Origin of the sequence: Paenibacillus arenilitoris, from assembly GCF_014705655.1 — a bacterium.
Lineage (GTDB): Bacteria > Bacillota > Bacilli > Paenibacillales > Paenibacillaceae > Pristimantibacillus > Pristimantibacillus arenilitoris.
In genome coordinates this window covers 1-227990 of sequence record NZ_JACXIY010000015.1, presented here as the reverse complement: position 1 = coordinate 227990, position 227990 = coordinate 1, and the positions used below count along the sequence as shown (strand labels likewise).

Sequence of the window (227990 nt, the reverse complement as noted above, 5' to 3'; positions counted from 1 at the left end):
TCGAGAGCTTTCACGAGCAGCTCGGCGGTGGCCACGTTCGTCGCTACCGGAATGCCCTGCACGTCGCATAGCCGGAGCAGCGCAATAATATCCGGCTCGTGCGGCTGCGCCATAAGCGGATCGCGCAGGAAAATAATAAGATCCATCTCGTTCTCCGCGACCATGGCGCCGATCTGCTGGTCGCCGCCGAGCGGCCCCGACATGAACCGATGAATGGTTAAATTCGTTTGCTCCATGATGCGCGTGCCGGTCGTGCCGGTGGAGTACAGCTTATGCGGAACGAATACGTTCTCGTAAGCGATGACGAAATTGACGATTTCCTCTTTTTTGCGATCATGCGCGATAAATGCAATGTTTAACATGGCGTTCCCCTCTCCCGCTGCCGGATGAAACTAATCCATAATATGTTCGAAGCCGTAAATTAAACCGCTGTACGTCATAACCTTCTTGACCGCGACGTTGACGCCCGGCATGTAACCGGCCCGGTCGTACGAATCGTGGCGGATCTTCAGCGTTTGCCCGTGACCGCCGAATACGACTTCCTGCTGGGCGAATACGCCCGGAAGCCTGACGCTATGTATGCGGAAGCCGTTATAGTAACCGCCGCGGGCTCCTTCGATGACTTCTTCCTCGTTCGGATTGCCTTGGCGCAGCTCGCGGCGAACCTCCGCAATCAGCTCGGCCGTCTTGATCGACGTGCCCGACGGCGCATCCAGCTTCTGGTCGCCGTGGTACTCGATAATTTCCACGTGCGGCAAATATTTCGAGGCTTCCGCCGCGAACTTCATCATGAGAATGGCGCCGATCGAGAAGTTGGGCGCGATCAATCCGCCGATTTCCTTCCGTTTGCACAGCTCGTCCAGCTCCGCGATTTGTTCGGGCGTGAAGCCGGTCGTCCCCATGATCGGCCGAACCCCGTATTCGATCGCCGTTCTCGCGTTGCCGTAAGCCGCCTGGGGAACCGTAAAATCAACCAGCACGTCCGCTCCCGAGCCGTTCAGCGCCTCTTCCAGCGTCGCGCTCGCGATGACGCCGGTAGCCGGCTTGCCCGCGAATACGCCCGCGTCGACGGGACCGGCCGAAGGAGCGGCGGCTGCGACTAATTGAAGCGCGTCGTCCTCCAGCACCATTTTTACGACTTCGCGGCCCATTCGTCCGCTTGCGCCTGCTACGGCTACTTTTATCTGTTGAGTCGTCATGCTCATCACCTGTTCCTTTTCCTATTTCGCGCGTTGATCCGTACGCGAAGCAATCGCCGCTTGCGATTGACGTCGGCAAGCAGTCTGCGCGCGGCGGAATGCGCAGGGTCCAACCGCATTGCTTCCTTGGCGCTGGCCGCCGCTTCGTCCAATCGATTAAGCTCGGAGTAGACGACTCCCAGCTTGTAGAAGGCTTCGAAGCTTAGCGGATCCAGCGCCGCCGCCCGCTTCAGCAACTCGGCCGCCTCGGACAGTTTGGGCGGATCCGAGGCAAGCAGCAGGTCGGCATCGTTCCGAAACATGCCTGCCTCCACCGTCTGCAGATGATAGTGGTACTCGGGATGCTCCGGATCGAGCTTGACGGCCGCGTCCGCATGGAGCTTCGCTTTCGCCCATTTGCCGCTTCGCGCGCAGGATACTGCGCATTTATGATAATAAGACGCGTTATTCGGATCAGCTGCGATTGCTTGTTCAAACCAATAAATGGCTTGCTCGAAATCGCTGTTGAATATGAATTCGTATGCTTTCTTGATGCAGCTCTCTCCATCCATCCGCCCATCCTCCTTGTACACAGGTTGATGGTACAGCATATGTAGCGAGCTTGTTTACTGTTCGGTCTATTTCTTCGTCCACCGGTTGGCGTCCCGGGTAGCGAACTTATGCATCACTTTATTGTGCGCCTCCGTCAGGTCGATGTTCAAGGAATTGGCGAAGCAGGATAAAAGGAATAAAATGTCGCCAAGCTCCATCTCGACGGAATTTTCGGCTTCGTCCGCTTTTTTCGGCTTTTCGCCGTAGAAGTGGTTCACTTCCCTTGCCAGTTCTCCGACTTCTTCCGACATTCTGGCCATCAAGGCCAGCGGACTGAAATAACCTTCCTTGAATTGAGAGATGTAATCGTCCACTTCTCTTTGAATATCTGCTAACGATTTGTCCGGCATTCTCTACGTTCCTTTCCCGTCAATGGCTATCCATTCCCTATGTTAACGAAACGCATTGTTAAAATCAATGTTTTTCGAATCGCCGCCTTGTGCCATACTACAAAGGAATCCATCATCCAAAGGAGTCGTAACCCATGTCGAAAATCATAGAACAATCGCGCATCGTCTTCCCGATATTGATCGGAACGGCCATCTACGCGTTCGGACTTCATTATTTCGTCATCCCTAACCAGCTGATGGAAGGCGGCGCCACCGGCATAGCCGTTCTTCTTAATTACGCGGCCGGCTGGCCTCTTTCCATAACGACGCTGCTGCTTAACGTGCCATTGTTTCTGATTGGCTGGAAGGCGCTCGGGAGGGGCCAAATGATGTACACGCTGCTCGGCATCGTCTCGCTGTCCGCGTTTTTGGCGCTTATGGAGCGGTTGATCGAAACCGGACTGCTCGTTCCTTTTCGCAGCACGCAAGATTACATGCTTGCCGCGCTTTACGCCGGCGTGTCGCTCGGCACGGGCCTCGGCATCGTATTCCGTTTCGGAGGAACGACCGGAGGCGTCGATATCGTGGCCCGGATCGTCGCCCGTTCTAGGGGCATCAGCATGGGCCAGATCATTTTGACGCTGGATGCCGTCATTATCGGCGCTTCCTTGTTCTACATACCGATGTCGAAAGTGCTCTATACCCTCGTAACGGTATTCATCGCCTCGAAGCTGATCGATTTTATTCAGGACGGGGCCTATGCCGCAAAAGCGTTCTCCATCATTACCGACCATGGGGAGGAGATCTCGAAGCAAATCACGATCGATCTGGAACGCGGAGTTACCCTGATTCCGGCAAGAGGGGTATACTCGGGACAGCAAAAAGAGGTCGTATACTGCGTCGTCCAAAGGCAGGAAATCCGCCGTTTGAAAACGATCGTCCGCAGCATAGACCCCAGGGCGTTCATAATTATCAATGAAGTGCATGACGTTCTCGGCGAAGGCTTTAAGGAAGAATAGCCGACTAGGTGATCGGCTTGCTTCCATAAGGATTCGTCCTGTATTTCCGCCAGCCTGAATAAGTGAGCACCGCGGAGATGATTGCGCCGAGAAGCATCGCCCAGCCGATCGGATTCGCCGAAGCGGGCGGAGCGACCGCCGGCACGGCGATCGCAGCGCCGCTGTTCTCGTATAGCCTGACGATCGCATCCTTCAAAGCGTTCAGGGAATGATCGACCGGGCCGTCCTTGTCCGCCGGCGCGGCAGCCGACTTCAGCAGCCGATCCGTATATCGCAGCCTCTCCTTCAACTCAAGCATCCGATCGGATCCGTATAACATGGCGACAGCGGGCTCGACCCGCTCGGCATGCGACCGCAAGCTATCGAGCGCCGCCCGGGCGGCCTGTGCGGCATCCCCGGTCTGACGCTTCCACGCCTTCTCGGTTCGGGACAGATCGTCCAGCATGACGGTTTCGTATTGCAGCCACAGCGCATGCTCCGGATGAACGAGGGCATCGGCGGATAACCGGAGGCGGGAAGCCTCGGACAGCCAGCCCGCCCCGCTCCCTTTAATAAGCAGCTTCAGCTTGATCGCGTCCGCATCCTTGGCCATTGCGGTCCAACCGTCCCGATGCCCGGGCAATACGTCAGCCGCCACATCTAGAACGCGCTCCAGCTGCTGCACATATTGAAAACCGGCCTGACGATTACCCGTATAGGCCGCGTTATAAATCGAGTTGGCCAATTCATCCAGCTTGGACAGCTGTCCTTGCGGCTGCGGCAGGAAAACCGATGCGAACGGGTTCATGGAAGACGAGCCTCCCCAGACAGCGCTCGCCGATCCGATCGACATGACGATACAGATAACGAAAGGAACAATGATACGTACCTTCATGGACATCCCCCCCTTAGACCAATCTATGAAAGGATGTCCACCCTTATGCCTGCTTTCGGAAGCGCCATACGAGCCAAGCGGCGGCGAAGCTGAATATACTCAAGCCGTACGTAAACGAGCGAACGGCCGGCAAATCGTCGTCAAGCTCGTCCGCGAGGTAAGGGAAAATCCCGAAGGTGTAGTCGACCGTATCGTTTAAGAGCAGCCAGCCCGTTCCGACCAGCAATGCGGCGATTCCGGCCCGCATGAAGCGGTAGTACAGCAGCGCCTCGAACGCCATGCCGAGATGCGATGCCATCAGCATGTAATGCTGCCAGTGCAGCTCCGCCCCCTGCCACGCTCCCGCGACGATCATCGCGACGGCCCATATGCCGTATTTAACCGAGCAGACGACGCCGAGCGCTTCGATGACGCTGCGGCCGGCGGCCGCGACGCGGTTCGGATCTCTCGGCGGAAACAGCCAATATAGCAAGGTTAAAGTGAAGAATAAGCTTGCCGTCGGCGAGTCGGGCACGAATACGATCCGCCATAGCGGATGATGCTGCAGCGTATCGGCCAATTGTCCTTCGTACCAAATATAGCCGTATATCGTCCCCAATAAATTCACGATAAACAATAACCATAGAAATGACCGATTAAGCAAAAAATCGCGGCTCCAAAAGGCGGAGAGCATGGATCGGCACGTCCTCTCGGGTAGGGATTCAAAAAAAACCTGACCGCATGATACGATCAGGTTTTTTTATAGGTCGGCGGACTATTCGGCCGCCACTTTTTGTTTGGAAAGCCAAGTCGCGAGCTGGTCGATCTCTTCCGCGGAAAGCTGATCCTTGAATTGAGGCATTCCTCCGCGTCCATTTGTAATCACATCTACGAGTTGGTCCTTATCCAGACGGTCGCCTATGCCGGTCAATGCCGGTACCGAGCCTTGACCTTTCAGGTCGGCGGCATGGCAGCTTACGCAATTGGCTTGCTTCGCAATCTCCATGGCAGGGTCGTCAGCATCGACTAGCGAAGCCACTGGAGCCGGCTTCGTATAGTTCGGACGTTCCTCTCCGGCTTCGGCCGCTTCGCGAGCCTTCTCTTCACGTTCGTGATGCTCCGGAATTTGACCGTTGGCTTCCAGCGTATGCTGGTAGTGATCCCAAGAAACGATGGTCAAATAGATGCAGGCGATAAGCGAGAGAAACATAAGCGACGATGCGATCGGCCTGCGGTAAAAACGGCGTTCCTTGCCCGTATCCAGGAAAGGAGCGAGCATTAATGCGCCGAACATAACGCCGGGAACGCCCAGCGTTCCGAGCAGGATATAGTCTTGAGATACATACGGATATTTCAAAAATTGATACAGGAACAGGAAGTACCAGTCCGGCATCGGGATGAACGCGGCATTCGTCGGATCGGCGGGATACCCAAGCGGTGCGGGCTCCGCGATCGTCCAGACGAGGAAGCCGACCAATACGACACATCCGACCATCCATTCCTTAAGCAGGAAGTTCGGAATGAACGCTTCCGACTTGCCCGGGAACGAAGTGTAGTCAGGAGGGATGTTCGGATGGTTGCTTCTCTTCACGCGCGAATCGCCGACGTAGACAACCTTCTCGTTCGATTTATGACCGTGCGCCATAAGTAAGCCCTCCTTCGCTTAGAGTGGTCCGGAAATACCTTGTCTCCGAATCATGATAAAGTGCGCGGCGAGCATCGCGATCAATGCGCCAGGCAAGAAGAATACGTGGATCGCAAAGAAGCGGGTGAGCGTCTGCGCGCCTACGATATCGCCGCCGTACAGGAAGTCGGCGATGTATGGGCCAAGTACCGGAACGGATGCGGCAATTTCGACACCGACCTTCGTCGCGTAGTAGGCTTTGTTATCCCAAGGGAGCAGGTAGCCCGTGAAGCCGAGACCTAACATGATGAAGAAAATGAGCATTCCGACTACCCAGTTCATTTCGCGCGGCGCTTTGTAGGAACCGGTAAAGAACACTCGGAGGGTATGTAGGAACATCATAACGATAACAAGGCTCGCCCCGAAATGGTGCATGCCGCGGACGATTTGCCCGAATGCGACTTGGTGCTGCAAGTAGTCAACGCTCGCATAGGCGTTGATAATGTCCGGTACGTAGTACATCGTAAGGAACATGCCGGACAGAATTTGAATCACGGTAATGAAGAACGTCAAGCCGCCGAAGCAATAGACGAAGGCGGAGAAGTGGTGCGCCGGGTTGACGTGCTCGGGCACCTCGTGATCGGCGACGTCTCTCCAAAGCGGCGTAATGTCAAGACGTTCGTCAATCCAGTTGTATACACTTTTAAACATCTGCAATACGCCCTCCTTAACCTAATCGTGTATTCGGTCTTACCGGACCCACGTATACGAATCCGTCTTCAACCTTAACTTCGTATTCATCGAGCGGCTTCGGCGCAACGGCAAGGTTCTTCCCGTCTTTCGTGTAGCGGGCGTCGTGACAAGGACAGTCATACTCGTTCTTGCCCTTGGCGTTCCAGGCAATCGTGCAGCCAAGATGCTTACACACCGGCGAAAGCGCAAAAATATTGTTGTTCGCGTCCTTGGAAATCCACGCGGACAGCTCGGGATCGCTTTCGTACCAGCCGTCGACCTGATGAATCTTGAATTTGAATTCTTGCGGCTCGTCCGTAATTTTGCTTTCTTCCACAACTTTTACGAAATTGCTTCCGGTCTTCTTCACCAGCAGCGGATCCACTGCAAAACGAACCATTGGCAATACCGCGCCGCCCATCATAAATGCAGTCGTGCCGCCAAGCGTATATGACAAAAATTGACGCCGGGACATCTCTTTGCGCTGAACCGGTTTATGCGCGGAATCATGTTGTTCATGGTTACTCATCTTCTGTTCTAACCCCCTTTGCCAACCATATCTCGCGTCTTGCCGCACGGCAAAAACACATGACGAACTAGGACATAACTATAATAGCCTAGGTGCTTGGGAGCGTCAAGAATATGGCCATACATTTGAGTCGTTAACAAATTGTCGTTCAAAAATTTGTTATCATTTTGTCACATTTGACCTGCTCTGGCATTTGTTTTCCCCAAAATCGGCCCTTCTTATTCGGAGCCCGCCTCCGATTCGGCAGCTTGTCCGCTCCACAGCGCACGAACGGTTTCCGACACTTCGGTCGCCTTCGGAAGCTTCCCGTCTTCATCAGGCAGAAAACAGAGATCCGCGGAATGCTCTCGCAGCTCCAGCGCCTGGTTGGCCGAAGCGACGATGACGTACCGGAAGCCGGATTTCTTGGCCGCCTCGCACCAGCCGTTCAGCGCTTCCTGCCAATTTGCGCCGTTCGCATAATGCCAAGCCGGATACGTCACGATCCTTCCCTTGAACGGAATCTCGATCAAATCGAGCAAATCCCTTAAACGCTCCAGCCGCTGCGTCGCCTCATGGGGCTTCTCGCCGCCGGACAACCCCGTTACGGGCAGCAGGCAAGTATCCAAATAAGGAGCGAGTTCCTCCCATTGTTCGCTTGCAATTTCGCTAAACTTCATTTTCTCTTCTCACTCCCAAAGTATAGTCGCTTCGAAACCTCGCATCGGCTGCTCCGCTTTTTCTTGGCCGCCTATCGCGCTTATCCTATGGTAACGCCAATCCGCCATCTTGCCAATCTGCCCGAGCTCCCAAAAAAAAAGCTCCCTCCCCCTTCCGGACGCGCGGTCCGGCAAGGGCAAGGAAGCTTCCGCTTCTTATGCCGCGCGACTCTAGCAAAAGAAGCTATCTCTTTAATGCATTCAACTGTTTCGCAAGGCGGTAAAACGTATCCTCGTCTCCCGCGGCCAGCGCCTTGTCGATGTCGTCGTAAATTTGGTTCGTCCGGAACTTCAGCACCGCTTCGTCAAGCACGAATTCCGCGGCCAGACCGAGCATCGCTTCGTACGTTACTTTCATTTTATCCATAGGATACACCTCCAAACCGGCGTTAAGAGATCCTATATTCTATTCCTTTCGTCACGTAGCTCTCCATCGTTCTTTTCATGCGCTGTAGATCGTCTTCTGTCAGTTCTCTTACGACTTTGGCGGGTGAACCGATTGAAAGAGTATAGGGTGGTATTTTTTTATTCTCCGTAACAATCGAACCGGCTCCTATTAAAGCATATTCACCGATGTCTGCGCCGTTTAGTACGATTGCCCCCATTCCGATTAATGTGCCTCTGCCTATCTTGCAGCCGTGGACGATGGCGCCGTGTCCGACGGACACCTCGTCTTCCACGAGCAAAGGCTGATTCGTATTGACATGGCCGATCGTTCCGTCTTGGATATTGCAGCTTCGGCCGATCCGGATCGGGGCCAGATCGCCGCGCAGCACGGCGTTGAACCAAATTGTGCTCTGTTCCGCGACGGTCACGTCCCCTATGATTTTGACGCCTTCCGCTATGTATACGTCCTCGTTGATGGTAGGCACAATGCCTTTGTATGGCAGCAGCATTCGGACCAAGCACCTCTTTCTTCAAAATATAAAGCCGGCTAAGCGTCCTTCCTGCTTATACTCTACCTTATATTTTGCCGCCTACCAAGCGGATGCCGCAAGCTATGGCCGCAGAAGCGGCTTGAGCTCGTCAAGTCCAACCCCCGTAACGATCGCCTTGCCCGCCTTCGTCATCTTGACGACGGCGCCGTGCGACGGATGCTCGCCTACCCGAAGCATGCCGAGATGAACCATCATCGCCATAATCCTTTGCTCCAGTATCGTATTCGCGTCGTCGTAATAAAAAGGTTTGATGAACGGCACCAGCACTTGGCGCATCGATTCGACGGTTACCCACTCTTCCGCCAGCGCGTTAACCCAGTGAACGAGGGCCAGCAGATTGGCGACCGGACCTTTGTATGCCTTGAGCCAGAATCGGTACAGCAGCTCCGGTTCGTTCGGCGGCTTTGAAACGAGCCGCTCCTCGCCCGCCGGCGTTAAACGCAGCGCCGGCTGAATCTCGCTAATGTATTGGCTCGCGAAGCAATAATCGTAGATGAACGAGAACCGGTTCGGGTAGTGGTTGAAATGCCGGCCGTAGCCGAACCGCCATTCCCCCTTCGACGGAAACTCTTCCCTCACGCCGAATCTGTCCAATATTTGCTGGGAGAACCTTTTGTACATCGAGCCGTCGCCCGTAAGCTGTATTTCGTTATGGTACGCGTAATGGAGAAATTGGGTAATGTCGTCATGGATAAGCAGCTGTTCGTCCCGATAGACCGGCGGTTCGTCGGTCACTTTCAAATCGGCCGCAAACCTTCTGGCCAGCGTGTCCCTAAATCGCTTCTTTAAATCGTTAGGCACCTGAAACAAATAGCGGTTCGGCCCGCTGAACCCGTTGAACAGCCAGCCGTGATGCTTGAACTTGGCGATCATCTCTCTCGGGCTGAGCGGCTTTTCGGCTTCTGCGGCGGCTTTTTTGCTCCGCTTCGCCTTTTTGGGAGGTTCCGCAACGGGCGCCGGCTTGACGGCGACGTCGCCGAACCGGCTTTGCTGCACGCGGGCGATCAAATCTTCCAGGCTGAAGGCGTTCCTTGATTCGAATAGCAAAGAATTCAAAAAACGGAGGTCTTCGAGCTTCATGCTGCTAATTTGCGCTTCGAACACTTCTTTTCGACTTACGGTAGAGAGAATAGACTGAATCAAATCGTTTTTGGAGTTTCCATTGCACTCGCATCGGTAAACATCTGCTATTCTGCTAAGCTGCTGTATGTCCGCGTATCCTAGCATATCCGATAAATTCATAGCTCTCTCCTTTCATAAGCTTTCGTTAGTACCATTATGGGAAGATGAACTATGATTTATAACCGGATCGGGAACGGCCGTAAAAAAAAAGACCCTCTCCTTATAATAGGAGAGAGCCTTCGCGCCTTCCGGCTAAGCCGTCCAAATGCTTGACGCAATTGTACACTCTTGCGCGCCATTCTTGCCCGTGGCGTTCCAAGACGGAATAGGAAAGATTATGAAGATGTTCGTCGGTCAGCCCCGGACATAGCTCCGCGAGCAACCCGACCAAGAAGCTGCCGTGCGTCACGACGAGAAGATTGCGTTCCGGATACCCGTTGACCCATTCCGCGAGCGCGTCTAGCCCGCGGGCTTTCATCTCGGCGGACGACTCGACGCCGGGCGCCGCGCTGCGCCAATCCGCGCCCCATCGCTCATGCCTCTCGTTTTCTTTCGTGCCTTCGGCATCGCCGAAATAGCGTTCTCTCAGCCGCGCGTCGCCATCCAGCAGCGGAATGCCGAGGCCTTCCGCAATAATCCCGGCCGTCCGGTAAGCCCGCGACAGATCGCTGGATGCGACCGCATCCCATATCCGTTCCTCGCCTTTAAGCCGCTCGGCAAGCGCATGCGCTTGCCGGATGCCTTCCTCGTTAAGCGGAATGTCCGTTTGACCTTGAATCTTGCCTTCCGCGTTCCAATCCGTCCTGCCGTGTCTAACGAATCCGATGATCACCTTGCGATCCACTCCTTCTCTTTATATGGCAAAAAGCTCCCGAAGGAGCTTCCCGAACCAATTCGTCAGCTTCGAGTGCGCGACAGCCAGTTTAAAATAAGCAGCGTCATGACGAGCCCAAGCAGCGATAATGCGACGTAATATTGAGGAAAAGCGGGAACGACCTTCAGAACGAAGGGGTCGCTGATGCTCGCGACCGGAACTTCGGAGAATACGCCCGCCGTGACGACCAGTCCGTCTCCGTCTACGTTCGCCGTATCCATGAGTCCCGACAGTTCGGCGATTTCGGCCGTGGAAGCACCGCCGGGATGATCGAAGACGAACATGAAGAACGCGCATGCGAACATTGCCATGCACGCGGCAAGAACGATCGAGAAGTTGCGCCGAAACGACTTGGAGAACTGATAGCTCTTATGCGGAACCGGCATAAGCCAGGACTGCTCGGCATAAATCCGCTCCATCACTTTCCGGTTGACGTGCTCCGTCGGTCCGATCGAATCCTCTTCGACGGATAACACGCGAATCATCTCCTCGCTCTCTTCCCAAATCCGGAACTGCTCGGCGCATTCCCTGCATCCGAGCAGATGGAGTTCGATCGCGATCCGATCCGCGTCATGCTCCGCCAAATCCCAATATTCGCCGAATTTTTGTTGCGCATCGTTGCAGTTCATCTTGTATTCATCCCCTCGAATTCTTCCAATAGCGGCGTATGTCCGAAATAGGGCTCCAGCTGCGACTTCACGCTTGCCCTGGCCCGGAATAGCAGCGATTTTACGGAACTGACCGTCTGTCCCAATATATTCGCGATTTCTTGGTAGTCCAGCTGGTCGTATTCCCGAAGAATAAGCGCCGAGCGTTGCTTCTCGGGCAAGTTATTGATAGCCTCGCGGACCATCGCCATTCTTTCGCTTCGAAGCACGTGCTGCTCGGGAACGGCGTCTAAAGCCGCGACCGGCTCGAAGCCCGACTCGTCGAGCGACACATGCGCGGATTTCTGCTTTCTCAGTTCACTTAGCACCGTGTTGCGGGCAATCGTATACAGCCACGTCGAAAAAGAAGCATCCAGCTCGCGAAACGAATGAAGGCTGCGGTATGCTTTATAAAACGTTTCCGAGCACAAATCTTCGGCCAGCAGCTCCAGCTTCGCGCTCTTCAGCATATGAAAGATGAAAGCCAATATTTTTCGTTGATAGCGCCGCATAAGCTCGGAGTACAGCTCGACATTGCCATCCTTTATCTCGCGTATTAGTTGGGAATCAGTCATGACAGGCGAACCTCCTCCACCTGCTAATTATTCCCGGGCCCCATGTAGCATTGTACCGGTCCGGAAACGAAAAGTTGCGGTCATTATCATAAAAAATTCAAAAAATACGGGTATACATATAATTCGTGTCCCAAAGTCAAAATCCTTCTTCATTCGACAATGGCTGGAATACAATTTTTTTACAGATCAGGAAGCACCCATCCTTCGATGTATATGAATAAAAGCGCAAAAAAAAACCACTCCGAAGAGTGGCAGCCCTCATGATGAGCGCTATAGGATTTGGATAGGAGTGGAGAGAAACCATACTGTACCTTTATTATATGTATACGCTTCCAAGTTGTCAATAAGCGTTTTCATTTTTATCTCGATAAATTTGAAAACGCATTGTTGCTTTTTTTGTGAAAGTGCCTCCGGTTACATGTGCACGTCGTACCCGCTATTGCCGAGCAGCAGCATCGCTTGATCCAAAGCTTCCTGCGAACGGAACGACAGCCGCAAAATGCCGGGCACGTCCTCCCTGCTCTCGATGATCTGCAGGTTGCTCAGATTGATTCGGTTATTGCCAAGCTCGCTCGTTATTTTGCCGACAATGCCGGGATGGTCCGGTATGTCCACGTAGCAATCGTATGCGGACAGAATCATCCCTTTGCGCCGCTCCGGCATGCGGCTGCGGAATGCGCCCGCCGACTCGAACGCTTCCTTAATGGCGTTGCCGTCCGCCCGCTCGAGCATATCGGCGAACTTGGCCGTCTCCGCGCTCCAATCGCGAAGAAGGCCGAGGAGCACCGTCCGGTTATTGATCAGAATGTCGCGCCATATGGTCGGATCGCCCGACGCGATGCGGGTAATGTCGCGGAACCCCCCAGCTGCCAGCGATTCGTATAGGCCATTCTTTTCATTGTAGCCGCGCACCTGATTGACGAGCGACACCGCGATCATATGCGGCAAATGGCTGATCGCCCCTACAATCTCGTCGTGGGATTCGGCGTCGACCATGACGATATTCGCTCTCGTCCAAGCGAGCAGCGCCTTCAGCCGGTCGACGGCTTCGGTCGGCGTCGATTCGTCCGGCGTCAGCACGTAATAGGCGTTCTCCAGCAGATGGTACGATGCCGCCTCCACGCCGGAGCGCTCCGAGCCGGCCATCGGATGGCCGCCGATAAAGATGGCTTCCCCCAGGTCCAGCGTGCGGGCGCATGCCGTGATGGTCGCCTTCGTGCTGCCGACGTCCGTAATGATGCAGCCCGGCTTCAGCTTGTATTCGCTTAGCTCGCGCAGATTTTCCTCCAAATTGCCGACCGGCACGCACAAAAAAATGAAGTCCGCCTGCTCGGCGGCTTCCCGTTTGGACGTCGTCGCGTAATCGACGACGCCTCTCTGCATATATTTTTCCACGGAAGAGGACCGGTTCGAATGTCCGACCACCGTCATATCCGGTTTTCCTTTTAAGCTTAGGGCGATGGAGCCGCCGATCAGCCCTACCCCGAAAATCGCTACAGTAGTCATAAAATTATCCTTGCACCGTCTCTTCCTGCAATACTTGCTCCAATGCCGAGATAAACTTCTCGTTCTGCTCGCGGGTGCCGACCGAAATTCGGATATGATTCGGATAATACGTCCACCGGGCGCGCGAAATAATGCCTCTGCGAAGCAGGGCGTCGAATACTTCCGGCGACGGGCGCTGCACGTCGACCATGACGAAATTCCCGTATGCAGGGAAATAGGACAGACCCATCCGGTCGAACTGCTCGCACAGATATACGATTCCTTGTTTATTTTGCTCGCGGCAGTAGGCAATGAACGCGTCGTCGCCGATGGACGCCTTGGCCGCCGCTTGCGCGGCTCTCGTCGTATTGAACGGCTCGCGCACCTGGTTCGTGAAGCGGATGACGTCGGGATGGCCGATGCCGTAGCCGATACGAAGCGACGCGAGGCCGTAAATTTTCGAGAACGTCCGAAGGACGATCAGATTGCGGTGATCTTGCAGCAGCTGCACGCCGTCCGGATATTCGGAATCGTCGATGTACTCGCCGTACGCTTCGTCAAGAACGACGAGCACGTTGCCCGGCACCTGCTTAAGAAATTCGCCAAGCTCCCGGCGCGAGACGATCGTCCCGGTCGGATTGTTCGGATTGCAGATCCAAATGATCTTCGTGCGGCCGTTCACCTTGGCCAGCATGGCCGGCAGATCGTGCTTGCCGTCCCGCAATGGAACTTCGATAACGCGCGCGTTCTCGACTTCCGCGTTATGCTTGTACTGGGCGAACGTTTCGTCCGCCATGATCGTCTCGTCGCCGGGCACGAGAAACGCCCTGGCAATCATCAAAATAATTTCGCTGGAGCCGGTTCCGAAAATAACCTGGTCCGTGCCGACGCCAAGTTTGTCGGCCAGCGCTGCGGTCAACTCGACGCTCGCGCCGTCGGGATAAATATTTAAATTGCCAAGCTCCTCCATGATCGCCGTTTTCGCTTGTTCGGAGTATCCGAACGGGTTCTCATTCGATGCCAGCTTAATGACTTCGGTCAGTCCCAGCTCCCGCTTAACATCTTCAACCGGCTTTCCGGGCTGATAGACGGGAAGGTGGACGATATTGCTTTTGGGCTGCATGAGCCGTTCACCTCTTTTTTATTATCTGGTCATATTGCCTGTCAACCATTGTCTCATATCTGGTATCGGTTTTAAAGTATTTTTGAACAGAAAGAAGCCGCGCGCATAAATGCGGCGGCTCCCCTTGTTCGATTGTCAGCCTCTCAGCTTCGCGACGAAATCGCCGATCAGCTTCAGCCCTTCCTCGCGCTTGCCCGCGTCCTTCAGGAGCGGAATCGCTTCTTCGATGGTGCGCACGATCGCGCTTCCAACGACGACGCCGTCGCACTGCTTGGAGAATCGCTCGACCTGCTCTCGGCTCGAGATGCCGAATCCGACGGCGATCGGCAGATCGGTCGCTCCCCGCACCGTCGCCAGAAACTCGTCGATGCCCGTGTGGAAATCGGCCCGCACGCCGGTTACGCCAAGCGAGGATACGCAGTACACGAAGCCTCTGGCCTTGCCCGAAATCCGGACGACGCGGTCCTTCGACGTAGGCGCGACGAGCGGAATTAGATGAACGCCGGATGCTTCGGCCAATTGGCGGACGTCCTCGTCCTCTTCGATCGGCAAGTCCGGAATAATGAGGCCGCTAATGCCTTTGCTCCTTACCAGCTCGAAGAAGGCGTCAAGGCCGTATTGGTAAACCGGGTTATAATACGTAAACAAAATAAACGGGATTTTGACGCCTTCCCCGCGCGCCTGCTCCGCGACTTGAATGCAATCCCCGATCGTGATGCTGTTCGTCAAGGCTCGCTCGGAGGCGCGCTGGATGACGGGTCCGTCCGCGAGCGGATCGGAATAAGGAACGCCAAGCTCGATCATGTCGGCTCCCGCCTGCTCCAGCCTTTTGATGATTTCAACCGACGTTTTCAAATCCGGATCGCCCATCGTCAGGAAAGGAATAAGCGCGGTTCGGCCTTCCTCCTTCAGTCGCGCGAATGCCGTATCAATGAGATTCATGCTTGTCGCCTCCCAAATAATTCATAATCGCTTCCACGTCCTTGTCCCCGCGGCCGGACAGGCTGACGACGACGACCTGGTCTTTGCCGAGCGTAGGCGCGAGCTTCATCGTTTGGGCGATCGCATGGGCGGACTCGAGCGCGGGAATGATGCCTTCGGTGCGCGAGAGCAGCTGAAGCGCCTCGAGCGCCTCCGCGTCGGTAATCGGCACGTATTCCGCGCGGCCGGAATCCTTCAAATAAGCATGCTCCGGCCCGATGCCCGGATAATCGAGCCCTGCCGAAATCGAATGCGCCGGCTGAACCTGTCCGTGATCGTCCTGCAGGACGTAGCTCATGGAGCCCTGGAAGACGCCGTGGCGCCCCTTCGTCATCGTCGCCGCGTGCAGAGTCGTATCGACGCCGCGGCCCGCCGCTTCGACGCCGAGCAGCTTGACCCCTTCATCGGCAACGAAAGGATGGAAAATGCCCATCGCGTTGCTGCCGCCGCCTACCGCCGCGACGACGTAATCGGGCAGCTTGCCTTCTTCTTCCAAAATTTGCTTGCGCGCCTCGTCCCCGATGATCCGCTGGAAATCGCGCACCATCATCGGATAAGGATGCGGTCCGGTAACCGAACCCAAAATATAATACGTATCGTCCACGTGGCTTACCCAGTAACGAAGCGTCTCGTTGCAGGCATCCTTCAGCGTGCGGGTGCCCGACACGACCGGAACGACTTCGGAGCCTAGCAGCTGCATGCGGAACACGTTAAGCTGCTGCCGCTTCATAACCTCCTCGCCCATGAACACCTTGCATTCGAGACCGAGCAGCGCGGCGATCGTCGCCGAGGCGACGCCGTGCTGGCCCGCGCCCGTTTCCGCGATGATCTTCGTTTTGCCCATCCGCTTCGCCAGCACGCCTTGACCGATCGTGTTGTTGATTTTGTGGGCCCCGGTATGGTTCAAATCCTCGCGCTTTAAGTACACTTTCGCTCCGCCGAGATGCTTGCTTAGCCTTTCGGCGTAATAGAGGGACGTTGGCCGTCCTGAATATTTATGCAACAGATAGCGAACCTCGTCTTGGAACGCCGGATCCTTCGAATAGTGGAGGTACGCTTCCTCCAGCTCCAGCAGCGCGTTCATCAGCGTCTCCGGCACGTAGCGTCCGCCGAACTTGCCGAAGCGGCCGTTCTGATCAGGTATTTGCGTCATGCTTCCATCACCCTTCTTACGAATAATCGGATTTTATCGATATCTTTCCGTCCGTCCGTCTCCACGCCGCTCGAGACGTCGATGCCGCCCGGCGAATGGGAGCGAAGCAGCTCCTTCACGTTTCCTTCATGCAGCCCTCCGGCCACGTATAACGGGATGCCGAACTCTCCGGCCGCCTCTTTGTAAGCCTCGATCGCCGCCCAGTTGAACGTATGGCCCGTGCCGCCGCCCGGAGCGTCGATAAGAACGGCGTCGACCGCTCCTTCGTACGGGGCAAGACGCCGCTTGGCATCGGCTCCCGTCGGCGAATCGTCGGCATTTTTTATTGAAAATACTTTCCAAACGTCGACCCGAAGCCGCTCGCGCGCTTCGCGGCACAGCGCGGGGCTCTCGTCGCCATGAAGCTGGACGACGTCGAGCGGCGCCTCCGCAAGGACAGCCTTCAAGCCGTCGAAGCTTTCGTTCACGAACACCCCGACCGTTCGGGGACGGATACCGCCCGCCGCCTTCAGGCGGTGCGCGGCTTCGATGAGGCCGGCAGCCGTCGGCTTATCGACCTGCCGCTTGCTTGGCGCGAAGACGAAGCCGATTTCATGGACGGGCAGCCCGTCCATCGCCGCGATCGTTTCGGCATCCCTAAGGCCGCAAATTTTGATGCGCGGGCTTGACGTCATCGCGCCGTCACCGCGCCCATCAAATCGTTGACCGCCGCACCGACGTCTTCACGGCGCATGAAATGCTCCCCGACCAGCACGCCATGCGCCCCGGCCGACTGCAGGTAATCCATATCCGCCCTGCCGGCAATGCCGCTCTCGCTGATGACCGTCACGTCCTTCGGCATGAGGCCGATGAGCGCTTCCGTCGTTTTGAGATCGGTCACGAACGTTTTTAAATCGCGGTTATTGATGCCGATGAGCTTCGCTTTATCCAGCGCGAGCACATCCTCCAGCTCTTCCCGGTTGTGCACTTCGACGAGCGCGTCCATGCCGAGCGCCTTCGCCAGATCATGGAATTCGCCCAGCTGCGCCGGCGTAAGGATCGCCGCGATCAGCAGAATCGCGTCGGCCCCGATCAAGCGCGCCTCGTAAATTTGGCGGGCATCGATCGTGAAGTCCTTCCTGAGCAGCGGCACGCCTACCGTATCGCGCACGTCGCCGAGAAAGGCGTTGTCTCCTTGAAAATAATCGCGGTCCGTCAAGACGGAGATGCAATCCGCGCCTGCCGCTTCATATGCCGCCGCGAGCCGCGCCGGGTCGAAATCGGCCCGGATCAGCCCTTTGGACGGGGAAGCCTTCTTCACCTCGGCGATGAGCCCCATGCTCCTTTTCCGGCCTTGCGCCGACAAAGCCCGCTCAAAGCCCCGGCACGGGCCTAACTGCGCGATACGCTTCTCCGCGTCCGCGATTTGTAACTGTCCGGTGAGCGCTTCAACCTCCGCTCGTTTCGTTGCAACGATTTTATCCAGAAACATGGGCCAACTCTCCTGTCATTTGAATAAGGCTTGCCAGCTTGCGCTCGGCCTTGCCCGAATCGATCACTTCCGCGGCGATCGCCACGCCCTCGCGCAGCGAGGAAGCCGCTCCGCCTACGTAAATGCATGCGCCGGCGTTCGCGAGCACGATATCCCGATACGCACCGCGCTGCTCGCCTGCGAATATGGCTCGGATCAGCGCCGCGTTGACGGCCGGCTCCCCGCCCATCACTTCGGAGATCGGGTATTTGGCAAGCCCGAGCTCCTCCGGGGTAAGGTCGTACGTCGTTACTTCGCCGTCCAGAAGCTCGGAAATTTGCGTCGGCGCCGATATGCTGATTTCGTCCAGGCCGTCATGGCTGCTGACGACCATCGCCCGTTTCAGCCCCAGCTCGCCGAGAACCTCGGCCACGGTCGCCGTTCGCGAGCGATCGTACAAGCCAAGAAGCTGCCGGTCCGCTCCCGCCGGGTTCGTGAGCGGGCCGAGCATGTTGAAGATCGTTCTTACGCCAAGCTCCCGTCTCGGCACCGCCGCATGCCGAAGCGACGGATGGTACAGCTGGGCGAACATGAAGCATATGCCGATCGCGTCCAGGCATTGCGCCGCCTGCTCGGGCGTAATCGCGATCTGAACGCCGAGCGCCTCAAGCACGTCGGCGCTGCCCGCCTTGCCGGACATGGCCCGGTTGCCGTGCTTGGCTACCCGGATGCCCGCTGCGGCGGCAATGATCGAAGAAGCCGTCGAAATATTGAATTTATGAATGCCGGAGCCGCCCGTTCCGCACGTGTCGAGCAGCCCTTCCTGCTCCGTGTTGACGCGGCTCGAGTGGGCGCGCATCGCTTCGGCGAAGCCCGTGATCTCGTCCTTCGTCTCGCCCTTCATTCGGAGCGCGGTAGCGACGCCCGCGATCTGCGAAGGAGTCGCCTCTCCGCTCATGATGACGTTCATGACCGCCTTCGCCTGCTCCCTCGTCAAATCGGAACCGCCGACCAATCGTCCGAGCGCCTGCTGCATCGTTATGTTGTTGCTGATTGTCTGCATTATCGACCGAGCCCCTCTCCCGCATTGACATAATAGTCCATATTGATCGTATTGCCTCGATCCGTCGGTTCCTTCGTCCCCGCGAAGATCGCTTCCGCCGCCCGGATCGCTTTCAGCATGCCTTTCGCTTTGTTGACCGTCTCCATATATTCGTTCTCCGGCACCGAATCCCACACGATACCCGCTCCGGACTGCACGTAGGCTTTGCCGTGCTTGAAAATAATCGTCCGAATCGTAATGCACGTGTCCATGGTACCGCCGAAGCCAAGATAGCCGATCGCGCCCGCGTACGCGCCCCGAGCCTCGTTCTCGAGCTCCGCGATAATTTCCATCGCCCTCAGCTTCGGCGCGCCCGATACCGTTCCCGCCGGCAAGCAGGAGATGAAGGCATCGAAGAAATCTTTGTCCTTATGCAATTTGCCCGAGACGTTCGAGACGATGTGCATGACATGCGAATAGCGCTCGATGTCCATGAACGAATCGCATTTCACCGTGCCGAACTCCGATACCCGGCCGATGTCGTTGCGGCCAAGATCGACGAGCATCAAGTGCTCCGCCCGTTCCTTCTCGTCCGCCAGCAGCTCGAGCTCGAGCGCCTTGTCTTCCTCCGGCGTGCGGCCCCGGGGCCGCGTGCCCGCGATCGGCCGCGTCTCCACGCGGTCGCCGTTTACTTTGACGAGCGCCTCGGGCGACGTGCCGACGATGACCTCCTCGCCCATCTTCAAATAGTACATGTAAGGCGACGGATTCATCGTTCGCAGGACGCGGTACACGTGAAGCGGATCGATGTCGGTATCGATGCTGAACCGCTGCGACAGAACCACCTGAAAAATGTCCCCGGCGCGGATATACTGCTTAGCCTGCTCGATGTTCGCGATGAACTGCTCCTTCGTCACGTTCGACTGGATATCGCCGAGGTCGTGGTCGGCGTCGTCGGCTTTCCCGGACGTGACCGGGATCGTTACGGGCTGCTGCAGCCGTTCGATCGTCGCTTCGATCTTGGCCTCCGCCGCTTCGTAAGCCCGAGCGATTTCGCTGTCCGTCGCTCCCTGCCCGATATGGACGTTGCCGACGACCTGCAGCCGCTGCTTAAAGTGATCGAAAACGATGATCTGGTCGCAGAACATAAACTGAATGTCGTTCATGCCGAGGTCGTCCACGCGGTGCGCCGGAAGCTTCTCGTAATACTGCAGCAGATCGTAGCCGAAAAATCCGATCGCCCCGCCCGTGAACGGAGGAAGATCGGGCAGCGACGGGCTGCGGAACGAGCGCAGACGCGCCTTCAGAAGCTCGATCGGTTTGTCGCTCAGCAGCGTTTTTTGGCCGTCCTGCTCCAGTACGATCTCGCCGTTCTTGCCGTAAATCATCATGAACGGATCCGTGCCGATGAACGAATAGCGCGCCCACTTCGCTCCGCCTTCGACGCTTTCCAGCAGGAAGGCGTGCTTCTCCTTCGCGAAGTGCTGAAATAATCGAATCGGCGTTTCCGTATCGGCCATCATATTGCGCACGATTGGAATTAAATTGTACTGGCTGGCAAGTCGCGTTACATGCTGCAGCTCGTTTGACATCCCGATCAACCTCCAAGTGAATGAAATCCTCCTAGCCATTGGCACAAAAAAAGCTCCTGCCTGAGCAGGAGCGTTGGTTTTAGATGATTACGGAAATGGGTAAGCGGAAATAAACGCAGCGGCGCGTACGGCTTTATGGCGCTTTTGCCCCTTTGTTCCAACGAACAACGGAGCTCAGCCTTAGGCACTGCTACGGCAGCTACTTTCCCTTCTAGCAACCTCATCTCAACTCGACTCATCTAAACTAAACTGTTCTCTGCTACTCTCGCTTACGCTTTTCAATATACTACACCGGCCGGCCATGCGTCAACTAGCAAGCATGCTTCTCTCGAACCGTGCCCGCGATCCGTCAAACCCTGCGTCTATGCTTTCGACGACAAATCGGGACGCAGCGCCTGAGCTCCGCTCAAATAGACATGGCGGATTTCGGCTTGGGTCTTGTCCGTATTTATAAGCACCATTAAGCGGATGCACCTCTCCAGGCTGCCTTTGACCGGCACCTCCAGAGCGCACATCAGCGGAACGAGCTCCCAGCCGTTCATTTGGCGGATCGCCCGAGCCGGAAACGTCTCGTCCAGATCGTTCGTCACCGTGACGAACACGCTGCAAATATCGTCCGGCACGATCTCGTTGTCCGCCACGATGGCGTGAAGCAGCTCGATCGTCGCGTTTAGAATGGGCTGCTCCTCGTTAACGTCGACGGTAATCGCGCCGCGGATCCCTCTCACACTCACTGCTGATCGCCCTCCCGTTTCAATTCGTCCACAATTTCCCTCACCCATTGCACGGGAACGTCCGGTTTGATTTCGACCTTCCCGATCGCGGTCGGCACGATGAATACCATGGTGCCTTCCATGAATTTTTTGTCGTGCATCATCGCTTCCATGACGACATCCGTATCGAAGTGCTCCGGCAATCGGACCGGCAGTCCGCATTTCGCCAGCACCCTCTTCGTCACCTCATACACTTCATCGGACGCGCCGTAGCGAAGTCCAAGCTTCGCCGAGCCGATCATGCCGATCGAGATCGCCTCGCCGTGCAGCAGTTCGTTGTAGCCGGCTACCGCCTCCAGCGCGTGGCCGATCGTATGCCCCAAATTCAAAGTGGCCCGAAGGCCGTTCTCCCGCTCGTCCCTCGAAACGACCTCCGCCTTCACGCTGCAGCCCTTGAACAGCGCGTAGCCGAGCGAGTCCGGATCGAGCGCGAGCAGCTTGTCCGCGTGCTCCTCGCACCAATCGACGAAGCGTTCGTCCCAGATCAGGCCGTGCTTGACAACTTCCGACAAGCCCGCCTTCACTTCTCTCGGCGGAAGCGTCTGCAGCGTCTGCAAGTCGTAGAGCACGAGCTCCGGCTGATGGAACGCTCCGATGATGTTCTTGGCGTTCGGATGGTTAACCGCCACCTTGCCGCCTACGCTGCTGTCATGAGCCAGAATCGTCGTAGGCACTTGGACGAATTTGATGCCTCTCATGTACGACGCGGCGACGAAGCCCGCCAAGTCGCCCACGACGCCGCCGCCCAAGGCGACGATCGCCGATTTGCGGTCAAGTCCCGCTTCAAGCGCTTTCGTGACGAGCGACTCCAGCATCGAAAGCGATTTCGAGCTTTCGCCGTTCGGCACGACGGCGCTCGCCGTCCGGAAGCCGGCCGCCTGAAGTTCGGCTTCGAACGGCTGCAGGTGAATGCTCGCCACCTGGGCGTCCGTAATGATCAGCAATGGAGATTTCTTGCTGATGCCATGTTTAAGCAAGTAGGAGGAAGCCCCCTTCAGGAGGCCCTCTCCGATATAAATGGGATAAGAACGGTCGCCTAGATCAACGATAAGTTCGCGCATCGATTAGTACCGTCCGATTTGCTCTAAGTAATGGTTCAAGTTGGCGCGGATCTCTTCGATCGAGTCGCCGCCGAACTTCTCGAGGAACGCCTTGGCCACTTCCCAAGCCACGACATGCTCCATGACGACGCTCGCCGCGGGTACCGCGCAGCTATCGGAACGCTCGACCTGGGCCGTGAACGGCTCCTTCGTATCGATGTCGACGCTGCGAAGCGGCTTGTACAGCGTCGGGATCGGCTTCATTACGCCGCGGACGACGATCTGCTCGCCGTTGGTCATGCCGCCTTCAAATCCGCCGAGACGGTTCGTTGCGCGGTGGTAGCCTCTCTCTTCGTTATACATGATCTCGTCGTGAACCTGCGAGCCGCGCAGCTTCGCCGCTTCGAACCCGATGCCGATCTCGCAGCCCTTGAAGGCGTTGATCGATACGACCGCTTGCGCAATACGCCCGTCGAGCTTGCGATCCCACTGGACATGGCTGCCGAGACCGATCGGCACGCCTTCGATCACGCATTCCACGATGCCGCCGATGGAATCGCCTTCCGCCTTGATCTGATCGATGTAGTCCGTCATTTTCCGTTCCGTTTCCTTGTCGACGACGCGTACGGACGATTCCTCCGTCAGGCGGACGAGCTCGTCCACCGGCAAATCGTTGGCCGGCGCCTCGATCTCGCCGATGCGGATCACTTGCCCGGCCACCTTAATGCCGAATTCGGCGAGCAGCTGGCGGGCAACGGCGCCGACCGCCACGCGGGCAGCCGTCTCGCGCGCGCTCGAGCGCTCCAGCACGTTGCGCAGGTCCTTCAAATCATATTTCAAACCGCCGTTCAGATCGGCATGGCCCGGTCGCGGGCGATGCACGCGCCGCTTCTCTTCGTCGCTGCCCTCGATCGGCTCGATGTTCATAACGGATGTCCAATGCTTCCAGTCGTTGTTGGCGACGACGATCGCGACCGGCGCGCCGGTCGTTCTGCCGTGGCGCACGCCGCCGACGATATTCGCGGTATCCTTCTCAATCTGCATCCTCCGGCCGCGGCCGTGACCTTTCTGGCGGCGATGAAGCTGAAAGTTCAATTCCTCGAAATCGATCGTTAAATTACTCGGCAGTCCTTCGATGATCGCCGTCAATTGGGGACCGTGGGTTTCCCCCGCTGTCAAATACCGTAAACTCAACCAAAGCTCCTCCTTCAAGGCAAACGTGCAAAAGCCTGCCTGGTTCTACTGCCCGAAACATCTTTGCTCATTATAGTACAGCCCTCCCGGTTTGACAAGAATTTGAACGGCCTCCTCCCGCGCAGTCCGGCCATGAAAAAAGGCCCGCTTGCCTGCCTTCGTGAAGAAGGCAAACAAGCAGGCCCCGCTCATTCATTCTCGCGAACTGGTTATCGATCGTTTCCTGCGCACCGCCGAACCGTCGCTTACGAGCAGCGGATCGTTCACGAGTCTGGTCATTTGCCCGCTGTCGACGCCCAGTATTTGCGCGCATTCCTGAAGAGAAATGAATCCGCGTCTGTAGGCGGCAATAACTTTACGTTTATCCATGTGCTGCTTCATCCTCCAAAGTCGTCGGTTAAGACTAGTATAGGAGAACATGGAAATCGATATACATCATGCCGGCACGCGACGGTAAAAGAACGTATCCGCCGTCTCGAAGCCGTACTGGGACGGCGAGAAAATCTGCTCCGTGCTTCCGACGAACAGCAGCCCGCCCGGCTTGAGCGCCTTGGCGAATTTGTGGTAAAGCAAATGCTTCGCTTCCTCCGTGAAGTAGATCATCACATTGCGGCACACGATGACGTCGAAGCCGCTGTCAAAGGCGTCGTGCAGCAGGTTTTGCTGCTTGAAATGAACATGCTGCTTGAGCTGGTCCGCAATCCTGTACGCTCCGTCGGCCTGCTTGAAATACTTTTGTCTGCATACGGGCGGCACGTCGCGAAGCGATCGCTCCAAATAACTGCCCTCCATCGCTTTCTGCAGCACGTTCGCGTCCAGATCCGTCGCGAGCAGCGTCGCTCGCTGCAGCGCGCCAAGCTCGGACAGGATCATGGCAAGCGTGTATGGCTCTTCCCCGGTGGAGCACGCCGCGCTCCAAATTTTCAGGCGGTTCTCCGTTTGCATCATTTCCGGCAGGAACCGCTTCTGCAGCACGTCGAACCGCGACGGGTTCCGGTAAAATTCCGAGACGTTGATCGTCATCCGGTCCAAAAACTCGTTCATCAGGCTCCGGTTCTTCTCGATGGCTTTCCAGTATTCGTCGAAGGAGGAATAGCCGTGCTTCATGCGCAATGTCGTGAGCCTTCGCTTCATTTGGGCTTCTTTGTACTGCGACAGATCGATGTCGGTCTTCTGCTTAATCCGCGTTATAAATTGTGCAAAATCTTGATCCTGCTGCATCGTGCCCTCCACCCGGGTGAAAGTATTAAGACTAGATCCACTTTTGAATGGCGTGCTCGTAATCGACTAGCTCCGAAGGCGCGAAGAATATGCCGATCTCCCTCTCGGCGTTCGCCGGCGAATCCGATCCGTGGATGAGGTTAAAATTGGTATGTACGGCAAAATCGGAACGGATCGTGCCCGGCAGCGCGTCGATCGCGTCGGTCTTCCCGATAAGCGCGCGCGTCAAGGCAATGACGTTGTCTCCTTGCCACACCATCGCGAATACGGGACCGGACGTAATGAATTCCAGCAGCGGCTCGTAAAAGCCTTTTCCTTTGTGCTCCTCGTAATGCTTCTCCGCAAGCTCACGGGTAACAAGCATGAATTTGGCCGCCGACAGCTGCAGGCCTTTGCGCTCGAACCTCGCCACGATTTCGCCGATTAACCCGCGCTGCACGCCGTCCGGTTTGATCATCAGAAACGTTCTCTCCATCTTCAACCACATTCCTCTCTTTTCCGGATGATTAATAATTTCGCTTACCAATAAAATGGGCGATATCGATCAAGTTCTTCTTCGCCGCGATGCCTGGCAATCCCTCTATCGCCCGCAGCGCTTTATTTATGTATCGGTTCGCCAGCTGGTCGGCAAGCTCGCCGCCCTCGCTTCTGCGGATCATTTCGATGGCGCGCCCCGCGTCCGCTTGCCCGCCCCTTTCGCGGATCGCCGCGATTTCGACGAGCAGCGATTCCCGCATGCGGGCGTCCCGCAATGCCAGAATGACCGGCAGCGTAATGTTACCTTGGCGCATATCCGAGCCCGGCGGCTTGCCGATTTGCTTCTCCGTTCCGTACAGGTCCAGCAGGTCGTCGCGGATCTGAAACGCCATGCCGACGTTGTAGCCGTACCGGTATAACCGGTTGGCGGTCTGTCGATCGGCCCCGGCCGCCACGGCGCCAAGCTGGCAGCTGATGGCGATAAGCAGCGCCGTCTTGCGCCGGATGCGAAGCAAGTAATGCCGGATGGTCTGCTCGGTGTTGAAGAAATCGCGGATTTGCTCCATCTCCCCGATGCACATCTGCACGAGCGCATGGGAGAGAATTTGATGGATTTGCGGATTCGGCAGCTGCGCGGCGATGGACAACGCTTTTCCGTGAATGTAATCGCCCGTATACATGGCGATCCGGTTATCCCACTTCGACTTGACCGTCAGCTGGCCGCGACGGGTTTCGGCGTCGTCGATGACGTCGTCGTGCACGAGCGAAGCCATATGGATCAGCTCGAGCGGCACGGCCACCCGCTTCATGACGTCAAGGCGATAGTCGCCGAACTTGCCCGCAAGCAGCACGAACACGGGACGGATCCGCTTTCCCCCGGCTTTGAGCAAATGAAGGGAAGCGTCGCTGAGAAGCGCATGGTCGTCGGAGACGCTGCGCTCCAGCTCGAGCTCGATTTGATTGAGGTCGCCTTTCATCTTTGCATACAAATCAAGTAGTTTCATTCTTTCACCTATTGGGCAGATTGGTCTCTTCGAAAAAAGTAAGCTCCACGTCGCTACCTAGCAGCCCGAGCTGCTTCGAATAGCGGAAATACAGCTTCAGGCCTTCTTGCAGTTCGCTGCCGAAATCGTACTGCAGCGACCGGAAATACATATCCCAATACGCTGCCTCTCCTCCCAGTAGCGAACAAGCATAGTTGATCAACGGCTCCAAATGGGCCTTATTATACTGTTTGCTCGCCAGGAGCGCGTTATATACGGCTTGAATCGACTCCGGCGCCGCCGCGGCGATGTCTTTTCTGGCTGCAACGACCGCGTAGGTCATGCCATGGCCCGTCCATTCATGCCATAGCCTGCCCAAATCGATGACGTGCAGGCCGTGTTTTTTCCAAGAGGCATGGATCGCTGAATCGCCGATGATAAGGGCTGCGTCCGCTTCCTCGAGCATGCTTTCCAGCTCGGGCGCCGCTGGCGAATATTCCGGTTCGCACTCGTAATACATCGTCATGATGATTTTCAATAAATTAACCGAAGTGGCGGATGTCGTCGTAACGGAAATTTTGCGAGGCCGCCTGCGCTCGATCGGCTCCTTCAAAAATAACAGGATCGAGTTCACGTTTCCGATCGAGCCGACGCTCAGCTTCGGCAGCAGCACGTAGTCGCTCGCGTTTTGTCCATAAGAGAAGGACGAGATCGCCGAGACGTCGAGCTCGGCCGACTGCAGCATTCGATTCAATTCAGAAGGTACGCGCGAAATCACTTCATAGCTACTCAGGGTAGAACGTTTCTCGAATTCGTGAAATAGCGGCCAAGCATTCGCGTAGTCAATTCTTCCGATGGTGATCGGGCGATTCATGCCCATTCTGTTCATCTCCCCATCTTCTGTACAAATCATGTTCGATATCCATGTTGTCAAGCACTTTTCCGACTAAGAAATCGACCATCTCGTCCATCGATTGCGGCTTGTAATAAAAAGCCGGCATCGCCGGAATCATACGTACGCCGAGCCTCGACAGCTTCAGCATGTTCTCCAGATGCACTGCATGAAGCGGCGTTTCCCGCGGCACGAGCAGCAGCTTGCGGTTCTCCTTCATCATCACGTCCGCCGCCCTCGTCATCAAGTCGTCGGATATGCCGTGCGCGATCGACGCGAGCGTCCCCATCGAGCACGGCGCGATCACCATCCCCTGCACGCGGAAGGAGCCGCTCGCGATGCTCGCTCCGATGTCGGCGTTCGGATGAAAGATCAGCATGCCGCCCGCGACCGCTTCGCCGAAGCGGCTCTCGATCGCAGCCGATCGCCTTGCCGTCTCCCAGCCCAGCTCTTCTTTCAGTACCCGCCAGCCGGCCTCCGTCACGACCAGGTGAACCTGATGCCCCATGTCCAGCAGAACCTCGATCAACCGGATTCCGTAGACCGAGCCGCTCGCGCCGGTAATGCCGACGACCCAACGGCTCGGCCGGGCCGCGCGTTCCAAGCTCATCTCCGCGCCTACCATTGGCGGATTACCAGCAAATCGACGATCGTGAACAGAAACAGCACGACGCTAAGCGTGCCGTTCATGCCGAAGAATGCCGTTTGCACGCGGGACAAATCATTCGGGCGTACAAGCCGGTGCTGGTAGAACAGCAGCGTAATCGATACGATCGTGCCGAGCAGATACATCCAGCTTAGTTCCGTCATCCAGAACAAGGCGATAAACCCGATTGCCGTCACGGCATGAAGCGACCGTGCAAACCAGAGCGCGCCGGCGATGCCGAAGCGGGCCGGGATGGAATGCAGTCCTTCGCGGCGGTCGTATTCGAAATCCTGCGTGGCGTAAATAATGTCAAAGCCGGCAATCCATAACGCGACCGTGCCGTACAGGAGCCATGCCGCGAGATCGAAGCCGCCGGTTACGGAAACCCATCCGCCAAGCGGCGACAAACCGATCGTCAGCCCGAGGAAAATATGGCAAAGCCACGTAAACCGCTTCGTGTACGAATAAAGCACCAGCATGACGACGGCGGCCGGCATAAGCTTAAGCGCGATCGGCTCCAGATTGGCGCTAGCGAAGATGAGCAGCGCGAAAGATACGATAATAAAAGCCAATACTTCGGCCGACTTCAGCAAGCCGGCCGGCAATGCGCGCTTCTCGGTGCGCGGGTTGCGCAGATCGATCGATTGGTCGATCAACCGGTTAAGGCTCATTGCCGCGCTTCGAGCGCCGAACATGGCCAGCGTGATCCAGCCGATCTCCGCCCAAGAAGGAAGACGCTGCTCCATGACGACAGCGCCCAATATCGCTCCCATAAACGCAAACGGCAGCGCGAATACCGTATGCTCGAATTTGATCATTTCCAAAATAATGCCGATTTTGCGAATCATAGCTGTTTCTTCTCCTTCGTTCCCATATGAAGCGCCGCCACTCCGCCGGTCAGCGGATACGCGCTCACCCCGGCTAGGCCCGCTTCTTCGAACATCGCGGCAAGCTCCGCGCGGCCCGGGAACAACTTCAACGATTCGGGCAGCCATTTGTATTCCTCGAACCGCTTGGCGACGAACTTGCCCATCACGGGCAGGATCCTCTCGAAATAGAGGCTGTACATCGCTTTGAACGGCTGCCAGGTCGGCCTCGACACCTCCAGGCAGACAACCCGGCCGCCCGGCTTCACGACCCGCCGCATCTCGCGAAGCACTTGCATATAATCCGGCACGTTGCGGAGGCCGAAGCCGATCGTCACGAAATCGAAGGAATCGTCCTCGAAGGGCAGGCTCATCGCGTTGCCCTGAACGAGCGTAATGCGGTCCGCCAAGCCCAGCTTCCCGATTTTTTGGGCGCCGACGTCCAGCATGTTTTGGCTGAAATCGAGTCCGACCACCTTGCCCGTTCCGCTCGCCTCCGCCAGCGCGATCGTCCAGTCGCAGGTGCCGCAGCACAAGTCAAGCGCCGATTGGCCGGGCCGGACGTCCATCTTCTTCATCGTGAACTTCCGCCACGACTTATGCCTGCGGAAGCTAATCAAATCGTTCATAAAATCGTATTGCGGGGCAATCCTCTCGAATACGCCATGCACGTGGCTCTTGGAGTTCGTATCCATGCTTTAAGTCACCTCGTCTTGTTGAGTGCGGGCGCATAACCGGAATTGCCGTTGCCGTTCAACAGGCCGTCTACGATCTGGTTCAATTCGCCGAGCAGCTTGTCCGATTCCAGCCTTCCCGCAGCCGCTTTGAACGCTTCGACGGATTGCTTGAGCTTGGCGGCAAGCAGTCGGCGCACTTCGTATTTGTCCACCAGACCCGCGATAAAAGCCGTTTCGCCGGAACGTTCGGCGAGCGTTTGGCGCTCTTCCTCCGTCCCCTCTTGCAGGACATGCCAATAAGCCCAGCTCTTATCGAATCGAACGGGGCTTTCGCTTCGTTCTATTTCGTCAAGCACGACCTCGCAGCGGCTTATGCCGCCCACGACTTCGGACCACAATCTCGCCGGATTCCCTTCCAGGACGCCCGTGAACAGCTGGAATAGGGTGCTGCGAAGCTGAACGGATTGCGTCAAGTAATCCTCTGCCGATATTTTCAGCTGCCTCATCCGCATGTACAGGTTCACCTTCAGCCGGTTGACTTCGCATACGGCGCCGCTAATCTTCGAAACCATATCGATTTGTCCCGCTTGGGAGAGCAGATGGTAAAATCGTGCGCTGAAATAGTCGCCGGCCAAGACGTTCAGCTGCCTTGCCCGCATTTCGGGCTCCGGCCGCTTCGTCTCGTCCGTATCGATGAGATCGTGCGTGTCCATTCCGAGCTGGACGAGCGAGATGACCAGCGTGTACAGCTCGCTGTGCTTTGCGACCGATTGCTGCTGATTAAGAAAGGCATAGAGCGCGCGCAGTCTCGGACTCGACATGGCCGGCAGCTCCGTGTGCGATTGAATCATGTCGTATTCGACATACTTTTGGGCTATTTCTGATATACGGTATGGTTTCATGGGGTAAGCCTCCGAACAGAGAAGCGCAGATCGCCGCTCAATAATCTAAACTATTATAGCACATCTTCGTCCAAAGAGCATTCCAATCGCGCTCGATGTTCATCAAATTGCAACATCCTACCGCCTAAGGACGGGCACCTGCAGCCGGGTGGACGGAGAAGCCCGCAGGCGGTCCGAATAACGCCTCCCAAGCGGAGGTGAAGCTGACTCTGAGACGGCTTCGCCACAGCTCGTCGTGCACGGGGTCCGCATGCGCCAGCTCATCCATCTCCCGGATGAGCCAGCCGTCGGTCTTCCTCACGTCGACGGCGGCTAGCAGTACGGAGCCTTCCTCCCGCTCCTCCACGATGCGAATCAGGACGCGCCTAACGTTCTCGAGCTGCGCGAAGGAGACGCGAATCAGCTTCGCCGCATCGCCGAACCACGCGGATGGCCGCCCTTCCTTCGCGTTCACCTTCATATCGACGGAGAGCACCCCGCTCCTCCACTCCGCCTTTTCCAGACGTTCGTTCAGCTGGGCCCCGATCAGAACGTCGACTAAGTTATTGTTCGTAAGCTTTACGGCCGGGGTCGACCGAAATACGGCCACCTCGCTCTGCCTGGCCGGGTGCTCCCAATCCGAAAGCGGCAGCATCCCCCAAATCAACATAACCGCAATCGCGGTCAAGCAAGCGGCCAACAACGGTTTTGCAACCTTCATTCCGCACCTCCATATTGCAGTCGTCGATTCCCTTATACAAAGCTTTCGCAATGCGGGAATGACTCATACAACATTGTACGAGAGGGTCGGGACGAATATTCGGACAACCGCGGGCATAAAAAAAGCAGGCTGAGCCTGCCTCCCTGCGCCGCTTCGCTATTGGTCGGTTTCCATCGTTCCGTACTTCGTCATGACGACCGCCTTGCCGCGAATCTTGATCGCCGACGTATGGTCCGTAAATTGGCAAATCAATATTTCGTTCTTGTCCAGCTTCTCGGTATGATGAAATTTCGTATCTTGTCCGCGCGTCAACCCGATGACCTGCACGCCTTGGTCTTTCGCTTTTACGACGATGTACTCGCCATTCGTTGGTTCCATCGTTATCCCTCCGCATCCGCATTGCCGTGCTATCCAAGTGAATTATAGTGGAAGTCGGGCGATTGTGCAATCTCCGCGGGACCGCATCTCATAGAAAACGCCCGAACGGCAATTTCGTTCGAGCGTCATTTCGTATGCGTATGCTTAATTGGATACGAGGTCCTTAAGAGATTTACCCGGTTTGAAGGCAGGCGTCTTGCTTGCCGCGATTTCGATCTCTTCTCCGGTTTGCGGGTTGCGGCCTTTGCGGGCTTGGCGCTCGCGAACCTCGAAGTTGCCGAATCCAACCAGTTGTACTTTGTCTCCGCCTTGCAGAGCGTCGGAAATCGCGTCAAATACGGCGTCAACCGCTTTCGTCGCATCCTTCTTCGAAAGGTCGGTCAATTCAGCCACTTTGGCAATCAGATCTGTTTTGTTCATTGTTTCACCTCCTTAAAAGTTTTGCGAAGCAAAACTTGCTTCGATAGCATCTGCTTCGTCCAGTGAAGCAAAACGCGCTTCGTAAGCGTGCTTCGTTAGCGAAACGAATCTCGAAAGGATAGGCGTCTTGCCGTTGAAGACTCATCTTATCCCTCTTATTAACGGAAATCTTCAAAAATATACCTTTTGACCGAACAAAACTATAGTAATACAGCTAATTCGCAATTTCAAGTGGTAACCTGCATTTCCGCAAAAACAAATAAAGCCGCTTCGCTGATCCGAAGCGGCTTTATTCGAGGCGCGGCCACGACCGGTTATAAGATGATCGCGATCAGGCCGCCGGAACCTTCGTTGATGATTCGCCCAAGCGTCTCCTGCAGCTTGTAGCGCGCGTTGTCCGGCATCATCGCGATTTTGCCCTGGATGCCCTCCCGCACGATCGAATGCAGGGAGCGACCGAAAATATCGGATTCCCAAATTTTGATAGGGTCGTTCTCGAAATCTTGCATTAAGTATCTGACGAGCTCCTCGCTCTGCTTCTCCGTGCCAATGATCGGAGCGAATTCCGACTCCACGTCGACGCGGATCATATGGATCGACGGCGCGGTAGCCTTCAGCCTGACGCCGAAGCGCGAGCCTTGGCGGATGAGCTCCGGCTCGTCGAGCGCCATTTCCGCAAGCGTGGGCGCCGCGATGCCGTAGCCGGTCGTTTTGACCATTTCGAGCGCCTCGGCGAACCGGTCGTACTCGCGCTTCGCGTGCGAGAAATCCTGCATCAGCTGCAGCAGATGATCCTTTCCGCGAATCTCGACGCCGACGACCTCCATCAGGATGCGGTCGTACAGCTCGTCGGGCGCGTACAGATCGATCTCGGCGACGCCTTGCCCCATGTTCATGCCGCTAAGCCCGGCCCGCGCGATAAAGTCGTATTCCATGAACTGCGTAACGACGCGATCTACGTCGCGCAGCCTGCGGATATCCTTCACCGTATCCCTTACGGAGCTCTCGTAATTGCTTCTCAGCCAGTGATTATCGTTAAGTACCATGACCCAGCTTGGCAGGTTCACGTTTACTTCGTGAACCGGGAATTCGTAGAGCACCTCGCGAAGAACGGAGATGACCTCCTCCTCGCCCATCGTTGCCGCGCTAAGCGTCATGACCGGAATATCGTACTTGGCCTGCAGTTCGCTTCGAAGCTGCTGCGCCTCGTCGCTCTTTGGCTTCGTCGAGTTGATGACAAGCACGAACGGCTTGCCGACCTCCTTCAGCTCGCCGATGACGCGTTCCTCCGCGACGACGTAGGAGCTGCGCGGAATTTCGGCGATCGTGCCGTCCGTCGTCACGACGACGCCCAGCGTCGAATGCTCCTGGATCACTTTCCTCGTTCCGATCTCCGCCGCTTCCTGGAACGGAATCGGCTCGTCGAACCAAGGCGTCGTAATCATCCGCGGACCGTTCTCGTCTTCGTAGCCTTTGGCGCCTTCCACCGCGTATCCGACGCAATCGACCAGTCTGACGTTTACCTCAAGTCCATCGGTAACCTTAAGCTGAACCGCTTGATTAGGAACGAATTTAGGCTCGGTTGTCATAATCGTCTTGCCTGCGGCGCTTTGAGGGAGTTCGTCCACGGCTCTTACGCGGTCGGATTCGTTCGCGATGTTCGGAAGGACGACCGTCTCCATAAACCGTTTAATAAACGTTGATTTGCCCGTTCGGACCGCCCCGACGACCCCGAGGTAAATATCCCCGCCGGTACGTTCGGCTATGTCCTTGAAAATGTCCACTTTCTCCACTGAATATCCCCTCCCAATTGAATTTCCGGTTCGCCGCCTTCCACCGGTCAATAGGGCAGGCCAGCGACGCAACTCGTACATGCTTTTGGACTAGTATCATCTTATGTGCAGGGTTCGCGATTATGACGATTCTTTCTCGAAATCTTTTTTTCGCCGCCGGCTGACTTCCCTTCCAAGATTGAGTTATATGTTTAAATGACGAAGACTATGACGGAGCGAACAAAAAAACGCCCTGCGGCCGCGATGGCCGCAAAGCGTCTTCGGATTGGAAACGTGTTCCGATTCAATTCTAGATCAGGGTTGAACCGCTTGCGGCTCGCTGCCCGTCCACCGGTATGCCGGCGCTTTGACGGGAACGAATTCCGAGCCGTCGACAAGGAGCGTGCGCAGGTCGAGCCCGGCGCCGAAGTCGGTTTGGCCGCTCCTTTGCACGGCCTGCATAATGTCGATGCCGTAATCCGCGTAGACGACGCCGCCTCCGTCCACCAGCGCCTGAATGGACTGGCCGGAGAACACGCTTCGGATCGCGGGCTCCGCTTTGTTCATGCTTCCGTAATCGATCAAATGGAAGCCGGGATACATCTCGTCGCCCTTCGGCAGCTCGCCTCCGCCCTGAACATGGGCGTTCACCCAGCTTTGAATATCGTTTATTTTTTGAAAGGTTACGATGTCTAGCAGCTTGATTCTAGGCGAGGTCTCTTCGTCAATGACGAGGAAATAATAGTTTCCGCCGTTTTCGAACGCCGCTGCCGGAATGTCGCTCAAGTACCCCGTTCTCGTCAGCTTGGCGAAATCGACTTTGAATTTTTCGTAAACCGGCGTATCGGCCGTGCTGTTCTGAATCGGCAGCATGCCCGTTTCGCTCTTGTATTGCTCGATCGCCGCCTGCACGTTCCGCACTGCTTCCTTAGGCGCGACCCGGTTCTGCTTCAGCTTGTCCTCCGGGTACAAGCACCCCGTGAGCGCGACGCTCAGCAGCGCGATCGCAGCGGCGAGCAGCGCCGCTGAACGCGCCGTCCGCCGCAGCGCCGCGGGGAATAATAATTTCATTCTCGCTCCAACCTCCTGCCCACCTGAAACAATTCTGTTCGTCGTACTTCGTCCGATCACCATAATGAGTCGTCCTCCGCCTGCCTGGCCAGCTGGCGTTCGATCGCGGCTCGAAGCGGATCCTTCGGAACGTCGACCGCTACTTTGCCCGCCGCCCTCGCTTGACAGGCGAGCCGAATGCCTTCCGATTCCAATCCGCACAGCTTCCTTCGTTCGATGTCCTTCATCGGCTGCAGCTCGCTTCCGGGGCGCACGGCGACCTTGCACATGAAGCAGGCTGCCTTTCCGCCGCAGCGCGTGCTGACCGGCACGCCAGCCCTTCTGGCGGCGTCCAGCAGCGTCGTACCCGGCTTCACGTCTACCGTCTTGCCGGATGGCCAGAACGTCACCTTGCATCTCATCGCGCGTCACCGGCCTCTCGCAGACCGATCAGCCGGCGTACGCCGGACTTCGCGGCAGCCGTGAACGAATTGCCCGCCTCGATCGCCTCCAGCGCCTCTTCGTGCCGGCCGGGCGCCGCAGCGAACGCGTTCGCGATAAGCGCGACCCGGTCTTCCCTGCCCCGGAGGCGGTTGAACCATAGCTCGTGCGCGAGCGGCACGACGGCAGCCTCCCGGGAGCCGTCCCCGAAGGAAACGACGTCGCCATAAGGAATAAGTAAATTCTTCACGTCCGTTACGTAACGGCAGCCGTCGGCGGTTACTTGAAAGCCGCCGACCAGCTCGACCTGAATGCCTTTAATATGAAAGTGGCACAATCTCGAGCGATACATGCCGGTAACGCTAAGCTCCGGTTCATCTACCGCGTATTGGCGCAGCGCCTCGTAGATCAAAGCGACGTCCTCGTCGTCGCAATAAATGTCCAAATCGCGCGGCTCGGCTGCGAGCGGCAAGCCGCGCAGCATTAATCCGGCGCTCCCGCCGACGACCCAGCTTGCGCCCGGGGATGCCGTGGCGTGTACTATGGCGGCCAACGCTTCATGGATGGGTTCGTTATCTGTCATCGCCGGCACTTCCTTCGTTTTAAAAATACGGCTTGTTCGCGGCGGATATCCGCGCGTCTCCCGATTTGACGACGGCCTGGCAGCCCAGCCGATAGCCTTCCTCGAACTCCTCCGGCTCGAGACGGTCCCATTCCTCGTCCGTAATGCCTTCGAGCTGGTCCCCGCCCTCCGTCACGAGGCAGCGGCAGCGGGCGCATGTGCCGCGGGCGCAGGAGAAGCTCCAATCGACGTCGTGCTTCAATGCCAGATCCAGAAGCGACATGCCGGCTTCCGCTTCCACCACGGCTGTTTTGGTTCTACCCTTTAATTCGATCATCAGCGCCAAACTCTCCCTTACGTTCTGTTCGTTTGTCTGTCTAACCTGTATGTATATCTGCTAAATAATGGATATTAATCCGCATATAAATCCGATTCCGAGAGCCAGGAACGCGATCAGCGACAGGACAAACTTCACGATTCCTTTCGTCTTCCGCCTGGCAAACGTAATTAGCAAAGCGGCGACCGCCATCATTCCGATCCCGAACAGCGAGACCCACATTTTCGTCATTGCGTCCATTCCGATACCATTCTCCTAATCTAAAGCATAATAAGTTCTAGCCCATTATAACACCGAGCAAAAAAAAGGACAAAAGCCGACAGAGCCCGGCGCCGAATGAAGCTTCGGACCGTTTTCCCGCTTTTGCCGCGCCTATGTTATTTCTTCATCATCATTTTCATGATCGATTCCATGCTGGACGTGTTCATGCCCGTCGCTTTTACGGCTTTCACGATATCGTTGATCGTCGATTCGGCGACTTTGACGTTCGCCATTTCCGATACTTGCTTGATCAGCTTGCGCAGCTCCGCTTCGTCCTGCATCGTCGAAGCCGTTACGCCGCTCGCGATTTTTTTGACCGAATTTTCGGTAATGTTTTTGCCGGTTTTTTTGTTTATCGCATGAAGCACGTCCTTGGATAAGTCTTTCGACATACTCTACACCTCCGGGATGCTCTAAGTTAAGACTCCTTGCATCATATGAGGTGGGTATTCGATTGGTGTAGGCACTTGTACTTATACAAGCTCCTCGATTTCGTGCGTGCGCAGCCGGCCCATCAAATGCTCGACGGCCGTCCTGGGCGCCTTGCCCGCGAACAGCACCTCGTACAGCTGCGCCGTAATCGGCATTTCGACCTCGTAGCGCTTCGCCAGCTCGTGAGCGGCCCTCGTCGTTTTGACGCCTTCGACGACCATGCCCATTCGGCTCAGCACCTCGTCCAGCGGCGTTCCGTCGGCCAGCATCGAACCCGCGCGCCAATTTCGGCTATGCTTGCTCGTGCTCGTGACGACGAGGTCGCCGACGCCCGCAAGCCCGGCGAACGTCAGCGGATTCGCGCCCATCGCGGCCCCGAGCCTGCCGATCTCCGCCAGGCCGCGCGTCAAGAGCGCCGCCTTCGCGTTATCCCCGAATTGCAGACCGTCCGACAAGCCCGCTCCGAGGGCGATAATGTTCTTGATGGCGCCGGCCACCTCGACACCGACGACGTCGGGATTCGTATATACGCGGAAATCCGTGTTCATCAGCGCATCCTGCGCCTGTTCCGCGGCCCGGATATTCGCCGAAGCGACGACGACGGTCGTCGGCAGCTTTCGGATCACTTCCTCGGCGTGGCTCGGTCCGGACAGCACGACGAGCTCGTCGGCGCTTCGCCCGAGCTCCTCCGACAATACCGTCGTCATCCGCTTGAGCGTATCCGTCTCGAACCCTTTCGTTGCATGCACGACGAGCGTATCGGGCGACAGGTATGGAGCCGCTTGTCTCGCGACTTCTCTCATGGCGCCAGACGGCGCGACGAAGAGGGCGAGCTCCGCGCCGCCAAGCGCTTCTTTCAAGTCGGTAACGGCATGAATATTCTCAGGAAGCTTTACGCCCGGCAGAAAACGTCCGTTCTCCCCCGTCTCTCGGATGCCCTTAGCCTGATCCTCGCTCCGCGTCCACAGCATAACCTTGTAGCCGTTGGCCGCAAGAACCGACGCGAGGGCGGTGCCCCAGCTCCCGGCTACGAGTACGGCCGCGCGCTTATCCGTCGATTGATGTTGGTTTGACATGCTCTCGTTCACGTTCCCTTCTTCGCGCCCAGCTTGTTTTCGGTTCCTTGCAGCAGCTTGACGATGTTCGTCCGGTGACGCACGAACGCGAATACGCAGATGAGCAAACTTACGCACAGCAAAGGCAAGGAATAATAAAAGATGGATATGAATACCGGCGTGAGGGCGGCGAACAATAACGAACCCAAAGATACGTATCGGGTAACGGCAATGACGGCAATCGCGACAACCCCCGCGATAAGGGCGGGGACGAAAGCGAGCGTCGCGATGACGCCGACGGTGGTCGCAATGCCTTTGCCGCCTTTGAAACGAAACCAAACCGGCCAGTTATGGCCCGCGATCGCGGCAACCCCGCACAGGACGGGAATCCACTCGTTCCCGCCGAGGCCGTGCCCGATCCATACCGCCCCGACGCCTTTGGCGATATCGAGCAAAAACACGAGTATGCCCGGCCCTTTGCCGAGCACCCTCAGCGTATTGGTCGCTCCCGCGTTCCCGCTCCCGTGCTGGCGAATATCGATGCCCTTCACCCATTTGGCAATGACGATGCTAAAGGAAATCGAACCTAACAAATAGCTGACGATTATCGCTATTACATCATTCAACAAGCTGACTCTCCCCTAATCTTCCTCGGACTTACGACGTGAAAATATTCGTATCGGCGTTCCTTCGAAATCGAATGCGGCGCGTATTTTGTTCTCCAAATACCGCTCGTAAGAAAAATGCATAATCTCCGGATCATTGACAAACACGACGATCGTAGGCGGCTTGGTCGACACCTGCGTCACGTAATTGATGCGCAGCCGCTTCCCTTTGTCCGAAGGCGGAGGGTTGATCGCGACGGCGTCGGATACGACGTCGTTAAGCAGATGCGTCTGAATCCGCATCGCATGCTGCTCCGATACGTGATTGACGACGGGCAGCAGCTTTTGTAAGCGCTGTTTCGTCAAAGCGGACAAGTAAACGATCGGCGCATACGACATGAACAAGAAATGATCGCGGATGTTTTGCGTAAAATGCTGCATCGTTTTATCGTTTTTCTCGACCACATCCCATTTGTTCACGACGAAGATCGAAGCTTTGCCCGCTTCATGGGCGTAGCCCGCGATATGCTTGTCCTGCTCGATGATGCCCTCTTCGCCGTTAATAAGCACAAGCACCACGTCGGCGCGCTCGATCGCCTTCATCGCCCGCATGACGCTGTACTTCTCGGTCGACTCGTACACCTTGCCGCGCTTGCGCATGCCGGCGGTGTCGATCAGAACGTAGCGCTGTCCGTCCCGCTCGAACGGCGTATCGATCGCGTCCCGCGTCGTACCCGCGACGTTGCTGACGATAACGCGGTCTTCGCCGAGAAGCGCGTTGACGAGCGACGATTTGCCGACGTTCGGTCGGCCGATCAGCGCGACGCGGATCACGTCCTCGTCATAGCCGTCGTCCGTCAATTCCGGCAGCTTCTCGACGGCGGCGTCAAGCAAATCCCCGATTCCGATGCCGTGCGAGCCGGAAATCGCGATCGGCTCCCCGAAGCCGAGCCCGTAAAATTCGTACACTTCGTCCATTCGGCTTTCATTGTCGACCTTGTTGACCGCCACGACGACGGGTTTGCGCGAACGGAACAGCATCTGCGCGACCTCGTCGTCCGCGTGCGTCAAGCCGCTCTTGGCATCGACCATAAAAATGATAACGTCCGCTTCTTCGATGGCAAGCTCGGCCTGCATGCGGACGGATTTCATGATTTCATCTTCGCCGTCGATTTCGATTCCGCCGGTATCGATGATGCTGAACGGCTTGCCGTTCCACTCTCCAGTGCCATACAGCCGATCCCGCGTGACACCCGGTTTATCCTCAACAATTGCAAGGCGGTCTCCGATGACTCGGTTAAATATGGTCGATTTCCCCACGTTCGGACGCCCTACGATAGCGATAACGGGTCTTGCCATAGTTTGTTTTCCACTCCTTCAAAAATACTCACGATTATCATCATAGCAAAAAAGTGCGTTCTTGGCTAACTTTTCATATTACCGTCTATCGACTAGTATAATCGTCCCGTTCTTGAGGTTATGCGCGCTTGCATCCAAAATCTTCTCCAAAAGGAACGAAGTTTCCTCCAATTTTTGCTCGTCCGGCACAATAAATATTGGCGCTCCTCCGCCTACGGCATCCGCGCGCAACGATACGACCGCGACGATTTCAGCCATTTTCGCCAGCCCCCTTCCGGTTTACCGACGCTTCCGTCGGCATGCGAACTGCAGATTCCAGAATCGGCACGCGCATGATCACTTGCCTGCCCTTGTTCTCGTCCGCTTCTTGCGGCAGCGAAAACACCGCCAGACGACCGTCCTTCATGTCCAGCTTGGACAACGGGATGAGCATCGGCTCCCCGGAATCGCGGTAGACGCCGAGAATGGTCGCGAGATCGTAGAGAATCGCTTGCCGCTGGCCGAGATTGCTCAAGGTGACTTTGCCGTTCGCGTTATGCGGCGTCAAGACGAAGCCCATGCCCCGCTCGGCGATGATTTCCTGGTTCGCCTTCAAACCGACATTCATGATATAAATATCGTCCACGTATAGATCCGGACCGTCGACGCGGACCGCCGCCTTCTCCACGCGCGCAATATGAGATACGGACTTGCCCGACTTTAGTTTCTCGACCAGCAGCAGCGCCAGGCACCCCGCCGCGATACCCGCCCATACGTTAATCAGAACGGCGAATAGGCTCGTCAGCAGCGCCGTCATGATGACCAAATAGTTGCGTCCTTCGAATACCATCGCAATCCCTTCAATATATGTAGAGCCGCGGGAGACAAGCTCCAGATCGTCGATCTTGGTCAGCGTCTCCCGCTCCATCTTCCGGACATCGCGAAATTGCTGTGCCGCCAGCGTCAAAAACGTAATAGCCGTATAGTCCTTGTTGAAGAGCGCGGGCACGGCTACGGCCCCAAGCGCGGCAGCGATTACGCCTAGCGAAATATGGATGATCCTGCCGTGCGGATAGGTCGGATACTGTCGATAATCCGTTCTTAGCATGAGCAAACGCGAAATAATGCCTAGCGCGATGCCGAGCAGCACGCCGACCAAATGCTTATTTTGAATGAAAAAGTGGTCCATTACGAGGATCGTCCCCCTTTCATGTGCCAGAACAGAATGCCGAGCTTGGACAAGGCGGCTCGAAGCAGCTTAAGCGCGAACGCGAACAAACGCGCCGTCGCGACGGCGATCCAGAAGCCGTCCCACCATGACAAGGTGCCGATCCATGCCGTATAGCCGCGGGCTTGAAGCAGAGTGTTTAGCCATTCGCCCAGCACGGCGCCCCATATGAGCATGCCGAATTGATGCTTTGCGGACGAGGAGAATGCGCCGCAGAGCACGCCGGCTAGCAAAGGGGCGTCCCACACCGGACCAAGCCAATAGAAGACGGGATCGTAGCTGTAAATTTTGCGGACGAAGCCCCAGATGACGGCGATCATAATGGCGCATAACGCCAAATAGCTTTTGTAGCTCCACTGCTCTTCTCCCCAGAAAGCAAGCAGGCCGGCCAGCAGCAAAAAACATACGCTGACGTGGATGCCGACGTGCATCGATTCGCGCATGGGGGACCACCAGGCGGACACGGGAAGAAGGGCGAGCATAACGATACCGAACAAGGTCATCGCCGGCCTGCTTAAGTCGGGTGCGAGATATGGCTTCCAGCCGGTCGCGAGCAAGATGATCATAATGAGCATGATCCATAAGGACATAAAACCCGGGTTCATCCGAATATCACCTCTTGTCACCCTATTATGCGCCAAAAAAAAGGAGCTATTCCTGCGGTTTCCCGCAGCAATAGCTCCTTATCCGTATGCCGGCCTATTTCAGGTTTTTCAATTTGTCGCCGAAGCGTTCAGCGAGCGAATAGCTCATGCTTTCGTTGCTTAGGCTTACGTTAGGGTTATCGATCTTCTCGATCTTCGGAGCGCGCGGCGCTCTTTCGGATCTGGCGCTCGGAGCTGGCTGCTCGGGCGCTTCTTCCGTTTCTTTGATGCTCAGGCTAACGCGCTTCTCGGCAGGATTGAAGTCAAGGATCTTCGCTTGAACTTCTTGGCCTTCCTTCAGCACTTCGTTAGGCGTGCCGATGTGGCGGTGAGCGATTTGAGAAATATGAACGAGTCCTTCAACGCCCGGAGCGATTTCGACGAACGCGCCGAACGGCACGAGACGGCGAACGGTACCCGTAACGATGTCGCCTGTTGCGAATTGGCCTGCCGCCGTATCCCAAGGACCTGGCTGAGCGGCTTTGACGCTGAGGCTGATTTTGCCTGCGGCAGGATCGACTTTAAGCACTTTCACGCGCACCGACTGTCCTTCGGATACGACATCCTTCGGATGGGCAACATGCTGCCAGGATAGCTCGGATACGTGCACCAAGCCGTCGATGCCGCCGATATCGACGAACGCGCCGAACGGCGTAAGACGCTGAACGGTGCCTTCAAGCTCTTGCCCCGCTTGCAGGGAAGCCATGATTTGCTGTTTGTTTTGCTCGTATTCCGCGTCGAGCACTTCCTTCTGCGAAAGGATGACCTTGTTGTTCTCGCGGTCGATTTCCTTCACTTTAACGCGAAGCGTGCGGCCCTTGTAGTCGGAGAAGTCTTCGACGAAGTGGCGCTCGACCATCGAAGCCGGAATAAATCCGCGTACGCCCACGTCCGCGACTAATCCGCCTTTTACGACGTCGGCGACGGCAACTTCGAATACTTCGCCGCTGTCGAAGCGTTCCTGCAGCTGGTCCCAAGCTTTCTCGCTGTCGACGAGACGCTTCGAGAGCACAAGGCTTTCCTTGTCGTCGTTGATGCTGACGACCTTCAGCTCGACTTCTTGACCGATTTGAACGGCGTCCGTCGCGTTCTCCAGCGCGACGGCGGAGAGCTCGCGGATCGGAATAACGCCGTCATATTTATATCCAAGGCTCACGTAAGCTTGGTTATCTTCGATTTTGACGATCGTTCCTTTGACGGAATCGCCTTTCTTCAAAGACACGAAATTATCCATAGCGTCTTGGCTTACTTCCTCCGCTGCGGATTCTTGCACATTGATTTCTTCTGACATTGAAATAACCTCCTCAGTTCATACCCCAACTTTATTTAAATCCGTCCGTGCGATAAGACGCGAACGGCATTTAAAACGTAAATTAACGATGCCTCTCGGCTAGCGCGCGAATGCGTGCCATAATCGCGTCCGTTACTTGGTCAAGCATATCCGGCGATGATTGTTCAATAATGGCGGTTAGATCGATTGGCTCGCCGTAACAGACTTTGATTTTGCTAAATGGTTTGTAGCGGCCGACAATGGCTACGGGAACGACGGCGGCCCCGCTTCGAACCGCGATCATCGCGGCGCCCTTCTTGGCCGCGCCGGACTGGTTGTTGCGCGATCCTTCCGGAAATATGCCCATCATGCGGCCTTCCTTGAGCAGCGCGATCGCCGATTTGATCGCGTCCTTGCTTACGCCGCCCCGTTTGACCGGGAATGCGCCGAAGGCGCGGATCAAAGAGCCGAATACCGGAATGTTGAACAATTCCTCTTTGGCCATGAAATGGACTTTGCGCTCCACCTTTACCCCGACCGTCGGCGGATCGAAGTTGCTTAAGTGATTGGAAGCCAGGATGACCGGGCCGTTCGCCGGAATGTTCTCGGTGCCGATCGCTTCGAGCCGGAACAGTAGCGTGTAAATGCAGCGAAGAAGAAAACGGAAAAGGACGTATAACATAGTTTACTTCGCCTCCGCCAATTTGGTTCGGCTTAGCTGAACAATTGCCCGGATTACTTCTTCGATCGTCATGCCCGTGCTGTCCAGGACAACGGCGTCGGAAGCGCATATGAGAGGCGATATTTCGCGTTGCTCGTCCAGATTGTCGCGCTCGGCGATCTCCTTCTCGAGCTGCTCGAGCGTTACGTTCTGGCTACCTTCGATTTCGCGGTAGCGCCTGAGCGCCCGTTCCTTGACGGTGGCCGTCAGGTAAATTTTGAGTTCGGCTTCCGGCAGCACGTTCGAGCCGATGTCGCGACCGTCCATGACAACGCCCTTGCGTGCCGCAAGATTGCGCTGCATCTGCCCCAGAACTTCCCTGACCGTCTCGTTGGCCGCGATATGCGATACTTGAAGCGTTACTTCGCGAGAGCGGATCTGCAATGTGACGTCCTCTCCGTTCACGAATACGGACTGACCTTCCTTGCCGGGAGCCAGCTCGATCTTCATCGATCGGACCAACTCCGCCAGCATGGTCGGCTGGTCTGGCGTAATGCTTGCGCGCTGCGCGCCTAAAGTAACGGCCCGATACATCGCGCCCGTATCGATATACACATAGCCAAGCTGCTCGGCGACCTTTCTCGCAACCGTGCTCTTGCCCGCGCCTGCCGGCCCGTCAATCGCGATATTCATGCGAAAATCGTCGCCTTCGTGATGCATCACGTAAGGTCAACCCCCTTTTTATGTAGAGACGGCTGGCTGAATGCATGACGGATGCGACGCAAACCTCTCAAGAAAAAAGCAGGCATTGCCTGCGAACGTGAAAATTATACCACACTATAACCCCAGATGCAAAAGCCGGGCGTCAGTTTAAGCGGGTTCCTTCCCACCGATCCACGCCCGTAATCACGCGGCGAACGCTATCAATTTGCAGCGCCGCCTGCGAGCAAATCAGCAGAATTAGCAGCGAAATAATAATTTTCCGTAGAACGGCGCTTACTTCGTCCGTCAATCGGATAAGCTGCTTCCGGTTTTTCTTTTTTAGCGATAATTTGCGCATCCTTCAAACATCCGCCTCCCTTATTGGGTAGTTTTCCATTAAGCGGCGAATTTATTCATTTACCGGTTGCGCGTTTCAAGCTGCTTCTCGAAGCAGTACCGGATAATTTTCTGCCTCTCCGAGTCGTTAATGCTGACGAACTTGATCATGGCCTGCTTCCTGCCGATATCCAGCTCCGCGACGCGTACGATTTCTCCCTTGAACGGCGCGTGCTCGATACTGCCGTTGCGGTAGGAGAGCAGCAGCCAGCATTCCAGCGTTTGCCCCTGTTCAAGCGGCCATTTTCCGTCGCAAACGAAAGAAATGCCGCCGCCGCCGACATCGTCGGTTTTGCAGACGAAGCGGACGTGGCTCGACAGCTTGACCGCAAGATCCAGCTCGGCCCCGACTCGCAGAAAGCTGCGGCGCTGAACCTTCGCGATCCGGTCCGGATCGGGCTTGCGGATTTTGACGAGGCGGATGCCGTCCTCCTTGAAGCCCGTCACATGAGAATCGAAATAATTTTTGATTCCGTCCTCGGAGACGAAATACATCGAGAGCTCGTCGCCGAGAAACAGCCGCTTGTAGCGGCCCGTCTTCTCGCTGATCGGCATCTCGATCAGGAACCCGTCCTCAAGCTCGTCGGCTATTCGGGATTTATAGGCGATCGCGGCTTCCTCGGCATCGGAAGAAGCGATCTGATAGTGCAGCATTTGGTTTAACTTCGGCAACAAAGTGGCTCCCCTCCCATTTACATGCCATTATAACACGTAAGCGCCGGTTTGAGGGGAGCCTGATCGTCAACTTGTCATTCGGTTATTGGTTCGCCGCGGCCTTTGAATCGAAGGGCGACATTTCTTCGATCATTTCCTCGAGGCCGGTTTCCGAATTGATATAGACGCGGTACAGCGATCCGTTAATGCGGCCGGTATACTCGTAGCAAAGCACTTCTTCGCCCAATTCGTTGTCGATCAGCGCCAGCTGCTCGCTTTGCACCTTCATCTCCGGATTTAGCGCTTTGCGGGCATCGGGTTTCTTGATGATCGGGCTTGGCAGCTTCCGTTTATGGTGCTCATAGACGTAATCGTTCGCCTGAAGGCCGACCGGCTCGCCGTTGTCGAGCGCGACTTTGACCGTCAGCTTCTCCGGGTAGATGAGAACGCCGCTTTGCACGCCGACATAGGTAAACGCGCCGGTATTGTTGAACAAATCGTAGCTGATCGCCTTCATCCCGTCAAAGCCGTGCTCGTTAAGAAACGCGTCCGCGGAGCTTTTCGCTTTGTCGAGATCGATTTTTTTGTCTCCGATGTCGCGCGAATTCATGAACCAGATCAACTGTCCGCCTTTTTGCGTAAAGTCCATTTGCAGCTTGCCGTCATTGCCTTTCTCGACGGTGGCCGAATAGGACGCGTATTCCGTTCCTTTTCCGTTTTCGACGACACGTACCTCCGATTCATTCGAATTGCTGAACTCCGCGGCACGCTTCTTAATTTCCTCGGCCGTAACCAGCGTGCCGCTCAGCATGCTGATCGTCCGCTTCTGATACATGCTCGTCACCGAAGGTCCCCAATTGATTTCCGGGTATTCGCTTACCTTTTTGTCCACCGTCTTGAAGCCGTCGATGATCGCGTTGTCGTTGTTCGATTGCTCGGATGCAAGCGCGATTTCGACGTCCATCCAGCGCAAATTGTTGGCCAGCACCGATTGCTGCATGCCGAGCAAATCCTTCGAAATTTCCTCGGATTTCGCGTACAGCGTCTTCATCGTTTTGAATTCATCCTGCGTAAGCGGCTGCTTGGTCAAATCCCGGACCGCCGTCTTGTAAGCGAAGTTGGAAATATGCGACAGGAAATCCTGCGCTTCGTTGAAAGGTAGCAGCGTTAACGGCAATTGGTTGATTTCGTTCTGCGCCTGGCTCGTTAACCGCCACACATTGACAAGTCCTTTGCGGTGGTAGCCCTGAGAGGTCGAGTTGACGGCAAGCGTATTGCCCAATTGCTGGTGCAGCTGCTCGACGTGATAGGTCAGGTCGTGGAACGCGCGCTGGTACTGGTTCTCGGCCTTGATCAAGATCGAGTTTTTCTCCTGATGCTCCTGGTAGCCCCAATAGATCGCGCCCAAAAACAAGAGGGACATAATGGGGAACATAATCGAACTGAGTCGATAGTACATAACACAAAAGCTCCTTTCTTGTGCAAAACCTGGTTTTAGTTTGGTTTGCCCAAGGGAGCTTTATGCATCCTTCTATTCGATTGCGTACCCGGCGAACGAACAAGCGAAACGGCTAAAGCCATTTCAGTAGACGCTATGTTCCTCGATTTCCAAATCGTTCGCGTTATTGCAGATGCACTGCTTAAAGCCGGTATCGATCGTACCTTTGTCCCTCCGGCCGCGCAGGACGAACTTCTCCCCGCATACGTTGCACCTGATCGTCACCTTGATTCTTGCCGCTTCCATACCTACCTCCAGCCGAAAGAATGGAGCGCCGCCGCTGCGGACGCCCCTCTAATTGGACAGTATAGACGGAAACGCTACAGTTTAATCTCGTCCTCCCGCGCGACGAACCGGAATGGCGATCGCGAGTTGGCGTGATTCATCTTGCGCAGCCCCCAAATCCACAGAACGATCATGAACGGGATGATGAACCACATCCAGTTCGAACGGCTCGTCAGCATGATCCAATCGTACGAACCGTGAAGCAGCAGCGGCAGCGCGAACGAGATTGCGAGAAACATGCGACATTGCCGCTTGGAGGCGAATTTCGCTTTGCCCAAATAGTAGCCCATCATAATGCCGAACAGCGCGTGGCCGGATACCGGCAGCAGCGCCCGGACGAGCAAAGTGCCGAACGTAGCCGGCGAATAGATGGCGTACAGGACGTTCTCCAGCGTGGCGAAGCCGAGCGATATCGAAGCCGCGTACACGATGCCGTCGTACGGCTCGTCGAATTCCGTATGGTTGTATATGACGTGATACAGGACGAACCACTTGACGAATTCCTCGACGCCCGCCGACTGAATAAAAGCGAATACGACGTTATGGTCGCCGAGCCATAGTTCAAGTCCCCTCTGGATGACCATGATCGGGACGACCACCAGTATACCGAGCACGAACATCTTGACAACCATATGGATCGGTTCGGCATCGTAGCGGTCTCTCAAATATAAGTAAGTAAGCAGCGAAACGCCTGGCGCCACCGCCGCCGTCATTACGGAAAACAACACCAATATCTCCCCTGCTTTCTACACCCAGCCGCGAAAGCGGACGGCTTCGGCCATCTTGCGTACGCCGGCCATGTAAGCGGCAAGCCGCATGTCGACCTTCCGGGTGCGGTGTATTTCATACACGTGCTCGAAGCCGCGAATCATCATCACTTTCAGCTTGTCGTCGACTTCCTGTTCATCCCAGTAATAGCCTTGATTGTTCTGCACCCATTCGAAATAGGAGACGATGACGCCGCCGGAGCTGGCAAGGACATCCGGAATAAGCAATATCCCTCTGTCCGTTAGGATCTTCGTCGCTTCCAGCGTCGTCGGCCCGTTAGCGGCCTCGACCACGATCGCCGCGCGCACGTTCGGCGCGTTATGCTCCGTAATCTGGTTCTCGATCGCCGCCGGAACGAGTACGTCGCACTCCAGCTCTAACAGCTCCGCATTCGAGATCGACTTCGGAAATAAATTCGTCACATTGCCGAAGGAATCCCTGCGGTCGAGCAAATATTCGATATCGAGACCCTCTTCATTATACAACGCGCCGTGCACGTCGGAAATAGCGATTACGCGCGCGCCGGCCTCATGCATGAATTTGGCAAGGTAACTGCCGGCATTTCCAAAGCCCTGAATGACGATTCTCGCGTTCTTCATCGCGATTCCCTTCAGCCGCAGCGCCTCGTGAATCATGATGACGACGCCTCTCGCCGTCGCGGTCTCTCTCCCCTTGGAACCGCCGAGCACGAGCGGCTTGCCCGTAATGAACCCCGGGGAATCGAATTCGCGGATCCGGCTGTATTCGTCCATCATCCACGCCATGATCTGCGAATTGGTCATGACGTCCGGGGCCGGAATGTCTTTGTTCGGTCCGACGATCTGGCTGATCGCCCGGACATAGCCGCGGCTAAGCCGCTCCAGTTCCCGGAACGACATCGTCCTCGGGTCGCAAATGACCCCGCCTTTGCCGCCGCCGTAAGGAAGATCGGCAATTCCGCATTTTAGGCTCATCCAAATCGAGAGCGCTTTGACCTCGTTCTCCGTTACGTCCGGATGGAAGCGGACGCCTCCTTTGGTCGGCCCGACGGCATCGTTGTGCTGGGACCGGTAACCGGTGAATACTTTCGTCGTCCCGTCGTCCATCCTTACCGGAATTCGCACGCACAGAAGCCGCATCGGCTCCTTGAGGAAATCGATAATCGTCTGATCGTAGCCTAGCCTAAGGAGCGCTTGTTCGATAACGATCTGAGTGGAATGCAACACATCGCTTGCTCCATGGTTGCTCATACATTCACCGCCTTTGTCTACATCTAATATGAGCGCCTTTCCCCCGTCGTATTCGAGCCGATTCCGAATGGATATATGCAAGAAGAGCATCGTGCGGAATCAGCAATTCCGCAGATGCTCCTGTAGAGGCAAGCCAGACTTAATATTTAAAATGATTACAAATTTCCCGAATAGCCGCTTCGGGCATAATCACTTTACCGTATTCCTCCAGCATGGCGTACGTAACCGAGGTCGCCTCGCCGTATTCGGCTAGCAGAGCGATGACGGCGTTATGCCTCGAAGAATCGATGAGCGCAGGCTCTAATGCAAGTATATACTTACCGTTGTAGAAATATAACCTTCCGTCATCCGTCAACGCGGACGCCTGCAATTGCTTGCATACCGATATGACGTCCTCGAATTCCCGAAAGGCATACATCACAACGTCGCTTTGCTCGAGCGTAACTTCCATCTCGTATATTTCGTCTTCCGTGTCGTCATCTTCGGTTGAACGTTCACCATCATGAGCGTTCATTTTGCCACGAGTGACAATCACCACCATGCCTTGCGCGGGGAGGGCGAACACTTCGACCGCTAACGGTCCGCTTGCGTCGAATCCAAGTTCACTATATGCTTGATCCATCATTTCACTGAACAATTCGTGAACCTTCGGAATTTCGCGCCACATGTCTTCCTTCTGGATCCCCCGTTCCAGCAGGTCGTCGAACGTCAAGAAAATCCGTATCTTGTCCTGACTTAGCCGTTCGATTTTCATGACAGGATCCTCCTCTGCAGCATCTGTTGTAACAGCGTATGAAATTTTGTAGTCAGATGTGATCAATGATGATCAAATCGTGCTATGTAATTACTTTATCACGTCTGTTCGTTGATTGCACTAATAATGGCTTATAATGAGCAAAAAAAAGAATCGTATGTCCGCTGCGCCTTTCCGCGCCGCGAACCGACGATTCCGTCCCCGCCGAATTGCCTTTTAATGCGAGATGGAAGACGATTCCGCTTTAATCTTCTCCGCCTCCCGCTTAACGGCGGGATCGCTCTCTACGATTGCCTCAATTTGTTCCCAGGCGGCTTCTGATTTTGCGGCGGTATCGTCTGAATGCTTTGGGGCCATGGTCACGGCCTCTTCTTTCCAGTTGTTGTTCATGATTTTGGACATCGACTTGCGCGCGATTCTCGAGCTGACGTCCGACAGCGCATGGCCCGCCCAGGCAACGGCCCCGGGCCTCCTTTTGGAAAGGTACACCGTCGCAGCCGCCCCGAGTAATCCTCCAACTAACAATCCGCTTAACCTCATGATGGCGGACACCTCTTTCCTTTATCGTTTACAATCATTATTTTGGCCGCGGTCCGTTGCCGCCATTCCATATAAAATAAGGAAATCATTCTAGTCCCCGCGCCGGGCAAATATGATACAATGATGTCGTTTACGCGCGAATGTCGCATCTCTCGATAAACGGAGGCCACAATGATAAAAAGCTGCTCGCTAGTACTTGCGCTCCTGCTGACCGGCATTTCGCTGGCCGCTTGCGGCGGCGAAGCCGCTGACGGGGAAAGGGGAGCGCCGATTGCGGTTCCGGCCGACGCCACGCCGGCCGCTACGACTCCCGCACCTGCCGGGACGGAAAGCCCGACCGGCGCAGATGCTTCGATCGAGCCCGATCAAGCCGCCGAAGTCGCGCCGCGGACGAATCGATACCGGATGACGGACGCATTCCGCTTCGTTCCGACGGAGGAAGGGATTGCCGAGAAAGCGGTTCTTCTGACGTTCGACGACGGCCCGAAGGACGAGGCCGTGCTGCGGAGCATGCTGGACACGCTCGACAAGCATAAGGCCAAGGCGATCTTTTTCGTGAACGGTTACCGCGTCAAGCAAAACCCGGAGCTGCTGAAGCTGATCCACGAGAGGGAGCATGCGATCGGCAACCATTCATGGGACCACATCGATTTGAAAAAGGAATCCGAAGAAACCGTGGAGCGGCAAATCGGCGACTTGCAAGCCGAGGTCGAATCGCTTATCGGCGAGAAGCCGCTGTTCTTCCGCCCCCCGTACGGTTCGGGCGGGGATGTCGTGCGCCGGATCGCAAAAAACCACGGCATGCTGTACATGACGTGGTCGAACGGCTCCCTCGACTGGGATCGGTCGGCGAGGGACAAACCGGAGGAAGTGATCCGCAACGTGCTGGAGCAGCTTCATCCCGGCGCTAATATATTAATGCACGAGCTGCCATGGACCGCGGACGCGCTGGATGAGCTGTTAACCCGGCTGACGGGCAAAGGCTACGCGTTCATCGATCCCGGCGAGATCGAAGTCGACGTTACTCGCTGAATTTGAGGCCGTACCAGAACAAACCGCTGACCAGGCAAACAAATAGCAGAAATAACAAATTATAATACCACTTCGTTACTTTTTGCGCGCTTGACGGAAACTTCAGGCGTCGCGGCGGCAGCGACTCTCCTGCTTGGGACTCCGTTCCTTGATCGTGCGGCGCTGCCGCCTTTTCATGCCGCTTGGACGCCGAGGAACGGCCAAACCTTTCTTTCCTGCTCATGACTCCCTCCTGAATTTGATGATTAACCCCATGACGAAATCGATGATGAAGTGCGCGATGATCGGCGCCCAGATCGAGCCGGTCTCCAAATAAATGTAGCCCAGCCCGTAACTGATGGAGAAGACGAGCCCGGTCGGGATCCAGTGCCTCAAGTAGCGGACGTGGATCGCGGCAAACGCGATGCTCGTCCAATAAGGACCGATCGCATGCTGCACGGCCCCTCTGAACAGCAGCTCCTCGCATACCGATACGACGAATGAAATGACGGCAATGTGCCAGACGGGCCGGTTGCGGAATATCCGCTCGTTGACGCCCCCGTCGTCGCTCGCTTCCTCCGGGACGAACCGCGCAATAAGCAAATCGACGAGAATAACGGCGCCCGCAAGTCCCGCTCCCCACCATAGAAAGGCGGCTTCCTTAGGAAAGGCAAATAAATGGATCACATTCTGGCGCTGAAATAAAACCCATATCAATCCGATAATAAAAGTAAGCGCCTGCGTGCCGTACAAATTGAGGAGCAGCATCCTATCGTCCAGATCGTCGACCGATACTTTGCGGATGCGGATGTTGCGCAGATCGAATTTCTTCATAGCTTCCCGCCTGTCCGGTACGTTCTTATTTTCTTTTTCGACCGTTTCCCCTATACTGAGAGGACAAATCGACAAAACTACCTATTTTTTTACATAGAAGGAGATAGAGATAGAGATGGAAAAAAAATTAACGGCCAGTGCGATGTTATTCAGCGTCGGTTTCGTATTCATGCTTGTTTGCGCAGTCGGCGCGTTCTTCTACGGCATCCAGATCGGTACGGAAAGGACCGAAGCCAAATACGCCAAGGAAGAGGAGGCCGCAAGCGGCACCGCCGCATCCGTCAGTCCCTATCAGCAGCAGGACTTGGTTTCTTTTTATCATACCGTATTTTTGCCTTACCGTGAATTTCAGACCGAATGGTTCGCCGCGATGAATAAATTATCGCAAGGATCGTCGGCTGCGGCAACCTCGATGTTCAAAGAGTTGTCGAATCTTGCCGAAACCAAGGCCGGCGAAGCGAGCTCCGTCGACATGCAAAAGTCGCCTCTGCTCGCCGAGGCGCAGGTGAGCTATATCCGAAGCCTCAAGCTATTCAAGGAGGCCGCCGCGAAAGCCGCGGTCAACTCCAAAACGTCGGCCGGCAACAAGTTGAGGCAGCTCATCGAGAAGGAGCAGGCGTATCTGTCGGCTTCGCAGAACGCGTTAACGGCTCAGCAAGCCTATTATTCGGCCATGCTGAAGTGGTCGTCGTCCGTCGATCTGGATATCCCGTCCGACTACAAGTCGCCGGCGATGCTGGAGCTGGCCGCTTGGTCGAAGCTGCCGGTCACGATCAAAAATAAGCTGACGGCCGATCAGCTCATGTCGCGCAAGAAATTGACGGCTTATTATCCGCAGGATCTGACCAGCCGCGTCGACGACTTCGTATCGTCCGGCCAAGCGGCCAAGATGAAGCTCCGCACCTACACGGCCGTCGTGGATCTGCTCATCAACACGGACGCCGTCCGTCCCGGCGACTTTACGCAAAACAAATCGCGCCTTTATTCGGAAGAGCTGTTCCCGCAGCTGCCGTTCTTCTATCCGGAGACGAATTAATCGTACGCAAATCCTTTGAGAGAGGCTACGGCCGCTATCCCGCCTTCGACGTTGCGGATGCCGCCGTAGCCTCGTTCATCCAAAAAGTCGCATACGGCGACGCTTCTTACGCCGTGAGCGCAAATGACGTAGATCGTCTTCGAATCGTCGAGTTCGCCTAATCGCGACGGAATCGTATTCATCGGTATGGGGATGCTTCCTTCGAGATGATAATAATCCCATTCGAACGGCTCCCTGACATCTATTATTTGAATCGGCTCGATCCGGCCGTTTCCCAACCCTTCGAGCAGCGCTTCCGGTGTCACATTTTGCCAATTGGCCACGAACGATCGCCTCCCCTGTCGCTTAATGATGCTTACAATGGTTGAATCATAACGAAATTTTCACATTTCGGCAAGTTTGAGCATTGCATTTGTCCGCCGCCTTGCTATAAAATAGAAAAGTCGATTACGACAGCTTTGGACTTACCTATTCATTCCTACGATCGAAGATCAAACTCTCGTCCCGCTGCTGCACAACGGTGCCGGGTAGAGGGTTTTTCTGTACATATTAGGCGAAAGCATTGCTTCGCCCATTCTAGGAGGCATACTTCAAATGTTTAAAGTGTTAGTTTCGGACCCCATCAGCGACATGGGCATTCAGCAGCTCGTCGAAGCCCCGGATATCGCGGTCGACAAAAAACCGGGTCTAAGCGAAGATGAGCTAGTCGCCATCATTGGCGAATACGACGCCCTGCTCGTCCGCAGCCAGACGCGCGTAACGGCTAAGATCATGGAAGCCGGCAAGCAGCTGAAGGTCGTCGGGCGCGCCGGCGTAGGAGTGGACAACATCGATCTGGACGCCGCCACGCAGCGCGGCATAATCGTCATTAACGCTCCCGACGGAAACACGATCACGACCTGCGAGCACACGTTCGCGATGATGATGGCGGTTGCCCGCCACATTCCGCAGGCTTATATGAAAACCGTAAGCGGAACTTGGGACCGCAAGTCGTTCCTCGGAGTAGAGCTTCGCAACAAGACGCTCGGCGTTCTTGGCATGGGCCGCATCGGCAGCGAAGTGGCCAAACGCGCCAAAGCGTTCGGCATGGACATTATGGGATACGATCCGTTCATGACAGAGGAAAGAGCGGAGAAGATCGGCGTGAAGCTGGCTTCCGTAGACGAAATCGTGCGCAGCGCCGACTTCATGACGGTGCATACGCCGCTCACGCCGGAAACCCGCCACATGATCGGCAAAGCGCAATTTGAAGTGATGAAGCCAGGCATGCGCATCGTCAACTGCGCGCGCGGCGGCATCATCGACGAGCTCGCTCTCGTCGATGCGATCGACAAAGGCATCGTGGCCGGCGCGGCGTTCGACGTATTCGAAGTAGAGCCGCCGGCCGAGGATCATCCGTTCCTGACGCATCCGAAAATCATCGTTACGCCTCACTTAGGCGCCTCGACGGTGGAAGCGCAGGAGAACGTCGCGATCGACGTTTCCGAGCAAGTCATCCATATTTTGCGCAACGAGCCGTTCATGAACGCCGTGAACATGCCGCCGATTCCGGCAAACCTGCAAAACATTTTGCAGCCTTACTTCACGCTCGGCGAGAAGCTCGGCAGCTTCATCGCGCAGGCGACGGAAGGCGCGGTTACCGAAATCGTCGTCGGCTACGCCGGCGAGCTTGCCGAAGTGGACACGCAGCCGCTTACGCGATATATCGTGCGCGGAGTGCTTGCGCATCACCTGGGCACCGAGCAGGTCAACGTCGTGAATTCGCTACACCTTGCCAAGGTGCGGGACGTCAATATCGTCGTTCAAAAATCACATGCATCCAAGGACTTCACGAACCTGGTCACCGTAGCGCTCCGCACGAAGAAGGAAGAGCGGATCGTGGCGGGAACGCTGCTTACCGGCTACGGGCCGCGCATCGTGCAAATCGACAAGTTCCCGGTAGACGTGACGCCGGAAGGCAATTTGATTCTGATCTCGCATAACGATAAGCCGGGCATCATCGGCCGCGTCGGAACGCTGCTCGGCAACAACGACGTCAACATCGCGACGATGCAGGTCGGACGCCAGCTTGTCGGCGGCTCCGCCATCATGGTGCTTCGCGTCGACAAAGCGACGCCGAAGGAAGTGCTCGAGCAATTGACGAAATTGCCGGAATTGAACACGGCCAAGGAGATCACTCTTTATTAATAAAGGAAGGAGCCATCCGGACTACCCGGATGGCTCCTTTTGTTTCACGAACAACAAGAATTATCTGCCCCGTTCTACAAAAATAGCGTTCCCGGAGGAACGCTATGACAAGGATTGATGGGCTTCGACAGGCAGGAGCAGCGTAAAGGACGTGCCCGTGCCGGCCGAGCTCTCGACGACGATCCGTCCGTGATGAAGATCGATCAAATTTTTGACGATGGCCAGGCCGAGGCCGGTTCCGCCGCTTGACGCCCCGCGTTTGCGCGCTTTATCCGCCTTGTAGAACCGTTCGAATATATAAGGAACGTCTTCAGCCGGAATCCCTTGCCCTTCGTCGCTGATCCGAAGCTGAACGTACGATTTGCCGCTCACGCTCGCTATTTTGCCGGCGAGCGTGATCGATTTCCCTGACGGCGTATGCCGAAGCGCGTTGTCGAGCAGATTTGTCAGCACTTGCTCGAGCCGATCCTCGTCCGCTTCTTTCACGATGAGCGGGCTTTCCGGCAGATCGGCATGGAGCTTCACTTCCCGCTCCTTCGCGTAGACAAGGAACTTGCGGTGCACTCTTCTTACGATATGGCTAAGGTCCACTTCTTGGAAATTCATGTCCGCGTGGCCGGCTTCCATCCGAGCGACATCGAGAAAGTCGTTCACGAGCCTGCCCATTCGGAGCGATTCGTCGTAAATGACTTGAACGAGCTCCTTCCGCTCCTCGGGAGAAGCGACGATATCGTCGAGCAGCGCTTCGCTGTACCCTTGCAGCATGGAGAGAGGCGTTCTGATTTCATGCGAGATGTTCGCCACGAAGTCCCGGCGCAGCTTCTCGAGCTTATGCTCCTCGGTGACGTTGCGGATGACCGCCACCGCTCCGCGTATGACGCCTCCCGACTGCAGCGGGGCCATAACGACCGACCATACGCTGCTCAGCACATGGATTTTGTCCGTTGCGTCCTTGCCTTCCTCCATTACGCTCTGGAACAGCTCGCGGAGCGGAATCGGCACCTCAGACACCGTCCCCTCTTCCGCGCCTTCCCGCACGTCCCATGCCTGCTCGATGTTCGACCACTGGCCGATGAGCAGATGCGCGCTTGGGTTAGTCAAGATCACTTTCCCTTCGGCGCTGAAGGTGATGACGGAATCGCCCATGCTGCGAAGGATGCTCGCGAGATGATTCTTCTCGTGATTCAAATCGTGGATCAGCTTGTCGAGCTGCTCCGTCATATGATTGAACGCGTTCGCAAGCTCGCCGATCTCGTCTGAAGATCGGGTATGCACCCGGGCGCTATAGTTGCCCATCGATATTTTGACGGCCGCGTCCTTCAGCTGCAGAAGCGGCTGTTGAATTTTTTTCGATAAGAAGAACGCAAAAAAAGTGGACAGCGAAAATCCGATGATCGCCGTGATGACGAAAAGCACCTTTACTTTGTGGGCGTCCTGGAACGTTAGAATGTCGACGTATTGGAGCAAAAAACCGCCGACGATCAACAGGACGACGGCAACGAGCAGCATGATCGTCGCCCATAGCTTGCCGACCACGCTTCGCAGCAGGAAGCCGATAAGACGCTGAAGCAGCTTCATCTACTTCGGCACCTCGAGCTTATAGCCGACGCCCCACACGGTCGTGATCATCGCGGCCGCGTCCGGCGATACTTTATTCAGCTTCTCGCGCAGCCGCTTCACATGCGTGTCGACCGTGCGCAGATCGCCGAAAAATTCGTAATTCCATACGTCCTTGAGCAGCTCCTCGCGCGAGAACACCTTGTCCGGCGATACGGCCAAATAATGCAGCAGCTCGTATTCCTTCGGCGTCAAGCTCACTTCCTGTCCCCCGGCCGTTACGCGATGCGCGTCATGCTCGATGACCAGGTGAGGGAATACGATGTTGTTGCTCGAGTTCATTTCCTTCGTGAGAAATGCGGTCACCGAGGAGCGTCTCAGAATCGCCTTCACCCGGTAGATGACTTCCCGCGGGCTGAACGGCTTCACGACGTAATCGTCCGCGCCGACCTCGAAGCCCTGCACGCGGTTCATCTCTTCGCCCTTGGCCGTCAGCATGATGACGGGCGTCGCCTTCACCTGGCGAAGCCGCGAGCACACCTCGACGCCGTCGATTCCGGGAAGCATGACGTCGAGCAGGATCAGCGCGTAATCGGTTCCCGAAGCGAGTCTGAGCGCCGTCTCCCCGTCTTCCGCCTCGTCAATCGTATAGCCTTCCTTCTCCAAGTACATCTTGAGCAGACGGCGAATTCTTTCCTCGTCGTCGACAACCAGAATCCGGCTCGAATAATCAGACATGCAGCATGACTCCTCTCAGCTTATTGGCTATACGCCAGAATAAGAATGCAGACCCGCAATGATGAGGTTGACGCCGATTAGCGTGAACAGCACGATGACGAATCCGATAACGGCCAGCCAAGCAGATCTTAGCCCTTGCCAGCCGCGGGATAAGCGGAAGTGCAGGTACGCGCTGTAGAACAGCCAAGTAATGAGCGCCCAAACTTCCTTCGGATCCCAGCCCCAGAAGCGGCCCCATGCGATATTCGCCCAAATCATCGCGAAGATGAGCGCGCCGAGCGTGAAGATCGGGAAGCCGATGGCAATCGACCGGTAGCTGATTTCGTCCAGGTCTTCCGGATCGATGCCTTCCATGACCGGATGAATAACGGCGCCGAGCGGCTTGCGGAAGACGAGCCTGAGCAGGCCGTACAGCAGCGTACCGGCGATAACGGACCAGACGACCGTGTTCAGCTTTCTGCCCGAATTGACCCCGTTCATCCAATACGGCGCCTCGAAGAGCGGCTCTTCCATGCCGAGGAAGCTTTCGATGCTGACCGCCTGACTGTTATACGGCTTCACGATCGGCGGAAGCGTATAATCGACCGTTTCGGTCGTCGTCGACTCGATCCCCTTCGTGTCGATTTTCGATTGCTCCTGCACGAATTGCGCTTCGTAGCCCGCCCCGCGGAAAGCGAAAACGGCGAAGATGAACCCGACGATGACGATGATCGTGTACAATGAAAATTCGACCCAAAATTGCGATCTGCGCGCTTCCTTCGTTTTTCCTTTGAAGTCGACGACCCGCAGCAAATACATGAGGCCGGCCGCGAACCCGACCGCGAAGAACGCTTCCCCGAGCGCCGCCGTCGTCACGTGCACCTTAAGCCATACATTTTGCAGAGCCGGGATGAGCGGCTGCACTTCTTGCGGAAAGACGGACGCATAGGCGACGATAATGACCGTCAGCGGCAGTGCGAACATGCCGAGCAGCGCCTTGCGGTATATGAAATAGACGATCGTGAACGCGATCATGATCGACATGCCGAGGAAGGTCATGAACTCGTACATATTGCTCGTCGGGATTTGCCCGCTTCCCGCCCAGCGCGTGAAGAAGAACGCGAGATGGGCCGCAAGCCCGAGGCTTGACGTTCCGAACGCGATGCGGCCCCATCGTCTCTCGTGCTGCTCGGGGTCGCGGTTGCTCCATTTTTTGCCCGCGATGGCGATGACGTAGAACATGAAGGCGAAGCAGTATAGAAAAAATGCGACGATAAAGGCGTCGCTGCTGAAATCGACTAAACTCACGCGTTGTTCCCTCCGTTATCAAGCGACTTCGGATCTACCGCAATCCCTGTTTTGCCAAGGGCCTTGGCGACGTCCGAGCGCATGCCGTACCAGTTTTTGTTCGTATGCGCGCCAAGCGCCAGCTCGCCCTGGTCAATGCGCAGCCATATGCGCCGATGCTGCCAATAAGAGCCCATCAACAGCCCGAGCATGGAGAACGCGGCCCCGATCCATACGTATGGAAGCGCCCGGTCCATCCTGACGTTCAAGTAGGTCGACGCTTCGGAGAAATCGACGTTCTCCATGCCGTCGACCCTTATTTCAATCTTATCCGCGATTGCGGCGTTTATAGCATCCTGCGAAAATTTTACTTTGTCCTTCTGCATCGGGAAGTACAAGTACGGCTCACCCGCCGGGTCGAGCCCCGGACCCTTCACGGTGAATATAAACGCGGGCGCCACGGGATCGCGCGACAACGTAACCGGTTCGCCGTTCTCGTCGATCGAAAATTCCATGTAATTCGCGTACAAATCGAGCGTAAACGGTCCAAGCTTATGCTGCGGGGCCGAATCCTTCATCGGAAGATCGAACGGCCCGTACGTATCGCCCGTTTGCTTGTCCACCAGCACCGGCCTTACCTCATTCAGCCGAGGCGTCGTATCGAAATCGAATTGGTACAGCTTCAGCCCTTTATATTTCAAAGGTTCGTTCACGACGATGTCATGCCGCTTCACTTCCTTCAGCTCCGGCTCCTTAAGCGGATCGCCGCAGCTGCTTACGCATTCGTACAGCACCGCCTTCGTCTCGAACAGCTTCGCCCGCGCCGTGCCCTTCAGTTTATCCGGCAGCTCCTCGTCCTTGTAATACTCGACCGTGAACTTCTCGTTCTTCACGTAGTAGTTCGTATCCGCGATTTGCACGGTATCGCCGTCGGGCACGGTAATGTAAGTATCCAGCTGCCAGCTCGGAATGCTGCGCGCAAGGACGGCGAGGAGGAACAATATGAGGCCGATATGGTTAATGTAAGGTCCCCATCGGCTGAATCGGTTCTTCTCGGCGAGCAGCGCGGTTCCGTCCCGGTGGATGCGGTAGCCCTGCCGCTTCAGCTGCGCCGCGAAACCGTCGGCCCACTTCGTCTCTTCGCCTTCGATCCGCCGTTTGAATACCGTCTTCTGGCGAAGAATGAATTGGTGGTGCTTGCGGATTTGCTGCTTGTTCAGCGCGCGGTAAAGCGGCAGCACCCGGTCCAGACTGCAGATGACGAGCGACGTGCCGATCATGACGAGCAGTCCGATAAACCACCAGGATTCATAAGTATGCGTCAAGCCGAGCAAATAATAAATTTTGCCGGGCAGCCCGTACGTTTCCTCGTAATAAACCGACGGATCGAAGTTATTGACGAACGTATTCTCCTGCGGGTAGATCGTGCCGAGCATCGCCGTCAAAAACGTAAGGACGATTAAATAAATCGCGATTTTGACCGACGAGAAAAAATTCCAAACCCGATCGATGACGTTCGGGTTGGTCTTCTGCGATCTTCGGGCTACGCCGTCGTAACGCATTTCGAGCGGCATGTCCGATTGATCGTTTTTATCGAGCGGCTTGCCGCAGCTCTCGCATAACACGGTGCCGACGGCGTTCTGATGGCCGCATTCGCACTTTGTGTTTTCAACCAATGACACTTCAATATACCTCCTACGTCTTCAGCAGCCGTTCCACCCGTTCATCAATTTCGGCTTCCGTCATGCCGCCCACCTTAATCTCCGCGATCTTGCCGTCGCGGCCAATGAAGAACGTGGTCGGGTACGATTTGAGCCCGTAGCTCCGTTCCGTCTTGCGGTTCACGTCCCGGAGAATCGGATATTGAAGCTCGAAACGGCGTACGAAATTGTTGACCGTAAGCGTATCCTCGCTTAAATTGATGGCCAAGATGACGAGACCTTGATCCTTCCACTTCTCGTATTGCCTCTCGAATTCGGGCATTTCCTTGACGCATGGCGGGCAAAAGGTCCCCCAGAAATTAACGACGACAGGTTTTCCTTCATAGTCGGACAGTTCCCTCAAATTGCCGTCAAGGTCGGCCAGCTTGAATGGCGGCGGTTCGCTGCCGGCCCCCAGAGGACCCTTGTCGTTATCCGCGAACAACGCGGTTCCGATCGCATAACCGCCGATCAGCAATACCGCGAGCAAGATGACGATTTGCACCGTTTTACGCGACTTTCCCATCCTACGATCACCACCTGCTTCTATCTGCACAGTCACGAATATTTCCATTATAACGAAAAGTCGACGGCAATAACTGCCGCCGTCGATTACTTTTTATGAACTTTATGTGTCTTGCGCGCTATTGACAGCAGCTCCTGCACTTCGCCAGGCGTCAGATGCCTGTACTTCCCCCTGCCGAGCGATTCGAGGCCGATCTCGCCGAATTTGATCCGTTTCAGCCTTGTCACTTTGTGGCCGATCGCTTCGAACATGCGCCGGACTTGTCGATTCCGTCCTTCGTATATCGTAATCGTAATCGTCGCTTCGTTCTTCTCGGGATCGACGTCGTGATATTCCACCTCCGCGGGAGCGGTCATGCCGTCCTCCAGCTTGATTCCTTTCTGAAGCTGCTCGAGCGCCGTTCCGTGAGGAATGCCTTTGACGGTCGCGCGGTACGTCTTCGGCACGTGGTGGCTCGGATGGGTCAGCAAGTTGGCGAATTCGCCGTCATTCGTCAGTATTAGCAAGCCTTCCGTATCGTAATCCAAACGCCCGACCGGATAGACCCGTTCTTTAATGCCTGGTAGAAAGTCCGACACGACTTTCCTGCCCTGCGGGTCCTTGGCGCTCGTAATGACGCCTTTGGTCTTGTTGAGCATCAGGTAAAGCTTCTTCTCGCTCTTGATCGGCTTGCCGTTCACGGTAATGGCGTCGGCCGCCGGGTCCGCCTTCACGCCGAGCGTCGTCACCTTTTTGCCGTTCACTTCCACCGCTCCGGCCAAAATCATTTCCTCGCATTTGCGGCGCGACGCGACGCCTGCCGCCGCTAAAATTTTTTGTAAACGCTCCAATGTGTTTCACCTCAATCTCCATCATAACGATAAGGGGAACAAAGCACAAGCGCCGTTATCCGAATATGTACAAACAAATGAAAATGGCGGCAAAAAAACCGACGATGTCGGAGAACAACCCGACCTTCAGCGCATAGCGGGTACGTCGGATGCCGATCGCCCCAAAGTAAACGGTTAGTACGTAAAGCGTCGTATCGGTGCTTCCTTGAATCGTCGATGCGATTCGGCCGATCATCGAGTCGGGCCCGAACGTTTGAATAAGATCGGTCGTGAAGGCGAGCGAGCCGGCGCCGGTGAGCGGTCTCAGGATGCCGAGCGGCAGCACTTCGCTCGGAATTCCGATCCAATCGAATAGCGGACGAACGGCGGAAAGCATAAGCTCCATCGCGCCGGAGGCGCGGAACATGCCGATGGCCACCATCATGCCGACCAGATGGGGAATGATGTTAATTGCGGTTCCGAAGCCGTCCTTGGCGCCTTCGACGAACGTTTCGTATACGGGCACCTTGCGGCGCAGCGCGGCGTACAGCGGAATAAAAACGATAATGGCCGGAATCATCCAAGCGGATACGTTCGTGAATAAGTTATACAACCGCCTCGCCTCCTTGGTCCGGAGACGGCGTCGTTATGCCGGCACGCCTTTTGGACTTGACCTGCGGCGGCGGCGATTTGCGCCGGTACCAACGGTCGGCCAATATGGCCGCCGAAGTCGCGACGAACGTCGCGGCGAGCGTCGTGCCGATAATTTCGGCCGGATTGGCCGAACCGTAATTCATGCGAATCGCGATTAGCGTCGTCGGTATGATCGTGATGCTGGACGTGTTCAAAGCAAGCAGCGTGCACATGGCGGGGGTTGCGGTCGCGGGGTCGGGATTCAGCTTCTGCAGCTCCTGCATCGCCTTGATCCCCATCGGCGTCGCCGCGTTCCCAAGCCCGAACAGATTGGCGCTCAGGTTGCTCATAATATAGCCGATCGCCGGATGGTTCCGAGGCACGTCCGGGAACAGCATCCGGACGATCGGGCCGAGCATGGCCGCAAGCTTGCGAAGCAGGCCCGCGTCTTCGGCTATACGCATCATGCCGAGCCAAAATACCATGATGCTGATCAGTCCGAAGCTGACGGTGACGCCCGATTTCGCCCCCTCGAAGGCAGCCTGCGTCACCGCGTCCATCTTTCCGTTGACCGCGGCGACCACGACGCTCGCCACGATAAAAAACAACCAAATCCAATTTACCATTTCGGCAGCCTCCCCCTTACTGCAAATGCGCGTCCAAAGCGTCTCCCTCGCTTTGCCGCGCCTAAGTCCCAAACAATGCGCCGAGCGCTTTGCCGATCGAATCGGCCAGATCGGCCTCTTGCTTCGACGCTTTCTCGAATTCCGCCCACGACGAGAGCGACTTCGGCGTCGTTTCCGGCAAGCTAAGCCTGCTGCTGCCTGTATCGTATACCGGCACGGCTCCTATTCGATGCCCGTTCATGTACCACTCGAGCAAGCCGCGTTCGCCGAACGCGTAGCGCATCGTCGCCGCGTCGTACAACACCAATTTGGACTGAACGGCGCCTTCTTCCTGCGATTCGAGAGGATAGTTGAATTCCCGTCCGACGACGTAAGGATATCCGGCAATGGCTTGTCCTTTGGCGGCGACTTGCTTTAACGGATAATGGGCGAAGCCCCAATCGAGCATTTTGCGATGGTCGGCCCAATCGTCGCGGTCGTTAATCGTAACGGCGGCGAGCTGCTGACCGTTACGCGTCGCGGAGCTGACCAAGCAGCGAAGCGCCTTTTTCGTATAGCCGGTTTTCACGCCGTCCGCCCCTTCGTACATCGCCAGCATTTTATTTTTGTTCGTATAGCTGTAATCCCATTTCTCATGCGGATTGGGCACCTTCTTCACCCGCGTTTTGACGATTTCGGCAAAAACTTCGTTTTTGAGCGAGTAAGCCGTCAACCTCGCAAGATCGTTCGCCGAGGAATAATGACCTTCATCGTCAAGGCCGTGCGGATTCTTGAATTGCGTGTGCGCAAGTCCGAGAAAGGACGCTTTCTCGTTCATTAAATGAACGAAGCCTTCTTCGGAGCCCCCCACGTGTTCGGCGATCGCCGTTGCCGCATCGTTGCCCGAGCGAAGCATAAGCCCGTAGAGCATATTCAATAAGCTCATCTCTTCGCCGAGCCTAAGGTAAATGGACGAGCCTTCCTTTCCGACGGCACGCTTGCCCGTTTTCACCATATCGGTCAAATGGCCGTGCTCGATGGCGACGATGGCGGTCATAATTTTCGTTAGGCTGGCGATTCGCATGGAGACGTCACCGTTGCTGCTGTACAATATTCTGCCCGACTTGACGTCGATTAGCGCCGAAGCCCTCGCGTTCGTGTACAATGGATCCGGAGCCGCTTCCGCGCGGCTTGCCAGGCTTGTCCCTGTCAGCAAAGCGACGAGCAGCACAAGCGCCGCATTCCGCTGTAGCTTGTTCCAAAACATCTGTCCTCTTGCCCCTCTCGCTGCGTTCTAGCTTCCGCTTTCGTAATCAGTATATGCCCGTAGGCGCCGTTCTAGACGAAAAAAAGCATGCGGCCTTAGCGAATAAATATGGAACGTAAAATGAAAAACTGCCCTCTCGGGCAGTTCGGTCATAAGAGGTGATCGTTCGCGTCGACGCTTTCCGCTATGACCGTATGCGTCGGATCCGTGTAAGAGACCGAGGACGAAGGCTTCTTCATCATCGACTGGATTTTGTCGAACACGTGAGGAGCGGAATCGATCATGCGTTCGAACAGATGCGTCTGATTGTCAAGCGGCACGATTCTTACGCCGTGCGTGCCCACCACGAGAAATGCGATCGGCGTAATCGATACGCCTCCCCCGCTTCCTCCGCCGAACGGCATGGATACCGATGCATGATGCGCGTCGGATTGCGACACCGTCTTGTGCTCGGCATCATCCAGCCTGATGTCGCTGCCGCCCGCAACGAACCCGAAGCCGACTTTCGAAATCGGCATAATAACGCTGCCGTCCGGCGTTTGGACCGGATCGCCAACGATCGTGTTGACGTCGACCATTTCCTTAATATTTTCCATTGCGGTTTGCATTAAGCCTTGAATAGGATGTTCTGCCATGCTTTGACGCCTCCTTTCGCTTTCTTCATGCGAACTAATAGCTGCAGTCCGGCAAGGATAGCATAACCGAAGCGGATTTGAGCTATGCATGACCATTCCGTAGTAAAAGCAGGGTGCTGATATATCGGCTGCACATGCATCACTGGCTCTGCTTTCAGCTTCACCATCTGTGATAGTATGCCCAAAAGCGACGTTTTTACCGACCAGACGAATCCCGTCGCCATCGCCGTCCACATCGCGTCTCCGGTGCCGACCGAGGTGTTCCACTTCCATTCGACGAGCCTGACCTTCGTCATCGTTTGCCGGACCCATCCGGTCAAGTTTTTGGTCAGCTGCAAGATGAGCTTCATTTTGTCGATCGCGCTAACTACTCTATCCGCGTCGATCTCGTCCGTGTATTGCTTCCACGTATTAATGCCTGCGTTCGTCGCCGATAGTTGTTCCTTCAACTGCACCGTCGAGCCTGTAAATTGGATAATGGGCACCTTGTACCGGAAGCGTACGATGCCGTATAACGCTTTGATCTTTAATTCCGCGTCATCGTTGCTGCCTTCCCGCCGCAAATGCCCGTTAATGACAACCGGCGAGGCGAGGATCAGCGTCAAAACAAGCAAAAAAAAGAGACCGGCCGCCGTTATCCAACCGTAAGGGTAACCGAGCGTCATGCCGCTTCCTCCGTTTCCCGCATATGGTTGAATATAGTATGACCCGGCGGTCAAATCTCATTCTTTGATTTCCTCGATTGTCATCTGCCGACCGTCAAGCCGCTCGAACAGCAGCTGTGTCTGTTCCTCGAGCTCGTCGTCGAAATCGACGTTGCCCGGTTCCGGAAGCTCCTTGATCGACGGCAGGCCGAAATAGTCCAAAAACGATTTGGTCGTTCCGTATAGGATCGGCCGCCCTATCGCCTCGGCTCTCCCGACCTCTTCGATCAAATCCTTCGCGACAAGCGACTGAATCGCGCGGTCGCTCTTCACGCCGCGGATTTCCTCGATGGCGACTCTCGTGATCGGCTGGCGGTAAGCGACGATCGACAACGTCTCCAGCGCAGCCTGCGACAGCTGCGAGCGGGTCGGCGTATAAGCCATTCTCTCGAAGTAGGGCGCGTGCTCGGGATGCGTCGTAAGCCTGTAGGTCGACGCTACCTCGGCAATCTGCACCCCGCGCCGCTCCCGCTCCAAATCGCGCTGCAGATCGTATACGAGGTCGGCCGCGAGATCCGCGTCCAGCTCCAAAATATCGGCCAACTGCTTCTTCGTGAGGCCTTCGTCGCCTGCCATGAAGAGCAAGCCTTCAATAACTGTCTTCAATTTCGGATAATCCACTGTCCGAAGATTCTCCTCTCCAATGAATGACGATGTCGTCGAATAAGCGATGCTGGAAGCAGCTGATATGCTTCATTTTCATCAGCTCCAAAATCGCCAGAAACGTCACGACGATTTCGTGCCTGTCCATATTTTCGCGAACGAGTTTCGAGAACCGGACCGTCTCGTATTGCTTGAGAACGTCCATAATGTCGCGGATCCGGTCCTTCACCGAAATTTCGTCCCGCTGGACGGTCGCCACCACGTTGCGTCTCGAAGCCCGCCGCAGCGCCTTCTGGAACGCCGCGATCAGATCGGAGACATGAAGCCCTTCGACCGGATTGACCTTCTCCTCCTTCATGAAAGGAGTCAAATCCTCCGGCTCCCGCGAATAGACGAGACTGCGCTCGAATTCCTTCTCGCGCAGCTGCTCCGCGATCTGCTTGAACTTTCGGTACTCGATGAGCTTCTGGATCAGCTCGTCGCGCGGATCGAGCCCGTCGTCCGGCCATTCCTCGTAATCGACATCCTCGAACACGGGAGGCTTCGGCAGAAGCTGCTTGCTTTTGATCGCCAAGAGGGTGGCCGCCATCACGAGAAACTCGCTCGTCACCTCGAGCTCGAGCTCCTTCATCGCATCCAGGTATTCCATATATTGAATGGTGATCTCGCTGATCGACACCTCGTGAATGTCGATCTCGGCTTTGTCGATCAAGTGAAGCAACAAATCAAGCGGTCCCTCGAAGGAATCCAGCTTATAAAGCACCGACACACCTTATTCCCCCCGCCTAAAGCATCGTACGAGCCGCTTGTTAGTCCTTCAGCTGTCTTGTCAGGTTCGCCATTTCGATCGCGCTGGCCGCGGCTTCATAGCCTTTGTTGCCCGCTTTCGTGCCGGCCCTCTCGATCGCCTGCTCGATCGAGTCGACAGTGAGCACGCCAAAAATCGTCGGAACGCCGGTTTTCAGCGCGATCGCCGCTACGCCTTTGGCCGTTTCGTTGCACACGTAGTCAAAGTGCGGCGTTGATCCTCGAATGACGGCGCCGAGCGTAATGACCGCGTCGTATTTGCCGCTCTCGGCCATTTTCTGCGCGATCAGCGGAATTTCGAATGCGCCGGGTACCCACGCGATATCGACTTCTTCTTCCTTCGCCCCGTGTCTCTTGAAGGCGTCCAGCGCGCCGCCCAGCAGCTTGCTCGAAATAAATTCGTTGAACCGGCCGACGACGACGCCGTATTTTAAACCTTCCGATACTAAATGCCCTTCAAAAATTCGTGCCATCTTCCATCATCCTCCTGAAGTTTTTTTATATGCTATAGTCCTGATCCTCGAAGCGGAGCAAATGACCGAGCTTCGTTTTTTTCGTGCGCAGATAGCCTTTGTTATCCTCGTTCGCGTCCATTTGAATCGGCACGCGCTCGACGACCTCGAGGCCGTATCCTTCAAGCCCCTTGATTTTGCGAGGATTATTCGTGAGCAGGCGCATCTTGGTAATGCCGAGGTCCTTCAATATTTGCGCGCCTATTCCATAATCTCTTAAATCGGCCGGAAAGCCAAGCTTTAAATTGGCGTCGACCGTATCGAGCCCCTGCTCCTGCAGCTCGTATGCCTTTAATTTGTTAATGAGACCGATGCCTCTGCCCTCTTGACGCATATAGAGAAGCACGCCGCTTCCCGCTTCGTCTATCTGCTTCAAGGCGGCTTCGAGCTGCGGTCCGCAATCGCAACGATGCGAATGGAACACATCGCCCGTCAAGCATTCCGAATGGACGCGGACGAGCACCGCGCTATGCGGATCAAGCTCGCCCTTTACAAGCGCGACATGCTCCTTATTATCGACCATGTTCGTATATGCGATCGCCCGGAAAGTGCCGAAATCGGTCGGAAGCTTGACGTCGACCGCCCGTTCGACCAGCTTCTCCTTCTCGTTGCGGTAATGAATCAGCTCTTGGATCGTGATGAGCTTCAGGTTATGCTTCCGCTTGAACGCCGTCAGGTCGGGCAATCTGGCCATCGTGCCGTCTTCTTTGATGATTTCGCAAATGACGGCGGCGGGATCCGAACCGCACATGACGGCGAGATCGATGGCCGCTTCGGTATGGCCCGCTCTGCGGAGCACGCCGCCCGGTCTTGCGATCAGCGGGAAAATATGTCCCGGCCTGCGGAAATCCGCCGCCTTGGTCGTCGGATCGATTAGCGCCTTCACCGTCTGCGACCGTTCATACGCCGAAATTCCCGTCGTCGTGCTGACGAAATCGACGGAAACGGTAAACGCCGTTCCGTGATAGTCGGTATTGTGCTTGACCATCGGCGGCAAGTCGAGCTCCTCCGCGCGCTCCTGCGTGATTGGGACGCATACGAGTCCCCGCGCCTCGGTGATCATGAAGTTGATGACCTCGGGCGTCGTTTTGTCCGCCAGCGCGATCAAGTCGCCTTCGTTCTCCCGGTCCTCGTCGTCCACCACGATGATCGGCCGTCCTTGCTTCAAGTCTTCCAATGCTTCCTCGATCCGGTCGAATACCGTTATATCTGTATGTTCCATATGAATTTCCCTCCTTTGTGTGAACCCCATGCCCTGTGAGGGCTTTTTACCCGTACCCTTCAAAGGGTTAATCCAAACCTTCAAAGACTTCAACCAAACCTTCAAAGACTTCAACCAAACCTTCAAAGGCTTCGAACCCTCCCAAACCCTCCCTTCCAAGGGAGGGCCCCGAGGCGCTGCGCCCTCTGGACACCCGCAATTGGACTAACGTTGGCGCTGCAGTGATAGGTGTGGGCTACGTTTGTGCTTGGAACGCTTTCGTCCCTGAGGGACACGCTTCACGGCTAACCAACCCTTAAAGGCTTCGATCCCTCCCAAACCCTCCCTTCCAAGGGAGGGCCCCGAGGCGCTGCGCCCTCTGGACACCCGCAATTGGACTAACGTTGGCGCTGCAGTGATAGGTGTGGGGCTACGTTTGTGCTTGGAACGCTTTCGTCCCTGCGGGACACGCTTGCTTTGGGAGCGAAAGTTTGTTTGTTTCAAATTTTTAAATTCGAGAGCGGTTTGGGCAGTTTGGTGCATGGTTAGTTTCAAAATTTGATTCTGAAGACGTCAATTCCGGCTTGGTTTGACTTGTTTTCTGTATTTAGTTTCAATAGTTGAATTTATTGACTCGATCAGACGCTTACGCTTGGATTTAGTTTCAAATTTTGAAACTAAATCGGCGTACTTACCGCGGCTGCGACGATAATCTGCGAGATCATTACAAAAATCCGTTTTCCAGAAGAAACGCCGTCGAAAGCTTGGACGCCGGCTTGGCCGATTCCGGCTGCCGGAAATGTAGCAGATGGTCGACGTATTTGCCGATGACATCGCACTCGATATTGACGGTATCGCCCGCATGCTTGTGCTGAAGGGCGGTTTCGCCGAGCGTATGCGGGATGATCGATACCGTGAACGTATGCGAGGTTGTGTCGACGACCGTCAAGCTTATTCCGTCAATGGCGATCGAGCCCTTCGGGATGACGTATCGCAGCATGCCGTCGTCATGGATCCGAATTTCAAAGACGACGGCATTGGCATCCGTTTCCCGCGAGACGATCTGTCCGGTTCCGTCGATATGTCCTTGCACCATATGACCGCCGAAGCGGGCTCCCGCCTGCATCGCGCGCTCCAGATTGACGCCTTCGCCCGGCCTGAGCCGGTGAAGCGACGATTTCCGGTAAGTCTCGGGCATGACGTCCGCCGCGAACGACGAGCGGTCGAACGACGTAACGGTTAAGCATACGCCGTTTACCGAAATGCTGTCGCCGATCATGACGCCATCGAGCACCCGTGACGCGCCTATGCGCAGTTGCATCGCCTCCCCTTGCTTCGCGATCCCCTTCAACTGTCCGACTTCTTCCACTAAACCGGTAAACATGGCAGGCCTCCTCTTAGATTATTCCTTATAAGCGGGGTAGCCTGTTACACTAATGTCTTCGCCCGCCATTTCGATTTGAACCCGTTCCAGCGCGATCGCGTCGGCCATTTTATCGACGCCCGGGAACGTGAACGTGCCCGGAGCCTCCGCTCCGCCGACGATTTTGGCGGCGTAGTACAGCACGATTTTATCGATCAGCCTCGCTTCCAGCATGGCACCGTTTAATCGGCCGCCGCCTTCGAGCAGGATCGAGCCGATCTCGAGCTCCCCCAGCTTCTTCATCCCCTCGGCCAGATCGACCTTCTCGCCCGATCCGCATACGACGACCTCCACCCCGGCGGCGGTCAGCGCGGCTATTTTGTCCGATGATGCACTGCAGGATGCGAGCACGATCGTACGTATCGTGCGATCGGTGACGACGCGCGCTTCAAGCGGGAGCCGAAGCGAGGTGTCGACGATAATCCGGACCGGATCGACGGCGGGCACGGAAGCCCGCGTGTTCAGCAGCGGATCGTCCGCCAGCACCGTGCCGATTCCGACCATAATCGCATCGTGCTGGTGGCGCAGCGTATGCACCTGCTCGCGCGCGATCGCGCCCGTCACCCAGCGGCTGTCTCCCGAACGGGAAGCGATTTTGCCGTCAAGCGTGCTTGCCGTCTTTAACGTAACGAACGGCAGCTTGGTCGTAATGTATTTATTGAACTTTTCGTTCATCAGCCGGGATTGCTGCTCCAGTACGCCGATGGTAACGTCGATTCCCTCTTCGCGCAGCCTCGCGATGCCCCTGCCCGACACTTGCGGGTTCGGGTCTCCGCTCGCGACGACCACTCTCGCCGCCTTCGCGGCAATGATCCGCTCGCAGCAGGGAGGCGTCTTGCCGAAGTGGCTGCACGGCTCGAGCGTAACGTATACGGTTGCCCCTTCCGCCTCGTCTCCGGCCATTTGCAAGGCATGCACTTCCGCATGACCCGTTCCTCGCTTCAAATGCGTGCCGACGCCGACGATTCGGCCTTCCTTGACGACCACGCAGCCGACCACGGGATTAATGCCGGTCTGACCGGCCGCTTTTGCCGCTAATTCGAGCGCCAGTCGCATGTAATACTCGTCGTTCAAAATTTCCACAAACAAAAAACACCCCAATCGGCAAGCAGTCCGACAGGGGCGATGTAGCAAAGCAAGAGTACATACGACAGAATCGAACGAAAATTCGCGTTAGTAGACGCTCCTAAATAAACCGTACTTTCTACGGCGCCGATTCGTATAAAACGCTGCTCAAACAAGCCCGCTCCGTTTGTGAAATAATGCACAAACAAGTAAGCAAACCGCTCGCAGCTGTCGATGCCTCTCCTTCTCCCATCCAGACTATACTGTCGGTCCCGGATTTGCACCAGGTCCACCGTTCCCATTCGTTCGACCAGGCATGAAGCCTGACGAACCGCAATCGGACCGGGTCACGGACTGACGGATGACGCACGGCAAGTCCGGTTATCCGATCCTCGCCATGCAACTCCGATCACCGCCGGTTAGGAATTTCACCTCACCCCGAAGGAAAGCCGCACAAAATATTTAAATATAAATCCAACTTTAATAAGTAACAATGAGGAAATGTTACCACTGTAATTTGAAAAAAGCAAGGATTTTCATAACGGCCATTCCTACCGCTCCGGAATCGCAGCCCGTAAGCCGACGGCTTATCGCATGCTTACCCAAACTGCTAGAATTTCCGCAGGTGCATCGGGAATGTCCAATCAAATCTACTATTCTATGAATATTGTATATTAATTCACGGTAAAGGAGGAGTTCACTATGGGATACGGACGCACTGAAAAGAAAAAGAAAAAATTCGTCATCGTCGTATTGGCTAAAAAAGTAATTTTCGTCGCCAAGAAAAAGAACCACAAACGCAACGGCTACTGCTAATTTTGCGGGAGCGCCTGAAAGTTCAGGCGCTCTTACATACGAATATACGAAAAACCGTCACTCCTCTTGAACATCAAGTGGATTGACGGTTTTCAACATGCGCGGATATACTATACTTCCGCGACTTCGACTTTTTCCATCTTGTCTCCGCCTTTGAGCGCGTCTACGTGCTCCATGCCTTTGGCTACGCGGCCGAACACGGTATGTCCGCCGTTCAGATGTGGCTGCGGCTGGTAACAGATGTAGAACTGGCTTCCGCCCGTATTGCGGCCGGCATGCGCCATCGCGAGCGTTCCGCGCTCATGCTTGTTCGGATTGATCTCGCAATCGATCGTGTAGCCGGGACCGCCCGTGCCGTTGCCGTTCGGGCAGCCGCCCTGCGCGACGAAGCCCGGGATGACGCGGTGGAACGTAAGTCCGTTATAGAAGCCCTCGTTCGCGAGCTTCTCGAAGTTCGCTACCGTATTCGGCGCGTCTTGATCGAACAGGTCGAGTACGACTTCTCCGCCGCTTGCCAACGTGATTTTCGCTTGTTTTGCCATGACTGCATCTACCTTTCTTTGTCCGGATAAGACTACGTTACCAAATTTCGCCCTTATTTCGCAAGCGACGATTTTTGAAGCCTTGCCGGGATGACGTCGTTGCAGACGATATTTTCGAGCGATTCGCGCTTGACCGCAAGATCCGCTTGACCGTCCTTCACGAATACGACGGCCGGACGGCGGATCCGGTTATAGTTGCTCGCCATTGCGTAGTTGTAGGCGCCCGTGCAGAATACGGCAAGCAGGTCGCCGTTTTCGGCTTTCGGCAGGTCGAGATCCCAGATCAGCATATCGCCGCTTTCGCAGCATTTGCCTGCTACGGATACCGTCTCTTCGACCGGTTCGTTGGCGCGATTGGCCAGTATCGCTTCGTACTTCGATTGGTACAACGCTGGGCGAGGGTTGTCCGTCATGCCGCCGTCGACGGCGATATACTTGCGCACCCCAGGAATGTTCTTGCTGGTGCCTACCGTGTACAGCGTCGTGCCGGCGTCGCCGACCATGCTGCGGCCCGGCTCGACCCAAATTTCGGGCAGCGGGAAATCCGCCTTGGTAAAGTTGGAAATGATCGCGCCCGTAATCGCGGCCACGTACTCGCCGATCGGAAGCGGCGTGTCGCCTTCCACGTAACGGATGCCGAAGCCGCCGCCCAGGTTGATCACTTTGAAGGTGAGCCCAAGCTCGCTGCGGACGGAAACCGCGAATTCGGCCACTTTGTCGACCGCCATGCGGAACCCTTCCACCTCGAAAATTTGCGAGCCGATATGGGAATGCACGCCGAGCACGATCAAGTTCGGGAGCGCCAGCGCCTGCTCGATCGCTTGCTTCGCCGCGCCGTTGCCCAGGTCGAATCCGAACTTCGAGTCTTGCTGGCCCGTCGAAATATAATCATGCGTATGCGCTTCGACGCCAGGGGTGATCCGGAGCAAAATGTTGACCTTCTTGCCCTTGTCTCCCGCCAGCGCGTTCAGCAGCTGAAGCTCCAGGAAGTTATCGACGACGAAGCAGCCGATGCCCGCGTCGAGAGCCATGTCGATCTCTTCCGGCGTCTTGTTGTTGCCGTGGAAATGAATCCGCTCGGCCGGGAAGCCGGCCTGCAGCGCCGTGTAAAGCTCGCCGTCGGATACGACGTCGAGCGACAGGCCTTCCTGCTCTGCGATCGCGCACATCGCCATTACGCTGAATGCTTTGCTCGCGTAGGCGACCTGAAACTTCAGTCCGGAAGCTTTGAACGCTTCGACGTATTCGTTTGCACGTTGGCGCACAAGCGTTTCATCGACAATATATAGCGGCGTGCCGAACTGGCTTGCCAAGTCAGCTACATCGCAGCCGCCGATTTCCAAATGACCGTTCGCGTTAATTTTACTGGTTCCGTGTAGGTACATCTATTTCCCCTCAGCTTTCTTCTATTTGCCCATAGGCAGATAGAAAGGATAGAATTTGCATCAATAGCAACAGTATAACGCAATCTACCCGCGCGAGAAATGGATAAATTCACATTTCATTTGCATTTTTTAGTTTTCGTCAAGTCTTGGGCATTTTATCGCGCTGCTGGGGCCGGAGAATGTTCGGCCGCACGCGGTTCTGAAGCACCGGCTGCCTGATGATGATGCTCCATAACGCCTTCATGTCGAACGGAATGATCGGCCACATGTAAGGACGGTTGAAGGAACGCGTGCATACGAGCATGAGCAGGATGGCCGTCGACGCGACGACGAACCCCGGCACGTTGAACGCCGCCACCGACAAAATCAATACGAGCCGTACGATCCGGTTGGCGAGGCCGAGTTCATAGCTCGGGGTAGAGAACATCCCGATCGCGGCGACGGCCATGTACAGGATGACCTCGTTGACGAATATCCCCGTCTGCACGGCGATATCGCCGATCAGGATCGCCGCCACGAGCGACATCGCCGTCGCGAGCGACGAAGGCGTGTGCACCGACGCCATCCTCATCAAATCGACCCCGACCTCGGCCAGGACGAACTGGACGACGAGCGGCAGCTTGCCGGTTTTGTTCGGGCCCAGAAAGGCGAGCGCCTGAGGCTTCAATTCGGGGTACATGACGAACAGCAGCCATAGCGGCAGCATGAACAAGGACGCGAATATCCCGGCGAATCTGACCCAGCGCAGGTAGGTGCCGATAAACGGGGTTTGCCGGTTCTCTTCCGCGTGCTGGATCAGATCCGTATACGACGTCGGCAGCGTCATGACGCTCGGCGACGTATCGACGAAGATCGCCACCGCGCCTTCGAGCAGATGCGATGCGACGGTGTCCGGGCGCTCGGAATATCGGACGAGCGGGAACGGGTTCCAGCCCCGGTTCACGGTTGCCTCCTCCAGCTGCTTGTCGGCGAGCGGCAGGCCGTCCAGCTTCACCATCCTTATTTTTTTCTTGATCGATTCGAGCAGCTGCTTGTCGACCAAATCGTTGATGTAGGCGATGCACACGTCCGTCTTCGTCCGCTCGCCGATTTGCACGATTTCGTACCTCAGCTGCGGGTCGCGCACGCGCCGGCGAACGAGCGACACGTTGGCCATCAACGTCTCGACGAAGCCGTCCCGGCTGCCGCGAACGACCTTCTCGAGCGTCGGTTCTTCCGGTCCGCGCGCGGGAAACGCCTTGGCGTCGATCATGATCGCGCTCGTCTCGCCGTCGATGAAGAGCGCCGTTCCGCCGGCCAGGACGCCGGCCAGCATCTTGTTCCAATCGTCCTCCTTCGATACTTGCGCTGCTGGGACGTACATGTCGAGGAAGGCATGCAGCGCATGGGTCGACAAATCGTCCGGATGAAGGAAGGTGAGCCGCTTCAGCACTTCCGTCAAAATCGTGTCCTTCACGAGGCCGTTCATGCACAGCATGGCCGTGCGCCGCTCGCCGAACGTCATCTCCCTGACGACGACGTCGAAGCTCGTTTTGTACCCGATTTCGTTCTCGAGCCGAACAAGCACGTCGTCTAGCCGATCCGGAATAGGCTCGTTTCTTTCATGAGCCGACGTTTGGCCGCCTCTCCCCTCACGCTTCGGTCTCGAGACGAGCGGCTCACCCTCCTCGCGCTTGCCCGACTCCTCGCGCAGCTGGTCGCCCGATACTTCCCCTTGCGGCGGCATCGCGCTTCTTCCTTCCTCTTGCTCCTGTCCCGTATAAGAATCTCTCATCTCGCTTCACCTCGTTCGTATTGAGCTACCACTGAAACACGAGCCAGTCAAACAAAGAGCCTAACGTTTTGCCGAGCACCATCGCCATGACAAGCGCGACCATATAATCCGACAGGTTCATTCTTTTCGCCAAAATCGGGAGCACATTCATGACCTCCGTCAGCGCGGCGGCCAGCATCCCGACGAACATGCCGTCGATCAGTCCCGCGCCGCCCAGCAATAGCCCGGACGGCAGCTTGAACGTCCAATCCATGAAATCCGCGAAGGTCCAGTACAGCGAGCCGCAAATGACGGCCGTCTCGAACCAGACCGACAGCCGGTACGCATTGCCGATTTGAGCGAGCCGGGGGATGAGATCGAGCACGATGAGCAGCGCGACCAGCCCGCTGCCGACCGCGAGCCCGCCCGCGAGGCCCAGCACCGCGACAAATAAATTCGCCGCCCCGTGCATCATGACGATCCGTCCCTCTGCTGATCGTAATCCGCCTTTTTGCGCATTTCGTCGGCAATGACGTAGGCGTTCACGTTTTCTTGATACATGTACAGCTCCACCTCGAGCGGATTCGGCTCTTCATTGAACCGCTTGCGGAACAGGTGGTTGAAAAATAACACCATGCCGAGTCCGATGCCGAGTGAATAAGGAATTTGGAACCATAGCGGATGTTCCGTCCGCTCCCCGGTAATGAGCTCGACGATCCGGATATGAACCTCCTTCATGCTGACATCGGTATGGAAGTTCATGATGGCGAGTCCCGCCCCGAAAAATAGCAGCAGCCACGACAGAATAAGGATCGGGATTCGCGGCTTCACCGGCTTCTCGGCCACCATGACCAGCACCTGCGGGTCGCCGTAAGCTTCGATCGTCATGTCCGGGTTCAGCTCGCGGATATGTCTGACGATTTGCAGCAGGTCGATGACGACCCGGTTCCCGTCGGCCTTGTTATGCTTATAGAGCACGAGCTCCTTCAGCCGTTTCTCGAGCGCATCGTCGTAAGCGAGCAGCCGGGCGGCCTGTCCGAGCGACACGGCCTGATCCGGCTTAATGTAGATCCGTTTCTTGAGGCGCAGATAGAGGACAGATGGTTTCGAAGCTTCCATGCGTCAGCATCCCTTCTGCTTTGCGTGATGGTGATTGTTTCCCGATTAGTATGAGATAAGGACGTTTCGGATACTCATGCAAAATGAGGTAATAACATGAAAAGACCAACTCGCCTTAAAGGGCGATTTGGTCTTTGATGGACTGCAGTATTTTTTTCTCCAGCCGGGAAACCTGCACCTGCGATATGCCTAGCCTGCTCGCTACTTCGGACTGCGTCTTGTCGCGGTAATACCTTAAGTACACGATCAGCCGCTCCCGTTCGCTCAACCCTTCGATCGCTTCGACCAGCGCCAGCTTATCGAACCATTTCTCCTGCGAGTCGTCGGCGATTTGGTCCATGAGCGTAATCGGGTCTCCGTCGTTCTCGAACACCGTTTCGTGGATCGACGTCGGCGGCTTGTTCGCTTCCTGGGCGAACACGACGTCCTCGGGCGTAATGCCGAGCCGCTCCGCCACCTCGCCGACGGTCGGAAGCCGTCCTAACGTCTTCGAGAGCTCGTCCTTCATTTTGCGCACCTTATTGGCCGTTTCCTTGAGGGACCTGCTTACCTTGAGCGTGCCGTCGTCGCGCAGGAACCGCTGGATCTCTCCGATAATCATCGGCACCGCGTAAGTCGAAAATTTCACGTCGTAGGACAAATCGAACTTATCCACCGACTTCAGCAGCCCGATGCATCCGATTTGGAACAAGTCCTCCGGCTCGTAACCGCGGTTGATGAACCGTTGAACGACGGACCAAACGAGCCTGATATTGCATTGCACGAGCGTGTCTCTAGCCAGCGTGTCGCCGGATTGGCTTAGCGCGATGAGCCGTTTGACTTCCGCGTCATCCAGATACGGCTGGGCCGACTGCTTCAGATCGACATCCATGAGGCTCAACCCCTATGCGCTAATTGTAGAGCGCTTTTTTCGATTCGATACGCTTCAACATCTCTACGCGGGTTCCCCCGCCTAATCTGCTCGATACCTCGAAACGGTCCATGAAGTTTTCCATAATCGTAAAGCCCATGCCGGAACGCTCCAGCTCCGGCTTCGACGTATACAACGGCTGGCGCGCGAGCTCCAAATCCTCGATGCCGCTTCCCGAATCGAGCACCGCGATGGACACGCTGTCGCCTTCGATCCTCGCCTCGATCGTCACCTGGCAGGAAGGATCGCTTTCGTAGCCGTGTATAATCGCATTCGTCACCGCTTCGGATACCGCCGTCTTCAAATCGTTCAGCTCCTCCAGCGTCGGATCAAGCTGCGATACAAACGCAGCGACCGCAATTCGGGCGAACGCTTCATTCTCCGAACGGGCGCTGAAGGAAAGCGTCATTTCGTTCAATCCGTTCATGACACCACCTCCAAACTGGAAATCGCGGTACGTTCATCGTCGTGAATCGTTAATATTTTGAACAGCCCCGACAGCTCGAACAAGCGGTGTACGCTCGGGTTCACGTCGCAGACGACCATCTTGCCGCCTTTGCTCTTCACCTGCTTGTACCTGCCCAGAATGACGCCGAGCCCGGAGCTGTCCATAAATTGCAATTCCTTCAGACTGAGGATCACATGATCGCTTCTTCCGTGGAGTAGGGCTTCCTCCATCTTGTACCGAACGACGTCGGCCGTATGATGGTCGAGCTCGCCCCGCAGGCGTACGATCAGCACGTTGCGATAGTGCTCCAATTCTGCTTGCAGACTCATCCGCAGTTCATCTCCTCCGGTTTTATTCGAAACGCAATTCTGCCGAGATAGAACTAGCAATTCTCCATGGCGGAGAAGGATTCCTGCATGGCGACAAAACTAGAAGCATACCGCTATCAGCTGACAAAATGCGAGAGCCCGCCGGCCGCCCGGGTTCATGCTTCGGTCAGGTGAACAGACCGGAGAAGGAGCGCTTCAGCAGCTTCCACCAGCCCGCGCGCTCGATGGATATCGGCGCGTCGACGTCGAATTCCTTCAGTATTCTGTCGCCTTCGTATACGACGAGCTTGCCGATCGGCTGGCCGATTTGCACCGGCGCTTTGACCGGACCGTCGATTTTCAGCTCGTAGCGGATGTCCTGCGTCGCGCTGCCTTTTTTGAGCAGGACGCTGTACGGATGCTTCGCGAGCAGCGGCAGCTCCGCCGTCGTGCCCTTTTCGATCTTCAGCATGCCCATCGACTCGCCTTCCTGGATAATCGGATGGTTCATGTACTGGGCGAACGTATAATCGAACATTTGCGAAACTTCCGCATTGCGGGTCTTTGTGTCCGGCTCGCCCATGACCACCGCGATGACGCGCATATTGTCGCGCTTCGCCGTAGCGGACAAGCAGTATTTCGCCTCGCTCGTGAAGCCCGTCTTAAGCCCGTCCGCGCCGCTGTAGAAGCGGACCAGCTTGTTCGTGTTGACGAGCCAAAAAGGCTTCTCCGACGTTTTGCGCAAATAATCTTGGTACAGCCCCGTATATTTCGTAACTTCGGGATGCTTGAGCAGCTCCCTGGACATCACTGCGATGTCGTGCGCCGACGAATAATGATTCGCTACCGGCAAGCCGTTCGGATTGACGAACTGCGTATCGTTCATCCCGAGCTGCTTCGCACGTTCGTTCATCATGGCCACGAATTGCTGCTCCGTTCCCGCAAGCTTCTCGGCCATGGCGACCGATGCGTCGTTGCCGGAAGCGAGCGCGATCCCTTTCACCATATCGTCAACCGTCATTTCTTCGCCGGGTTCCAGGAAAATTTGCGATCCGCCCATGGATGCGGCGTATTCGCTCGTTTGCACCTTGTCCGTCCATTTGATCTTCCCGTCGTCGATCGCCTCCATAATGAGAAGAAGCGTCATAATTTTCGTAATGCTCGCCGGCGGCAGCTTGTCATGGCTGTTTTTCTCGTAAATAACCGTTCCGGAGTCCGCATCCATCAATATGGCCGACCGGGCCGACGGCGCCAATTGAGGGGACGGAGCTTGATTCGCCTGCGAGGGCTCAACTGCGGCAAACGCGGCCGCGGGCATCGCCAGAGCGAGAACAAGAGTAAGGATGCATAGCTTGATAGAACGATTCTTCAACAATATCTCCTCCTGAAAGTTGCGCAATTCGGTTATCTTTTCCATTATTCAAGTGTTGACCTGCCGAAAGAAATTTATTCCAATCCGGCCGCGCAAAAAAATCCGTCCCGGCTGCCGGAACGGATTCATTCGTTTCATGGAACGATAATATAAGGGGAGAAGCCTTTCTTCAAACGTAGCGTTCAATACCGTTAGCCGTCACGACGGATAGCAGCAGCGCGCGCTCCTCCGGCTTCGATGCGCTGAACGAATACGCCGCGCGTACGCGCTCGGCGACTTCGCGCGCGGCTTCGCCCTGCTCGCGCACGTGCAGCACCGCAAGAGTAGCGCCGGCCTCGACCGGATCGCCGACCTTCATGCGGAGCGTAACGCCGACGGCGTAGTCGATCGGAGCGTCCTTCGTCTCCCTGCCCGCGCCAAGGAGCATGGCGGCAAGCCCGAGCTGCTCCGCTTCGATCGCCGAAACGTAGCCGGACTGCTCCGCCTTCACTTCCACCGTGTGCGGCGCCTGAGGGAGCCTGGACGGATCGTCGGCGATCGATGCGTCCCCGCCTTGCGCCGCGACGAACGCTTTAAATTTCGCAAGCGCCTCGCCGTTTTCGATTTTGCCGCGCAGCATTTCCTTCGCCTCCTCTACGGACGAGGCAAGGCCGCCCAGCTGAACCATATGGGCGCCCAGCGTCAGGCAAAGCTCCGTCAAATCGTTCGGGCCGTTGCCCTTCAGCGTTTCGATCGATTCCCTCACCTCGAGCGCGTTGCCGATCGCGAAGCCGAGCGGCTGGTCCATATCGCTGATGACGGCCGCCGTCTTGCGCCCGACCTCCGTGCCGATGTCCACCATCGCCTTGGCCAGCTGTTCCGATTGTGCCAGCGTCTTCATGAACGCCCCGCTGCCCGTCTTCACATCGAGCACGATCGCGTCCGCGCCGGAAGCGATCTTCTTGCTCATGACCGAGCTTGCGATGAGCGGAATCGATTCTACCGTCGCGGTAACGTCCCGAAGCGCGTACAGCTTCTTGTCCGCGGGAGCCAAATTGCCGCTCTGCCCGATAACCGACAACCCGATTTCGTTCACCTGGTTCATGAAGCGTTCGCGGGACAATTCGGTCCTGAAGCCTTCGATCGACTCCAGCTTGTCGATCGTGCCTCCGGTATGGCCGAGTCCCCGCCCGGACATCTTCGCGACGGGAACGCCCGCCGCAGCCACGAGCGGCGCGACAATGAGCGTCGTTTTGTCCCCGACGCCGCCCGTGCTATGTTTATCGACTTTAATCCCGCTGATCGGACCAAGATCGACTTGATCGCCCGAATTCGCCATCGCCAGCGTGAGCGCAGCCGTTTCCCTTGGCGTCATGCCGCGGAAAAAAACAGCCATCGCCCATGCGGATAGCTGGTAATCCGGTATGTCGCCGCGCGAATAACCGTCGATTAAATACGTTAATTCCGAAGCAGTCAGCTCTCCGCCGTCTCTTTTCTTCTGTATAAGATCTACCGACCGCATAAATCCTCCTTGTGTGCCGCGCCGTCAGTTTGCCTGCGTAAGCAATCGACGTTCCTCCTGCACCTGTACGATGATTTTGTCGAGCGATTGGCTCAGCGTGATCACGTCGCGGTGCAGGAGGTTCTGCTTCAACATGGCCGTTTCCACCATTTTGTCGCGCAACAGCTCCATTTGTACGAGTAACTGCTTGTCCATTTTATCGTCCACTCCATCTTTCTTTGATCATGGACATTATACGACGATTCGTAAAAAAAACACTGTCACATTGAGTCGACGGAAATGTTACAATTGTGTTACAAAAAAGGTTACATCGCCGCGATTAATGCGGTAACAAGTCCTAAAAACTGGGACTTGACTCGTTCGGTCGTTTCCATCACTTCCGTGTGGGACAACGGCTGGTCCAGTATTCCCGCGGCCATATTGCTAATGCAGGAAATTCCTGCCACTTCTATGCCCGAATGCCGGGCCGCGATAACCTCGGCAACAGTCGACATTCCGACGGCATCGGCGCCGAGCACGCGAAGCATGCGAATTTCGGCGGGGGTCTCATAGGTCGGTCCGAGCAAGCCCGCATAGACGCCTTCACGCAGCGTAATGTCTTGGCTCTGCGCAATGTCTCTGGCGATCGCGCGCAGTCGTTTGCTGTACGCCTCGGACATATCGGGGAAACGGACGCCCAGCTCGTCGTCGTTCGGCCCGACGAGCGGATTTTTGCCCGTCAGGTTCAAATGGTCCGAAATAAGCATCAGGTTGCCCGCTTCATATCCGGTATTTACGCCCCCCGCCGCGTTCGTCACGAGCAGCGTCTTCACGCCCAGCGCCTTCATGACCCTGACCGGGAACGCCGTCAATTCCGGGCCGTAGCCTTCGTACATGTGGAATCGGCCCCGCATGAGCAGGACGGTTCTGCCGGATAACTTGCCAAGAAGCAGCTCGCCCGCGTGGCCCTCTACCGTCGAGATTGGGAAATGCGGAATATCGTGGTACGCGATCGTCACCGCTTCCTCCAAGTAATCGCCCAGAACGCCGAGCCCCGAGCCCATAATAAGCCCGATCTCGGGCATCAGCTCCGTTCGTTCGCGTATGTATTGCGCCGCCTCCTTGATATGGGCCGCCGTCAATCCTGCCGCAGTCGCTGCATTCATCTCCAATATCCTCCTCGCTTATGTAATTACCAATTCAGCCAAAAAGCTCGTGCCGTTAGGGGGCGCCTTCACGCCGAAGTTATCCGCGATCGTTGCCCCGAGATCCGAGAAGGTCGACCTTACGGACAACGGCCCCGGCTGCTTGAACGCCGGGCTGAACAGCAGAATCGGAACATACTCGCGGGTATGGTCCGTTCCCGGATGAACCGGATCGTTGCCGTGGTCCGCCGTAACGATGAGCAGGTCCCGCTTCCCGATCCGCTTCTCGAGCCCGGGGACCGCCGCGTCGAACTCTTCCAGCGCCGACGCGTAGCCTTCAGGGTCCCGGCGATGACCGTACAGCGAATCGAAATCGACCAAATTCGTGAACAGCAATCCTTTGAAAGGCTCGTCCAAGCGCTCGATCGTCTTCGCGATGCCATCCGCGTTGCTCTTGGTCGGATTGGACGAAGTTATGCCTTCCCCGTCGAAAATGTCATTGATTTTCCCGATCGCAATCGTATCGTAACCTGCATCCTGAAGGGCGTTCAGCACGGTCGGCTCCGGCGGCTTGACCGCGTAATCGTGCCGGTTCGGCGTCCGTTTGAACGCGCCCGGCTTCCCGACGTACGGTCTCGCGATGACGCGTCCGACCGTGAACCGCTCGTCCATCGTCAATTCCCTGGCGATCTCGCAGGCGCGGTACAGCTCCTCGAGCGGAATGACTTCCTCGTGCGCCGCGATCTGGAACACGCTGTCGGCGGACGTGTATACGATCCAAGCGCCGCTCTCCATCTGCTGCGCGCCGAGCTCGTCCAATATTTCCGTCCCGCTTGCCGCCTTATTGCCGATGACCTTCCGCCCGGTCCGCTCCTCGAACGGTCCGATCAGCTCGGGGGGAAAGCCGTCCGGAAACGTCTGGAACGGTACGGTCATCTTAAGGCCCATCAGCTCCCAATGCCCGGTCATCGTATCCTTGCCGACGGATACTTCGGCCATCTTGCCGTAATACGCCGCTGCAGGTTCCCCCGCCGGCTTCCAATCCGCGATTTGCGCGATTCGGTCGAGCCCCCACCTCCTCAGATGGGGCAGCTTTATGGCCGGTACCCGCTCCGCGATATGTCCGAGCGTATGCGAGCCGGCGTCGCCGAACGATTCGGCGTCGGGCAGCTCGCCGATGCCGACGCTGTCCAGCACGATAACGGCGATTCGGTCAAATTTCATCGGTCTGTCTCCTCTCTGTAGTCGAACGCGCCGGCGGCCGAAGCGGTCATGCGCGCGGATGCGCGCTGCCGTATACGTCTCTCATGCGCGTCTTCGGGAGCTGCGCGTATTTGAGCGTCGTTGCTACGTCGGCATGTCCGAGCAGCTCCTGCACCGCCCGAACATCCGCTCCGCCCGCCAGCATATGGGAGGCGACCGAATGCCTGAGCGTATGCGGCGTAATTTCCGCTTCGATCCCCGCTTCCTTCGCGTATTTCTTAATCGTCTTCCAAAACCCTTGCCTTGTCAACCGCGTTCCGAGATGGTTCAGGAATGCGGCGGAATTCGCATCCCTTTGGGTCAAAAGCTCCGCCCGCCCCGCCTGCAAATAATCGGTCAGAGCAAGCTTCGCCATCCGCCCGAACGGCACGATTCTTTCCTTCATGCCGCTTCCGATGCAGTGGATAAAGCCGAGCTGGAGGTTGACATGCTCCAGGTTTAGCGCCACGAGCTCGGATACGCGAATGCCGCCTGCATAGATCAGCTCGAGCATGGCTCTGTCGCGCTTGCCCGCCGCGGTGTCCGCGCTTGGCGCCTCGAGCAGACGGTTCGTTTCGTCGATCGTCAACACGCTAGGCGGCTTCTTCTCCGGCTTCGGCGAATCGATCGTAAGCGCCGGATTATGTCGCAACCATCCTTCAGCCGCCATGTAATGAAAAAAAGCGCGAATGGAAACGAGTCGGCGCGAAAGCGTCGCCGCCATCCTGCCTTCTCCTTTCTGCCGCTGCAAATATTGGGCGATATGATGTTTATGTACGGCATCCGGATCGGCAAGCCCTAATTGCTCCGCATAGGAAACGAAATGGAGCAAATCCCGCTCGTAGGATGCCATGGTGTTGGCCGAGAGCCTGCTCTCCGACCGTAAATCTCGCAAGTATCGGTCTAATTGGTGTTTCATGCGGATTCCTTTCGCCTCATCGTCGGCAGCCGCGCGCGCGTCTGCCCTGCAAGGAAGGATTCCACGCGCGTTCAACCGATTCCTGCTTGTCCCGGACATTCTGTGCGGCTTGCACAAAGTCGAGCTTAAATCATTCCCCGTAATAGAAAAACCAGCGCAAACGGTCGGCCGCGTTGCTGCTGTCGGGCGGTCCCGGCTCCGACTTGAACACCTTGAGCGCGTCGCCCGCCGGCACCCGGTATGGCTGAACGGGCGAAAGCGCTTCGGCCAGCCAGCGGTAGCCTCCCGTGACGATAAGCAGCAAGATGGCGAATATGACCAAAAATACGATGCGGCTCATCCATCTCCGTATCGATAATACCATTCCTGTCAGCCCCCTCGGTACGCAACCTTTGTCCATCCGTACCACCATATGAGAGAGCCGACAGGATTATTCGCTTACGGCTGCAGACGCTCGTAAGGGATGCTTTCCAGCCATTTGTCAAGCGGGGTATAAGGCAAACCGACCGCATCCGCGACCGGTTCGTACGTTACCTTCCCGGCGTGCGTGTTCACCCCTTTTTGCAGCGGCACGCTCCGGCGAACGGCATTCATGCCGCGATTGGCAAGCTCCAGCGCGTACGGAATCGTCACGTTCGTCAGGGCAAAGGTGGATGTGCGCGGCACGGCGCCCGGTATGTTGGCCACCGCGTAATGGACGACGCCGTGCTTCACGTAGATCGGATCCTTATGGGTCGTCGGACGATCCACCGTCGCGATCGAACCGCCCTGATCGACCGCGACATCGACGATGACCGCGCCCTTCTTCATCCCCTTCACCATTTGCTCCGTCACCAAATGAGGCGCGCGCGCTCCCGGAATGAGCACCGCCCCGATCAGCAAATCCGCCCTGGCCGCCGCTTCGGCAATATGATACGGGCTTGACATTAGCGTGCGTATGCGGCCACCGAACACATCGTCCAAGTACCTCATTCTGTCGGCGCTGCGCTCGAGAATAACGACGTTGGCCCCCATGCCGAGCGCGATCTTCGCCGCATTCGTTCCGACGACGCCGCCGCCGATAATGACGACCTCCGCCGGCGGCACGCCGGGCACGCCGCCTAGCAGCACGCCCCTGCCCCCGTTGAACGTCTCAAGAAATTGGGCGCCTACCTGCACGGACATCCGACCCGCCACCTCGCTCATCGGCGTCAGGAGCGGCAAGCTGCCGTTTGGAAGCTGAATGGTTTCGTACGCGATGCCCGTTACGCCTTTGTCGACCAGCGCCCTTGTCAAATCGGGCGCCGCCGCCAAATGCAAATACGTAAATAGAAGCAGACCTTCGCGGAAATAGCCGAATTCCTCCGCCAGCGGCTCCTTCACTTTCAAAATCATGTCCGCTTTCGACCATACCTCGGCCGCGCTGCCGATAATTTCGGCTCCTTCACGGACGTAATCGTCATCCTCGAAGCCGCTCCCGCTTCCGGCTCCCGTCTCGACGAGCACCCGATGGCCGGCCGCGGCCAGCATCGTTACGCCGGCCGGCGTCAGGGCGACGCGAAACTCGCTTTGCTTGATTTCCTTCGGAACTCCGACGATCATGTTCCTTCTCCTCCTCAGACTGCGCGGTATCCGTCGCTGTTCTTACGGTTCTCATAGTATTGTTTATGATCGGAACGGGCTAAGTGACTGTGCGCTCGGGCAAGTTTGCCCATCAAATTTATCGTTTGTCATTATTCGAAAAATATGTGCCCTGCGGCAGTCACCCAATCGCCCCGCGGGCCATCGCCATAAACGGATAGAGTTACTTGCGAGGCGAAAGAGGCTGCAATACGCCAATGGCGAAAAAACTCGAAACGCTCATAAGCAGCTGCGCTTGCTTTCATCTCGACTCGAAGTCCTCTTTGCATCCGCTCAACGGAATCGTGAACCATTCCGATTTGTTCGTTGCAGGAGGAGTCAATACGACGCGATACCGTGAAGCGGGCGGCCCGGCAAGGCATTGTCGTCGTCGCTTCCGCGGGCAATTCCGGCAGCGGGAGCAAGGAGGATCGACGAATCGGATCAAATCGCAAGCTTTAGCTCCGGCTTGATGCAGCTTGACCGCATTTTCGATGCTTAAACTCCGCCCGACATAACAAAAACGGCTTTGCCGTCCAGATCAGCTGGTCAGCGAAGCCGTTTACGTTTGATTTGGGTTAGGCGCCGAGTCGTTCTTCTCCTTGCAGCGGTGACATACGCCTTGAAAATCGAGCCGATGATCGACGACGAAAAATCCGTACTCCCGCTCCAGCCTCTCTTCGAGCGGCAGCAGCCAGTCTTCCTTTATTTCATCCATAGTTCCGCATTGTACGCATATTAAATGATGATGATGATGCTTATTGCTGTCCGTGCGAAGATCGTACCTCGCCACCCCGTCGCCGAAATTCAGCTTCTCGACGACATGCATTTCGCTGAGCAATTCCAACGTCCGGTACACCGTTGCAAGTCCGATCTCCGGCGCTTTGTCCTTCACGAGCATGAATACGTCTTCCGCGCTTAGATGGTCTTCCTCGTTCTCCAGCAATACGCGGACCGTTGCTTCTCGCTGCGGGGTTAATTTGTAGCCCTGCGACTGCAACTGTTGTTTGATCTTCTCAATCCGGGCTTCCATGATTTCCCCCCCACCGCATGTCTGCGCCTATAACAGGAAACGTTTCCTCTCATTATAGGTGCTAACCTGCAATAAAGTCAAACTTTTTGGTGTCAAATCGTGGCGTTATCGGGCGAAAGAAAAGGGGAAACCCAGCCGATGAGCGCTGGCGAAACGTAAGCTTCGACGAGAGCGGCGCCGGCGAATATAAAGAGCATGAGCACCGCCGTCGACGTAAACGAGCCGAGCTGGGGAGCGAGATCTCCCTTCTGCCGAAGGAGCCTGTTCTTGACGACGTGCAGGGAGAAGGAAATCGCGGCCGCGCTCGTAATAATCATCGCGGGAACCGCGATGATGTTCTGCGGGACGATCGAAGCGAAGGAGAGGAGAACGCCTCTCCAGGCATATTGATTGATAAGGGTGCCGACCGCGAATCCGACCAGCGCCCCTTTCAAGAAATTAAGCGCCAGCACGCCCGGAATGCCGACTACCGTAATGCCGAGCACCCACAAGAGCACAAGCCATTTGCCGTGAAAGAAGAACCGCTCCCGGAAGGATGCCGCTTCCTCCGTCCCGATCCCTTCGTTCATGAACCGCACGTACTGGTCCACGTCCCGGGCCAGCTCCTGCTGCTGCTCGAGCGTCAGCGCGTTGACCATCAAGCCTCCGAAAATAACGCCTACGACGAATAGGACCGATACGAAGACGTATAGCGATAATTGATTTTTGATCATGTCTATTCCTCCGATATGGCTTCATCCAAACCTTCAAAGGCTTCTACCGAACCTACGTAGGCTTCTACCCAACCTACATAGGCTTCTACTCAACCTTCAAAGGATTTCGATCCCTCCCAAACCCTCCCTTCCAAGGGAGGGCCCCAAGGGTTGCACCCTCTGGACACCGCAATTGGACTAACGTCGGGGCTTCAGAGGCGATTGTAAGTGACGGTTAGCATTAGAGCGCTTCCGTCCCTGCGGGACACGCTGGACGTTTGGTGCGCTCGGGTTACCCGTTTCTAAGAAACGTAACAAGCCTTAGAGACGGTTGCGAGAACCGTTCGGTTAAGGAGCGCTTCCGTCCCTGCGGGACACGCTGGACGTTTGGTGCGCTCGGGTTACCTGTTTCTAAGAAACGTAACAAGACTTAGAGACGGTTGCGAGAACCGTTCGGTTAAGGAGCGCTTCCGTCCCTACGTGATACGCTGGAGTTTTGGTGTGCTCAGGTGAGGAGACGCTGTATTTTGGGTGCGAACATAAATTTGTTTGAGAGATGGACGGTTCTTCGACAGGTATGTGACCGATGCCGGGCTTAGTATCAGTTTTTGAAACGAAATGAAGTTCACGATAGGGAAATTCTTTATTAATTTCAATAATCGATCTTATTTGGGCGGCTAATTACACGATGCGGCTTCGATTGAGCCATTTAATTCAATTATTGAAACTAATACGGGCTTACCGGGGCATTTCGCTATTTTTGTTTCAATAATTGAAATAGCCCGGGCCAAGCCAAGATGGGGTTGTCTTCTTCATTGTATGAGGCATTCGGGGGAGGTATGACGCGGAATGCGAAGGCCGGCTATAGCCGGCCTGTCGCTAAGTAGAGCTTCCAGGCGTACACGGCGAGAATCGTCTTGGCGTCGCTGATCCGGCCTTCCCGGATGTAAGCTTCGGCCTGCTCCAGCGTGATCGCTTCGACCTTCAAATCCTCGTCTTCGTCAGGGTTTTGAACGCCTGGCAAGACCTCGTCGGTGAAGTAGACGTACAGCTTCTCGTCGGCGAAGCCGGGCGATGTATAGAAAGCGCTGATAAGCTTCAGCTTGTCCGAGCGGTAACCGGTCTCCTCCTCGAGCTCGCGGGCGGCGGCCGTCATCGGATCCTCGCCGGGGTCGAGCTTGCCGGCCGGAATTTCGATCTGGAATTTTTCAAGCGGCTTCCTGAATTGCTCGACGACGAGCAGCTTCCCGTCCAATAACGCCATGACAGCTGCCGCTCCGGGATGCTTCACGATCTCCCTCGTCGCCGTTCGGCCGTCCTGCAGGGCGACCGTGTCGACTTGCAGCGAGATCATCTTTCCCTCGAAGATCGGTTCGCTCTTGATCGTTTCCTCGCGCCAAAGCGCATTCGTTTGTTTCTGTTCCACCTTCATCGACTCCTTATTTCGTCTACGGCTTGTCATCAGGCATATCCTGTCCCGATTCGGCATATCTATCATTATATCAAATCGGCGGGGGCGGTAAAATTGAAACAATACATAGCGGTAAACCATTTGAGACTGGTAGGGAAAGGCTGGGAAATAAGGCATCAGCTTCGCAAGCTGTCCGCATCGTCCATCTCCAAGAGCCCGATGTCGGAGTATACCAACGTGCTCAGCGTGCGCCGGATTTATCCGGAGAAAGCGAATTGACCGACTCGGCAACCCGTGCCATTCGTCCAGAAAAAAGCCCTTCCTCCCCGGCAGCCTTCACTGATGCAGGGGGAAGGGCTTCTTGCTATGCCGCCGGCCGGACGCTTAGCGAACGCTGGCCGCTTGCTTCATAATTTCAACGACGAGCTCGGTCGTCGTGACGAGGTCGTCGACCTTGATTTGTTCCTTCGTCGTATGGATATGCTCATAGCCGACCGCGAGATTGACGGTTGGGATGCCTAAGCCGTTAAAAATATTCGCGTCGCTGCCTCCGCCCGAATGAAACGTGCGGGGCGTGCGTCCGATTGCGGCAATCGCCCGCTTCGCGAGCTGCACGACCGGATCGTCGTCGTCGTATTGATAGGCCGGGTAGATGATTTGGCTTTCCAGCTCGCCGCGCGCGCCGAACTCCTCCGCAGCGCTCCGCACCGCTTCTCGCATCGCTTCGATTTGACTGTCCAGCTTCCGCTGTACGATGCTGCGCGCCTCCGCCTCCAACTTGACGTAATCGCAGACGATATTGGTAGCGCCGCCGCCTTCGAATCGACCGATGTTGGCGGTCGTCTCCTTGTCGATACGGCCGAGCGGCATTCTGGCGATCGCTTTGGAAGCTACTTGAATCGCACTGATGCCGTCCTCCGGATTAACGCCGGCATGGGCGGAGCGACCGTGCATCTTGATCGTAATTTTGGCCTGCGTCGGCGCGGCAACCGCGATATCGCCGATTTTGCCGTTCGAATCGAGCGCGTAGCCGAACTTCGCCTCCAGCTTAGAGCCGTCGAGCGCGCGGGCGCCCATAAGGCCGGACTCCTCGCCGACCGTAATGACGAATTGGATGCGCCCGTGCGGAATGGACTGCTCCTTCACGACCCGTATCGCCTCGAAAATCGCGGCGATTCCGGCTTTGTCGTCGGCGCCGAGAATCGTCGTCCCGTCGCTGCGGATATAGCCGTCTTCGTCGAGCTGCGGCTTAATGCCTACGCCGGGCGTGACCGTGTCCATATGGCAAGTAAAAAAAATCGTAGGCGCCGATTCGTCCGCGCCCTCGGCTTCCCACATCGCGAACAGATTGTTCGCGCCGTGACCGGTTTTGGCCGCCGCGTCGTCCTCGCTGATCTTCATGCCGAGCGCTTCGAACTTCCGCTTCAGCACGCGGCTGATTTCCTGCTCGTGCTTCGTCTCGCTGTCAACGCGGACCAGTTCCATAAATTCGCCGACCAGGCGGTCTTTTGCGATCATTGCCGTTTCCTCCGTCCGATATTTTAGTATACAATAGAATACAGACAAGCTTACGACGTTTTCCCAAAGGAGGGGAGCCATTCATCATGCGCAGTCAAAAAATCATCCGCATCGTCGCCATCGTCGTCGTATCCGCCCTGCTGATCACGACCTTGTTCGCGGGGATTGGTTCGCTATTTTACTAATCCCCCGACTTCGAATTGAAATTCCTTCGCGAAGTATGGCAGCAGCTGTTCGGCGGCTTCCTCGACGGTAAGGTTCAGGCCGGTTAAATCGTTGAACGAAGTGACGCCGTACTGCTCGATCCCGCACGGAATAATTCCGCTGAAGCCGTCCGCGGCAATGCCCGCCTTGATGTTCAGCGCGAAGCCGTGACTCGTAATAAAGCCCCGCCGTTGCCGGGCTTTATTAAATTTCACCCCGATCGCCGCGATCTTCCGGTCGCCTACCCATACTCCTGTATATTCCGGCTTTCTGCCCGCTTCTATACCATACTCGCCGAGCCAATCGATCATGACTTGCTCCAGGCTGCGCAAGTACGCATGCAAATCGAGCCCTGCGGCATCCAGATACAATAGCGGGTACCCGACCAGCTGGCCGGGACCGTGATACGTAATATCGCCGCCGCGGTCGATTTGAAACAACGAGATGCCCCGCTCCTTCAATTGCTGCTCGCTTAGCAGCAGATGCTCCGGATGCCGATCGGATCCGATCGTATAAGTCGGCGGATGCTGAAGAAGGAGAAGCGTCTCCAGACGCTCCTCCCGATCGATTTCCTTCACGTATGCTTTCTGCAGCTCCCAGCCTGCCGCATAATCGAGTAGTCCTGCGTAGCGGGCATCCAACCTCTTCGAGCTATTCGCGCGAACCGCTTCACTCATGTTGGTATTCCCCATTTCTAGTACAGTTTGCTTTCGATATTAAAGCTTTCCAAATTATCTTTGACCCGCTGCAGGAAGCGGCCGCAGATGACGCCGTCCAAAATGCGGTGATCGAGCGATAAGCACAAGTTCGCCATCGAACGCACCGCGAGCATGTCGTTAATGACGACGGGCCGCTTCACGATCGACTCGAAGGTCAGAATCGCCGCCTGCGGGTAGTTAATGATCGGATAGGACAAAATCGAACCGAACGAACCGGTATTGTTCACCGTGAACGTTCCGCCCTGCATGTCCGAAAGCGTCAGCTTGCCCTCGCGCGTCTTGCGCGCGAGCTCGTCGATCTCCTTCGCGAGGCCGGCGACGTTTTTGTGATCGGCGTTTTTGATGACCGGCGTCAGGACGGAATCTTCCGTGCCTACCGCAAGCGAAATGTTGATATCGCGCTTCACGATGATTTTGTCGACCGCCCACATCGAGTTCATGATCGGGAAGTCCTTGATCGCGTTGACGACCGCTTTGAGCAGGAAGGCCAGGTACGTCAGGTTGATGCCCTCGCGCTTCATGAACTCGTCCTTCAGTTTATTGCGCAGCAGCACGAGATTCGTCACATCGACTTCGATCATCGTCCAAGCATGCGGAATCTCGCTGACGCTTTGCCGCATATTGCGGGCGATCGTATTGCGGATCGGCGTAACATCGATGAAGCTGTCGCCGCGCCCGAGACCCGCGGCTCCTTCCACCTCGATCTTCGGCAGCCTTGGCGTCTCCGTCAAATGCAGGCCGGAGGACCGCACCTGCACGACCGCGGCGTCCACTGCCGGAGCGGCGGCAGCGGATGAGCCGACGCTTCCCGGCTGGCCGGACTTGCCGGCACCGGAGGCGATATAAGCGAGTACGTCCTTGCGCGTAATCCGTCCGCCAAGACCCGTTCCGGCTATGTCCGCGAGCCTGATGTTATGCTCCGCCGCCAGCTGCTGAACGGCCGGCGAGAAGCGGCCGCGCATCGGCGCATCCTCCGTCTCCGGGGAACCGGCAGGCGCAGGCGCCGAATCTGCCTGGACGGGCTGCGAATCGGCTGAGGCGGCGCCTTCGGTCTCGATAACGCATACCGCGGTCCCGACCGGAACCGTCTCGCCGCTCTCCACTAAAATTTGCACGAGCTTGCCCGATACCGTCGAGGGCAATTCCGCGTTGACTTTATCCGTCAGCAGTTCGCAGATCGGCTCGTATAGGTCTACCCGGTCGCCCGGCTTTTTCAGCCATTTGTCGATCGTGGCCGATACGAGCGACTCCGCAAGCTGCGGCACGACGATCTCCGTCATTGTTTTCATGATTTTCATCTCCCAACTGGCCAGGGAATGTTAGCGGCTTCCTCTGGCGGCGCATTATACGATTCGCGGTCGTATAAGCCAAAAATTCTGTTCTACTGCGCGTTGCCGTATTAATAGAGAGCCAGTTTGCGCATAGCCTCTTTTACCTTTTCTTTGTTGAGCATAAAAAATTTCTCGCCCGGAGGGTTGATCGGCATCGCCGGCACATCGGGCCCGCATAGGCGCATGATCGGCGCGTCGAGCTCGTACAGCAGCTCTTCGGCGATGATCGCCGATACTTCGGCGCCGACGCCGCCGGTTTTGTTGTCCTCGTGGATGATCAGCACTTTGCCCGTTTTGCGAACGGCTTCGAGAATCGCTTCCTTATCGAGCGGCTGAATGGTGCGCAGATCGAGAATATGAGTGCTGATGCCCTCGCAGGCCAGCTCCTCGGCCGCCTGCTCCGCGAACAGCAGAGGCAAGCTGTAGCCGATGACGGTGATGTCGTCCCCTTCGCGCAGCACGTTGGCTTCGCCGATCGGCACGGTATAATCGGTATCCGGAACGTCGCCGTTAATAAGCTTATAGCACTTTTTATTTTCGAAATAAATAACCGGATCCGGGTCGCGGACGGCTGCCTTAAGAAGCCCTTTCGCGTCGTATGCGCGGTAAGGAGCGACGATTTTTAAACCCGGCGTTCCGAAAAACACCGACTCCGGACATTGGGAATGGTACAGTCCGCCGAAAATGCCTCCGCCGATCGGCGCGCGGATGACGACAGGGCAATTCCAGTCATTGTTGGAGCGGTAGCGGATTTTGGCCGCTTCGCTAATGATTTGGTTCGTCGCGGGAAACATGAAGTCCGAATATTGCATTTCCGCAATCGGCTTCATCCCGTACATCGCAGCGCCGATCGCGACGCCCGCGATCGCCGACTCGGCAAGCGGCGTATCCATCGCCCGCAGCTCGCCGAACTGCTCCTGCAGCCCTTTGGTCGTCGTAAACACGCCGCCCTTCACGCCAACGTCCTCGCCCAGAACGAACACGTCTTCGTCGCGTTCCATTTCTTCCTTCATGGCAAGGCGAATCGCATCGATATAATCCATTGCCGGCATTAGCGAACTCCCCCTTTCTCGTCATCCGCGTAGACGTGCAGCAGTATCGATTCCGGCGCCGGAAACGGCGCTTTGTCGCCGTATTCGTTCGCTTCGTCGATTTCTTTGCGGACCGCTTTGAGCAGCTCTTCGTCCTGCTCTTCCGACCAGATGCCGCAGTCGATCAAATATTGTTTATACTTCGGAATGCCGTCCTTCGCGCGATAGAACTCGACCTCTTCCTTCGTGCGATAGGCCAGGTCGTTGTCCGATGTGGAATGCGGGGAGAGTCGGTACATGAGCGCTTCGATAAGCGTAGGCCCTTCGCCCGCGACGGCGCGCTCGCGCGCTTCCTTCACGACCCGGTACACCTCAAGCGCATCGTTACCGTCGACTTGGACGCCAGGGAAGCCGTAGCCGAGCGCCCGGTCGGACACTTTGCCCGCCAGCTGCTTGTGCAGTGGCACGGAGATCGCATATTGATTGTTCTCGCACATCAAAATAACCGGAAGCTTGTGTACGCCCGCGAAATTGCAGCCTTCATGGAAATCGCCCTGATTGCTGGAGCCTTCGCCGAACGTCGCGAAGCTGACGAACGGCTTCTTCTTCATCTTCGCCGCAAGCGCGATGCCGACGGCATGAGGCACCTGCGTCGTAACCGGGCTTGAGCCCGTCACGATTCTCAGCTTCTTATGACCGAAATGGCCCGGCATTTGCCGTCCGCCGCTATTCGGGTCCTCCGCCTTCGCGAATACGGACAGCATCAGATCCCGAACGGTCATGCCGACCGAAAGGACGAACCCGTAGTCGCGGTAATAGGGCAGAAAATAATCGTGATCGCGGTCCAAGGCGAACGCCGCCGCGACTTGGGCGACCTCCTGGCCTACGCCGGATACGTGAAAGTTAACCTTGCCGGCGCGTTGAAGCAGCAAAATTCGCTCGTCGAACTTGCGGGCCGTCACCATCTTTACGTACATATCGATTGCTTTCTCATCGCTAAGCCCTAATTCCATATGACGTAATTTTTGGCCGGATGAAGCGGATTGGGTCATAAGGAGTTCCTCCTTTGATTACTTTTATAACCTGGTACTAAGACTTGATCATACCCATTATAACCTTAATCGCCCAAAAAAGAAAATAGCGTCATTTAGAACGCTATGGCTTTGCCGTCGACAGCAAGCATCGCTTCGCCGAGCGCTTCCGCCAGCGTCGGATGCGGATGGATCATCTGCCCGACCTCCCACGGCGTCGCGTTCAAAAATCCGGCGAGGCTGGCTTCCGAAATCAGGTCGGTCGCATGCGCGCCGATCAAATGCACGCCGACGATATCGTTCGTCTTGCGGTCGGCTATGACCTTCACGAAGCCGTCCTTCTCGCCGAGCACGAGCGCCTTGCCGATCGCTTGAAACGGAATTTTGCCCGTCTTGATATCATGCCCCTTCGAGCGGGCGCCGTCCTCCGTCAATCCGTAAGAAGCGATCTCAGGCCGGGAATAGATGCAGCGCGGGATCAGGTGGTGATCGACGGCGGCTGGCTTGCCTCCGCAAATATGCTCCGCCGCGATGAGGCCTTCGTGGGCCGCGGCATGCGCCAGCTGCACCCCTCCGACGACGTCGCCGATCGCATAAATATGTGGCTCGCTCGTCTGCCCGAAGCCGTTGACCGTTATCGCGCCGTTCCCGGTCCGGATGTCGGTATTCTCAAGTCCGATTCCGTCGATCTTCGGATTGCGGCCGACGGAGACGAGCAGCTTCTCGGCCGTCAGCAGCACGTCGCCGTCAGGCGTGCTAGCGGATATCGTCACTTCGCCATTCCCGGCATTGAAATTTTCCGTCCGGAGCTGAACGCCCGTCAACACCCGGACGCCCCTTCTTCTAAGCAGCTTCGCCAGCTCCGCCGATACTTCGGCATCCTCGCCGGGGAGCAGGCGAGAGCCCGCCTCCGCGAGCGTCACTTGAACGCCGAAGTCTTGCAGCATAGAGGCCCATTCCACGCCGATCACGCCTCCGCCGACGATAATGATCGATGCGGGCAGCTTGTCCATCGCAAGCGCCTCATCGCTCGTCAGCACATATTCGCCGTCGGGCGTCAATCCAGGGAGCGTACGCGGCGTCGATCCGGTTGCGATGATCAGGTTCGTCGAAACGACCGATTCCATCTCGCCGTCAGGAAGCTCTACGGCAACCGATCCGCTTCGCGGGGAGAAGATGGACGGTCCGATAATCCGCCCTTTCCCGTGAATAATTTGGATGCCGTTCTTTTTCATCAAACTTTGCAAGCCCCGATGCAGCTGCTCGACCGTCTGTTCCTTGCGAGCTTGCACCTTATCGAAGTCCAGCGCGATCGCGCCTTCGTTTACTTGAATGCCGAACGAGCCGGCTTCCAGCAGCGTTGCATATACCTCTGCGCTGCGGAGAAGCGATTTGCTCGGAATACAACCTTTATGTAAGCATGTTCCGCCAAGCTTGTCCATTTCGATAATGGCGACCTTCTTCCCCAGCTGCGCGGCGCGAATCGCCGCCGTATAGCCGCCTGGCCCGCCACCCAATACTGCTACGTCCACTTCTATAGCCATAATCTCATTCCTTTCGCCGGTGCTTGCATTGTAACACGACATTCTTCTCTATTGTACCTGTTTTTACCGCCGTTTTCATCGTGCATTTCCGAAATAGACACCTGTCCCGTAAAAAGGTATGATAGATGAAACTGTTGATTTTGACCGATAAGGAGACCATGGTGGTATGAAATTGGTTGCGGCCCGATTTATCGCGATTCTTATGCTCGTTATTCCAGGCTTGCTTGCCTGCTTCGGCTTTCTCAAAATGAAAGATTCCGTCTTTATCTACTTTTCCGATTTCGGCAACGATGCCGTATCGCCGTCGTTCGACTGGCTTCAGTTTCTTCTCGGCTTGGTCATGTTCGCCGCCGGCGCCGGCTTTATCGGCGGCTGGACCTTCTTCCGCGACCGCAAGCGCAATTACGTCGCGCCCCGGTTCAAGCAGAAGCGTCCGCGCCCCCCGAAGCCCCAAAGCTGATCCTCTCATGCAAAACCGCTCAGTCCGGACGTTTCGACATCCGCGACCAAGCGGTTTTTTTCATCCTTTCGAGCGGGCGGGACGTCAGTCTTCAAACTCCAACATCCGCGTATAAGCTTTAGGCATCATATAAGTGGAGGCATGCTCCGTCTTATCCGAATTCAGAAACATGCGAACAAGCGAGCTGCTCGTCTGCATGTAGTGCGTATACGGCGACAAATAGATCGTATCGGCCATCGTCGTATTCCGGATGTACTGCTCCAGCTGGAGCTCGTACTCGAAGTCCGTCGCGTTCCGGATTCCCCGTATGACCGCGTCGATCTGATGTTCGTTGATGTAATCCGCTACAATTCCCTCATAAGGCGCAACCCTGATTTTCTCGTCCTGGGGAATTGACAGAACGACCAGCTCCGTCCGTTGCTCAATCGTAAAATGGTGTTTTTTCGAGCGGTTATTCGCCACAAGAATATGCAGTTCGCTGAACAAACGGATAGCCCGCTCTATGACGGATACGTGGCCCAGCGTAATGGGATCGAAGCTCCCCGCGTACACGGCCTTCATGCGTTCACCTCCGAAGCGTTCGTTTACATTGCGATGACGGTTGACAAAAACGATAACAATCTTTGGCATTTCATTTTATGATTCCAAAATACGCGGATCGTAAGATGGGAGTATCAAAGGAAACCGAGGTGCCAAAAATGAAAATCGTATTCGACGTGTTCGTTGACGGAAAAGTGAAGGAAACGCTTCAACCAAGCAGCCAGCGATTAAAAGAAATCCACGACTTTATTAAAGCAGAATCGTCCGGTTTAATCAAAAAGTACGGAAGGAACGTTTACTTGAATCGAAGGGTCGTGTATAACTGATCGCGCGTCCTCCCGCATCTCCGCCTGCGGCTTTGGCCGCCGAATGCCATCCATCCTGCCAATACCGCTATCCTTTACGTACCGGCGCTCCCTTCCACCTAACAAACTCGAATCGAAAAAAAACCGTTAATTAAAGGATTTGTGCAAGCAATCCGATAATGAACGGTTTTTATCGTTTTGAACGTTTTTAGCTTACTTTATGCTCGATGCGAAGCTTGTCCGCAACCATCGCGATGAACTCGCTGTTCGTCGGCTTCGACTTGCTGATGTTGATCGTGTAGCCGAACAAGTGGCTGATGCTGTCGATGTTGCCGCGCGTCCAAGCGACTTCGATCGCATGACGGATGGCGCGCTCGACGCGGGAAGGCGTCGTTTTGAACTTCTCTGCGATGGCCGGATATAGCGTCTTCGTAATGGCGCCGAGAATTTCAATATTGTTGTAAACCATCGTGATCGCCTCGCGCAAATATTGATAGCCTTTAATATGGGCCGGAACGCCGATCTCGTGGATGATGCTCGTAATATTGGCATCCAGGTTTTTGCCCTTGGGTATCGGTACGACGTTGGATTTGATCGTAGACGATGCGGACGAGTAGCTTCCGCTCGATGAATAGGTCGGATTACCGGCGAGCTGGCGAATCCGGTTGGCGAGAATATCCATATCGAACGGTTTCAAAATGTAATACGACGCGCCGAGCTGTACCGCTTTTTGCGTAATGTTTTCTTGACCGAATGCCGTCAGCATAATGATCTTCGGCATGGGGGACAAATTCATTTCCTTCAAGCGTTCCAACACCCCGAGACCATCAAGATGAGGCATGATAATATCAAGGATAAGCACATCCGGAACTTTTCTCGACTCTTCCAGATGCCTTAGTACTTCTTCTCCGTTATAAGCTACGCCGCTTACGCTCATATCGCTTTGTTCGGATATGTATTCCGATAACAGGTTAGTGAACTCACGGTTGTCGTCCGCCAATAATACTTCGATCTTATGCAAGTTGTGGTCCTCCCTTAAATGATATTCATGGAATCGATCACTCAGTTGTCTGCTTAAAGTTTTCGACATCAGCATTTGAATTCCTTCTGTCGAAAATTATTTTTCTTTATTTTTTTATTCGCTTTCGTTATAATAAAAAATTTATTACATTGTACGCTACCAGTCGTTCTCGTTCGACAAAGTTCAGGCTTCATTCGATGCATCATGCGGTTTTCATCTGCGCTGAATCCATTTAAACAGAAACGTCCGTTGAAGCCTTGAAGCCTCAACGGACATTTAACTTAAGCAGCTTGATCGATTACGCCGTTAGCCGACTTCAACAATACGCCCGCATCCTGCAGCATCCATTCGATAAAGCAGCCGTATCCCGAAGAAGGGTCGTTCACGAACACATGCGTCACTGCGCCGACAAGCTTGCCGTCTTGAATAATCGGACTGCCCGACATACCCTGTACGATGCCGCCGGTCTTGCTAAGCAGCCGTTTGTCGGTAATTTTGATGACCATCCCTTTCGTCGCTGGTCCTGACTGTTTGGAAACATGCACGATATCGATATTGAAACGCTCGACCTTTTGGCCGTTTACGACCGTCAAAATTTGCGCGGGCCCTTCTTTGACATCTTCGGCAAAGGCTACCGGAACGGATTTATCGCTATAACTGTGAGTTGGGGCTTCGTTCATTTTGCCGAAAATGCCAAACGGAGTGTTCCGTTCGACGTTACCCAATATTTTGCTCTCTTTTACAAAATGAGCGCGTTTCTCTCCCGGCTCGCCGTTTTGACTTTTGTTGATCGAAGTGACGCTCGATTGCAGAATTTGACCTTCGCCGACTTCGATGGGCGTCTGCGTATCCATGTCCGTAATGACATGGCCGAGTGCGCCGTATACGCCTTGATCGGGCGCGTAGAAAGTAAGAGTGCCAACGCCAGCCGCTGAATCGCGGATATACAAGCCCAATCGCCAAGCTTTATCCTCTGCGTCGAATACCGGATTCAAATTCGTCTCCGCCAACCTGCCATCGCGTTTATACGTAACGGCTAACGGCTTTTTTTCTTTTCCGGCCTTCGTGCAAAGATCGGCTACTTTATGGACTTCGTTAATGGCGGAACCGTTAATTTTCACAATGAGATCGCCGAGGCGCAAACCTGCAGCTTCGCCGGGCGATTGCTTCATGCCGTCTTTCCCGGATACCTGATGATGTCCCACCACCAATATGCCGGCGGATTTGACCTTGACGCCGATGGTTTGGCCGCCCGGTATGACGCGCAGATCGGGAACAACGTTTACTTTTACCGTCTTGAATGGAATTTTACCGAATAATTTCACTTTCATGCTTGTTTGGCCGCTGTGGTTCGACTGCAGGGACAGCGGTTCGTTCAAATTGACGGACAGTGAGTGACTGGAAGATCCGTTGATCTGAAGCATGTGAGGGTCGACCGTTACTTCTGCATGTACCGGCACTCCGTATTGTAATCGTTTCAGCTGCCCGGAGAATAAACGGAGTTCATTCGGGATTGCGGCAAAATGTTGAAACGGGGCGGAGCTTCCGATCATGCAAATGAAGAAAACGAGAACTAGGCCAAACCATCGCTTCCGTTGATTGGAGTTCAATGATTTCACGCTCCCTGTATTTCCATCGCATGACGTTAAAGGCGTTTCGCCATTGGCGTACCTTTAAGTTACCCCGAGCCGTTTGTTTTATGTCCGCAAAAACATTCCCTGAATGCCTTCCATTACGCCCCCTTTTGCTTATGGGCCAAATCAAGCATTTCCTGAGCGTGATGTCTTGTTTTTTCCGTAACTTCCACACCGCCGAGCATTCGCGCAAGCTCTTCGATCCGCACGCTTCCCGTCAATTCCGTTACCGAAGTCGAGGTGCGGGCTCCGATAACTTGCTTGCGGATTTCATAATGATGGTCGGCCATGCAGGCCACCTGCGGCAAATGGGTAATCGAGAACACTTGGCATCTTGCGGCAAGCTGCGACATCTTCTCCGCGATCGCCTGAGCCGCTCGTCCGCTTACCCCGGTATCCACTTCGTCGAAAATAAGAACCGGTACCTGATCGATTTCAGCAAATATGCTTTTAAGCGCCAGCATGATTCGCGACATCTCGCCTCCGGATGCGATTTTGCTAAGCGGCTTGAGCGGTTCGCCGGGATTTGTCGTAAGCAGGAATACGGCTTCGTCCATGCCGCCGGCGTGCAGCCGGATTTGCCGTTCGTCGCCCGCATCGGGCTGCTCCAGTTGCACCTTGAACCTTGCGGAAGGCATCTGCAGCTGCCCAAGCTCCTTCTCGATCGCATCGGACAGTCTGGCGGATGCATGCTCCCGGAGCTGCGACAGTTCCTTCGCAAGGGAGAGAGCCTGCTCGAATAGCCGCGATTCCTTGGCGCGAAGCTCGTCCAGCAGTTCATCCCGGTTCTCGATCTTGTCCCGTTCCTCCGTCGTTCTCTCCAAGTAGGCCAAAATATCCGGAATCGTCTCTCCGTACTTTCGTTTCAGTCCGTTGATGAGATTGAGCCGGTCATCCACTTGCGCGAGCAGCTCCGGATCGGACTCGACGGAATCCCGATAATCTCTTAATTGAAAAGCCGCGTCTTCCGCCTGATAGAACGCCGATTGAAGCTGTTCGAGCAATGGGCTTAATATGGCCGCGTCATAGACCTGGATATCGATTAGCTTGGCAATTGCTTTACTGAAGGCATCCAGTCCTTTGCCGTCGTACAGAAGCGAGTAGGCTTCGGCGACGGCATCCATTCTTTTACCCGCATACATTAGCTTGCGCCGCTCCTCGGCAAGTAATTCGTCTTCGCCGGGCTTCAGCTTCGCCGCCGATATTTCTTCGATTTGAAACCGGTACAAATCGAGCATTTGCACGTTTTGCCTGGATGATTGCTCCAGCTCTCGCAAGGAAGCTTTGATCTGCTGCAGCTCATTGAATACGTCCCGATAATGATGCTTTCGCTCGATGAGCAAATCCCCCGCGAACAGGTCGAGCCATTCCAGATGCTGCTCGGTTCGAAGCAGCGATTGATGCTCGTGCTGGCCGTGGATATTGACGAGGCATTCGCCGATTTCTCGCAGCATCGTCATCGTGACGAGCTGTCCGTTGACGCGGCTGCCGCTCTTGCCGGTCGCCGATAGCTCGCGCCTGATGACGAGCATTTCTTCCGGGGAGGCGTTGACGCCGAGCTTCGCGAGCACCTGCCATACCGGATGTTCCGCCGCCAAATCGAACATCGCTTCCATCTCGGCCTTGTCGCAGCCGTAGCGCACCATGTCGGCGGAGCCTCTGCCGCCGACGACCAAGCTTAACGCATCGATCAAAATCGATTTGCCGGCACCCGTCTCTCCGGTCAACACATGAAATCCGTTATGGAACGAAACGTTCACCTCTTCGATTACCGCTAAATTCCGTATCGATAACTCACGCAGCATGGCCTGTAACTCCTCCCTAATTCAGTAACTCGAGCAGACGTTCCACGACTTCGGCGCTTTGCGCCTTCGAACGGCAAATCATTAGGATCGTGTCGTCGCCGCATATCGTGCCCATTACTTCCGACCATTCCATGTTGTCGACAAGCGCCCCGATGGCGTTCGCCGTACCGGGCAAACATTTCATGACGACCAAATTGTCCGTGTAATCGATATGTACGAAATGGTCGAGCAGCGCTCTCTTCAATTTGTGAATCGGATTTTGCTTTTGATTGTCCTGAGGCAAGGAATAGAAATACTTCCCTTCTCCCGACGGAACCTTGATGAGCATTAATTCCTTCATATCGCGAGAGACGGTTGCTTGCGTCACCTGCATGCCCGTCGCCCTCAGCGCCTCGACGAGCTCCTCCTGCGTCTCGATTTCGTGGTTCGAAATAATCTCCTTAATCCGGTATTGACGGATCCCTTTCATAACAACCCTCCATAGCGATTAGTCAGATAGGTGAAACGTAATCGTGCGAATGACTTTATCCTTGGCGTCGACGAACAATACGCCCGTGCATTCCGGCAGCAGCAGCGCGTATACGAGCAATCGGTCCCTTACTCCGCTTGCCGTCCAGTCCATCGGCATCCGGTCCCGTGCCGTCTTCACGACGTAGATCCGGTTATCCTTCTCGGCGATGTAGTCGATGTACAGCCGGCTCCCCTTGCCGAGCGGCACGCCGTCGAGCTCGATCGGGATCGGAACGAGATGCTTGCCCGAAGTTACTTCGAATCCCGCTTCTTCCAATAGCCGGACATTCTCGTCGTTCGGATCGAGTTCGCCGCCCTTGCCGAGCTTCAGGCGATTGACGCTTGCCGGCGCATGCAGCCATCGATAAAAGGCTCTGAACATCCAAATCGCCAGCACGATGCCGGCAACCAGCATAATGACCCAATCTCCGTATGCAGTCATAGGCAGCCCCCAATCGCCCGGTAATCATGTCGATACTTGCTTCGATGCGCCGGGGGCAATTTCCTGTCGTTTCGCCAAAACCGAACATTTGTTTGCTTTCTGTAGTTTACCAAATCCGATCGGCAGTTGTAAAGAAAAAAGATGCCTTGCCAGCTAAGAACTGGTTGGCATCCTTCTTGGACACTGCATTATTTGCCGGCCGTAAACGTCTGGCTGGCGAGCTTCGTGAGCCGCTCCAGCTCCGCTTCCGCAGGCACGTCCCGGTTAGGCGCAGCAGCCCACGTCCAGTAAGCGAGAAATTCGATGTTGCCCTCACCGCCGGTAATCGGCGAGAACGTCAAGTCCCGCAGCCTGTAGCCAAGCTCGGCCGCTGCGGTAAGCACCGTCCCGAGCACTTCCTTATGAACGGCCGGATCGCGTACGACGCCGGATTTGCCGACCTTCTCCCTGCCGGCTTCGAATTGGGGCTTAATAAGCGCCACGATGCCGGAGCCCGGAGCGATGAGCGTCGACAAAGCGGGCAAAATCAGCTTTAAGGATATAAACGATACGTCGATCGTGGCAAAATCCGGCGCGGGGCCCGTCAAATCGGAAGGCTGCGTATACCGGAAGTTCGTGCGCTCCATTACGTTCACGCGCTCGTCTTGGCGAAGAGACCAGTCCAGCTGGTTGTAGCCGACGTCGATCGCATAGATGTACGAGGCGCCGTTCTGCAAGGCGCAATCCGTAAATCCGCCTGTGGAAGCGCCGATATCGAGCATCACCTTGTCCGTCATGTCGATGCCGAAGCTGCGAATCGCCTTCTCGAGCTTGAGCCCGCCCCTGCTCACATAAGGATGCAAAGCGCCTTTCACCTTAATATCTGCCGTGCGGGCCACTTTCATGCCGCTCTTGTCGACGGGCTCGTCATCGACCAGCACCAATCCCGCCATGAGGGCGGCCTTGGCCTTCTCTCTGCTTTCAAAAAATCCGCGCTCCACCAGTAGCACGTCGATCCGTTCTTTCGCTGTCGTCGTCATCTTTCTCCTTCGTGCCTTAAGGCTGCCCCGTAACCCGCTTCATGAGGCGGGGCAGCATCGTTTTCAGCTCCGTCGCGACACGCTCGGCCGTCAGGCCGACTTCCTGCCGCTGCTCTTTGATCGTGCCGTGCTCGACAAAAATATCCGGCACCCCGATAATCCGCACGGGATGACCGTAAATGCCCTTGAGCGAATAAAATTCGAGCACGGAGCTGCCGAAGCCTCCCAGTTCCGCGCCTTCCTCCAGAACGATCATTCGCTTGCCTTCCGCCGCAAGCGCCAGCAGCATCTGTTCATCCAGCGGTTTGATGAACCGGGCATTGACGATCTGCACGTTCAAGCCTTCCCGCTTCAGCAGCTCCGCCGCTTCTTCGGCGACTTGAAGCATCGGACCGACCGCCAATATGACGCCCGAATCGCCTTCCCGTACCGTCTCCCACTTTCCGATCGGCAGCGGCTGCGGATCTTTGTCGAGCTCGACGCCGAGACCGGCGATCCGCGGATAACGGACGGCGATCGGTCCGTCGTTGTATTCCACGGCCGTCTTCATCATCCGCCTCAGCTCGTTCTCGTCCTTCGGCATCATGATGACGATGTTCGGAACATGCCTTAAGAACGGAATATCGTAAACGCCGTGATGCGTCTCTCCGTCGGGCCCTACGAAGCCCGCGCGGTCGATCGCGAAGATGACGTTTAAATTTTGGCGGCAAATATCGTGCACGACTTGATCGTACGCCCGCTGCAGGAAAGTCGAATAGACCGCGAACACCGGTTTCAGGCCTTCCATCGCGAGCGCGGCGGACATCGTTCCGGCATGCTGCTCGGCGATGCCGACGTCGATCATCCGGTTCGGAAATTTGTACGCGAACTTCAATAAGCCTGAGCCTCCGGGCATGGCGGGCGTAACCGCGATGATCCGGTCGTCCTTCTCCGCCAGCTCGATGAGCATATCGCCGAACACGTCGGTGTAGACGGGAGGCCCGACGGCTTTCACCACTTGGCCGGATTCGATCTTGTAAGGGGTAATGCCGTGCCATTTGAACGAATCCGCCTCGGCAGGCGAGTATCCCTTCCCTTTGACGGTCAAGACGTGTACGAGCACCGGTCCCGTCACATGGTCCGCCTGTTTCAAAATATCGAGCACCTGCTCGATGTCGTGCCCGTCAACCGGCCCCAAATACGTAAAGCCGAACTGCTCGAACAGAATTCCGCTTACGAGCAAATACTTCAGGCTGTCCTTGAACCGTTCCGCCGTTTTGGCAAGCTTTCCGCCGATAGCCGGAATTTTATTGAGCAGCTGCTGGAGATCGTCCTTCGCTTTCTGATAATGCCGGTCCGTTCTGATTTTGCCCAAATAATGGTGGAGCGCGCCGACGTTCGGCGCGATCGACATTTCGTTGTCGTTCAATATGACCATCAGATTTTTCTTCTCGTGGCCGATATGGTTAAGCGCTTCAAGCGCCATGCCGCCCGTCAGCGCGCCGTCGCCGATCACCGCGATGACGCGGTTGCTATCGCCCTTCAGGTCCCGGGCCAGCGCCATGCCCATTGCCGCGGACAGCGAGGTGCTGCTGTGTCCCGCTTCCCAGACGTCGTGCTCGCTTTCGGAGCGCTTCACGAATCCGCATAAGCCTTTGTATTTGCGCAGCGTATCGAACCGGTCCTTGCGCCCGGTCAATATTTTGTGGACGTACGATTGATGCCCGACGTCGTAAATGAATTTATCGTCCGGACTATCGAATAAATAATGCATGGCTAAGGTCAGTTCCACGACTCCCAAATTCGGAGCGAGATGACCGCCCGTAACGGAAAGCTTCTCAATGAGAAATTGACGGATTTCTCCGGACAACTGCACGAGCTGGGCGGTTGTCAAAGCTTTCAAATCTTGAGGTCCGTTAATCTGGTCTAGCAGCACGTTACTTTCCTCGCTTTCGCGGACGGCGTCAGTTCTCGTCCGTCCCAAGTGCAACATTTTACCTAGTATAACATACCGATCACTGTTTCCCAACAAATACGGCGGCGCTTTCCCGCGCTAATGATCGCGGCGCACGAGATAATCCGCGATTTCCAGCAGCCGGTCCGGCTTGGCGAAGCCTGCTTCGAGGACGGCGGATTTGGCTTCCTGCGTAAGCCGCTCCACTTGAGCCATGCTCGCTTCGATGCCGATCAAATAAGGATAGGTGACTTTATTCTGCTGGACGTCGCTGTTCGTCTTCTTGCCCAGCTTCATCTCGTCGCCGATCAAATCCAGGATGTCATCCTGAATCTGGAAGGCCAGCCCGATGTTCCGGCCGTATTTCGCCAGCAGCTCCAATTGCACGGCAGACGCACCGCCGATGCGCCCTCCCGCCGTCACCGAGAATACGATCAGGTCGCTCGTTTTGTGAAGATGAATGTATTCCAGCTCTCCAATGGACGTCATGCCCTGCTCGCCGAGCATGTCGGCCGCCTGGCCGCCGACCATCCCGGGAGCGCCGGCCAGTCTGGACAAATCCTCGACGATGGCAAGCGCGGCTTCCGCGCAGACGGTACCGGAACGCCCGGCCCGCGCAATCAGATGGAAGGCATGCGTCAGAAGCGCGTCCCCCGCGAGAATCGCCATAGCTTCTCCGAACACTTTATGGTTCGTCGGCTTGCCTCTGCGGAAATCGTCGTTGTCCATCGCCGGCAAATCATCGTGGATCAAGGAATACGTATGAATGTACTCCACGGCGCAGCCGACCGGAAGAGCGGCGTCGAAAGCCGACTTTTGGCCGGATACCGCTTCGGCGGCGGACAATACCAGCGCCGGGCGAAGCCTCTTGCCTCCCGCTTCGAGCGAGTAGAGCATCGCTTCCCGAAGTCGTCCGGGCATATCCCAACCGGCTGGAAGCGATTGCTTGAGCGCGGCTTCCGTGAGCTCCGCGCAAGAAGTTAAATATGCTTTTATTTCGAGCCCGTCGTTCAAGCTTATTCCCCTTTATCTTCGTTTACGGGCGTCGCAAACGGTTTTTTCTGAAACCCATTCTCCGACTCGATCAACAGCTCGATTTTCCGTTCGACCTGTTCCAGCTTGCCTCCGCACAGCTGAGACAGCTTCATGCCTTCCTGGAACAATTCGATCGCCGTCTCCAGCGGGACGTCGCCGTTCTCCAGCCTCGTCACGATCGATTCGAGCCGTTCCATCGCCTGCTCGAACGTAAGTTCCGCGTTATTCGTTGCTTCCATCGCTTCGTTCTCCCTTCAATGATCGGACAAGGCAGTCGAGCTGGCCGTCCGCTACTTTTACCGTTACGGCGTCTCCGGGCCGCACCTCGGCAATCGACTTGATTAACGTCTTCTCCCGCTCGTCGTACACGAGGCTGTAGCCGCGGGCCATTACCTTAAGCGGACTCAAGGCGTCCAATTGCCTGATCGATCCGTGAAGCGTTTGCTTCTTATTCTTCACGACCGCCGTCATCGCTTGTTCAAGGCGATTGCTCGCGCTCTCCAGCCGTTTCGCCGCGAATGCCGCTCTCTCTCCCGGATGATGGGCCGCAAGCGAAGCGCGCAGGCGGGAAATCCGCAAGTAACCTTTCTCCGCGATCATCCTCGTCCGCCGCTCCAGCTGCTCCTTCAACCGATCATGCCTTTGCGCCTGTTCCAGCAAATATTTGCGAGGATGCATGAAAAAAGGAGAACGTCTGATTCGATTCAGCTTCTCTTTCTCGTCCTGAACGAGATAACGCATGCTCTGGACGATCCTTTGCTTCTGCCGCTGGAGCTGCTGCTTCAGCTCGGCGATATTCGGAACGGCTAGCTCGGCGGCAGCCGTCGGCGTTGCCGCGCGCAAATCCGCCGCGAAGTCGGCGATCGTATAATCCGTCTCGTGGCCGACGGCGCTGATGACCGGAATGGCCGATCCGGCTATGCTGCGCGCGACCGCCTCCTCATTGAATGCCCAAAGCTCCTCGAGCGAGCCGCCGCCTCTTCCAACAATCAATACGTCGGTTTCGGCGAAACGGTTCATCGATTCGATCGCCTTCACGATGGAAGGTGCCGCCTGCGCCCCCTGAACGAGCACCGGGTAGATCAAAATCGGAATGGACGGGTATCGCCGCTGCAGCGTAATGATTATATCCCTTACGGCCGCTCCCGTCGGGGACGTAATGACGCCGATCGCGCGCGGGAAGCGCGGTATCGGCCGTTTGCGGGCAGCCGCGAACAAGCCTTCCGCTTCGAGCTTTGCCTTCAGCTGCTCGTAGGCGAGGTAGAGGCTGCCGATGCCGTCGGGCTGCATCGCCGTTACATAAAATTGATAATTGCCGTCCCGTTCGTACACCGACACGTTGCCTCTTGCGATCACTTTCGCGCCTTCCTTCGGAATGAAGGGAAGACGCTGATTATGGGAGGCGAACATAATGCTCTTAATCTTGCTATCCCTATCCTTAAGCGTGAAATACATATGGCCGCTGGAGTGGTGAGTGAAATTAGAAATTTCGCCCCGAAGCCAGACGTCGCTTAACAGATTGTCCGACTCCATCTTCATCCTTATATATCGGTTAAGCTCTTTTATGGAATAAATACGCGGCTGTTCCGCCATGCCGAACGTCACTCCTTGATTCCGTTTGCCCGCTTGGCCGCCGTAATCGTATTTTTCATCAGCATCGTAATCGTCATCGGTCCTACGCCGCCCGGAACGGGAGTGATGTAGCCGGCCGTCTCCAGGCAGTCCTCGTAATCGACGTCCCCGGCCAGCTTGCCGTCGGGGAGACGGTTAATGCCGACGTCGATAACGACGGCGCCCGGTTTCACGTATTTGCGGCCGATCGCTTTCGCCTTGCCGATTGCAACGACGAGAATGTCCGCTTGCTTTGCCAGCTCCTCCATATTCGCCGTTCTCGAGTGGCATACCGTTACCGTCGCGTTCTCGCGGAGCAGCAGCATCGCAACCGGCTTGCCTACAATATTGCTTCTGCCGATCACCACCGCATGTTTGCCCGAAATATCGACGCCGCTCCGTTTAATGAGCTCGATGACGCCGGCAGGCGTGCAAGGCAGCAGGCTGTCGTCACCGATGACGAGATTGCCGACGCTTTCCGGATGGAAGCCGTCGACGTCCTTGGTCACCGCGATCGCATCGATGACCGCTTTCTCGTTAATATGCTTCGGGAGCGGCAATTGCACGAGAATCCCGTTAATCGAGTCGTGCTTGTTCAACCGGTCGATGAGGGCGAGCAGCTCCCCTTCGCCCGTCTCGGATGGCAGGCGGTGCACCTCGGAATAGAAGCCGAGCTGCTGGCATGCCTTCTCCTTCGAGCCGACGTATACTTTCGAGGCCGGGTCCTCTCCGACGAGAACGACCGCAAGGCCGGGAACGATTCCTTTCGCTTTAAGCGCTTCCGTCTCCGCGATCAACTCGCCGCGAATCCGATCGGATATTTTTTTTCCTTCGATGATTTGTGCGCTCATGGCTTATGTCTCCTTTTTGGTATCGGATGAATGTATGGTTGCGTCGCAAGGATTATGATTTCAGCTCGTTAATGCCAAGCAGCAGCTTGCCCAGCACGCCGTTAACGAACTTGCCCGATTCCTCGGTGCCGAAGTGCTTCGCAAGCTCGATCGCTTCGTTGATCGCCGCTTTCGGCGGAACGTCGTCGCGAAATACCATCTCGTAGCAGGCAAGACGCAGCACCTGACGGTCGACGCGCGACAACCGGTCTACCTGCCACCCCGTCAAAAACTGCTGCAGCATGCCGTCGATCGCCTGCTTCCTCTCGAGGACGCCGAATACGAGCTCGCGCACGAATTCGTCCGTGCTGCCGATCTCGGCCGGATCCCCGCCGATTTCGTTGTCCTGGCGAAGCTCGTCCATCAGCATATCGACCGCTTCCTGCGCCGACACCTCGTTCATTTCCATTTGATATAAGCTCGCAACAGCGATTTCACGTGCTAATCTACGTTTCATATGACCTCCGCGGCAGCATGATTGCCGATTGAATTGAATGCTTTCTTTGATGCGTTCCACGCTTTTCAAAAAATCCTATGATCTCCTCCCTGCCCCGAATAAGCGGCAATCCGGAATACGGAGTACGGAGGAGACCACAGGATCATTTAAATGGTCGAAACCTTTCGAGCAGCGAGTGCCAAATCCGCTGCCACGGAAAGATAGGCCCGTTGTTCAGTTCTTTTTGCAGGCCGACCCAATAACCGATCGAAACTAGCAGCCCTACAAAAAGCATATCCCAAAAACCGACAAACAAGTATAGCAGGCCGAAAAACAATCCCGTCGCCGCGCCGGCCGCGCGCTTTCCGTAAACCGCCAGGAACTCCCTCCACATCAGTAAGCCCACCTCTATTCCACGCGACTCTTAAACGTTCCCGTTTGGATGATGTTCGCCACATAAACCGAAACATGGGTGACCGGTATGCCGGCAATGTCTTCAATATGTTCTTTGACGGCCTTCTGAATCTCTTCGGTCAGTACGGGGATGGAGCTCTCGCCGTCTACGACAGCGCGGATCACGATGTCGAGTCCCGCGTCGGTCGCGCGGATGCGCGCGCGCAGGTCCTTGACTCCGCGTTGGCGGGAAGCGGCTTTCAGCGCCAAATTTTCAATCGTCTCAAGAGAAATACGGATATCGCCGAAGTCGGTTCTTTGGTCGATGGATGGAGCGGAAGCCGAGCCGCGCTGCAGCGACACGATGAAAAACCGCAGGCTTAATACGAACAGGACGAAGCCGAGCACCGCGGTCGTAATTTGCAGCGAATCCAGCCGGTATAAATCGCCGATCAGATCGTTCATAAGACCGATCGATATTCCTCCGAAGCCTACGATGAGCAGGAAGACGGATAGGCATCCGATTATAATGCTGTACAAAAACAAAAGCAGCTTGTCCGCGACTTTAACCAAACGTATTGCCTCCTCCTGTGAAGCCGAATGAAAACCCCCTTGCGCCGAGCGGCATGCCCATTCACGAGGGGGTTGTACGGAATTCAGTTGAACTTTTGATTATTTTACCCGGTTCGGATGCTCTTCTTCCTCCGGTTTATCTACCGCTTTAAAATGCACGTCGTGAATATGTACGTTCACTTCGACGACGTGAAGACCCGTCATCATCTCGATCGAACGTTTCACGTTTCGCTGGATTTCCGAAGCGATTTCGGGAATCCGGTTGCCGTATTCGACGATGATCGAGACGTCTACCGCAGCTTCGCGCTGACCGACCTCGACTTTGACGCCTTTGGATAAATTTTTGCGGCCAAGAAGCTCAACAATGCCTCCGGCAAATCCGCCGCTCATTCCGGCTACGCCCTTCACTTCAATCGCGGCGAGTCCGGCGATCACTTCGATGACCTCGGGCGCGATCTGAATGGTGCCCATATCCGTTTTCTCAAAGTCCGCAGCGATTATGCTCATGATGGTTGTACACCTCCTTAAAGTTGCGCGTCCCCCGGCTCCGCGGCCGGGATTTTTAACCGCATCTTGTTAATATACTATAACATTCGGCATGAAATATGACAAACGATACAACTTGTTCACATTTTGCCGCCGAACTTTATTCGGGTGCGTTAATATCATGTTCTTCAAGGAACTTGATGTCGAAGTTTCCTTGAATGAATTTCGGATGATTGAGAAGCTTCAAATGGAACGGAATCGTCGTCCGGATGCCTTCGATCGCGAACTCGGACAACGCGCGCTTCATGCGGGCGATCGCTTCCTCGCGGGTAGCTCCCCATACGATCAGCTTCGCGATCATCGAATCGTAATGCGGCGATATCGTGTAGCCCGGGTACACCGCGCTGTCGACGCGCACGCCCGCGCCGCCCGGCGGCAGGTAGAACGGGATCGGTCCCGGCGACGGCATGAAGTTGCGCTCGGAATCTTCCGCGTTGATCCGGCATTCGATGGACCAGCCGTTAATCTTCAAATCGCGCTGCGAGAACGAAAGCGGATTGCCCTCCGCGACCGAGATCATTTCCTTGATCAGATCGACGTTCGTGATCATCTCGGTAACCGGATGCTCGACCTGGATTCTCGTATTCATTTCCATGAAGTAGAAGTTGCCGTCCGGTCCGAGCAGAAACTCGAGCGTTCCCGCGCCCGAATAGTTCACGGCGAGCGCCGCGCGGACGGCGGCTTGCCCCATCCTCTCGCGCAGCTCCGGCGTCAAAACGGCGCAAGGCGCTTCCTCCACCAGCTTCTGCCGCCTGCGCTGCACGGAGCAATCGCGCTCGAACAGATGGACGGCGTTGCCGTGCTTGTCGGCCATGATCTGGATTTCCACGTGCTTCATTCCCGTCAAGTACTTCTCCAAATAGACGCCGGCGTTGCCGAACGCCTTCTGCGCTTCCTGCTGGGCGGTCGTGATTTGCTGCACGAGCGATTCCTCGTCCTCGGCGATGCGGATGCCCTTGCCGCCGCCGCCGGCAGTCGCCTTGATAATGACCGGATAGCCGATCCCGCGGGCGACGCGGACGGCTTCCTCCATGCTCTCGATGAGACCGTCGGAACCCGGGATGATCGGCACGTCGGCCGATTGCATCGTCATCTTGGCTACCGCTTTGTCGCCCATCTTGCCGATCGCTTCCGGAGACGGGCCGATGAACGTAATGTTGCAGGACTCGCATATTTCCGCAAAGTCGGCGTTCTCGGCCAGGAAGCCGTAGCCGGGATGGATGGCGTCGCACTCGGTGATCGTCGCGACGCTCATAATATTCGTCAAATTCAAATAACTGTCCTTGGAGGCGGTCGGCCCGATGCAGTACGCTTCGTCGGCTAACCGGACATGCAGCGAGTCCCGGTCCGCTTCGGAATAGACGGCGACCGTGCCGATGCCGAGCTCGCGGCAGGCGCGAATGATTCTGACCGCGATTTCGCCGCGATTCGCGATTAATATTTTGTGAAATTTCACGTAGGAACCCCTTTCAATCGTCAGTTTCCCTGTTGAAGCTAAGCCAAGCGGCCGCTTATTCCGGCTTAACCAGGAACAACGGCTGGCCGTATTCCACGAGCTGGCCGTTCGATACGAGAATTTCGACGATTTCGCCGCGAACCTCGGCTTCAAGCTCGTTCATCAGCTTCATCGCTTCGAGAATGCAGACGACGCTCTTCTCGTTCACGCGGTCGCCGACCTTGACGAAGGACGGAGCGTCCGGCGATGGAGCGCTGTAGAAGGTCCCTACCATAGGCGATACGATCTGGTGCAGGTTGTCCGCGGCAGGACTTGGCGGCGCGGCATCGGCCGCCGGGGCTTGCGTAACCGCTCCCGCGGCCGGCTGCGCGGCCGGTGCGGCCAGAGGCGCAGGCGAGTATGTATGCGTAACGGGCGCCGCTTGCACGTTCACCACTTCGGTTTTGCCGGGCTTGCGGATAAGCAGACGAGTCCCTTCGTTTTCGATTTCCAGCTCATGAACGGAAGTTTGATCGACCAGCTTGATCAATTCTTTAATCTCGCTCAGTTTGAACATGAATATTTTCACTCCTTAAATTTGCGATAGCAACAATGCCCGTCGGGGCCGTTCAGGCTGTTCTCTGAACCCAATCTATCCATTTCTTTCACATAACGTTTAACATTATAACATAAACAAGCCTGAACACGAATCATTTTTTGCGGGCAGCCCTCCCCGGCTGCCAAAGAAGCCCCTGTCTTCCACGGCGGCGGAGCCGGGGGACAGGGGCTTTCCGGACGGCGCCGCGCTGCGGGCGGGGCCTGATTACGGCACGTATTGGACGGATACTTGGTTCGCGTCCACTTCCATCGTGCTCATGACGAGCTTGATGATGTCTGCGGCCTGCTTCTTCTCAAGCTTTTCGCTGGTCACGACAACTTTGAGGCGGTCGCCTTCCTCGGCGACGAGCGCCATCTCGTACGATTTCATGAGCTCGGATTCCAGGTTCGTAATTCTCGCGTTCTTGTCTTCGAGCTGCTCGAGCTCCGCTGCCGCGGCAACGGCTTCCTCTTCCTTGCTCTGCGTCTGGGAGATGGCCGCCATGATGCGGTTCTCCGCTTCGGCGTTCTCCATTTCGCGCTTGGCCAGCAGTTCGCTGAAGATGCCTCCCGACGCCAGTCCCTGCTCTTCCACTTGATCCAGAATTTTTTGTTCCGCTTCGCTGATTGCCGTCCCTTCGCCGCCTGGCTGCTCCACTTCGTTCACGACGAGCCCGTCTCCTTCCGCGGAAGCTTCCGTCGCGTTCTGCGCCCCTTGCTCGGTCTGCGTGCCGTCCGTGAGCACTTCCGGCGATTCCATGTCCTGCGTGAATAGGTAGTAAGCCGACAGCACCACCATCAAACTAAGCATCGATACGAGCCATACCGTTTGTCTTTTCGTGTTCATGCGAACACCCTCCCCGATTTCGTAATTTTTTGGTTATTGCTTGCTTGGCACGACGGATATCCGGTTGACCGGAACGCTGACGCCCTTCTCCACCGCGTTCACGATGAGGCGCCTGACCGTCGCGTTCTCCGCTCCCTTGGCGACGATGAGAATGCCGCGGATGCGCGGGTTGATCGTTTTGGTCACGATCGGCTTCTGGTCGCCCGCCACTTCGTACAGCACGACCTGCCCGTCCCTGGTGATCGACGTAATATGCCGGCGTCCGCCGTTTTTATCGTTCTCGTCCGTGGTCTGCTGCGACTCCTGCTCGTTCTCCTTCACGACGATCTCCTCCGTCGAATCGACCGTGACCAGCACGTCGACCGTGCCGACGCCGACGATTTTCTCCAATATTTCCTTCAGCCTCATCTCCAGCGGATGTTCGATGGCCGCGAACGGAGACGTATCCGCGCTCGCGCCGCCCCATGCCGGCTCGGCCTGCGGCGGCGGATTCGGATCCTGCGCCGACGTGCCGACTTCCTTGTACGTCAAGAATGAATTCATAATCATCAGCGCCGCGCCAATCCCTCCGACGATCAGCAATATTCGCAGCGTTCGTACCCGCTTCGGTCCGCCGGGACCGCCGCCGAATGCCGATTCCAAACCGTTCAGCCATTTGGACACCGCGCCGTTCCTCCTCTCCGTTCCAGCATTTAATGCGTAGCCTCACGACCCGCGGGCAACCTTACGACGATTTGCTCTTCGCCGACGCCCCAGCCCCGCGCAATAATCGAGCCGATCGCCGCGGCCGTCGCCGGATCGGCCCTCGTCCACCGGCCGGACTCTCCCGGCGGCTCATCGGCCCTTCCCGCCTCGCCCGCCGGTTCTTCCGCGCCCGCTTCCCGCGACGCTTCTCCCCCGGCGCCCTCCACGTCGACCATAACGCTTACCGGCTCCACCTCTTCCACCGTCGCCTCGCCCTCCCCTTCGCCGCCTTCTTCCTTCCCGGCGGCCTTGAGCGTAACGACGACTTGGCTAATATACGGCGTCCGGACGCCGGACTGGTCGACCCACTTCAGCGAGGCGTCCACGCTCTCGACAGGGGCGCCGCCCCGCTGCGTCAGCTCGTTCTTCATCGCGTCCTCGAGCGTCTTCTCCGCGAGCCCGGCCGCCTCGAGGTTCCGCTTCTCGCTCAACTGCTCCGCGTCCCGGCGGATTTGGCCAAGTCCCGTCATCGGCACCTCGCGCATCATCGCAGTCTCGCTCCACAGCCCGTCAATGCCGTCCAGTCTGGCGCTTACGTCGCTTTGAAGCAGCTTCAGAATCGGCGAGAGAATCGTCAGCAGGATGAACAAGCCGATAACCAGTCTGGCGTACCGAAGCATGGCTTTGTTCGGGAGCAGCAGCTCGACGAATACCGCCAGCAGGATTACCGCGATAATGTCTCTCAGCCAGTCGCCTAACCATCCGACCAATTGTTCTCGCCCCTTTCCTTATCTCACCATCAGGGCCGCGTTGCCCGCCGTCAAAATGATCGTGACCGCCAGGAAAAACATGAGGCTGACGGCCGCCAGCGCCGCGAAGACGTAAATCATCGTCTTCCCGATCGTCGACAGGCAAGTAACGATCGGCGAATCGCCGAGCGGCTGCATGACCGCCGCCGAAACGTTGTAAATAAGCGCGAGCGTTAAAATTTTGATGGCGGGAAACGCGCTGATGAACAACAAGACGATTACGCCGGCAATCCCGATCGCGTTTTTGGCCAGCATCGAAGCCGATATGACCGTATCCGCGGCGTCCGAGAACATCCGCCCGACGACGGGTACGAAATTGCCCGTCACGTATTTGGCCGTCTTCAGCGTGATGCCGTCCGTCACCGCCCCCGTCACCCCTTGGACGGAGATGACGCCGAGGAAGATGGTGATGAGCACGCCCATGACGCCGACCGCGATCGTGCGGAGCAAATTCGCCAGCTGCGTGACCTTGAACTTCTCCGACAGCGCGCTCGCGATATGAAGCACAGCCGAGAAGAACAGGAGCGGGAACACGAGCGTGTAAATCAGCGTTCCGACGGCATGGATCATGAAGATGATGAGCGGATGGAGAACGGATACCGTCACGACGTTGCCCATTGAAGCAAGAAGCGTAAGCAGCAGGGGCACCATGGCCAGCATGAATTCGATCATGCTCTCGATCGCGCCCTTGGCGTAGCCGATCGCGACGTTAAAGCTGTTGACCGCGATAATGATCAGCACCATGTACGTAATCGAGTAGGCGACCTTGCTGACGGCGTTCCGCTCGAAGGCGTTTTGCAGCGTCTCCAGCACCATGCTGAATACGGTCAGCATGACGATCGTGACGAGCAGCTTGCCGTTGTAAAGCACCTCGTGCCAAAAATATTTGAGCAAGCCCTTCAGCATATCCGTCAGCTTCAGCCCGTCGCCGCCCGGCATGATCATTTCGATGAAGCTCGGCACGCGCTGCTCGGGAAAAAATCCGCCGTATTCGCTGCTCAGCTTCTGCCAGTAGGACTCGACGGCGTCCGTGTCCAGACTGCCGATTTGGTCGCTCGTGAGCTCCTTGGTCAGCTCTTCCTGCCTGTCCCGGCCGCCGGCGGCCGGGTCTTCCGCGGCCGAAGCGAACGCATGGCCGTCGTTCGGCGCGAAGGCGAGCAGGAAGGCCGATACGAGAAGGAAAAGCGCCAGCTTCACCCCGTCGCGTGCGAAAGCGGGATTTATCATGCGCGTCAGCTCCCGGCCGGCAGCAGTCCGATAACGGTCTCGACGATGACGCTGATGATCGGTACGGCCATGACGAGTATGAACACTTTGCCGGCGAATTCGATTTTTGAGGCGATGCTTTCTTGTCCGGCGTCTCTCACGATTTGCGCGCCGAATTCCGCAATATAAGCGATTCCGATAATTTTCAAAATCGTCTTCAAGTAGATGGAAGGAATGCCCGACCGATTGGCCAAGTCTTCCAGCACCGAAATAATCACTTCGATTTTGCCGATCAGATACAGGAAGATGAACAGACCCGTAAAGACGGCAAGCAGAAAAGCGAACATCGGCTTCTGCTCCCGGACGACAAGTATGAGTACGGTAGCCAACAGGCCGAGACCGACGATTTGAATGATTTCCACTGCGCTCACCCGCTTGCTTGCACGTCCTTTAAGCAGACGCCTACTGAAACAAAAAGATCGTTTTGATTTCCTGAAACAAATCGTTGAGGAGCCTAACGACCATAAACAATACGACGACGAATCCGATAACCGTTACCCAATGCGCCATATCTTCCTTTCCCATTTGCTTGAGAACCGAGTGAATCATCGCGATGATGATTCCGATTCCGGCGATTTGGAAAATGGCGCTCACATCCATGTTCATCTGTGCGGCACCCCATTACACCATCAAAATGACGATCAGCACAGCGATCAGTATCCCGAGACTTTTCCACATTTTCTCGTAACGCGCTTGATCGTCTCTCGCTGCGTCCTCCTCTGCCTTCAGCTGCTGCAAAGCCAGTCGTATATGCTTCATCTGGTCTTCCTTGTCGCTAATTCCGAGCGTCGAGCCAAGCCGGATAAGCACGGCCTGCTCGCCGCCTCGCATCGACGTGGCTCCCCATTGCGCTTTGACCGCCTGCTCCCAGCTTTCGCGGAACGTGAAGCTCTCGGTCTCCCATATTCCGGTCGCGGCTTTGCCGAAGATCGAAGCGATCGGCTCCGGCGCGGCGGCTGCCGTTCGCTCCAGCGCTTCCGGGAGCGGGGTGTGCCCGTACCCGATTTCCGTCTCGAGCCGCTGCAAGGCATGCGCGAGCTGGCGCAGCTGGCGGGGGCGCTCGGCGTATCCGGCCGCCTGCTGAAAGCCGATCATCGCGCCGGCGAACAGGATCAGCACCGCCCCAAGCAGCTTGATCACGGGTCATCAGCTCGCTGCCTGCCGATCGAGACGTGAACCGGACCTTCCCCCGCCCGCTGCGAAGGCGGCAAGTCGCGGGGTGCCGGCCGGCCCTGCGTCTCTGCCGATACGACGCGGTGCATGACGCCCTGCTCGGTACGTTTAAGCTCGACAACGTGGGTGAATGCCCCGTCGTCCAGCAGCTTGCGCAGCACGGGCCGCCCTCTCGCGTCCTGCAAATCGTAGGCGTGGGCGGTAGCGACGACGCTGACGCCCGCATGGCTCGCCTCCCGGATCGCTTCGCCGTCCTCCGGCCGTCCGATCTCGTCGGCGACCAGCACCTCGGGCGACATCGACCGGAGCAGCATCATCATGCCTTCCGCTTTCGGGCAGGCATCCATCACGTCGGTTCGCGGGCCGACGTCGAACGTCGGTATGCCGCGCACGCAGGCGGCGATTTCCGAACGCTCGTCCACGATGCCGACTTTTCGCCCCGGCCAGCCGCTTGCCTCGTAGCCCGGCCATAACCCGTAGCTGACCGTTCGGGCCATATCGCGCACAAGCGTCGTCTTGCCCTGCTGCGGCGGCGCGAGAATAAGCGTCGAATGCAGCGTCTTCCTTGCACGGTCGATCAGCTTCGGCAGCAGAAGGGCGCTGGCGCCGATCACTTCCCGCGCCACCCGGATATTGAAAGCGCCGATATCCCGGATCCCCCTCACCGCGCCGCCTTCGAGAATCGTCCGCCCGGCGAGCCCGATCCGGTGGCCGCCGGACACGGTGATGAAGCCCCTGCGCAATTCCTCCTCCATGGCGTAAAGCGAATAGTTCGTAATTCTTTCGAGAAGCTTCCGGCATGTATCCGCCGAAGGCTTGTACGCCCCGTCTGCCGTCTGCCTTAAATTCCCATCGATCGTCATGAATCTGGACATTCCCCGAAATCCGACCTCGAGCGGCCTGCCTTCCCGGATCCGGATTTCCTCAAGCTGCTCCTGCATTTGTTCTGGAAGGCGCTCCAGCAGCGTTTTCAACTCCGCGGGCAGCAAATGCACGACGCGTGCGAGCATGTATCCATCACTCCCGGATGTTTGTCCTTCGTAGTTCCTATGTGTATGCTTATCCCCCAAAAATATGTCTCCCGACTTTCCCGTTGCTAGATTAAAAGTCTATTATTTTTTCAATATGCCGATCATCAGGCAGATGACGCCGGCCGCTACCCAGACGAACTTCGCCGGCGACAGCTTATCCGACAAGCCGACAAGCCCGATCGTCGTCGTCGCGATCAAGATGAGCGGTCCTACGAGCGCCAGCGAAGAATTGACGACCAGCGCCTTATCGATTTGGTTGAGACGAAGCATCAGGAGCGCGGCGCAAATTTCGATGGTGCCCGACGTCAGCCGGAGCGAAGCCATGGTCAGAACGATTTTATTGAGCATGAACGAGTCCTCCTCTCGTGAATGGTCCGTGACATAACTATATGCTCGCTTGTCCCCCTTTCATGCCGGGCACCTGCCCACCGGCAGCTGCATATAGTGAAGAATTGATTCACCCGATTCACGATTTTACGCAAAGAGGAGACAACGAGGATGAAAATCGCGACTTCAGAAGAGTGGCAAACCGCGCTGCAGGACCCAAGCGGGAAACGGGCGTCGAACCGGAAGAGCCGGACCGGCCTCACGATGGTCATCGACAAGGGGATGGGACCGCATGCGTTTTCGGATTTCGTACAGCTTGGCGGTCCGCATGTCGACATCGTTAAGCTTGCGTTCGGCACATCCGTTCTTTATTCCCCCGAGCTGCTTCGCGATAAGCTGAAGACGGCCAAGGAGCACGGACTCATCGTCATGCCGGGAGGCACCTTGCTGGAGGCGGCCGTGCAGCAGCAGTCCGTCGGTTCGTTCCTGGATGCGATATGCGCATTCGGCTTTAACGGACTCGAAATTTCGGACGGCACGATCGAGCTGGACCGCGGAAGAAGGACTTCGTTAATTAAAGAAGGGATCAAGCGAGGGCTGTACGTCGTAACGGAATACGGCAAAAAAGCGGCCGGCTCCATGGTCGATCCCGACGAGCTCGCCTTTACGGCCGACTGCGACTTGGAAGCGGGCGCCGCCCTCGTCACGGTCGAAGCGCGCGAATCGGGAATGAACGTGGGATTATTCGATTCGGAAGGCAACTGTCAGGAGGAAGCGCTTCAAGAAGCGCTCGCCAAAGTCGGCGACGCCAGCCTTCTCATGTGGGAAGCGCCATTAAAGCAGCAGCAGGTCTATTTGCTGCAGCAGCTGGGCTCGAACGTCCATCTCGGCAACATTTCGCCGGCCGATGCGCTTGCCCTGGAGGCGATGCGGCGCGGCCTCCGTTCGGATACGTTCCATTTCGGCCACGCGTCGGAACCGTATATTTATATGATCTGAACCGGCGGATAAAGATAGAAGAGCGGTTGGAAACGATAGGAAAGGCGGGTTGATCAGGTGCAGGTTCAAGTCATATCAAGCGTGAACGAAGCCAGTACGGCAAGGTTTCATCATAAAACAGCCGTTATCATCGACGCGCTCCGGGCAACGAGCACGATCGTCACGGCGATCGCAGCAGGGGCTTTATGCGTCATTCCGGCCGAAACGGTGATGGAGGCAAGGGCGCTGCAGCGTCCGGGAGATTTGCTTGGGGGGGAGAGGTTCTGCCGGCGAATCGCCGGCTTCGACCTCGGAAATTCGCCGGAGGAGTATACGGAGCAGGCCGTTGCCGGCAAACGGATCGTGCTGACGACGACGAACGGCACCCGCGCCATTCATAAAGCGATGCGCGCCGACTATGTCCTGACTGCTTCTTTCCTGAACGCGGATGCGTGCGCGCGGGCCGCGGTCGATCTGCGCCGCGACGTCGTTATTTTATGCGCGGGCAGCCACGATGAATTCGCGATCGAGGACGGATTATGCGCGGGACTCGTGCTCGATCGTATGCATGCCGCTCTCGGCGGCCCGATCGATATGGACGATTTCGGCACCGCGATGCTGGCGATGTACAAGGACCGATCCGCCCGTTTAAAGGAAACGATCATGAACGGCAGCTCGGGCAAACGTCTCCTGAAGCTCGGTATGAAGCGGGATATCGAGGCTTGCTCGGCGGTCGACGTCTATCGAGAGGTTCCAAGGCTGAACGGCGATCAGCTTACGAGAGGATAACAGACATAAGGGGACGGGATTGTCCATATAAATGAATAACCGCGGCCGATTCGCCGCCGCGATTATTTTGCTCGCGTGAGGAGTCCATGGCAATGGCTGGAGAAATCGTTTTGGTTGCTCTTATCATCATCGGATTAATCGGACGGTCGCCGATTATCGCGACGGCCGCCTGTCTTCTGCTTGCGATCAAGCTCGTACATCTGGAACGATTTCTTCCGACCGTCGAACGTCGCGGACTCGAGCTAGGCCTCCTGTTCCTGACGTTAAGCGTGCTGGTTCCGTTCGCGGCAGGCAAAATTCAGACGAAGGACATTACGGCCATCCTGACGACCTGGCCGGGATGGCTCGCCCTGCTCGGCGGCGCGGCGGCCACGTACATTAACGGCAAAGGGCTCGACCTGCTGCGAATCGATCCACAAATCATCGTCGGCCTCGTCATCGGCTCGATCATCGGCATCGTATTCATGCGCGGCGTCCCGGTAGGGCCGCTCATGGCTGCGGGCATTACCGCGATATTGTACAAGCTGTTCAAATTGCTGAGCGGATGATCGCCGAGCAAACCGAAGAGGGGATACCCCGGTGGCACGAATCTTCGCGCCTGCGGGGTAACCCCTTCTTCATGAATTGGAATTAGGACGGGTTGAAGCTGTAAAATTATCGGCGCTCCTGCGGGCCGCCGACGAATGCCTGCTCCGCCGTATCGAGGCCGTAAGCCGTATGAAGGGCTCGAACGACGTCGTTTAAAGGTTCCGCGGAAATGACGCAGGACACTTTAATTTCGGAAGTGCTGACCATTTTGATGCTGACGCCGAGCGAAGAAATCGCCTCGAACATTTTGGCCGCGACGCCCGGATTGCTGACCATGCCCGCGCCGACGATCGAAATTTTCACCAAATCCGACTCGGACGTCGTCTCGCGGAAAGGCACGGTGCCGCGGATGCCTTCGATGACCGAGATCGCTTTGTCTTGGTCGTCGCCGGAAAGCGTGAAGGAAAAGTCGGCTTTGCCGTCCTGCACGCCGCTTTGCACGATAATGTCGACGTCGATTCCGTTGCTCGCGAGCGCCCCGAATACGTTGGCCAGCACGCCCGGAACGTCCTCCACGCCCATAATGCTGATTCTAGCTACATTTTTGTCAAACGCGATGCCGCGAACGACCACGCCTTGCTCCATGACCGCTTCCTCCTTCACACTCGTACCTTCGTTTTGGGTAAAGCTGGAACGAACGACCAGCTTTACGTTATTGTGCTTGGCGTACTCCACCGCGCGGGGATGAAGCACCGCCGCTCCCAGATTCGCGAGCTCCAGCATCTCGTCGTATGAAATCTCGGCGAGCTTGCGCGCGTTCTTCACGACGCGGGGGTCCGTCGAATAAACGCCGTCCACATCCGTATAAATCTCGCACACGTCGGCCTTCATCGCCGCCGCAACCGCGACGGCCGTCGTATCGGAGCCGCCACGCCCGAGCGTTGTGATTTCCCCGTCTTCGCTCATGCCCTGGAAACCCGCAATGATGGCGACGTTCCCCTGCTCAAGCGCCTTGAAGACGCGATCCGGTCTAATGTCGGTCATCTTCGCTTTCCCGTGCAGCGCCTCCGTACGGATGCCGGCCTGCCAGCCCGTGAAGGACACCGCCCCGGCGCCCATCCGATGAATCGTCATCGAAAGCAGGGCGATCGATATTTGTTCGCCGACGGACAGCAGCATATCCATTTCCCTCGCCGGCGGATTCGGATTCAACTGCTTCGACTGATCGATCAAATCGTCTGTCGTATCTCCCATGGCAGACACGACGACAACGATATCGTTGCCCTCCCGCTGCCTCTCAATAATTCGCTTTGCGACTCTTTGCATCCGCTCCGGCGTTCCGACCGAGCTGCCGCCAAACTTCATCACTATCAACGACAAAGCTGATCCACTCCCAACCTTGACATATACATACAAGATAATATTATACCACAACATGCCGCCTTTTGGGTATAACCGCCTATGAAAAAACCGCCCGTTTTGCACGGGCGGCCGGATGACGCATTCATCTTATGCGCGCGAAATGTACTTGCCTTCGCGGGTATCGACCAGCAGAACGTCGCCTTCATTAATGAACAGCGGCACTTGAACGTTCAGCCCGGTTTCGACCTTCGCGTTTTTGGTGGCGCCTTGGGCGGTGTTGCCTTTGACGCCCGGCTCCGTCTCGACGACCTTCAGCTCGACGCTGTTGGCCATTTGGATGCCGAGAATTTCGCCTTGGTAGCTCGTAATGTTGACGTTCATGTTTTCTTTCAGGAAGTTAAGCTCCCATTCGAGCTGCGCCTTGTCCAGGTTGAACTGGTCGAACGTCTCGTTGTCCATGAACGTATACTCGGAGCCGGAGTTGTACAAGTACTGAACTTCGCGGTTCTCGATGATCGCGCGGCCGATCGTCTCGCCCGCACGGAACGTTTTCTCCACAACGTTGCCGTTGCGGAGGTTCTTCAGCTTGGAGCGTACGAATGCTGCGCCTTTGCCCGGCTTAACGTGTTGAAAGTCCAGCACGGTGAAAATATCGGAATCTACTTGTACGGTCAAGCCTGTCTTAAAATCGTTTACTGAAATCATTGCTGATTCCCTCCTGGATTGAATAGTTCCCTTAACCTAAAGTAATCAATTCCTTCGGTGAAGAGGTTAATATTTTAATACCGGTGTCCGTGATGACGATGTCGTCCTCGATCCGCACGCCGCCGAAGCCGGGGACGTATATGCCGGGCTCTACCGTCACAGTCATGCCGGGGGTTAAAATCGTGTCGCTGAGCTTCGACAATCTCGGCGCTTCATGGATCTCCATCCCGAGCCCGTGTCCGGTACCGTGGCCGAACTGATCGCCGTAGCCGTATTTCGTGATGATGTCGCGCGCCAGCGCGTCCGCTTCGCGGCCGCTCATGCCCGGCTTGATATGCGCAAGCGCGTGCAGCTGTGCCTCAAGCACGATATTGTAAATCTCGCGATGCTTCTCCGACGGCTTGCCGACGACGACGGTGCGCGTCAGGTCGGAGCAATATCCGTTGTAATAGGCGCCGAAATCAAGCTTGACGAACTCGTTCGCGCCGATGACGCGGTCGCTTGCGACGCCGTGCGGCAGCGCCGACCGTTCGCCGGAGGCGACGATCGTATCGAACGAGGATGAAGTCGCGCCGCGGCTTCGCATGTACACTTCCATCTCGAGGGCGATATCCGTCTCGCGGACGCCCGTACGGATCAGCTGCTGCACATGGCCGAACGTATGATCCGCCAGGTCCGCCGCTTCCTGCATAATTTGCAGCTCCGCCGCATCCTTTATCATGCGAAGCCTCTCGACGATGCCTGCCGCAGGCTGCAGCGCAACGCCGGCCAGCGCTTTCGACCAGGCGGCGTATTCGCTGTATACGACGTGTTCTTGTTCGAACGCAAGCTTCGTCAGGTTGTTCTGCCGCAGCAGCTCGCGCACGTCCTCGATCGGGCTCGGCCCGTGCTCGACGATTTGAAAGCCGGCCGCCTGCTGCGGCGCCTGCATGCGATAACGGAAGTCCGTGAGCAGGTAGCTTTCGGAAGACGTGACGAGCACCATACCGGAGGAGCCGGTAAATCCGCTGACGTAGCGGCGGTTGTGCGCGCTTCCGATCAGAATCGCTTCGAGCCCCTGCTCCTCGAGCGCTTGGCGAAGCCGTTTCACTCTATCGTTTGGCATATCCGCTTCATCCTTTCCTGCTAGCTTCCGCAATTTCCAGATGGCGCAACAGCGCCGTAAGGCCCAATTCGTAACCGTGAGCGCCGAAGCCGGCGATTTGGCCGACGGCCACCGGCGCGATGACCGAGACATGGCGGAACGTTTCCCTCTTGTGAATGTTCGACAGATGCACCTCGATCACCGGCAGCCCCACCGCGCTTAGGGCGTCGCGCAGGGCATAGCTGTAATGCGTCCATGCGCCGGGATTGATGACGATGCCGTCCGCCTTGCCGTACGCGCTATGTATCCGATCAATCATTTCGCCTTCGTGATTCGTTTGAAAAAACTCGGCCCGCACGCCTAGCGCTTCGGCCTTCTCCTTCAGCGCCGATTCGATGGAAGCCAGCGTATCCGTTCCGTAAACGCCCGGCTCGCGTATGCCGAGCATGTTCAGATTCGGTCCGTTCAATATCAAAATGCTGCGCAATTCCGTACCTCCCAATTAACCGAAAACGGCATGGCTTCAAAGTCCATTAGACATTTTACCACAAATGCCCTGCGCTTGAGAAGTGGATTTCAGTCAATGGGCGCCCAGCGGCTCCCGCGAAGCTTCGTCCGTAAATTCGAACGCGATCGAATAGCCGATGAACGCGCCCCACAGCAAAAAGACGCAAAGCTCCGAAAAGAGCGTATTCCAGCCTTCCTTCGTCACGCCTGCCATCACCCCGAGCAATGGGCCGAGCGCAACGAATAGAAGCGCCCACCACGCCAAGCCGTAAACGATTCCCGGCCACGGGCCTCTCATGCGTCCGAGCAGAACGTAATACAGCAGAGCCGCGATGATCGACAGCGCGATAAAGCATCCGATCCCGACGACCATACCCCAGCCCGTCTTCAGGAACGATTCCCGGAAGAACGGGTCGGCGGCAAAGCCCGGCAGAATCGTCGTAAATTTCATCGCATAGAAGAGCCAGCGCACGATGCCCCAAATGAGGCCGGCGAAAAAACCGATTTTGACCGCGTACAGCCAAGGATTCGTATCGTGATGCAGGCTGCTTCCGTTGCTGCGTTTCCTGTTCGTTGCCATTGCTTGCTCCTCCATTCCGTTTTGTTATGGCGACGGGCTTAGTATATGAAAAAACGGCGAACCGTAACCGTCCGCTAACTCAGCTTCCATCGCCCGCGGAGCGTTGGCAATTGGCCGCTCGATCAAGTACAATGGAGTTACGATACCGATAGCAGCATTCGCCCTCAAGTTCGGAGGCGAAAACCTACTCAAGGAAGGTGACAAGCAATTGCCGCAAGACTCCCGTGGTATATATGGCGGACAGGCGGTTATCGAAGGCGTTATGTTCGCCGGGAAGCACGTGAACGTAACGGCCGTCCGCCGCAAAAATGACGAAATCGTGTTTTACGAGGTGCCCCGAACCTCTCAGCGCTGGGTGCAGCGGCTTAAGAAGATCCCGCTCGTTCGCGGCGTGGTCGGCATCATCGAATCGAGCGCCAAAGGGTCCCAGCATTTGAACTTTTCAATGGAAGCCTATGCCGAAGACGAAGCCGGCGAACAGCCGGACCATACGCCCGTCAAGGAAGAGAAGAAAGGCGGCGGATGGAGTCTGAGCATGATCGTCGGCGTCGCGGTTGCCGGCGTGCTCTCGTTTATTTTCGGCAAATTGATCTTTACGGCGGCTCCGGCGGCGCTTGAAGAATTGCTGTTCGCGGGCGCGTTCGACAATAAAATCGCCCATAATTTGCTAGAGGGACTTATTAAGATCATTCTGCTTCTCGCTTATTTATACTTCATCTCCATGACTCCGCTGATCAAGCGGCTGTTTCAATACCATGGCGCGGAGCATAAGGTCATCAGCGCTTACGAAGCGGGCGAGGAGCTTACGGTTCGCAACGTCCAGAAGTACAGCAGGCTGCATTACCGCTGCGGCTCGAGCTTCATCGTCTTTACGGTCATCGTCGGCGTCATCGTCTATTCGCTGCCGATTTTCACTTGGGAAACGATATGGGAGCGCATCTATATCCGAATTTTGCTCCTGCCGCTCGTGCTTGGCATATCGTACGAAGTATTGCGCTGGACGAACGCGCTCCGGGAAGTGCCCATACTTCGATACCTCGGTTTTCCGGGGCTGTGGCTGCAGCTGCTTACGACGAAGGAGCCCAAGGACGAACAGGTCGCCGTATCCATCGCTTCGTTCAACCGGATGCGCGAGCTTGATCAGCAAATGAAATAAACGAATCACACACTTCATGCGGAGAGGCGGTATGCACGATGAGCAGAATGCCGAGTAGATGGAATGCTTGGACGATCGGCCTGTTGGCGCTGCTTGCGATCGGACTGGTGTACAGCGTAATTTTAAGCCCGAGCTCGTTCATCATTCCGATCGTGGTACTGGGCGGCATTTACCTGTTGTATAAATATCCTCCTTCTTTCTTAAGAGGGTACGGCGGCTCGCGACAGGGACGCCCGCAGGTGAAGCCGGGCCGGGCCGCCGCCGCGGCAAAATCGAAATCGGCCAAGCCGCGATCGAAGACGGTTCCCTTCCGCGTCATCGAAGGCGGCAAGGACGACGACGACGATTTGCCGAAATATCATTAACGACCACATCAAGAAGGTCTAAGGCGTCCGCCTTAGACCTTCTTTGTTAGCCTGCCTAGCAGGCCGTCTATGTACCTATTCGCTGTCCATCTCCGCACGCAGTGCCCGAAGCTCGTCCAGTCTTTGCGAATCGCGTTTGAAATATTCGACCAACGATTCGATGCACGTAATCGAGTCCCAGCTGAGATGATGCTCGATGCCTTCCACGTCCTGATAAATATTTTCGTCCTGCACGCCGATCGTCGTCAAGAACGATTCAAGCAGCTGGTGCCGGTCGACCAGCCTCTTCCCCATCTTCTTTCCTTTATTCGTCAATACGAGACCGCGGTATTTTTCATAGATCAAATAGTTGTCTTTGTCGAGCTTTTGAATCATTTTCGTCACGGAGGACGGATGCACTTCAAGGCCTTCCGCTATATCCGATACTCGCGCATAGCCTTTCTCGTCGATAAGCTTATAAATTCTTTCCAAGTAGTCTTCCATGCTCGGTGTCGGCATTGAAGAACCCCCTAACCCAACTTCTTCACCCAGTTTCCTCGGCGTTACTCTAAGTATCATACACTTTCTGCCGCATGCCCCGCAACCAAGGATATTCTCCGGCGTTTAGAAGGTCAGCCATTCCGGCGTAATCAGATTGAGCCAGATCGTGATTTTGGTCATTTGGTCGGTGAACAGCAGGATGCCCATCAAAATCATGACGCCTCCCCCGATTTTCATGACCGCGGCCGAATATTTCAATATCCATCTCGCCGTTCCCAGGAAAAACGCGAGCACGAAGAACGGGATCGCGAAGCCGAGCGCGTAAGCCGTCGTAAGCTGAAACCACGTGCCGGGCTCGGTGGCGGCCAGTCCCAGAATGGCGGTCAGCGCCGGTCCCATGCACGGCGTCCAACCCGCCGAGAAGCCGATTCCGAAGATGAACGAGCTGACATAGTTCGCTTTCTTCGGGATGAGGTTCATCCGGCGCTCCTTCATGAGGAGCTGCGGCTGGAACAAGCCGATAAGGAACAATCCCATCAAAATAATCAAGATCGCGGATAATTGCCGGATCAGATGCCGGTATTCGCTGAAAAACTCGGCAAAAACGTTCGTTCCGTAACCAAGCGCGTAGTACACGGTGCAAAAGCCGAGGATGAAGAACAGCGTATGCGACATCGTGCGCAGCCTTTTCTTCCTGTCGGGCGCGTTTTCTTTCAAATCCGTCACCGAAATGCCCGTTATATAAGATAAGTACGAAGGATAAAGCGGCAGGCAGCACGGAGAAATAAACGATGCAAAGCCGGCGCCGAACGCCAGCCATACATTAATATCGGACAAGCTTCTTCACTCCAATTCCTATCAGCTCAGCTGCCAACCCGTACGCCTCGGCGAATCAATAGCAGCATTAATAGAACCGCGATCAGCAGAAGAACGATCGTGCCGCCCGGAGCCAGGTTCCACACGCCAGCGATCAGCAGGCCGCTCACGACGGCCAGCTCGCCGACGACGACGACGGTCATGACGCTTTGACGGAAGCTGCGCGCTACAATTAAGCTGCATGCCGCCGGAATGGTCAACAGAGCGGACACGAGGAGCGCTCCCACGATTTTGATCGACGCGCTGATGACCAGCGCCGTCAGTACGCTAATCATAACATTATAAAATTTGACGGGCAACCCGCTGACCGCGGCCGCGTCCTCGTCGAACGTTAGGAGGAACAGCTCCTTCACCTGGGTGCGGATGACGATGAGCACGGCGGCCGTCACGCCTCCGATTACGTACAAATCCGTATTGTTCAGCGTATAGATGCTTCCGAACAAGTAGCTGTTCACGTTCATGTTGAAATTTCTCCCCATCGTGAACAGAAGGGAGGCGAGCGCTACCCCGCCGGACATAATAATCGCGATAGACAGCTCCGCGTAAGTCTTGTAAGCCTTGCGCAGCTTCTCTATCGCGAACGATGCGGCAATCGCGAACAACAGCCCGACCGCGATCGGGTACACGCCGATCAGGAAGCCGAGCGCGACGCCCGCGATCGATACATGCGACAACGTATCCCCGATCATGGACAGTCGCCGCAGCACAAGAAATAACCCCATAAGCGGGGCGGTGACGCCGATCAGCAAGCCCCCGACAAGGGCCCGCTGAAAAAACTCGCTAGTTACGATCTCCAATCAAAACAACCTCTTTCCCGCTCTCCATTTGCTCGCGCAGCCCCTTCAGGCTGTGCGCCAGATCGTTCTCCACGCAGTCCTGCGTTTCGTGCGAATGCTTGATATGGAACTTCAGCTTGCCGCTCTCGGCCGCGGGACGCTCGCCCAGATAGGAGAGAATCATGTCCAAATCGTGCGAAACCATCAGGAAGGTCATGTTGTGGTGCTGGTGCATGTGCTTAATCATGTGGAAGAAGCTTTCCTGCGTTTCGGTATCGATGCCTACGGTCGGCTCGTCCAGGATGAGCAAGGACGGATTGTTAATTAGAGCCCGAGCCAAAAATGCGCGCTGCTGCTGCCCGCCGGACAATTGCCCGATCCGCTTGTCGCGCAAATCCTCGATGCCCATGGCCTGAAGGGCGTCCTCGCACTTTCTCTGGTCGTCCTTGCCTATTTTCCTGAATATTTTATTCCGGTTGTAGAGTCCCGACAGGACGACTTCCCGTACCGTTGCCGGAAATAGCGGATTAAAGGCGTTTTTCTGCGGCACATAGCCGATTTTCTCCCATTGCTTGAAGGCCGACACCTCTTCCCCGAACAGTCGTACCGAGCCGGCTGTCGGCTTCAGCAAGCCTACGATCATGCGGAGAAGCGTCGTTTTCCCCGCGCCGTTCGTCCCGATCAGGCCGACGAAATCCCGCTCCTTCACGCCGAAGCTAAGGTTCGTGATGACGTTCTGCTGCTGATAGGAAAAGGAGACGTTGTCGAGCGAGACAACCTCTTGATGACAGCCGGCAGCGGCCGTTATCGCGTTCTTCTGCATATCGCATCTTCTCCTCGCAGCAAAGCGGAGCGCTTGATCCGCTCCGCATGTTTGCCTTTTGTTCTATTGTAATGCCTGCACGAGATTTTGCAAGTTTCGTTCCATCAACGTGAAATAGTTATCGCCGGCGGCTTCCTGTTCCGACGTCAAGCCTTCGAGCGGATTTAGCACCATCGTATCGACGTCCGCTTCGGCGGCCAGCGTCTTCGCAAGCTGATCCGAGACGAGCTCCTCGAAGAAAATATACTTGACCTCGTTCTCCTTTACGAACCTGGCGATATCGAGCAGGTCCTGGGCGCGAGGCTCGGCCTCGGGGCTCAGTCCCATGATCGCGATCTGGTTCAAGCCGTAATCGCGCGCCAGGTAGCCGAAGGCTTGGTGGGAGACGACGATGTTTTTATTCGCCGTACCCGCGAGCTGCTCCGTATAGTCGGAATCGATCTCGCCCAGCTTGCGCTTGACGGCTTCGAAATTTTTCTCGTAATCCGCTTTGTTCGCGGCGTCGACTTCAATCAGGCTGTTTTTGACGTTCTCCGCCAGCACGAGCGCCGATTTCGGGCTTACCCACGTATGCGGATCCAGGTTGCCGTGATCATGTCCTTCCTCTTCATGTTCATGCCCTTCTTCTTCATGAGCATGCCCCTCTTCGGCATGCTCTTCCTCCCCTTCTTCGAACCCTTCGATCAAAGGTACGCCGAGGCTGGCTTCTTTCGAGACGACCTTGCTGTCCTTCGACAAGCCCGTCAGGAAATCGTCCACCCAGCCTTCGAGCCCGGCGCCGTGATAGAGAAAAAGCTGCGCGTTCGATGCGACGCTCAAATCCCGGCTCTTCGGCGTCCATTCATGCGGTTCGACGCCGGAGGCGATCAAATTGTCGACGCTGACATGGTCTCCCCCGATTTCGGTTGCGAGAAAATATAAAGGATAAAAGCTGGTTACGACGTTAATTCGCTGCTCCTCTTCAACCTTGGCGGCCGTATTGCCTTCCTCCGCCGCGTTAGCGCCGCCGGGCGGTTGACTCCCTTCGTTGCCGCATGCCGCGGCAAGCAGCAGGGAAGACAGCAGCAAGCTAAGCGATGCCAGTCTTATCGGTCGTTTCAATGGCTTCATTACGGGATCTCTCCAATCTTTCCAACCCATTATTTCGTAATCGTTACTATTACGTTTTGTATTATACGACTCTCGCACTGGGCTGTCAACCTAATCCCACCCTAATGCTTCCCCGCTTTTTCCGGCCAGCGTCAGCGCTTGTTAGCTTGTATTGACCAGATCGAGCCAAAATTTAGCCGGAGGCCGATGCAAAAAAAAGGAGCGGACCCGAGGCAGCCGCTATGCCCGGGCGCTCCTTCAAGCACTACGTCCCTTATTTCACGATCGCGCCGTTCGGCATTTCGTCAGGCACCGCGGCGAGCGTCAGCTGATCGCCCTCGGACGCCGCCAGGATCATGCCTTGCGACCATTCGCCGCGCAGCTTGACCGGCTTAAGGTTCGTTACGCAAATGACTTTGCGCCCGACCAGCTGCTCCGGCGCGTAATGCTTCGCGATGCCGGAGACGACTTGCCGCTTCTCATAGCCAAGATCCAGCTGCAGCTTAAGCAGCTTGTCGGCCTTCGGCACGGGCTCCGCCGCGATAACCTGCGCGACTCTCAGCTCAACCTTCGCGAAATCGTCGATGCCGATTTCTTCCTTCGCCGAGGCCGGCTTCTCGTCCGCCGCGACGGCCGGAGTCGCGGCAGCGCTGCTTGCCGCGGGCTGCTCCGGCCGGGCGCCGCCGCCCATCGCCGCGGCGATGTAGGCCGCCTCCTCCGCCGTATCGAGGCGAGGGAACAACGGCGCGCCCTTGCCGACCTTCGTGCCGCCCGGCAAAGAGCCGAATCGCTTCGTGCTTTCCCACGTTGTCAGCTCCCCCTGCGCAAGGCCGAGCTGCTTCCATATTTCGCGAGGCGAATGCGTCAGGAAAGGCTGCAGCAGAATCGAGACGATCCGCAGCGATTCCGCCAGGTGATGCATGACGGATGCGAGCTCCTCCGTCTTCGCTTCGTCCTTGGCCAGCGCCCACGGCTGCGTCTCGTCAATGTATTTGTTCGTGCGGCTCACGAGCTGCCAAAGCGACGCGAGCGCCACCGAAAACTCCATGTTCTCGAGCGCGTCCTCCACCTGTACGATCGTCTCCGCGGCCAGCTTCTGCAGCGATTCGTCGAACGGCGTCACGGACCCCTTAAACGCAGGGACGGCGCCTTCGAAATATTTGTCGATCATCGCGACCGTCCGGTTGAGCAGGTTGCCAAGATCGTTGGCCAGGTCGAAGTTGATGCGCTCGACGAAGTTTTCCGGCGTGAACGTTCCGTCCGCGCCGAACGGCACCTCGCGCAGCAAATAATAGCGAAGCGCGTCCAGCCCGTAACGGTCGATCAGAACGACGGGGTCGACGACATTCCCTTTCGACTTCGACATTTTGCCGTCCTTCATGAGCAGCCAGCCGTGCGCGAACACCTTCTTCGGAAGCGGCAGTCCGAGCGCCATCAGCATGATCGGCCAATAGATCGTGTGAAAACGGACGATTTCCTTCCCGACCAGATGCACGTCCGCCGGCCAGAAATCGCGGTATTTGGCATCCGCCCCTTCGCTGCCGTAGCCGAGCGCCGTTATATAATTCGACAATGCGTCGATCCATACATAAACGACGTGCTTCGGATCGCCCGGCACTTTAACGCCCCAATCGAACGTCGTACGGGATACGGCGAGGTCTTCCAGCCCGGGTTTGATGAAATTGTTGATCATTTCGTTCTTCCGCGACTCCGGCTGGATGAATTCCGGATTTTGCTCATAATGCTGCAGCAACCGGTCCGCATATTTGCTCATCCGGAAGAAATAGCTTTCCTCCTTCACGAGCTCGACCGGCCGTCCGCAGTCCGGACACTTGCCGTCAACGAGCTGCCGTTCCAGGAAGAACGATTCGCAAGGCGTACAATACCAGCCTTCGTACGTCCCTTTGTAAATATCGTCCTGCTCCAGCAGCTGCGCGAATATTTTCTCGACGACCCGCTTATGGCGTTCCTCCGTCGTCCGGATAAAATCGTCGTTGGAAATTTCCAGCTTCGCCCACAAATCTTTGATGCCGACGACGATATCGTCCACGAACTGCTGCGGCGATTGGTTCTTCTCCTTCGCCTTCCGCTCGATCTTCTGCCCGTGCTCGTCCGTGCCGGTCAAATACCAGACGTCATAGCCCCGCAGCCGCTTATAGCGCGCCATCGCGTCGCCGGCCACCGTCGTGTACGCATGCCCGATATGAAGCTTGTCGCTCGGGTAATAAATCGGCGTCGTAATGTAAAACGATTGTTTGCTGCTCATTGAAGCTCCTCCTCTAACATCCGTTATGGTCTTAAAAAAACGCAAAAAACTCCCGTCCAACATGGGACGAGAGCTTGAACTCACGCGGTACCACCCAAATTCCGTCCGCGCGCGGGGCCGATGGTGGCCGACCTTGCGTCGCGATCGCTTCGTGCGCCGCCTGTCCGGCGGCTAAGCCGTTATCGCTGGCGCAGCGCCGCTCCCTTACCGGACGGCATGAACATGCCGCGGCTCGAAGGCGGATCCTCCCGGACCATCTTCCAATGGCGTCCCCTGCCGGCTTGCACCGCCTTGCCCGGCTCTCTGCGAGTGGCCTTCCATTGTACTTATCCGTTCCTCGGATCGTATGGGTTGCATTTATGAAAAATATACCGAAACGTACGCTCCCCTGTCAAGGTGGATTCGCCTTTCCCCCATAAACGGGAGGAACCGGGTCGTAGCCGCCCGGGTGAAACGGGTGACAGCGGGCGATCCGCTTCGCCGCGAGCCAGGAGCCCTTCGCCGCGCCGTGCTTCTCGATCGCCTCCAGCGCATACTGCGAGCAGGTCGGATAGAAGCGGCAGGACGGCGGCTTCAGCGGAGAGATGACCTTGCGGTAGAAGCGGATCGGCGCCTTCGTCACGCGCTGCATCACCTTCCGCCGCTTGCTCATCCCTGCCCGCCCTGGGCCAGCTCTTCCTGATCGCACGCCTTGCAATAGCCGAACACTTCGAACTTATGCTTCACGACCCGGAACTCCTCGGGAACGGCCGTCTGCTCCATCGGGCAGTACGTGATCGGATACGTCATGCCGCACTGCAGGCAAATCATATGATGATGGTGGTCGTGCTCCTTGCAATGCAGCTTGAACTTGCCGCCGTCCTCGAAGATGACCTGCTCCAGCACGCCAAGCTCCTCCATGACGCGCAGGTTGCGGTACACCGTATCGAAGCTTAAGCCCGCATAAGATTTCCCCATATATTCATAGACTTCCTTCGGAGCCAAGTAGCCCTGCGTTTCCGAGAACAGCTTCGCCAGCGTCTTGCGCTGGTCCGTAATCCGCAGCCCTTGACTAGACATCCGCCTAATAATGTCTTCCATCGTATGCATCTGCCCTACCTCCGAACGTAAAATGGTCTATCCCCATAATGACGAAAAAAAAAGCTCTCGTCAATGAGAGCCTCTTATCCGTTCACTCGCATATTGATAACGAAGCTGGCGACCATGGCCGCGAATAATAGAATGCCGATCGCCCCGGCCAGCTTGCGGCGCCCGTTCAGGCGGGCGACGAACGCGGCGTCGGCCGACAGCCGCTTCGCCTCCGAATAGGAGCGCAGAATGAATAAATAAGCGATGACGGCGGCGACGAACAATGAATTGCAAATAAACCAAGCGATTGTCCAGAACAAACCTATTCCTCCGGTCTTGATCGGCTATAATGCTGCTATAAATACCATTTGTTCAATATGTACATAAATCCGGCAAAGCTGACGACCGCCCCGCCGAAGCTCAGCCAGCCCGCGCGGAACTTCTGCTGGAACATCCGCAAAATGCCGAAGCTAAGCAGTCCGAAGATCAGCAGCAAAAACACGACGCCCAGTATGAATAAAGAAGCAGACACGCTGCTTACGTCGACTAAGGACACTTCACACACTCCCTTGTTTCCTGATAAGTACACGTTTATTAGACATTATAAGGGATACCGCAGCCATTATCCAGCCGCAAACCCTGTCGATTTCGTGACAAAAAGAACGCTCGCCAAGCACGACAGGCGCTCTTCTCTATGAATCGCCGCGTACATTACCAGCGAATGAATGCTTCATGATACGTCCGGTTCGCCGGCCTTTTCCGCAGCTTGACCTGCAGCACCCCGTCCTTCAGCAGCGTCTTGCAGACGCGCGGCTTGACGAGCTTCGGCAGCTTAATCGTCTCGGTCTTGTCGCCGGGCAGCCCTTCCAGGCGCAGCCGGTCCTCGCGGACGAACAGCCGCAGCCGATCCTTGTCGAAGCCTTCCGGCAACTTGAGTTTCACGTGGACGAAATGACGGGTCTCCGAAAAATCGGCGGAGCCTCCCCCGATCACGGCGCCTGCGGCTTCCGGCAGCGCCTTGGTCATCATTTTGCGGACGTAACGCTCAACCCAATCCGGCTCGCGCAGCAATTCGAAGCCTCTCGGCAGCCGCTGGTTCTCCATCCACCTCTCCAAATCATCCCATTTGGACGCCACAAGCATTCACCTGCCTTCCAGCACTCCTACCAGCATATGCATTTGCCCGGGTTCGGGCTACACGGGCCGCGGTAACCTCTGGGCGAATGCCGCATAAGATGTGACTATAACCTGTTTACGAAAAGAAGGGTGATGCACATGCCAGCCGTCGTCGGCTTCGTCAAAATCGTAAGCGTTGGCTCCAGCTCCATCGTCCAGTTCGGGGATTCGGTCCAAGTATCGCCGTCCAGCAACTCCAAAACCTATGCGGGCTCCGGCTCGTTCCTGACGGGCAGCCTTACCAATTCGAACAATGCCGTCAGCGCGACGAATTCCATCGATCCGGATTTGCAAGACAATACGAATAACGATATCGGCACCGGGGTTAACTTGATATGAGCTGGACGATCCATCAAACGATTACGATCCATCAGATCCGCGTTGACAACGTGTCGAACAGCTCCGTCCTTCAGGTCGGAAGCGCAGGCTCCATCCGCTCCTTATCGCAGCTGTATAACACGGGCGGATTCACGGGACCCGCCCCGCAGCTCGGCGAGGACAATCCGCTCTCCTTCGTGCCGCTTCCGAACCCGACCTGATCGGCGTCGGCGCGAGGCAATGAAAGAGGTGAAAGGAGGAATACCGCATGCAACAGATGAACCAGCTCTCTCCTTGGCAGATCTGGTCGCTTGAGGTGCAGAACGCGCTGAAGGCGCAGCAGGAGCGGATCGACGGCCTGGAGTCGCAGCTCGCCGAATTATGCGAGAAGATCAAGCAGCTCGAAGCGAAGCCCACCTATAACATCGAAAGCATCGAATACCATTTCGACCAATTGAAGGTGGAGAAGCTTGACGGGACGCTCAACATCGGCATGACCGCGCCGGGAGACGGCGACGAATCGTTCCCCGGCACGGTCGACCAGCTTGCCGTGGCCAAGCCCGAGGTGTTCCCGGCTGCCGGTCCGGCCATCCCGCCCCCTACGGGCCCGTATGCCGATATTTATGCCGGTATGAACCGCTATTTGGACACCGAGGCGCTTCAGAAGCTGCAATCGTTCGAATCCGAGCTTTGCTTGCCGCTCGATCCGTATCACCGCCGAATTATCATTGAAGACGTCCGCAAGCAGCTCCCTCCCCGAATCGAATATTATTTGCAGGCGGCAAGCAAAGGAAATAACGGCCAAAACGGCGCCGGAAATAATGGGGATGTTACCGGGCAAGTGCTAGCCAAAACAAAAAGAGACGCCGACGCGGCCATGCTTGCTTACATGAAGCAGCTGCAGAGCGGGTCGGCGCCTGCCGGAGGTATGGCGTAAATGATCCATTTCAAAGTCGTCAATCATAAGCTGAGCGTCGGGCATATCGAAATGCTCGGCGTATCCAGCGCGTCGATGGTGCAGGTGGGAGACACCGACAACGTTTCCCTCTATTCGATGTTCGATACGCCGCCCGAATCGGTCATCGTAGGTCCGCTCGCGCCGTTCCCGCTGCCGGAGAGCGCGAGCGAGGCGCTGGTCGAAGGTACGGAAGTCGCGGAAGAAAGCGACTGACGGGGCTGCCGTGAACAATCCGTATCCGATCAGGGAATCGAATATCGGTTCGATCTGCATTGTCAGCGCCGCATCGTCGGCCGTCGTACAGGTCGGGGACCGGGGCGAGACGAATGCGCGGCTGCGCGCCTTGGCGGTGCAGCGCCAGGAAGACCATACGAGGGCCGGCGACGTTTTTTTCGAATCGTATACGATATTCAGCCGCGATATGCCGGAGCTTACCGACCCCGACTACGAGGAAGGACGGGTCATCCGACTCGACCGCGTCAATTGCTCGCCGAGAATTACGGTCGGCTGCATCCATATCATTGCCGCAGGCTCGGCGGCGAGCGTATTGGCGGGCAACGGCATGCGCCTGACCGCCGATTCCAAGATCAAGCATATCCGGCAGTATCCGCGTCCCCGCCCCTACCCTCCCGCCGGCTGTTAGCGGCGATTGTTCCCGCGGACGCAAGCTTGCCCGTGTAGATAAAAGTTGCCGTTCGGACAATCGCTTAAAGGCGAGCGTACCGGTACATCCGTCTAGAACGGTTATCCGACGCCGGCATACAATAATCATGTGAGCATTAGCCTCACATCAACACGATCGGGAGGTATTGACCATGGGATATCCTGTAGCAGGCGCAGGAGCCGGTTGCGGGCTCGTAGGCGGCGTTTGGTCCAACACGGCATTCATACTCGTGCTTTTCATCTTGCTTGTCATCATTCTTCGCGCCTGCGCCTTCTAAACGGCGGCTAGGACGACATTATAGGTACGATGGCGAAAGCCGCACCGGTCTGACGGACCGGCGCGGCTTTCGTTTTTTGACGGGCGCTTATGCAAGGTTGAACGCGTGAACGAGCAGCAGTCCAAGCGCCGCGAGCAGCACCGAGCCGATTAGACCGGCTGCGAAAGCCCTTTGGCCAAGCTTGCGGAAGACGGCCAAATCGACGCCGAGCCCGAGTCCCGCCATCGCCATCGCAATCAGGAAATAAGCGGCGACGATGAGCCGCTCCGTCAGCGCCGCCGGGACGACGTTCAGCGAATGAAGGGCGCTCATGGCCAGAAAGCCGAGAATAAACCAAGGAACGGGCAGCTTATTCTGGCTCTTCTTCCCCGGCTCCTTGGCGGAGCGGCGGTGCCACAAGCCGATTAGAATGGCTGCCGGAACAAGCAGCGCAACGCGCGACATTTTCACGATTACCGCAAGCTCGATGGCTTCTTCCCCGCCAGGCGCCGCCGCGGCAATGACATGAGCGATCTCGTGAAGCGTCGCTCCGGAGAAGATGCCGTAGCCCGCGGCGCTTAAGCCGAGAACGGGATACAAGGTAATGTAACCGAGGGTGAATACGGTGCCGAGCAAAGCGACGGTGGCCGCGCTTATCGCGATTTCCCGGTCATCCGCTTTCATCTGCGGCGCGATCGCGACGACCGCGGCCGCGCCGCAGATGGCCGTGCCGCATGCCGTCAGCATGCCGAGCTTCTTGCCGGCGCCGAGCCGTCTGGCCAGGCCGTATACGAGCAAGATCGTGAAGACGACGTTGATGGCCGCAATCAAGAACGCCTTGGGGCCGGCATTCATCATGTCGGCCAAATTCAGGCGGAGTCCGAGCAAAATAATGCCGATGCGCAGCAGCTTCTTGCTGGCGAACGTTACGCCAGCCGTCATCCGCTTCGGCACGCCGAGCCATGACCGGAATGCCGTGCCAAGCAGAATGGCGATGACGAGCTGCCCCATGATATGCAGCAGCGGAAGCATCGCTATATATTTGGCGGCGATCGCCAGTAGGAGCGTGATCGCGGTGCCCAGGGCAAAGTTCAATTTTACGTTCAAATTTCCTAATGATGCGCGGTGTCGCTCCATTGTCCTCATCCTAGCTTTTTGCTTGTGCATCATCCTGTCGATGCCGTTCTTTAACTATAGAGCGGGGGATGGCAAATGGGAAATTCGAATCCTCTATCCTTCTCATTACATTTGCTTATAAAGGAGAAGTAGGGCGCGCCGAAGCCGCATATACATTTAGCAACTAACGAAGCAAAGGATGGAACGGCAAATGGATATGCACCGAATCCGCGAAAGGATTGGCGAGCTGTCGGGCGAGCTGCTCCGCCGGCAATCGGGCGACGGGGCATGGCGGATGTGCTTCGACTCCGGGACGATGACGGACAGCCATTACATTATTTTGCTGCGCGCGCTCGGCCGGTCCGACGAGACGCTTATTCGGGCGCTTGCCGCCCGGATCGCCTCCAAGCAGCTGGCCAGCGGCGCTTGGCAATTGTATCCGGACGAGAAGGAAGGCAGCCTGGACGCGACGGCCGAAGCCTGCTACGCGCTTCTCTGCGCGGGCTACAATCGCGAATGGGAGCCTCGCATCCAGTTGGCCAAGCAATTCATCCGCTCGCAGGGCGGCTTGTCGCAGGTCCGCTCGCTGCTGACGCAGGTCATTCTGGCCGCGACGGGCCAAGCGGAATGGCCGCTGCTGCTTCGCATCCCGCTGGAAGCCTTCTTCTCGAACAACGGCCTCGGCCTCGACCTGTTCTCGCTATCCGGCCACGCCCGCGTCCACCTGATCCCGACGCTGATCATGGCGAACAGGCAATATGCCAGGCGCTCCGCTTACTTGCCGGATTTGACCGATTTATTTCTCGGCGGCTCCCGGACCTTCGCGAACGACTCCACCTGGATATCCGCGCTGAACGGATTTCTTTCGACGCTCCCGTTATCGAGTCTCCTCACCTCGGGTTCGCCTACGGCAGAAGAGCAAGCGGTAACCTTTATGCTCGATCGGGTGGAACCGAACGGGACGCTGCTTACGTATTCCACCGCGACGATGCTCATGACGCTTGCGCTGCTTGCGGCGGGCTATCCGGAACATTCCCCCGTCATCGAGCATTTGCTGCGAGGCATCCGTTCGCTGCTATGCCTCGACAAACCGCATATCCAGATCGCATCCTCGGAAATATGGGATACCGCCATGCTCGGCTACGCGCTCCGGGAAGCCGGCGTTCAAGGAACAAGTCCGGCAATGGAGCGGGCAGGCGCATACTTGCTGCCGAAGCAGCAGACGCGTCTTGGAGATTGGGCGATCCGCAAGCCCGATACGCAGCCCGGGGGCTGGGGGTTCTCGGAGGCGAACACGATCTATCCGGACGTCGACGACAGCGTCGCCGCGCTCCGGGCCGTCCGCCCTTATATCGATCGCGTGACCGGCGGGGATGCCGACTGGCAGCGGGGATTGAACTGGGTGCTGGCGATGCGCAACGACGACGGCGGGTGGCCCGCGTTCGAGAGGAAAGGCGCCTCGCTTCCCGCAAGCTTCTTCGCCTTCGAAGGCGCGTCGGACATCGCGACGGATCCGTCGACCGTCGACCTGACGGGCCGCATGCTGGCCTTTCTCGGGCAAGAGCTCGACATGTCGCTCGGCCAGCAATGGATCGACGATTCGGTGCAATGGGTGCTGTCGCAGCAGACGCGGGACGGAAGCTGGTACGGAAGATGGGGCATCGCTTATATTCACGGAACGGGCGCCGCGATCCAGGGGCTGAAGGCGGTCGGAATCGCCAGCGACCATCCAGCCTTAACGAAAGCGGTCAAATGGCTGCTGGCAATCCAAAACGAAGACGGCGGCTGGGGGGAGTCCTGCCTCAGCGATAAGCTGAAGCGTTACGTCCCGCTCGGGGCCAGTACGCCTTCCCAGACCGCATGGGCACTGGACGCGCTCATCGCCGTCCATGACAAGCCGACGGCCGAGCTCGGGAAAGGCGCCGATGCGCTGCTGGCGGCGCTCGACAGGCGGGATTGGACGTACACCTATCCGACGGGGGCGGGGCTGCCGGGCAGCGTCTATGTGCATTACGCCAGCAACAATTATATTTGGCCGCTGCTTACGCTCTCCTCTCTCGTCAAAAAGTACGGCGGGCCGCAAGCTTGAAGGCCGAGCGGCCCGATCCGCGTCAAATGGCGGCTACGCCTCCTATGCGACCGGCATGACAAAGAAACCATATGCGAACGCACATGGTTTCTCTTCCATCCCTTTTTTCGCGAATTTATTCGTAGCCTCGCGTATTTTCTCGTTCCTGCAGCCGCTTATACTTCTCCGCATACTTGCAGACGCTGTGCACGAGAGTCGCGTGCGACCAGGTGAGGGGAGCGACGGAAAGCGGCGATCCGTCGTACGGGTTGAGCTGCTCCGGCAGCAGCCCGCTCTCCAGCGCTTGGTCGGCTACCCACTGCAGCGTGCGCCTGGGCCCTGCCAGCTCCTCGAGCGTCGAAGCCGATTCGATTTCGAAATTCGCGACCCACAGCGTGCATATGATCCACGGATTGCCGGGAACGCGATCGATCTCGCCGGATTGCTGAAAGTAATAATCGTTCGTGTAGCGGGCGATGCCGCCAATCGGCGTTTTGATCTGCAGGCCTTCCTTGATCGAGCGCATCGTCTGCACGACGCGGTAATCGTCGACGGGCAGCACGCCGAACTCGAATACGCCGAACAAGCTGCTCTCGAGCGTCATGTCCTTCACCCAGCGGTTATCCTTCTGGATAAGCCCGCGCGCGAAGCGCCCGCTCTCTTCGTCCCACAAATGCGCGACGATGCCTTGCTTGATGGCTTCGGCCGTGTTTTTGTAAAGGTCGCTTCGCTCGTAATCGCCGAACAAATCGGTGAAGAACGACGCCGCCATCAAGCCGCCGTATACGGAAGCGGCGGTATACGTCCAAATGCCGTATCGCTCCTCCCACAGATCGTAGCTCGGCTTCGGCAGCGACAGCGAAGGTTCCACGTACGTGCTCAGGAACGAAGCCGCCTTGCGGATCAGATTGCTGTAGAGCGACTGCGGCAGCTCGATGACCTGGTTGCGGGAATAGTCCTTCCACAGGGCGAAGAGCACGAGCGCGGTCTCGTCCTCCTGGATCGGCAGCCTTCTGCTCCCTTGCACGATATAAGGATGCCAGCTCGAGCCTACCGTCCCGTCCGGATTGTACTTATGGTACAGGTAGCCCTCCGGGGACAACGCTTGCGCGCAAAAATGGAAGAACGGCGCGATGACGCTCTGGTAGCCGGCCATCGACATCGCATCGGCGATGAGCGCTCCGTCGCGCGGCCACATATAGCTGTAGTGATCCCGATTATACTGCAAAATATCGGTGTCGTTCGCCGCCAAGATCGCGCCTCTCTCGTCGATCTGCGTTCGGACGAGCAGCAGGCTTTGCTTGAACATGCGCACGACGTCGCGAGGCAGGTCGCCAAGGTCCGTCTCCGCCCGCCTCAGCCAATGCTTCCAGTAAATGACCATGCGGCTGAGCAGCTTCTCCGGATGGTTCTCCTGCACGTACTGGTTAAGCTCCTTCACTTCCTCGAGGTTTTGGCCGATGGACATCCAGTAATAGATCGACTTCTCGCTGCCCTGCGGCACGCTCGTGCGGAAGCTGATCGTGCTGTCTACGGAGCCCTGCGCGATCGAATTGCCCATCAGGACGCCGTCCTCCGCGTCGCGCCAAGTGCCCTCCGCCGATTGGAACCGCTTGATGCCGGTCGAATATTGCATAATGCCGCCTTCGTCCGAGAAGCCGTTGAACATGAAATAATTGTTTCGCTTATAGTGGTACAACGTCCGGTTTTCCGGGTAATAGACGGCCGTGTCGCCGACCTCCGTGCCGTCGATCATCAGGTCCTGATGGAAGAACAGCCTGACCTCCTTCGGATGATCGGATCTGTTGCGGACGACGACTCTCTTGATGTATATGCATTCCCGCTGGTGGATGCCGTCGTTCATGTATAGCTCGATGCCGAGCCTCTCGTGCTTCGCCGTAATGTTCGTGACCAGCGAATCCTCGATATAATCAAGATCGAATCTCCACTCCGGCTCATCCAGCCAGGTGAAAGTCCCTTCAATCCACACGCCTAAACGGCAGTATTGTCCGCCCACGTGGTTGAGCTGCCCTACGAAGGGATAATAAATATCGCGGATGAAGCAATGCCGGTCCAGATTGAGCAGCATCTTTCCGTTGCCGATTACAAGATGACGGGCCATGGCTCCTTCTCCTTTCGGTGCGCTGCAAGCTGAGAGTAAACGGATATATAAGCTCTGGCGGAACGGTTCCAGCTGTAATCCTCCTTGGAGCCGTTCCTGACGATCTGCTTCCACGCTTCTTCATTACGATAGAGCGACAGCGCCCTGCGGACGGTGTACATATAATCATGCGCGTTGTAATTGGCGAAGCTGAAGCCGTTTCCTTCGCCAGTATATTCATCGTAGGCTTGTATCGTGTCCTTGAGCCCGCCCGTCTCGCGAACGATCGGCACCGAACGATAGCGCAGCGCCAGCAGCTGGCTGAGCCCGCACGGCTCGAACTTCGACGGCATGGCGAACAAGTCCGAGCCCGCATAGATGAGTCGTGCCAGCCGATCGTCGTAACCGAGCCGCAATGCCACCTTATCGGGGTAACGCGTAGCCATCTCCTTGAAAAAATGCTCGTAACGCTCTTCGCCAGCGCCCAATATGGCATACTCGGCATCTTCCAGCTGCAGCAGCTCCTCGAAGGTGGCGGCGATGAGATCGAACCCTTTCTGTTCGACGAGACGGGATACGATCCCGATAAGCGGCACCGTTTCGGATTGCGGCAGCCCGAGCTCCCGCTGCAGCTCGACCTTGTTTTTGCGCTTGCGGCTCAGGGAATCGCGGTACGGGCTATGCAGCGCCGGGTCGTTCATCGGATCGAACAGCTCGTCGTCGATGCCGTTGACGATCCCGATCAAGTCGCCGGAGCGGTAGCGCAGCAGCGAATCGAGTCCCTCCCCGAAATAATCGGTTTGGATTTCCTCGGCGTACGTGCCGCTTACCGTCGTCAGCTTGTCCGCGAAGACCAGCCCGCCCTTCATGCAGCTGGCCGCGCCGTGGAATTCCAGCCTGTCGGACGTGAACATGTCGTCGCCCGTGCCGAGCAGCTCCTTGAGCAGGTCGATGCCGAACAAGCCTTGATATTTCAGGTTATGGATCGTAAATACCGACTTTGCGTAGGCCCAAGCGGGATCGTACGCATACCTGGTCTTCAGCAGGAACGGAATGAGGCCCGTCTGCCAATCGTGGCAATGCACGACGGAAGGATGGAAGTCCATATAACGGACCGCTTCCATGACCGCGAAGCAGAAAAATACGAACCGCTCGGCATCGTCGCCGTAACCGTATAAGCCTCTCCGCTTAAAATAAAACTCGTTGTCGATCAAGTAATAGACGACGCCGTCAAGGCTGCCCTTCAACAGGCCGCAATATTGCTTGCGCCAGCCGAAATAAACGTTGAAATGGGCCACTTGCTCGAACGATTCGAGCAGCGCTTCCGGTATTTCCTCGTATTTCGGCAGTACGACTCTAGCATCGATGCCGCGTCTGTTCAGCGCTTTCGGGAGCGCCCCGGCAACGTCGGCGAGACCGCCGGTCTTCGCGAGAGGAACGGCTTCGGAGGCCGCGAATAGGATGTTCATCGGAAACTCCTTTCCAATTGGCGCTTTCTGTTCGCATTAAGCGAGCGCATTATATGATTTTCCTCTTTCCGGCCAGGAACGGCGTGCTTTCGGCTCCGCGAATGTCCCGATTGCCTTCGACCCGCACGTCTTTGTCCAATATGCTGTGCTGGACGATGCTGTTCATGCCGATTATGCCGTTCTGCATAATGATGCTGTTGCTGACGACCGCCCCTTTCCGGACGTGGACGCCGCGGAACAGGATGCTGCCCACAACCGTGCCTTCGATCTGGCAGCCGTTGGCAATGATCGAATTCACCGCTTTGGAGCCTTCCAGGTAGCGGGCCGGCGGCTCGTCCTTGACCTTCGTGAAGATCGGTCCCGGCTGGAAAAACAGCTCCTTCCATACTTGCGGGTTCAGCAGCTTCATATTGTTGCGGTAATAGCTGGTCAGCGTATTGACTACGCCTAAGTAGCCTTCATAGAGATAGCCGTATACGTTCAGCTTGTCTAAACGCGATAAAATTGCGTGACGGACGAGATGGTCCTGTCCTTGCGCGAGCGACGTCTCCACGAGCTCCATGAGCAGTTCCTTGCGCATGATATACATCTCCATCGAGCTGACGTCGCTTTCCATTCGGCCGTAATGGTCCTGGATCGCGGTAATGCGGCCGTCACCGTCCAAGCCCACCTTGCGCGCCCTGCCGGACAGAAGGTCGTCCTGTCGCTTACAGACGACCGTAATGTCCGCCTCGCGCTGCACATGGAACTGCAGCACTTTCTCGAAATCGATGTTGCATACCATATGGCTGCGCGCGACCACGACGTATTCCTGGGCGGAGCGGTAGAAATAGTCGCGATGCTGATAGAAGTGGTACAAGTCGCCCCGGCTGAATTCCTGAATGTCGTCGGCGGCGGGCGGCAGTACGAACAATCCGCCTTGGCGATGCTGCAAATCCCACGGCTTCCCCGTGCCGAGATGGTCCATGAGCGAACGGTATTTCGTATGCGCGAATACCGCGACGTTCGAAATGCCGGAATTCACCATGCTCGACAGGATAAAGTCGATCAGCCGGTACCTTGCCCCGAATGGAACGGTCGCCAGGCAGCGCCCCTGCGTCAAGCGCTCGAGCTTATCCGTTTCGTGGATCAAATTAACGACGCCTAGCATTTTGTGTTTCACGAATGCTCAACCTCCCGCAGCAAATGATCGACCGTGACGTATTGATCAACCGCAATGACGGTAATGGCCTCGTCCTCCGGGCCCCCGATCGTGACGCCGGGCTCTATGACCGCGCCTTCCCCGATAATGGCGCGATAGATTCGCGCCCCTTCGCCGATGCGGACGTTCGGCATGACGACCGACTCCGCGATCAAGCTGTCCTTGGCCGCGTCCACGCCGTAGAACAGCACGGAACGGTTAACCTCGCCTTCGAGCATGCAGCCTTCCGTTACGAGCGACGACGTGATTTTGGCATCCGCCCCTACCCGCTGCGCCGGCTGATTCGGGCTGACGGAATAGATTCTCCACGACGAATCCGACAGATCGAGCGGCGATTCGTCCGACAGCAAATCCATGTTGGCCTCCCACAGGCTGTCGATCGTGCCGACATCCTTCCAATAGCCCTTGAACGGATACGAATACAGCCCTTTGCCGTCCCGCATCATGGCCGGGATGAGATCCTTGCCGAAGTCGTGGCTGGAATTGCGGCTGGCTTCGTCGTAGATCAAATATTTTTGAAGCTCCGACCAGGTAAAAATATAAACGCCCATCGACGCGATGTTGCTTGTCGGGTTTTTCGGCTTCTCCTCGAAGGCGGTAATCCGGTCCTCGTCGTCGATGTGCATGACGCCGAACCGGCTCGCTTCCTTCCAATCCACCTCGATGCCGGCGATCGTGACGTCGGCCCCCGTATGCTTGTGATGCTGCAGCATGAGCTCGTAATCCATTTTGTAGATGTGGTCGCCCGAGATAATCAGCACGTATTCCGGATTATAGCGTTCGATGAAAGACATATTCTGATAGATGGCATTCGCCGTTCCTTTGTACCAGACGCCGCCCTTCTGCTTCACGTAAGGCGGCAAAATCGTCATGCCGCCGTCGCGTCGATCGAGCCCCCATGGACTTCCAATGCCGAGGTAACGGTTAAGCTCCAGCGGCTGATATTGCGTCAGGACGCCTACCGTATCGATCCCCGAATGCGCGCAATTGCTTAACGTAAAATCAATGATCCTGTATTTCCCTCCGAAATAGACGGCCGGCTTGGCCAAATCCTTCGTCAAGACGCCAAGTCTCTTGCCTTCTCCGCCGGCGAGCAGCATTGCGATCATTTCTTTTTGGCCCATGGACACCAACTCCCTCTCAATGTGTGTCCCCCGGATCTAAGGTGAGCAACAGGAACGTGAACGGGGGTAAACGAAGCGAAATGCTCTGATCGTGACCGTGCCAAGCGTCGCTCTCGCTGCGGTAACCTAGCTGCGGTTGTGCTTCCGTGCCTCCATACGGAATGTCGTTGCTATTGATGACGGAGCGGTAAGTGCCCGGCTCCGGAACGCCGATTCGATAATCGCGGTAATCGTTACCGGAGAAGTTGGCGATGATGACGGTGTAGTCCAAAAAACCGCGACGGATAAAGGATATGACGGATTGCTCCGCATTATGAACGTCGATCCATTGGAAGCTATGGGGATCGCTGTCCCTCTCCCAGAGGGACGGTAAATCCGCATAGGCCCGATTAAGCGACTTGACGTAGCGGAGCATGCCGCCGTGCATGTCGTAATCGAGCAGCATCCAGTCCAGCATGCCGCCGTCCTTCCATTCGTCGAATTGACCGAATTCGCCGCCCATGAACAGCAGCTTCTTGCCGGGATGCGTCATCCAATACCCGTAAAATAGGCGCAACTGCGCAAATTTCTCTTCGTAGCTGCCCGGCATTTTATTCAGCAGGGAGCGTTTGCCGTGTACGACTTCGTCATGCGATAAAGGCAATACGTAATTTTCGGAAAAAGCGTAAAGGAGTGAGAAAGTAATCAGATGGTGGTAATGCGCGCGTTCGGGCGGATCCAGCGCCATGTAGCGCAAAATATCGTTCATCCAGCCCATGTTCCATTTGAAATTGAATCCGAGTCCGCCCAGGTAGGTCGGCGACGTGACGGCCGGCCAAGCGGATGAATCTTCTGCTAGCATTAGCGTATCGGGGTAGTAATGAAACACCGTTTCATTGAGCTTCTTCAGGAAGCGGAGAGCGTCTAGGTTGTCATGTCCGCCTAAGGCGTTGTAGGTGAACAGCTCGGGCGGCTTGTCCATATGCAGGTTGATCATGCTGGCAACGGCGTCTACTCGCAGGCCGTCGATATGGTATACATCCATCCAATAGATCGCGTTAGAGATGAGGAAGCTGACGACTTCGCTTCTTCCGAAATCGAAGGCTAGCGTTCCCCAGAGCGGCTTCTCGGCGCGCTTCGAGTCGGCGCCTTCGAAGATCGGCGACCCGTCGAACAGCCGCAGGCCGTGATCGTCCTTGCAAAAGTGGCCGGGGACCCAGTCCAAAATGACGCCGATCCCGTGCCGATGGCATTCGTCCACGAAGCCCATCAGCTGCTTCGGCGAGCCGTACCGGCTCGTAACGCTGTAGAAACCGGTGATCTGATAGCCCCATGACTGGTCGAGCGGGTGCTCCGCGACCGGCATCAGCTCGATATGCGTATAGCCCAATTCCGCGGCGTACGGGACAAGCTGCTCGGCTAATTCTTCGAAAGTCAGGAACATTTCCTTCCCTTTGATTTTCCAGGAACCGGGATGGACTTCATAGATCAGAAGCGGATTGGAATAAGCGGGCTTCTTCCTCTTGCTCTCATACCAAGCCGCGTCGTTCCACTTGTAGCCTCCCAGCCCGGCGACGACGGAAGCCGTGCCCGGCCGCCTCTCGGCGTAGAAAGCGTACGGATCGGCCTTGCGGATCGCGCTTCCGTCCGCCGAAACGATCTCGTACTTGTACAGCTCGCCTTCGCCTATCTTTGGGACGAACAGGCTGAACACGCCCGTCGTACCCATTCTTTCCATGACATGCTTGCGTCCGTCCCATCGGTTGAAGTCGCCGATAACGCGCACTTCCGCGGCATTCGGCGCCCATACGGCGAAGCGAACGCCGCCCGTTCCCCTCCGTTTGATGAGGTGTGCGCCCATGAAGCGGTAACTGTGATAGGAGCTTCCTTCGTTAAACAAGTACAATTGTTCCTTCGTTAAACCGTTCGGTGCCGTTCGAACCACTCGTGGTCTCACCCCCGTCGTAGGCATTGTGGAACATGACTTGCGAAGTAATCGGCTTACATACCCATATTATACATGTTTTCGGGCAAGTTCAAAGCTAATTTTCATAGAATTCGACATTGACCTTTCGTTCTGCGTCAATTTACGTAACATTTACTTGACTTCTTCTTGACACCCTTTGAATGTAATAATGTTTGGAGCAATAGCCTTTCGTAATCGACTTTTTCTGGCAATTCACCCAGCTGCATTCGGACTCTTCCTTGACCCGTCGCGGCCTGACGGTGTGCGGGCTCCCGTGGCGCAGCAGCCGCTGATGGTGCATGGCGCATAAATCTTTTGCTTTGATCGGCTTCGTACAGTTTTCAATGCTGCAATGATTCATCTTGTGTCTCTCCCTGCGTCTGCCCAATATCGTTCACAATCTACTGTCGTCGACTGCTTTATATTAGCGGGAAAATGATTCATAATAAAGCCTGCTGTACGTTTATTACGGCCGATTAAGCACAACCTATACGAGAAATGCGCCGGAGATGTCCGAATCAAGCGTCCGAGTTTAATTAATTAAACCAAATCTCGCAGCGCGCTTGGCGCCGATTGGGCGATTTCGTTCGCCGCAAGTACTCTATTCGATCTGCCGTGCCGTTTTCCTTCCGCCGTCCGGAAATTGAAGGAGGTTAAAGTTTTTGTCGGTTTACCATCAAATCTTTCAGCTTAGCGACCGACCGATGGTCATTTTAATGCAAAACAAACGCGAAACGAAGATCGAGGACGCCAACGTCGCCTTCGTCCGCTTGACCGGCTACCGGCTTCCGGAAATGCAAGCCCGCGCGAACGAACATATTACGCAGCGGTATTTTGTCGATCCGTCTCAAACCTTGTTGAAAAGCGAAGTCGTCATTTATACGAAGAAAAAGAAACCGGTGTCGATTCGCGTCAATCAACAGCCTCTTCCGGCGGAAGAGCGGGACGACGCCCGCCGCTCCCTCATCATCATCGAAGATCTGAGCGCTTACAAATGGATCGAGAAGCAGTGCGCCAAAAATAAAGTGCTCATCAGCGGCACGCTTGACTGCAACCAGCATATCCGCTTCCTGCGCGACAGCCTCGCGCCGCTGCTCTTCGAGCCGGATAACCGGCTCGAAGACGAGACGCTGATGGCGTTCATAGCCGATGCGGACCACGAACGCTTGAAAAAAGCGCTTCACTCGGCTTCCCGGACCAAAAAAGAAGGCAGCTTGAAGCTGCAGACGAGCAAGCTGAGCGGTATCGAGCTCGAGCTTTCCATTACGTTCGCGCCGATTCTCGACGGTTTCGACGAAGTGAAGGAATTTGCGTTCGTCATCTTGGACTTGAAGCCGGTCGACGACAAAATCAGCGCATCGATGAAATTGAAAATATGGATGGCCAAAAGGGATATGAGCGCCGCGCAGTTGTCTATAGCGACCGGAATTTCAATCCAGACGATCTCCAAGCTGCGCAACGGAAAAATAAAAAAGCCCCAGAGGCTGACAGCGGAGCTGATCGCCTCGGAGCTTCAAGTTGAAATCGGTGAAATTTGGGACGCGATAAGAAAATAGCCGGCCCGGTCAGGCTTCGACAAAATGCGTAAGCCGGTCCGTATAGAAGAGATGCAGCTCGTGCATCGCTCTTGTGCATGCCGTGTAGAACAGCTTGCGTTCGCTTTCCTTTCCGTATGCGTGCCGCGATGCATCCGCGATCACGACGGCGTCGAACTCGACGCCTTTGGCCAGATAAGACGGAATAACCGCCAACCCTTTCTCGAACGTAACGGTCTCTTTCTCAATGAGCCGCAAATGGGGAGCTTTCGGCTGGAGCGCCTCAAAGGTCCGGGCGCTTTCCTCCGCCGTCTTGCAGATGACCGCAATGGACGCATAGCCCGCCTGCTGCAAGCTTTCGATTCGCCCGCCGATGGCCAGCATGCGGCGCTCATCGTTCTCCACGGCCGTGATCGTCGGTTCGGCGCCGTCCCGGTTAAACGGTTCGATCCGGTCTCCTCCTTCGATCATTCTGCTCGTGAAGGCGACGATCGGGCGCGTGGAGCGGTAGCTCTTCGTCAATACGATTTTCTCCGTCTCCTCTTCGCCGTACAGCGCGGACAGCGGCTCGAATCCGTCGCCGGCGACCGCGTGAGCGAAGATCGACTGGTTCAAGTCGCCGAGCACGGTCATTTTGCAGTTCGGGAAGATGCGCTTCAAATAATGGTATTGGAACGGCGAATAATCCTGCGCTTCGTCGATGAACAGATGCTTGACGCTCGTATTCGTCTGAAATCCTTCCAGCTTCTCCTTCAAATAGAGATAGGGCGTCGCGTCCTCGTACAAAATTTCGCCCCGCTCCAGCTTTTCGACCGTTAGCGCGCATATTTCCCTCCAGTCGTCCGGAAGCCGAAGCTCGCTCCCGGCTTCATATTCCGAAAGCAGACTCCTATCGCCGAATAAACGTTTATAAATCGACGGGACGTTCAGGAACGTTAAACGTTTCACCCGTTTTCGAAGCTTTTTGAACTGCTCCTGAACGACCATGGCCGCAAGAAAATCCTTCTCCGCGTCGAAATCGTCAAACGATTCGCCGGAAAACCGGTTTTTGCGCTTAAGCTCCTCGAACGCGTGCGCGTAAGTCTCCGGGTCAAGCAGCTCGATCTGATCCTGCACCCACTGCTGCTCCCGCTCCTCCTTGCTAAGACTGGTCAATCGCTTCAGCATCCATTCCGCCGTAAGCCGCATCCGGTTGCCGATGGAGACGGAACGGTCGAGCATATAAAAATATTCCGAAATGGCTGACGCTGCGATGAGCGTCCTGCCCTTGAACTTTACCGGTTTGAACAGGAGGCCGGAATGGCCAAGCATGGCGGCATAACGGTCGATGACGTTCAGGAAGGGCAATCCGGATTTGTACGTGATCGATGAAATTCTCGTCCCGTACCCGTCCTCTCCCGCGGCCGACAGCGTATACTCCATCTGGGTATAAGGATCCTCGAGGCTGAACGTCCGGCCAAGCCGATGCTCCAAATATTGCTGGTACGTCGTCTGCTGCATGTTCTGCTCGCCGAGCTCCGGCAGTACGGTCGCCACGTAGCTGTTGAACATCGGATTCGGCGAGAACAGCACGATTTGCTCGGCGGTCAGAATGCCGCGGTACCGGTATAGCAAATAGGCGACCCGCTGAAGCGCCGCGGACGTCTTGCCGCTGCCCGCTGCCCCTTGCACGATCAGCAGCCTGGCCCTCTCGTTGCGGATAATCCGGTTCTGCTCGCGCTGGATCGTCGCCACGATGCTTCTCATCTGCGCGTCGGATTGCTTGCCGAGAACCTCCTGCAGAAGCTCGTCGCCGATCGTTACGCCCGTATCGAACATGCTGACAATGCGGCCGCCTCGGATGATGTACTGCCGCTTAAGCGTCATTTCCCCGCTTACGACTCCGCTTGGCGTCTCGTATTGAACGGGTCCGGGCCCGAAATCGTAGTAAAGGCTGGATACCGGCGCCCGCCAGTCGTAGACCAAGTAATCGTAACCGTTCTCGTCAAGAAGCGAGCCGACTCCCAAATAGATGCTTTCGGTTTTCGTTTGTCCGTCCTCGGTCATGTCGATTCTTCCGAAATAAGGCGAATGCTCCAGTTTCAACAGCGTACGCAGCTGCTCTTCCGCATGGCGGTGACTCCGTTCCCGCTCCGACAACACCTCCGCCTGCTGCTTCATGCTGGCGTGCGTCTCGGCGGATTCCGCCGCATCCTCGAAGTTGACCGTCACGTCGTCCCAGAAATTTCGGCGGATATCGACAATATCCTCCCGCAGGCTTCCGAGCTGATCGCGCAATCCGTCAAGGCGTTCGCGTATCAAGCCCGTTACGCCGTCGACCCGCCGCTGTTCCTGGTCCAGCCGCTCATTTGGTACCGTCATCCTAACACTCCTTATCTGGTCGTAACGTTGAAGCTCCATTCTACCACCAATTTCCTCTCTTTTAAACCGTTACGATGCTTATTGCTCAAGCTCCGGAGAGCCGTTAATCATGACAAATTTAAAAGTTGCTGGCGCAAAATGAAGCATGTATAATTTGTCGTTCGGCGTCGTCTTCATGCTCGTCCATCGGACGGCGGGATGCTGATTTCGCGCATCCCGCCGTTCGTCGTCCTATTAAGGCATGAAGCCGATATCGTCGAGCATGACTTTTCCTTGACCGCTTTCGAACCGGAACGTAATGCCGCTAATCTCGTCCGCGCTCGAAGCCGATATGCCGAAATCCTCGATCGGGACGACGAACGTTTGGAACACCGGTTCCGTAGGCTGCTTGTACTTCTTGTTTTTCATCCTCTTCTCGAGCCACGGCAAGGACATGAAAGCCGTATACGCAGGCGCTGGAGGCTGCAGCACCTCCGACAGCCCGAGCCGCTTCGAGCGGCCGTCCGCGAGCGATAGCTCGACCTCCACCTTGGGCAGCGGCGGCAGCGCAACGGCCGTTTCCATTCCACCCTCAGCCTCTGCTTCCGCCTCGGCGAGAAGATCCCGCTCGAGATTGGCCATCGAGAACACGAGGTTCGGATCGCCCATCGCCCCGGCGCGCTCGGCCGCGCCGGCCGGAAGCCGGAGCTCGTATTCCGCGCCCGGCTTCTCCCATTCCAGCTCCAGCCCCTTCGTTCCCTTATTGTTGCCGTCGCGGTCCTCCGCGCTCGCGATTTTCCACTCCGACATCCCTTCGGCTTCCGCTTTGCCGCCGTTAACAAGCTTCGTCTTGCCGCTGCTTGAATCATAACGGGCGATTTCGGTAAAGCCGGCCTCTTCATAGCGGCTCGTATAGCCGGTATCCGGCAGCCACCGGCTCGCTGTGCGGTAATCCCGGAAGAGCGTTCGGTAACCGGGCTTATCCAGCAGCGTCGCCTGCAGGAATGCCGATACATATACCTCCGCGATTTCGCGCTGCTCGTCGCCCTTAAGCATACCGTCCCGATTGAGGAACAGTCCTCCCGGCAAACGTTCGTCCATCTTTCCCCACGCCGTGTTGAACTGGCTGTGATTGGCGTCGGCGATGTACAGCGCGGCTTTGAATAAACCGGCGCTCATCGAGAACGACGTTCGTCCGTACTGGCGGTCGCCGTAGAAGTTGTTGACGTCCGCGTCCCTTGCCCCCTGCAGCGTCAAATAATTGACGCCGGCGAGGCGGGCGGATCGTTCGTCGACCCGCTTGTCGGTCGGCGCGATCGCGACGACGGACTTGATCTTGACGGCTTCCAGGCCGTCCAGCGACCGATCCTCTTTAAACCAGCGATCGGCGTCCGCGGCCATCGCCACGGCTTGGCCGCCTCTCGAGTGGCCGATCAGCGCGACGCTGCCGAAGTCGATGCGTCCCGCGAGCGGATTGTCCGTCCCTTCGTTCAGCCGCTGCAGCTGCTGCAAATGCTTAAGCAGCACCCATGCCCGCATCTTCATGTCGTGATTCGGGATGCCGGACCAAACCGAATAATTAAGGAAGTTCTCGTCGACCGAGACCGCGATGATGCCGTGGCTCGCCAGCAGCTCGCCCAAATACGCGTATCCGCCGTCCGAGAAATGCTCCATCAGGTGATTGCCGTGAACGATAAGCGCGATCGGATGCTTGCCGGCGCCTTCCGGCGCCCACACCCTGCCGTTAATCGGAAGCGCATGCTGGTCGAACCCCCAAAAATACGTTTTTAACGCCGGCCATTTCGTAATATACGCCGATGCGTCCGCTGAAGCCGTCGCGACGTCGACGTCTTCGCCGAACCATGACCGGTGCTTGTCCCGGCCGCTTCCGTACGTAAAGGACGCAAAGGCATAAGTCCCCGGCTCGGAAGGGTTCGGCAACTTAAGCGGCTCGGCGGCCGCTTCGGCCGGTACGGGGTCCCGCTTCGGCATGCCGGCAGGTTCCGGCCAGCCGAACGCAATAACCAACGCCGCAGCCCCCGCTGCCAAGAGCGCCGTTGCCGCTTTGCCAAGGGGCCTCATCCGCGATCGCAACAGAAGCGCCAACAGGCAGCCGGCAGCCGAGCCGGCCAGCGTGTAAGCGGCAGCGAGCAAGATCGACATGAATACGCCCAGCTCGGCGTAATACAGGATCAGGTACGTCTCGATTCCGACGTACAGCATGAAGGCGGCGAATCTCCGCGGGACCGGAACGTACACCAGCGACAGAACAATGGACGCCGCGTACCCGCTCAGTCCCATTGCCGCCAAGTTGGCGCCGATGAACAGGACCGCGTCCGGCAATGCGCCCAGTCCCGTCGGCATGCCGAGCGCTGCGGTCAGCATCGATGCGGAGCCCAGCAGCATAAGGCCGCCGGAGGCGAAACGCCACACGTACGTATCCCGGCTGCTTCTAAGCTTGTACCTTCCGGCCAGCCATCTTCCGAGCAGCTTGAGCTTTCTCTCCGCCTTCTCCGGCTGTCGTTCGGGCTCCTGCAGCGTTAATTCCATAAAGCCCTCTTCACGCTCAGCCAGCTGCGCCCGGCATGCCGGTCAATCTCCACCGGCACGCCGAAAAACTCGCTCATTGTGCCCGAGGTAAGGACGCCGGACGTTTCCTTCGCTGCGAACACGCGTCCGTCCTTGATCAGGAGCGTCTTCGTAAAGCAAGGCAGAATCTCTTCGACGTGATGCGTCACGTAGACGATCGTCGGGGCGTTCTCCTGCCCGGCGACGGACGCGATCATTTGGAGCAGCTGCTCCCTTGCGAATACGTCGAGCCCCGTGCACGGCTCGTCGAGAATTAGCAGCTTAGGCGAAGCCATCAACGCCCGCGCGATCAGCACGCGCTGCCGTTCGCCCTGCGAGAGCGTGTCGTAGGCGCGGTCCATCAATCGGGCGCAGCCGATCGATCGCATGAGCTCCTCCGCCTTGTCCTCGTCCTCCGGTTCCGTCCGGTCGTATAAGCCGATCGTGGCGAATTTGCCGCTCAGCACGATTTTAAAAGCCGTTTCGCTGCCGTACAGCTTTTGCTGCAGCGACGTGCTGACCCAACCGATGTTTTTGCGGAGCTCGCGCAGATCGAATTCCCCGAATGTTCGGCCGAGAACGGACATGCTGCCCTCGGTAGGCCATATATAACCGTTAATCATATTGAGAAGCGTCGTTTTGCCCGAACCGTTCAGCCCGAGCAAGCACCAATGCTCGCCTTCCCGAACCGTCCAGTTCACGCCGCGCAAAATGGATTTGTCTCCGCGATCCCATGAAACGTTGCGAATGTCTATGATCACTGGCTTTCCCCCGTACTCCGCCCAGCCGCCGCCGGTTCATTTGACTTTCGGCCGTCCGATCGACCATTATAGTAATACAACCATCCCCAGGAGTGATTCGCAAATGAAAACCGACCAGCTAAAGCAATGGGCTCATTTTTTTCTTACTTATAAATTTGCGCTTGATGCCGTGGAAACGAAGCTAAACATCCTGAATGAGGAATTTCAATTCATTCACGACTACAATCCGATCGAGCATATGAAAACAAGAATCAAAACGCCGGAAAGCGTTATGCAGAAGCTGCGGCGCAAAGGACTCGACATCACGCTCGAGGACGCGAAGGCGCATATCCGCGACATTGCGGGCGTGCGCATCATTTGCTCGTTCTCGACCGATATTTACCAAATCGTCGAAATGATCAGCAAGCAGAACGACGTTCGCGTCGTGGAAATGAAGGACTATGTCCGCCATCCGAAGCCCAACGGCTACCAGAGCATTCATCTCATCGTCGAGATCCCGGTATTCCTGACCGACCGGAAGGAAAACGTGCTCGTCGAAATCCAAATCCGCACGATCGCCATGGACTTCTGGGCAAGCCTCGAGCACAAGATCTATTATAAATTCAATGAGCAGATTCCGCCACATATCCAGCAGCAGCTGAAAGGCTCCGCGGCGATGATCGATTCGCTCGACAAGCAAATGCTCGCGCTGAACGAAGAGGTTCAGAAGCATCGGGAGCAAGCGTTGAAATGAGAAAGAAGAGCTCGGTTCCGACGCCGGAACGGAGCTCTTCTTCGCTTGGAGGCAGACGTCAAGTTATCGCGTAATATAAAGGCACAATAATGACATTTAAAGCCAAAGCAATGATCCCGAGCGCCATCGCCCAGCCGCCGAGTCCTCTCGATCCTTGACGGTAAGCGATGTAGCCAAGCACCGCCGCGGTCGCGCCGAGCAGCACCGGCCAAATAAACCATGAGACGACGGCGAATACGAGGGATACCCAACCAAGCGTGTTGCCGCCCGTTTCCGTATCCGCCCTCTCCGCTCGCTCGACGTGCCGGTCTTCGGTTCGATCAACGTTAGCGACGGGGCTGCCGACGGCGAAATCCGCGCCCATCTCTTCGTTGACGTTGTCCAAATCGTTCGTCCCTCCTGCGACGGAACGGCGTCCCCGTTCACGACGATCCCGCTCATCCAGTAACGCTTTATAATCGTCCTCATACTTGCCCATAACCGTTCACTCCTTCGGCTTAAACGTTTGGCAGCAAGTTGCCGCGGATTGCTCCGCTTCATCCTGGTGGAAGAGACCCAAGTCGTCTCCGGCAAATTCTTCGTTGAATTTGGAGGATGCGTGCTGGTCGATTTCGATCATGATTTCTTTGGCTCCGCAGTTGTTGCCTTCTTCCCAAAAGCTGCAATTCGCTACGCTGCAGGACACGCCTTTCGGCATAAAAAATCACCTCCGTTATCAAGTTTCCCTGACCGGAGGCGATTCATTCTGCCTTATTTTTGTCCTTGCATGCGGCGCTGCGTCATGTAGTCGTTCTCGTAGTACGCAAGCTCGTCGCGCAGCTCCTCGAAAATTTTGGATAGGTTAAGTACGATATCGCGGGCCGAACGGATCGGCTTGTACCGGAATCGGATCGCGTCCTGCCCCGTGTAGGCGTACCGGCCGTCTTCGGAATAGCATTCGTTCTTCGGATAGAAATAGGCGCTTACGCAGTGATGGTACACCTCGTAGAGCACGCGCTCCGCGTAATCGGTATCGAAATTGGGTCTTCTGAGCAGAACGCCCAGCTTTTCAACCGAAACCTCAGAAAACACCAGTAAATGTCTCAAATCGGATAGCAATCCTTTGTAAAAGAGCTGTGCATCTTCCCCGCTGTCCTCCCCTGTCAACTGGAGCAAAGCATTGTTGTTCAGAAACGGTTCGAGCTGGCCCACCGCATCCTTTAACTTCGATTGGGTAGATTCCGTAAGTGCTTTGACATTAGCAGATGGCATATAGGTAGATCCCCTTTCATAATCCAAGCAAGCATAAAAAATACAATCATAAACATCGTACCACAAATTGCATGGAAACGGTACTGGCGTTTGACCGAATTGCTCCGCATATTTTCGGCCCTCGATTCCGAACCTAACGATTAGGCTCATCCTAATTAGAAGGAATCTGGAGGTCCCGTACATGAAAAAATATTGGATTGGCGCTTTAACCATTGTAGCCGTAGCCGCGCTGCTTATACCTACCACGCCATTATTCGCTCCCCGCGACGCCGGGAAGGGGCCGCAATCATCGGGGTTCTCCGCGAAGCGGGAGCATACGCTCAAGCTTGCCGCGGTGCAGAAGGACATGAACGCGACCGCCATGCTCTGCGTGACGGAATGCTCGAAGGATTTCCGGAAGCTCATGAACGACGGCATGGGCTCGAGCCGGGAAGCCGACGAGAAGATCAAGCATATGATGCATGAGCATTTGCACATGAACTTCATTAGCTGGGTATCCGGGGAGCGGAGCGTTAGCCGAGGCGCTCTGCCGAAATCGGATAACGGACAAGCGGGCAAATATTTGGACGTCGCCAAAAGCCAGGTCGCCAAAGGCGCCCAATTCGAATCGCCGGCCTTTACGGCGAAGGACGGCAGCCGGTATGTGGTGCTTGGCGTCCCCGATACGAAGCATGCGGGAATCGGCGTAGTCGGCGTCATCAAACAGGATATCGTGAAATCCGTCGAACGGCACCAAATGCGCAATATGCGTCTCGTTCCTTATCCGGCCGAAGGAAATTACAAAATCGAATCCGTCCTTCCGAATACGACGAACGACACGACGGTCCGTACCGGCGAGGATAACGGCAACGCGAGCCACTACCATACGCGCGATGTCGTCGTTCATTTCGCGAAGCCGATGAACGCTTCGGAGCTGGAGCAGGTAAAAAAGCAAATTAACGCGGAATCGATGAAGCAGATCGGCGATACGTTCGTATTCCGTTCGAAAAACATGGAGACCGAGCAGCTGATGCAATATTTCAAGCAGGCTTGGCAGACCGAATATACGGAGCCGCATTACTTGTATATGACCAATGCCGAAGCGCAGCCGATCGTGCCGAACGACGCGCTTTACTCCGAGTATCAGTGGAACTTGCCTTCCGTCGAAGCAGAGAAGGGCTGGAGCGTGAGCAAGGGCAATGAAGAGGTCATCGTCGCGGTGCTGGACACCGGCGTGCAGAGCAACCATCCCGATCTGAAGGGCAAGCTGGCGGAAGGGATCAACCTGATCGACGAGACGCTCGAGCCGGACGACGACGTCGGGCACGGCACCCACGTGTCGGGCATTATCGGCGCAACCGTCAATAACGGCGAAGGCGTGGCCGGCGTTTCCTGGTACAACAAAATTATGCCGGTCAAGGTGCTCGACAGCAGCGGAGCCGGCTCGACCTATTCCGTCGCGCAAGGCATCATCTGGGCGGTCGATCACGGCGCGAAGGTCATTAATATGAGCCTCGGCAACTACGCCGAAGCCGACTTCCTGCACGATGCGATCAAGTACGCCTACGAGCGCGACGTCGTCATGATCGCCGCGAGCGGCAACGACAACACCGACCGGCCGGGCTATCCGGCGGCTTATCCCGAAGTATTCGCGGTAGCCGCGACGGACAGCAACAAGGATAAGGCGTCCTTTTCCAATTACGGGGATTACATCGATGTGGCCGCCCCGGGAGACGGCATCGCGAGCACGTATCCGGGCAGCCAATATGCGGCCTTGTCCGGCACGTCGATGGCAAGCCCGCACGTGGCTGCGCTGGCCGGCTTGATCCGGTCCGTCAATCCCGAGCTTTCCAACGTAGAAGTCATGGAAATTATGCGTAAATCCGCCGCCGATATCGGCGAGGAAGGAAAGGACATTTACTTCGGATACGGCGAAATCGACGTCGAGCAGGCGCTGCAAGCCGCCTCAGCCTACGGAGGAGCCCTGCAAACCTATTCGGATCAGGTCAAGCGCCGGCTCGAGAAAATCGTATCCAAATACGAAAGATGACGGAAAAAGAAACGGCGGTGCAAGGATCATCCTTGGCACCGCCGTTTCATGCTTTATCGAATTCTTAATCAACACTTTGTTTGTTAGGTTCGTGCGGAAAGTTTGCCGTAAGCCGGGTTCTGTACTTCTGGTGGTTCGAACGGGAACGACCCTCCCACGAGGAAGCGACAATCATCTATCTAGGCCGCACATTGCTGTACGGCTCCAGCAACCAACCCGGACGCGCCTCAGGCGAAGGCTGCAGCGCAAGGCTGCGGCGTCCTCTCGGTCTTGCTCCAGATGGGGTTTACCAGGAACATAGTCGCCTATGCTCCTCGTGGTCTCTTACACCACGGTTCCACCCTTGCCTGTGCCGGCACGAAGCCGGCCATCGGCGGTCCATTTCTGTGGCACTATCCTTCAGCTCGCGCTGACTGGACGTTATCCAGCATCCTGCCTTATGGAGCCCGGACTTTCCTCTCGCGGCAACGAGGCCGCCAGCGATTGTCTGTCAAACTTTCCGTGTGCACGAATAAGTATACAAGTTATTTTACAAATTCTCAACCCTGAAAAGGTTGCCAGCACACTTACACGAATGTGAACGGTTCCGTGTTCAAAGAGGAGGCGATCGCGGTCGTCTCGTACTTGGCCTCGGCCAGCCGCTCGTTCAGCCAATCCGCGACGCGCTGCTTCATCACCTTCTCGATGTTATGGCCCGGATCGATGATGCTCATTCCGGACGCCAGCGCGTCATGCGCGGTATGGTAATCGATGTCGCCGGTAATCAGCACCTCGGCGCCGGCGAACTGCGCGTGGCGGACATATTTCGCTCCTGCGCCGCCTAATACGGCAGCCTTGCGCACCACCCGGTCCAGAGATCCGACTACGCGAACGGCGGGAACGTCGAACGCTTGCTTCGCCCGCTCGGCGAGCTCGCCCAGCGTGACCGGGCGAGAAAGCTTGCCCGCGCGGCCTAGCCCGAAAGAACGGCCCTTCAGGTCGACCGGATACAAATCGTAAGCGACTTCCTCGTAAGGATGCGCCTTCAGCATCGCTTGCACCGTTTTGCGGTGGACGCTGTAAGGTACGATCGTTTCGATCCGAATTTCATCGGCCTTCTCCAGCTTGCCCGGCATCCCGATGAACGGATCCGTGCCTTCCCCCGGCAAAAACGTGCCCGTCCCTTTAATGTTGAAGCTGCAATTCGTGTAGCTGCCGATTTGGCCGGCTCCGGCTCGCCATATCGCCTCCAGCACTTGTTCGTGATGGGTTTCCGGAACGAATACGGCAAGCTTGTACAGCTTATCCGTATGCACCTCTTCTAGGCATTGGCGTCCATCCGATTCGATACCGACCATATCCGCGATCCAATCGTTGATTCCGCCGTCGGCAACATCCAGATTCGTATGCGAAATATAGACCGCGACGTCATGCTTGATCAGCTTCTCGTACAGCCGTCCGGCAGCCGTCGACGTATCCAGCTTCGCCAGCGGCCGGTAAATAATCGCGTGATGCGCGATAATGAGAGTGGCGCCCCGCTCGATCGCCTCGTCGACGACGTCGTCCGTCACGTCGAGGGCGACGAGAATTTTGCCGATCGTTTTATTTAAGGTCCCTAACTGCAGGCCGATTTTATCGTTTTCGACCGCATAATGCTTCGGCGCAAGCTGCTCCATCAGCTGTATGACGGTTTGACCGTTGGCAAGCATTGCAGCACCTCCTCCAATCGATTCATTTCCTCCCTGTACCGTTCGCGTTTGCGGGCGGCTTCCGGCAGTTCCGAGTCGCCCATCTGCCACCATATCCGCTCCAGCTTATGCAGCTCGCCCCGCCATTTCGTAAATAGCGCCGGCTGCGGGCTGCGAAGCAAATGAGGCCCCATCCGCATTAGCAGCGCCCTTCCGGCTTCTCTCGACAGCTCCAGCGGCAAAAAACGGCCGTCGTACAGCTCGGCGTTTCTCGCCGCGGCGTCCTCCGATTTAACGGCGTGCATAATTTCGTAAATTTTCCCGTCTTCCTCGACGATGGACTCCGCCTTCAAGTACCACCCTTGCTCAAAGAGCCACTCTCTGACGAGCTCTTCCCCTACATTCGGTTGAAGTACAAGCTCTTTAACCCCTTCAAGCTTGCCTTCTTTCCTGCCCGTTTCCAAAATGTCCCGCATCAGGCTTCCGCCCATGCCCGCGATCGTGACGGCATCGGTCTCACCGGCCCGCACGACGGCCAGCCCGTTGCCTTGACGGACGGCAAGCCGTTCGTTCAGGCCGGCGTCCGCGACCTGCTTCCGCGCCGCCTCGTACGGTCCTTTGTTCAGCTCTCCCGCAACGGCGGAAGGACATTTGCCCGCTTGCAGCAAATAGACCGGCAGCATAGCATGGTCCGAGCCGATATCGGCCATCCGGTGGCCGCTTGTCACGTAGTCCGCAACCGCCTGAAGTCTTCTCGATAGTTTCATCATTATGCAACCCACACCATCCATTGTTTTCGCATTAAAAATAATACCCCTCCGCCGGCCGCGATTTTCGCGATGAGCTGCGCTTGAAGAAGCAGCGCTTCCTCCGCGAACATCATCGCGTACAGCTCGGGCATGAACCATACGATCGCGCAAACAAAAAAGAATACCGCCGATACCGGCTTCGACCACCGGTGGACGAACCAGCTGCCCCATCCGAATAAGCAGGCGACCGGCAGCCAATACAGCTGAATTTCGTACCAGCTGGAGTCGGACGTGAAGCGGGCCAGCAGAGAGGCGTATACCAGGATGGCCGCAAGCCAGCCGCAGGCGTGAAGTACGGGAATGCGTCCCTTTATGCCATAAATGACCCACATCAGCGAACAGCCGGCAAGAAGCCCCGGTCGCCAGCCCCAATGCTCCATGCCGTGCAAATCCAGCATATACAGACCGCCTCCGAGCAGCAGGAGCATGCCGAGGCCGGTCAACGTCAAGCCGGCGGCTTCGCTGCGGCTACGAAGCCGCTGGCCGATCCATAGCAGAACGACCGTCGAGCCGGCCACGATCCCCATTTGCATTAGCGGATGAAATTCGTTAAAATAAAGCACAACAAAGGAAATAAAGGTAAAAGTTCCAAATGTAAGTAGCCACTGCATGCCGGTCGCGCGCTGGACCGCAGCTACGGCTTTGCCGACCGTGCCGTGATGGCTGCCGCGGATTTGTGCCGACGTTTCCTGATCGGCATATAAATTCAGCAGAAAATCACAGTACTGATCCGGCAGCAGCTTGCTTCGCCGCCAATGATCAATCTCTTTGACGATAATTTGCCGACGATCCTGATTCATCGCGTGAATTGTCCCCTCGCTCTTGGCCTTGCTTGGATGCCGGCCGCATGTATAGGTCGATATTTAGAAAAAAGACCTCGCTGCAGGAGCAGAAAGGTCGTCAAATTTGGTAGTTGCCTTTATTCGAGGAAGTCTTTCAGACGCTTGCTGCGGCTTGGATGACGAAGCTTGCGCAGCGCCTTGGCTTCAATCTGGCGAATCCGCTCGCGCGTAACGCCGAACACTTTGCCGACCTCTTCCAGCGTTCTCGTACGGCCGTCATCGAGACCGAAGCGAAGGCGAAGGACGTTCTCTTCTCTTTCGGTCAACGTGTCGAGCACGTCCTCGAGCTGTTCCTTGAGCAGCTCGTAAGCGGCCGCGTCCGCAGGCGCGAGCGCCTCCTGATCCTCGATGAAATCGCCAAGATGGGAATCGTCCTCTTCGCCGATCGGCGTCTCGAGCGATACCGGCTCTTGCGCGATCTTCATAATTTCGCGTACTTTCTCCGTGCTGAGCTCCATTTCGGCCGCGATTTCCTCCGGCGTCGGTTCGCGCCCCAGCTCCTGCAGCAATTGACGGGAAACCCGGATTAGCTTGTTGATCGTTTCCACCATGTGGACCGGAATCCGGATCGTGCGGGCTTGGTCGGCAATCGCGCGCGTAATGGCCTGACGAATCCACCAGGTTGCATACGTGCTGAATTTGAACCCCTTCTGATGGTCGAACTTCTCGACCGCTTTAATGAGACCCATGTTCCCCTCTTGGATCAAATCAAGGAACAGCATCCCCCGGCCCACGTAACGCTTCGCGATGCTGACGACCAGACGCAAATTCGCTTCCGCAAGTCTGCGCTTCGCTTCTTCGTCGCCGTTCTCGATGCGCTGGGCGAGTTCGATTTCATCGTCCGCGGACAGAAGCGGAACCCGGCCGATTTCTTTTAAATACATCCGTACCGGATCGTTTATTTTAATACCTGGAGGCAAAGCGAGATCATCATCGAAATTGAAGTCATCCTGTTCGCGCTCCTGCTCATCTCCCCCTGAGGCAAGCGGATGATCTTCGTCGCTTTCATTCAACACCTCGATGCCGAAATCATCGAGCTGTTCGAAAAATTCATCGATTTGTTCCGGATCCTGATCGAATGGGGACAATTTCTCCATAATTTCTTTATACGTTAAGGATGACCTCTTCTTGCCCTGCTCGATCAGCTGATCTTTCACTTGATCCAGTTTTTGTTCCGTATCTAGCTCAGTATGTTGATCATTCGCCATATTCCGACTCCCTCCCCCCTAGAAACGATCGTCCTGTCTCGCCTTAAGCTGTCTCTCTAGGGTTATAATCTCACTTAACATTTGTGCCGCCAGTAACGCGTCGCCAGCACGTTCCGCACGCACCATTTCTTCCTTCTTCTGTTCGATTTCCCGAAACCGAGGAACTTTAATAATTTCCTGGATGTATGCTTCCATTGTCGCGTCGTCGAACGGGAAGTCGCTATCCATCATCAGAATGGAAGCAGCCGTTCGCTCCAGCTGGTCATCGTTCAGCGTCGCGATGAATCGGCTGGCATCCGGATCGTAGCCTTGCGCGTAATAAGCATATAAATAAGCAGCAAGCGCTGCGTGATCCTCAACATTAAACGCTTCGCCCAGTCGTTCGTGAACCGCTTGCGCCACTTCCGAATCGCGCATCATGACATGCAGCAGCCGTCGTTCCGCGTTCGTGTAAGCGGGCCGGACGGTCGGCGGTCCCGACCTGCGGGGCTTTTCATTCCTACCATTATTCCACGAATTGTCGTTATTATCCCCTTGCGGCTTCTTTTTTTGCAGCTCCTGCCGCTTCTGGTGACAGTCCTGTTTCAAGGAATCGAGCGAGATGTCGAACTCCCTTGACAATTCCTTCAAGTAGACCTCGCGTTCCGTCGATGAATCAAGCTCCGCAACGATTTCCACCGCTTCCAGCAGGTAGTTCTTTCTTCCTTCCTCTTTTAGCAGTATATGGTTTTTCCTTGAATATATAAGCTTAAATTTCGTGACCGACACCGGCTGGTCCATCGCGTCCCGCAGGAAGGCCTCCGGTCCGTATTCGCTTATATATTCGTCGGGGTCCTTGCCCTTGGGAAGCATAGCCACCGCGACCTTCAAGCCGGCGCGCTCGAGCAGGGGGATCGATTTGTATGCCGCTGCTTGTCCGGCGTCGTCCCCGTCGTAGCAGACGATCACCTCTTCCGCGATCCGCTTCAGGACGGCGCCATGATCTTCCGTTAAGGCGGTGCCCATCGTGGCAACGCCGTTCTTCACTCCGGCGCTCCATGACCGGATTACGTCCATGTAGCCCTCGAACAATACGACCTGCTTGCTCTTGCGAATCGACGGACGCGCATAATGCAGGTTGTATAAGGTTCTGCTTTTCGTAAAAAGCATCGTCTCCGACGTATTCAAGTACTTCGGCTGTCCTTCGCCTATCAGGCGACCCGCAAACGCGGTAGCTTTGCCGTCTCGATCCCATATCGGAAACATGATGCGATTGCGAAACCGGTCTACATGCCCGCTCCCGTCCGACTTGGCCGAGAGCAGTCCGCCCTTCTCCATCAATGCGGGATCAAAGCCGCGCTTCGTCAAAAATCTCGCCAGCACATCCCATTCGTCGGGCGCATAGCCGAGCATGAAATGATCGATCAGCTTATCGCTCATTCCGCGCTCCCGCAAATAATGCTTGGCCGCCTGCCCCTGCTTCGTGTTGTTCAAAATGTGATGATACAGCTTGATCGTGAGCTCGTGCGCTTCGATGATCTTGGCGCGATCCGAGTCCTGCGGCGAGGCTTTGCTTCCATCCGGCGCTGCCCAAGTGACCGGCATTCCCGCTTCCTCCGCAAGCAAGCGCACCGCTTCGGGGAACGTGTAGCCTTCCATTTCTTCGACGAACCGGATCACGTTGCCGCCCTTGCCGCAGCCGTAGCAATGATAAATTTGGAGCTCGGGCGTAACCGTGAACGAAGGCGTCTTCTCCGAATGGAAAGGACACAATCCCTTCATATATTTGCCGTGCTTCGTGAGATGAACGTACTTCCCGACCGTCTCTACGATGTCATGATGCTTGCGTACCGCCTCTATGACCTCTTCCGGTATTTTATTACCGTATGTCACCGTTCATCACCTTCATCCTAGTAACACGTAAATAATATTCGCTAAACGTTATGGTTCTCCTGCTCGCCGCGCAAAACTTTTGTCAACTTTTGTTGAAATCGATCGCGGTCCGCATCGCTCATCGCCTTCGGCCCCCTCGACCTGCCTCCTGCCCGCCTGCGCTTCGCGTTCTCGTGCCGGCGCTCCATCAAATAATCGATGTTCTCGTCCGTGTACTGCTCTCCCCGCGGAGACAGGACGATCGCTCCTTTGCCGATGGCTATGCAGGCGAGACCGAAGTCTTGCGTAACGAGGATATCGCCGCGGGCGATCCGATTGACGATATACAGGTCGACCGATTGATTGCTCCGGTCCACTTGGACGATTTCGACGCCTTCTTGAGGCGTCAGCCGATGGTCGTGCGAGGCGACCATCAGAACGCGGACCGACATTTTTTTTGCCGTTTCCCCGATTTCCGATTTCACCGGGCATGCATCCGCGTCCACGACTATGGTAGGCTGCTCTGGACGAATATTCGATCACCGCTCGCGTTCAATTTCATAACCCGTACTATTATATACGGCAACTAGGCAAAAAATCCTGCATTTACGGCTTCCGCACGTATTCCATGATCAAGCTCGCCGTTTCTTCGACGGCGCGGTGGGATACGTCGATGACGTAGCAGCCGAGCTGCTTCATGATGGCATCGGCATATTGCAGCTCCTTTTCTATACGATCCGGCGTCGCGTAGGATGCATTATTCGGCAATCCGAGCGCCTTGAGCCTTTCCTTCCGTATCGTATTCAAATAAGGGACGGCGATCGTAAGGCCGATGATTTTCCGCTTCGGCAGCTTGAACAGCTCGTCGGGCGGCTTCAGCTCAGGGACGAGCGGCACGTTCGCCACCTTGAACTTCTGATGGGCCAAATACATCGACAGCGGCGTCTTCGACGTGCGCGATACGCCCACCAGCACGATATCCGCCTTCAGCACGCCGGACGTATCCCGTGCGTCGTCGTACTTGACCGCGAACTCCACGGCCTCAACCTTGCGGAAATAATCGGCGTCCAGCACATGGTTCAGTCCCGGCTCCTGACGCGATTTCCGCCCCGTTCGCATCTCGAGCGTTTCGATGAACGAGCCGAGCAAATCGATCGCGGCGATGCCGTTCGACTCGGTCATCCTCCGCATGCTTTCGCGCAGGCCTGGGATGACGAGCGTATAGAGAACGATCGCGTTCGCTTGCTTGGCTTGCTGCGTAATGCGCTCAAGGCCTGCCTCGTCCGTTACGAAGGGCGCCCTTCGGATATCCGCGTTAATCGGATGGAACTGGGCGATGGCCGCGCGCACCACGACCTCGCCCGTATCGCCCGCCGCGTCGGATACGACATATACGATAACTTCCGGATTAGCGTTTGCCATGCTCCATCACCCTCCCGGCTTTTACCAAACCAGCTTCGAAAAATCCGCGACAACCGCAATGTCGCCCGCGATGCCGGCGAGCGCGGCGAGCCGGTTGGCGCGCACCGCTTCGTCCGGCGACATGACCATAACCTTCTCGAAATACGAATGAATGAACGGCGTCAACGCCGTTAACGACTGAACGGCCTTCGCGTAATTTCCTTGTTCGGCCGATTCCGCGAACGTTGGACGCTGCCGCAGCCACTGCTCGTAGAGCTCCTTCTCCGCCTGCTCGGCGAACAAGGACGGATCGATCGGCGTTCCGTCCGCTTTCGCGGCCAGATTGCCGACGCGATTGAACTGTTCGACCGCAAGCTTGAACTCGGACCGGTCATCGCCCGCCGCAAGCGCCTGTACGACCGAAGCCCGTTCGACGACGGACCTGAGGTCCTCGAACCCTGCCGCCATGACCGCATCGACGACGTCGTAACGGACGCCTTGCTCGGAGAGCAGGTTTTTGACCCGAAGCGCGAAGAAGTCCGACAAGTCCTTGCGGATATCGGCCGCGGAGCGCTTCGTTCCGCGCGCGTCATGGACGGACAAGGCCGCGTCGTACAGCTCGCTTAGCTGCAGCTTGAGTCCGTGCGCCAATATAATTTGCACGATGCCCGCCGCTTGTCTGCGAAGCGCATAAGGGTCCTGGGAGCCCGTCGGGATGATGCCGATCGAGAAGCAGCCTACGATCGTATCGATCTTATCGGCGAGGCTGACGATCGCTCCCGTCAGCAGCGACGGCGCCAGATCGCCGGAGAAGCGCGGCTGGTAATGCTCGTTGACCGCTTTGGCCACCTCTTCGCGCTCTCCCGCCTTCCGTGCGTAGTCTTCGCCCATAATGCCCTGAAGCTCGGGAAACTCATATACCATTTGCGAGACCAGGTCGAATTTGCAAATATCGGCTGCCCGGCTAACGTCTTTCGCCGTCTGCTCGCCGACCTGCAGCTGCCCGGCAATCAAATCCGCCGTCGCGCGGATTCGGCGCACCTTATCGGCGACGGAGCCGAGCTCCTCGTGATAGACGATCGACTCCAGCTTCGACAGCGCATGCCCGATCGTAAGCTTGTGATCTTCTTCATAGAAGAATTTCGCGTCCGACAGCCTTGCGCGGAGCACCTTCTCGTTCCCTTTGGCGACCAGTTCGATCGATCTCAAGTCACCGTTTCGGACCGTCACGAAGAAAGGCTGCAGCTGCCCTTCGCCGTTAAATACCGGGAAATACCGTTGATGCTCGCGCATCGAAGTAATGAGCACTTCCTGCGGAATGTGCAGAAATGCCGGATCGAAGCCGCCGAACAGCACGTTCGGATATTCGACGAGGAACAGAACCTCTTCCAGCAAATCTTCCTTGATCGCGATTTCCCATCCCTTTTCCTTGGCGAGTCCGTCGATCTGCGCGACGATGAGCCGCTCGCGCTCGGCAACGTCCGCAATGACTTGCTGCTCGCGCAGCTTCGCCGCGTACTGGGACGGCTCGGGGACGACCGTCTCTTCGCCGAGGAAGCGATGTCCGCGCGTGACGTTGCCGGTCTGAACGCCCGCGATTTCGAACGGGACGATTTCTTCGCCGAACAAGGCGACGAGCCAGCGGATCGGCCGGACGAAGCGAAGCTCGTGGCTGCCCCAGCGCATGTTTTTCGGGAATGACATCGATGCGATGATGCCGAGAAGTCCTTCGGGGAGCACCTCGGCCGTTGCCGTACCGACGCTGCTTTTGTTCGCGTATACGTATTCGACGCCGGCCAGCTCCTTGAAATAAAGCTCTTCCGGACTTACGCCTTGGCTGCGCGCGAAGCCGAGCGCCGCTTTGCTCCAGTTCCCTTGGTCGTCCTGCGCGATTTTGCGCGACGGCCCTTTCGCTTCCTCGCTCATGTCGGATTGCTTATCCGCCACGCTCGAGACGCGTACCGCAATGCGGCGCGGCGTAGCGAACGCTTCGACTTCGCCGTGCTCGATCCGCGAATCCGCAAGCCATTTTGCCGTTTTTTCTTTGAGCTGGTTCATTGCGCCGCGCACGAAACGGGCGGGCACCTCTTCCAATCCGATCTCAAGCAGCAGGTCTCTAGCCATTGCGCTCCACTCCTTTCTTCAGCAGCGGGAATCCGAGGCTCTCTCTCTCCTCGTAGTATGTCGATGCGCAGGAACGGGCCAAATTCCTCACCCGCGTAATGTAACCCGTTCGTTCGGTCACGCTGATCGCTCCGCGGGCGTCGAGCAGATTGAACGTATGCGAGCACTTTAGCACGTAATCGTATGCGGGGAACACGAGATGCTGCTCCATCGTTTTCTTCGCTTCCTCCTCGTACATATTGAACAAGGAGAACAGCATCGCCGTATCGGACGTCTCGAACGTATATTTCGAATGCTCGTATTCCGGCTGCTTGAAGACGTCTCCGTAAGTGATGCCGTCGACCCATTCCAAATCGAACACGTTTTCTTTCTGCTGGATATACGAGGCAAGACGTTCCATGCCATACGTAATTTCGACCGCGACCGGATTCGCATCGATGCCGCCGACCTGCTGGAAGTACGTGAACTGCGTAATTTCCATACCGTCGAGCCAAACTTCCCAGCCGAGACCCCATGCGCCCAGCGTTGGCGATTCCCAGTTGTCCTCGACGAAACGGATGTCATGGTCCTTCGAATCGATGCCAAGCTTCTTCAAGCTCTCCAAATAAATTTCCTGGATATTGTCCGGGGACGGCTTCAGGATGACTTGGAACTGGTGATGCTGGTACAGCCGGTTCGGATTCTCGCCGTAGCGTCCGTCCGCCGGGCGGCGGGAAGGCTCCACGTAAGCGACATTCCAAGGCTCGGGTCCGATCGAACGCAAAAACGTCATCGGATTCATCGTTCCGGCACCCTTCTCCACATCGTAAGGCTGAACGAGTATGCAATTTTGTTCGGCCCAGAACTGCTGCAGCGTTAAAATCATTCTTTGAAAATTCATGTCAGACCCTCTCCTTCTTCCTTCGTGTTCGGCCCGCGAAGCGGACTCCTGTTCTGGTTCAGCGAGGGAGACGCCATGCAAAAAAACTCCCGCCTCTACGCCTGCTGCCAGACGTAGGGACGAGAGTTGAATTTCCCGCGGTTCCACCCTACTTGGCCGCTCCGGGAGGAGCAGACCCTCTTTGTTCGCCATGACTCCGGAGCGCCCTTCGCCGCATTGTCCGTCCGGGCTTTCACTGTTCCCGGCTCGCTGAATCCGTCGACATCAAACGGTTACTTTCTCCATCATTGTCCATATTCATAATGGTCTATTCTATGCCTTTTCAATCCAATTGTCAAATCTTTGTTTTTACTTGCCTTGGAGATCCTCTAATGGCTATGAACCTCTTCCGGACGCGGAGCTTTGCCGGCGTCCTTGCCGATCAAGTCCTTCATGCCGGCGCCGCCCATCATAAGCACGCACAGCAGCGCGAGCACGGCCGGAACGATCGACCAGAGGAAGGTCGCCGATACCGAGTCCGACAAAGCGGCGACGATTTTGTCCATGACATCTGCCGGTATTTCCGACCGCTTCTCCGGCGACAGCAATTCGCGCGCGTTGTCGTTCATCGGCCCTCCGGGGGCGCCCGCGAATGCGTCTGCCATGCCGCCTGCGAAATGATTGCGCTGGATGATGCCGAACACGGTAATGCCGACGGTCATTCCAAGCGACCGCACGAAGGACATTGTGGACGTCGCGCTGCCTCTCTGCCTGACATCGAAGCCGTGAATTGAAGACATGCCGAGCACCGAGAAGGAGAAGCCGATGCCGAAGCCCGTAACTAGCATGTAGACGGACAGCAGAAAGCGCGTCGTGTCCGGCGTAATCGTGGACAGCAGGACGATGCCCAAAATAAAGATGACCGCAGAGAACATCATCACGCTCCGATAAGACATCTTATTCGCAAGGAAGCCGCCGAGCTGCGCCGCGACGACCGAGCCCAGCGTCATGGGCAGCAAGGTCAGGCCGGCATTGACCGCCGTGCCCCCGAATACGCCCTGCACGAACATCGGAATGTAAAGGGCTGCCGTAATGAACGCCGCGCCGTAGAACAATCCGGCGCCCGTGCTTGCGGCGAACAGCCGCTGCCGGAACATGCCGAAGGAGATGATCGGCTCCGCGGCTTTCGTTTCCGCATAGAGGAACAGGCCGAGCAGGACGGCGAAGCCTGCGAACAGCCCGATAATTTGCGCCGAATCCCAAGCGTATTCCATTCCGCCGAGCTCAAGCGCGAACATGAGGCACACGATGGCGCCAACCAGCGTTGACGCTCCCCACCAGTCGATGCGCTGCTTGTCGTGCGATAGCGATTCCTTGTAGAAAAAAACGATGAAAGCAAGCGCCACGATCCCGATCGGAACGTTGATGTAAAAAATCCAGCGCCAATCGATGTATTCCGTTAAGTAAGCCCCCGCGAGCGGACCGAACAGGCTGGACGTGCCGAATACGGATCCGAACAAGCCGCCCATCTTGCCTCGCTTCTCCGGCGGGAAGATGTCGAATACGATCGCGAAGGCGATCGGCATCATCGCGCCGCCGCCGATCCCCTGGATCGCGCGGTAGATCGTCAGCTGCGCGATCGATTCGGCCGTGCCGCACTGCACCGAACCGATGAGAAACAGAGCAATGCCCAATACGAAAAAACGTTTTCTGCCGTACATGTCCGACAGCTTGCCGAATATCGGCATCCCGGCCATTTCGGTCACGAGGTACGCGGATGTGACCCACACGTACTTATCGAGGCCGCCGAGATCGGATACGATCGTCGCCATGGCGGTCGAGACGATCGTGTTGTCGATGGAAGCGACCAATATGCCGAGCAGCAGCCCGGCGACGACAAACCCTAGTCTTTGTTGCTTTAGCGACATCAGGCAAATCCCTCCATATCGCAAATGATTTAACAGCCTCATTCATCATAAGGCAGCGTTCTCGGGCTGTAAACGTACAAGGGATGGAGGAAGCACTACGACTCTGGTCCGAGTCGGCCGTATATGTATGACGAAATGGCGCCTTTATAGCAGTTTATCCAACTGATCGAGAAAGCTGCGCGATTTCAGCTGAAGCCCGAGATGCGTATCCATCAGCTTGCGCATGCACAGCTTCAGCTCCGCCTTCGTCTCCGGCTTGACTTGAATCGATCCGAGCCTTCGCATATCCATTCTGCGGAACAGCTTCAGCAGCTTATAAGCACCTTCGCCGAGCGGAATGGCACCGGTGTCCTTGCCCGTACATCTGCCGCACAGAATGCCCCCGCCATGCGCCGATAATTTGAACGGTCCGACCCGATTTCCGCAGCTGACGCATTCGTCAAGCTCCGGCGCGTAACCCGACAAATCGAGTATTCGCATCTCGTACAGGTGAATAACGACCTGCGCATCCTTGCCTAGTGCAAGCGCAGCCAAACATGCCTTCAGCTGTTCGAAATGAAAGCCCGTCGCTTCGTCGTCCTGCGTCGTGCGGTCCATCAATTCCGCGGCGTAGGATGCATATGCCGCCAATTCCAACTGCTCCCGCAGGACGTGGTAAGATTCGATAATTTCGCCATGATTCAGCGTACCGAGCCCGCTCGTGCGGAAATAGACGAATTCCCCGTACGTAAAAGGCTGGGCAAGCGAAGCGTGCTTGCTTTTCACTTTTTTCGCGCCACGGATCAGCACGCCGGCTTTGCCGTTCGTCTCCGTAAGCAGCGTCACGATTTTGTTGCCTTCCCCGTAATCCATACTGCGAATGACAATCCCCTCTACCCGATACAACATTACGGTTACTCTCCCCTAAACGCAGAAACGAAAGCGCGCCTTCCCATTCAGGCGTACTTCCGTTTCGCGAAATGACATATTAGCAACATATTGAATTGAGAACGTTTCGTTAGCCCGAGCTCTCTTCGACGTCCATCAAGGCAAGCTCATCGTCTGCGCTTGCTAACGGGTCCTGGCGCCCTTCCGCGCCTAACTGGTTCATTTCCTTATAAAGCATGAAGGATTCGACATCCCCGGTCAACGTAAAATACTTCCACGAAAAATCTCGCATTCGTATTCATCCCTTTCCGCCTCGGAAATGCTCTAGACGATATTAGGATGCGATAAACGGGCTGCGCCTATCCTTAACAATTTACGTCAATTGCTCAGTCGTGCCGAAAACCGAGATCTTTCAAGACCCGTTCCTGGTTGCGCCAATCCTTCTTCACTTTCACCCATAGCTCGAGAAAAATGTGCGAACCGAGCAGCGCTTCGATATCTTTGCGCGCCTGCTTGCCGACTTCCTTGAGCATATCGCCTCTCTTGCCGATGATGATCCCCTTCTGCGAATCCCTTTCGACGAATATCACCGCGCCGATGTAGACGACGCCGTTCTCCTTCACTCGCATGTCTTCAATCGTCACGGCGATCGAATGCGGAATTTCCTCACGGGTCATATGCAATATTTTCTCGCGGATCAGCTCCGCGCACACGAACTGCTCCGGATGGTCCGTTATTTGATCGGCCGGATAATACTGCGGCCCTTCCGGCAAATATTTCGTAATCTGCTCGAGCAGCGTTTCGATATTGTTGCCGTTAAGGGCGGAGATCGGAACGATTTCCGCGAATTCGTGCAGCTCGTTGTACTGCGTGATCATCGGCAGCAGCCGCTCGGGCTCGACCTTGTCGATTTTGTTCATAACGAGAAAGACGGGCGTCTTCACTTTCTTGAGCTGCTCGATAATGAACCGGTCGCCGCCGCCGAGCCCCTCGGAGGCGTCGATCAGGAACAGCGCGGCTTCCACTTCCTTGAGCGCGCTTTCCGCGGTCTGGATCATGTAGTTGCCAAGCTTGGACTGCGGTTTATGAATGCCCGGCGTATCCAAAAACACGATTTGCGTATCGCTTGTCGTATAGACGCCATGAATTTTGTTGCGCGTCGTCTGCGGCTTGTCCGACATGATCGCGATCTTTTGCCCGATCAGGTGGTTCATCAGCGTGGACTTGCCGACGTTCGGCCTTCCGATGATCGCCACGAAGCCGGATCTGAATTTTTTGCCTTCCCGGTCGTTTGATGCTGTCGTTCGATTCATTCGTATTCTTAACGCTCCCCGTTGTCTAGTGAAGCCGGCGTGAATGCGCCCGGCAAAATATCCGCGACGGTCGAAACCGTCCACTGTCCTTTTATGTTGCCCATAATGACGGGCATATCCGGCGCGCACAGCTCGACGAGCACCTGACGGCAAATGCCGCACGGGGCAATCGGGCCTTGCGTGTCGCCGATGACGGCGATCGCCTGAAACTGCCCCGGCCGCTTGCCGTCGGCAACGGCGCGGAACAGCGCCGTCCGCTCGGCGCAGTTCGTCGGTCCGTAAGCGGCGTTCTCCACGTTGCAGCCGTGATGGACATGTCCCTCATCATCGAGCAAAGCGGCACCTACCTGGAATCGCGAGTACGGCACGTAAGCGCGCGACATCGCGTCCCGGGCCGCTTGCATTAGCCGGACATGCGCTTCCGGCATTCCTTCGAAAGGCATCGAGGTTACCTCCTCAACATGATGGTGACGCTAAGCGAACAATAAACGCCACAAGGGCGGCCCGATAATGAGCAGCCCGATGACGACGGCGATTATGGCGGCGACCAGCACGGCGCCGGCTGCGACGTCCTTTGCGATCTTCGCGACGGGATGAATGCCGGGACTTGCCAGATCCACCGCTTGTTCGACGGCCGTATTCATCATCTCCGCGCTGAACACGACCGCGATCGTAAGCAGAATGACCGCCCACTCGATCGGCTTCAGCGATACGAGCCATCCGAGTCCGCAAACCGCGGCGGCGGCAATCATATGAACGCGCATATGGCTTTGCGTGCGAATCGCGTAGCCGATGCCCGAGAAGGCGACCCCGAGGCTGCAAATGAACTTGGCCATTATCGCGACAATCCGGCTTCCTGCAATACCGCTTCCTGCTTCGCCGTCATGACCGCTTCGGACGCATCGTCCTGATGATCGTAACCGATAAGGTGCAGAAAGCCGTGAACGAACAGAAAGCCGATCTCCCGCTCCAAGGAATGGCCGTATTCCTCGCTTTGGGCCGCAGCCGTCTCGACGGATATGATGATATCGCCTAGCATGCCTGAAATCGGATCCTTCTCGTCCTCGCTGTCCACTTCGAAAATAATGTCCAGCTCCTCCGTTCCGTCTTCCTGCATCGCGAAGGACAGCACGTCCGTCGGACGGTCGATCCCCCGGTAATCGCGGTTCAGCTGGTGGATTTCCTCGTCGTCGGTGAACGTCAAGGACACCTCGCCGTCGGTAATGCCCTCCGCCTCCGCTGCAAGCCGGAGCAGCTGCTCCAGCTTCGCGATCCAGCTATCCGGAATTTCCATCTTCTGCTGTTCGTTGCTCCAATCAAGCTGTACGCTCATGCCAGTCGCTCCTTTGATTTAACGTCCTCCGGATATTCGATGCGCGAGTGGAAAATGCCGATGACGCTCTCCTTCAACGATTGAGCGATCTTATCGAGCTCCTTCAACGTCAGGTCGCATTCGTTGTATTGATTGTCGTCGAGCCTGCTCTTGATGATTTTGTTGATCATTGCTTCAACCTGCTCCACGGTCGGATTGCGCAGGCTCCGAACCGCCGCCTCCACGCAGTCGGCGATTCCGACGACGGCAGCCTCCTTCGACTGCGCCTTCGGTCCCGGATACCGGAAGTCGTCCTCCGTGAACGAGGGCTCGATACCCTGCTCCTCCGCTTGCTTTAACGCTTTGTAATAGAAAAACTTAAGCGACGTCGTTCCGTGATGCTGCTCGGCAATATCGCGGATCGGCTTCGGTATGCTGTACCCTTTCAACATATCCACGCCATCCCTGGCATGCGCGACGATAATCGATTTGCTTAGCTTCGGATCGATCGTGTCATGCGGGTTTTCGATGTTGGATTGGTTCTCGATGAAATAGTTCGGCCGCTTCGTCTTCCCGATGTCGTGATAGAACGAGCCGACCCGGCAAAGCAGGCCGTCCGCGCCGATCGCTTCCGCGGCCGCCTCCGATAAATTGCCGACCATGACGCTATGATGATACGTTCCCGGCGTTTCCGTCAGCAGCTTGCGTAGCAGCGGATGATTCGGATTCGACAGCTCCACGAGCTTCAGCGCCGACAGGATGCCGAACGTAATTTCGAAGAAAGGCATCAGCCCGATAACCAGAATCGCCGTAATGAGGCCGCTTGCGAACGCGAACGCCACCGAATAAATGAAGAAACTTCTTTCCAGCTGCTCCGTTAGGAGCAGCAGCGAGATGACCGAAATCGATCCGAACAAGCTGACCATGATGCCCGCCTTCAATATCGTCGAACGCTGGCTTGCGCGATGAATGGAGAAGATGGCGGCGAACGATACGACGATGATGACGAAGCCGTATTGAAAGTCGAAAATTTGTTGCTGCCCGTTATTCAAGATGATGCTGCCCATGATCGAGAACAAGATGGAACTGACCATCGCCAGATGCATGTCGAGCAGCAGCGTGATCAGCATCGTCCCCAAGGCGGCCGGCGCCAAATAACCCGCATAAGGCGCGGTGTCCGTCTGCGTCAGCGAAACGATCTGCATCGTCACGATGTTGATCAGAAAAATAAGCCACAGCATAAGCAAAGAAGCGTTATTGTATTTCGGCTTCACGCCGTTAATGCCGCCCGATTGATGCAAATACGCGTACAACGAGACGATGAACATGACGGACAAGACGAGCAAACCGGTTTGCGGCCAATAATTTTTCTTCTCCTGCAGCAAGGAAGAATCGACGAGCAATTTGTACAGTTCCGGCGTAATGGTCTGCCCCCGCTTGACGATCAGCTCGCCTTCCTTGATCACGACGGGCGGCGTATTCTGCTTCGCCTGCACCCTCGCTTCATCGGTTGCCTCCTTGTCGAAAAACTTGTTCGGCATGATCGCGAACCTAGCCAGCTCCTGCACGATTTCGCGGCTTGTCCGGCTCGACAGCGAGCTGGCGTTCACCATCTCGGCCACCTGCGTGCGGGCCGTCTCCGCCTCGCGAAGCTGCTCGCCCGTCAGCTTGCGCACGATGTCCCTGGCGACGCTGCGCATTTCGGCCAACGTCTCCCCCGATAAATTCGGCATTTTATAGAACGTTTCTTCCGGGATCGTATACTGCTGCTCCTTGGCCACAAGAGCCATTTCCTCAAGCAGCGAATCGTTATAGGTCCCTTTGCCCCTGTTCATTTTGACGAAATCGTCGATATATTCCGAATATCTTCCCGGAATTTCGTTGCGGTAAATATCGATCTTGTTCTGGACGGTCACCTGATCGTCCTGATTCAGCTGCTCGATCCGCACGAAAATCTGGTCCACCAGCATCTCGTTCCGAAGCGGCACGATCGAATAAATATCGTCGATCCTCGCGGCCGCGTCCTCCTCCGCTTGCCGCGTCGCCTTCTCGTCCTTGATCTGGAAAGGCGCCTTAATGTCCTTCTCGCTCACCGCGCCTTCTTCGATGTCGTACGTCTCGGGTACGAGATGCGGAGCCAAGCTGAAATAGAACAGCAGCACGAACAAAACCATCAGCATCCATCGAACGGCCGCGCTTTGCTTCCAGCCCGCCGTCTTGGACGGCTGCAAGTTTCCTTGTTTTCCGGTCTGAGTCTGGTTCATGCAGCAGACATTCCTCTCTAGGCTTTGTTTTCGGCATCCCAATTATAAGCCACGATAATTTTCTGAACCAGGGAATGCCGGACGACATCCTGTTCAGAGAATTGAATAATTCCGATTTCCTCTATATCCCTCAAGATGCGCTGCGCCTCGATTAGACCCGAGCTTTTGCCCCTGGGCAAATCGATTTGCGTCACGTCGCCCGTAATGACCATCTTGGAGCCGAAGCCGAGCCTTGTCAAAAACATCTTCATCTGCTCCGGCGTCGTGTTCTGCGCTTCGTCCAATATGATGAACGCGTCGTCGAGCGTCCGGCCGCGCATATACGCGAGCGGCGCGATCTCGATCATGCCCCTCTCGATCGCCTTGACGGTCTGCTCCGGCCCGAGGACGTCGTGCAGGGCGTCGTACAACGGACGCAAATACGGATCTACCTTCTCTTGCAGGTCGCCGGGCAGGAAGCCTAAATTCTCGCCCGCTTCCACGGCCGGCCTCGTCAGCACGATCCGCTTCACCGAGCCTTCCTTCAATGCGGCGACGGCCAGCACGACCGCCAAATATGTTTTGCCCGTCCCGGCGGGGCCGATGCCGAATACGATGTCGAGCTTCTTAATCGTCTTCACGTAATGGCGCTGACCGATCGTCTTGACGCGAATCGGCTTCCCGCGGTAGGTCGTCGTAATTTCTTTCTTGAACAAGTCCAGAAGCTCCTCGGCTTGCATGGATCTCGCGAGCTCGAACGCATAGGTCACGTCTCTCTCGGACGGCGTATAGCCTCCGCGTACGAGCTGCAGCAGAACGCTGTAAAGCTGTTCCAGCGAATCCACCTCTTCGGCGTTCCCGGAAATGACGATTTCCGCGTCGCGCGAAGCGATCGACGCTTCCGCCTGCTCTTGAACGAGGCGCAAATACTTGTCCTGCGGTCCGAATACGGCCAATCCTTCCGCTGCGCTGCCGAGCGGTATTTTCGCTACTTTTGTCTCAATTGGCAACAATCCTCAATCTCCTTGCATCTGGACTAGTGGCATTTCCTGTACGATAGATTGCTCGACTTCAAAAAGAACTTTCATATAAACTTTACCATTCTCGGCCTTTTCATGCAAAACAATTTCCTTGCGGATGACGGAATCCGGGCCGGCTTTGACGAGCAAATCCGCTTTTGCCTGCAAAATGCCGACGCTTTTCGCCTCGTCTTCGGTCAGCGTCCGCTCTTCCATCCGCGTCTCCATGATCGTCTCTTTCATTCGGCCTATGGGCAGCGACCAGCTTCGCCACGATGCCTTCTCCTCGTGCGCGATCGTTTCGGAAGATTCATACGGATCCTTGCCGTAGCCGGTAAGCTGAAGCGCCCTTGAGCCGATGACGGCATACCATTTCGTATGCTTCTCGCCCGTATACACCTTCGCATGCTGCACGAGCGGCGACTCGATATCGAATTCGTACCAGACGAGCCCGCGAACCTTCCCTGTGGCCACGACAATGCGCGAATTCTCTTCGCCGCCGATCATGCCGGAGATAAGCGTCTGGCCTTTTTTGACCTTCGTGTTCTTCTTGACGACCGGCCTGCCCGCGTCGGCGATGATTTCCGTGACGACCGCGTCCGCCGAAGCGACGAGATGGCGAGGGTTTTGAAGCGGAGCGTCATCGGGAATCGTTTGCTCGGCGACCCGGATGATGACCTTTGTCCCTTTTTTCTCCACGCCGACCCAGGACGAGCCCGGCAGCCTCTTCACCAGCTCCTTGGACAGCACGTCGGCGTCCGCAAGACGGAACGACCACTGCATCGGGTAGAGTCCTTCCTGCCTGGCCGCCTGCCGGATTTGATCCTCCGTCAGCTTCACGTTTCCTTGCACGTCGACGCTCCATACGAGCGAGGACAACAGGAAGATGATCGCGAAGAACAAGGCGATGCCTCCGGTAAAAAACATTCTGCGCTCCGCCTTGACCATCAAGAACGGCAGTCCCTTGCGCTTCGTCACGTGCACGCGGCAGCCTGTCTGCTTCAAGTACGGCCGAAGCTCGAAGAAGTCTCCGACCGACAGCTCGAATTCGAGCAAGCCCCGACTTGTCCACCGGATGGAAGACAGCTGCAAGCCGCCCGCGAGCGCCAGGTTGACGAGCCGCTCCGGTTGTCCCCCGCGAACCTGCACCGTTACGATCCCCTTTAACCATTGTGCCCCTTGTACGCTCAATCCGTTCCCCTCCCTACACGTTTTCAAGGTAATATTTGAATGTTTTTGATTTGCCCCTCCACGAACACTTCCTCCGTCCATATCGTCCGAATGACCAGCGAGCTGCCCGTCACCTCCAGCTCTCCCTTGCTGAGCGCAAGGCGCAGGCTCTCGCTCGAGAAATGAACGACGCCACGATGGTTCTCGATATAAAGCTGCCGGTCCCCGATCATCGTGAGGCGCGGCAAATCATACACGACGTCATGCGGCATATCCAGCAGCTCGGCGGTCACTTTACGAAATTTTCTTTTTATACGACGCATCGACGAATCGCGACCTCCCTTAAGCATTCCAACCGCTATGCAAGTTTTCATGTACTGTACCAAAATATGCGCCGCGACTGGGAATTATGAGATGAGATTCGCCGGTGACGGTGCAATGCCGGGCGATGAAAAAAAAGAACGCCCCGCGAATCCGAAGATTCGGGGGCGTTCGCTTCCTTTATTTGCGAAACGGTCGTTTCGCCCGCGGCGGACCGAGAATCTCGGCCCACAGCACGGCTTTTCTCAGATCGTCCGCTCGTACTTGCGCGCCGGCCGATCGGGCGGCCGGCGTTCCGGCTCTATCGGCCTCCATTGCGACAGGTCGCCGGTAAGGACGTTTCGCGGCGGCGGGCGGTGAAACCGGCGCAGCCGAAGGAACTTCCCGGTGCTCGGCGAATTCCCCTTCCGGTACACCGGTCTCATGCTCCGCCGAACGCGAACGGTAGACCGTCTGCCCGGCCGGCCGATCCGGCTCAAGTTTCTCCGGCGCCCTCTCGGGCCTGCCCGGCATGCCGGACAGGCCGCCTCCGCCGAAATTCGGCATCTGCCTCGGCCGCTTCTTGCCGCTTGACCTTCCGAACAGCGACGCCAGCGCGCCGATAACGATGACGACGATATAAATATTGTTCAGCAGAAATTCAATAAACCTCATCTTGCTCTCACCTCCGCGGCTAAGCAGCGCCGGACGTTAACCGGTCGTTGCCCGCAGGTTAGCGCCCGTCCTTATTGTCGTTCAAGCCGTCGTTCTTGCCGATCGAGCTTCTCATTTGCGTGTCCGCTTCGATGTTCTTCAAATTCATGTAATCCATGACGCCGATCTTGCCGCTCTTCAGCGCCTCGGCCATGGCCAGCGGCACCTGCGATTCGGATTCGACGACGCGCGCTTCCATCTCCACGACCTTCGCTTTGTTCTCCTGCTCCTGCGCGACCGCCATGGCTCGGCGCTCTTCCGCCTTCGCCTGGGCGATCTTCTTGTCGGCTTCGGCTTGCTCCGTCTGCAGATGGGCGCCGATGTTTTTGCCTACGTCCACGTCCGCGATATCGATCGACAAAATTTCGAATGCCGTTCCGGCGTCAAGCCCTTTGCCGAGCACCGTGCGCGAGATCAAGTCCGGATTTTCCAGCACGTCCTTATGCGAGCCCGAAGATCCGACCGTCGTAACGATCCCTTCGCCTACGCGGGCGATAATCGTCTCCTCGCCGGCGCCGCCGACGAGCCGGTCGATATTGGCCCGCACCGTCACGCGCGCCTTAACCTTCACCTCGATGCCGTCCTTTGCCACGGCCGCCACGATCGGCGTTTCGATCACGCGCGGGTTAACGCTCATCTGCACCGCTTGAAGCACGTCGCGGCCGGCGAGATCGATCGCGGCCGCGCGCTCGAAGATAAGCGGAATGTTCGCTCGCTGCGCGGCGATCAGCGCGTTGACGACGCGGTCGACGTTGCCGCCTGCCAGGAAATGGCTTTCCAGCTGGTTAATCGACAATCCTAAGCCCGCTTTCGTCGCTTTGATGAGCGGATTGACGATCCGGCTCGGGACGACCCGGCGCAGCCTCATCGCCACGAGCGTAATGATGCCTACCCGGACGCCCGATGCCAGCGCGGAAATCCACAGCATGATCGGGAAGAAGCTCAAAAATACGGACAGCACGATAATAATGACTACGGCTAAAATCAATACGGATACGATCGGATCCATCTTATCATCCTCCAGATTCGTTATTCATTCGTCTATTCTAACGTTTCTTTTACAACGATCCAAGTGCCTTCGGCCTTGACGACCTTGACTTTCCGGTTCGCGTTCACGAATTCCCCCGCCGTTACGACGTCGATCCGCTCGTCGCCGATCAAGACGGTTCCCGACGGCCGCAGCGGCGTTACCGTCACCCCTACCTTTCCGAGCAGCGAAACCTTGACGTCGGCCGACAAGTAGCCCTCCTCCGTCGTTAATTTGTCGCGGAGAATGAACTTGTTCCAAATGCCTCTCGACTTGTTCATCCTGACGAAAATCGCGATGATGACGATCGCCGCCACGATCGCTACGGCGAACGAAATCAGGGCGGTCATCGGGTCGGAGGCGGCGATCACGACGCCCGTAATCAAGGCGCTCCCTCCGAGGATACCCAGTATGCCGAAGCTCGGCACGAACACTTCGATGATCAGCAGGGCAACGCCAATGATGAACAGCACGACCGATTCCATGCCCGCGAACCCGGCAATATAATGACCGAAGAAATAAAGGCCGAAGGATAGTAAACCGACGACTCCCGGCACGCCGAAGCCAGGCACCAGCATCTCGATGACGACGCCCGCGATGCCGAGAATCAGCAGGATCGTCATCACGACGGGATCGACGAGAAAGCGCGCGACGTTCTCCGCGAGGGACGGCTTCACTTCGATTTTGGCGCGCGACTCCAGGCCGAGCCAGCTTGCGACGTCATCGACCGTACTCGCGGTATGCTCCGAATAACCGAGCTTCATCGCATCGTTTGCCGACAGCGTAAGAATTTCTCCTTGTTGCTTGTTTCTGCCGATCTCCTCCTGCAGATTGAGCACCACATTCGAATCGACCATCGCCGCGGCGATGTTGCGGTCCCTGCCGTTCAATGCCGCCGCCTCGCTCATTTCCGACACCCAGAACGAGATCGTCTTGGGATTGTCGATCAACGTTCCGGATCCGTCGACGACGGCGGCAGCTCCGATCGTGCTGCCTGGCTGCATGACGATGTTATCCGCGTTAAGCGCGATGTACGTGCCGGCCGACACCGCTTTGCCTTCTACGAACGCCGTCGTCGGGATCGGGTTCTCGCGGATGAAATGGCCGATGCTCTCCGCGTTGACGACCTTGCCTCCCAGCGTATTGATGACGAGTATGACATGTTCCGCTTTCGCTTCCTCCGCCTCTTTATACGCCCTTTTCAAAAACGACTCAAGCCCGGATTCGACCGTTTGCTTGACCGGTATGACATAGACGGCGGGCCCCGCGTCGTCAGCCGCCTCGGCAGCCGGGACGAATCCGCCGATCAGCCCCGCGGCCGCAACCATCAGCATGGCCGCCAACAGGATAGCGGACGCAACAATCGGCCTTCTTCTTGAAAGATGCAAGCGCAAGAAGTCCCCTCCTTATCTCGATTATAATATTTTATTACGCTAAGGCGAGCAATTTGTTTCATTTATGGCTCTTTATAGTATGGTATTCGCACGGCATAAAAAAACACCCCTTGTCGAAGGGGTGTTTCGTGAGTCCGAATGTTATAGTCACTTAAGAAGTTGCTGTACGAACTGATTTACTAGTTTACCGTCAGCGCGACCCTTTGTTTTCGGCATAAGGGCACTCATAACTTTTCCCATATCGGCTTTGGAAGAAGCACCGAGTTCATGGATGGTCTGTGTTACTATCTCTTGAATCTCTTCTTCAGTCAGCTGCTCGGGAAGGTATTGACTAATAATTTCAATTTCCACTGCAAGATCCGCAACTAGATCATCACGGCCGGCTTTTTTAAATTCTTGGAGGGAATCTTTACGTTGTTTGATTTCGCGACTTAGAATGTCGACCACTTCGTTGTCTTCCAACGAACGCTTGAGATCAATTTCCAAGTTTTTGACAGACGCGCGCATCATGCGGATGACGGTCAGTCTGAACTTGTCCTGATTCTTCATGGCCTGCTTCATATCGTCGGTCAATCTGTCGCTCAGGTTCATTGTGGAAGGATCCTCCTAAAACTTTCTCTTACGCGCAGCCTCAGACTTCTTCTTGCGCTTTACGCTTGGCTTTTCATAATGCTTACGTTTTTTCACCTCAGCAAGAACCCCATCTTTAGCGATGGAACGTTTAAAGCGGCGAAGCGCAGCATCGATGGTTTCGTTTTTGCGAACTTTAGTTTCAGACACCAGTTTTCCCTCCCTCCGAAACAGACCGTCCAGAGCTAATACACGGTTTATCAAATTTCATTATATGTCAAACGCAAAGGCAGTGTCAACTTTGGATCTCTCCCAATAGCGGAGAAAGCTTCGCCCCGCCCAGCAAATGGATGTGCAGGTGGTATACGACCTGCCCTCCGTCCTTGTTCACGTTGTTGACCAAGCGGTAGCCGGACTCCGCAATCCCTTGCTCCTTCGCGATTTGTCTGGCGGCCGCGAACAGCTCGGCAATGACGGAATCGTCTTCGCCGGCAACGTCGTTCATCGTCGGGATATGCTTCTTCGGGATGATCAGGATATGTACCGGTGCTGCCGGCTGGATATCGTGGAAAGCAACAATTCTATCATTCTCGAACACTATCTTCGACGGAATGGCGCCTTCGATTATTTTGCAAAAAATGCAGTCCATCAGGTTCACCCCCCTGTACCTTCGCTCCCTCTATCATAGCGAAAAAAAAGCGTCTCGTCCAACCTGCCGGCCGGCCGGCGGGAACCGGCGTCCCGCTCGGCGGCATAGGGCGCTTCAATAAAACGGAAGCAGGCTCAGCGCGAGCAGCGCCGCAAGCGGGAATATTCTGCGGACGAAGCGCCTGCGCGGGAAGTACGGATAGGGATAGATCGGATAGCCGTAAGGCAGAAACGCCCGGTTATCCCATTCGTTGGTGCCGCACGGCACAGCGAGGCAGACGACCTCGTCGTCCAAATATTCGATGATGCCGTCGCAGCACCAGCCGTCATGCGTCTGGGCGAGCACGTAACGGTGCATGTGGTTTTCGCACCATTGTTTTTTTTGGTGTGCGTCGTAAAGCGCATTTTCCATTTCGATCAGCCTCCTGTCAACATCATCATATTCACAGATAGGCATTTGGCTACTCCGGTATCGCGCCCTGAGGGGACGGCATCAAGCGGGGTACTCGGACGGCTTCTCTTCCAAGAGCCGCAGGAGCCGGACGGCGTGGGCCGGCCATTCGAGCCCGCTCGACAAGCGGGTAATCGCCGCGCGGTTATCCGACAGGTTCGTATTGATGCCGCCGAGCGCGCCCGCCATCTCCTCAAGCGTCGCCTTGAGGGAATTCAAATACGCGAGGTCCTTCTCCTTCAGCGGACCGCCGTAATTTCCGACTTGCCGCAGGGCGGCGTCCACGTTATTGACGAACAGCGTGGCTTTCTCGACCCCGTTCGCTCCTTCCTCTTCCGAATACCGTTCCGCATGCGCGACAAGCTCGATCACGCCGGTGCCGAGAACGGCAGCGCGGCCGAAACCGTACTTCGCTTCCAGACGGTCTTCCGTCGCTTTGCTGCCCAGCACGGCGTCTACATGCGCGCTTAGCTCGTCCACGTAGAGCTTGGACTCGACCGCCGCCCGGTAGATGTCTTGCCCTTCGTCGTATCTCGCTTCCTGCGTATGCTGCAAATGCAGCGTATACAGGAGGACGTTTCCCATAAGACTCAATACGAGAATGACCAATGTAATCGGCAGCGCCAGCGGGCGCTTGCCCGATTTCTCGTGTTCCAACTTCCCTTCCTCCTATTCCGTAATCGTCTGACCCAGCCGGACGGAGCGCCCCCCGTCGAAGAAGAAGACGTGGCATTCGTCGATCTTGCGGCAAAGGACGGCTTCGATCGCTTCCGCGTACAATTCCAGCTGGAAGCGGTGGCGTTCCGCGGCGAGGTCCCACTGTCCCTTATCGATGCGGTCCGTCTTGTAATCGAGCAGTACGACGCCTTGCGGGTCTTCGAACAAGCAGTCGATGACCCCTTGGATCAAGATCGGCTCGTCCGCGAGGGTCTCGCCGGATGACGGGTAGACCCTGCCGGCCGGGAACATGCAGCTGAACGGCACTTCCCTGCGGACCCAATCCGCCGCCAGCAGTCTGCGGCCGAGCTCGCTATCGAAAAAGGCGGCGACGGCGGTCAAATCGATCGCCTCCGATTGCTTCGCGGTCAACAATCGGAGGTCGATCATGCCGGCGAGCGTCCGCTTCAGCGTCTCTTCGTCCACGCGGCCGGACAGTTCGACATGCTGCATGAGCAAGTGATTCACCGAGCCTTTCTCCGCCGCGGTAAGCGATACCTCTTCCATGAATTTCGGCCTGCGCAGGCGGAACGTCAAGGAACCCGCGCCAGGCCCGCGGTTGCCTGTTGCCTCCCGCTCCGGGTACTCTTCCATCCTCGCCGCGTCGTCGTCCGCTTCCGCATGCAGCCGTTTCATTTCCGTGACCGACGTTTTCGCGGCCAGCGCCGAGGCAGCCGGGTGGGGATACGACCATTCCAGCCGGCTTCTCAGCTCTTCTTCCCGCACCGCGTCCTCGAGAAGCGACAGCGTCGCGACGGCTTGAAGACGATCTTCCGTCTCCGATTCCGTCCGATCCGCCGTCTCGGCGGCTGCGGCGGCCTCGCCGCCGAACAAAGCGGCGGGAACGACGCCCGCCTCCCACTGCGGCGAAGGCGAAGTATCGGCCGAATGATCCGGCGATTCACGCTCTGCCAGTTGTCGCGCCGCCAGCGGGCCAAGCCAATCCATGTACGATCGCGCCGACGCTATCCGGAAATCCGGCATCGATCCGTGCGGGTCGACCGAAGCGTTCCAGCGCTGCAGCTTCGCTTCCGCGTCCGGGACGGAGCCGACGAGGAACATTTTTTCCTTCGGTCGCGTCAAGGCGACATAGAGAATCCGCATCTCTTCGGCCAGCGTCTCCATGCGCATTGCCCTGCGTATCGCCAAGTAGGGAAGCGTCGGATAGCTGATGCGCAATTCGGGATCGACGTAGCGCGGCCCGAAGCCGAGCTCCTTGTGCTTCAGAAAGGCGCTCCGCATATCCTGCTGATTGAACAGCTTCCCGAGTCCGGCGACGAACACGACCGGAAACTCCAATCCTTTGCTCTTGTGGATTGACATGATCCGCACGACGTCCTCCTGCTCGCCGAGCGACCTCGCCGTTCCGAGGTCTCCGCCGCTGTCCCGCATCCGTTCGATGAAACGGAGGAAGCGGAACAGCCCGCGGAAGGAGGTTGCCTCGTACTGCCTCGCCCGGTCGTGAAGGGCGCGCAAATTGGCTTGCCGCTGCGTCCCGCCGGGCAATCCGCCTACGAAATCGAAATACCCCGTCTCGCGGTAGATCGCCCATAGCAAGCCCGCGAGCGAGCCTTGTCTCGCTTCCTCCCGCCAGCGGTCGAGCTTGTCGAGGAACATCGACAGCTTCCTGCGCGCCGCTTCGTCTTGCAGCAGATCCCCCGCCGCCGCGAGTACCGCATCGTAGTACGATTCGCCTGGCGAGGCGATCCGAATGCGGGCCAGCTCCTCCGCGTTCATCGCGAACAGCGGCGAACGAAGCACCGCCGCGAGCGGAATGTCCTGATACGGGTTATCGATGACGCGCAGCAACGACAGCATCGTCTCGACTTCGACGGCGTCGAAATATCCGCTGCTCAGCTCCGCGTAAGCCGGAATTCCGTTTGCTTGCAGCTCTTCGATCAGGATTGGCGCCCACTGCTGCGTGGCCCGCAGCAAAATAACGACGTCCCTCCATTGCAAGGCGCGGCGCTCCCGCCGCTTGCCGTCGTACACCCGGTAGCCTCCGTCAACCAGCCTTTTGAGCTGAGCGGCGATCCAGCGCGCTTCCAGCTGCGCCGTCTTGAGCTCGGCGGCCGATACGGCGGCCGTCGCTCCTTCGACCGGCTCCGCTTCTTCTTCCGAATCCGTCGATTCGAAGCCTCCCTCTGCCTCGTCGGCATCATCCGCGTCCGCTCTGTTCAGCACCGCGAATTCGACCCTGCAGGCGTTCGCCGGTTCGGGGTCCGGATAGGAAGCGCCGCATACGAGCTCCGCGCGATCGTCGTAATCCATCTCCGCCACGTTCTCGCGCATGATCGAGCGGAACACTGCGTTCACGCCATCCACGACCTCGGAGCGGCTGCGGAAGTTTCGCGCCAGATCGATGCGAAGGCCCGGCGCATCGGCATGAGTCTCGTATAGTTGATCATGCTTGGACAGGTAAGCCTTGTATTTGTGCAGGAAAAGCTTCGGCTCCGCCAGTCTGAACCGGTAGATGCTCTGCTTGACGTCTCCGACCATGAACCGGTTGCCCTTGCCCGGCCGTTCGATCAAGGAAACGATCGCTTCCTGCACCATATTGGTATCCTGGTATTCGTCCAGCAAAATCTCGTCGAATTGATTTTGAAATTCGAGCGCGGCCACCGATGGGGACATATATCCGGGAGTCGAGGAGGGATCCCGCAAAATCCGCAGGCAATAATGCTCCAAGTCACCGAAGTCGAGCAGGCCTTTGGCCCGCTTGGCCGCTTCGTAGCATTCTCCGAATTCGATGACCAGCTCCGCAAGCGCGCTCATCAGGGGCGCCAGCTCCCGCAGCTCCTCCAGAAATTGCGCCGCCGTCCGGCCGAACAGCTCGTCGGCGAGCGATGCGATCTGCTTCTTCGCCCCGTCCCTCAGCTCCTTCGCTTGCTCCTGCAGCGCCTTATCGTATTCCTCGCCCCGCATCGCCTTCAGCTTGCCGAACTGCGCCGATTGGAACGGCTCGATCCAGGCCGACCACGGCGTTGTCCGAACGATTTCGGAGAGGCCGTTCACGATCGCCAAATCCTCGTCCAACGTTGCCGCGTACGGGGCGGGACCGGCAGGCAGCCTGGTTAGTTCCAGCGCCTGAAGCAGAAGCGAAGCGGCGCCGTCCAGCGCCAGCCGGACATCCGCCTGAAGGCTCGCGACCCACTCGCTGCGCTCCAGTTCAGCGGCATCCGCGATGCGGAACGCTTCCGCCGTCCGGCGCAGCCAATGCTCCGGCCAAGGATGGCTTTGCGCGAAATCGTACAGCTGTTGGACGAGCCGGTACAGCGGCTCGTCGCCCCGTTCGCCGCCGTACCGGTCGGCGAGGCGGAGAAAGGCGCCGTCGTCTCCGGCTCCCTCGTATTTCCTCTCGAACAGCTGGTCGAGCACGTCGAGGCGCATCAGCTCGCTTTCCGTCTCGTTCGCGATGCGAAAGCCCGGATCGAGACCGATAAGCGGATAATAGCGTCTGATCGCATCCAGGCAGAACGAGTGCAGCGTCGTAATGGAGGCCCGGTTCATCAAGGCAAGCTGGCGCCTCAGATGCTCGGAATCCGGATGCTTCTCCAGCTCCTTCTCGAGCGCCAGCCGGATCCGGTCCTTCATCTCGGCGGCTGCGGCCTTTGTGAACGTGGCGACGAGCAGCCGGTCGACGTCGGTATTCGCCGATATTTTGCGTATGATCCGCTCGACGAGTACGGCCGTCTTCCCCGAGCCCGCGGCCGCGGCGACCAGAATGTTGGAGCCGCTCGTGACGATGGCGTCCCATTGATCGTCGGTCCACGTGGTGCCCGCCGGTTTCGGCGAATCCTTTGCGGTATGCATCATCCTTCGTCTCCCTCCAGCCGCTGCCAAATTTCGTCCTTCGAAGGCTTGCCGAGCTTCCGGTACTCATTCCCGTCAAACTGCGCGTCGAACTGGCAAACCGCCTTGTAATCGCAATACTGGCAAGGCGATTTGGCTCCGATGCGGTAAGGCTCGATCTTCACCTCGCCGGAAGCGATCTCGCCGCCGATCCGGCCGATCGTCTTCCTGACGGAGCGGCGCAGCGCGTCCCACTGCCCGCCCGTGACGACCGAAGAGCTGCTATAGAAGCTGCCGTCGCGCTTGATGGCAACGGGCAGCAGCTCCGAATGTCCGGCCTCCAGCTCGCCGTCCATCAGCCGGACCGTCTCGGCTTCCGCCGTTACGAGCCCACGCATTTTGTACCGCTTAAGCAGCTTCCCGCCGATGTCGGACGGGCTTGCGCGATTGGAAAGCGCGAGCATCGGGTTATGGACGTGAAAATACAATACGCCGGCAGGATGGACCGGCTGGCCCAGCCAGCCCTGCGCATGCGTAAGCAGGACGTCGAGATAAGTGAGCATTTGGAGCGACAGCCCGTATGCCACTTCCTCAAGCCGAAGCTGGGTCGCGCTCGATTTGTAATCCAGGACGCGCAGAAGCAGTCCCTGCTCCGACTCCGCGGCGTCGACGCGGTCGATTCGGCCGATCAGTTCGATGACGCCGCCGTCTTCAAGCGGAATCGCCAGCGCCGGCAGCGTGCCACCCGGCCCGAAATCGACTTCCGTCCCGACCGGACGAAATTCCGCCCGGCGGGCATGCTCGCCGAGCATGAGCGCAGCTTGTCCGACGATTTCCTTCAGCTTGCGCGCGATATATTGGAATCTGCCGCTGCTCAGCAAAATTTGGGATTGCAGCTTCGGCGCGAGTTCCTCGACCGTCTTGGCCGCGGCCGCCTTCAGCTCCAGGGCGGGCGTCTGCCCCCAGCGATGGCCGAGGCTCGAGGCCAGCCTGCTGAGCGCGGCATGGAATAGCTGGCCGACGTCGGGCGATTCGAGCCGGTATTGCTTCCGTTCGCGAAGCTTCAGCCCATGGATGGCGAAATGCTGGAACGGGCACGACACGAACCGTTCCATGCGCGATACGCTCACCTGCAGATTCTCGCCGTATAATTGCCTTGCCGTACTTAGCGTCAGCAGCTGCTCCTGGTTCACGTACGCAAGCGAGGACGTCAGCAGCTCAAGCTTCTGCTGCCAATCCGGCCTAACGGCGTACCAGTTGTAGAGATCCCACCAGAACGGCGCGATGGATTCCCCCTGCTTCCATCTCCGAATGGCCGCGATCAAGTAGGAGAGCGTCCTGCCCGGCCTGGAGACGAATCCGCTCTGCTCGGCGGCCGACAAGCCCGGGGAAGGCTCGGCGGCCGCGCCAATGATCGGAATGCCGGGAAACAGCTGGCGAACATGCCGCACGATTTCCGAAGGCAGCAGGCTCTTGCCTTCCTCGTCCGCCTGGGCCCAGCTCAACCATAAATGGCTGCTCGGCGTCGTCAGCGCGTTGTAGATCAAGAAGCGCTCGTCGAGCAAGCGCCGCCTCACGCCCGGCGCCATCACGACACCGTCCTCGGCCAGCCTCTCGCGCTCCGGTTCGGTCAGAATGCCGTCCTCCTTCACCCGCATCGGCATATTGCCGTCGTTGGCACCGAGAACGTAGCAGACGCGGACGTTGCCGGACCTCGTCCGGTCCATGCTGCCGATCAGCGCCTGATCGAGCGCGGGCGGGACGGCGGCCAGCTTCAGGCTGTCGAGTCCCGCCTCGACCATCCCCGCGAACAGCTCCTGCGACATGGCTTGCGGCCCGGCCAGCTCCACCAGCTGATCCATCAGCTGCATGACGCCGTCCCATAACTGGCGGTGGTTTCTCGCCCGCCGCGGGTTGCCGCGTTCCATATCGCCCGCGCTCCAACGCTCGAGCCGGTCGGCGGCGCCAATGTCGTCAAGCAAGCGGTAGAGCGCCGCGCACATCGCGCGCACGTCGGCCGCTTTCTTCATCGCTTCGCCGAACCGCTTGAGCGGCGGCACGATCGCTTCTCTGGCCGCGAGGGCGATCTCAAACTCGCGCCTTGCCTTCCCGCTGACCGAAGCTTCCATCTCGTCGTCCTCGTCGAGAGAAACGTTCGCCAGCGGCCGCCAGCTCTTCTTGTCCAACCACTTCCAGCCGTCGATGCCGGCGGCAAGCGCGTAGTTCTCGAGCCTGTCGAACCATTCCCGCGGCAGCCTGTCGTCCAGCGGATAGAGCATCTCGGTCTTGATGCACCGGAACACGGCATCGTACCGCCAGCCGAACAGCACCGTCTCCAGCGCGGAGCGGATAAATTCGACGAGCGGATGATGGACGGCCTTCTCCTTCCGGTCGACGAAATAGGGGATGCCGTAATCGTCAAATATAAGTTCGATATAATCGGTATAATCCTCGGCATTCCGAACCATAACCGCCATATCGCGCCAGCGCAGCCCCTCGGTTCGCGCCCTGCGGACCATGTCGCGGGCGACGGCTTCCACTTCCGCCCTGCGGCTCGCCGCGGCGTGCAGCGATACGCCGCATCGGCTCGATTCGGGTTCGAACGCCGCGCGATCCGGAAGCAGCATCGGCACCCGGTCGTCGTAATGCTTCTCCAAATGCGCCAGCATCGGGCTGTCGATAAATCTCGCAGCTTGCCCCCCGTCAAGCAGGACCGGAGGCCGGACCGACGCGCCGTACGCCTCGGCCAGCTCCATCAGCTTGCCGTACGTTTCCGCGGCGGGGTGAAACAGGTCAAGCTCATGAGGCTTCTCGCCGGGCCCGTACGCCCGGTCCAGCGTAAGCGAAACGGTCACCTGCGCGGCCGAAGCCATTAGCGCGCCGAGCGCTTCGTATTCGGTCGGGGTAAAACCGTAAAAACCGTCGACCCACACTTCCGCGCCCCTCATCGAAGGCGCCTCCGCGAAGCCTGCGCGCAAATAATGCAAATAATCTTCCGCGTCCACGTAAACGCCGGCAAGCTCCTGCTCCAGCTGCGCGTAAATAAGCTGCAAATCGTGGAGCTTTCGCTTCAGCAGCGCCGATTCGGACGAGGCCGTCTCCTGCGAAGCCGTCTTCGCTTCCAGGAACGAGGCGTCGATGCCGTACCGCTTCCACTCCGTGAAAAGCTCGGCCAGACGGTCGATGAAGCCCGGCTGCTCCGCGCCGTTCGGATACAGTTCCAGCCGATTGCCCAATCGGTGCACGATTTTGTACAGCAGCATATGCTTGCCGGTATCGCCGATCGGAACGAGCGCCGTCCCGCCTGTCTCCTGCATGACCCGGAAGGCGAGCCTTCGGAAGCTGAGCGCCTGCGCCCGGATCGTCCCGCCCGGACCGTTCTGGAGCAGGGCGTATTCGGTTTGAAAAGTCGCCTGCTCCGGCACGAGCATGATGAGCGGCGGTCCATCCGGCCGTACGCTCAGACGTTCTCTGATCTCGCTCAGACAATAAGCGGTCTTCCCCGTTCCCGAGCGGCCTATGACAAACTGGAGCGACATGCGCAGCTCTCCCTTCTGTGCAAAATCGTCGGTTTATTTGCTCCTTACTTCAAATATCGCGAACTTCAAATAATGGCCTTCGTTCACGCCGAGAAGCTGCGGATGGTCTTTGCCCGCCGCGCGCCACTCGACGAGCCGGAGCAGCTTGCCCGCATCGGCCGCCGCTTCCTGGATCGTCTCTAGGAATAGCTCCGGGCGCATATGATACGAGCAGCTTGCCGTCACCAAATAGCCGCCGTCGTTCACCAGCTTCATTCCCTGCAGATTGATGTCCTTGTAGCCGCGGCAGGCGCCGGGCACCGCGCTCTTCGACTTCGCGAACGCCGGCGGGTCCAATATAACGACGTCCCACGTCCGCCCTGCCGGACCTTCCATCTTCTTCGATGTATCGATGCCGCCGCCGCCGCGCAGCTTCCGCTCGTCGATCGCCTTCACCTGCGAGCGCAAATAATCGAAAGCGTCGGCGACGACGAATTCGACGCGGTCCTCGAAGCCGTTTCGGACCACGTTCCGTTTCGCGGTTTCGATCGCATGCTCGGATACGTCCAGGCACGTTACTTTCTTCGCGCCGTACTTGCAGGCATGCAAAGTAAAGCTGCCCGTATGCGCGAAGCATTCGAGCACGGAAGCGCCGTCCCAATACGGAAAGGTAACGATCTTCCCGTTCGAATTGACGGGAACGAGCTCACCGGCTGACGAACCGGACTCCGATAATGCTTCCGCTCCGCCTGCCTGCGCAGTCGCCCGGTCTGCCAGGCGGATGCCGCTGCGGCTTCCCCAGCCCGTCATCAGCGGTTTGATTGCCGCCCTGTTTTCCCGCTGATCGAAGAAGTAGCCGGTTTTCTGTCCCTCGACGATATCGACCTCCAGCTTAAGCCCGTTTTCCTCGATCTCGATTACGACCGGGCATTCCCCGTACAAGACGCCCGTACGCTCTTCGAGCCCTTCGAGGGCGCGTACGCTTACGTCGCTCCGCTCATAGATGCCCTGAGGCCGGAACACCTCGACCAGCGCTTCGATCAGCTCGTCCCGCCTGCCGTCCATCCCCAGCGTGAGCAGCTGCACCACGAGCACGCCTCCGAACCGGTCCACGACGAGTCCCGGCAGGAAGTCGGCTTCGCCGTACACCAGCCTGCAATCGGCGTCCGCGACGAAGCGGCGGCGATGATTCCGGCAATCGAGCAACCGGGACTTGAAAAATTCGGCGTCCATCGCCTGTATCGGCTTGTACGAAACGACGCGTACCGTAATTTGCGACTTCGGATTCCAATAGCCCGTCGCCAAGTAACGGCCTTGATGCGTGACGACGTCGACGAGGCCGCCGGGCTGTGCTTCTCCTTCCAGCCGGTCGATTTCGGACGCGTAGATCCACGGATGACCTTGCTCCAACCTTTTTTTCCTAGCTTTCTGTAACCAGATTTTCGGATTGCTCACGATTGCGCTCGTCCCCTCTATGAACTGCTTGTCATGCTTGTCTTTCTTGCGGCATATGTATAGCTACGAATCTAACTTTTCGTCGAAAAAAAGAAGGAGACCCTCCCATGGTTCAGACGATTCTCGTTCCGATGCTGCTCGGATTTTCGGTCTTCATGTGCGGCATGAAGCTGATGGAGCTCGCGCTGCACCGGCTCGCCGGCCCTTACTTGAACGGCCTATTGGAACGTTCGACCGCCACGCCTATCCACGGGCTTGCGATCGGCACCGCCTCCACCGCCTTCCTGCAAAGCAGCACGGCCGTCACCGTCATCGCGATCGGCATGGTCAATGCCAGATTGCTTACCTTTCCCAGAACGCTAGGGATCATTCTAGGCACGAATATCGGCACCTGCATTACGACGGAGCTGATCGGTCTTAACCTGAACAAGCTGGCCGTTCCTCTGCTCATAACGTCGATCGGCTTATGGCTGACCACGGCGCTTCTCGGCGAAGTCCGCCTCGTTCCCGCGCTGCGCGGCTTCAAATGGCTGGAACAAATCCGTTCCTCCTCCGTTGCCTTATGCGGCTTCGGGCTTCTGCTGACCGGCATTACGATGATGCAGGTCGTCGGCCCGGCGATTCAGGGCAGCGACATGTTCAGGTGGTTTCTGGCGAAAGCCGGGGAGAACCTATGGTGGGGACTGGCGGCCGGCGCGGTGCTGACCGCGGCCGTCCACAGCAGCGCGGCCGTCATCGGTATCATTATGGGCTTCGTCTCGATCGGCGCGATGCCGATCGAGATCGGCATCGCCGTCGTCCTGGGCGCCAACGTCGGGACGTGCGCGACGGCGTTGCTCGCTTCCATCGGAGGTTCCAAGGCCGGCCAATACGTCGCCTGGTCGCATATCGTGCTCAATCTCGGCGGAGCGCTGCTCTTCATGCCCTTTATCGGTGAGCTTGACGCGGTATCCTCATGGCTTGCCTCGACGCCAGCCGGCACGATCGCCCATTCGCAAACGATCTTCAACATCCTGAGCTCGCTCATCGCCCTGCCGTTTTGCTATTTGCCGGTATTCCGCAAAGTATGAACCGCTTCGCCTTTATTCGGCCTGAATGCCGAGCAGGCGAAGCGCGCCCGACAGGATCCGGTGGTTATTGTCGTAACCGGACTGCTTCTGGCGCCGCCAAGCATCCAGCGGGTCGAACCAGTCCACGCCGCGGATTTCTTCCACCTGCGCCTGCAGGGAGCCGCCTACCGCTTCGACCAGGTAGTAATGCACCTCTTTGTTCACGGTTCCGAAAGTTTCATGCTCGTACGTGTATTTAATTTGGTCGATCGGCGCGATGATTTTGCCCTCCAGTCCCGTTTCCTCGGCGATTTCCCTGAGCGCGGTCTGTTCGACGGTCTCGCCGGCCTCCATCTTCCCTTTGGGCAGCGAAACTTTCCCGTAACGGTCCTGAATCAGCTGAATTTGCAGCTTTCCTTGCTCCGTGTGGCGGTATACGACGCCGCCTGCCGAAATCTCCTTCATGCCTGGCTCCCCCTTGCAACGTTTACTGGTTAGTATATGCAGCAAAGGATTCCTCCATCTATTCCGCACCCGGAACCGATGAGCAAAGGAATCCTCCGCACGGTCAGCATTCAATTAGGCTCTCATCGCTTCCGGACGCTCCAATACGAAGCTATGCGGCTCCTGCGGCGGCCGATCGTCCAGCACGCGAACCAGCTTGCCCTTGCACTCATTGACGCCGGCTTCCGTAATCTTCACGCGGCACAATTGCCCGATCAGCGACTCGGAGCCTTCGAATACGACTTGAATGTAGTTGTCGGTGTAGCCCATGACCATACCGGTGCCCGGCGCGCCTTTGTAATCCCGTTCGGGAATGACGTCGAGCACTTGGCCGACATGCTTCGACGCGTATTGCAGCTGCATCTTCTCGGACAAGTCGATCAGCTTGTGAACGCGCTCGTTCTTCACTTCCTCGTCCACTTGATCCTCCATGCGTGCGGCCGGCGTGCCGGTTCGCTTGGAATAAGGGAACACGTGCATTTCGGCGAACTGCAGCTCCTCCATGAATCGGTAGCCGCTCTCGAACATTTCCTCGGTCTCGCCGGGGAAACCGACGATGACGTCCGTCGTGATCGCGACGCCCGGCATCGCTTCATGCAGCCGCTTGATCTTCGCGGCGAATTCCTCCGTCGTATATTTGCGGCGCATCCGCTTAAGAACCGAATTTTCGCCCGCCTGAAGCGGAATATGAAGATGTCGGCACATTTTGCTGGAACGGTTGAGCACGTCGATCATCGCGTCGTCGATCTGGCTCGCCTCGATCGAGCTGATTCTTATCCGCTCCAGCCCTTCCACCTTGTCCAAATCCCAGAGCAGGCTGGTCAGGTTGTAATTTTCCATATCGTCGCCGTATCCGCCGGTATGAATGCCCGTCAGGACGATTTCCTTGTAGCCGGAGGCGACCAGCTGCTTCGCCTGCTCGAGCACGCTTTGCGGCGCGCGGCTGCGCGACAGCCCGCGCGACCAAGGAATGATGCAGAACGTGCAGAAGTTGTTGCAGCCCTCCTGGATTTTCAGGAAGGCGCGCGTCCGTTCCGTGAAGTCCGGCACGTTCAGCTCTTCGAAGTCCCGCGTCTTCATAATGTTTCGCACCGCGTTGACCGGCTTGCGGTCCGCTTGAATCTGTCCCACGTAGTCCATGATTTTGTCGCGGTCCTGCGTTCCGATGACGAGGTCGACGCCTTCGATCGCCATGATCTCCGCGGGCGACGTTTGCGCGTAGCATCCGGTAACCGCAATGACCGCGTCGGGATTGCGGCGAACGGCGCGCCGGATAATTTGGCGGCTTTTTTTGTCGCCCGTATTCGTTACCGTGCAAGTATTGATCAAATAGACGTCCGCGGTCGATTCGAAATCGACCTGCTCGTAGCCTTCGTTTTTGAACAGCTGCCAGATCGCTTCCGTGTCGTAGAAGTTTACTTTGCAGCCAAGTGTATAAAATGCGACCGTTGGCATAATGGTCACGCTCCTCCCATTTCTCCGGATTCATATAGCAGGCAGGTTAATCCGACGATTCCTGCCGTTTCCGTCCGCAATATCCGTTTGCCGAGACCGACCGGAACGGCACCGGCCGCTTCCGCTTCCGCCGCTTCCCGCTCCGTGAAGCCGCCTTCCGGGCCGACGATGAGCAGCACGCTGGCGGATCCGGCGTCTCTCTCTCCCGCCCATTCCCGCACGGCCGTTCGAATTCCTTTGCCGCGGGCGGCGTCTCCTTCGCGCTCGTAGCAGAACAAAGCCAAATCGTACGAGCCGATCGCACTCATCAGCTCCCGCCAGCCAAGTACCGAACCGATTTCCGGAATCCGGCTGCGATGCGCTTGCTCCGCCGCTTCCTTGGCGATTTTGCTCCACCGCTCGATACGTTTCGCTTCCTTCTTGCCGTCGTATTGGACAACCATTCGCTCCGATTGGAACGGCATGAAAGCATAGGCTCCGATCTCGGTGCCCTTCTGGATGACGAGCTCCATCTTGTCGCCTTTCGGCAAGCTCTGCGCGATCGTTACCGACCACGCGGGCTCGCCGTCGCTCGGCAGCATCCGTTCGATATCGGCCGTAATTTGCATCGGCGTCGCCTCCCGGACGACGACGAGCGCCGTACGCGACTCCCCGTCGCTGACGATGAATTTATCGCCCGGCTTCGTGCGCATGACCCGAACGGCATGATGCGCGTCGTCGCCGACAATGCGGACCTCGGAGCTTCGAAACTGCCCCGCCGCTACAAAATATCGTTGCATTGTTGTTGTCAAACCACCCTTAAACGAATTCCATCCTCCATCATACCATGCTTCACACGGAAAAATCTATGATCAACCGCTGCCAGTCGAGCGGAGCGAATACCGCTTCGCACCACGAAATGAGCGTAAACATGATATCGCCGGACAACCCCAGAATCGGGTCGAGCGTGACCGCCCTCAGCGGCGGGATAAATACGATGAGCAGAAAGATGAACATCCCCCACTGCACGTTCTGATCCATCTTGTACCGGATGCGCACAGGCATGAGATCCGCGATAATCCGATAACCGTCAAGCGGCGGCAGCGGAATGAGATTAAAGATGAAGAGCAGCAGATTCATCGAAATCAAATAGTAAAAAAAATGAATAAGCGCTTTGTACACGCCGACCGAGCCCGCATGCAGCAAACCCGTTTGGTTCAGAACATACAGGAGGATCATGCCGATGACGGCCATGAGCAAATTGCTTAACGGGCCGACCGCCGATACGACGATCCCCATCAAGCGCGGGTTTTTGAATCGGCTCGGATTGACGGGCACGGGTCTCGCCCAGCCAAAGCCCGCGATCAGAATAAGAATGGTGCCGAGTATATCGAGATGTACGCGCGGATTGAGCGTCACCCTGCCGGCTTTATATGCCGTATCGTCGCCGAATTTATAGGCGCTGTACGCATGTGCGAATTCATGAACGGTGAACGCGAGGATCAGTACCAACGCGATGAAGGGCAGATCTTCAATCGGATACCATAAAAAACGCTGCAAATCCATTAAACCACCTGCGGCTTTCTCGCCACGAACGCGATCCAATCCTCGTCGCGGCGTTTCTCGACGATTTCGAAGCCGGAACGGACCAAGCCCTCTTCGACGTCGGATTCCTTGTTTTTGTATACGCCGGATGCGATATAAATACCGCCCGGTCTCAGCGCCGCATAAACGTCATCAATAAACAGCAAAATGATTTCCGCCAAAATATTCGCCACCACCAGATCGACCGGCAAGGTCACGCGAAGCGATCCGCCGACTTCGCCATCGGTGCCGTCTTTAAGCACGCCAAGCAAATCGCTTAGCCGTACCTCGACCTGCCCGGACAAATCGTTCAGCTTCACGTTCTCCGTCGCGCTGGATACGGCAACCGGATCCAGATCGAGCGCCAGCACGCTCTTCGCTCCTAGACGGCAAGCCCCGATCGCCAATATGCCGGAACCGGTGCCCACGTCGATTACCTCTTCTCCGCCGCGTACGACGGACTCCAGCGTCTGCAAGCATAGCGCCGTCGTCGGATGCGTTCCCGTGCCGAATGCCATGCCCGGATCCAGTTCGATAATGCGCTCGTTCTCACCGGCCTCGTACGTTTCCCAAGTCGGCTTGATCGTCAGCGTGTCGGAAACGCGCAGCGGCTTGAAATATTGCTTCCAGGCGGTCGCCCAATCCTCGTCGTCCACGACGGCGGCCGAATAAGCGACGTCGCCCGGATCGATATCGAACTCCCGCAGCTGTTCGATTCTCGGCTTCAGCGCCTCGAGCAGTGCGCCGGTATCGGTATCCTCGTGAAAGTATCCCTTGATCACGGCCTGGCCTTCGGGAATGTCGTTAAGCGGAAGCTCGTACCACTGACCGAGCGACGTATCGCGCGGCTTGTTAAGCGACCCGGACTCCTCGATGGATACGCCTCCCGCTCCCATTTCATGCAAAAAATTCGAAATCATCTCCTGCGCCTCTTCGGTCGTCGAGATCGTTACTTCATGCCATTTCATATGTATGCTCCTCCATTACCCTACGTATAAACGCACGACTTTAGTCTTATAAAAATCTAACCTCTATTGTACAACATTGCAACGCCTCTGCACAAAAAACGGAATGAAATAAAGCCTGCGGCATGACGCCGCAGGCTTATTCGTTCAGATGATCGTCGTATCCGTGTTTCCGCCGATCTGGCGGATCAAATGCAGAGCGCGTTCGGCCACCTCTTCGTCGACCGTAGCCGTCAGCAGGCCGCTCTCGGGCATGCCGCCGACTTCGAACGCGCGCAGCGCTTGTAGCTTATGCAACGCTTCCTGAGCGGCGCTCTCGCCGTCGAAGCTGGCCCGTATTTCAACCTGACTCATTACTGTTCCTCGTTGCGCTCATCCGCCGCAGCCGCGCGTTCCATCGCTTTGCGGTCGGCTTCGTCCGCAAGCTCCTCGGAAAATTCCACGTCCTCGTTCTTGCCGGTCGGCAGCTCGGCGAAATTCACTTTTTCCAAGTCGTTGTTATCATCCATGTTTTTATTGTCCATCTTCGCTTCCTCCATTCGTGTGCTGCTGGATCATTTCCTCGAATAGATTGCGCCCGTCCTTCGAATCCTATTCAATGCTCGCCAAAAAAGAAGACGTTCCGCGCTATTCGCCGCGGAACGCCTTCTTCATACGTTCAAATATGGATTCATGATGTTCAGGGCCATCGTTATGATCGCCGGCCAAGCCGCCGAATTGGCGGAGCAGCTCCTTCTGGTCGTCAGTCAGGCCGGTTGGCGTGACGATCGTTACTTTCACGTGCTGATCGCCTTGCCCGTAGCCCCGCAGCTTCGGTACGCCTTTCCCTTTGAGCCGGAAATATGTTCCGGTCTGCGTGCCGGCCGGCACCTTCAGCTTCACCTTCTCCGTCAGTGTCGGGATTTCGATCTCGTCCCCGAGTGCGGCCTGCACGAACGTAAGCGGAACCTCGCAATAGATGTCGTCGCCTTCGCGTTCGAAAAACTCATGCGATTTGACCCGGATCACGATATACAGATCGCCTGCGGGGCCGCCGCGAAGTCCGCCTTCGCCCTCGCCGGACATCCGGATTTGAGCGCCGTCGTCCACGCCTGCCGGAATCCGGATCTTGATTTTACGTTGGCGCTTCACCTTGCCGGCGCCATGACAGGTGCCGCATTTTTCTTTAATAATGCGTCCCGTGCCGCTGCAGTTCGTACAAGCGCGGCGATTGACCATGCGGCCGAACGGCGTGTTCTGGACGACCTCCTGCTGCCCGCTGCCCTTACATACCGAACAGGTATCCGGCTTCGTTCCGGGTTTTGCGCCGTTGCCGTGGCAAGTGTCGCATGTTTCGGTACGCGGAATCGTAATCTCCGTTTCCTTGCCGAATACCGCTTCCTTGAACTCGACGGTCATCGTATACTGCAGGTCGTTGCCTCGCTGCGGCGCGTTCGGATCGCGCCGGCCGCCGCCCCCGCCGAAGAACATATCGAAAATATCGCCGAAGCCGCCGCCGAAATCGGCGCCGCCTCCGCCCATACCCTGATTCGGATCGACATGCCCGAAGCGATCGTAGGTCGCGCGCTTGCCGTCGTCGCTCAGCACGTCGTAAGCTTCCTTCACTTCCTTGAATTTCGCCTCCGCGTCCGTCGCCTTGTTCACGTCCGGATGGTACTGCCTGGCCAGCTTGCGGTACGATTTCTTGATATCTTCGGTCGAAGCGTCCTTGCCGACGCCGAGCACCTCGTAATAATCGCGTTTATCTGCCACCTGTTCTCACCTCCGTTATATCTTATGATGCCATGCGCATAAACGCAAGAAAGAAGGCCAAAGCCAGGAAAGCGCCTGTCTTTGACCTCTTGCCCGCTACACTTTATTTTTTGTCGTCGACGACTTCGTAATCGGCGTCGACTACGTTATCTTTATTCGCCTTCGAAGCGCCGGCATCGCTTGCGCCAGCGTCGCCTTCGGCCGCTCCGGATCCTTGCGCAGCTTGTTCGTACAGCTTAACCGAGAGCTGTTGGATGATTTGCGTCAATTCTTCCGTTGCCGCATTGATTTGCTCCAGATCGTCGGTCGCAAGCGCTGCCGTCACTTTTTCTTTCGCGGCGTTCGCTTTTTCGATTTCGGACGGATCGACCTTGTCGCCAAGATCTTTGATCGTCTTGTCGACGGAGTAGACCAATTGGTCTGCGCTGTTCTTCGCTTCGACAAGATCGCGGCGCTTGCGGTCTTCCTCCGCATTCAGCTCGGCGTCCTTCATCATTTTTTCGATTTCTTCCTCGCTCAGGCCGCTCGAGGACGTGATCGTAATTTTTTGGCTCTTGCCCGTGCCTTTGTCGAGCGCGGACACGTTCACGATGCCGTTGGCGTCGATATCGAACGTAACTTCGATTTGCGGTACGCCGCGCGGTGCCGGAGGAATATCGTTCAACGTGAAGCGTCCGAGCGTTTTGTTGCCGTTTGCCATCGAGCGTTCGCCCTGCAGGACGTGAATTTCAACGCCCGGCTGATTGTCCGCGTACGTCGAGAATACTTGCGATTTGCTTGTAGGAATCGTCGTGTTGCGCTCGATCATTTTCGTAAATACGCCGCCTGCCGTCTCGATACCGAGCGACAATGGCGTAACGTCGAGCAATACGACGTCTTTCACGTCGCCGGTCAGTACGCCCGCTTGCACGGCCGCGCCGAGGGCAACGACCTCGTCCGGATTAACGCCTTTGTGCGGCTCTTTGCCGATCAGCTTTTTAACGGCGTCCTGCACGGCGGGAATACGCGTCGAACCGCCGACAAGAACCACCTTGTCGATATCGCTTGGCGACATGCCGGCATCGCTGAGCGCTTGGCGAGTCGGGCCGAGCGTACGCTCTACCAGCGCGGCCGAAAGCTCATCGAACTTCGCGCGGGTCAGGCTCATCTCCAAGTGCTGAGGCACGCCGTCTACCATTGTAATGAACGGCAGCGAAATCGCGGAGGTCAGTACGCCCGAAAGCTCTTTTTTCGCTTTTTCCGCAGCGTCCTTCAAGCGTTGAACCGCCGCTTTATCTTTGGAAAGATCGATGCCTTGATCCTTCTTGAATTCGTTCACGAGATAGTCGATGATCACTTGGTCGAAGTCGTCGCCGCCGAGCTTGTTGTCGCCGCTCGTCGCTTTTACTTCGAAGAAGCCGTCGCCGAGCTCGAGGATCGAGACGTCGAACGTACCGCCGCCAAGGTCGTAGACGAGAATCGTTTGATCTTCGGATTTCTCAAGTCCGTACGCAAGCGCGGCTGCCGTAGGTTCGTTGACGATGCGGAGCACTTCGAGGCCCGCGATTTTGCCTGCGTCCTTCGTCGCTTGGCGCTGGCTGTCGTTGAAATAAGCCGGAACGGTGATTACCGCTTGCGTTACCGTTTGGCCGAGGTAGGCTTCCGCGTCGGATTTCAGCTTTTGCAGAATGATCGCCGAAATTTCCTGCGGCGTGTACTCTTTGCCGTCGATCGTTTCTTTGTGGTTCGTGCCCATGTGGCGTTTGATCGAGATGATCGTGCGGTCCGGGTTCGTGATGGCCTGGCGCTTCGCCGTTTCGCCGACGACGCGCTCGCCGTCTTTCTTGAAGCCTACGACCGAAGGCGTCGTGCGGTTGCCTTCCGGATTAGGAATAACGACGGCTTCCCCGCCCTCCATGACGGCAACGCAGGAGTTGGTCGTGCCAAGGTCAATACCGATAACTTTACTCATCGCTTAGTTCCTCCTAAGACTTATTTTAATAAGCTGTATGTGCATTCGTTATAAATAGAAAAAAAGGCGGTCGCCTGCTAGCCGCTGACTTTGACCATTGCGGGACGCAGAACTTTCTCTTTCAGCATGTAGCCCTTCTGCATCTCCTCGACGACGATGCCTTCCTCATGCTCGTCGGATTCGACCTGCATGACCGCCTGATGGAATTCGGGATTAAACGGCTGGCCGACGACCTCCATCGCTTTGAGCCCTTCTTGCTCGAGCGCCTGCGCCAGCTGGCGGAAAATCATGTCCACGCCTTTTGCAAGCGAGTCGAAGTCCCCGTTGGCCGATGCGGCGGCGACGGCGCGCTCGAAGTTATCGACGACCGGCAGCAGCTGTCCGATCAGCTTCATGGAAGCGTATTGTCCGAGCTCTTCTTTTTCCTTCTGCGTGCGACGGCGGAAGTTATCGAAGTCCGCTTGCGCGCGTAAGTATCGTTGTTGGCTTTCCTCGAGCTGCTTCGCCAGCTCCGCGTAGCGCGCGTCGTCCGAGGCCGCTTCCTTTGCCGGTTCCGCAGCCTGCTCCGCTTCTTCACGGGCAACAACCTCTTCGGCAGCCTCGACCGGTTCTGCCGCTTCGTTTTGTTGTTCCTTCGTACTCATACGTTCACCTCCTTAAACGAATCATTTATACCAGCGGCTCAGAAGAACCGACATATCCTTGGAAATGAGATCCAAGAGACGAATAACTTTGCCGTACTCCATCCGGGTAGGCCCCAAAATACCGATCGTGCCGAGCGATTGGCCGTCAATCGCGTAAGTCGCCGTGATCAGGCTGCAATCGCTGATTGCCTTGTGGTCATTTTCTGTTCCGATCCGCACTTGTATACCCGAAGGCAGACCGGAAATCATTTTCAAAATCGTAGGCGTTTCGTCGAGCAGATCAAGGATCGTCTTCACTTTGTCGACGTCCTTGAATTCCGGCTGCGTCAGCATATTGGTCGTGCCGCTCATGTAGACCCGATGATCGTCGTCGTTTTGCAGCGTTTGATCAAGCACCTGCAGCAGCTGCTCGTAGCGATCGACATGCCTCTCCAGCTCCTGACCGACTTCCGTATAAAGCTTCGAGCGCAGGCGGACAAGCGGAACGCCGACCAGCTTCGCGTTCAAAATATGGACGACCTTCTCCATGTCCTCCATCCTGACGCCGTCCGGAATCGCAATCGTCCGGTTCTCGACATGCCCCGTATTCGTCACGATGATCGCGACCGCGGAGTTTTGATCGAGCGGAACGAGCCCGAAATGCTTCAGCGAATTGCTGAACATTTCCGGTCCGAGCAGGATCGATGTATAGTTCGTCAAGTTGGACAGAATCGTGGCCGTGTGCTGGATGACTTGCTCCATTTGATTCATCTTGTCCGTTACGAACGAGCGGACCATGCCGATCTCGTTCTCGTCCGCTTCGTTCAGCTTTACGAGATGGTCGACGTAATAGCGGTAGCCTTTCGTTGAAGGGACGCGTCCTGCTGACGTATGCGGCTGCTCCAGAAATCCCAGCTCCTCCAAATCCGCCATTTCGTTGCGGATGGTGGCCGGGCTGAAGCCAACGTCGCCGCGTTTCGAAATGCTCCGCGAACCGACCGGCTCGGCCGAGCGAATATAATCATCCACTATCGCGTGCAAAATCAACCGTTGTCGTTCCGTAAGCATTCGAACTCCCCCTTAAGAATAGGCTTTGCGCTGTCATCGTTCCCCATCGTTAGCACTCAATACGGTCGAGTGCTAATCATTAATACAAAAATACCAAACCGGCTTGACGATTGTCAAGTCAGTTCAGTATTTTTAGGACCGCTATTTCATCGCAGGCAAGCTGCTTCGGACAGTTGACGCAATCCTTCCAAACCTTCTCGGGGAAAATTTCCTTGTCGACGACCGAGAAGCCGTTTTTCTCGAAAAACGATACCGCGTACGTGAGCGCCATAATTTTCGGGATGTCCTGTTCCCTTGCTTGTTCGATCAAGGCCTCCACGAGCCTGCTCCCGATCCCGAGACCCTTATAGCCCTCGGACATGCCGAGCGAACGGATCTCGACCAGATCTTTGCCGAGTCTCGTCAAGGCGCCGCAGCCGACGACCTCGTCCCCGATCTCCGCCACGACGAACGTATCGATCATACGGGCCAGCGCTTCCCGTGTGCGAGGCAGCATAATGCCTTTCTCGGCATATCCTTTAATTAATTGAAACAATGTCTCGACGTCGCCCGACGTCGCTTGTCTGCATACGACCTGCAATGCCTGCATTTATGCCTTCGCCTCCACCCGGTACAGGTTCAAAATCAATATGAATAAATATACAACACTACGCATTTTAACTCAAGAGATTTTTTACCTGTCCGTGCCCGGGTTAGCCGATGAAGGCGCCGAATACTTCGTTGCCGAGAAGCACGCCTTTATCGGTCAGCTTATAAATCGTGTTCTCGTCCTTTTGCGCCTTCTCAAGCAAGCCGTCCTTCGTAAGCTTGTCGATAACCGCGCCGAATTTGTCCTCCAGCCGCCGTCCGCCGAACTGCTCGGCGAACCGGGATGCGGGAACGCCCTCGAGCAGCCTGAGGCCGACCATCATGAAATCCTCCATTGCTTCCTCCTCCGGCACCTCGAACGTCTCCAGGCGCGGCAAGCCCGCCGCAGCGGCTTCGATGTACGGGGTGATGCCCTTCAGGTTCACGTGGCGGACCCGGTTCGCGTATCCGTGCGCGCCGGCTCCCAGGCCGTAATACGACTCGTTGCGCCAGTAGGTGGAGTTATGCCGGCTTTCGAAGCCGGGTTTTGCGAAATTGCTGATTTCATAATGCGCGTAACCGTTCGCCTTCATCATGTCCATCAGCAGGATATACATATTGAATTCCTCCTCTTCCGGAGGAAGCGGCAGCTCGTTGCGTTCGTACAGCTTGTGGAACAGCGTATTTTCTTCCACTTTAAGGCTGTATATCGAATAATGCGGCAGCTCGAGCGCAAGCGCGCGTCTCACGCTTTCCGCCAGCAGTTCCAATGTCTGCCCGGGCAGCCCGAACATCAAATCGATCGACAGGTTCGAGAAGCCGACCGAACGCGCATTTTCCAAGCTGCGGTATACGTCGTCGACATTGTGGATACGCCCGATCCGCTCCAGTAATCCGTTGTCGAACGATTGGACGCCGAAGCTGATCCGGTTCACGCCGCCTTCCTTCATGGCAGCCAGCTTCTCGATATCCGTCGTGCCGGGGTTGGCTTCCATCGTAAATTCCGCGTCCGGCGCAAGCGGGAAGTGTCTGCGCACGTCCGACAGGAACCTTGCCATCTGAACGGGCGTAAGGACGGTCGGCGTCCCTCCGCCGACGAAGACGGTATCGATCCGCTCCGGCGGAAGCACCCCCGCCGTACGGCGCATCTCCTGCTCAAGCGCATCGAGGTATTGGTCGACTGGCTGCCCTTTGAGCACATAGGACGTAAAATCGCAATAATGGCATTTGTTCGTGCAGAACGGGATATGGATATACAGCGCCTTCGGCGACTGAATCAGACTCATCGTTGATTCCCTCCTTCAATGGAAGCTTGCGATAAAAAAAAGAAAAAAGAGAGAGCCGCGCTCTCCCTCATCCTCGTACGGTTGTTTAATCCTCGTCGATTTTGAGCACCGCCATGAACGCTTCCTGCGGCACCTCCACGCTGCCAACCTGCTTCATCCGCTTCTTGCCTTCCTTCTGCTTCTCGAGCAGCTTCCGCTTCCGGCTGATGTCGCCCCCGTAGCATTTGGCAAGGACGTTCTTGCGCATCGCCTTCACCGTCTCGCGGGCGATGACCTTCGTGCCGATCGAAGCCTGTACGGGCACCTCGAACATCTGGCGCGGAATAAGCTCCTTCATCTTCTGGCAGATAACCCGTCCGCGCTGGTACGCGCGGTCGCGGTGCACGATGACGGACAATGCGTCGACCTGCTCGCCGTTCAGCATGATGTCCATCTTGACCAGGTTCGAGCGGCGGTAGCCGGACAGCTCGTAATCGAACGAAGCGTAGCCCTTCGTGCTCGACTTCAGCTGGTCGAAGAAATCGTATACGACTTCCGACAGCGGAATCTGGTACGTAAGCGTCACCCGGTTCGTGTCCAAATACTCCATATTCACGAATTCGCCGCGTTTGCTTTGGCAAAGCTCCATGATTGCTCCGACGTAATCGTTCGGCACGATGATCGAAGCTTTCACGAACGGCTCTTCGACGAAATCGAGCTTGCCCGACTCCGGATAATTGGACGGGTTGTCGATTTCGATCACATCCCCGTTCGTCAGCGTTACTTTATATATAACGCTCGGCGCCGTCGTAATGAGCGGAATGTTGAATTCCCTCTCGATCCTCTCCTGTATGATTTCCATATGAAGCAAGCCCAGGAAGCCGCAGCGGAAGCCGAAACCGAGCGCCGTCGACGATTCCGGCTCATACCTCAGCGACGCGTCGTTCAGCTCGAGCTTCTCCAGCGCCTCGCGAAGATCGTTATAGTCCTGCGTCTCGATCGGGTACAGGCCGCAGAATACCATCGGGTTGATTTTGCGGTAGCCCGGCAGCGGCGCGGGCGCCGGCTGCTTCGCGTCCGTAACGGTATCGCCGACGCGCGTGTCCTTCACGTTCTTGATGCCCGCGACAATGAAGCCGACGTCGCCAACCGCGAGCTCGTCGACGATCGACATCCGCGGCTTGAACGCGCCGACCTCGATCACCTCGAATTCCGCGCCCGTCGCCATGAACCGGATTTTTTTGCCGGCCTTGATGCTGCCGTCCATGACCCTGACGTAGACGATAACGCCTTTGTAAGGATCGTAATGCGAATCGAAGATAAGCGCCTTCAGCGGCTTATCCGGGTCTCCGGTCGGCGCCGGCACCTTCGCGACGACCTGCTCCAATATTTCCTTGATGCCGATGCCGGCTTTGGCCGAAGCCAGCACCGCGTCGCTCGCGTCCAGCCCGATGACGTCCTCGATTTCCTGCTTGACCCGCTCCGGCTCCGCGCTAGGCAAATCGATTTTGTTCACGACGGGCAATATTTCAAGATTGCTGTCCAGCGCCAAGTAGACGTTCGCAAGCGTCTGCGCCTCGATGCCCTGCGCCGCGTCCACGACGAGCAGCGCGCCCTCGCATGCGGCCATGCTGCGGGACACCTCATACGTAAAGTCGACGTGTCCGGGCGTATCGATCAGGTTAAGCAAATATTCCTCGCCGTCGTCCGCGCGGTAAGACAACCGAACGGCCTGCAGCTTGATCGTAATGCCGCGCTCCCTCTCCAAATCCATCTGGTCGAGAACCTGCTCCTGCATCTCGCGGGACGACAGCGCTCCGGTATATTCTAAAATCCGGTCGGCAAGCGTAGACTTTCCGTGGTCTATATGCGCGATAATGGAAAAATTTCGAATTTTCTTTTGTCGGTCACGTACGTCCGTCATGCCTAACCCCCACAATTTCCAATAATGCTAATCATTCCTCCTATTATATCAGTTAAGATGACGCCCAGCAATGTGCATTATTATCATTTAATGAGCCCGTCAAAGATCGATACGACGAGCCGGATGCCTTCGCTTGACATGCTTTGAAGCAGGCCGGACGTGGAATCGGCGATTTTGTTGACGGCCGATTGATCGTTCTCCAGCGGGATGCCGGGCAGCCGCTCGTTCTCGCCGCCGGCCATGGTCGCGTCCGGCTCGGGCGCGGACGAGTCGTCCCCTGTCGAAGCGAGACGCTTCACCTCCTCCAGCTCCCGCTCGAGCTCGGCGATTTTCCGCTGCTGCTCGGTCGTAAAGCCCGAAGCCGCTTCCGCAGACGGTTCAGGCGCAGGCGCCTCCGCGAATTCCCCGCCTTCGATCGGTCCGTTGATCCGCTCGATGCCGGCCGTGGTCATATCGATGCCGTACACGACGATTACGGCTAGCGCCGCCCCAAGCACCGCCCACTTGAACGATTTCCGCTTCATGGCTCATTCATCCTTTCGTTGTCCTTTTCGGGGGATACGGCTAGCTTTCCGTCCCCTTCGCCGATACCTTCTCGTCAGCCCAATAAATTTCGGATATGACTTCGGCGAGCGCGTCTGCCGTCCGGTACGATTCCGCGAGCGTGTTGTCCACCCCGCCGACCTCGATCAGCACGCTTTCCGGCGCGAGCGATTGATTGTATTCCGCGTTGCCGCTCGCCGCCGTTTTGCCCCAAATGCCGCGCGATATGCCGGGGTATTTTTTGTCCAGCGCCTCGTGGATTTTGGTAGCGAACGCCTCGTTCTTCTCCCAGTCCGGGTTTTTGTGGCCGATAATGAAATAAACCTGCGCGTAGCTTTTGCCGTCAATTTCGATCGTCGTATACTTCCGCTTCTGGGAATCCCGGTGCAAATCGAAAAACAGCTTCAAGTCCTTGCTGCTGGCGATCGCTTCCTTCACCGTCTTCATGGAATATTTGTAGGACAGCTCCCAACGGTAATCCCGGATCGCCGTCGGATAATCCGTATCGGAATGCTGCGCGCCGACGCCGTTCTCCTCGAGCTTCCGCGCGAGCCGCTCCCCTACGAGCGTAATGTTCTTCGTGGCCGAATTCGGATCCTTGTTCTTATCGGTCAACTCCGGATACCACGATTCGCGGTTATGGGAATGATAGATGAACGCGACTTTTCGGTCGCCGGTCGTCGGCTTCGCCGGCGCGTCCGGCTCATCGTCCTTGCCGCCCTCGGCGGGCTCCTCCTGCGGCTGATCGCCGCCAGGCGTCGGCTGCGGCTGCGCGCCTCCGTCCGCTTCCCCTTCGTTCCCCGGCTCCTGCTTCCCCTCGTCCGGGTCATGAACGATCGGCGCGTTGTCCTCCGGTCCGACTTCCGTGTCCGTTCCGATGCCTTTGCGAATGAGAAACGCGTCGCCCGCGCTCATGCCGGGAAGCTCGCCCGCCAGCAGGCTTTTCGGATCGGCCGGATTGATATCGGTTAACGCCCTCAGGAACAAGGCGCTGATTTGTTTGGAATTAAACGATTCCGTCCGGCTGCTGCTCTGAAACGCTGGCATCTCCATCTCTAGCATATCCCCAAAAAAACCGCCGGATACGGAGGCCGCGAATCCTTTCATCGAATTGACAGGGGACGCGGCCGATTGCTGATGCGCCATGCCGGCGATGCCGAGCATGACAAAGAACAGCATCGAACTGAATGAGAGCAGCGCGAATATCCGCCCGGTGACCAGAAGCTGCTTCAGGCGCCTGCTTCCGTTGCCGACGTCCAGCAGCATAATGTTTCGTTTCATCAAGTTCCATACCTCCCGCTTTCCGTGATGTGACGACTGAGTTACTACTAAACTATGAGAGTAAGGGGATTAATAGAACCGGGCTCGTCAAAGAGATTCGGATTTTGCTAGAATGGGGCGCTGCGCATTCGGATCGTCAGTGTCGTAACGGACGCCAGAGCCGCTATTTGATCGAAATGGAGCTAATTGAAAATGTAACGGACATGAGCGATCTTAATTCTTCTAAATGGGTCGTTTAGCCGGAAGTTTCCGGCCAATAGCGCCAATACGGACCGTTATGAATGAAAAGTCGACCGTTTCATCCAAATAAGTGCATCTCTGTCCGTTACATTGTCAGCATGAGCCGCTCGGCCGGCCAACAAAAAACCGCCTCGTCGGGAGGCGGCTGTTATTATTCGTGCTCAGTGCGTATAGGCGGCCACGTTGTCCGTGTCGACCGCCTCGTGAAGCGAGGCGTTAAGCCCGCTCGCGATAATATTGGCGATGTCCTCGATGAATTCGTCGATTTCCTTCGGCGTTACGAGCAAATCGTGGCCGAGCGGACTCAGCACTTCCTTGACGAGCTGCAGCCGCTCGTTATTGTCCATCTGATTCACCAATCCTAAAATTTGATCCGTATTGCCGCCGCTCTGCTTGTCGAAATGGGAGCGCATCATCTCCAGCGTGTTGTTTACGATCGTCGAGGCGTATACGACCGTCGGAACGCCGATCGCGATGACCGGAACGCCGAGTATTTCCTCTGTCAGCCCTTTCCGCTTGTTGCCGATGCCCGATCCCGGATGGATGCCCGTGTCGGCGATTTGAATGGTCGTGTTGACGCGTTCCACCGCCTTCGAGGCCAACGCGTCGATGGCGATGACGACGTCCGGCTTCGTCTTCTCGACGATGCCGTGCACGATTTCGCTCGATTCGATCCCGGTAATGCCGAGCACGCCCGGCGCAACCGCGCTCACCGGCCGATAACCCGGCGCGACTTGATCGGGCATAAGCTCGAAATAATGGCGCGTGACCATGACGTTCTCGACGACGAGCGGCCCGAGCGCATCGGGCGTCACGTTCCAGTTGCCGAGGCCGACGATCAGCACCCGGGCCGACTTGTTGATGCTCAGCCTCTCGAGGAACTCTTCGAAATGTTTGGCGAACTGCGTGGCGACCCGGTCCTGCAGATCGGTGTCGCCTTCCCGAAGGCCGGGCACCTCGATCGTGACGTAATGGCCGACCATTTTGCCGATCGCCTGGGAGCCCTGCTCGTTCTGCACGTGAAGCTGCGTCACCGTTATGCCGTTATCCTCGGTCGTCTCGCTTTGGATGCCGGGTATCGGCCCGCCCTGCGGGGCTTCGGCCATCTCCTTCGCTTCCAGCGCCAGGTCGGTCCTTACGTCGTATTTTTGTAAATCAAGCTCGTTCTCCACTCGTTATTCTCCCTTCGCACGGATGTACTTCCGTTATTGTTCGCATACGCGGTATTTTCATACTCCGGCACGGCCGGTCCGCCGCTAGGAGGGCCGAACGGCAAATGCTTGACGGTATTGCATTTTGGGCGTCGGCATGATAATATATTTTAAGTTGTGTTGTCTAGGTAAATTTTGAATATGAACCGTCGTGATCAATTTAGGAGGTGAATTCCATGCCAAACATTAAATCCGCGATTAAACGCGTTAAAACAAGCGAAAAGCGTCGTGCTTTGAATGCTTCCCAGAAATCCGCGCTTCGTTCGGCCGTTAAATCCGCTGACCAAGCAATCGCCGGCACCGATGTAGAAGCTGCCAAAGCAGCTCTGATCGCCGCAACGAAAAAATTGGACAAGGCAGCTACGAAGGGCCTGATTCATAAAAATGCGGCTTCCCGCAAAAAATCTCGTCTTGCCAAAAAGCTGAACGCACTTTCGGCGCAAGCTTAATCAAGGCCGACAAAAGAAGGCTTCGCTTCTCTTTATGAGAGGCGAAGCCTTCTTTTATTCTATTATAGATTTATGCACGCTCGTCCGCAGCCGCACGGAGCAGCCGGAACAGCTGCCGGACGGTCCGCTCCAGCAGCTCCTCGGCTTGCTCCATGCAATCCGCGAGAGCGGCAGGCTCCTTCGTAATCGAGAAGCATCCGTCGAACCGAGCCTCGAGCTCCTCCGTATGGTCGCCCAAGCTTCCGGACAGCAGCATGCACCTTGCCCCAGCTTCCCGGGCGGCATCCGCCACATGAACGGGCAGCTTGCCGTACATCGTCTGCCCGTCGCTGCGGCCTTCGCCCGTAACGACCCAATCCGCCCCCCGGACGCGCGCCCGCAAGCCGGCCGCTTCCGTCACCCAGCCGGCCCCGGGTACGAGCTCGCCGCCCGCGGCTAGCAACGCAAAGCCGAGTCCGCCGGCGGCGCCGGCACCCGGAACGGCCTGCAGCGCCCGACCGACGGACGCTTCGATCATGTCCGCGTACGCCTTCATCGCGGCGTCCAGCGCTTCCTGCTGCTGAGGGCTTGCGCCCTTCTGCCTGCCGAATACCATCGTCGCGCCGCTCGGGCCGCATAACGGATTCGCGACGTCGGTCGCCGCCCGGATCGCGCATGCCCCAAGCCGCGGATCAAGACCGTCCATATCGGCCGAGGCAGCCGACAGCAGGTCTGCTCCGCAGCCCTGCAGACGGTTTCCCTCCTTGTCGCGGAAAACCGCGCCGAGCGCTGCCAGCATTCCCATGCCGCCGTCGTTGACCGCGCTTCCTCCGAGACCGATCACGAAGCTTCTAACGCCGTCGTCGAGCAGTTGAAGGATCGCTTCCCCGACGCCTCTGGAGCTCGCGCGGAACGGATCAAGCCGCCCTTCGGGCACCATCGTGAGTCCGCATATGCCGGCCGTCTCGAGCACGGCCGTCGGGTCTGTCCCCCTTCCGTCCCGGATCATCCCGACGAACGCAGAAGCCGGTTCCCCGTGCGGGCCGTTGACCGCCACCTGCTTGCCGGTTCCGCCGGCCGCTTCGAGCACGGCCGCAACCGTGCCCTCACCTCCGTCCGCCAGCGGAATGACGTCGCATTCCGCGTCCGGATATACGGAGCGGATCGCCCGGGCGGCCGCGGAACCGGCCTGCGCCGAGCTTAAGCTGCCCTTGAACGAATCGAAAGCGAGCACAACTTTCATACGCTTGTTCCCGCTCCCTTCGCTTTCGAATGTTCGCCGATAAACCCGGTCAAATCCACCTTCGCCCGGAGGCGCGCGCTTTCTACGGCGCCCAAGCCCGCGCGGTCGATCAACCGCTCCCAGCTCTTCACCTTATCCGCGTTGTCGCCCGTTCCCGTCAGCGGGTTGCCGAACGCCGTCAAGCTGGATATCGTCGCTCCGCTGCCGGCGAGCTGCTCGTTCACCCGCTTCGCCTGCTCCGCCAGATCGATGGAACCGGTCGTTTGCCAATGCGTAAGTCCGAAGCTTTCGAAGCCGTGATCCAAATAGCAGGGAATGACTTCTTCCGCGTAAGCGGCCTTGACAAGGACGCCGATCGGCAAATGCTTCATTTCGTTCACCTCTCCCGAATCGCGACTTTATTCCCAAGCTTGATACAACGCTTGCGTACCTTTGTCGGCGAGCCCGGCAGCAGCAAGCTTCTCGTAAAGCCCTTTGGCAAGCGCGAGCCCCGGCAGCTCGATCTCCATCTCCTTCGCGGCCTCGAGCGCGATGCCCATGTCCTTGATGAAATGCTTCACGTAGAAGCCGGGCTCGAAATTGCCCGCAATGATGCGCGGCGCCAAATTGCTGAGCGACCAGCTGCCGGCCGCGCCCGATTCGATGCTCGTCAGCACGCCGTTCAAATCGAGCCCGGCATGCTTCGCGTACACCAACGCTTCGCATACGCCGATCATATTGGAGGCGATGGCGATTTGATTGACCATCTTCGTATGCTGGCCGGCGCCTGCTCCTCCTTGCAGAACAATGTTTTTCCCCAGCAGGCCGAGCAAAGGCCGAACCGCCTCGAAGGCGTCCCGGTCGCCGCCCGCCATGATGGAAAGCGCCGCGTTCCGCGCCCCTACGTCTCCTCCCGACACCGGCGCGTCGAGCGCATGCAGCCCTTTGGCGGAAGCCGCCTCGTAGATCCTCTGCGCCAATCGCGGGCTGCTGGTCGTCATGTCGATGAGGTACGCGCCGGGCTTCGCCGAGTCGACGATGCCCCCTTCTCCCAAATAGAGCGATTCCACGTCCTGCGGATACCCGACGATCGATATGACGGCGTCGCATTGGCTCGCCAGCTCGCCTGGCTCGTCGTGCCAAATCATGCCGAGCGCAAGCAGCGGCTCGGCCTTCGCTTTCGTTCTCGTATAGAGATGAACCTCGCAGCCGCCGCTCTGCAAATGCTTGGCCATGCTGCTTCCCATGACGCCCGTTCCGATAAATCCGACTTTCGTTCCTTTGACAGCCAACATAAGACGACCAGCTCCTATTCCTTTTGTTTGACGATTTTGACGACTTCCCACACGTCGAGCTTAGGTACCGTAAACCGGACGACGTCCTCTTCTATTCGAAACGGCAGGTTGCCGGCTTCGAGCAATCCGCTCACCGATGAAGCCGAGCCTTGCAGCGCGGCTAGCGGCAGCGCCGCTTCGATCTGATAGAGCGGGATCGCGCCCGTGAGCGGCCTTCTGCCCGCCCCGTTGACGAGGTGCAGAAGCAAGCCTTCTTTGTTCCGGTAAAGCGCGACCTGCAGCCCGGTCACCGGCGTCATGCGGATGAGGCGATCGCCGTTCAAAACCAGATCGATCGCGTTATCGAGCAGTTGATAATGCTCGCCCAGCTTGAAGTCGTTCAGCAGACCGCTTAGCGAGAACGGTAAATATAGCACGCCGCCTCCGCCGGCCCTGCGATGAACCGCAAGCGGGATATCGGTGCGCTCAACGGACAGAGAGGCTCTCTCCGGCGGCGCCCCGACGCTTTCGAGCGGCGAGAACGGAGGCACCAGCGTCGCCAGCACGGCCGACCCTGCCGCGGGCTTGCAGTAAACGACGCGTCCGCGATGCGCGATCAGCTCCGTATCTTCGAGGCCAGTCTGTAGCGGATTTCCCGTTCCTTCAAACCGCAAATAGCTGGCGGCCAACGGCTCGCTGACCGTCAAGGCCGGCAACACGCCAAGCAGCTCGCACAGCTCCCCGCGAACCGCCGAATGCAGCATTCCCTCCACGATCAAATGGCCGCCCCGGTTCACGTACTCCCGCCAGCGGGCGACTTCCTCCGTTCCGATCGGATATTGCTCCGGAACGATGACCGCCTTGTAGCGCAGCAGCGTCTCCAGGCCAGCTTGCTCCTCCGGAAGGATGTCGAACGGAATTTGGCGGTTAATCAGCCCGTCCGCCCATCCCTCCGTCGACGGTCTCGCGCTCCAGAGCAGCGCGACGTCCGCCAGGCTGTTCGCGCCTTGCATTTCCTGCTCGATCTTCGCGACCTGCTTGTTGAAATGGGTAACCGTCTTTACGATCCGCTTATCCCGGATCGTATCCGGCACGCCCGTCAGCGAATGCCAGATTTGGCCGCCGTATGCGGGGATTTGCGCCAGCCAGAACGCGTAATCGGCGGGCGGCAGCCCGGTATGCCGCCAGTCCATCCCGGGGCAGGAATGCACGATGCCCAGCGGCGCCGCAGCGCCCGATCGGGACCGGCCGAGCTTGATGCTGAGCGCCGGCTTCCAAAACTCCGGTATTTGCCGGTGGCCTTGGGACAAAACGTTTTGCGGCTCCGTGCAGAGCAGATCGGCTGCGGCTTTGCGGTCATCCAGCCGTTCGTTGAACAGGTTATAGTAACTGATCACCGGCACGTCCGGCCGGGTTTCCTTAATGACGCCGTTCAGCAGTTCCATGTTATGCTTCAGGCACAGCGACCCCCAAGAGCGGTCGTAATCCTGCGAACGCTCCGGCATCGGCGAACCGAATATATCGAAGTACTTGTCGCGGCAGCGGCCGCACTGGCAAGGTATCGTGCCCGGATTGTTGAAGAAGACCCCGTCGATCGCATACCGGCCGAGCGCTTCGGTCAGCACCGGCGCCGCCACCTCTTCGTTGCGGTAACCGGCATTGATGCAGGTCGACATGAGCAGGGACCAGCTGCCCGGGCGCTGCGCGCCGATAATTTGCGGGTGGCCGTCGCCGTTGCGAACGAACCATTCGGGCCGCATTTGGTAGACGGCGTCGTCGGCTTTGCTGAAGTCGACCCTCGCAACGAACTTCAGCCCTTCCTTATGGAAGGCCGCGATGACCTCCTCCAGCAAGTCCTTGTCCTTCGGCAAATATTCGTTCACGTGATGGAACGGAATCTCCGACCGATACCAGGCATATATGCCGCCGACGTTGAAGACGACCGTGTTGGCGCCCATCTCCTTCAGCTGTCCCGCGAGCCGCTCCGGATCGATGAACCTCGTATCCTTCACCTGCAAATTCGGCTGAATAATGCGCAGCGGCTGCCGCCACCATGCTTGTGCGTCCATATTCCCCACCTCCATGAATTCAAACTGCTGCAATGATCCGGGAAATTTCTCTCCGGATACCGGCTATCGCAAATGATACGCTCCGTAAGTATGAAGCTCCGCAAGGCGGACAATGATCCGGCCATCCCTTTCCTCGATCCGCGCTTCGCCGCCGCCGTTCAGGTTGTCGGCTTTGCTTAAGCCCCGGATCCCGGTCAGCTCGGTCAGGATGCCGCTCATCGGAATCGGCGCCTCGTATGTAACGCCGTTGAATCCGGATAAGTTGATCAGCTGAAGCAAATAGGTGCCGTCCGGCAGCCCGTGGAACGTCATTTCCACGCTCGGGTGCGCATTGGTGGTCAGCCGCCTGTCTCCGCCAAGCAGCTTGTCGATCACGCCCGCCGCAATTTGCTTGTGGTCCGCGAAGCCGTGGCGATAATACAGCTCGCCGACATTCCAAGCGATATAAGCGCCGCGCCCCCTGCCCTCGGCGGCGTCAGTAAAGCCAAGACCGTACCGTTCCGTCAGCTCGTGGCCATAAGCGCGCTCGGGCGGTCCGAACGTAGAAGGCGCGACCATCGGAAGCATCTTCTCCGCGTCGCCGCCGTACCGCATGAAAGCGAACCGCCCGTTCACGATGACCCATTCCCGCTTGGAAAGAGCGGGGAACATCGCTTTATCGTCGACGCGAACATAAGCGGCCGTCGTATCCTCCATCCCCCCGTCCTGCTCGGCGTCGAACAGGGACGCCAGCGCTTCCCGGCATCCCGCAAGCGCGCCGCCGGTCGCCGCGATATGCACGCCGCGGCCGCGCAGGCCGGTCAAGACGCCCAGCTCTTCGTCCGTAAGCGCTTCGATTCCGGGCAGCACGACGACCTTTGCCCCTGTTCCCGCGATATGCGGGAGCCTCTCCTGCAGGACGACGTCGAAGAGCATATGCTCTTCCTTAAGCATTTTGAACACGCCGAGATATTCCTGCCGGGCATCCCGCATCGAAGCGGACGGCTTCACCAGCACGACGTCCGCTTCGGAGAGGAACTGCCCGAACAGCGCTTCGCGTTCCTGATGGAAACGGAAGACGTTCTTCGCCTTTTCCATATTCGCTTGATCCGGATATCCCTCGAACGCGCCGATAATGCAGAAGTCGAGACCGGAGCCGTTGGCGATATTTTCGTACAGCCGAATTTCCGTCTCGTAAGCCGATACGCCTGTGAAGCGATAGGTCAGGTCGATGGCGTTGATCGAGCAGTTGCTCGTCAGCTTATCCCGGTAGCTTCCGGCGATCGGCATCACGTTCTCGGCCGCCGAATACAGCCATTTCGGATGCGGTCGGCCGAGCGCCGTATTGGATTCATGCCTGACGATGTCTACTTTATGGGGGTGGTATGTGCATATCGCGACTTCAGGCTTCAAGCGCTTGATATGGCCGTGAATCGTATCCAGGATGTACATAGCGGTCTCCTCCTGGAATTTCCGGTATGCGACGTAACGCTCCGACCGTTTATCCTCGTTATGAGGAAGCTCGAGCCCGTACATGTCCATGAAGCGCTTGCGGCAATTGCCGCAATAGCAGATGCCGTAATAATTGCCGCTGTAATCCCAATTCTGGTAGCCGAACATATTGAAAAACACGCCGTCGACGTCGTAGCCCGTCAACACTTCTTCCAATATGTCAAGGGAGTAGCGCTGCTGGTAGCCGCCGTTCAGGCATGTATGGACGATGCCGAAATAATTGACCTCGCCGCCCGACTTCGTTCGGTAGAACCACTCCGGGCGCGCCTCGAAGATCGATTCGTGCGCCTTGCTGAAGTCGAATCTGGCGATGAACCGAATATCGTTCGCATGCGCCTTCTCGATCGTTTCCGCGAGCAGATCCTTCTTCAAATACGGGGTTACGTACTGGTACTGCAGCTTGGACGGGTAGAACGCGAATATCCCCCCCGCGTTCATCATGAGCATATTGGCGCCAAATTCCTTCAGCTCCTTCACGAGCAGATCCGCGTCCAGATCCGCGTCGGTCTCGCGCAGATTGTTTTGCACGAGCCGAAGCTTGTTGCCGGTCCACCAAGCCATCCTAATCCTCCTTTTCGCCTCGCGGGCATGCCCGCGGCGTTAATTTCGGCCGATCTGGCGGTTGCGGTACTGCTGCGGCGTTATGCCGTAGAACCGCTTGAACTGCTTGATAAAGTGATGCGTCGTCTGATAGCCCGCCTTCTCCGACACCTCGTAAATTTTGTAGCCGGTTTTTTTGAGCAGCACCACCGCATGCTCCATCCGCCGCTTGAGCAAATAATCGCTTAGCGTCTCGCCGGTCTCGGCCTTGAACGCCTTGGACAAATAGGCCGGGTGGAAGCCGAGCGCATCGGACAGCAGCTGCAGCGACAAATCCCGCTCAAGGCTTCCTTCGACGAACTGCCGGACTTTGCCGGACAACGACGGCGCCCGGTCCGAGTCGGGGCTGCCCTGTTCCGGTGCTGCTGCGCGGTTATGCTTTCCGCGGCTAACTCCTCGCCGAGCGCGCGGAGCGTCCCGATCAATTCGGCCTCGACAACCGGCTTCATAATATACTTCGAGGTTGTAGCTCCATTGCCTTCTTCGCGTACTCGAATTCCGCGTAGCCTGATAGCAGCATGTGACCGTGCGCGACATTTCCCTCAGCTTATGAATTTCCAAATAATTGCGAATGAGCCGCAGCTCCTCCCGCATATCCGTCATCGCCGTTTCCGTTCGGGTCGTATAACGGCAATATTGGCTTAAGTCCTGGGTGAACGCGATGACGGCTTCCTTGTTGCCCATTTGGGTCATGCTTAGGATAAAATCGAAGTTATTTCGGATGGCAAGCGTCGTAGGCCGACCGCCACAGCTGCTCGCTGATTATGTCCAGCGCAGCTTTAGCATCGGTCGGCTTCGGGATCGACGCAGCCTTTCTCATGCCAATCCTTCATTTGGGCCGGGAAGCGCTTAATGCCCGGTTGGATGCCGTTGTAGACTAGCTGGCTGCTCTCGTCCGGATTCCAAAATTCCCAGATGTATTTTGGAGGGCATATGGTTGCCGAAAGCCCCGACGAGGCCGTTGCCGGTCGCCATCCAGTTATACGTGCCATCCTTCAAGGAGACGGCGAGGCCGCGCGTTTCCTTCGCCGCCGTCGTTCCCTGCGCCCGAGCAAGCTGTAACCGCTAACATAACCGCCAGTGGGATGGCCAAAGCTTTTGCCGCGGATGCCGCTTATTTCGTTGCCGATATTGCTTTCACTCTCAAATCCCCCCTCGACTGGATTGTCTCTTGCAGCTTTATTGTAGACGGTCGTTATTCTCATTCACATACAACAGTTTTTAGATTATAACAGTTTTTTAATTTGCGGTACGTATCGTGCCGAGCGAGAATATAAAAACGGCGGTACGGGGAAAATCCCCATACCGCCGTTATGCGCTTACGCCAATTGTCGCATTCAAGCGCCTTTCTCCATCCCGAGCGACAGCAAATACAGCTCCAGCCCCAGCGTCTTGTCGATCGCGCCGGTTTTCATCCGGTAATCGAGCTCCGCGAGCGATGCGAGCAGCTTCCCGAGCCTGGCCGCTTGGAACTTGCGGCTCTTCTCCGCCGCCAGCTTGACCGCGTAAGGATGCAGGCCGAGCTGGCCGGCCATCTGCTGCGGCGAATACTGGTGCTGCTCCAGCTCCTTGATCTGCAGCATGATTCGAAGCTGTCTCGCGATCAGCGCGGCGATCTTGATCGGCTCTTCCCGTCTGACCAGCAGCTCCCGGTACAAGCGGACCGCCCGGTCGATCCGCAGCTCCGCGATCGCGTCGACGAGCGCGAATACGTCCTCTTCGACGGTCGCGGGCGTGAGCAGCGACGCCTGCCCGGCGTCGATCGTGCCTCCCGCGCCTGCATGCAGGCACAGCTTGTCCACCTCCTGCGCCAGCTGCTGCATGTTCGCACCGGCGCGCAGGAGCAGCAGATCCGCCGCATCGGCCGTTAATTGGCGGTTCTGCTCCGCAGCCCGCTTGATCATCCACTGCTTGAGCTGCGCCGCGTCCAGCTCGGGGAACGGCACGAGCGCTTTCCTCTCCTTCAGCGTCTTGACCAGCTTGCGCCGCTCGTCCAGCTTCTCCGCATGGACGGCGAACACGATAACCGATGTCTCCGACGGATATTCCATATAGTTCAGCAGCTTCTCCGGATGATGCTCGACCTTGCCGCCCTCCTTGCCGCCGGCGGCAAGCACGGAAGCGTCGCGGATGACGATCAGCTTGCGCTGCACGAAGAACGGCAGCGTCTCCGCTTCGAGCACCGCTTCGTCGATCGGCGTCTCGGCCGTATCGAACTTGACGATGCCGAGCTCTCTCTCCTCCGCCGTGAACATCGCTTCCGTCAAAAAGTCGATAAACTGCTGCAGCCGGAACCGGTCCTTCCCGTACAGCACGTAGATCGGCCGGAACCGGCCGCCTTTGATTTCCTTCAGCGCTTCCTTCGCGTCCAAATATTCACACCCCGTTGCCGTATCCGGCCTTAAAATCGGGCAAAGGGATGAGCCGCTCGCGGGCTTCATCCCTTTGCCGAACATCTATATAAACATCCGCAGGCAGGTCCATGGTACCGCCCTGCGGATGGTCATACGACGTTTCACGCTTCGTCGCAGACACTTTCGATACTTCCACTATACGCAGACGCCGACGAAAGTGTGCGAATATCTCTGCTATTCATGCTCGGCTTTCTTCTCTTCGCGGGTCGCCATATCGATCACGTACGTCTCGATGGCGCCTTTCTCGACATGAACCTCATAGGTCAGCCGCGCGCTGTCCTCCGACCAGACGAGATTGGTCAACGTTCCGTTCTTGCGCGTCGATTCGAGCACGAGCGATTGGTCGGAAGCCGCGTATACTTTGACGACGAAGCCTTCCGCTTGCGCGCTGTACTTGCCGTCCGGCGATACGCTCGCGGCGCGGTCCTCGCCGAAGCCCTGATTGCCCTGCTTGTCGCCTTGCGCGCCGACCTCGCCTTCGGAAGGCGAGGTCGGTTCCGAGCCGCCGCCGTTTTCGGCGCCGTCCGCAGCCGCTTCTTCGTCGCCGCCTCCCGCATCCCCGCCCGTGCCAGAGGTGCCCGCATTCGATCCGCCCGCGGGAGCGCCGCCCGAGCTGCCTTCGATCGGCTTGCCCGGCTGTCCGTCGCTGCCGTCTCCCGCGCCGGGTTCGCCGCTGCTCCTGACCGCGTCTTCCTTCGACGTATCCTTGACGGATTTGTCGTTCTCGCCCGCGATCGAGTGAAGCGCTTCCGTTCTGACATCCGACGCCTCTCCGTCCTCATTGGAGAAGGCATACTGTCTGACGTCACCTTCCGCGGCCGTGTTCGCGGCGCTGTCGTCGGCCGAGTGCTTGGTTAAACTGAAATTCGGCCCTTCGCCCGCGTTGTACGTGACGAGGAACAAGCCCGCTACGATCCCCGCGGCGATAACGCCGCCCATTACGCGGACCGACGGCCAGCGGCGCTCCCGCTTCGCGCGGCGCGGAGCCGGCTCTTCGAGCTCTTGGTTCGCCGCGGGCGCGGTCGCCGCCTCCGTCTGGCCGAACAGCTCGATCCGCTCCAGCTGCGGCATGATCGCGTCAACCAGGCTGTAGCTCGGCGTAACCTTCGGCAAACTGGTAAGCTCGGCGGATAACAGCTTCAGCCTCTCCAGCATCGCTGCACAGTCCGGACACTGTCTAGTATGATTGTCCAAAACTTCGATCTCGCGCTCGTCGAGATCGTCGTCTAGCTGTCTTTGCATCAATTCCATCACCTCTTGACAATTCATCCCCGGACACCACCTTTCTGATAATCATGAAGTAAAGTTTGCAGCTGCTGCCTGGCACGGAATAAATAGGATTTCACCGTATTGAGCGGCAAATCGAGCGAGTCGGCGATTTCATTGTAAGAGAAATCCTGCAAGTATCGAAGGACGACAACCGCGCGGTGATGCTCGGGCAGCTTGTCGATCGCGGCCCGAATGTCCTTCACGGCGTAAGCGGACATCACCTCGTCCTCCACGTTCTGCTTCTCCTGAAATACCATCTCGTGCTCGTCGATCGAGACGGTGGGCTTGTTTCTGCGAAACTTATCGATGCAAATATTGGTCACAATTCGCTGAATCCATGTTTTGAATTGCGCCTTCTCCTCATAGGAGCCTATCTTCGTATAAATGCGGATGAGCGCTTCCTGCGCCGCGTCCAGCGCATCCTGCTCGTTATTTAATATATAATAGGCTGTCCGATACACATGTGTTTCAACCTCTCGCAACAGAGTAATTAAAGCGTCGCGATCTCCCGACTGAGCCGCTCTAATCAGGCTAGGCTCCACCACGAAGGATCCCCCTCTCTTGCAACCATTCTGACGAACCGGTTACGATAAAAGTTGCAGTTTAAACCTAAAATGTACTTTATTTATTTTATATACTTTTTTATATGTCGCAATTCGGAGAGATAAACTCCACACTCAAGGATACCAAATTTATAGAACCTCGTATATAGACATCCGGCGATTGGCGCCGATTCTGTTATTGTCGCTTGCGGACGAACACGCCTGCCGGGATCACTTTAAACCGAACCTCGCCGTCGCGGTCCGTCCGCCATAATGCCGTTCCCGACTCCTCCAGCCTGCGAACGACGTCGGGATGGGGATGGCCATACGTGTTCGTTGCCCCGACGGAGACGACCGCGGCGATCGGCTGCCAATAATCGAGCCATTCTTCGCCGGTCGAGAACCGGCTGCCGTGATGCGCGACCTTCATGACGGATACCGGCGCCTTAGGCGTGCTCGCGGACGGCGGCAGGCTTTGGATGACGGCCCGCTCCGTCTCCGCATTAATGTCTCCCTGGAATAGGAATGTAGAATTATAGAGCCGGATCGTCAATACGACGCTGCCCTCGTTCTGCTCCTCAAGCGCGGACACGATCCCGTCCGGCGCTTCGTGCGGCCATAATACCGTCAGCGACGCTTCGCCGTCGATGCGTCGCTCCATGCCCGCGCCGGCGGCGTAGAGCGGGATATCCCGGGCGACAGCGAAGGCGAGCAGCTTCCTCGCGTCCTCCGCCTCCTTGACCGTACCGTTCCACAGGATGCCGCGTACCGGAATCGTCTCGACGACGGCCTGCAGGCCGCGGATATGGTCGCTGTCCAAATGCGACACGACGAGCAGATCGATTTCGCGGACGCCTCTTTTCATCAGCAGCGGTACGAGCAGCTTGCGGCCGATTTCGAACGGATCGCTCCGCTCCTTCCATTCCTCGCCGGGCTTCCGGAACGAGAGCGTGCCTCCGCCGTCGATCAAAATATGCTTGCCCTCGGGCGTGCGGATATGAATCGAATCGCCTTGGCCGACGTCGATGAAGCTGACCTCGGCTTCCCGATCGAGAAGGTCGGGCGCATAAGCGTACGCGAGTAAGATCGTCATGGTTGCCACAACGGCGAGCAGCGGGCGGCCCGCGCCTTTATTCGGATGCGGCGGCGGCTCCCCGTCCAGCGGGGCGGTATCGTCCGGGTCGGCGGCCGATACCGCGTCGGTCCGGCGCGCCCGCTTTCCGAGCAGGTTAAAGAAGGCGCCGAGCACGAGCAGCCATGCCGCGACCCACCAGAGCGGCGGGGTTGCCCAGATCATGCGGAACGCGTCGACTCTCGCCAGCAGCTCGACGAGGGCGAACGTCCAATCATTGGCATAATGGGAAGCGATCGCGAGCAGCTTGCCGCCCGGCTCCCAGGCCAAGGCGACGAGCAGCGCGGCCGCCCCGATCGGCATGACGACGAAGCTGATGAACGGGACGAGCAGAAAGTTCGCAAGCAAGGACAAGGCGTGGAATTGGTTAAAATAATAGATCGTTACCGGGAAAGAAACGAGCTGGGCGACGATCGTGACGGCCGCCAAATCGAGCGCCGCCTTGCCCCGTCGCCAATCCGGCATCGCCCGGCGTACCGGCGGCACGCCGACGATCAGGCCGAGCGTCACGATGAAGGACAGCTGGAAGCTGACGTTGCCGAGCAGGAACGGATCGACGATCAGCATGAACAGCGCGGCCGCCGCGAGCAGATGCAGGCCGTCCTTCAGCTTGCCCATCCGGGCGGCAATGAGCCCGAGCACGGCCATAACGCCCGCGCGGATAACCGAAGGAGACGCGCCCGAGAGCAGGACGTACAGCGGCACGGCCAGCATGAGCGAGAGCAAGATCCGCTCGCGCGTCATCCTCAGCAGCCGCAGCAGCCCGCCGAGCGCGTAGAGGAATACGGCGACGTGCAAGCCCGATATCGCCAATATATGCGTCAGGCCAAGCCGCGAAAATTGCTGGAACTGCTGCGGATCGAGGTCCTCGCGTATGCCGAGGACGAGCCCTTTCATGTACCCGGACTGTTCGGAAGGGTACAGCGCCTCCATCCGCGCGCCGAGCAGAGCGCGCGCGTCGTCGATGCGGCCGAGCAGCGCGGCCGCGGTCCACCAGGGGCCCGGCGCCGCTTCGACGGCGGCGGTGCCCCTCGCTTTGAGCAGCCAGTGGATGCGCTGGCTGCTCAGATAGCGGCGGTAGTCGAAGCCGCCGCCGTTCGTCGCGCCGGCCGGCAGCGCCAGCTCGCCGGCCGCGCGCACGCGG

General features: G+C 57.0%; 246 protein-coding genes, 1 other RNA gene and 1 riboswitch (1 of these 248 running past the window's edge). Of the genes, 25 read left to right on the top strand and 222 right to left on the bottom strand.

All coding sequences use genetic code 11. The features are described from left to right. From IDH41_RS13940 to IDH41_RS13925, 4 genes are all read right to left on the bottom strand, one after another. Window positions 1–362 carry the 5' portion of a methylglyoxal synthase gene (locus IDH41_RS13940; RefSeq protein WP_190861981.1) on the bottom strand. The gene continues 61 nt to the left of window position 1, outside the view, so the window shows 362 of its 423 coding nt (coding positions 1–362); the start codon lies at window positions 360–362; its stop codon lies off the left edge, out of view. Between the two features lie 30 nt (window positions 363–392). Beyond that, window positions 393–1199, bottom strand: a complete 807-nt coding sequence (dapB, locus tag IDH41_RS13935) for a 4-hydroxy-tetrahydrodipicolinate reductase (RefSeq protein WP_397327948.1) — start codon at window positions 1197–1199, stop codon at window positions 393–395. 5 nt (window positions 1200–1204) lie between these two features. Continuing rightward, window positions 1205–1750, bottom strand: a complete 546-nt coding sequence (locus IDH41_RS13930) for a tetratricopeptide repeat protein (RefSeq protein ID WP_190861978.1) — start codon at window positions 1748–1750, stop codon at window positions 1205–1207. 66 nt (window positions 1751–1816) lie between these two features. Then, on the bottom strand, window positions 1817–2140 hold the full coding sequence (locus tag IDH41_RS13925) for a nucleotide pyrophosphohydrolase (protein WP_190861976.1): 324 nt from the start codon (window positions 2138–2140) through the stop codon (window positions 1817–1819). A 134-nt stretch (window positions 2141–2274) separates the two neighbouring features. Between IDH41_RS13925 and IDH41_RS13920 the strand changes: the two genes are divergently transcribed. Then, a complete protein-coding gene (locus tag IDH41_RS13920) occupies window positions 2275–3138 on the top strand; it encodes a YitT family protein (RefSeq protein ID WP_190861974.1) in 864 nt (287 codons plus the stop codon). A 4-nt stretch (window positions 3139–3142) separates the two neighbouring features. On the opposite strand, the gene IDH41_RS13915 is transcribed toward IDH41_RS13920, so the two are convergent. The 59 genes from IDH41_RS13915 to IDH41_RS13625 form a co-directional block, all read right to left on the bottom strand. Next, entirely contained in the window at window positions 3143–4012 is an 870-nt protein-coding gene (locus tag IDH41_RS13915; RefSeq protein WP_190861972.1) for a sporulation protein YpjB, read from the bottom strand. 43 nt (window positions 4013–4055) lie between these two features. Further along, window positions 4056–4685: a DUF1405 domain-containing protein gene (locus IDH41_RS13910; RefSeq protein ID WP_190861970.1), complete on the bottom strand. Its 630-nt coding sequence runs from the start codon at window positions 4683–4685 to the stop codon at window positions 4056–4058. Between the two features lie 81 nt (window positions 4686–4766). Next, window positions 4767–5636, bottom strand: a complete 870-nt coding sequence (locus IDH41_RS13905; protein ID WP_190861968.1) for a menaquinol-cytochrome c reductase cytochrome b/c subunit — start codon at window positions 5634–5636, stop codon at window positions 4767–4769. A gap of 18 nt (window positions 5637–5654) precedes the next feature. Next, window positions 5655–6326, bottom strand: coding sequence for a menaquinol-cytochrome c reductase cytochrome b subunit (gene qcrB / locus IDH41_RS13900; protein ID WP_190861966.1), 672 nt, complete (start codon window positions 6324–6326; stop codon window positions 5655–5657). Between the two features lie 16 nt (window positions 6327–6342). After that, the gene (locus tag IDH41_RS13895) at window positions 6343–6876 is read right to left on the bottom strand and encodes a ubiquinol-cytochrome c reductase iron-sulfur subunit (protein WP_190861964.1); all 534 of its coding nucleotides are present in this window, start codon (window positions 6874–6876) and stop codon (window positions 6343–6345) included. Between the two features lie 218 nt (window positions 6877–7094). Further along, window positions 7095–7535 carry a DUF2487 family protein gene (locus IDH41_RS13890; protein ID WP_190861962.1) on the bottom strand — a complete coding sequence of 147 codons (441 nt, stop codon included), beginning with the start codon at window positions 7533–7535 and terminating at the stop codon, window positions 7095–7097. A gap of 223 nt (window positions 7536–7758) precedes the next feature. Further along, on the bottom strand, window positions 7759–7941 hold the full coding sequence (locus IDH41_RS13885) for an IDEAL domain-containing protein (RefSeq protein WP_190861961.1): 183 nt from the start codon (window positions 7939–7941) through the stop codon (window positions 7759–7761). A gap of 22 nt (window positions 7942–7963) precedes the next feature. Then, window positions 7964–8470, bottom strand: coding sequence for a gamma carbonic anhydrase family protein (locus tag IDH41_RS13880; protein ID WP_190861959.1), 507 nt, complete (start codon window positions 8468–8470; stop codon window positions 7964–7966). Between the two features lie 102 nt (window positions 8471–8572). Next, window positions 8573–9568 carry a hypothetical protein gene (locus tag IDH41_RS13875; protein ID WP_317890746.1) on the bottom strand — a complete coding sequence of 332 codons (996 nt, stop codon included), beginning with the start codon at window positions 9566–9568 and terminating at the stop codon, window positions 8573–8575. A gap of 286 nt (window positions 9569–9854) precedes the next feature. Further along, window positions 9855–10466 (bottom strand): histidine phosphatase family protein, encoded by a 612-nt coding sequence (locus IDH41_RS13870; RefSeq protein WP_190861955.1) that lies wholly within the window; start codon window positions 10464–10466, stop codon window positions 9855–9857. A gap of 65 nt (window positions 10467–10531) precedes the next feature. Next, window positions 10532–11137 (bottom strand): anti-sigma factor family protein, encoded by a 606-nt coding sequence (locus IDH41_RS13865; protein WP_190861953.1) that lies wholly within the window; start codon window positions 11135–11137, stop codon window positions 10532–10534. Further along, window positions 11134–11730, bottom strand: a complete 597-nt coding sequence (locus tag IDH41_RS13860) for an RNA polymerase sigma factor (protein ID WP_190861951.1) — start codon at window positions 11728–11730, stop codon at window positions 11134–11136. The genes IDH41_RS13865 and IDH41_RS13860 overlap by 4 nt, the downstream gene beginning before the upstream one ends. Window positions 11731–12144: 414 nt before the next feature. Beyond that, window positions 12145–13332: a prephenate dehydrogenase gene (locus IDH41_RS13855; RefSeq protein WP_190862085.1), complete on the bottom strand. Its 1188-nt coding sequence runs from the start codon at window positions 13330–13332 to the stop codon at window positions 12145–12147. Further along, complete coding sequence (hisC, locus tag IDH41_RS13850; RefSeq protein ID WP_190861949.1) at window positions 13241–14338, bottom strand: histidinol-phosphate transaminase; 1098 nt, start codon at window positions 14336–14338, stop codon at window positions 13241–13243. The genes IDH41_RS13855 and hisC overlap by 92 nt, the downstream gene beginning before the upstream one ends. A gap of 135 nt (window positions 14339–14473) precedes the next feature. Beyond that, a complete protein-coding gene (gene trpA, locus IDH41_RS13845) occupies window positions 14474–15280 on the bottom strand; it encodes a tryptophan synthase subunit alpha (protein WP_190861947.1) in 807 nt (268 codons plus the stop codon). Then, the gene (gene trpB / locus IDH41_RS13840; protein WP_190861945.1) at window positions 15267–16472 is read right to left on the bottom strand and encodes a tryptophan synthase subunit beta; all 1206 of its coding nucleotides are present in this window, start codon (window positions 16470–16472) and stop codon (window positions 15267–15269) included. Before trpB ends, trpA begins: the two co-directional genes overlap by 14 nt. Next, window positions 16469–17146 carry a phosphoribosylanthranilate isomerase gene (locus IDH41_RS13835; protein ID WP_190861943.1) on the bottom strand — a complete coding sequence of 226 codons (678 nt, stop codon included), beginning with the start codon at window positions 17144–17146 and terminating at the stop codon, window positions 16469–16471. The genes trpB and IDH41_RS13835 overlap by 4 nt, the downstream gene beginning before the upstream one ends. After that, complete coding sequence (gene trpC / locus IDH41_RS13830) at window positions 17143–17943, bottom strand: indole-3-glycerol phosphate synthase TrpC (protein ID WP_190861941.1); 801 nt, start codon at window positions 17941–17943, stop codon at window positions 17143–17145. Before trpC ends, IDH41_RS13835 begins: the two co-directional genes overlap by 4 nt. Beyond that, window positions 17930–18985, bottom strand: coding sequence for an anthranilate phosphoribosyltransferase (trpD, locus tag IDH41_RS13825; protein ID WP_190861939.1), 1056 nt, complete (start codon window positions 18983–18985; stop codon window positions 17930–17932). Before trpD ends, trpC begins: the two co-directional genes overlap by 14 nt. Next, entirely contained in the window at window positions 18985–20556 is a 1572-nt protein-coding gene (gene trpE, locus IDH41_RS13820) for an anthranilate synthase component I (protein WP_190861937.1), read from the bottom strand. The genes trpD and trpE overlap by 1 nt, the downstream gene beginning before the upstream one ends. A gap of 362 nt (window positions 20557–20918) precedes the next feature. Then, on the bottom strand, window positions 20919–21290 hold the full coding sequence (gene aroH, locus IDH41_RS13815) for a chorismate mutase (protein ID WP_190861935.1): 372 nt from the start codon (window positions 21288–21290) through the stop codon (window positions 20919–20921). Further along, window positions 21287–22390: a 3-dehydroquinate synthase gene (gene aroB / locus IDH41_RS13810; protein ID WP_190861934.1), complete on the bottom strand. Its 1104-nt coding sequence runs from the start codon at window positions 22388–22390 to the stop codon at window positions 21287–21289. Before aroB ends, aroH begins: the two co-directional genes overlap by 4 nt. 3 nt (window positions 22391–22393) lie before the next feature. Next, a complete protein-coding gene (gene aroC / locus IDH41_RS13805; protein ID WP_190861932.1) occupies window positions 22394–23563 on the bottom strand; it encodes a chorismate synthase in 1170 nt (389 codons plus the stop codon). A gap of 192 nt (window positions 23564–23755) precedes the next feature. Then, the gene (locus IDH41_RS13800; RefSeq protein ID WP_190861930.1) at window positions 23756–23932 is read right to left on the bottom strand and encodes a hypothetical protein; all 177 of its coding nucleotides are present in this window, start codon (window positions 23930–23932) and stop codon (window positions 23756–23758) included. Window positions 23933–23998: 66 nt separating this feature from the next. After that, window positions 23999–24784 (bottom strand): CheR family methyltransferase, encoded by a 786-nt coding sequence (locus IDH41_RS13795; protein ID WP_190861929.1) that lies wholly within the window; start codon window positions 24782–24784, stop codon window positions 23999–24001. Window positions 24785–24815: 31 nt separating this feature from the next. Further along, a complete protein-coding gene (gene ndk / locus IDH41_RS13790; protein WP_190862083.1) occupies window positions 24816–25259 on the bottom strand; it encodes a nucleoside-diphosphate kinase in 444 nt (147 codons plus the stop codon). A gap of 31 nt (window positions 25260–25290) precedes the next feature. Continuing rightward, window positions 25291–26265, bottom strand: a complete 975-nt coding sequence (locus tag IDH41_RS13785; RefSeq protein ID WP_190861927.1) for a polyprenyl synthetase family protein — start codon at window positions 26263–26265, stop codon at window positions 25291–25293. Between the two features lie 4 nt (window positions 26266–26269). After that, the gene (locus IDH41_RS13780) at window positions 26270–27124 is read right to left on the bottom strand and encodes a menaquinone biosynthesis protein (protein WP_190861924.1); all 855 of its coding nucleotides are present in this window, start codon (window positions 27122–27124) and stop codon (window positions 26270–26272) included. Continuing rightward, window positions 27087–27746, bottom strand: coding sequence for a UbiX family flavin prenyltransferase (locus IDH41_RS13775; protein WP_223829707.1), 660 nt, complete (start codon window positions 27744–27746; stop codon window positions 27087–27089). The genes IDH41_RS13780 and IDH41_RS13775 overlap by 38 nt, the downstream gene beginning before the upstream one ends. 8 nt (window positions 27747–27754) lie before the next feature. Further along, window positions 27755–28630, bottom strand: a complete 876-nt coding sequence (locus IDH41_RS13770; protein WP_190861921.1) for a UbiA-like polyprenyltransferase — start codon at window positions 28628–28630, stop codon at window positions 27755–27757. Next, window positions 28627–29343 (bottom strand): demethylmenaquinone methyltransferase, encoded by a 717-nt coding sequence (locus IDH41_RS13765; RefSeq protein ID WP_190861919.1) that lies wholly within the window; start codon window positions 29341–29343, stop codon window positions 28627–28629. Before IDH41_RS13765 ends, IDH41_RS13770 begins: the two co-directional genes overlap by 4 nt. Before the next feature lie 8 nt (window positions 29344–29351). Beyond that, complete coding sequence (locus IDH41_RS13760) at window positions 29352–30227, bottom strand: heptaprenyl diphosphate synthase component 1 (protein ID WP_190861917.1); 876 nt, start codon at window positions 30225–30227, stop codon at window positions 29352–29354. 124 nt (window positions 30228–30351) lie between these two features. Next, window positions 30352–30927 (bottom strand): hypothetical protein, encoded by a 576-nt coding sequence (locus IDH41_RS13755; protein WP_190861915.1) that lies wholly within the window; start codon window positions 30925–30927, stop codon window positions 30352–30354. A gap of 156 nt (window positions 30928–31083) precedes the next feature. Further along, window positions 31084–31305: a trp RNA-binding attenuation protein MtrB gene (mtrB, locus tag IDH41_RS13750; RefSeq protein ID WP_190861913.1), complete on the bottom strand. Its 222-nt coding sequence runs from the start codon at window positions 31303–31305 to the stop codon at window positions 31084–31086. Window positions 31306–31449: 144 nt separating this feature from the next. Then, window positions 31450–31725 (bottom strand): HU family DNA-binding protein, encoded by a 276-nt coding sequence (locus IDH41_RS13745; RefSeq protein ID WP_190861911.1) that lies wholly within the window; start codon window positions 31723–31725, stop codon window positions 31450–31452. A gap of 314 nt (window positions 31726–32039) precedes the next feature. Beyond that, window positions 32040–33518, bottom strand: a complete 1479-nt coding sequence (gene spoIVA, locus IDH41_RS13740; protein ID WP_190861909.1) for a stage IV sporulation protein A — start codon at window positions 33516–33518, stop codon at window positions 32040–32042. 294 nt (window positions 33519–33812) lie between these two features. Next, window positions 33813–34568, bottom strand: coding sequence for a hypothetical protein (locus tag IDH41_RS13735; RefSeq protein WP_190861907.1), 756 nt, complete (start codon window positions 34566–34568; stop codon window positions 33813–33815). Between the two features lie 56 nt (window positions 34569–34624). Next, window positions 34625–34969 carry a 2Fe-2S iron-sulfur cluster-binding protein gene (locus tag IDH41_RS13730; protein WP_190861905.1) on the bottom strand — a complete coding sequence of 115 codons (345 nt, stop codon included), beginning with the start codon at window positions 34967–34969 and terminating at the stop codon, window positions 34625–34627. Next, window positions 34966–35571 carry a nucleotidyltransferase family protein gene (locus IDH41_RS13725; protein WP_190861903.1) on the bottom strand — a complete coding sequence of 202 codons (606 nt, stop codon included), beginning with the start codon at window positions 35569–35571 and terminating at the stop codon, window positions 34966–34968. The genes IDH41_RS13730 and IDH41_RS13725 overlap by 4 nt, the downstream gene beginning before the upstream one ends. 19 nt (window positions 35572–35590) lie before the next feature. Further along, window positions 35591–35887: a 2Fe-2S iron-sulfur cluster-binding protein gene (locus tag IDH41_RS13720; RefSeq protein WP_190861901.1), complete on the bottom strand. Its 297-nt coding sequence runs from the start codon at window positions 35885–35887 to the stop codon at window positions 35591–35593. A 60-nt stretch (window positions 35888–35947) separates the two neighbouring features. After that, complete coding sequence (locus tag IDH41_RS13715; protein WP_190861899.1) at window positions 35948–36127, bottom strand: DUF2768 family protein; 180 nt, start codon at window positions 36125–36127, stop codon at window positions 35948–35950. A 137-nt stretch (window positions 36128–36264) separates the two neighbouring features. After that, the gene (locus IDH41_RS13710; RefSeq protein WP_190861897.1) at window positions 36265–36540 is read right to left on the bottom strand and encodes a stage VI sporulation protein F; all 276 of its coding nucleotides are present in this window, start codon (window positions 36538–36540) and stop codon (window positions 36265–36267) included. 81 nt (window positions 36541–36621) lie between these two features. After that, window positions 36622–37656, bottom strand: a complete 1035-nt coding sequence (locus tag IDH41_RS13705; RefSeq protein ID WP_190861895.1) for an NAD(P)H-dependent glycerol-3-phosphate dehydrogenase — start codon at window positions 37654–37656, stop codon at window positions 36622–36624. A gap of 8 nt (window positions 37657–37664) precedes the next feature. Next, window positions 37665–38264 (bottom strand): glycerol-3-phosphate 1-O-acyltransferase PlsY, encoded by a 600-nt coding sequence (gene plsY / locus IDH41_RS13700; protein WP_190861894.1) that lies wholly within the window; start codon window positions 38262–38264, stop codon window positions 37665–37667. A gap of 12 nt (window positions 38265–38276) precedes the next feature. Then, window positions 38277–39599 (bottom strand): ribosome biogenesis GTPase Der, encoded by a 1323-nt coding sequence (gene der, locus IDH41_RS13695; protein WP_190861893.1) that lies wholly within the window; start codon window positions 39597–39599, stop codon window positions 38277–38279. A 78-nt stretch (window positions 39600–39677) separates the two neighbouring features. Next, window positions 39678–39857: a capping complex subunit for YIEGIA gene (locus IDH41_RS13690; protein ID WP_190861892.1), complete on the bottom strand. Its 180-nt coding sequence runs from the start codon at window positions 39855–39857 to the stop codon at window positions 39678–39680. Beyond that, window positions 39850–40767, bottom strand: coding sequence for a YIEGIA family protein (locus IDH41_RS13685; protein WP_190861891.1), 918 nt, complete (start codon window positions 40765–40767; stop codon window positions 39850–39852). The genes IDH41_RS13690 and IDH41_RS13685 overlap by 8 nt, the downstream gene beginning before the upstream one ends. Further along, complete coding sequence (locus IDH41_RS13680; protein ID WP_190861890.1) at window positions 40767–41411, bottom strand: YphA family membrane protein; 645 nt, start codon at window positions 41409–41411, stop codon at window positions 40767–40769. Before IDH41_RS13680 ends, IDH41_RS13685 begins: the two co-directional genes overlap by 1 nt. A 94-nt stretch (window positions 41412–41505) precedes the next feature. Next, a complete protein-coding gene (gene rpsA / locus IDH41_RS13675) occupies window positions 41506–42741 on the bottom strand; it encodes a 30S ribosomal protein S1 (RefSeq protein WP_190861888.1) in 1236 nt (411 codons plus the stop codon). Window positions 42742–42823: 82 nt separating this feature from the next. Next, a complete protein-coding gene (locus tag IDH41_RS13670; protein ID WP_190861886.1) occupies window positions 42824–43402 on the bottom strand; it encodes a lysophospholipid acyltransferase family protein in 579 nt (192 codons plus the stop codon). A gap of 3 nt (window positions 43403–43405) precedes the next feature. Then, entirely contained in the window at window positions 43406–44101 is a 696-nt protein-coding gene (gene cmk, locus IDH41_RS13665; RefSeq protein WP_190862081.1) for a (d)CMP kinase, read from the bottom strand. Between the two features lie 203 nt (window positions 44102–44304). Beyond that, window positions 44305–44448 (bottom strand): hypothetical protein, encoded by a 144-nt coding sequence (locus IDH41_RS13660; protein ID WP_190861884.1) that lies wholly within the window; start codon window positions 44446–44448, stop codon window positions 44305–44307. Between the two features lie 52 nt (window positions 44449–44500). Further along, window positions 44501–45154 (bottom strand): flagellar brake protein, encoded by a 654-nt coding sequence (locus IDH41_RS13655; protein WP_190861882.1) that lies wholly within the window; start codon window positions 45152–45154, stop codon window positions 44501–44503. 82 nt (window positions 45155–45236) lie between these two features. Beyond that, window positions 45237–46592, bottom strand: a complete 1356-nt coding sequence (ypeB, locus tag IDH41_RS13650) for a germination protein YpeB (RefSeq protein ID WP_190861880.1) — start codon at window positions 46590–46592, stop codon at window positions 45237–45239. 123 nt (window positions 46593–46715) lie between these two features. Continuing rightward, entirely contained in the window at window positions 46716–46877 is a 162-nt protein-coding gene (locus tag IDH41_RS13645) for a hypothetical protein (protein ID WP_190861878.1), read from the bottom strand. Between the two features lie 74 nt (window positions 46878–46951). Then, entirely contained in the window at window positions 46952–47647 is a 696-nt protein-coding gene (prsW, locus tag IDH41_RS13640; RefSeq protein WP_190861876.1) for a glutamic-type intramembrane protease PrsW, read from the bottom strand. Window positions 47648–47662: 15 nt separating this feature from the next. Further along, on the bottom strand, window positions 47663–48913 hold the full coding sequence (locus IDH41_RS13635; protein WP_190861874.1) for a Glu/Leu/Phe/Val family dehydrogenase: 1251 nt from the start codon (window positions 48911–48913) through the stop codon (window positions 47663–47665). A gap of 139 nt (window positions 48914–49052) precedes the next feature. Beyond that, the gene (locus IDH41_RS13630) at window positions 49053–49667 is read right to left on the bottom strand and encodes a genetic competence negative regulator (RefSeq protein WP_190861872.1); all 615 of its coding nucleotides are present in this window, start codon (window positions 49665–49667) and stop codon (window positions 49053–49055) included. Window positions 49668–49883: 216 nt separating this feature from the next. Further along, window positions 49884–50207 (bottom strand): hypothetical protein, encoded by a 324-nt coding sequence (locus IDH41_RS13625; RefSeq protein ID WP_190861869.1) that lies wholly within the window; start codon window positions 50205–50207, stop codon window positions 49884–49886. 171 nt (window positions 50208–50378) lie between these two features. Here IDH41_RS13625 and IDH41_RS13620 point away from each other — a divergent pair, with 171 nt between their 5' ends. After that, a complete protein-coding gene (locus IDH41_RS13620; protein ID WP_190861867.1) occupies window positions 50379–51239 on the top strand; it encodes a polysaccharide deacetylase family protein in 861 nt (286 codons plus the stop codon). Here IDH41_RS13620 and IDH41_RS13615 read toward each other — a convergent pair. Continuing rightward, window positions 51229–51462 carry a hypothetical protein gene (locus IDH41_RS13615; protein WP_190861865.1) on the bottom strand — a complete coding sequence of 78 codons (234 nt, stop codon included), beginning with the start codon at window positions 51460–51462 and terminating at the stop codon, window positions 51229–51231. The two genes, IDH41_RS13620 and IDH41_RS13615, sit on opposite strands and share 11 nt — an antisense overlap. After that, window positions 51459–52052 carry a CPBP family intramembrane glutamic endopeptidase gene (locus IDH41_RS13610; RefSeq protein WP_190861864.1) on the bottom strand — a complete coding sequence of 198 codons (594 nt, stop codon included), beginning with the start codon at window positions 52050–52052 and terminating at the stop codon, window positions 51459–51461. Before IDH41_RS13610 ends, IDH41_RS13615 begins: the two co-directional genes overlap by 4 nt. A gap of 115 nt (window positions 52053–52167) precedes the next feature. On the opposite strand from IDH41_RS13610, the gene IDH41_RS13605 reads away from it, so the two are divergent. Beyond that, on the top strand, window positions 52168–53088 hold the full coding sequence (locus IDH41_RS13605) for a hypothetical protein (RefSeq protein ID WP_190861862.1): 921 nt from the start codon (window positions 52168–52170) through the stop codon (window positions 53086–53088). Here IDH41_RS13605 and IDH41_RS13600 read toward each other — a convergent pair. Next, a complete protein-coding gene (locus tag IDH41_RS13600) occupies window positions 53085–53411 on the bottom strand; it encodes a rhodanese-like domain-containing protein (RefSeq protein WP_190861860.1) in 327 nt (108 codons plus the stop codon). The genes IDH41_RS13605 and IDH41_RS13600 overlap by 4 nt on opposite strands. 271 nt (window positions 53412–53682) lie before the next feature. Here IDH41_RS13600 and serA point away from each other — a divergent pair, with 271 nt between their 5' ends. Continuing rightward, complete coding sequence (serA, locus tag IDH41_RS13595) at window positions 53683–55275, top strand: phosphoglycerate dehydrogenase (RefSeq protein ID WP_190861858.1); 1593 nt, start codon at window positions 53683–53685, stop codon at window positions 55273–55275. Window positions 55276–55377: 102 nt separating this feature from the next. On the opposite strand, the gene IDH41_RS13590 is transcribed toward serA, so the two are convergent. The 36 genes from IDH41_RS13590 to IDH41_RS13415 all read right to left on the bottom strand — a co-directional run bounded on the left by IDH41_RS13590 (window position 55378) and on the right by IDH41_RS13415 (window position 89521). Continuing rightward, window positions 55378–56853: a HAMP domain-containing sensor histidine kinase gene (locus IDH41_RS13590; protein ID WP_190861856.1), complete on the bottom strand. Its 1476-nt coding sequence runs from the start codon at window positions 56851–56853 to the stop codon at window positions 55378–55380. Next, complete coding sequence (locus tag IDH41_RS13585; RefSeq protein ID WP_190861855.1) at window positions 56854–57570, bottom strand: response regulator transcription factor; 717 nt, start codon at window positions 57568–57570, stop codon at window positions 56854–56856. A 27-nt stretch (window positions 57571–57597) separates the two neighbouring features. Then, complete coding sequence (gene ccsA / locus IDH41_RS13580; RefSeq protein WP_317890745.1) at window positions 57598–58857, bottom strand: cytochrome c biogenesis protein CcsA; 1260 nt, start codon at window positions 58855–58857, stop codon at window positions 57598–57600. Next, window positions 58854–60512 (bottom strand): cytochrome c biogenesis protein ResB, encoded by a 1659-nt coding sequence (gene resB, locus IDH41_RS13575; RefSeq protein WP_190862077.1) that lies wholly within the window; start codon window positions 60510–60512, stop codon window positions 58854–58856. The genes ccsA and resB overlap by 4 nt, the downstream gene beginning before the upstream one ends. Before the next feature lie 19 nt (window positions 60513–60531). After that, window positions 60532–61062 carry a redoxin domain-containing protein gene (locus IDH41_RS13570; RefSeq protein ID WP_190861853.1) on the bottom strand — a complete coding sequence of 177 codons (531 nt, stop codon included), beginning with the start codon at window positions 61060–61062 and terminating at the stop codon, window positions 60532–60534. 86 nt (window positions 61063–61148) lie between these two features. After that, window positions 61149–61892, bottom strand: a complete 744-nt coding sequence (locus IDH41_RS13565) for a pseudouridine synthase (protein WP_190861851.1) — start codon at window positions 61890–61892, stop codon at window positions 61149–61151. 55 nt (window positions 61893–61947) lie between these two features. Next, entirely contained in the window at window positions 61948–62451 is a 504-nt protein-coding gene (locus IDH41_RS13560) for a spore maturation protein (protein WP_190862075.1), read from the bottom strand. Between the two features lie 25 nt (window positions 62452–62476). Further along, window positions 62477–63130: a nucleoside recognition domain-containing protein gene (locus IDH41_RS13555; protein ID WP_190861849.1), complete on the bottom strand. Its 654-nt coding sequence runs from the start codon at window positions 63128–63130 to the stop codon at window positions 62477–62479. A gap of 61 nt (window positions 63131–63191) precedes the next feature. Then, window positions 63192–64376, bottom strand: a complete 1185-nt coding sequence (locus IDH41_RS13550; RefSeq protein ID WP_190861846.1) for a D-alanyl-D-alanine carboxypeptidase family protein — start codon at window positions 64374–64376, stop codon at window positions 63192–63194. Window positions 64377–64525: 149 nt separating this feature from the next. Continuing rightward, a complete protein-coding gene (ytfJ, locus tag IDH41_RS13545; protein WP_190861844.1) occupies window positions 64526–65011 on the bottom strand; it encodes a GerW family sporulation protein in 486 nt (161 codons plus the stop codon). After that, window positions 64984–65676, bottom strand: a complete 693-nt coding sequence (locus IDH41_RS13540; RefSeq protein ID WP_190861842.1) for a DUF2953 domain-containing protein — start codon at window positions 65674–65676, stop codon at window positions 64984–64986. Before IDH41_RS13540 ends, ytfJ begins: the two co-directional genes overlap by 28 nt. 57 nt (window positions 65677–65733) lie before the next feature. Then, window positions 65734–66336, bottom strand: a complete 603-nt coding sequence (gene scpB / locus IDH41_RS13535; protein ID WP_190861840.1) for an SMC-Scp complex subunit ScpB — start codon at window positions 66334–66336, stop codon at window positions 65734–65736. Continuing rightward, window positions 66305–67087, bottom strand: a complete 783-nt coding sequence (locus IDH41_RS13530; RefSeq protein WP_190861839.1) for a segregation and condensation protein A — start codon at window positions 67085–67087, stop codon at window positions 66305–66307. The genes scpB and IDH41_RS13530 overlap by 32 nt, the downstream gene beginning before the upstream one ends. 40 nt (window positions 67088–67127) lie before the next feature. Further along, complete coding sequence (ribH, locus tag IDH41_RS13525; protein ID WP_190861837.1) at window positions 67128–67598, bottom strand: 6,7-dimethyl-8-ribityllumazine synthase; 471 nt, start codon at window positions 67596–67598, stop codon at window positions 67128–67130. A gap of 25 nt (window positions 67599–67623) precedes the next feature. Next, complete coding sequence (locus IDH41_RS13520) at window positions 67624–68859, bottom strand: bifunctional 3,4-dihydroxy-2-butanone-4-phosphate synthase/GTP cyclohydrolase II (RefSeq protein WP_190861835.1); 1236 nt, start codon at window positions 68857–68859, stop codon at window positions 67624–67626. 703 nt (window positions 68860–69562) lie between these two features. Next, complete coding sequence (gene ribE, locus IDH41_RS13515) at window positions 69563–70222, bottom strand: riboflavin synthase (RefSeq protein WP_190861833.1); 660 nt, start codon at window positions 70220–70222, stop codon at window positions 69563–69565. A gap of 18 nt (window positions 70223–70240) precedes the next feature. Next, a complete protein-coding gene (gene ribD / locus IDH41_RS13510; protein WP_190861831.1) occupies window positions 70241–71344 on the bottom strand; it encodes a bifunctional diaminohydroxyphosphoribosylaminopyrimidine deaminase/5-amino-6-(5-phosphoribosylamino)uracil reductase RibD in 1104 nt (367 codons plus the stop codon). A gap of 219 nt (window positions 71345–71563) precedes the next feature. Next, a riboswitch (FMN riboswitch) is annotated at window positions 71564–71776 on the bottom strand. Between the two features lie 476 nt (window positions 71777–72252). Further along, window positions 72253–72684, bottom strand: coding sequence for a peptidylprolyl isomerase (locus IDH41_RS13505; RefSeq protein WP_190861830.1), 432 nt, complete (start codon window positions 72682–72684; stop codon window positions 72253–72255). A gap of 53 nt (window positions 72685–72737) precedes the next feature. Beyond that, entirely contained in the window at window positions 72738–74069 is a 1332-nt protein-coding gene (gene lysA, locus IDH41_RS13500; RefSeq protein WP_190861829.1) for a diaminopimelate decarboxylase, read from the bottom strand. A gap of 139 nt (window positions 74070–74208) precedes the next feature. After that, complete coding sequence (locus IDH41_RS13495) at window positions 74209–75843, bottom strand: spore germination protein (RefSeq protein WP_190861827.1); 1635 nt, start codon at window positions 75841–75843, stop codon at window positions 74209–74211. 25 nt (window positions 75844–75868) lie between these two features. After that, window positions 75869–76297: a stage V sporulation protein AB gene (locus IDH41_RS13490; RefSeq protein ID WP_397327924.1), complete on the bottom strand. Its 429-nt coding sequence runs from the start codon at window positions 76295–76297 to the stop codon at window positions 75869–75871. Then, window positions 76294–76941 (bottom strand): stage V sporulation protein AA, encoded by a 648-nt coding sequence (locus tag IDH41_RS13485; RefSeq protein ID WP_190861825.1) that lies wholly within the window; start codon window positions 76939–76941, stop codon window positions 76294–76296. The genes IDH41_RS13490 and IDH41_RS13485 overlap by 4 nt, the downstream gene beginning before the upstream one ends. A gap of 115 nt (window positions 76942–77056) precedes the next feature. Beyond that, window positions 77057–77812, bottom strand: a complete 756-nt coding sequence (gene sigF, locus IDH41_RS13480) for an RNA polymerase sporulation sigma factor SigF (RefSeq protein ID WP_190861824.1) — start codon at window positions 77810–77812, stop codon at window positions 77057–77059. 19 nt (window positions 77813–77831) lie between these two features. Continuing rightward, window positions 77832–78278 carry an anti-sigma F factor gene (gene spoIIAB / locus IDH41_RS13475; protein WP_190861822.1) on the bottom strand — a complete coding sequence of 149 codons (447 nt, stop codon included), beginning with the start codon at window positions 78276–78278 and terminating at the stop codon, window positions 77832–77834. Further along, window positions 78275–78628, bottom strand: a complete 354-nt coding sequence (gene spoIIAA / locus IDH41_RS13470) for an anti-sigma F factor antagonist (RefSeq protein ID WP_190861821.1) — start codon at window positions 78626–78628, stop codon at window positions 78275–78277. Before spoIIAA ends, spoIIAB begins: the two co-directional genes overlap by 4 nt. A gap of 166 nt (window positions 78629–78794) precedes the next feature. Further along, a complete protein-coding gene (locus IDH41_RS13465) occupies window positions 78795–79979 on the bottom strand; it encodes a D-alanyl-D-alanine carboxypeptidase family protein (RefSeq protein WP_397327921.1) in 1185 nt (394 codons plus the stop codon). A 169-nt stretch (window positions 79980–80148) separates the two neighbouring features. Then, complete coding sequence (locus IDH41_RS13460; RefSeq protein ID WP_190861820.1) at window positions 80149–81480, bottom strand: pyrimidine-nucleoside phosphorylase; 1332 nt, start codon at window positions 81478–81480, stop codon at window positions 80149–80151. A gap of 24 nt (window positions 81481–81504) precedes the next feature. After that, window positions 81505–81675: an aspartyl-phosphate phosphatase Spo0E family protein gene (locus IDH41_RS13455; protein ID WP_190861819.1), complete on the bottom strand. Its 171-nt coding sequence runs from the start codon at window positions 81673–81675 to the stop codon at window positions 81505–81507. A 110-nt stretch (window positions 81676–81785) separates the two neighbouring features. After that, complete coding sequence (locus IDH41_RS13450) at window positions 81786–82625, bottom strand: purine-nucleoside phosphorylase (RefSeq protein WP_190861818.1); 840 nt, start codon at window positions 82623–82625, stop codon at window positions 81786–81788. Between the two features lie 18 nt (window positions 82626–82643). Beyond that, entirely contained in the window at window positions 82644–83828 is a 1185-nt protein-coding gene (gene deoB, locus IDH41_RS13445; RefSeq protein WP_190861817.1) for a phosphopentomutase, read from the bottom strand. Window positions 83829–83874: 46 nt separating this feature from the next. Next, window positions 83875–84765: a site-specific tyrosine recombinase XerD gene (xerD, locus tag IDH41_RS13440; protein ID WP_190861816.1), complete on the bottom strand. Its 891-nt coding sequence runs from the start codon at window positions 84763–84765 to the stop codon at window positions 83875–83877. 130 nt (window positions 84766–84895) lie between these two features. After that, on the bottom strand, window positions 84896–85129 hold the full coding sequence (locus IDH41_RS13435; protein WP_190861815.1) for a DUF4227 family protein: 234 nt from the start codon (window positions 85127–85129) through the stop codon (window positions 84896–84898). Window positions 85130–85203: 74 nt separating this feature from the next. Beyond that, window positions 85204–86346, bottom strand: coding sequence for an alanine dehydrogenase (gene ald / locus IDH41_RS13430; protein ID WP_190861814.1), 1143 nt, complete (start codon window positions 86344–86346; stop codon window positions 85204–85206). Between the two features lie 580 nt (window positions 86347–86926). Further along, on the bottom strand, window positions 86927–87397 hold the full coding sequence (gene fur / locus IDH41_RS13425; protein ID WP_190861813.1) for a ferric iron uptake transcriptional regulator: 471 nt from the start codon (window positions 87395–87397) through the stop codon (window positions 86927–86929). 92 nt (window positions 87398–87489) lie between these two features. Further along, complete coding sequence (gene spoIIM, locus IDH41_RS13420; protein ID WP_190861811.1) at window positions 87490–88110, bottom strand: stage II sporulation protein M; 621 nt, start codon at window positions 88108–88110, stop codon at window positions 87490–87492. An 841-nt stretch (window positions 88111–88951) separates the two neighbouring features. Beyond that, on the bottom strand, window positions 88952–89521 hold the full coding sequence (locus tag IDH41_RS13415; protein ID WP_190862069.1) for an NUDIX hydrolase: 570 nt from the start codon (window positions 89519–89521) through the stop codon (window positions 88952–88954). A 93-nt stretch (window positions 89522–89614) separates the two neighbouring features. Here IDH41_RS13415 and mciZ point away from each other — a divergent pair, with 93 nt between their 5' ends. Beyond that, entirely contained in the window at window positions 89615–89779 is a 165-nt protein-coding gene (mciZ, locus tag IDH41_RS13410) for a Z-ring formation inhibitor MciZ (protein WP_190861810.1), read from the top strand. Between the two features lie 105 nt (window positions 89780–89884). On the opposite strand, the gene IDH41_RS13405 is transcribed toward mciZ, so the two are convergent. Continuing rightward, window positions 89885–91018, bottom strand: coding sequence for a M20/M25/M40 family metallo-hydrolase (locus tag IDH41_RS13405; RefSeq protein WP_190861809.1), 1134 nt, complete (start codon window positions 91016–91018; stop codon window positions 89885–89887). An 86-nt stretch (window positions 91019–91104) separates the two neighbouring features. Between IDH41_RS13405 and prli42 the strand changes: the two genes are divergently transcribed. After that, window positions 91105–91203, top strand: coding sequence for a stressosome-associated protein Prli42 (gene prli42 / locus IDH41_RS13400; RefSeq protein WP_190861808.1), 99 nt, complete (start codon window positions 91105–91107; stop codon window positions 91201–91203). Here the strand turns inward: prli42 and lipB are convergent. From lipB to lpdA, 5 genes are all read right to left on the bottom strand, one after another. Beyond that, window positions 91192–91899, bottom strand: coding sequence for a lipoyl(octanoyl) transferase LipB (lipB, locus tag IDH41_RS13395; protein ID WP_190861807.1), 708 nt, complete (start codon window positions 91897–91899; stop codon window positions 91192–91194). The two genes, prli42 and lipB, sit on opposite strands and share 12 nt — an antisense overlap. 17 nt (window positions 91900–91916) lie before the next feature. Next, entirely contained in the window at window positions 91917–93239 is a 1323-nt protein-coding gene (locus tag IDH41_RS13390) for a dihydrolipoamide acetyltransferase family protein (RefSeq protein WP_397327914.1), read from the bottom strand. A 101-nt stretch (window positions 93240–93340) separates the two neighbouring features. After that, the gene (locus IDH41_RS13385) at window positions 93341–94324 is read right to left on the bottom strand and encodes an alpha-ketoacid dehydrogenase subunit beta (RefSeq protein WP_190861805.1); all 984 of its coding nucleotides are present in this window, start codon (window positions 94322–94324) and stop codon (window positions 93341–93343) included. Continuing rightward, the gene (locus tag IDH41_RS13380; protein WP_190861803.1) at window positions 94324–95355 is read right to left on the bottom strand and encodes a thiamine pyrophosphate-dependent dehydrogenase E1 component subunit alpha; all 1032 of its coding nucleotides are present in this window, start codon (window positions 95353–95355) and stop codon (window positions 94324–94326) included. The genes IDH41_RS13385 and IDH41_RS13380 overlap by 1 nt, the downstream gene beginning before the upstream one ends. Window positions 95356–95450: 95 nt before the next feature. Further along, a complete protein-coding gene (lpdA, locus tag IDH41_RS13375; RefSeq protein ID WP_190861801.1) occupies window positions 95451–96878 on the bottom strand; it encodes a dihydrolipoyl dehydrogenase in 1428 nt (475 codons plus the stop codon). Between the two features lie 166 nt (window positions 96879–97044). Here lpdA and IDH41_RS13370 point away from each other — a divergent pair, with 166 nt between their 5' ends. After that, a complete protein-coding gene (locus IDH41_RS13370) occupies window positions 97045–97338 on the top strand; it encodes a DUF2627 domain-containing protein (RefSeq protein WP_190861799.1) in 294 nt (97 codons plus the stop codon). Between the two features lie 84 nt (window positions 97339–97422). Here the strand turns inward: IDH41_RS13370 and coaD are convergent, their stop codons facing one another. Continuing rightward, window positions 97423–97899 carry a pantetheine-phosphate adenylyltransferase gene (gene coaD / locus IDH41_RS13365; RefSeq protein WP_190861797.1) on the bottom strand — a complete coding sequence of 159 codons (477 nt, stop codon included), beginning with the start codon at window positions 97897–97899 and terminating at the stop codon, window positions 97423–97425. Window positions 97900–98036: 137 nt separating this feature from the next. On the opposite strand from coaD, the gene IDH41_RS13360 reads away from it, so the two are divergent. Beyond that, window positions 98037–98204, top strand: coding sequence for a mechanosensitive ion channel protein MscL (locus IDH41_RS13360; protein ID WP_190861796.1), 168 nt, complete (start codon window positions 98037–98039; stop codon window positions 98202–98204). A 187-nt stretch (window positions 98205–98391) separates the two neighbouring features. Here the strand turns inward: IDH41_RS13360 and spo0A are convergent, their stop codons facing one another. The 26 genes from spo0A to IDH41_RS13230 all read right to left on the bottom strand — a co-directional run bounded on the left by spo0A (window position 98392) and on the right by IDH41_RS13230 (window position 120221). Continuing rightward, complete coding sequence (gene spo0A / locus IDH41_RS13355) at window positions 98392–99204, bottom strand: sporulation transcription factor Spo0A (protein ID WP_190861794.1); 813 nt, start codon at window positions 99202–99204, stop codon at window positions 98392–98394. A gap of 281 nt (window positions 99205–99485) precedes the next feature. Next, window positions 99486–100814 carry a SpoIVB peptidase gene (gene spoIVB, locus IDH41_RS13350; protein WP_190861792.1) on the bottom strand — a complete coding sequence of 443 codons (1329 nt, stop codon included), beginning with the start codon at window positions 100812–100814 and terminating at the stop codon, window positions 99486–99488. A gap of 122 nt (window positions 100815–100936) precedes the next feature. Then, the gene (recN, locus tag IDH41_RS13345; RefSeq protein ID WP_190861790.1) at window positions 100937–102643 is read right to left on the bottom strand and encodes a DNA repair protein RecN; all 1707 of its coding nucleotides are present in this window, start codon (window positions 102641–102643) and stop codon (window positions 100937–100939) included. A gap of 16 nt (window positions 102644–102659) precedes the next feature. Beyond that, window positions 102660–103112, bottom strand: coding sequence for a transcriptional regulator AhrC/ArgR (gene ahrC, locus IDH41_RS13340; protein WP_190861788.1), 453 nt, complete (start codon window positions 103110–103112; stop codon window positions 102660–102662). A gap of 18 nt (window positions 103113–103130) precedes the next feature. Beyond that, window positions 103131–103595, bottom strand: a complete 465-nt coding sequence (locus tag IDH41_RS13335; protein ID WP_190861786.1) for a hypothetical protein — start codon at window positions 103593–103595, stop codon at window positions 103131–103133. 188 nt (window positions 103596–103783) lie between these two features. Next, window positions 103784–104614, bottom strand: coding sequence for a TlyA family RNA methyltransferase (locus IDH41_RS13330; RefSeq protein ID WP_190861785.1), 831 nt, complete (start codon window positions 104612–104614; stop codon window positions 103784–103786). Between the two features lie 16 nt (window positions 104615–104630). Next, entirely contained in the window at window positions 104631–106529 is a 1899-nt protein-coding gene (dxs, locus tag IDH41_RS13325) for a 1-deoxy-D-xylulose-5-phosphate synthase (protein ID WP_317890742.1), read from the bottom strand. Window positions 106530–106646: 117 nt separating this feature from the next. Further along, window positions 106647–107561, bottom strand: a complete 915-nt coding sequence (locus IDH41_RS13320; RefSeq protein ID WP_223829705.1) for a polyprenyl synthetase family protein — start codon at window positions 107559–107561, stop codon at window positions 106647–106649. A 2-nt stretch (window positions 107562–107563) separates the two neighbouring features. Next, window positions 107564–107821, bottom strand: coding sequence for an exodeoxyribonuclease VII small subunit (xseB, locus tag IDH41_RS13315; protein ID WP_190861781.1), 258 nt, complete (start codon window positions 107819–107821; stop codon window positions 107564–107566). After that, entirely contained in the window at window positions 107805–109175 is a 1371-nt protein-coding gene (gene xseA / locus IDH41_RS13310) for an exodeoxyribonuclease VII large subunit (RefSeq protein ID WP_190861779.1), read from the bottom strand. The genes xseB and xseA overlap by 17 nt, the downstream gene beginning before the upstream one ends. Before the next feature lie 8 nt (window positions 109176–109183). Then, on the bottom strand, window positions 109184–110044 hold the full coding sequence (gene folD / locus IDH41_RS13305) for a bifunctional methylenetetrahydrofolate dehydrogenase/methenyltetrahydrofolate cyclohydrolase FolD (protein WP_190861777.1): 861 nt from the start codon (window positions 110042–110044) through the stop codon (window positions 109184–109186). A gap of 52 nt (window positions 110045–110096) precedes the next feature. Further along, complete coding sequence (nusB, locus tag IDH41_RS13300) at window positions 110097–110540, bottom strand: transcription antitermination factor NusB (RefSeq protein WP_190861775.1); 444 nt, start codon at window positions 110538–110540, stop codon at window positions 110097–110099. A 142-nt stretch (window positions 110541–110682) separates the two neighbouring features. After that, on the bottom strand, window positions 110683–110925 hold the full coding sequence (locus tag IDH41_RS13295) for a DUF2273 domain-containing protein (protein ID WP_317890741.1): 243 nt from the start codon (window positions 110923–110925) through the stop codon (window positions 110683–110685). A 2-nt stretch (window positions 110926–110927) separates the two neighbouring features. Next, entirely contained in the window at window positions 110928–111485 is a 558-nt protein-coding gene (amaP, locus tag IDH41_RS13290) for an alkaline shock response membrane anchor protein AmaP (protein ID WP_190861773.1), read from the bottom strand. A gap of 99 nt (window positions 111486–111584) precedes the next feature. Continuing rightward, window positions 111585–111992: an Asp23/Gls24 family envelope stress response protein gene (locus IDH41_RS13285; RefSeq protein WP_190861771.1), complete on the bottom strand. Its 408-nt coding sequence runs from the start codon at window positions 111990–111992 to the stop codon at window positions 111585–111587. A 139-nt stretch (window positions 111993–112131) separates the two neighbouring features. Then, window positions 112132–113487: an acetyl-CoA carboxylase biotin carboxylase subunit gene (accC, locus tag IDH41_RS13280; RefSeq protein WP_190861769.1), complete on the bottom strand. Its 1356-nt coding sequence runs from the start codon at window positions 113485–113487 to the stop codon at window positions 112132–112134. Between the two features lie 55 nt (window positions 113488–113542). After that, entirely contained in the window at window positions 113543–114043 is a 501-nt protein-coding gene (gene accB, locus IDH41_RS13275) for an acetyl-CoA carboxylase biotin carboxyl carrier protein (protein WP_190861767.1), read from the bottom strand. A gap of 246 nt (window positions 114044–114289) precedes the next feature. Continuing rightward, a complete protein-coding gene (locus IDH41_RS13270) occupies window positions 114290–114910 on the bottom strand; it encodes a SpoIIIAH-like family protein (protein WP_190861765.1) in 621 nt (206 codons plus the stop codon). Between the two features lie 33 nt (window positions 114911–114943). Further along, complete coding sequence (spoIIIAG, locus tag IDH41_RS13265; protein WP_190861763.1) at window positions 114944–115573, bottom strand: stage III sporulation protein AG; 630 nt, start codon at window positions 115571–115573, stop codon at window positions 114944–114946. A gap of 29 nt (window positions 115574–115602) precedes the next feature. Beyond that, window positions 115603–116364, bottom strand: coding sequence for a stage III sporulation protein AF (gene spoIIIAF, locus IDH41_RS13260; RefSeq protein ID WP_190861761.1), 762 nt, complete (start codon window positions 116362–116364; stop codon window positions 115603–115605). 18 nt (window positions 116365–116382) lie between these two features. Beyond that, a complete protein-coding gene (spoIIIAE, locus tag IDH41_RS13255) occupies window positions 116383–117630 on the bottom strand; it encodes a stage III sporulation protein AE (protein WP_190861759.1) in 1248 nt (415 codons plus the stop codon). 5 nt (window positions 117631–117635) lie between these two features. Further along, a complete protein-coding gene (gene spoIIIAD, locus IDH41_RS13250) occupies window positions 117636–118031 on the bottom strand; it encodes a stage III sporulation protein AD (RefSeq protein ID WP_190861757.1) in 396 nt (131 codons plus the stop codon). 40 nt (window positions 118032–118071) lie between these two features. Beyond that, window positions 118072–118275, bottom strand: a complete 204-nt coding sequence (spoIIIAC, locus tag IDH41_RS13245; RefSeq protein WP_119799452.1) for a stage III sporulation protein AC — start codon at window positions 118273–118275, stop codon at window positions 118072–118074. Between the two features lie 15 nt (window positions 118276–118290). Further along, the gene (gene spoIIIAB, locus IDH41_RS13240) at window positions 118291–118809 is read right to left on the bottom strand and encodes a stage III sporulation protein SpoIIIAB (protein WP_190861755.1); all 519 of its coding nucleotides are present in this window, start codon (window positions 118807–118809) and stop codon (window positions 118291–118293) included. After that, on the bottom strand, window positions 118806–119852 hold the full coding sequence (gene spoIIIAA / locus IDH41_RS13235) for a stage III sporulation protein AA (RefSeq protein ID WP_190861753.1): 1047 nt from the start codon (window positions 119850–119852) through the stop codon (window positions 118806–118808). The genes spoIIIAB and spoIIIAA overlap by 4 nt, the downstream gene beginning before the upstream one ends. Window positions 119853–119954: 102 nt before the next feature. Beyond that, on the bottom strand, window positions 119955–120221 hold the full coding sequence (locus tag IDH41_RS13230; protein ID WP_190861751.1) for a YqhV family protein: 267 nt from the start codon (window positions 120219–120221) through the stop codon (window positions 119955–119957). A 150-nt stretch (window positions 120222–120371) separates the two neighbouring features. Here IDH41_RS13230 and IDH41_RS13225 point away from each other — a divergent pair, with 150 nt between their 5' ends. The 3 genes from IDH41_RS13225 to IDH41_RS13215 all read left to right on the top strand — a co-directional run bounded on the left by IDH41_RS13225 (window position 120372) and on the right by IDH41_RS13215 (window position 122515). Then, on the top strand, window positions 120372–121199 hold the full coding sequence (locus IDH41_RS13225) for a phosphosulfolactate synthase (protein WP_190861744.1): 828 nt from the start codon (window positions 120372–120374) through the stop codon (window positions 121197–121199). Between the two features lie 57 nt (window positions 121200–121256). Further along, window positions 121257–121967, top strand: a complete 711-nt coding sequence (locus IDH41_RS13220; protein WP_190861742.1) for a 2-phosphosulfolactate phosphatase — start codon at window positions 121257–121259, stop codon at window positions 121965–121967. A gap of 92 nt (window positions 121968–122059) precedes the next feature. Further along, window positions 122060–122515, top strand: a complete 456-nt coding sequence (locus IDH41_RS13215) for a DUF441 domain-containing protein (protein WP_190861740.1) — start codon at window positions 122060–122062, stop codon at window positions 122513–122515. A gap of 106 nt (window positions 122516–122621) precedes the next feature. On the opposite strand, the gene IDH41_RS13210 is transcribed toward IDH41_RS13215, so the two are convergent. The 5 genes from IDH41_RS13210 to IDH41_RS13190 all read right to left on the bottom strand — a co-directional run bounded on the left by IDH41_RS13210 (window position 122622) and on the right by IDH41_RS13190 (window position 126733). Next, window positions 122622–123875, bottom strand: a complete 1254-nt coding sequence (locus IDH41_RS13210) for an aspartate kinase (protein WP_190861738.1) — start codon at window positions 123873–123875, stop codon at window positions 122622–122624. A gap of 129 nt (window positions 123876–124004) precedes the next feature. Further along, window positions 124005–124562, bottom strand: coding sequence for an elongation factor P (gene efp, locus IDH41_RS13205; RefSeq protein WP_190861736.1), 558 nt, complete (start codon window positions 124560–124562; stop codon window positions 124005–124007). Between the two features lie 31 nt (window positions 124563–124593). Continuing rightward, window positions 124594–125667 (bottom strand): M24 family metallopeptidase, encoded by a 1074-nt coding sequence (locus IDH41_RS13200; RefSeq protein ID WP_190861734.1) that lies wholly within the window; start codon window positions 125665–125667, stop codon window positions 124594–124596. Window positions 125668–125674: 7 nt separating this feature from the next. Beyond that, window positions 125675–126133 (bottom strand): type II 3-dehydroquinate dehydratase, encoded by a 459-nt coding sequence (aroQ, locus tag IDH41_RS13195; RefSeq protein WP_190861732.1) that lies wholly within the window; start codon window positions 126131–126133, stop codon window positions 125675–125677. Window positions 126134–126226: 93 nt separating this feature from the next. Next, window positions 126227–126733 (bottom strand): YqhR family membrane protein, encoded by a 507-nt coding sequence (locus tag IDH41_RS13190; protein ID WP_223829704.1) that lies wholly within the window; start codon window positions 126731–126733, stop codon window positions 126227–126229. Between the two features lie 208 nt (window positions 126734–126941). Here IDH41_RS13190 and IDH41_RS13185 point away from each other — a divergent pair, with 208 nt between their 5' ends. Together IDH41_RS13185 and IDH41_RS13180 are read left to right on the top strand one after the other, a co-directional pair. After that, window positions 126942–127889 (top strand): DUF1385 domain-containing protein, encoded by a 948-nt coding sequence (locus tag IDH41_RS13185; protein WP_190861728.1) that lies wholly within the window; start codon window positions 126942–126944, stop codon window positions 127887–127889. Window positions 127890–127927: 38 nt separating this feature from the next. Beyond that, complete coding sequence (locus tag IDH41_RS13180) at window positions 127928–128254, top strand: hypothetical protein (protein WP_223829703.1); 327 nt, start codon at window positions 127928–127930, stop codon at window positions 128252–128254. 75 nt (window positions 128255–128329) lie between these two features. Here IDH41_RS13180 and mntR read toward each other — a convergent pair whose 3' ends face one another. The 11 genes from mntR to IDH41_RS13125 all read right to left on the bottom strand — a co-directional run bounded on the left by mntR (window position 128330) and on the right by IDH41_RS13125 (window position 136775). Beyond that, entirely contained in the window at window positions 128330–128752 is a 423-nt protein-coding gene (gene mntR / locus IDH41_RS13175; protein ID WP_190861726.1) for a transcriptional regulator MntR, read from the bottom strand. A 105-nt stretch (window positions 128753–128857) separates the two neighbouring features. Continuing rightward, entirely contained in the window at window positions 128858–129571 is a 714-nt protein-coding gene (locus IDH41_RS13170) for a cytochrome c biogenesis CcdA family protein (RefSeq protein WP_190861724.1), read from the bottom strand. A 26-nt stretch (window positions 129572–129597) separates the two neighbouring features. Continuing rightward, window positions 129598–130407 carry a metal ABC transporter permease gene (locus IDH41_RS13165; RefSeq protein WP_190861722.1) on the bottom strand — a complete coding sequence of 270 codons (810 nt, stop codon included), beginning with the start codon at window positions 130405–130407 and terminating at the stop codon, window positions 129598–129600. Further along, window positions 130391–131209 (bottom strand): metal ABC transporter ATP-binding protein, encoded by an 819-nt coding sequence (locus tag IDH41_RS13160; protein ID WP_190861720.1) that lies wholly within the window; start codon window positions 131207–131209, stop codon window positions 130391–130393. Before IDH41_RS13160 ends, IDH41_RS13165 begins: the two co-directional genes overlap by 17 nt. A gap of 63 nt (window positions 131210–131272) precedes the next feature. After that, the gene (locus IDH41_RS13155; protein ID WP_190861718.1) at window positions 131273–132319 is read right to left on the bottom strand and encodes a metal ABC transporter solute-binding protein, Zn/Mn family; all 1047 of its coding nucleotides are present in this window, start codon (window positions 132317–132319) and stop codon (window positions 131273–131275) included. Window positions 132320–132572: 253 nt separating this feature from the next. After that, window positions 132573–134564 carry a methionine--tRNA ligase gene (gene metG, locus IDH41_RS13150; protein WP_190861717.1) on the bottom strand — a complete coding sequence of 664 codons (1992 nt, stop codon included), beginning with the start codon at window positions 134562–134564 and terminating at the stop codon, window positions 132573–132575. A 391-nt stretch (window positions 134565–134955) separates the two neighbouring features. Then, complete coding sequence (gene yidD / locus IDH41_RS13145; RefSeq protein ID WP_223829715.1) at window positions 134956–135195, bottom strand: membrane protein insertion efficiency factor YidD; 240 nt, start codon at window positions 135193–135195, stop codon at window positions 134956–134958. Window positions 135196–135212: 17 nt separating this feature from the next. Continuing rightward, complete coding sequence (locus tag IDH41_RS13140; RefSeq protein WP_190861713.1) at window positions 135213–135653, bottom strand: Fur family transcriptional regulator; 441 nt, start codon at window positions 135651–135653, stop codon at window positions 135213–135215. 74 nt (window positions 135654–135727) lie between these two features. Then, window positions 135728–135952, bottom strand: a complete 225-nt coding sequence (locus IDH41_RS13135) for a hypothetical protein (RefSeq protein ID WP_190861711.1) — start codon at window positions 135950–135952, stop codon at window positions 135728–135730. A 35-nt stretch (window positions 135953–135987) separates the two neighbouring features. Continuing rightward, a complete protein-coding gene (locus IDH41_RS13130; protein WP_190861709.1) occupies window positions 135988–136188 on the bottom strand; it encodes a hypothetical protein in 201 nt (66 codons plus the stop codon). A 155-nt stretch (window positions 136189–136343) separates the two neighbouring features. After that, the gene (locus tag IDH41_RS13125) at window positions 136344–136775 is read right to left on the bottom strand and encodes an Hsp20/alpha crystallin family protein (RefSeq protein ID WP_223829702.1); all 432 of its coding nucleotides are present in this window, start codon (window positions 136773–136775) and stop codon (window positions 136344–136346) included. 132 nt (window positions 136776–136907) lie between these two features. On the opposite strand from IDH41_RS13125, the gene IDH41_RS13120 reads away from it, so the two are divergent. From IDH41_RS13120 to IDH41_RS13095, 6 genes are all read left to right on the top strand, one after another. Further along, window positions 136908–137147: a spore germination protein gene (locus IDH41_RS13120; protein ID WP_190861708.1), complete on the top strand. Its 240-nt coding sequence runs from the start codon at window positions 136908–136910 to the stop codon at window positions 137145–137147. Next, window positions 137144–137347 carry a spore germination protein GerPB gene (locus tag IDH41_RS13115; RefSeq protein ID WP_190861706.1) on the top strand — a complete coding sequence of 68 codons (204 nt, stop codon included), beginning with the start codon at window positions 137144–137146 and terminating at the stop codon, window positions 137345–137347. Before IDH41_RS13120 ends, IDH41_RS13115 begins: the two co-directional genes overlap by 4 nt. A gap of 47 nt (window positions 137348–137394) precedes the next feature. Then, window positions 137395–138063: a spore germination protein GerPC gene (gerPC, locus tag IDH41_RS13110; protein ID WP_190861704.1), complete on the top strand. Its 669-nt coding sequence runs from the start codon at window positions 137395–137397 to the stop codon at window positions 138061–138063. Continuing rightward, window positions 138064–138297, top strand: a complete 234-nt coding sequence (locus IDH41_RS13105; protein WP_223829701.1) for a hypothetical protein — start codon at window positions 138064–138066, stop codon at window positions 138295–138297. It begins immediately after the preceding gene. 10 nt (window positions 138298–138307) lie between these two features. Continuing rightward, window positions 138308–138727 (top strand): spore germination protein GerPE, encoded by a 420-nt coding sequence (locus IDH41_RS13100; protein WP_190861702.1) that lies wholly within the window; start codon window positions 138308–138310, stop codon window positions 138725–138727. A gap of 172 nt (window positions 138728–138899) precedes the next feature. Next, complete coding sequence (locus tag IDH41_RS13095; protein ID WP_190861700.1) at window positions 138900–139025, top strand: sporulation protein YjcZ; 126 nt, start codon at window positions 138900–138902, stop codon at window positions 139023–139025. A gap of 87 nt (window positions 139026–139112) precedes the next feature. Here the strand turns inward: IDH41_RS13095 and IDH41_RS13090 are convergent, their stop codons facing one another. Next, window positions 139113–140141: a YeiH family protein gene (locus IDH41_RS13090; protein ID WP_190861698.1), complete on the bottom strand. Its 1029-nt coding sequence runs from the start codon at window positions 140139–140141 to the stop codon at window positions 139113–139115. A 190-nt stretch (window positions 140142–140331) separates the two neighbouring features. Between IDH41_RS13090 and IDH41_RS13085 the strand changes: the two genes are divergently transcribed. After that, window positions 140332–142209: a prenyltransferase/squalene oxidase repeat-containing protein gene (locus tag IDH41_RS13085; RefSeq protein ID WP_190861697.1), complete on the top strand. Its 1878-nt coding sequence runs from the start codon at window positions 140332–140334 to the stop codon at window positions 142207–142209. 115 nt (window positions 142210–142324) lie between these two features. On the opposite strand, the gene IDH41_RS13080 is transcribed toward IDH41_RS13085, so the two are convergent. The 5 genes from IDH41_RS13080 to glgB are packed head-to-tail and all read right to left on the bottom strand — an operon-like array spanning window position 142325 to window position 150007. Next, window positions 142325–144310, bottom strand: coding sequence for a glycoside hydrolase family 15 protein (locus tag IDH41_RS13080; protein WP_190861695.1), 1986 nt, complete (start codon window positions 144308–144310; stop codon window positions 142325–142327). Further along, the gene (gene glgA, locus IDH41_RS13075) at window positions 144292–145758 is read right to left on the bottom strand and encodes a glycogen synthase GlgA (protein ID WP_190861693.1); all 1467 of its coding nucleotides are present in this window, start codon (window positions 145756–145758) and stop codon (window positions 144292–144294) included. Before glgA ends, IDH41_RS13080 begins: the two co-directional genes overlap by 19 nt. Before the next feature lie 49 nt (window positions 145759–145807). Continuing rightward, a complete protein-coding gene (gene glgD / locus IDH41_RS13070; RefSeq protein ID WP_190861691.1) occupies window positions 145808–146920 on the bottom strand; it encodes a glucose-1-phosphate adenylyltransferase subunit GlgD in 1113 nt (370 codons plus the stop codon). Beyond that, complete coding sequence (locus tag IDH41_RS13065) at window positions 146917–148083, bottom strand: glucose-1-phosphate adenylyltransferase (RefSeq protein WP_190861689.1); 1167 nt, start codon at window positions 148081–148083, stop codon at window positions 146917–146919. Before IDH41_RS13065 ends, glgD begins: the two co-directional genes overlap by 4 nt. Before the next feature lie 16 nt (window positions 148084–148099). Then, on the bottom strand, window positions 148100–150007 hold the full coding sequence (gene glgB, locus IDH41_RS13060) for a 1,4-alpha-glucan branching protein GlgB (RefSeq protein WP_317890740.1): 1908 nt from the start codon (window positions 150005–150007) through the stop codon (window positions 148100–148102). A gap of 683 nt (window positions 150008–150690) precedes the next feature. On the opposite strand from glgB, the gene IDH41_RS13055 reads away from it, so the two are divergent. Further along, the gene (locus IDH41_RS13055) at window positions 150691–151584 is read left to right on the top strand and encodes a helix-turn-helix domain-containing protein (RefSeq protein WP_190861686.1); all 894 of its coding nucleotides are present in this window, start codon (window positions 150691–150693) and stop codon (window positions 151582–151584) included. A 9-nt stretch (window positions 151585–151593) separates the two neighbouring features. Here IDH41_RS13055 and helD read toward each other — a convergent pair whose 3' ends face one another. The 3 genes from helD to IDH41_RS13040 form a co-directional block, all read right to left on the bottom strand. Then, window positions 151594–153924 carry an RNA polymerase recycling motor HelD gene (gene helD, locus IDH41_RS13050; RefSeq protein ID WP_190861684.1) on the bottom strand — a complete coding sequence of 777 codons (2331 nt, stop codon included), beginning with the start codon at window positions 153922–153924 and terminating at the stop codon, window positions 151594–151596. Window positions 153925–154158: 234 nt separating this feature from the next. Next, complete coding sequence (locus IDH41_RS13045; protein WP_190861682.1) at window positions 154159–156453, bottom strand: alpha/beta hydrolase family protein; 2295 nt, start codon at window positions 156451–156453, stop codon at window positions 154159–154161. Continuing rightward, the gene (locus tag IDH41_RS13040; RefSeq protein ID WP_190861680.1) at window positions 156444–157232 is read right to left on the bottom strand and encodes an ABC transporter ATP-binding protein; all 789 of its coding nucleotides are present in this window, start codon (window positions 157230–157232) and stop codon (window positions 156444–156446) included. Before IDH41_RS13040 ends, IDH41_RS13045 begins: the two co-directional genes overlap by 10 nt. 103 nt (window positions 157233–157335) lie before the next feature. Between IDH41_RS13040 and IDH41_RS13035 the strand changes: the two genes are divergently transcribed. Beyond that, window positions 157336–157965 (top strand): GTP pyrophosphokinase, encoded by a 630-nt coding sequence (locus tag IDH41_RS13035; protein WP_190861678.1) that lies wholly within the window; start codon window positions 157336–157338, stop codon window positions 157963–157965. 58 nt (window positions 157966–158023) lie between these two features. Here IDH41_RS13035 and IDH41_RS13030 read toward each other — a convergent pair whose 3' ends face one another. Genes IDH41_RS13030 through IDH41_RS13020 form a run of 3 tightly spaced genes read right to left on the bottom strand, consistent with a single transcriptional unit; the run spans window position 158024 to window position 159216 of the window. Then, window positions 158024–158443 carry a DUF308 domain-containing protein gene (locus tag IDH41_RS13030; protein WP_190861676.1) on the bottom strand — a complete coding sequence of 140 codons (420 nt, stop codon included), beginning with the start codon at window positions 158441–158443 and terminating at the stop codon, window positions 158024–158026. A gap of 6 nt (window positions 158444–158449) precedes the next feature. Next, on the bottom strand, window positions 158450–158662 hold the full coding sequence (locus IDH41_RS13025) for a DUF1540 domain-containing protein (protein WP_190861673.1): 213 nt from the start codon (window positions 158660–158662) through the stop codon (window positions 158450–158452). 53 nt (window positions 158663–158715) lie between these two features. Further along, complete coding sequence (locus IDH41_RS13020) at window positions 158716–159216, bottom strand: YpuI family protein (RefSeq protein ID WP_190861671.1); 501 nt, start codon at window positions 159214–159216, stop codon at window positions 158716–158718. 181 nt (window positions 159217–159397) lie between these two features. Between IDH41_RS13020 and IDH41_RS13015 the strand changes: the two genes are divergently transcribed. Then, window positions 159398–161245, top strand: coding sequence for a S8 family peptidase (locus tag IDH41_RS13015; protein WP_190861669.1), 1848 nt, complete (start codon window positions 159398–159400; stop codon window positions 161243–161245). Window positions 161246–161338: 93 nt separating this feature from the next. On the opposite strand, the gene rnpB is transcribed toward IDH41_RS13015, so the two are convergent. From rnpB to IDH41_RS12855, 32 genes are all read right to left on the bottom strand, one after another. Continuing rightward, window positions 161339–161744: RNase P RNA component class A (gene rnpB, locus IDH41_RS13010), an RNA gene on the bottom strand. A gap of 67 nt (window positions 161745–161811) precedes the next feature. Continuing rightward, complete coding sequence (locus tag IDH41_RS13005) at window positions 161812–162933, bottom strand: Nif3-like dinuclear metal center hexameric protein (RefSeq protein ID WP_190861654.1); 1122 nt, start codon at window positions 162931–162933, stop codon at window positions 161812–161814. Continuing rightward, window positions 162900–163679, bottom strand: a complete 780-nt coding sequence (locus tag IDH41_RS13000) for a tRNA (adenine(22)-N(1))-methyltransferase (protein WP_190861652.1) — start codon at window positions 163677–163679, stop codon at window positions 162900–162902. Before IDH41_RS13000 ends, IDH41_RS13005 begins: the two co-directional genes overlap by 34 nt. A 2-nt stretch (window positions 163680–163681) precedes the next feature. Next, window positions 163682–164521 (bottom strand): hypothetical protein, encoded by an 840-nt coding sequence (locus IDH41_RS12995; RefSeq protein WP_190861650.1) that lies wholly within the window; start codon window positions 164519–164521, stop codon window positions 163682–163684. Window positions 164522–164640: 119 nt separating this feature from the next. Then, window positions 164641–165771 carry an RNA polymerase sigma factor RpoD gene (gene rpoD / locus IDH41_RS12990; protein ID WP_190861648.1) on the bottom strand — a complete coding sequence of 377 codons (1131 nt, stop codon included), beginning with the start codon at window positions 165769–165771 and terminating at the stop codon, window positions 164641–164643. Window positions 165772–165789: 18 nt separating this feature from the next. Continuing rightward, window positions 165790–167643 carry a DNA primase gene (dnaG, locus tag IDH41_RS12985; RefSeq protein ID WP_190861646.1) on the bottom strand — a complete coding sequence of 618 codons (1854 nt, stop codon included), beginning with the start codon at window positions 167641–167643 and terminating at the stop codon, window positions 165790–165792. A 41-nt stretch (window positions 167644–167684) separates the two neighbouring features. Further along, the gene (locus tag IDH41_RS12980) at window positions 167685–168155 is read right to left on the bottom strand and encodes a YaiI/YqxD family protein (protein WP_190862057.1); all 471 of its coding nucleotides are present in this window, start codon (window positions 168153–168155) and stop codon (window positions 167685–167687) included. 73 nt (window positions 168156–168228) lie between these two features. Further along, window positions 168229–169044: a pyruvate, water dikinase regulatory protein gene (locus tag IDH41_RS12975; RefSeq protein ID WP_190861644.1), complete on the bottom strand. Its 816-nt coding sequence runs from the start codon at window positions 169042–169044 to the stop codon at window positions 168229–168231. 21 nt (window positions 169045–169065) lie between these two features. Beyond that, window positions 169066–171147 carry a glycine--tRNA ligase subunit beta gene (gene glyS, locus IDH41_RS12970; RefSeq protein WP_190861642.1) on the bottom strand — a complete coding sequence of 694 codons (2082 nt, stop codon included), beginning with the start codon at window positions 171145–171147 and terminating at the stop codon, window positions 169066–169068. After that, window positions 171140–172027 carry a glycine--tRNA ligase subunit alpha gene (gene glyQ, locus IDH41_RS12965; protein ID WP_190861640.1) on the bottom strand — a complete coding sequence of 296 codons (888 nt, stop codon included), beginning with the start codon at window positions 172025–172027 and terminating at the stop codon, window positions 171140–171142. The genes glyS and glyQ overlap by 8 nt, the downstream gene beginning before the upstream one ends. Window positions 172028–172395: 368 nt before the next feature. Beyond that, window positions 172396–173934 carry an MDR family MFS transporter gene (locus IDH41_RS12960; protein WP_190861638.1) on the bottom strand — a complete coding sequence of 513 codons (1539 nt, stop codon included), beginning with the start codon at window positions 173932–173934 and terminating at the stop codon, window positions 172396–172398. Between the two features lie 144 nt (window positions 173935–174078). Beyond that, on the bottom strand, window positions 174079–174822 hold the full coding sequence (recO, locus tag IDH41_RS12955; RefSeq protein WP_190861636.1) for a DNA repair protein RecO: 744 nt from the start codon (window positions 174820–174822) through the stop codon (window positions 174079–174081). A 109-nt stretch (window positions 174823–174931) separates the two neighbouring features. Next, window positions 174932–175093, bottom strand: coding sequence for a YqzL family protein (locus tag IDH41_RS12950; protein ID WP_190861634.1), 162 nt, complete (start codon window positions 175091–175093; stop codon window positions 174932–174934). Window positions 175094–175187: 94 nt separating this feature from the next. Beyond that, the gene (gene era / locus IDH41_RS12945) at window positions 175188–176114 is read right to left on the bottom strand and encodes a GTPase Era (protein ID WP_190861632.1); all 927 of its coding nucleotides are present in this window, start codon (window positions 176112–176114) and stop codon (window positions 175188–175190) included. An 8-nt stretch (window positions 176115–176122) separates the two neighbouring features. Continuing rightward, window positions 176123–176557, bottom strand: a complete 435-nt coding sequence (locus IDH41_RS12940; RefSeq protein ID WP_190861630.1) for a cytidine deaminase — start codon at window positions 176555–176557, stop codon at window positions 176123–176125. Between the two features lie 30 nt (window positions 176558–176587). After that, window positions 176588–176950, bottom strand: a complete 363-nt coding sequence (locus tag IDH41_RS12935) for a diacylglycerol kinase family protein (RefSeq protein WP_190861628.1) — start codon at window positions 176948–176950, stop codon at window positions 176588–176590. Beyond that, window positions 176950–177447: an rRNA maturation RNase YbeY gene (gene ybeY, locus IDH41_RS12930; RefSeq protein ID WP_190861627.1), complete on the bottom strand. Its 498-nt coding sequence runs from the start codon at window positions 177445–177447 to the stop codon at window positions 176950–176952. The genes IDH41_RS12935 and ybeY overlap by 1 nt, the downstream gene beginning before the upstream one ends. After that, the gene (locus IDH41_RS12925) at window positions 177444–179690 is read right to left on the bottom strand and encodes an HD family phosphohydrolase (protein ID WP_190861626.1); all 2247 of its coding nucleotides are present in this window, start codon (window positions 179688–179690) and stop codon (window positions 177444–177446) included. The genes ybeY and IDH41_RS12925 overlap by 4 nt, the downstream gene beginning before the upstream one ends. A 17-nt stretch (window positions 179691–179707) precedes the next feature. Further along, on the bottom strand, window positions 179708–180682 hold the full coding sequence (locus tag IDH41_RS12920; RefSeq protein ID WP_397327885.1) for a PhoH family protein: 975 nt from the start codon (window positions 180680–180682) through the stop codon (window positions 179708–179710). Between the two features lie 3 nt (window positions 180683–180685). After that, window positions 180686–181879: a sporulation protein YqfD gene (gene yqfD / locus IDH41_RS12915; RefSeq protein ID WP_223829700.1), complete on the bottom strand. Its 1194-nt coding sequence runs from the start codon at window positions 181877–181879 to the stop codon at window positions 180686–180688. A 23-nt stretch (window positions 181880–181902) separates the two neighbouring features. Continuing rightward, window positions 181903–182181: a sporulation protein YqfC gene (gene yqfC / locus IDH41_RS12910; protein ID WP_190861623.1), complete on the bottom strand. Its 279-nt coding sequence runs from the start codon at window positions 182179–182181 to the stop codon at window positions 181903–181905. A gap of 178 nt (window positions 182182–182359) precedes the next feature. Continuing rightward, a complete protein-coding gene (locus IDH41_RS12905; RefSeq protein WP_190861622.1) occupies window positions 182360–182833 on the bottom strand; it encodes a hypothetical protein in 474 nt (157 codons plus the stop codon). 58 nt (window positions 182834–182891) lie between these two features. After that, a complete protein-coding gene (floA, locus tag IDH41_RS12900) occupies window positions 182892–183881 on the bottom strand; it encodes a flotillin-like protein FloA (protein ID WP_190861620.1) in 990 nt (329 codons plus the stop codon). 32 nt (window positions 183882–183913) lie between these two features. Beyond that, window positions 183914–185233, bottom strand: a complete 1320-nt coding sequence (locus tag IDH41_RS12895; RefSeq protein WP_190862055.1) for an NfeD family protein — start codon at window positions 185231–185233, stop codon at window positions 183914–183916. Window positions 185234–185440: 207 nt separating this feature from the next. Continuing rightward, window positions 185441–185884: a GatB/YqeY domain-containing protein gene (locus tag IDH41_RS12890; RefSeq protein ID WP_190861619.1), complete on the bottom strand. Its 444-nt coding sequence runs from the start codon at window positions 185882–185884 to the stop codon at window positions 185441–185443. Window positions 185885–185899: 15 nt separating this feature from the next. Next, window positions 185900–186073 (bottom strand): 30S ribosomal protein S21, encoded by a 174-nt coding sequence (gene rpsU, locus IDH41_RS12885; protein WP_005547957.1) that lies wholly within the window; start codon window positions 186071–186073, stop codon window positions 185900–185902. 85 nt (window positions 186074–186158) lie between these two features. Then, entirely contained in the window at window positions 186159–186512 is a 354-nt protein-coding gene (locus tag IDH41_RS12880) for a histidine triad nucleotide-binding protein (protein WP_190861617.1), read from the bottom strand. 114 nt (window positions 186513–186626) lie between these two features. Then, a complete protein-coding gene (locus IDH41_RS12875; protein WP_190861616.1) occupies window positions 186627–186923 on the bottom strand; it encodes a hypothetical protein in 297 nt (98 codons plus the stop codon). Window positions 186924–187004: 81 nt separating this feature from the next. Then, complete coding sequence (locus IDH41_RS12870) at window positions 187005–187619, bottom strand: hypothetical protein (RefSeq protein ID WP_190861614.1); 615 nt, start codon at window positions 187617–187619, stop codon at window positions 187005–187007. Between the two features lie 12 nt (window positions 187620–187631). Beyond that, window positions 187632–191492, bottom strand: a complete 3861-nt coding sequence (addA, locus tag IDH41_RS12865; RefSeq protein WP_449867051.1) for a helicase-exonuclease AddAB subunit AddA — start codon at window positions 191490–191492, stop codon at window positions 187632–187634. Next, window positions 191492–195010 carry a helicase-exonuclease AddAB subunit AddB gene (gene addB / locus IDH41_RS12860; protein WP_190861611.1) on the bottom strand — a complete coding sequence of 1173 codons (3519 nt, stop codon included), beginning with the start codon at window positions 195008–195010 and terminating at the stop codon, window positions 191492–191494. The genes addA and addB overlap by 1 nt, the downstream gene beginning before the upstream one ends. A 33-nt stretch (window positions 195011–195043) precedes the next feature. After that, a complete protein-coding gene (locus IDH41_RS12855; RefSeq protein WP_190861610.1) occupies window positions 195044–196444 on the bottom strand; it encodes a class I SAM-dependent rRNA methyltransferase in 1401 nt (466 codons plus the stop codon). Between the two features lie 107 nt (window positions 196445–196551). On the opposite strand from IDH41_RS12855, the gene IDH41_RS12850 reads away from it, so the two are divergent. Continuing rightward, the gene (locus IDH41_RS12850; protein ID WP_190861608.1) at window positions 196552–197514 is read left to right on the top strand and encodes a Na/Pi cotransporter family protein; all 963 of its coding nucleotides are present in this window, start codon (window positions 196552–196554) and stop codon (window positions 197512–197514) included. 12 nt (window positions 197515–197526) lie between these two features. On the opposite strand, the gene IDH41_RS12845 is transcribed toward IDH41_RS12850, so the two are convergent. The 17 genes from IDH41_RS12845 to gpr all read right to left on the bottom strand — a co-directional run bounded on the left by IDH41_RS12845 (window position 197527) and on the right by gpr (window position 214300). Continuing rightward, window positions 197527–197958 carry an NUDIX hydrolase gene (locus tag IDH41_RS12845; RefSeq protein ID WP_190861607.1) on the bottom strand — a complete coding sequence of 144 codons (432 nt, stop codon included), beginning with the start codon at window positions 197956–197958 and terminating at the stop codon, window positions 197527–197529. Between the two features lie 114 nt (window positions 197959–198072). Then, the gene (gene mtaB, locus IDH41_RS12840) at window positions 198073–199452 is read right to left on the bottom strand and encodes a tRNA (N(6)-L-threonylcarbamoyladenosine(37)-C(2))-methylthiotransferase MtaB (protein ID WP_190861605.1); all 1380 of its coding nucleotides are present in this window, start codon (window positions 199450–199452) and stop codon (window positions 198073–198075) included. A gap of 5 nt (window positions 199453–199457) precedes the next feature. After that, complete coding sequence (locus tag IDH41_RS12835) at window positions 199458–200231, bottom strand: RsmE family RNA methyltransferase (RefSeq protein ID WP_190861604.1); 774 nt, start codon at window positions 200229–200231, stop codon at window positions 199458–199460. A gap of 52 nt (window positions 200232–200283) precedes the next feature. Continuing rightward, window positions 200284–200997, bottom strand: coding sequence for a site-2 protease family protein (locus IDH41_RS12830; RefSeq protein WP_190861603.1), 714 nt, complete (start codon window positions 200995–200997; stop codon window positions 200284–200286). Beyond that, window positions 200997–201983, bottom strand: a complete 987-nt coding sequence (gene prmA / locus IDH41_RS12825; protein WP_190861601.1) for a 50S ribosomal protein L11 methyltransferase — start codon at window positions 201981–201983, stop codon at window positions 200997–200999. The genes IDH41_RS12830 and prmA overlap by 1 nt, the downstream gene beginning before the upstream one ends. 144 nt (window positions 201984–202127) lie before the next feature. Next, window positions 202128–202334 carry a hypothetical protein gene (locus IDH41_RS12820; RefSeq protein ID WP_190861600.1) on the bottom strand — a complete coding sequence of 69 codons (207 nt, stop codon included), beginning with the start codon at window positions 202332–202334 and terminating at the stop codon, window positions 202128–202130. Beyond that, a complete protein-coding gene (locus tag IDH41_RS12815) occupies window positions 202334–202504 on the bottom strand; it encodes a YfhD family protein (protein WP_190861598.1) in 171 nt (56 codons plus the stop codon). Before IDH41_RS12815 ends, IDH41_RS12820 begins: the two co-directional genes overlap by 1 nt. 103 nt (window positions 202505–202607) lie before the next feature. After that, the gene (gene dnaJ / locus IDH41_RS12810; protein WP_190861597.1) at window positions 202608–203732 is read right to left on the bottom strand and encodes a molecular chaperone DnaJ; all 1125 of its coding nucleotides are present in this window, start codon (window positions 203730–203732) and stop codon (window positions 202608–202610) included. 103 nt (window positions 203733–203835) lie between these two features. Beyond that, a complete protein-coding gene (gene dnaK / locus IDH41_RS12805; RefSeq protein WP_190861595.1) occupies window positions 203836–205683 on the bottom strand; it encodes a molecular chaperone DnaK in 1848 nt (615 codons plus the stop codon). A gap of 77 nt (window positions 205684–205760) precedes the next feature. Then, the gene (gene grpE / locus IDH41_RS12800) at window positions 205761–206327 is read right to left on the bottom strand and encodes a nucleotide exchange factor GrpE (RefSeq protein ID WP_190861594.1); all 567 of its coding nucleotides are present in this window, start codon (window positions 206325–206327) and stop codon (window positions 205761–205763) included. A gap of 21 nt (window positions 206328–206348) precedes the next feature. Next, window positions 206349–207374: a heat-inducible transcriptional repressor HrcA gene (gene hrcA / locus IDH41_RS12795; protein ID WP_190861592.1), complete on the bottom strand. Its 1026-nt coding sequence runs from the start codon at window positions 207372–207374 to the stop codon at window positions 206349–206351. 118 nt (window positions 207375–207492) lie between these two features. Beyond that, window positions 207493–207963, bottom strand: coding sequence for an N-acetyltransferase (locus tag IDH41_RS12790; RefSeq protein WP_190861590.1), 471 nt, complete (start codon window positions 207961–207963; stop codon window positions 207493–207495). A gap of 103 nt (window positions 207964–208066) precedes the next feature. Then, window positions 208067–209227, bottom strand: coding sequence for a radical SAM family heme chaperone HemW (gene hemW / locus IDH41_RS12785; RefSeq protein WP_190861588.1), 1161 nt, complete (start codon window positions 209225–209227; stop codon window positions 208067–208069). A gap of 85 nt (window positions 209228–209312) precedes the next feature. Then, on the bottom strand, window positions 209313–211130 hold the full coding sequence (lepA, locus tag IDH41_RS12780; RefSeq protein ID WP_190861586.1) for a translation elongation factor 4: 1818 nt from the start codon (window positions 211128–211130) through the stop codon (window positions 209313–209315). Window positions 211131–211213: 83 nt separating this feature from the next. Next, window positions 211214–211654, bottom strand: a complete 441-nt coding sequence (locus IDH41_RS12775) for a hypothetical protein (RefSeq protein WP_190861584.1) — start codon at window positions 211652–211654, stop codon at window positions 211214–211216. Between the two features lie 40 nt (window positions 211655–211694). Beyond that, window positions 211695–212954: a stage II sporulation protein P gene (locus IDH41_RS12770; protein ID WP_190862053.1), complete on the bottom strand. Its 1260-nt coding sequence runs from the start codon at window positions 212952–212954 to the stop codon at window positions 211695–211697. 401 nt (window positions 212955–213355) lie between these two features. Next, a complete protein-coding gene (gene gpr, locus IDH41_RS12765; protein ID WP_397327959.1) occupies window positions 213356–214300 on the bottom strand; it encodes a GPR endopeptidase in 945 nt (314 codons plus the stop codon). A 281-nt stretch (window positions 214301–214581) separates the two neighbouring features. Here gpr and rpsT point away from each other — a divergent pair, with 281 nt between their 5' ends. Further along, window positions 214582–214854 carry a 30S ribosomal protein S20 gene (rpsT, locus tag IDH41_RS12760; RefSeq protein WP_190861580.1) on the top strand — a complete coding sequence of 91 codons (273 nt, stop codon included), beginning with the start codon at window positions 214582–214584 and terminating at the stop codon, window positions 214852–214854. A 70-nt stretch (window positions 214855–214924) separates the two neighbouring features. Here the strand turns inward: rpsT and IDH41_RS12755 are convergent, their stop codons facing one another. The 10 genes from IDH41_RS12755 to IDH41_RS12710 all read right to left on the bottom strand — a co-directional run. Next, on the bottom strand, window positions 214925–216076 hold the full coding sequence (locus IDH41_RS12755; protein WP_190861578.1) for a glycerate kinase: 1152 nt from the start codon (window positions 216074–216076) through the stop codon (window positions 214925–214927). After that, window positions 216073–216447: a hypothetical protein gene (locus IDH41_RS12750; RefSeq protein WP_190861576.1), complete on the bottom strand. Its 375-nt coding sequence runs from the start codon at window positions 216445–216447 to the stop codon at window positions 216073–216075. Before IDH41_RS12750 ends, IDH41_RS12755 begins: the two co-directional genes overlap by 4 nt. 27 nt (window positions 216448–216474) lie before the next feature. Then, window positions 216475–217350, bottom strand: coding sequence for an NAD(P)-dependent oxidoreductase (locus IDH41_RS12745; RefSeq protein WP_190861574.1), 876 nt, complete (start codon window positions 217348–217350; stop codon window positions 216475–216477). A gap of 14 nt (window positions 217351–217364) precedes the next feature. After that, window positions 217365–219398, bottom strand: coding sequence for an alpha-amylase family protein (locus IDH41_RS12740; protein ID WP_223829697.1), 2034 nt, complete (start codon window positions 219396–219398; stop codon window positions 217365–217367). A gap of 63 nt (window positions 219399–219461) precedes the next feature. Beyond that, entirely contained in the window at window positions 219462–221450 is a 1989-nt protein-coding gene (locus tag IDH41_RS12735) for a family 10 glycosylhydrolase (protein ID WP_190861570.1), read from the bottom strand. Window positions 221451–221489: 39 nt separating this feature from the next. Continuing rightward, a complete protein-coding gene (locus IDH41_RS12730; RefSeq protein ID WP_190861568.1) occupies window positions 221490–222173 on the bottom strand; it encodes a helix-turn-helix domain-containing protein in 684 nt (227 codons plus the stop codon). A gap of 653 nt (window positions 222174–222826) precedes the next feature. Further along, window positions 222827–223945, bottom strand: a complete 1119-nt coding sequence (gene holA / locus IDH41_RS12725) for a DNA polymerase III subunit delta (protein WP_317890739.1) — start codon at window positions 223943–223945, stop codon at window positions 222827–222829. Window positions 223946–224077: 132 nt separating this feature from the next. Next, on the bottom strand, window positions 224078–225154 hold the full coding sequence (locus IDH41_RS12720; protein ID WP_223829710.1) for an anti-sigma factor family protein: 1077 nt from the start codon (window positions 225152–225154) through the stop codon (window positions 224078–224080). A 14-nt stretch (window positions 225155–225168) separates the two neighbouring features. Further along, window positions 225169–225717 carry an RNA polymerase sigma factor gene (locus IDH41_RS12715; RefSeq protein ID WP_190861565.1) on the bottom strand — a complete coding sequence of 183 codons (549 nt, stop codon included), beginning with the start codon at window positions 225715–225717 and terminating at the stop codon, window positions 225169–225171. Between the two features lie 193 nt (window positions 225718–225910). Beyond that, a partial coding sequence (locus tag IDH41_RS12710) for a ComEC/Rec2 family competence protein (protein ID WP_190861563.1) occupies window positions 225911–227990 on the bottom strand: 2080 nt, incomplete at its 5' end.

Coding starts and splice junctions, on each gene's coding strand:
- dapB (WP_397327948.1), bottom strand. CDS start 1,199: ATGACGACTCAACAGATAAAAGTAGCCGTAGCAGGCGCAAGCGGACGA.
- IDH41_RS13930 (WP_190861978.1), bottom strand. CDS start 1,750: ATGGATGGAGAGAGCTGCATCAAGAAAGCATACGAATTCATATTCAAC.
- IDH41_RS13925 (WP_190861976.1), bottom strand. CDS start 2,140: ATGCCGGACAAATCGTTAGCAGATATTCAAAGAGAAGTGGACGATTAC.
- IDH41_RS13920 (WP_190861974.1), top strand. CDS start 2,275: ATGTCGAAAATCATAGAACAATCGCGCATCGTCTTCCCGATATTGATC.
- IDH41_RS13915 (WP_190861972.1), bottom strand. CDS start 4,012: ATGAAGGTACGTATCATTGTTCCTTTCGTTATCTGTATCGTCATGTCG.
- IDH41_RS13910 (WP_190861970.1), bottom strand. CDS start 4,685: ATGCTCTCCGCCTTTTGGAGCCGCGATTTTTTGCTTAATCGGTCATTT.
- IDH41_RS13905 (WP_190861968.1), bottom strand. CDS start 5,636: ATGGCGCACGGTCATAAATCGAACGAGAAGGTTGTCTACGTCGGCGAT.
- qcrB (WP_190861966.1), bottom strand. CDS start 6,326: ATGTTTAAAAGTGTATACAACTGGATTGACGAACGTCTTGACATTACG.
- IDH41_RS13895 (WP_190861964.1), bottom strand. CDS start 6,876: ATGAGTAACCATGAACAACATGATTCCGCGCATAAACCGGTTCAGCGC.
- IDH41_RS13890 (WP_190861962.1), bottom strand. CDS start 7,535: ATGAAGTTTAGCGAAATTGCAAGCGAACAATGGGAGGAACTCGCTCCT.
- IDH41_RS13885 (WP_190861961.1), bottom strand. CDS start 7,941: ATGGATAAAATGAAAGTAACGTACGAAGCGATGCTCGGTCTGGCCGCG.
- IDH41_RS13880 (WP_190861959.1), bottom strand. CDS start 8,470: ATGCTGCTGCCATACAAAGGCATTGTGCCTACCATCAACGAGGACGTA.
- IDH41_RS13865 (WP_190861953.1), bottom strand. CDS start 11,137: ATGAACTGCAACGATGCGCAACAAAAATTCGGCGAATATTGGGATTTG.
- IDH41_RS13860 (WP_190861951.1), bottom strand. CDS start 11,730: ATGACTGATTCCCAACTAATACGCGAGATAAAGGATGGCAATGTCGAG.
- hisC (WP_190861949.1), bottom strand. CDS start 14,338: ATGCAGCCCAAAAGCAATATCGTCCACCTTCCCGTCTATCAGCCCGGA.
- trpA (WP_190861947.1), bottom strand. CDS start 15,280: ATGAATCTCATTGATACGGCATTCGCGCGACTGAAGGAGGAAGGCCGA.
- trpB (WP_190861945.1), bottom strand. CDS start 16,472: ATGACGCAAATACCTGATCAGAACGGCCGCTTCGGCAAGTTCGGCGGA.
- IDH41_RS13835 (WP_190861943.1), bottom strand. CDS start 17,146: ATGACGTCAAGCCCGCGCATCAAAATTTGCGGCCTTAGGGATGCCGAA.
- trpC (WP_190861941.1), bottom strand. CDS start 17,943: ATGTTTCTGGATAAAATCGTTGCAACGAAACGAGCGGAGGTTGAAGCG.
- trpD (WP_190861939.1), bottom strand. CDS start 18,985: ATGCAGACAATCAGCAACAACATAACGATGCAGCAGGCGCTCGGACGA.
- trpE (WP_190861937.1), bottom strand. CDS start 20,556: ATGTCAAACGAGCTGCAGCATGTAACGCGACTTGCCAGCCAGTACAAT.
- aroB (WP_190861934.1), bottom strand. CDS start 22,390: ATGCGCGAACTTATCGTTGATCTAGGCGACCGTTCTTATCCCATTTAT.
- IDH41_RS13800 (WP_190861930.1), bottom strand. CDS start 23,932: ATGGATAAACGTAAAGTTATTGCCGCCTACAGACGCGGATTCATTTCT.
- IDH41_RS13795 (WP_190861929.1), bottom strand. CDS start 24,784: ATGCAGCAGGATCAAGATTTTGCACAATTTATAACGCGGATTAAGCAG.
- ndk (WP_190862083.1), bottom strand. CDS start 25,259: ATGGAGAGAACGTTTCTGATGATCAAACCGGACGGCGTGCAGCGCGGG.
- IDH41_RS13785 (WP_190861927.1), bottom strand. CDS start 26,265: ATGAAACTACTTGATTTGTATGCAAAGATGAAAGGCGACCTCAATCAA.
- IDH41_RS13780 (WP_190861924.1), bottom strand. CDS start 27,124: ATGGGCATGAATCGCCCGATCACCATCGGAAGAATTGACTACGCGAAT.
- IDH41_RS13775 (WP_223829707.1), bottom strand. CDS start 27,746: ATGAGCTTGGAACGCGCGGCCCGGCCGAGCCGTTGGGTCGTCGGCATT.
- IDH41_RS13770 (WP_190861921.1), bottom strand. CDS start 28,630: ATGATTCGCAAAATCGGCATTATTTTGGAAATGATCAAATTCGAGCAT.
- IDH41_RS13765 (WP_190861919.1), bottom strand. CDS start 29,343: ATGGATACGAACTCCAAGAGCCACGTGCATGGCGTATTCGAGAGGATT.
- IDH41_RS13760 (WP_190861917.1), bottom strand. CDS start 30,227: ATGAAACCATACCGTATATCAGAAATAGCCCAAAAGTATGTCGAATAC.
- IDH41_RS13755 (WP_190861915.1), bottom strand. CDS start 30,927: ATGAAGGTTGCAAAACCGTTGTTGGCCGCTTGCTTGACCGCGATTGCG.
- mtrB (WP_190861913.1), bottom strand. CDS start 31,305: ATGGAACCAACGAATGGCGAGTACATCGTCGTAAAAGCGAAAGACCAA.
- IDH41_RS13745 (WP_190861911.1), bottom strand. CDS start 31,725: ATGAACAAAACAGATCTGATTGCCAAAGTGGCTGAATTGACCGACCTT.
- IDH41_RS13735 (WP_190861907.1), bottom strand. CDS start 34,568: ATGAAATTATTATTCCCCGCGGCGCTGCGGCGGACGGCGCGTTCAGCG.
- IDH41_RS13730 (WP_190861905.1), bottom strand. CDS start 34,969: ATGAGATGCAAGGTGACGTTCTGGCCATCCGGCAAGACGGTAGACGTG.
- IDH41_RS13725 (WP_190861903.1), bottom strand. CDS start 35,571: ATGACAGATAACGAACCCATCCATGAAGCGTTGGCCGCCATAGTACAC.
- IDH41_RS13720 (WP_190861901.1), bottom strand. CDS start 35,887: ATGATCGAATTAAAGGGTAGAACCAAAACAGCCGTGGTGGAAGCGGAA.
- IDH41_RS13715 (WP_190861899.1), bottom strand. CDS start 36,127: ATGGACGCAATGACGAAAATGTGGGTCTCGCTGTTCGGGATCGGAATG.
- IDH41_RS13710 (WP_190861897.1), bottom strand. CDS start 36,540: ATGTCGAAAGACTTATCCAAGGACGTGCTTCATGCGATAAACAAAAAA.
- IDH41_RS13705 (WP_190861895.1), bottom strand. CDS start 37,656: ATGTCAAACCAACATCAATCGACGGATAAGCGCGCGGCCGTACTCGTA.
- der (WP_190861893.1), bottom strand. CDS start 39,599: ATGGCAAGACCCGTTATCGCTATCGTAGGGCGTCCGAACGTGGGGAAA.
- IDH41_RS13690 (WP_190861892.1), bottom strand. CDS start 39,857: ATGGCTGAAATCGTCGCGGTCGTATCGTTGCGCGCGGATGCCGTAGGC.
- IDH41_RS13685 (WP_190861891.1), bottom strand. CDS start 40,767: ATGGACCACTTTTTCATTCAAAATAAGCATTTGGTCGGCGTGCTGCTC.
- IDH41_RS13680 (WP_190861890.1), bottom strand. CDS start 41,411: ATGAACCCGGGTTTTATGTCCTTATGGATCATGCTCATTATGATCATC.
- rpsA (WP_190861888.1), bottom strand. CDS start 42,741: ATGTCAGAAGAAATCAATGTGCAAGAATCCGCAGCGGAGGAAGTAAGC.
- IDH41_RS13670 (WP_190861886.1), bottom strand. CDS start 43,402: ATGTTATACGTCCTTTTCCGTTTTCTTCTTCGCTGCATTTACACGCTA.
- cmk (WP_190862081.1), bottom strand. CDS start 44,101: ATGCATCACGAAGGCGACGATTTTCGCATGAATATCGCGATTGACGGG.
- ypeB (WP_190861880.1), bottom strand. CDS start 46,592: ATGTACTATCGACTCAGTTCGATTATGTTCCCCATTATGTCCCTCTTG.
- IDH41_RS13645 (WP_190861878.1), bottom strand. CDS start 46,877: ATGGAAGCGGCAAGAATCAAGGTGACGATCAGGTGCAACGTATGCGGG.
- IDH41_RS13635 (WP_190861874.1), bottom strand. CDS start 48,913: ATGAGCAACCATGGAGCAAGCGATGTGTTGCATTCCACTCAGATCGTT.
- IDH41_RS13630 (WP_190861872.1), bottom strand. CDS start 49,667: ATGAAAATCGAACGGCTAAGTCAGGACAAGATACGGATTTTCTTGACG.
- IDH41_RS13625 (WP_190861869.1), bottom strand. CDS start 50,207: ATGAGGTTAAGCGGATTGTTAGTTGGAGGATTACTCGGGGCGGCTGCG.
- IDH41_RS13620 (WP_190861867.1), top strand. CDS start 50,379: ATGATAAAAAGCTGCTCGCTAGTACTTGCGCTCCTGCTGACCGGCATT.
- IDH41_RS13615 (WP_190861865.1), bottom strand. CDS start 51,462: ATGAGCAGGAAAGAAAGGTTTGGCCGTTCCTCGGCGTCCAAGCGGCAT.
- IDH41_RS13610 (WP_190861864.1), bottom strand. CDS start 52,052: ATGAAGAAATTCGATCTGCGCAACATCCGCATCCGCAAAGTATCGGTC.
- IDH41_RS13605 (WP_190861862.1), top strand. CDS start 52,168: ATGGAAAAAAAATTAACGGCCAGTGCGATGTTATTCAGCGTCGGTTTC.
- serA (WP_190861858.1), top strand. CDS start 53,683: ATGTTTAAAGTGTTAGTTTCGGACCCCATCAGCGACATGGGCATTCAG.
- IDH41_RS13590 (WP_190861856.1), bottom strand. CDS start 56,853: ATGAAGCTGCTTCAGCGTCTTATCGGCTTCCTGCTGCGAAGCGTGGTC.
- IDH41_RS13585 (WP_190861855.1), bottom strand. CDS start 57,570: ATGTCTGATTATTCGAGCCGGATTCTGGTTGTCGACGACGAGGAAAGA.
- IDH41_RS13570 (WP_190861853.1), bottom strand. CDS start 61,062: ATGGGAAAGTCGCGTAAAACGGTGCAAATCGTCATCTTGCTCGCGGTA.
- IDH41_RS13560 (WP_190862075.1), bottom strand. CDS start 62,451: ATGATTCCGGCCATTATCGTTTTTATTCCGCTGTACGCCGCGCTGCGC.
- IDH41_RS13555 (WP_190861849.1), bottom strand. CDS start 63,130: ATGGTAAATTGGATTTGGTTGTTTTTTATCGTGGCGAGCGTCGTGGTC.
- IDH41_RS13550 (WP_190861846.1), bottom strand. CDS start 64,376: ATGTTTTGGAACAAGCTACAGCGGAATGCGGCGCTTGTGCTGCTCGTC.
- ytfJ (WP_190861844.1), bottom strand. CDS start 65,011: ATGGCAGAACATCCTATTCAAGGCTTAATGCAAACCGCAATGGAAAAT.
- IDH41_RS13540 (WP_190861842.1), bottom strand. CDS start 65,676: ATGACGCTCGGTTACCCTTACGGTTGGATAACGGCGGCCGGTCTCTTT.
- ribH (WP_190861837.1), bottom strand. CDS start 67,598: ATGGCACGAATTTTTGAAGGGCATTTAGTATCGGAAGGTTTAAAATAC.
- IDH41_RS13520 (WP_190861835.1), bottom strand. CDS start 68,859: ATGGAACATACAGATATAACGGTATTCGACCGGATCGAGGAAGCATTG.
- ribE (WP_190861833.1), bottom strand. CDS start 70,222: ATGTTTACCGGTTTAGTGGAAGAAGTCGGACAGTTGAAGGGGATCGCG.
- IDH41_RS13505 (WP_190861830.1), bottom strand. CDS start 72,684: ATGGCAAAACAAGCGAAAATCACGTTGGCAAGCGGCGGAGAAGTCGTA.
- lysA (WP_190861829.1), bottom strand. CDS start 74,069: ATGTACCTACACGGAACCAGTAAAATTAACGCGAACGGTCATTTGGAA.
- IDH41_RS13495 (WP_190861827.1), bottom strand. CDS start 75,843: ATGAGAGATTCTTATACGGGACAGGAGCAAGAGGAAGGAAGAAGCGCG.
- IDH41_RS13490 (WP_397327924.1), bottom strand. CDS start 76,297: ATGATGCACGGGGCGGCGAATTTATTTGTCGCGGTGCTGGGCCTCGCG.
- IDH41_RS13485 (WP_190861825.1), bottom strand. CDS start 76,941: ATGGAAGCTTCGAAACCATCTGTCCTCTATCTGCGCCTCAAGAAACGG.
- sigF (WP_190861824.1), bottom strand. CDS start 77,812: ATGGATGTCGATCTGAAGCAGTCGGCCCAGCCGTATCTGGATGACGCG.
- spoIIAB (WP_190861822.1), bottom strand. CDS start 78,278: ATGAACGGATTGAACGAAATGACGCTTTCCTTCAGCGCCCGTTCGGAG.
- spoIIAA (WP_190861821.1), bottom strand. CDS start 78,628: ATGAGTCTGCAAGCAGAATTGGAGCACTATCGCAACGTGCTGATCGTA.
- IDH41_RS13460 (WP_190861820.1), bottom strand. CDS start 81,480: ATGCGGTCGGTAGATCTTATACAGAAGAAAAGAGACGGCGGAGAGCTG.
- IDH41_RS13455 (WP_190861819.1), bottom strand. CDS start 81,675: ATGGACAAGCAGTTACTCGTACAAATGGAGCTGTTGCGCGACAAAATG.
- IDH41_RS13450 (WP_190861818.1), bottom strand. CDS start 82,625: ATGAATGCAGCGACTGCGGCAGGATTGACGGCGGCCCATATCAAGGAG.
- deoB (WP_190861817.1), bottom strand. CDS start 83,828: ATGAAATTTGACCGAATCGCCGTTATCGTGCTGGACAGCGTCGGCATC.
- xerD (WP_190861816.1), bottom strand. CDS start 84,765: ATGAAACACCAATTAGACCGATACTTGCGAGATTTACGGTCGGAGAGC.
- IDH41_RS13435 (WP_190861815.1), bottom strand. CDS start 85,129: ATGGTATTATCGATACGGAGATGGATGAGCCGCATCGTATTTTTGGTC.
- ald (WP_190861814.1), bottom strand. CDS start 86,346: ATGATCGTCGGAGTTCCGAAGGAAATCAAGCAAAGCGAGTTTCGCGTC.
- fur (WP_190861813.1), bottom strand. CDS start 87,397: ATGGAAGCCCGGATTGAGAAGATCAAACAACAGTTGCAGTCGCAGGGC.
- spoIIM (WP_190861811.1), bottom strand. CDS start 88,110: ATGATCAAAAATCAATTATCGCTATACGTCTTCGTATCGGTCCTATTC.
- IDH41_RS13415 (WP_190862069.1), bottom strand. CDS start 89,521: ATGAAGGTGGAACAGAAACAAACGAATGCGCTTTGGCGCGAGGAAACG.
- IDH41_RS13405 (WP_190861809.1), bottom strand. CDS start 91,018: ATGATCGCAAAAGACCGCCTGGTCGGCGAATTTATGGAACTGGTCCGC.
- prli42 (WP_190861808.1), top strand. CDS start 91,105: ATGCGCAGTCAAAAAATCATCCGCATCGTCGCCATCGTCGTCGTATCC.
- lipB (WP_190861807.1), bottom strand. CDS start 91,899: ATGAGTGAAGCGGTTCGCGCGAATAGCTCGAAGAGGTTGGATGCCCGC.
- IDH41_RS13390 (WP_397327914.1), bottom strand. CDS start 93,239: ATGAAAATCATGAAAACAATGACGGAGATCGTCGTGCCGCAGCTTGCG.
- IDH41_RS13385 (WP_190861805.1), bottom strand. CDS start 94,324: ATGCCGGCAATGGATTATATCGATGCGATTCGCCTTGCCATGAAGGAA.
- IDH41_RS13380 (WP_190861803.1), bottom strand. CDS start 95,355: ATGACCCAATCCGCTTCATCCGGCCAAAAATTACGTCATATGGAATTA.
- lpdA (WP_190861801.1), bottom strand. CDS start 96,878: ATGGCTATAGAAGTGGACGTAGCAGTATTGGGTGGCGGGCCAGGCGGC.
- IDH41_RS13370 (WP_190861799.1), top strand. CDS start 97,045: ATGAAATTGGTTGCGGCCCGATTTATCGCGATTCTTATGCTCGTTATT.
- coaD (WP_190861797.1), bottom strand. CDS start 97,899: ATGAAGGCCGTGTACGCGGGGAGCTTCGATCCCATTACGCTGGGCCAC.
- IDH41_RS13360 (WP_190861796.1), top strand. CDS start 98,037: ATGAAAATCGTATTCGACGTGTTCGTTGACGGAAAAGTGAAGGAAACG.
- recN (WP_190861790.1), bottom strand. CDS start 102,643: ATGCTGCGTGAGTTATCGATACGGAATTTAGCGGTAATCGAAGAGGTG.
- ahrC (WP_190861788.1), bottom strand. CDS start 103,112: ATGAAAGGGATCCGTCAATACCGGATTAAGGAGATTATTTCGAACCAC.
- IDH41_RS13335 (WP_190861786.1), bottom strand. CDS start 103,595: ATGACTGCATACGGAGATTGGGTCATTATGCTGGTTGCCGGCATCGTG.
- IDH41_RS13330 (WP_190861785.1), bottom strand. CDS start 104,614: ATGACGACGACAGCGAAAGAACGGATCGACGTGCTACTGGTGGAGCGC.
- xseB (WP_190861781.1), bottom strand. CDS start 107,821: ATGGAAGCAACGAATAACGCGGAACTTACGTTCGAGCAGGCGATGGAA.
- xseA (WP_190861779.1), bottom strand. CDS start 109,175: ATGGCGGAACAGCCGCGTATTTATTCCATAAAAGAGCTTAACCGATAT.
- folD (WP_190861777.1), bottom strand. CDS start 110,044: ATGAGCGCACAAATCATCGAAGGAAAAAAAATATCCGATCGGATTCGC.
- nusB (WP_190861775.1), bottom strand. CDS start 110,540: ATGAAACGTAGATTAGCACGTGAAATCGCTGTTGCGAGCTTATATCAA.
- IDH41_RS13285 (WP_190861771.1), bottom strand. CDS start 111,992: ATGAGCATAATCGCTGCGGACTTTGAGAAAACGGATATGGGCACCATT.
- accB (WP_190861767.1), bottom strand. CDS start 114,043: ATGTTCAAACTGAGCGAGATTAAAGAATTGATCAAGCTGGTCGATCAA.
- IDH41_RS13270 (WP_190861765.1), bottom strand. CDS start 114,910: ATGAACACGAAAAGACAAACGGTATGGCTCGTATCGATGCTTAGTTTG.
- spoIIIAE (WP_190861759.1), bottom strand. CDS start 117,630: ATGATAAATCCCGCTTTCGCACGCGACGGGGTGAAGCTGGCGCTTTTC.
- spoIIIAC (WP_119799452.1), bottom strand. CDS start 118,275: ATGAACATGGATGTGAGCGCCATTTTCCAAATCGCCGGAATCGGAATC.
- spoIIIAA (WP_190861753.1), bottom strand. CDS start 119,852: ATGCTCGCACGCGTCGTGCATTTGCTGCCCGCGGAGTTGAAAACGCTG.
- IDH41_RS13230 (WP_190861751.1), bottom strand. CDS start 120,221: ATGCTCAATAAAATCGTTCTGACCATGGCTTCGCTCCGGCTGACGTCG.
- IDH41_RS13225 (WP_190861744.1), top strand. CDS start 120,372: ATGAAAATCGCGACTTCAGAAGAGTGGCAAACCGCGCTGCAGGACCCA.
- IDH41_RS13215 (WP_190861740.1), top strand. CDS start 122,060: ATGGCTGGAGAAATCGTTTTGGTTGCTCTTATCATCATCGGATTAATC.
- efp (WP_190861736.1), bottom strand. CDS start 124,562: ATGATTTCAGTAAACGATTTTAAGACAGGCTTGACCGTACAAGTAGAT.
- IDH41_RS13200 (WP_190861734.1), bottom strand. CDS start 125,667: ATGCCAAACGATAGAGTGAAACGGCTTCGCCAAGCGCTCGAGGAGCAG.
- IDH41_RS13190 (WP_223829704.1), bottom strand. CDS start 126,733: ATGGCAACGAACAGGAAACGCAGCAACGGAAGCAGCCTGCATCACGAT.
- IDH41_RS13180 (WP_223829703.1), top strand. CDS start 127,928: ATGAGCAGAATGCCGAGTAGATGGAATGCTTGGACGATCGGCCTGTTG.
- mntR (WP_190861726.1), bottom strand. CDS start 128,752: ATGCCGACACCGAGCATGGAAGACTACTTGGAAAGAATTTATAAGCTT.
- IDH41_RS13160 (WP_190861720.1), bottom strand. CDS start 131,209: ATGCAGAAGAACGCGATAACGGCCGCTGCCGGCTGTCATCAAGAGGTT.
- IDH41_RS13155 (WP_190861718.1), bottom strand. CDS start 132,319: ATGAAGCCATTGAAACGACCGATAAGACTGGCATCGCTTAGCTTGCTG.
- metG (WP_190861717.1), bottom strand. CDS start 134,564: ATGAGCAGCAAACAATCGTTTTACATTACGACGCCGATTTATTACCCG.
- yidD (WP_223829715.1), bottom strand. CDS start 135,195: ATGCAGCGCGTGACGAAGGCGCCGATCCGCTTCTACCGCAAGGTCATC.
- IDH41_RS13140 (WP_190861713.1), bottom strand. CDS start 135,653: ATGCATACGATGGAAGACATTATTAGGCGGATGTCTAGTCAAGGGCTG.
- IDH41_RS13125 (WP_223829702.1), bottom strand. CDS start 136,775: ATGCTTGTGGCGTCCAAATGGGATGATTTGGAGAGGTGGATGGAGAAC.
- IDH41_RS13120 (WP_190861708.1), top strand. CDS start 136,908: ATGCCAGCCGTCGTCGGCTTCGTCAAAATCGTAAGCGTTGGCTCCAGC.
- IDH41_RS13115 (WP_190861706.1), top strand. CDS start 137,144: ATGAGCTGGACGATCCATCAAACGATTACGATCCATCAGATCCGCGTT.
- gerPC (WP_190861704.1), top strand. CDS start 137,395: ATGCAACAGATGAACCAGCTCTCTCCTTGGCAGATCTGGTCGCTTGAG.
- IDH41_RS13105 (WP_223829701.1), top strand. CDS start 138,064: ATGATCCATTTCAAAGTCGTCAATCATAAGCTGAGCGTCGGGCATATC.
- IDH41_RS13095 (WP_190861700.1), top strand. CDS start 138,900: ATGGGATATCCTGTAGCAGGCGCAGGAGCCGGTTGCGGGCTCGTAGGC.
- IDH41_RS13090 (WP_190861698.1), bottom strand. CDS start 140,141: ATGGAGCGACACCGCGCATCATTAGGAAATTTGAACGTAAAATTGAAC.
- IDH41_RS13085 (WP_190861697.1), top strand. CDS start 140,332: ATGGATATGCACCGAATCCGCGAAAGGATTGGCGAGCTGTCGGGCGAG.
- IDH41_RS13080 (WP_190861695.1), bottom strand. CDS start 144,310: ATGGCCCGTCATCTTGTAATCGGCAACGGAAAGATGCTGCTCAATCTG.
- glgA (WP_190861693.1), bottom strand. CDS start 145,758: ATGAACATCCTATTCGCGGCCTCCGAAGCCGTTCCTCTCGCGAAGACC.
- IDH41_RS13065 (WP_190861689.1), bottom strand. CDS start 148,083: ATGGGCCAAAAAGAAATGATCGCAATGCTGCTCGCCGGCGGAGAAGGC.
- helD (WP_190861684.1), bottom strand. CDS start 153,924: ATGACGGTACCAAATGAGCGGCTGGACCAGGAACAGCGGCGGGTCGAC.
- IDH41_RS13045 (WP_190861682.1), bottom strand. CDS start 156,453: ATGGAATTAACGCTGCAGGAGCCCGAACGACAGCCGGAGAAGGCGGAG.
- IDH41_RS13035 (WP_190861678.1), top strand. CDS start 157,336: ATGAAAACCGACCAGCTAAAGCAATGGGCTCATTTTTTTCTTACTTAT.
- IDH41_RS13030 (WP_190861676.1), bottom strand. CDS start 158,443: ATGGGCAAGTATGAGGACGATTATAAAGCGTTACTGGATGAGCGGGAT.
- IDH41_RS13025 (WP_190861673.1), bottom strand. CDS start 158,662: ATGCCGAAAGGCGTGTCCTGCAGCGTAGCGAATTGCAGCTTTTGGGAA.
- IDH41_RS13020 (WP_190861671.1), bottom strand. CDS start 159,216: ATGCCATCTGCTAATGTCAAAGCACTTACGGAATCTACCCAATCGAAG.
- IDH41_RS13015 (WP_190861669.1), top strand. CDS start 159,398: ATGAAAAAATATTGGATTGGCGCTTTAACCATTGTAGCCGTAGCCGCG.
- IDH41_RS13005 (WP_190861654.1), bottom strand. CDS start 162,933: ATGCTTGCCAACGGTCAAACCGTCATACAGCTGATGGAGCAGCTTGCG.
- IDH41_RS13000 (WP_190861652.1), bottom strand. CDS start 163,679: ATGAAACTATCGAGAAGACTTCAGGCGGTTGCGGACTACGTGACAAGC.
- IDH41_RS12995 (WP_190861650.1), bottom strand. CDS start 164,521: ATGAATCAGGATCGTCGGCAAATTATCGTCAAAGAGATTGATCATTGG.
- rpoD (WP_190861648.1), bottom strand. CDS start 165,771: ATGGCGAATGATCAACATACTGAGCTAGATACGGAACAAAAACTGGAT.
- IDH41_RS12975 (WP_190861644.1), bottom strand. CDS start 169,044: ATGGCAAACGCTAATCCGGAAGTTATCGTATATGTCGTATCCGACGCG.
- glyS (WP_190861642.1), bottom strand. CDS start 171,147: ATGGCTAGAGACCTGCTGCTTGAGATCGGATTGGAAGAGGTGCCCGCC.
- glyQ (WP_190861640.1), bottom strand. CDS start 172,027: ATGAATTTTCAAAGAATGATTTTAACGCTGCAGCAGTTCTGGGCCGAA.
- IDH41_RS12960 (WP_190861638.1), bottom strand. CDS start 173,934: ATGTCGCTAAAGCAACAAAGACTAGGGTTTGTCGTCGCCGGGCTGCTG.
- recO (WP_190861636.1), bottom strand. CDS start 174,822: ATGTTGTATCGGGTAGAGGGGATTGTCATTCGCAGTATGGATTACGGG.
- IDH41_RS12950 (WP_190861634.1), bottom strand. CDS start 175,093: ATGCGAGATTTTTCGTGGAAGTATTTTACGTTGACCGGGGATGTCGAA.
- era (WP_190861632.1), bottom strand. CDS start 176,114: ATGAATCGAACGACAGCATCAAACGACCGGGAAGGCAAAAAATTCAGA.
- IDH41_RS12940 (WP_190861630.1), bottom strand. CDS start 176,557: ATGCCTTTCGAAGGAATGCCGGAAGCGCATGTCCGGCTAATGCAAGCG.
- IDH41_RS12935 (WP_190861628.1), bottom strand. CDS start 176,950: ATGGCCAAGTTCATTTGCAGCCTCGGGGTCGCCTTCTCGGGCATCGGC.
- ybeY (WP_190861627.1), bottom strand. CDS start 177,447: ATGAGCGTACAGCTTGATTGGAGCAACGAACAGCAGAAGATGGAAATT.
- IDH41_RS12925 (WP_190861626.1), bottom strand. CDS start 179,690: ATGAACCAGACTCAGACCGGAAAACAAGGAAACTTGCAGCCGTCCAAG.
- yqfC (WP_190861623.1), bottom strand. CDS start 182,181: ATGCGTCGTATAAAAAGAAAATTTCGTAAAGTGACCGCCGAGCTGCTG.
- IDH41_RS12905 (WP_190861622.1), bottom strand. CDS start 182,833: ATGAGGTTTATTGAATTTCTGCTGAACAATATTTATATCGTCGTCATC.
- floA (WP_190861620.1), bottom strand. CDS start 183,881: ATGGATCCGATCGTATCCGTATTGATTTTAGCCGTAGTCATTATTATC.
- IDH41_RS12895 (WP_190862055.1), bottom strand. CDS start 185,233: ATGCTGATGGTTGCGGCCGCGGGGCTGATCGGCGGATTCGTCCCGGCT.
- IDH41_RS12890 (WP_190861619.1), bottom strand. CDS start 185,884: ATGAACCTGAGCGACAGATTGACCGACGATATGAAGCAGGCCATGAAG.
- IDH41_RS12880 (WP_190861617.1), bottom strand. CDS start 186,512: ATGGACTGCATTTTTTGCAAAATAATCGAAGGCGCCATTCCGTCGAAG.
- IDH41_RS12875 (WP_190861616.1), bottom strand. CDS start 186,923: ATGGAAAATGCGCTTTACGACGCACACCAAAAAAAACAATGGTGCGAA.
- addA (WP_449867051.1), bottom strand. CDS start 191,492: ATGCATACCGCAAAGGATTCGCCGAAACCGGCGGGCACCACGTGGACC.
- addB (WP_190861611.1), bottom strand. CDS start 195,010: ATGTCGCTCCAGTTTGTCATAGGCCGCTCGGGAACGGGGAAGACCGCT.
- IDH41_RS12850 (WP_190861608.1), top strand. CDS start 196,552: ATGGTTCAGACGATTCTCGTTCCGATGCTGCTCGGATTTTCGGTCTTC.
- IDH41_RS12845 (WP_190861607.1), bottom strand. CDS start 197,958: ATGAAGGAGATTTCGGCAGGCGGCGTCGTATACCGCCACACGGAGCAA.
- mtaB (WP_190861605.1), bottom strand. CDS start 199,452: ATGCCAACGGTCGCATTTTATACACTTGGCTGCAAAGTAAACTTCTAC.
- IDH41_RS12835 (WP_190861604.1), bottom strand. CDS start 200,231: ATGCAACGATATTTTGTAGCGGCGGGGCAGTTTCGAAGCTCCGAGGTC.
- IDH41_RS12830 (WP_190861603.1), bottom strand. CDS start 200,997: ATGGATTTGCAGCGTTTTTTATGGTATCCGATTGAAGATCTGCCCTTC.
- prmA (WP_190861601.1), bottom strand. CDS start 201,983: ATGAAATGGCATGAAGTAACGATCTCGACGACCGAAGAGGCGCAGGAG.
- IDH41_RS12820 (WP_190861600.1), bottom strand. CDS start 202,334: ATGAGTCAGGTTGAAATACGGGCCAGCTTCGACGGCGAGAGCGCCGCT.
- IDH41_RS12815 (WP_190861598.1), bottom strand. CDS start 202,504: ATGGACAATAAAAACATGGATGATAACAACGACTTGGAAAAAGTGAAT.
- dnaK (WP_190861595.1), bottom strand. CDS start 205,683: ATGAGTAAAGTTATCGGTATTGACCTTGGCACGACCAACTCCTGCGTT.
- grpE (WP_190861594.1), bottom strand. CDS start 206,327: ATGAGTACGAAGGAACAACAAAACGAAGCGGCAGAACCGGTCGAGGCT.
- hrcA (WP_190861592.1), bottom strand. CDS start 207,374: ATGCTTACGGAACGACAACGGTTGATTTTGCACGCGATAGTGGATGAT.
- IDH41_RS12790 (WP_190861590.1), bottom strand. CDS start 207,963: ATGCAGGCATTGCAGGTCGTATGCAGACAAGCGACGTCGGGCGACGTC.
- hemW (WP_190861588.1), bottom strand. CDS start 209,227: ATGAGTCTGATTCAGTCGCCGAAGGCGCTGTATATCCATATCCCGTTC.
- lepA (WP_190861586.1), bottom strand. CDS start 211,130: ATGACGGACGTACGTGACCGACAAAAGAAAATTCGAAATTTTTCCATT.
- IDH41_RS12775 (WP_190861584.1), bottom strand. CDS start 211,654: ATGAAGCGGAAATCGTTCAAGTGGGCGGTGCTTGGGGCGGCGCTAGCC.
- IDH41_RS12770 (WP_190862053.1), bottom strand. CDS start 212,954: ATGAAACGAAACATTATGCTGCTGGACGTCGGCAACGGAAGCAGGCGC.
- gpr (WP_397327959.1), bottom strand. CDS start 214,300: ATGGCCGAAGCCCCGCAGGGCGGGCCGATACCCGGCATCCAAAGCGAG.
- rpsT (WP_190861580.1), top strand. CDS start 214,582: ATGCCAAACATTAAATCCGCGATTAAACGCGTTAAAACAAGCGAAAAG.
- IDH41_RS12755 (WP_190861578.1), bottom strand. CDS start 216,076: ATGAAAGTTGTGCTCGCTTTCGATTCGTTCAAGGGCAGCTTAAGCTCG.
- IDH41_RS12750 (WP_190861576.1), bottom strand. CDS start 216,447: ATGAAGCATTTGCCGATCGGCGTCCTTGTCAAGGCCGCTTACGCGGAA.
- IDH41_RS12745 (WP_190861574.1), bottom strand. CDS start 217,350: ATGTTGGCTGTCAAAGGAACGAAAGTCGGATTTATCGGAACGGGCGTC.
- IDH41_RS12740 (WP_223829697.1), bottom strand. CDS start 219,398: ATGGACGCACAAGCATGGTGGCGGCAGCCGCTGCGCATTATTCAGCCG.
- IDH41_RS12735 (WP_190861570.1), bottom strand. CDS start 221,450: ATGGCTTGGTGGACCGGCAACAAGCTTCGGCTCGTGCAAAACAATCTG.
- IDH41_RS12730 (WP_190861568.1), bottom strand. CDS start 222,173: ATGGGCAACAAGGAAGCCGTCATCGCGTTCACCCAGGACTTAAGCCAA.
- holA (WP_317890739.1), bottom strand. CDS start 223,945: ATGTTCGGCAAAGGGATGAAGCCCGCGAGCGGCTCATCCCTTTGCCCG.
- IDH41_RS12720 (WP_223829710.1), bottom strand. CDS start 225,154: ATGGAATTGATGCAAAGACAGCTAGACGACGATCTCGACGAGCGCGAG.